Origin of the sequence: Brevundimonas sp. Bb-A, assembly GCF_009394735.1 — a bacterium.
In the GTDB taxonomy this organism is placed as follows: Bacteria; Pseudomonadota; Alphaproteobacteria; order Caulobacterales; family Caulobacteraceae; genus Brevundimonas; species Brevundimonas aurantiaca.
In genome coordinates this window covers 442,610-665,938 of record NZ_CP045456.1, presented here as the reverse complement: position 1 = coordinate 665,938, position 223,329 = coordinate 442,610, and the positions used below count along the sequence as shown (strand labels likewise).

The following is a 223,329-nucleotide window of genomic DNA, read 5'->3' as shown; positions in this document are numbered from 1 at the left end:
GGCCTGGATCATGTTCATCGGAACGACGCCGGCGCCGGTCGCTTCCGAAGCGGGAGCGGCGTTCTGATCGACCATGTCCGGTTCGACTCCGTCAGTACGATCCGCTTCGATAAAGGTGGTTTGCTCGCTCATGATCAGACCCCCACCTCGCGACGCTGTTCGACCAGGCGCCAGTCCTCGGTCGCATAGACCTCCTCGAACATGGTCTTCACGCTGGGACGCGACTGGCCCAGGGTGCCGATGGCCTCGGACTCCTTGCCGGCGGCGCGAACCTGTTCGACCGCCTCCTTGAGCGCCGCCATGTGGCGCTCGTCATCCCATTCGCCGATCAGCGTCAGATGCTGGCGCAGCCGCTCGATCGGATCGCCCAGCGGCCATTTCTCGTGCTCGTCGCCGGGGCGATAGCGGCTGGGGTCGTCCGAGGTCGAATGCGGGGCGCCGCGATAGGTGAACAGTTCGATCACCGTCGCGCCCTGGTTCGAGCGGGCGCGCTCCTCGGCCCACTGGGTCGCGGCCCACACCGCAAGAAAGTCGTTGCCGTCCACCCGCAGGGCCGGCAGGCCGTAGCCGATGGCCTTGGAGGCGAAGGTGGTCTCCAGCCCGCCGGCGATGCCCTGGAAGGAGCTGATGGCCCACTGGTTGTTGACGATGTTCAGGATGACCGGGGCGCGATAGACGCTGGCGAAGGTCAGGGCGTTGTGGAAGTCGCCCTCGGCCGTGGCGCCGTCGCCGATCCAGCTGATGGCGATCTTGTCGTCGCCCTTGTAGGCGCTGGCCATGGCCCAGCCGACCGCCTGGGGGACCTGGGTGCCCAGATTGCCGCTGATGGTGAAGAAGCCGTAGTCCTTGGCCGAATACATGATCGGCAGCTGGCGGCCTTTGATCGGGTCCGCCGCATTGGAATAGATCTGGTTCATCATCGCCGTCAGCGGATAGCCGCGCGCGATCAGCAGCCCCTGCTGGCGATAGGTGGGAAAGCCCATGTCCTCGCGGCTCAGGATCATGCCTTGGGCGACTGCGATGGCCTCCTCGCCGGTGCACTTCATATAGAAGCTGGTCTTGCCCTGACGGTGGGCGCGGTGCATCCGGTCGTCGAAGGCGCGGGTCAGGATCATGGCCTTCAAGCCGCGACGAAGTGTCTCGGGGTCCAGGCGCGGATGCCACGGCCCGACGGCGTTTCCATCCTCGTCCAGCACCCGGATCAGTCGAAAGGCGTGATCGCGCATCTCATAGGGCGCCGTCGAAACCTCCGGCCGATCCACGGCTCCGGCGGGGTCCATCGTCAGATGGCTGAAATCCGGCGTGTCTCCCGGCCGACCCGAGGGTTCAGGCACGCGCAAAGAAAGGGGGCGACTGTTCTTTTGGCTCATTTTGTCGTTCATGCGGGCGTCCGGTTCCGTTCGGAGGATGCGTCCGTGTTTCCTCTGGACGTGTGATAACACGGCCCCTAAGCAGGCGCTCGCTCAAATTGACCTTGCAAAATCCCTATTTAGGGTATTTTATTGCGCCATAACCACAATCGGAGAAACGCATTGGCGGACGAACTCGACCCCATCGACGCCCGGATCCTGGATATCCTGCAACAAGACGCCGGACTGTCGGTCGCCGAAGTGGCGGATCGGGTCGGCTTGTCGGCCTCGCCCTGCTGGCGGCGCATCAAACGGCTGGAAGATTCCGGCCTGATCACCAAGCGCGTCACCCTGCTGAACGCCAAGCTGCTGGGCCTGGATTTCGAGGTCTACGCCATCGTCAAACTGATGCTGCCCTCGGCCGAGAACCTCGACATCTTCGAGGCGGCGGTCGCCAAATGGCCGGAAGTGGTCCAGTGCGCCACCATCACGGGCCGCGAGGACTATGTGCTGCGAATCATCACCTCCGACATGCACGCCTTCGACAAGTTCCTGCGCGAAAAGCTGCTGGCCCTGGGCATCGTCTCAGACTGCGAGAGCCATATCGTCACCCGCGGCGTGAAGAATGTGACCGCCCTGCCTCTTGGCATAGTGACCCCTCACGTCGGATAAGACCGTTCGGCGGCGTCTTCCGCCGAGGGGATGCCGAACATGATCGAACTGGTGATCGACGCGCGCCGTAAGGACCTGGGCGGGTTCGAGGTCGGCCGCGTCCTGCCCTTCCATTCGCGCCGGATGGTCGGGCCCTTCATCTTTCTGGATCAGATGGGTCCGGCCGAGTTCGCGCCGGGGTCGGACGCCATCGACGTGCGGCCGCATCCGCACATCGGCCTGTCGACCCTCACCTATCTGTTCGAGGGCGAGATCCTGCACCACGACAATCTCGGCTATAACCAGCCCATCCGCCCCGGCGAGGTGAACTGGATGACGGCCGGCAAGGGCATCGTCCATTCCGAGCGCACCGATCCACTGAAGAAGAGCCGCGGCGGGCCGATGCACGGCATGCAGGCCTGGGTCGCCCTGCCCGACGAGGCCGAGGAAATCGACCCCTCCTTTCATCATCTGGGCGAGGACGCCCAGCCTTCCTATGAGAACGGCGGCCTGTTCGCGCGTCTGGTGGCCGGAGAAGCCTATGGCGCCAAGGCGAGCGCGCCGGTGTCCTCGCCCCTCTTCTATGTGCACTGGGAGCTTCAGCCCGGCGTCCGCACCGCTCCGCCTCCGGGAAAGGGCGCCGGCGGCATGAGCGAGCGCGCCATATTCGTGGCCAAGGGCTCGATCGAGGTCGGCGACCGCACCTTCCACGAAGGCCAGATGATCGTGCTGGAGCCGACGGCCGAGCCGACGGTCAAGGCCCTGACCCAGGCCAGCGTCATGGTCCTGGGGGGTGAGCCGGTGGGCGAACGCCTGATCTGGTGGAATTTCGTCGCCTCCAGCCAGGCCCGCATCGACCAGGCCAAGGCTGACTGGAAGGCCGGTCGGATGAAACTCCCGAGCGAGGACGATCTGGAGTTCATCCCCCTCCCGGAGGAGCCGGTCCAAGCCCAGGCCGCCCCGGCCCCGGTCGAACCCAAGCCGACGGATCCGGTCTGAGGGCGTACCAGCATTCTCCCTCCCCGTTCCGGGGAGGGAGAAACGGATGACTTGTCCTCCCCCATTTGCCCCCGCCCCCGCAACCCGCTAACGCGTCGCGCATGAACTTCGCATTCGACGCCCAGGTCACCGCCGCCCTGTTCGACAACACCGGCGCCGTCTTCGCTCTCGGCGACGGCTCGGTACGGTTCGAGGACGGCGCGACGGCCCAGGCCCATGACGGCGCCGTCCTGTGCGCCGTGGTCCATCCGTCCGGCGAGGGCGTCGTCACTGGCGGCGACGACGGCAAGGTCGTCTGGAGCCGTCGCGGCGCCGAGCCCGCCGTTCTCGCGGAGGCCAAGAACCAGTGGATCGACGCCGTCGACGCCGCGCCCGCCTCCGGCCTGATCGCCTTCTCCTGGGGGCGCACCCTTTCGGTCATCGACACCGCCGACACCGGCTTCCGGCGGGATTTCCAGCACGAGCGCACCGTCTCGGGTGTGGCTTTCGAGCCCAAGGGGCGGCGCATCGCCGCCTCGACCTACGGCGGCGCGGCCCTCTGGTACGCCCGGATCGAGAAGCAGCAGCCGACCAGGCTGAGCTGGGCCGGGTCGCACACCGGCGTCGCCTTTTCGCCGGACGGCGCCTTCGTCGTCACCACCATGCAGGACAATCAGATGCACGGCTGGCGGCTGAAAGACGCCAAGAACCTGCGGATGGGCGGCTATCCGTCCAAGGTCCGCTCCCTGGCCTTCCTCGCCAACGGCCAACTCCTGGCGACGTCCGGGGCGCAGGGCGCCGTGCTTTGGCCCTTCATCGGCTCCAACGGCCCGATGGGCCGCGAGGCGACCGAGATCGGCTATGACGAGGCCAGCCTGATCAATCTGGTCTCGGCCCGCGTGAACCACGGCCTGTTGGCCGCCGGCCTGACCGACGGCCGGGTCTGGGTCGCCCATCCGGCCGCCCAGGGCCTGAACGTCGTCAAGGCCGACAAGGGCCCGGTCATCGTCGCCCTCTGCCTCAGCCCGGCGGCTGATACGGTCGCCTGGGCCGACGAGGACGGGGCCGCCGGGGTGGCGATCCTCTGATGGCGAGGTGGCCTCGTCCATCCTGGCTCCGGGCGGTCGTCATCGCCGCCGCCATCCTGACCGCCGTGCCGGTCGGCGGCGTCCTCTGGGTCGCCCTCTTCCCGCCCCTGCCCACCATCCTGATGCTGCGCCAGGCCGTGCGCGGCGAGGGGCTGGACTACCAGTGGCGCGGGCTGAAGCAGATTTCGCCCCATCTGGTCGACGCCGCCATCGCCGCCGAGGACGCCCGCTTCTGCAGCCACCACGGCTTCGACATGGAGGCCATCCAGAAGGCGCTGGATCATAACGCCGAGGGCGGGCGCATCCGGGGCGGCTCCACCATCAGCCAGCAGACGGCCAAGAACGTCTTCCTGTGGCCCGGCCGCGACTGGATCCGCAAAGGCTTTGAGGCGGGCTACACCGTCCTGATCGAGACCGTCTGGTCCAAGCGGCGGATCATGGAGGTTTATCTGAACGTCGTCGAATGGGCGCCGGGCGTCTATGGCGCCCAGGCGGCGGCGCAACACTGGTTCGGCAAGGACGCCGCCGACCTGACCCGGCGCGAGGCGGCGCGCCTGGCCGCCATCCTGCCCGCGCCGCGCCGCTACAAGGCGGCCGCACCCGGCCCCTATGTCCGTCGCCGCGCCGCCCGAATCCAGGCCGCCATGGGAACGGTGCGCAATGACGGACTGGACAGCTGCGTCCGGCTCTAGCAGGCCGCAGGCCGACAGCCTGCAACACAGTCGGCTGAACCGCCCCGCTTGACGCGGCGCCGCCCCTGGCCTCTCCTGCGCCCGCTGTTCAGGAGATCCATCATGAAGCGTCAGATGACGACCGCCGCTGCGGTCTGCGCCCTCGCCTTCGCCGCCGGCTGCGCCGCCGCCCCGACCCCGGACAAGGCTCTGCCGCTTCAGGCCGAAGCCGGCGCCCAGACCTTCACTCCCGCCCCGGTCACCGCCACCGGCCTGAGGGCCGACTACCCCACGACCGCCGAAGGCGCGACCCAGTTCGTCGCCGACGCCGAGGCCAAGATGCTGACCTTCGGCGAATACGCCGCCCGGGTGCAGTGGGCCCGGGCCACCAACATCACCTTCGACACCATGTGGCTGGAATCCAAGGTCAACGCCGAGGCGACCGAACTCCAGGTCCAGTTCGCCAACCAGGCGGCCAAGTTCAACGACGTCGCAGTCGATCCGGTGGTCCGCCGCAAGCTGAACCTGCTGCGGCTCGGCATCGTCCTGCCCGCCCCGAACCGCCCCGGCGCCGCCGAGGAGCTGTCGCAGATCGCCACCCGTCTGGATTCGACCTATTCGACCGGCAAGTTCGACTTCAAGGGACGGCAGATTACCCTGGACGAGGCCTCGCTGATCCTGGCCGACAGCCGCGACCCGAACGAAACCAAGGCCCTTTACGAAGGCTGGCGCACCATCTCGCCGGTGATGAAGAACGACTACGCCCGCATGGTCGAGATCGCCAACGAGGGGGCGCGCGAACTGGGCTTTTCCGACACCGGCGCCCTGTGGCGCTCGGGCTACGACATGCCCGCCGACGACTTCGCCGAGGAGACCGATCGGCTCTGGGCCCAGGTCAAGCCCTTCTACGAGAACCTTCACTGCTATGTCCGCGCCCGGCTGAACGCCAAATACGGCGACGCCGTTCAACCCGACCACGGCCCGATCCGCGCTGATCTGCTGGGCAATATGTGGTCGCAGCAATGGGGCAATATCTATGATGTCGTGGCCCCGACCAGCGGCGGCGCCTCCAGCTACGACCTGACCGAATTGCTCAAATCCGCCGACTACGACCCGGTGAAAATGGTCAGGACGGGCGAAGGCTTCTACGTTTCGCTGGGCCTCGATCCTCTGCCCCAGACCTTCTGGGAACGCAGCCAGATCGTGCGCCCCCGCGACCGTGAGGTCGTCTGCCACGCCTCGGCCTGGGATCTCGACAACGCCGACGACATCCGCATCAAGATGTGCACCAACGTCAACGGCGACGACTTCTACACCGTCCACCACGAGCTGGGTCACAACTACTACCAGCGCGCCTACAAGAACCAGCCGATGCTGTTCCGCAACGGCGCGAATGACGGCTTCCACGAGGCCATCGGCGACTTCGTCGGCCTGTCGGCCCTGACCCCCACCTATCTGAACCAGATCGGCCTTTTGAAGACGACGCCGGGGGCGGAAGAGGACATTCCCTTCCTGCTGAAGATGGCGCTGGACAAGATCGCCTTCCTACCCTTCGGCCTGATGGTGGACCGCTGGCGCTGGGGCGTCTTCTCCGGCGAGACCACGCCGGACCAGTACAACGCCGCCTGGACCGCCGACATGCTGAAATACCAGGGCCTGGTTCCGCCGGGCCCGCGACCGGCCAATGCCTTCGACCCGGGCGCCAAATACCATGTGCCGGGCAACACCCCTTACACCCGCTACTTCCTGGCCCACATCTACCAGTTCCAGTTCCAGCGCGCGGCCTGCAAACAGGCCGGCTGGACCGGCCCCCTGCACCGCTGCTCGGTTTACGGGAACAAGGACGTCGGCGCCCGTTTCAACGCCATGCTGGAAATGGGCCAGTCCAAGCCCTGGCCCGAGGCGCTCGAGGCTTTCACCGGCGAGACGCGGAACGACGCCTCGGCGGTCGCCGACTATTTCGCCCCTTTGAATCAATGGCTGACGGTCCAAAACCGCGGCCATGACTGCGGCTGGTCGCAGGCCTGAAGACGGTCCTTAGGCCGGGTCTGTTAACCGCGATCCGTCAGCCTTCCTTTAACCGCATGAGGCCATTGTGGCCTCATGCGGGCGGCGCGCGCCTGTAAGGAAGCGACGACATTGGCGCCACAACCGATCCATAAGGTCCTCAGCGGCCTTCGGGCCCTGGCCTTCCGGCTGGGCGGCGACCGGCGCGGCAATGTGGCGATCATCTTCGCTCTCAGCCTGCCCGTCATCGTCATGCTGGCCCTGGGCGGCGTCGACATTCACCGCATAACCACGGCCAAGGCCCAGTTTCAGGACGCCCTGGACGCCGCCGCCCTGGCCGCCGCGCGGTCTCCCTATACGACGCCGGAAGAGCTGAAGAGCATCACCCTGGTCAATCTTCGCGCCAATCTGAAGGGGATTGAGCTCGAGCCGGTTCAGGACGGCGACGTTCAGGTCGCCATGAACGACAAGAGCGTCGTCATCGCCACCGCTCAGGGGCGGGTAAAGACCCTGGTCGCCAACATCGTGCTTCCGCCCTACGGCCAACTGCTGGACGACACCCTGCCCGTCTCGGTGCGATCCGAGGTCAACCGCTCCTCGCGCGATGTGGAGGTGGCCCTGGTCCTGGACATCACCGGCTCGATGAACGACTGCGCCGCCAGTTGCTCAAGCGGCCGCAAGATCGACAATCTGAAGTCGGCGGCCAAGGAGCTGATCGACATCGTCGTCCAAGACAACCAGTCGCCCTTCTATTCCAAGGTGGCCCTGGCTCCATATTCCATGGGCGTCAATGTAGGCGACACCTATGCTGATAGGGCGCGCGGAGCGCTCGCCTCCAGCACCCAATCCATCACCGCGGCGACCTGGCTGACGGGCTCGGTCAAGACGATCACCAGCATCACCCGCGCCTACACCCCGGTGGTCACCGCTTCGAAGCACGGGTTCAAAAACGGCGACATCGTGACGATCTGGAGCGCGGAGACGATGGGGGGCCTGAACGGCATAGCTCTTACAGTTGGCAACGCCACGACAAACACCTTCAGCCTCGTCGATAGGGACACCCGCTACTATTCCGCCTTCTCAGGCCGGGCCTATGTCGCCAAATGCGCCCGGGCGGACTGCAACATCGTCATTACAATGGCCCGCCACGGCCTCTCGCCCGATGGGGACGCCGCTGTCCTGAGCGGCATGGGCGGCCTCAGCCAGTTGAATGACATCGGTTTCCGCGTCGCCGGCGTCAGCGCGACCACGGCGACCTTGGCGCTCGACGCCTCTCAAGCCCAATTGGCGAACGCCCCCATGGGCGGAGCCGCCTATACGTCGGGCGGCCAGCTGGTCTGCGGCGTGGACGGCTGTTCGAACCGAGATTTCGTCAATGCGGCAGGAACCTGGACGCGCTTTCCCGGAACGACCTGCGTGTCGGAAAGAGCCGGGGCGCAGGCCTATACGGATGCGGCCCCGTCCACCTCGTCCTGGGTTGGACGAAGCTACGCCGGAACCGGCAACGCCTGCCCGGCCTCCCGAATCGTCCCCCTGACCAACGTCAAGAAGACCCTGACCGACGCCATCAACGGAATGTCGGCGGTCGGATCGACGGCGGGCCATATCGGTTTGGCTTGGGGCTGGTATCTGGTTTCGCCGACCTTCGGCCTGTGGTCAGGCGCAGGCGCGCCCGCCGCCTATGACTCGACCAAGACCTTGAAGGCCGTCGTGCTGATGACCGACGGGGAGTTCAACACCCCCTATTTCCGGGGCGTGATCGCCGGAGACGCAGGGGTCGGCAGCGGCGGGGCGGACACCCATATCAACCAGCCCGCCACCAACGGCTCTTCCTTCGACCAAGCCTATCGGCTCTGTCAAAACATGAAGGCCGCCGGCGTCATCGTCTATACGGTCGGCTTCGATATCGGCGCAGCCCAGAATATGACCGGTCCGATCGATTCCGCCGGCGAGCTGATGGCGCGGTGCGCCACCAACCCCGACCGGGCTTTCCAGGCGTCCAGCTCCACCGACCTTTCCGACGCCTTCCGAGACATCGGACGGGACATCACCCGGCTGCGCATCTCCCGCTAGGGACGACTCGCCTCAGAGCAGGCGGATTTCGCGCAGACGTTCGGTCAGATAGTCCTCTGCCAGAATGGTCTTGCCGGCATAGCGATCGGGATTGTCCGGCGTGATCGTGCTCGGCAGCGTCTCAATCGGGAAGTCCGGGTTGAAATGCAGGAAGAAGGGCGTCGAATAGCGGGCGAAGCCCCGACGTTCGGGCGCGGGATTGACCACCCGGTGCGTCGTCGACGGCAGGACGTGGTTGGTTAACCGTTGCAGCATGTCGCCGATATTGACCACCAGGGCGCCCGCCGGCGGCGCGATGTCCAGCCAGCTGCCGTCCTTCTCCTTCAGCTGCAGCCCAGCCTCTTCGGCGCCCAGCAGCAGGGTGATGACGTTGATGTCCTCGTGCGCGCCGGCCCGCACGCCCGGCGCATCGGCGGGCACCGGCGGATAGTGCAACATGCGAAGGACGCTGTTGCCCATCTCGACCTTGTCGTCAAAATAGTCGTCGCTCAGCTTGAGGTACCGCGCGATGGCCCGGAGAATGCGCCGCCCCAGCGCGTCGAGATCCTCATACATGCCGTAAAGATGGTCGCGGAAACCGGGCACCTCCTCGGGCCAAAGGTTGTCGCGCATGAAGCGGCGATAAGAATGGTCCTGCGGCAGTTCGCGACCAACGTGCCAGAATTCCTTCAGATCCACGGCGGTCGCCCCCTTGGCCGCCTCGACCCCGAAAGGGGTCAGGCCCCGCGCCCCGCCGGTTCCCGGCTGGTGGTACTGGCGTTTGGTGGCTTCCGGCAGGGCGAAGAAGGTCTTGGCGGCGTCGATCGCGGCGGCGATACGCGCCTCGTCCAGACCATGGTCGGCCACAACCCCAAAGCCGAACCGGGTGAAGGAGGCGCCCAGCTCATCGCTGAACGCCTGAAAATCCTCGTCATACAAGGTCATGGAGACAGGGGTGATGGTTGAGGCGGCGGTTGGGGCCGAGATCGCGCTCACGGGCGTCGTCCTTGTTCAGACAATGTGCGGCGGTTCCTTACCCCCATTCCGCGCCCCTGTCAGGTTCAAGCCGTCGGTCCCGCAAGAACCGCTCGCCCGTTCACCTAAGGTACAGCTTGGAACCTAGACAGTAGGGGGGCGTTTCTCGCGCCAGACTGCCAATCGGAAGGACCAATCCATGCGCGCCAAGATTTTCGTCGCCGGTGTCTCCATCGCCGCCCTACTGGGCGCGGCGGCCTGCACCACCACCGACCCCTATCGCTCGACCCCCGTCCGCAACAACACCGGAACCGGCGCCATCGCGGGCGCCCTGGGCGGAGCCCTGCTCGGCTATCTGACCAATACATCCAACGGGGAACAGGGTCGTAAGAACGCCCTGATCGGCGCGGGCGTCGGCGCGCTGGGCGGTGCTGCGGTCGGTCAGTATATGGACCGCCAGCAACGCGCCATGGAGGCTCAGCTCTCCGGCACCGGCGTCGGCGTGGCGCGCCAGGGCGACAATCTGGTGCTCCGCATGCCGTCCGACGTCACCTTCGCCACCAACCAGTATTCGATCGACCCGCGCTTCCTGCCCGTGCTCGATGACGTCGCCCGGGTGCTGCAGGAATATGATCGCTCCACCATCGACGTGATCGGTCATACGGATTCCTCGGGTGGCGATGCGATCAACCAGCCCCTGTCGGAGCGCCGCGCCAGCAGCGTGGCGGCGGAACTCGTGCGTCGCGGCGTCCTGGCCGAGCGCCTCTATGTCGCCGGCGCCAGTTCCCGGAACCCCGTGGCGTCCAATGCAACTCCCGAAGGCAAGGCCCAGAACCGCCGCGTCGAGATTCTGATCCGGCCTTTCACCGGCTGAGACTTTCAGAAAAATCCGCAATCCGGAAGGCGGCGTCTCGCGACGCCGCCTTTGTCCGCCTGACACCGTTCCGTGACTTGCATCCCCGCGCGCGTCGTGATCCTCCCAGAAGGACGTCGGGGGAGGAACCATGACGCCGGATGACCGGGACCTGGCCAAGAGTCTGACACTCGCAGCAGTCGCTGTGATCTGCGCCGTCCTGAGCGCCACCCTCGTGATCACGGCCGGCGAGGCCCTTCTCGCCCCCTCTCTGCCTACATCCGCCGCGCAAACTCCGGCTCTGACCAATACAGCCGGCTGAGACGCCGCGCCGCCCCTCCGTCCTCTTCGCCGCCACATGCTGGAAAACACGGCACGGGGGGCGACCTGTCGCAGACACCCCCTCCGCAAACAGAAACGCCGCCCCCTTTCGGAGACGGCGTTCAGCTCTTCAGCTTCGAGATCGGCGGGATCGACCCGGTGAAACCGGGTCGATCCTTCGCCTGTCTTAGAAGTTGATGTCGATGGTGGCGCGACGGTTGAGCGGTTCGCGCACGCCGTCGGCGGTGGGCTTGGCCAGGGCGGTTTCACCCTTGCCGTCGAGGGCGATGACGCCGCCGTTGACGCCTTGGGCGACCAAGGCGTCCGCGACGGTGCGCGAACGACGGTTCGAGAGGCCGACGTTGTAGGCGGCCGAGCCCGAGGTGTCGGTGTAGCCGACGATCAGGACGCGGGTCGGACGGCCCGTCTTGGCGTAGTTGGCGGCCTGGGTCACGACCGAGCGAGCCTCAGCCGTCAGGTCCGAGCGATCCCAGTCGAAATAGACCACGAACTGACGCGCGGCCGGGGTCTGCGGAACCGGCGGCGGGGGCGGCGGGGGCGGAGGCGGCGGAGGCGGCGGGGGCGGCGGAGGCGGCGGAGGCGGCGGGGCCGCTTCTTCGGCGCCGAAGCTGTAGCGCAGGCCCAGGGTCACGGTGTGCGACTGGTCGTAGTCGCCGTCCCATTCGCCGAACTGGGTCGCGCCCGTCACACCGGCCGAAACCGATTCCCAAGAGGCGTCGCCCGTCAGATAGCGGTAGGTCAGGTCGATGTTGGCGCGGTCGCTGACGGCCCAGGCCAGACCGGCGATCGCCTGGGCGGCGAACTTGGTCGAGTTGTCGTCGACATCAATGGTCGCGGCGCGATTGGCGCGCTGGTTGCCAAGCATGTTTGTGGCAACGTGGTTCACACCGGCGCCCAGGCCGACGAAGGGACGCACGCCCCAGGCTTCATAGCCGAAGTCATAGATGACGTTGGCCATCAGGGTGGCGGACTCGATGTCGCCTTCCGGCGAATAGCAGCCGCCCGTCGCCGGGGTCAGATTGCACAGACCCTGAGTGCCCGAAACGGCGCGCACCGTGCCGATGTCGCCCGAGCGGTAGCCGCCTTCGAGCTCGACGCGCCAGTTGGGGTTGAAGCGATAACCCAGGCGAGCAAAGGCCGCCCAGCCGTTGTTCACCTCATAGTTCCAGTTCGCGCCGGTCGTCGACGACTCGGCGTTGATGTCGTCGATCATGTGGTAGCCGGCGTCGATCGCGCCATACCAACCGTTGGGATCTGCCGAGGCCGCGCCAGCCGACAGGGCCAGGGCGGCCGCTGCGCTGGAGGCCAGCACGATAGTCTTCATACGCATAGGGTATAGCCCTCCGCCTGTTAGAACCTAGGGCGGATCTTACCGCCTAGGCGGCTCTTACCAGCGTTGCCGTGGAAGGTCGAGGCTGAAACTTGACGACGCAAGCCCCGAAATGAGGCGCCGTGCCATTGATGCTACAGATGTAATTGGCCTTCACACGCAGATTCGTCCGAGTTCCGTCGTTTTTCCCGTCTTCCGCCGAGGGCGGCTCAACCTTCAGCTCTCTGCGGAAACGATCTGCATCCCGAGCCATTCGCCCACCAGAGCCGGCTTGTCGGCGCCCTCGATCTCGATCGTCAATTCATGTTTAAGAAGCCAGCGCCCCTCGCCTTTGTCGGTTGCATCCAACAGGCGGAACCGGCCCCGCACGCGAGATCCCGCCGGGACGGGCGCCAGAAACCTCAGCCGGTCGAAACCGTAGTTGACGCCCATGGTCAGCCCATCCAGCGGCGCCACGGCGTCATAGCTCATGGCGGACGCCAGACTCAGGGTCAGAAAACCGTGAGCGATGGTTCCGCCGAAGGACGTCGCCCTGGCCGCCTCGGGATCGACGTGGATGAACTGATGGTCCTCGGTACAGTCCGCAAAGGCGTCGATCCGATCCTGACCAATCTCGAACCATCGGGACACCCCGACTTCCTGACCGATCAAGGCGTGAACATCCTGTGTCCGGGTCATGGCCGTCTTCTCCTCCGTCTCTCTATTTTCCAAGACCTTGACCCAGCTCCGGAGCAGTGAAAAGGGTCAACCCTCGAACCGCCCCTCGATGATCGCGGCGTAAAGCCCGGGATCGACATTGCCGCCGGACAGGATCAGGCCTGTCGTCCGGCCCGCGCCCTCGACCTTTCCGGCCAGCAGGGCCGCCAGGGACACCGCCCCGCCGGGCTCCACCACCAGTTTCAGATGGCGGAAGGCGAACCGCACCGCCTCGGCGACCTCGGCGTCGGACACGGTCGCCGCACCGGCCAGCCGCCTGTTGATCGGCCAGGTCATAACCCCCGGCATGGGGCTCATCAGGGCGTCGCAGATCGAGGGCGGCCCGGCCGGATGCCCGACCCGTTCCCCGGCCGCCAGCGACCGAGCCGTGTCGTCATAGGCTTCGGGCTCGACCACCAGGACGCGGGTCTCGGGACTGCGTTCGGCCATGACCAAATTGATCCCGGCCATCAGTCCCCCGCCGGAGGCGCCGCACAACAGCTGGTCCATCGGCGCGTCGGCCTGGTCCAGCATCTCCAGCGCCGTCGTCCCCTGGCCCTCGATGATGAAGGGATCGTCGAACGGCGGCACCAGGACGCAGCCCCGCTCGGCGGCGATGGCGGCGCCGATCTCTTCCCGGCTCTCGGTCCAGCGATCGTAGAGCCGCACCTCGCCGCCGAAACCGATCACCCCCTCGACCTTCACCTGGGGCGAGTCCGACGGCATGACGATGATCGCCGGAGATCCCACCAGAGCCGCGGCGGCGGCCACGCCCTGGGCATGATTGCCGGACGAGAAGGCCACGACCCCGCGCGCCTTTTCCTGGGCATTCAGCCGGCTGATGCGGTTATAGGCGCCGCGAAACTTGAAGGCCCCGGCCCTTTGCAGGTTCTCCGCCTTCATCAGAACCCGGCCGCCGACCACGGCGTTCAGGGCGGGGCTCTCGATCAGGGGCGTGCGGACGGCGACACCGTCGATCTGGCGGGCGGCGTCGAGAACGCCTTCATAGCTGGGCAGGTGCGTCGTCATATGCTCCCCTTAGCCCGACCGCAGGCGTCGCCCAAGACGGCGCAGGGAGAGAAAGACAATGAGCCTGATCCTCGCCATCGACCAGGGCACCACCTCGACCCGGGCCATCGCCTTCGAGGTCCGGGGCCACGACTTGCGCCCGGTCGCCGTCAGCCAGATCGAACTCGCCCAGCATTTCCCCCACTCCGGCTGGGTCGAGCATGACGCGGGCGAAATCTGGTCCGCGACCTTGCAGACCTGCCGCGAAGTGGTGCGCCAGGCGGGCGGCGTCGACCGGTTCGCCGCCATAGGCATAACCAACCAGCGCGAAACCTCGGTGATCTGGGACGCAGCGACCGGCGAACCCCTTTGCCGCGCCATTGTCTGGCAGGACCGCCGCACCGCCGAGGTGACCGCCCGCCTGACCGCCGAGGGGCGTGAGCCGGGTGTCCAGTCCGCCACCGGCCTGATCCTCGATCCCTATTTCTCGGCGACCAAGTTCGCCTGGCTGCTGGACGCCGTGCCGGGGGCGCGCGATCGGGCGGCGCGGGGCGAGGTCAAGCTGGGTACGATCGACGCCTGGCTGATCTGGAAACTGACCGGCGGCCGGGTTCACGCCACCGATGCGACCAATGCGGCCCGGACGGCCCTGATGGATCTGAAGACGGTCGAGTGGCGCGACGACCTGTGCGTCCTGTTCGACGTGCCGCGCCAGGCCCTCCCCGCCGTCGTCCCCTGCGCCGGCCTGATCGGCGAGACCGATCCGGCGCTGTTCGGCCGCCCCCTGCCCATCGCCGGATCGGCCGGCGACCAGCAGGCCGCCCTGGTCGGCCACGGCGCGCTGAAATCCGGTGACGCCAAGATCACCTATGGCACCGGCGCCTTTCTGGTGGCCAATGTCGGCGAGACGCCGGTCGCCTCGACCCGTCGTCTGCTCGGCACGCTCGGCTACCGGGCCGAGGGCCGCACCGCCTATGCGCTGGAGGGGTCGATCTTCTCGGCCGGTTCGGCGATCCAGTGGCTGAGGGACGGGGTCAAGCTGATCTCCGAATCCCGCCAGTCCGAAGCCCTGGCCCAGAGCCTGGCCGACAACGGCGGGGTCTATCTGGTCCCCGGCTTCACCGGCCTGGGCGCCCCCTGGTGGGAGCCGGAGGCGCGCGGGACCGTGGTCGGGCTGACGCGGGATTCAGGCCCGGCCCATTTCGTCCGCGCCGCCTTGGAAGCCCTGGCCTATCAGACCCGCGACCTGCTCGACGCCCTGGCCCAGGACGGCGCCCCGCCGCTGAAGACCCTGAAGGTGGACGGCGGCGTCACCGCCAACAGTTTCGCCATGCAGTTCGTCGCCGACATCTGCGAGGTCGAGGTCGAACGTCCGGCCTTCCAGGAGATGACGGCCCTGGGCGCCGCGCGTCTGGCGGCCCTGGGCGTGGGTCTGATTTCCGATCTCGAAGCCCGTCCGGTTGAGGCCCCGGCCTGCTGGAAGCCCCGGATGAAGCCCGACGAACGCGACCGTCTGCTTTCGGGCTGGCGTCGCGCGGTCAAGGCCGCCATCATCGCCGCGCCGGAGCGCGCCTAAGACGCGGGCGGCTCTAGGGAAACGCTGAAAGAACCGACTGGGCTGTACATGACCGACGCCTCCGCCGCCGACGCGCCTCTTCAGGATGCTCAAGCCGCCTTTTCCGGCACGCGCGAGGTCGATCCCCGCTATCGGCTGGACGAGGCGGGGCTGGACGCCTGGATGACCGAAAACGTCGCGGGCTACGCCGGCCCTCTGACGGTGCGCCAGTTCAAGGGCGGTCAGTCCAATCCCACCTATGAGCTGACCACCCCGACCGCCGCCTATGTGCTGCGCCGCAAGCCGCCGGGCCTGCTGTTGCCCAGCGCCCACGCCGTCGATCGCGAATTCCAGGTCATCTCCGCCCTGGCCGCTCAGGGCTTTCCCGTGGCCAGGCCCCACGCCCTCTGCCTGGACGAGGGCGTCATCGGCTCGATCTTCTATGTGATGGACAAGGTGGAGGGCCGTATCTTCTGGGATCTGAAACTGCCCGGCCTCAGCCCCGCCGAGCGCCGGGCCATCTATCACGCCCAGACCGACGCCCTGGCCCGGCTTCATGCCTTCGATCCCGCCGCCATCGGCCTGGCCGACTATGGCAAGGCCGGCAACTATTTCGCCCGTCAGGTCGGCCGCTGGACCAAACAGTATCGCGCCTCGGAGACCGAGGCCGTTCCCGCCATGGACCGACTGATCGATTTCCTGCCGACCAGCCTGCCGCCGGAGGGTCCCTGCCGCATCGTCCACGGCGACTTCCGCCTGGACAATATGATCCTGGCTGAAGATCGGGCGGACGTCCGCGCCGTTCTGGACTGGGAGCTGTCGACCCTGGGCGACCCCATGGCCGACTTCTCCTATCTGCTGATCGCCTGGGCCATCCCCGCCAGCCTGCGAAACGGCCTCGCCGGCGCCGATCTGGAGGCCCTGGGCATTCCCTCGGTCGAGGAAACGGTGGACCGCTACGCCGCCGCCACTGGGATGCGACCTGCCGATCTCGAGTGGCTCTACGCCTATAATCTGTTCCGTCTCGCCGCCATCTGCCAGGGCATCGCCGGCCGTGTCCGCGACGGCACGGCGGCCAGCGCCCACGCTCGCAGCATGGCCGCCCAGGTCGGGCCGCTCAGCGAGGCGGCCTGGACGTTTGCCAAGAAGGCGGGGGCCTGATCCGCCTCGGCTTCAGCCGTCTCGATCCGCCCCGCCGGACCCGGAGGTCGGCCTGCGGACGGCGGCGCCCAGAATGCGCCGATCCGCCTTGTCCTGAATCATCACGACCACAGCGTCCTCGTCCCGCGTCTGAGGCAGGGGGTACAACATCGGCCGGCCCCGCCAGTCGCCCAGGCGCGTGACGTCGCGGACCACATTCAGCTGGCGCACCTCGCGGCCGCGGTTTTCGCCGCGACCGACCTCGACCACCTGGACGCCGGGCGTATAGGTGACGGCCAGAACCTCGGCCCCGCCCGCCGGGACGCGGCCCGAGCCGACGCCGACCTGATCGCCGCCTTGGCGGAACTCGATCTCGGGCGGCCAAGCGCGGCGGCCCGCCGCCTCGAGGATGGCGGTCTCAAGCTCAGGTCCGCGCACGCCCGAGACCTGTCGGCGGCCGTCGATGACCACCTGGGGCGTGGAGACGCCGCGCTGACGCAGGGCGGCGCGATAGGCCCGCTGGCGCTGAGAAAACTCAGGCCGGGCGAAGGTGTCGGTCCAGCCCAGATAGTCCCAATAGTCGACCCCGTAGGTCAGGGCGATGACGCGCGGCTCGGCCGCAGCCCGTTCGACCGTGGCATTGGCCTCCAGACAGGCGCCGCACCCCTGGGCGGTGAACAGTTCGACCACCACCGGCGGTCCGGCGGCGACGGCGTGCCGCCCCGGCCGCGAGGCGGCGGGCTGGGCGACCGATCCAGCGCATAGGGCGGCGCCCGCCGTGATTGCCGCTGCAATGATCCCGATCCTGTGTCTCATGGCGACGTTCTTAACCGCCGGGCGCGCAGGCGGGGGTCATAAGTGCGTGACCCTCGCCTGCGGCGGCGTTCAGTCCATCAGCTGCTGGGAGAGATAGACATAGTGGCGGGCCCAGCGCCGCGCGTTGGCCACGGGGTCGGCGTCGTTCGAATGGCCGCCGGCCGTGTCCTCATAATAGAGATGGTCGTGGCCCTGGTCGCCCAGCCGGGCGGCGAACTTGCGCGCATGGCCCGGATGCACCCGGTCGTCGCGGGTGTTGGTGGTGATGTAGACGCGCGGATAGTCCACGTCCGGCCGCAGCTGCTGATAGGCCGAATATCGGGCGATCCATTCCGCCTCCTCAGGAATGCGCGGATCGCCGTATTCGCCGATCCAGGAGGCGCCGGCCGGCAGCTCGTGATAGCGCAGCATGTCGATCAGCGGGCTCTCGATCACTGCGGCGTTGAACAGCTCCGGGTGCTGGGTGATCGACACCGAGGTCAGCACCCCGCCGTTCGACCGGCCATAGATGCCCAGACGACGCGGGCTGGTGATCCCGCGCCGCTCCAGGTCGCGCGCCACGGCGGCGAAGTCGTCGAAGGCCTTCTGGCGGTTTCCGTCCAGGGCCGCCTGGTGCCAGTCGGGCCCGAACTCGCCGCCGCCGCGGATATTGGCCTGAACGAAGACCCCGCCCCGCTCCAGCCACAGCTTGCCCATCTCGGGCTTGTAGGCCGGGTTCAGACTGACCTGGAACCCGCCGTAGCCGAACAGGATCGTCGGGTTCGACCCGTCCAGCCTCATGTCGCGCGGGCGGGTGATGAAATAGGGGATGCTGGTCCCGTCGGTCGAGGTCGCCTCGTACTGCTCCACCACATGGGTCGAGGCGTCGAACTTGGCCGGAGCGGATTTCAGCTCGGTCAGGGTGGTGGAGCCGACCGAGGCGAGGCTCAGGGTCGGCGGGGTCAGGAAGCCCTGGGTCGAGACGAAGACCTGGCCCTTGGACTTGGAGGAGTCGCCCAGGCCCACTGCGATGTTTTCTGGCGTCGCCACATCCTGGCGGCGCCAGCCGAATTCGCCCCGGTTCTCGAAGATCGCCAGCCGCCCGGCCACATTGTCGGACAGGGAGGCGACGACCTGGCGATCCAGCACCCGCACGTCGCCCAACGACTGACGGGCGGCCGGCTCATAGATCAGAAGGGCCTGGTTGCTGACGCTCAGATCGTCGCGGTCGGACCGCAGATGGTTCAAGGGTATGGAAAGCAGGGAACCGGGCTTGTAGGCGAGGCCGTTGAAGGTCCAGGCCTCGTCATTCGAGACGATCAGCAGGCCCCCCTGCGCTCCGAAGACGCTGACCCGGTCCGGCAGGGCCAGTTTCACCGTCGATCCGTCATGGGCCATCATCCAGGTTTCGGAGCGGAAGGTGTCCAACGGGCGGGTGATGATCACCGCCGTGACCCGGCCGGTCTTGTCGCGATAGACCGCCGGGCTGACGCCGTAGCCGCCGTCCGAGGCGTCGCCGCGATAGTCTTCGACCGCCTGGGCCAGGGTCTGGCCCCGCTTCAGGGTCTTGACGATGAAGGGATAGCCGGACTCCGTCAGACTGCCGGGTCCGAAGTCGGTGGCGACCAGGAGCGTGTCGCGGTCCAGCCATTCGATCCGGTGCTTGCCCTCGGGCAGGTTGAAGCCCCCGTCCACGAAACGCTTGGTGGTCAGGTCGAACTCGCGCACCACCACCGCATCCTTGCCGCCGTCCGACAGATTGATCAGGCAGCGGGTCTCGTCCGGCGCCAGGCAATCGGCGCCCTTGAACACCCAGTCCTTGCCCTCGGCTTTCGACAGGGCGTCGATGTCCAGCAGGGTCTCCCACTGCGGGGTCGCGGTGCGGTAGCTCTCTAGCGTCGTGCGACGCCAGACGCCCTTGGGATTGGTCGCGTCCTGCCAGAAGTTGCCGACGCCGTCGCCGAGGAAGGACGGGCCGGGGATGCGGTCGGTGGCGGTCAGGATGGCCTGGGCCTCGGCCCGGAAGGTCTCATAGCGCGGGTCGCCGGTCAGGGTGGCCAGGGACTTGCGGTTCTCCTCGGCGACGAAGGCCATGGCCTCGGCCCCGTCCACCTGCTCCAGCGCCAGATGGTCGTCGGCCGCCGCGACGCCGGCCGGGGTCAGGTCGCGGGGGAAGTGCGGCGGGGGAGCGTCGTTGGTCGATACGACGACTTCATCTGAACCGATCGCAACGGGCGTGCTCGCACAGGCTCCCATCAGAAGCGCCGGAATGGCGGCGGACAGGATCAGGTGACGCATTTAAAAACTCCGCTCATCCCCGCGAAAGCGGGGACCCAGACCTTTGGGCGTTCGGCGCCGCCCATGTGTACTGAACTGGATCCCAGCCGCCGAACCTCGCGAAAGCACTGGGTCCCCGCTTTCGCGGGGATGAGCGAAGAGAGACCTTACTCCTTCGCCGGCGTGTCCATCAGCCGCCGCGACAGATAGGTGTATTCCAGCGCCAACCGCCGCGCCGTCTCTTGCAGGTTGGCCCCCGCCGCATGGCCGCCGTCGGTGTTCTCGTAGAACAGGACCGGATAGCCCAGCTCTTCCAGACGCGCCGCCGCCTTGCGGGCGTGTCCCGGGTGGACCCGGTCGTCCTTGGTCGAGGTGTGGATGAAGACCTCGGGATAGGGCTGGCCCGCCCGCAGGTTCTGATAGGGCGAATAGGCCTGGATCCAGGCGCGTTCTTCGGGAACGTCGGGGTTGCCGTATTCCCCGATCCACGAGGCGCCGGCCAAGAGCTTGTGGAAGCGCAGCATGTCGAACAGGGGCACCTGGATGACGGCGGCGTTGATCAGGTCCGGCCTCTGGGTCAGCATCGCCCCCATGAACAGCCCGCCCTGCGAGCCCCCCATGATCCCCAGCTTCGGCTGGCTGGTGATGTCGCGCGCGATCAGGTCCAGAGCCACGGCCTGGAAGTCCTCGTGCGCGCGCTGGCGGTTCTGCTGCAGGGCCGCCTCGTGCCAGCGCGGGCCGAACTCGCCGCCGCCGCGCGTATTGGCGATGACATAGACCCCGCCCCGCTCCAGCCACAGCTTGCCGACCGTGGCCGAATAGCCGGGCAACAACGAGCTTTCGAAGCCGCCATAGCCGTACAGCAGGGTGGGGTTGGACCCGTCCAGCGGCATGTCCGCCTTATGAACCACGAAATAGGGGATCATGGTCCCGTCGGCCGAGCGGGCCTCGTGCTGGTCCACCGTCATGCCGGTGGCGTCGAACTTGGCCGGCATCGACTTGACCTGATCGACCGCTCCGGTCGCCGCATCGGCCAGCCACAGACTGGACGGGTTCAGATAGCCGGTGACGCTGACGAAGACCTTGTCGTCCACCTCAGACGCCGAGCCGACGCCGACCGAGACGTTCTGCGGCAGGTCCAGGGTCGAATAGGTCCATTCGGTCTCGCCGGGACGATAGACCCGAACCGAACCGCGCACATTGTCGTACAGGGCCACGACCAGGGTGTTGCGGGTCGCGTTCACACCCTCGACCGCCTGGCGCTCGGTCGGGCGCAGCACCAGGACGGCAGGCGTCGCCGGATCTTCCAGCCAGGCGTCCAGCGGCCAGGCGATCAGGTCGCCGCTCTTGAAGTCCTGCCCGGACGGCGCGGTCCAGTCCTGTTTCAGCGAAACCACCAGCTTGCCGGCGACCAGGCCGGTGATGTCCGACTTGGCCGGCAGGGTCAGTTTGACCACGGCCCCGTCGTCGGTGACGCGATAGGTCTCGGACGAATAGAAGTCGATCGACCGGTTGATCAGGGTCGCCTTCAGCTCCCCGTCTGCGTCGCGCAGCGTATAGCCGGACACCGACACATCCGTCGGCTCGCCCATGAACAGGACGTCGGCCTGATCCAGATTCTCGCCGCGCCGCATCCGCTTGATCACCATCGGATAGCCCGAGTTGGTCAAGGTGCCAGGGCCGAAGTCGCGCGCGACCAGAAGGGTGTCCTTGTTGATCCAGCTCGCCCCGCCCTTGGATTCCGGCAGATAGATCCCCCCTTCGACGAAGCTGCGGGTCACGCTGTCGAACTCGCGCAGGGTCACCGCGTCCTTGCCGCCGTTGGACAGGCTGATCAGGCAGTAGCGCTCTTCGGGGGCCAGGCAGGTCGAGCCCTTATAGACCCAGTTGGCGCTCTCGGCCTCGGCCAGGGCGTCGATGTCCAGAACCGTCTCCCACTGGGGCTCGGCGGTCTTGTACGAGTCCAGCGTCGTGCGCCGCCAGACGCCGCGCACATGCTGGGCGTCCTGCCAGAAGTTGTCGATATGGCCGTCGTGGGTGAAGCCCGGCGCGGGGATGCGGTCGCGCGACTGGACGATCTCCAGCGCCTGCTGGTGCAGGGTTTCATAGCGGGGATCGCCCTGCAGCACGCCCAGGGAGTGGGCGTTGTGCGCCTTGACCCATTCCATGGCCCGCTCGCCCTCGACCTCCTCCAGCCAGACATAGGGGTCGCTCGCCTCGCTGGTCGCAAAGGCCGGGGCGGAGGGGGCGGTCTGGGCCATGGATACCGAGGTCAGGCTGGTGGAGGCGAGAAGGGCCGCGAGCACGGCGGCGGATGAGCGGATCATGGACAGTCCCCGAAATGACGACCGGCACCTTAACGACGGCCCGCCCGGCGGCAAGGCGAGGCGGCCGACCCTTACGGTTTTGTCATCTTCGCTCAGCCCTCGTCGGGAATGCAAAGCAGATTGCCGCAGGCCTTGCAGTGGACGGCGTCCGGTTCATGCGTCTGAAGGCCGCAGCGGTCGCAGGGGTGGCGGACCTTGTGCGGCTTGATGATGGCCTGGGCCAGCCGCAGGAACAGGGTGATCCCCACCAGCATGATGGCGATGGACAGAAGCCGGCCTGCGGACCCCGGCAGGGTGACGTCGCCGAAGCCGGTGGTCGTCAGGGTCGCCACGGTGAAATAGAGGGCGTCCACATAGCCGCTGATCCCGTCATGCCCCAGGAAGGTGGCGTAGACGAAACCGGTCACGACGAAGACGAAGGTCACGAGACCGGACAGGGCCCGCACCACCGCCTCCACCCGCGTATCGTCATAGCGGGAGCCGACGGTCCGCCAGAAGAAGTCCGAATTCAGCAGGGTCCACAGCCGCAGCAGCCGCAGGAAGCCCAGGTTGAACAGCCAGATCGGGAACAGCAGGGTCGCCAGGACGAACAGGTCCAGCCAGACGATCGGCTTCTTCAGCCAGTCGCGAATGTCCGAATAGGCATAAGCCCGCGCCGCCAGATCGGCCGCGAGCAGGGCGGCGATCAGATAGTCCAGCACATAGAAGGCCCACCCCATGTTCTTCAGTATGGGCGAGGCCAAAAAGAAGGCGATGATGGTGAAATCGACGGCGATGACGGTCAGTCGGAACCGCACCGCCGGCGGCTGGCTGCCGTGATACAGATAGCGCAGCCGGGCGCGCAGACGCAGGCTGTCGGGCTTGCCTTCAACGACCGTCGGTTCGAGTTCGATCTCAGACGCCTTTCATCCGGCGGCGCGTGTCAGGGGGCGGGCCGCAGCGGGCCAATCAATCGCGAACCGCCGTCCATGTCCAACGGTTCCGAGAGCCGAGCCGTTTCCTCACGGCCGGAGCCGGCCTATATTCCGGCCATGACCCGATCCTTCGTCAAGATGAACGGCGCCGGCAACGACTTCGTCGTTATCGACGCCCTGGGCGCGCCCTTCCGGCCGACGCAGGATCAGATCACGACCCTGGCCGACCGCGCCTCGGGGGAAGGGTTCGACCAGCTGATCGCCATCGAACCGTCCGACACGGCAGACGCCTTCATGCGGGTCTGGAACGCCGACGGCTCCATGGTCGAGACCTGCGGCAACGCCCTGCGCTGCGTGGGCTGGCTGCTGATGGAGGCCAAGGGCTCCGACCGGGTCGTCATCGACACCGCCGCAGGCCCGACCACGGCGTCCCGCGCCGGCGACCACAGGGTGACGGTCGATATGGGCCGGCCCCGGCTGGACTGGACCGAAGTCCCCCTGGCCGAAGAGATGGACACCCGCGGCATCGAGCTTCAGCTCGGCCCCATCGACGCGCCGATCCTGCACACGCCGGGCGCCGTCTCCATGGGCAATCCGCACGTCGTCTTCTTCACCGACCGGCAGGATGACGCCTTTGTGACCGGCTCCGGCTCCCTGGTCGAACACCACCCCCTGTTCCCAGAAGGGGTCAATGTCGGCTTCGCCCATGTGCTGGACCGCGGCCACATCCGGCTTCGGGTCTGGGAGCGGGGCGCCGGCCTGACCAAGGCCTGCGGCACCGGCGCCTGCGCAGCCCAGGTGGCGGCGGTCCGGCGCGGCCTGACCGACCGCAAGGCCACCGTAGTCGTCGACGGCGGCGAGCTGACGATCGACTGGGATCCGGCGACGGACCATGTGCTGATGACCGGCCCGGTCGAGGTCGAACGCACGGGCGCGCTGACCTTCTGAAAGCCCGGTGGTTGACGCTGACGCGAAGGGAAACTTGCGCGCGCGTCTGTGAACCTTCCGGGGCGTCAAGACTTGGCGCGGCCCTTCCCAAGCTCTAGGACACGAACGGTTACAGCCGCGCCGAACCCTGGACGTCCCGATGCCCGATCTGACAGAAAAACAGACCTTCTCCGACCAGGAGGCGCTGGATTTCCACCGCATCCCCACGCCGGGGAAGATCTCGATGGCCCCGACCAAGCCGATGGCGACCCAGCGCGACCTGTCGCTGGCCTATTCGCCGGGCGTGGCCGTGCCGGTCCTGGCCATCGCCCAGGATGCGGACAAGGCTTACGAATACACCTCCAAGGGCAATCTGGTCGCCGTCATCTCGAACGGCACCGCCATTCTGGGCCTGGGCAATCTGGGCCACATGGCCTCCAAGCCGGTGATGGAGGGCAAGTCGGTCCTGTTCAAACGCTTCGCCGATGTGGACAGCTTCGACGTCCAGGTGAAGACCACCGATCCGGACGAGTTCATCACCGTGGTGAAGAACATCGGCGACACCTGGGGCGGCATCAATCTGGAGGACATCAAGTCCCCCGAATGTTTCGTCATCGAGAGCGAACTTCAGGACCTGCTGGACATCCCCGTCTTCCATGACGACCAGCACGGCACCGCCATCATCTCCACCGCCGGCCTGATCAACGCCTGTCATGTCGCCGGCAAGCGGCTGGACGAGGTCAAGGTGGTTCTGGCCGGCGCCGGCGCCGCCGGCCTGTCGTCCATCGCCCTGATGAAGGCGGCCGGGGTCAAGGCCGAGAACACGGTCATCTGCGACAAGGAGGGCGTCGTCTACAAGGGCCGCGAACACGGCATGGACCAGTGGAAGGCCGCCCATGCGACCGACACGCCCCACCGCACCCTGGCCGAGGCCATGGTCGGCGCCGACGTGGTGCTGGGCCTGTCCGCCAAGGGCGCGATCACCAAGGAGATGGTGGCCTCCATGGCCCCCAATCCGATCATCTTCGCCATGGCCAACCCCGATCCCGAGATCACGCCGGAAGACGTCAAGTCGGTCCGGTCGGACGCCATCATCGCCACCGGCCGCTCGGACTATGTGAACCAGGTCAACAACGTCCTGGCCTTCCCCTATCTGTTCCGGGGCGCCCTGGACGTGCGGGCGCGCCGGGTGAACCATGAGATGAAGGTGGCCTGCGCCCAGGCCCTGGCCGCCCTGGCGCGCGAGGACGTGCCGGACGAGGTCGCCGCCGCCTATCGCGGCCGCAAGCTGAAGTTCGGCCCGGACTACATTATCCCGACCCCCTTTGATCCCCGGCTGATCTGGTACATCCCGCCCTTCGTCGCCCAGGCGGCGATGGATTCGGGCGTGGCCCGCGTCCAGATCGACGACATGGACGCCTATCGCAACGCCCTGCGCTCGCGCGTCGATCCGTCCGCCGCCCTGATGCAGAAGATCAACTCGGCCGTGCGCGGCGGACCCAACAAGCGCATCGTTTTCGCCGAGGGCGAGGAGCCGGCCGTCATCCGCGCCGCCTGGGGCTTCAAACAGGCCGATCTGGGCACCCCCATCCTGGTCGGACGCGAGGATCTGATCCGCCAGAACGCCGCCGAGGCCGGGCTGAATTTCGACGATCTGGGCATAGAGATCACCAACGCCCGCGTCTCCGGCCACAATGTCGAGGACACCGACTGGCTGTACGAGAAGCTGCAGCGTCGCGGCTATCTGCGCCGCGACGTTCAGCGGATGATCAACCAGGACCGCAACTATTTCGCCGCCACCCTGGTCGCCAAGGGCCGGGCCGACGCCATGGTCGCCGGCGTCACCCGCAACTTCAACATGGCCCTGAAAGAGGTCCAGCGCGTCCTGGACGTGGACGACACCCTGATCGGCCTGTCGATCCTGCTGGCCAAGGGCCGGACCCTGTTCGTCGCCGACACCACCATCCACGAACTGCCGGACGCCGCTGAGCTGGCGGACATCGCGATCAAGGCCGCCGAGACGGTGCGCAAGCTCGGTCGCAATCCGCGCGCGGCCTTCCTCAGCTATTCCACCTTCGGCAATCCGCCCGGCGACCGGGCCGAAAAGGTTCGCGAGGCGATCCGCATCCTGGACAAGAAGGGCGTCGACTTCGAATACGAGGGCGAAATGCCCCCCGAGGTCGCCCTGGATCCGAAGGGCCATCCCGCCTACGCCTTCAACCGCCTGACCAAGCCGGCCAACGTCCTGGTCATGCCGGCCATCCACTCGGCCGCCATCTCGACCAAGCTGGTCCAGGCCTTGGGCGGCGCGACCGTCATCGGACCGCTGCTGGTCGGGCTGGAGAAGCCGGTCCAGATCGTCTCCCTGGGCGCTTCGGTCAGCGAGATCATCACCGCCGCCACCTTCGCCGCCTATGACGCCGGCCCCGCCTTCCAGGGCTCGGGCCTGACCTCGGCGCCGCGTCCGCCCGCCGCCGTGGTCGAAAAGCCGAGCACGGCGGTGCCCCCCACCGTCTGATCATGAGCGAACCCGGCCTCTTCCCCCCCGCCGCCCCCCCGCCCCGGCGGGTGGAGCCGGGTCTCTATCTGGTGGCGACGCCGATCGGGAACCTGCGCGACATGACGCTCAGGGCGCTGGACGTGTTGGCCGCCGCCGACCTGGTCCTGGCCGAGGACACCCGCGTCACCGCCAAACTCCTGTCCGCCTATGGACTGAAGGCGAAGCTGGAACGCTGCGACGACCACGCTTCCGGTCGTGCGGCCGAACAGGCGATCGAGCGCCTCCGGAGCGGCGAGGTGGTGGCCTTGGTCTCCGACGCCGGCACGCCCCTGGTGTCCGATCCCGGCTTCGTCGTCGCCCGCGCCGTCATCGCCGAGGGCCTGCCGGTCCACCCCATTCCCGGCCCGTCCAGCCTGCTGGCCGCCCTGTGCATCGCCGGCCTGCCCGCTGACCGCGTCCTGTTCGCCGGCTTCCTGCCGCCCAAGACCGCCGGGCGGACCGCCGCCCTGGAAGGGCTGAAAGGCCAGCGCCAGACCCTGGTCTTCTTCGAAAGCGGGCCGCGCCTGCGCGACAGCCTGACCGACATGGCGGCGGTTCTCGGCCCTCGCCCGGCCGCCGTGGCGCGTGAATTGACCAAGCTGTACGAAGAATGCGTGCGGGGCTCGCTGAACGAACTGGCGGTCGATCCCCGACTGGATGCGCCCAAGGGCGAGATCGTCGTGGTCATCGGCCCCGGCGAAGCGGAAGAAGCGACCCAGGCGGACGCCGACGCGGCCCTGACCGACGCCCTGACCCGGCTTTCGACCGGAGAAGCCGCCTCGGAAGTCGCCCGCGCCCTGGGCCTGAACCGCAAGTCCCTGTACCGCCGCGCCCTGGAGCTTCAGGGCAAGTGAGCCCCCGCCTGCCCCGCCCGACGCCGGAGCGACGTCCGAAGGCGGCCTGGCGTCAGGCCAAGGGGGGCGCCGCCTTCAAGGCCGGTCATGCGGCGGAATGGATCGCCGCCCTCTGGCTGATGCTGAAGGGCTATCAGATTCTGGGGTTTCGGCTGAAGACCCGCTCCGGCGAGATCGACCTGCTGGCCCGTCGCGGGCGAACCCTTGCCGTGGTGGAGGTCAAGCGCCGCGCCCGGCTCGACCTCGCCGTCCTGGCGCTGAAGCCCACCCAGCATGATCGGCTGGTTGCAGCGGGCGAGGCGGTCCGGCGCAATCGCCCGGCCCTGCAACCACTTGAATTGAGAATTGATATGGTGGCGCTGGCTCCCGGTCGATTTCCGCGTCATCTTCGCGGCGTTCAGAGGCGCGGGAACTGAAGGGATCGCATGACCCGGGAAGAGGCCGAGGCCATCCTGACGTCGGCCGGTGACGGCGGCGACGAGGGCTTCCCCCTGCTGGAGGCGGCGATCGCCTGCGCCATCCACGATCATCCCTTCCGTGACCCCCAACCCGTCCGCACCCTGGCCCGCAGCGCCTGCGAAAGGCTGAAGGAGCGGCTCGGGGGCGAAAGCCCGGAAGAGGCCCTGTCGGAAACCATGGCCGCCGACCTGCGTCTGAACGGCGACCTGCTCCATTACGACCATCCCGCCAACACGGATCTGATCGAGGTGGCCGAGCGCCGCCGCGGCCTATCCGCCGCCCTGGCGGTCTTCTATCTCCACGCCGCCCGTGCGGCGGGGCTGAAGGCGGCGGGGGTGGACTTCCCCGGCCATTTCCTGGTCCGGGTCGAGACGGCCGAGGGTCCGGTGGCGCTCGATCCCTTCAGCCAGGGTCGGCTGGTCCTGCCCAGCGAACTGACCCGGCGGGCGCTTCGGGCCGGTCTGACGCCGCACGTCGCCGACCGGCTGGACCTGTTGATGGCCCCGGTCAGCGATCGTCAGGCCTTGATCCGGCTGCAGAACCTGCTGTTCAGCCGCGCCATCCGCAGCCACGACTATGAGGCGGCCGAACGCTCGGCCCTGCGCCGGGCCCTGCTGGACCCGGAAGACCACCGGCCCTGGCTGGACGTCGCCGCCGCCCGCGAGAAACAGGGCGCGCTGACCGGTTCACTGGAGGCCCTGTCGCGGGCTCGCGGCCTGGACGGCGTCGAAGAAGCGCGTCGATCGACGACCTTCGAGCGCGTTCGAATGCGGTTGAACTAGACCGGTTCGCCGCGCAGCAGCCGCGGCAGGTCGCCGGTCGCCCCGCCCGCCTCCTGCATGAAGGCCCGGCGCAGCGGCCCGATCCGGTTCACCGCCGCCATGCCCAGATCCCGCATCAGCCGGACCGGGCCGATGTCGTTGGAGAACAGCCGCACGAAGGCGTCGAAACCTGCCGCCAGGGCGGCGTTGTCGAACCGGCGCCAGCGGGCGTAACACTCCAGAACCGTCTCGGCCCCCAGATCCTCGCCCAGTCGCGCGGCCTCGGCAAGAACCTCGGCTAAGGCGGCGGCGTCCTTCAGCCCCATGTTCAGACCCTGGCCCGCCACCGGATGCACTCCGTGGGCGGCGTCGCCGATCAGGGCGAGACGCGGCGCGACCAGTTTTTCGGCCAGGCTGAGCGACAGCGGATAGACGAAGCGCGGCCCCTCGACCGAAATCCCGTCCAGAAAGGCCCCGAACCGCCGCATCAGATGCGACTGGAAGGCCGCGTCCGAGGCGTCGCGCAGGGCCTCGGCCCGCCGGGTCGTCTCGGTCCAGACCAGGCTGGCCCGCTGGTCCGTCAGGGGCAGGATGGCGAAGGGGCCGCTGGGCAGGAAATATTCGTGGGCGACATTGCCGTGGTCGCGGCCCAGCCGGACCGTGGCCACCACCCCGCTCTGGCCATAGGCCCAGCCGACCGTCTCGATCCCGGCGGCGCGGCGCACGGTCGAGCCGCGCCCTTCCGCCCCCACCACCAGGGCGGCGGTCAGGATCGAGCCGTCGGCCAGGGTCACGGTCGCCTTGCCCGCATCCCGCTCGACCGAGACGACCGAGGCCGGCGCCCGCACCTCGATCCCCGCCGCCGTCACCGCCTCGGCCAGGGCCGCCCGGATCCGCCGGTTCTCGACCATATAGCCCAGGGGCTCGCCCCCGGTCCGCCCGCCGATCTCCTCGGCGTCGAAGCGCAGGAAGGCCGGCGAGGGCGACTTGCTGGCCGCGCCCGGCCGACGGCCGTCCGTGACGAGAATGTGATCCATCCGGCAGGCGTGCGGCCGCAGGGTCTCGCCCAGGCCCAGGGCGTCCAACATTCGGAAGGTCGAAAAGGCGATCGCGGTCGAACGCCCGTCGAAGCTGGGCGCCAGCTGGGCGCTGAACGGCTGGGGATCGACCAGCACCACCTTCAGCCCGCCCTGCGCCGCCGCCAGGGCGAAACTCGCCCCGGCCAGGCCCGCGCCGGCGATGATGATGTCGTAGCGTTCGGTCTCTGCCATGGCAGGCTTGTCGCGCCGCACGCTCAAAAGGTCCAGAGGACGGTTTGTCTCCGGCGCCTGGTAAATGAGCCCTTAACCCTGGGGATGCGACAAGGCGGGTCGAACGTCAGCCGCCCGGAAGGTCTCGCCTTTCATGTCCACCGCCCTCGCCGTCGGCCGCCAGGCCTGGATCAGCGCCCGCATCCTTTGGGAGGCGCCCTTTGTCGTGCGTTTCCGGGGTGTGCTTCAGGCCCTGCTGGCGACCCTGCTGCTGATCGCCCTGATCTCCTGGAATCCGGCGGACGCCAGTCTGAACGCCGCCTCCAGCCTGCCGACCACCAACTGGCTGGGGGCGAACGGCGCCCTGTTTGCGGACCTGTTCATGCAGTCCCTGGGCCTGGCCGCCTGGCCCGCCGCCCTGCTGGCGATCGCCTTCGGCCTGGCCCGCGCCATCGGCGACGCCATCCAGCAACGTCTGAAACCCAGCCCGATCAAGGCCCTGTCGGCCACGGCCGGAACCCTGCTGTTGTCCGGGGCCCTCGCGGCCCTGGCCGCCCCCGCCGCCTGGCCCTTAGCCGCCGGCCTGGGCGGTCTGTGGGGCGACGCCTTCACCGGCCTGACCGCCCAGGGCCTGGCCGCCCTGAGGATTCCCGGCGGGCGGATCATCGCCGGATTGCTGTTCCTGGGCGGCGGCCTGTGGCTGACGGGCTTCGCCATCGGCTTGCGCGCCATGGACTTCATCGACGCCCTGCACTGGGGCCGCTCGCTGCGCGCCCCCGCCGCGCCCCCGCCTGCCGTCGCTGCCAAAAAGCCGCGCGCCCCCGCACGCGAAAAGGCGGCGCCCAAGCCCGAGGTTCGCACGCCCGCCCCCGCCCCGGACGCCGCCGTCGCGCCGGATCAGGACGCCGACGGTCCCCAGACGGCCTATGACGACCTGCCGCCCTGGGAGGAGGAGCCCGCCCCCGCCGCCCGCGCCGCGCCGCGAGCGGTCGAACCCCGCGTCGCCGCGGTCAAGGCGCCCAAGCCGCGCAAGGAAGACGTCGACCAGCAGGCCTTCGTCTTCGACCGTCCCGAAGGCGCCTTCGACCTGCCGCCGCTGGGCATCCTCACCAAGCCCGCCCAGCGCGTCGGTTCGGTGGATGAGGACTCCCTGAAGCAGAACGCCAAGATGCTGGAAGGCGTGCTGCAGGAATTCGGCGTGCGCGGCGTGATCGACCAGATCCGCCCCGGCCCCGTGGTCACCCTGTACGAGCTGGTCCCCGCCCCCGGCGTGAAACACGGCCGCGTGGTCGCCCTGGCCGACGACATCGCCCGCTCCATGTCCGCCCGCGCCTGCCGGATTTCGGTGGTTCAGGGCAGGAACGCCATCGGCATCGAACTGCCCAACGCCAAGCGCGAGACCGTCTATCTGCGCGACCTTCTGTCCAGCGCCGAATACGACAAGAAGGGCCACCTGCTGCCTCTGGCGCTGGGCGAGACCATCGGCGGCGAGCCCTATGTCGCCGACCTGGCCCGCATGCCCCACCTCTTGATCGCCGGCACCACCGGCTCGGGCAAGTCGGTCGGGGTCAACGCCATGATCCTGTCGATCCTGTATCGTCACAGCCCGGCCGAGTGCCGCTTCATCATGATCGACCCCAAGATGCTGGAACTGTCGGTCTATGACGGCATCCCGCACCTGCTGGCCCCCGTCGTCACCGATCCGAAGAAGGCGGTCGTCGCCCTGAAATGGACGGTGCGCGAGATGGAGGACCGCTATCGCCGCATGTCCAAACTGGGCGTGCGAAACGTCGCCAGCTACAACGAGCGCGCCCGCGAAGCTCAAGCCAAGGGCGAACATTTCGAGCGCACGGTCCAGACCGGCTTCGACGACCAGGGCCGCCCCGTCTACGAATCCGAGAAGATCCGCCCCGAACCCATGCCCTATCTGGTGGTGGTCATGGACGAGATGGCCGACCTGATGCTGGTCGCCGGCAAGGATGTGGAAGGCGCCGTCCAGCGCCTGGCCCAGATGGCCCGCGCCGCCGGCATCCACCTGATCATGGCGACCCAACGCCCGTCGGTCGACGTCATCACCGGCACCATCAAGGCCAACTTCCCGACCCGGATCTCCTTCCAGGTCACCTCCAAGATCGACAGCCGGACCATCCTGGGCGAACAGGGCGGCGAACAGCTGCTGGGCCAGGGCGACATGCTCTATATGGCCGGCGGCGGCCGCATCACCCGCCTGCACGGCCCCTTCGTCGACGACAAGGAGGTCGAGGACGTCTGCAAACACCTGAAGGCCCAGGCCGAGCCCGACTATCTGGACCTGATCACCGACGAACCGGACGGCGACGGGGACGGCGGCTTCGACGAGGGCGGAAACGGCGGCCCAAATGGGAGCGGGGGCGACGATCTGTACGACCGGGCCGTCGCCGTCGTGACCCGCGACCGCAAGGCCTCGACCTCCTACGTCCAGCGTCGTCTGCAGATCGGCTACAACCGCGCCGCCTCCCTGATCGAACGAATGGAGCAGGAAGGCGTGGTCAGCCCCGCCAACCACGCCGGCAAGCGCGATGTCCTGGCCGGCCCGCCGCCGATGGTGTGAGCCAAGCCGAGGAACGGCTGCGCCTTCCAGCCGTTGTCTGACCCGCCGTCGCGTCCAAGCTTCAGCATTTCGATGAACAGGGCTTCATCGGAGCGCCGGAATATGGTCAGGCTCGCGTCATTCCGACGCCAAGCCGATCGGGCAAGACGGCGGCATCGCTGACCATCCCGAACGGGAGACTGACTTCATGACCACCACCGCCGTCGCCGAGAGCCTCGCCGCCCAGATCGGCGCCGCCGTCGATTCCCAACGCCGCGCCCTGCTGCTGGGCGCCGGACTTGTGACGGGCTTGGCCGCCCTGGGGATGTTCGACGCGGCCCAGGCCCAATCCAATCTATCGGCCGAGGATCGGGCGGTGGTTCAAAGGGCCCAGACCTATCTCCAAGGCTTGACCTCGGCCCAGGGCACGTTCGTCGAGACGGGTCCGGGCGGACAGCGCCGCGAGGGCCGCTTCTATCTGCAGCGCCCCGGCAAGATGCGGTTCGAATACACCAATCCGGCCGGTCTGCTGGTCGTGTCGGACGGCTACAACGTCAAACGCTATGATCCGCGGCTGAACAATTTCCAGCAGGTGCCGCTGGGACGGACGCCCCTTTCGACCTTCCTTGCGCGCAATGTGCGGCTGGACCAGGGCGTCCGGATCGACCGCGTCACGCGGATGCAGTCCGGCGCCTTCGCCATCACCGCCCGCGACGCCAATCGGCCCAACGACGGCCAGGTGGTTCTGGCCTTCGCCGGTGATCCGATCCGCCTGCACGAATGGACCATTTCCGACGCCCAGGGATCGCGGACCCGCACTCAGCTGACCTCGCTTCAGCCTGCCTCCGGCTTGGCGGCCAGCCTGTTCCAACTGCGAGACCCTACCCGCCGACCCGGTCGGAACTAGCGCCTGTAAGAGCGGAAGTCGCGAATCACCGGTATCCGTCCGTTGCCGGAGAATCACGGCCAAGCGAGAAATGTGACAATTTGACCTTTTCCTTCGGTCGTGACATCTAGAACACAGAGCGGCGGCGGCCGCTCTACCGCCCGGATGCATCCCCCTCCCCGGCGGCGAGAGAGACGAAACTGGATCGGCCCGGCCCGCAGAGGCCGGGCCTTTTTTCTGGGTGGTTCTTCCGGAGCGCGGCCTGTTAAAGCGAAGCATGACCCTTCGCCTCGCCACCTGGAACATCAACTCCGTCCGCCTGCGCATCGATCAGGTCGCCCGGTTCGTCGCCGAACGGGCTCCCGACGTTCTGATGCTGCAAGAGATCAAATGCACGACGGATCAGTTCCCGCGCGCCGCCTTCGAAGAGATGGGCCTGCCTCATATGCGTGTCGCCGGCCAGAAGGGTTGGCACGGGGTGGCGATCGCCAGCCGCCTGCCGCTTGAGGACAGCGAGACCTTCCAGGTCTGCAAACTGGGCCACGCCCGTTGCGTCTCGGCCCGGGTCGCCGGGATCGACGTTCAGAACTTCTACATTCCCGCCGGCGGCGACGTGCCCGACCGGACGCTGAACCCCAAGTTCGATCACAAGCTCGACTTCTACGAACAGCTGACCGAGATCGTCGCCCGACAGGATCGGTCTCGCCCCCTGGTCATGGCCGGCGATTTCAACATCGCACCGGGCGAGGGCGACGTGTGGAACCACCGCTACATGTCCAAGATCGTCAGCCACACGCCGATCGAGGTGGAGGTGCTGAACCGACTTCAGGCCACAGGCGGCTTCGCCGACGTGCTGCGCGACCGTTTCCCCGAACCGCAGAAGCTGGCCAGCTGGTGGAGTTATCGAGCCGCCGACTTCCGCAAGTCGAACCGCGGCCTGCGCCTGGATCATATCTGGACCTCGCCCGGCCTGACCCCGGCCGTCATCAAGGACACGGCCCGGATTCATGATGACGTCCGCGAGTGGGACCGGCCGTCCGACCATGCGCCGGTGACGGTCGATTTGTCCGTCTGACCCCGACAACTGTCCCACAAGCGTCGCACAAGCTTAGCCTTTCAGGCGCATAGCTTTAGGCAGCCTGTCATTGACCCGCACTAAGGAGCCCGCGCCGCCCATGGGGGCGCGGCCTCATTAATCGGATTTCCAATGACCATTTCAGGTTCGTCCACTCGGCGCGCCCTTCTCGGCGTTTCCTGCAGCCTCGCCGCGCTCTGCGCCGGCGGTTCGGCCTGGGCCCAGTCCGAGACCGCTACCGGCCCAGCCACCTTGCAAGAGATCGTCGTGACCGGCGCCCGGCGCGCCCAGACGGTTCTGGTCGAGGAACGCCAGGCGACCGGCGTCGTGGACGCCGTCGCCGTCGGCGACGTCAGCCTGAACCCCAAACCACCATCGCCGACCTGGCCAAGCGCCTGCCCGGCGTGTCGGTCAGTCAGGACCAGGGCCGCAACCAGTCGGCCACCGGCGAAGCCCAATACGTCGCCATCCGCGGCTTCGACACCAGCTTCAACGCCTATACGCTGGACGGCCTGCGCCTGCCCCAGACGGCCGGCGGCCGCTCGATCTCGCTGAACCTGTTCAGCCCCTTCGCCATCCAGACCATCGGCATCGAAAAGACGCCGGATGCGACGCTCGACGCCGACGCCATCGCCGGTATCGTCAATCTGGTCACGCCGACCGCCTTCGACTTCGGTGACCAGATGCTGCGCCTGCGCGCCGTCGGCCAGATGGCCGAACTGGCCCAGGATCGCGGTCAGGACAGCCTGGGCGGCGCAGTCGGCGTGGACATGGCGCGTCGCTTCGCCGACGGTCGCCTGGGCGTCTATGCTTCCGCCTATTACGAGCAGAAGGACAGCGCCGCCGAAAGCGTCGCTGTTCAGAACGACTACAAGACTTCCAGGGCCAATGTCGGCTCGGCCCGCGAGAATGAGAACGCCCTGTCGGCGGACGGTCTTCAGTGGAACTTCTTCAACTCCACGGTGGAACGCTACGGCGCCACGGCCTCTCTGGACTATCGCACCCAGCCCTTGGACCTGTTCGCCCGGGTCAACTATGCGACCTACACCAACACCAATACGATGAACCAGACGGGGCTTCGCAGCGAGCGGACCTCGGGCCAGACCAATCCCAATCCGGGCGGCGCCAACTACAACGCCGCCGGCGACTACACGCCCTACGGCATCAATCCGGCCAACTATTTCCGCGTCGAGGACGTCGAACAGGAGCTGCTGTCGGTCCAGACGGGGGGCAAGCTGCGCTTCGGCGACTTCACCGCCTCGCTGGAAGCCGCCTATGCCGACGGCCGTCTGGACTCGCCCAATACGATCGAGGCCGCCTGGCGAGGCGTCGCCTATAACGGCGCGACGGGCAATACCGGCGCCTCGACCGAAGGGCTGAAGCTGGACCTGTCGGACCCTCGCTGGCCCATGCCGGTGCTGTCGGCCGGCGCGACCGCCTATGTCGCCAGCCAGGACCGTCCCAGCCAGATCTATGTCCAGCAGGGCTACGGCTATCTGTCGGAGGTGAAGAAGACGGTGAAGGGCGACCTGACCTGGGCCGGTTCCGGCGTGCTCGCCAGCGCCTCGGTCGGCGGCTTGTACGAGACGGCCGATCAGGACGGCCGCAGCCTGGCCCCGGACGACACCCGCTACCGTTTCCGCACGTCCTTGCAGGCTGGAACCGTGGACGGCCCGTCGATCGGCGCGACGCCCGGCCGCCTGATCACCGACTTCATGGACCACGGCACGGTGCGCCCGGTGAAGCTGGTCGATCGCCGCTTCGTCGAAAACGAACGCGATCTGTACGGCTCGACCGTGGTGGTTTCGCAAGAGAAGCTGAACCAGGGCCTGTCGGACAGCCGGGAAGACCGGACGGCCGCCTTCGCCGCCGCCACCCTGAAACTGGCCGGCGGCGCCCTGGAGATCACGCCGGGGGTCCGCTACGAGGACAACCACTTCGAAGCCCGCTTCTTCGTGAAGGACGCCGACGGCGCCCGTTTCGCGACCGCAGATCGGGATTACGACCATGTCGATCCCAGCGTCATCGCCGCCTGGCGTCCCAGCGACGCCCTGGTGGTGCGGGCGGCCGCGCGTTCCAGCTACAGCCGGCCCGCGGGCAGCCAGCTGGCGGGTCCGACCACCGTCAGCCGCGACCCCGTCACCAACGCCGTCATCAGCATCAGCCAGCCCAACCCCGATCTGAAACCGGTTGAGGGCTGGAGCTATGACCTGGGTCTGGAATGGTACGCCGTCGGCTCCAACCTGCAACTGGCCGTCTACCACAAGGATCTGGACAATATCGTCGTGCCGACCGCCCTGCGGACGGGCACGAGCAAGACCAGCGATGGCGTCATCCTGATCAAGCCGTTCAACGGCCTGGGCGGCTCCGCCACCGGGATCGAAATGGGCGGTCGTTATGTCCTGCCGGTCGACGGCTGGATGGACGGCTTGTCGCTGGGCGGGAACCTGACCTATCAGCAGACGGAGGCCGAATACCGCCTCTCCTCGACCGACATCCGCAAGAGCGACCTGCCCCAGGCGCCCGAGCTGATGTACAATCTGGAGGCCGGCTATGAGCATGGGTCGCTGCGGGCCAGCCTCTGGTACAACTACACCGGTCGTCGCCTGGACACGGTTCAGGACAGCCAGCCCGACATCTACATCCAGCCGTCCAAGGAGCTGAACCTGGGCGTGGCCTTGACCCTGGCGCCGGGACTGGAAGTGGGGGCTGCGGTCCGCAACCTGACCGACGAACCGACCCGCTGGTCGACCGTCGGGGCGGGCGAACGCTATGTCTCGCCCGACCGCAAGGGCGGCTATCTGGAAACCGGTCGGATCTTCCAGGTCAGCGTCAACGCCACCTTCTGATCCTACGACCCAGTCGATTGACGCTCAGGAGGGCGGCGGAGCAAATCCGCCGCCCTCTATCGTTTCCGGATAGGCGAACCGCGCCTTCAATAGACGGCGACGCGACGGGGCGGGGGCGCGGAAACCGGCCGTGTCTTGCGCTCCAGCGCCTCGGCCGCCTGAGCCAATCGCTCGACCGCCACGTCCAAAACAGGCTCCGGCAGAGTGTAGGGCAGCCGCAGCCGATGTTCGAAGGCGCCGTCCACGCCGAAGCGCGGACCGGACGCCAATCTCAAGCCGCGCTCGGCCGCCTGGACCACCAGGGCCGAGCTGATCGGCGCCGGCAGTTGCGCCCAGACGGAAAGGCCGCCCGCCGGCCGGGGACAGGCCCACAGCGGCAGCCGTTCCGCCAGCCGCATCCGCAGATGGTCGCGTCGCGCTCGCAGCAGAGGCCGTCGCGCCGCCAGGCCGGCGCCGCCGTCGCCCAGCAGTTCGACCGCCGCCAGCTGCTCCAGGATCGGCGCGCCCAGATCGAAACTGGCGCGGCTTTGGGCGAGCCGCTGGATCACCGCCCGGTCCGCGCGAATCCACCCGATGCGCAACCCGCCCCAGACGCTCTTGGACAGGGAGCCCAGGCGCACGACACGCGGCGCATCGACCGCCGAGGCCGTCAGGGCGGGCGGGCCGCTGAGGGTCAGCTCCACCAGGGTCTCATCCAGCACCAGCAGGGTCTCGCACCCTTTCAGCCCCGCCAGAAGCCGCAGCCGATCCGCCGCCCGCATCATCCGCCCGGTGGGATTGTGATGGTCGAGGACCAGATAGGCCAGGGGCGCGCCACTGGTCCGACAGGCGGCGATCAGACCCTCCACATCCCACCCCTCAGTCCCCGCTCCCGCCCCGGCGTCGTCCGGCAGGGCGACCGGCGTGGGACGCGCGCCGGCCGCGAGAATGGCGTCCAGCGCCTGCGGATAGGTGGGATGGTCGAAGACGACCGGCTGACCCGGCCTGACCATCAGCCGCAGCAGATGAACCAGTCCATTGTGAGCCCCGTGGGTGATCAGGATCTGGGCGGGCGAGGTCGGCAAGCCGCGCCGCCGATAGGCGGCCGCCACCGCCTCGCGCAGGGCCTCAACCCCCGAGGCCTCATAGCCGTGGCCCGGCAAACGGGTCGGCAGCCGCTCCAAAGCCCGGACATAGGCGGCGTGAACGCTGGGATCGGCCGGCAGGACGGCGGCGGTCAGGTCGAGGACCTCGTCCGCGCGGGAAGAGGTTCTGGCTTCAGTAAGGCCGCGCGAGCCGCCCGTCGGCGCCTCACCCGGCAGGCTGGTCCGCGCCGAGGCGCCGCGTCCCCCTGTAAGAAACCCGTCATCCCGCAGTCGTCCATAGGCGGCCGATACGGTCGTACGGCTCAAACCCAGCGCCTGCGCCGCTTCGCGCTCGCCCGGCAGTCGCGCCGCCAGAGGAAGCCGTCCGTCCAGGATCAAAAGTCTGACCGCTCCGGCCAACTGACGGTAGGCCGGGCCAGCGCCTGGCGCGCGCCAAGCGCCCAGGTGGCGGATCAGAGAGGCTGTACCGATAGTACGCGAGGACATGGGGCCAGAATGGCAGAACTGGACCTTTTTTCCAAAGCCAGTTCGGGTGAAGTACCTGTTATGACCCGCCGCCTGATCCAACTCTTCCTGGGCCTGAGCCTTTACGGCCTGTCCATCGCCCTGATCGTCAGGGCGGATCTGGGTCTCGACCCTTGGGACGTCCTGAGCCAGGGCGTTTTCGAACGATTCGCCGAAGCGGCCGGTCTCGGCTTCGGCATGGTGGTCAATCTGATCGGTATGGCCGTGCTGCTGCTGTGGATTCCGCTGCGCCAGAAGCCGGGAATAGGCACGATCGCCAATGTTCTGGTCATCGGCTCGGTCGCCGGCCTGGCGCTGAGATACATTCCGGCGGACCCGGTCCTACCGGTTCGGAGCCTGTTCCTGGCGACGGGGATCGTGCTGAATGGCGTGGCGAGCGGCGCCTATATCGGGGCGGGCCTGGGTCCAGGACCGCGCGACGGCCTGATGACAGGTCTGGTCGCCCGCACCGGCTGGCCGATCAAGGTCGTGCGGACCGCCATCGAACTGACTGTCGTCGTCGCCGGCTGGGCCCTGGGCGGCTCGGTCGGGGTCGGGACGATCCTCTACGCCCTCGCCATCGGCCCGCTGGTCCAGATCTTCCTTCCGGTATTCACGGTGGGAAAGGAGGAAGGGCGAAAAACGCTTCCTGACAGAGAACCGGCGCGCCCAGTGTAGCGACGCCTTTTTCGGAACCCCTCAGGGCTGCAGCCGATAACCGCCCGCGTCGGTCAGCAGAAGCCTGGCCTGGCCCGGCTCTGGCTCGATCTTCTGGCGCAGGCGATAGATGTGGGTTTCCAGGGTGTGGGTGGTGACGCCGGCGTTATAGCCCCAGACCTCGGTCAGCAGCTCCTCGCGCGACACGGGCTTGGCGCCGGCGCGGTAGAGATACTTCAGGATGTTCGTTTCTTTTTCCGTCAGCCGCACCTTCTTGCCCTTGGCGTCCATCAGAACCTTGGCGGCGGGCCGGAACTCATAGGGGCCGATGGAGAAGACGGCGTCTTCCGACTGTTCGTGGCTGCGCAGATGGGCGCGGATGCGAGCCAGCAGGACCGCGAACCGGAAGGGCTTGGTGACATAGTCGTTGGCGCCTGCGTCGAGGCCCAGGATGGCGTCGGCGTCGGCGGACTGGGCGGTCAGCATGATGACCGGGGTGGAGACCCCGTCCTTGCGCAGCAGGCGGCAGGCCTCGCGGCCGTCCATATCGGGCAGGTCGACGTCCAGCAGGATCAGGTCTGCACGGATCTCGCGCCCCATACGGACGCCGTCCGCTGCGGTCGAGGCCTGCTGGGTCTTGAACTCTTCGTGCAGATTCAACTGCTCGGCCAAGGCCTCGCGCAGGTCGTCGTCGTCATCGATGATCAGGATGGTCTTGGGCGTGGGCATGGACAGACAATGGCGAGGCTTGGCCCCCGCGCCAAGGCTTGGGGGTGCGAATTCACGTCGAGTTACGGCCTAGAGACTGTTTCGGATGGTTTTCGTTCCCCGAACAACGCCGTTCCCACCCGGACATGGGTGGCGCCGCAGCGGATCGCCGTCTCGTAATCGCCGCTCATCCCCATGGACAGGACCGACAGGCCATTGTCCTCGGCCAGCCGCGCCAGAAGCCGGAAATGGGGTTCAGGCGGCTCATCGGCGGGCGGAATACACATCAACCCCTCGACCGTAAGCCCATAGGTCTTCTGCGCCGTCGCGATCAGAGCCTCGGCGGCGTCGGGCAGGACGCCGGCCTTCTGCGGCTCCGCCCCCGTATTGACCTGGATCAGCAGACGCGGCGATCGGCCCCGTTTCGCCGCAGCCTCGGCAAGGGTGCGCGCCAGCTTCTCCCGGTCCAGGGTCTCGATGACGTCGAACAGGGCCACGGCGTCTTCGGTCTTGTTGGTCTGGAGCGGCCCGATCAGACGCAGCTCCAGTTCCACTCCGCCGGGGCGGCCGTACAGGCCCTCGGCCCAACGTCCCTGGGCCTCCTGCACTCGGTTTTCGCCGAACACCCTCTGGCCCGCCGCCCTCATGGCCGCGATGGCCTCCGGCGGCTGGGTCTTGGAGACGGCGGTCAGAACGACGGTTTCGGGATCGCGCCCGACGGCACGGCAGGCCTCTGCGATACGGGCGCGGACGACGGCCAGCCTGTCGGAGATTGCGGCGGCATCGGTGGACGGAGACGCCGAAGCGGGAGAAGAAGAGGTCATGATCCTGCCGGCCGGTTACAGCGACGATGCGCGCATGCTCTGGGATGCGGCCACCGCTCTAAACCGCGCCGCCGCCTCTGTCAGCCCGGCGGCGGCGCGTCTGCCGCCGCTGCTGTTCTTCACCGACCCGGCGCGCACCCCCCGCCCCTGGGAGACGGCGGCCCGCCTGCCGCCGGGATCGGCCGTGGTCTATCGCGCCTTCGGCGCCGATCAGGCGGTCGAGATCGGCCGTCGCCTGCGCGCCGTGACGCATGAGGCCGGGGTTGAACTTCTGGTCGGAAAGGACGCCGATCTTGCCGACGCCGTATCGGCCGACGGCCTGCATCTGCCGGAGAGAGACGCTGATCGCGCCGCCGATGTGCGAAGACGGCGCCCGGACTGGCGGCTGACGGCGGCCTGGCACGGGGCCGAACCGCCGGCTTCAAGCGTGGAGGCTCTGATCCTGTCGCCGGTCTTTCCGGCTGGAGGCGCGTCGGCGACCAAGCCGGCCCTGGGGGCGCCGGCGTTCAAAACCCTGGTCCAACGCGCCGGGGTTCCGGTTTACGCCCTGGGTGGATTGCGTCCGGACCGGGTTGCGCTGCTGACGGGATCGGGCGCCTGCGGCCTGGCGGCGGTGGAGACGATCCAGTCCGCCTTCGGCGGCGTCAGAACTTAAAGATTGTTTCCAGACGGACGCGGGGCTGGGTGCGGGCGCTGGTTTCCGGCGCTCGGGCAGGATCAGCCTCCGGCGAGGCCACAGCCGCAGCGGCGCCGACGCGCAGACGGTCGTTGAGCCGGTAATAGGCGCCGGCTTCGACGTCTCCCCAGTCCGTCTCGCGGCCCACAGGCTGGTTCAGATTGAAATCCAGTGCCCAGCGTCCGCTGTCGTTCAGACGCAGGCCGCGACGCTGCTGCGCGGGGGCGTGGCGCTGAGCCGACTGGGCTTCCGACAGGGACAGGCTCGAACTGCGTGACGCTGCGCTCTGGGCAAGCACAGGCGTGGCGGCAAGCACAGCCGTCGCCGCAACCAGTCCAGCCGAGAAACCGCCGAAACGCATTCCAAACCCTTCAAACGCCGCCGACGGCGACGCCTTCAACCCTGCCCCGGCGTCCTCGGCCGTGAACGCCGCGATTAGACACCGGGCGCGCTTCCGGTCAACGCAACGTTGGCGCCGGGGCGGGGTTCCTCCGCATTGTTGCACCGCGATGTGGCTCAAGCGTCACGAGATTCTGGCCAAAACCGTTGTCTCCTCGGCCGCGAGACCGCTCCCGCGACGTCTCACGGCCGAGTTCGCCTTGTCATCGCCCCTTTTGCCCGTGTTATAGAACAGCGCAACGGCGCAGACCGTCAGAGCGACGCCGCGCGCGCGTGGGGGCGAGGGCCCTCACGTCCCTGAGTTTACGGAGACTTCCTTGATGAGCCTCAACAAGGCCCTGGTTCGCGGCGTCGCTGTCGCCTTGGTCTCAGGCTTGGCCCTGAGCGCCTGCTCCAGCCTTCCTTTCGTCGGCGGCGGCAAAAAGAAGGCCAAGACCGACGTGCAGCAGGGCATCGGCGTCAACGGCTATCTTTGGCGCGCCTCGCTGGACACCCTCAGCTTCATGCCCCTGCTGACCGCCGATCCGTGGGGCGGGGTCATCAACTATGACTGGTACATCAACCCCCAGACGCCGAACGAGCGTTTCAAGGCCACCGTCTTCATCCTGGACACTCGCCTGCGCGCCGATGCGCTGAACGTGACCGTGACCAAGGAAATCAAGGGCGCCGACGGTCAGTGGACCGCCGCTCCGGTCGCCGCCCAGACCGAGGCGGACCTGGAAAACGCCATCCTGACCAAGGCGCGCCAGCTGAACCTGTCTAATGCGGGCTAAAGCAGGCTAACGCCTGCTTTAGCTTTCCATTTAGGTGCTACCGCCCTTCGGGCTGTTTGAGCGCTTTTTTGGTGCTGTCGCTCTTCGGGCTGTTTGAGCACCCTTTTGCGCATGGCGCCGCCCAGAGGGCGGTTTGAGCGCAAATCTGCTTGGGCGCTGTCGTCCTTCGGGCTAGTGAGCCGGGAGGGCGGCAGCGCCCTTTTGACTTCAGGACGACCGTGGCCCGTTACGAACCCAAGACCGCCGAACCCCGCCAGCAGGCCCGCTGGGCCGAAGCCGCCGCCTTTGTGACCAAGGACACCGGCCGGCCGAAATACTATGTGCTTGAGATGTTCCCCTATCCGTCGGGCAACATCCACATGGGCCACGCCCGCAACTATGTGATGGGCGACGTGGTGGCGCGGTCCAAGCGCGCGCAAGGCTATGACGTCCTGCACCCGATGGGCTGGGACGCCTTCGGTATGCCGGCCGAGAATGCGGCCATGGAACGCGGCATCCACCCCAAGGGCTGGACCTACGACAATATCGCCCAGATGCGGGACCAGCTGAAGCTGCTGGGCCTGTCGCTGGACTGGTCGCGCGAGTTCGCCACCTGCGATCCAGAATACTACGGCAAGCAGCAGGCCTGGTTCCTGGAGCTGTATCGGCGCGGTCTGGTCTATCGCAAGGACGGGGTGGTCAACTGGGACCCGATCGACAACACAGTCCTGGCCAATGAGCAGGTGATCGACGGGCGCGGCTGGCGTTCCGGCGCCGTGGTGGAGAAGCGCAAGCTGAACCAGTGGTTCCTGCGCATCACCGACTATGCCGACGACCTGATCGACGGGCTGAAGACCCTGGATCGCTGGCCCGAGAAGGTCCGGCTGATGCAGGAGAACTGGATCGGCCGCTCCAAGGGTTTGCAGATGACCTGGGCCTTCTCCGGCCAAGCCCCCGCCGGTCACGAGACCGGCGTCGAAATCTACACCACCCGGCCCGACACCCTGTTCGGCGCCAGCTTCCTGGGCCTGGCCCCGGATCACCCCATTTCGAAGCAACTGGCCGAGGCCGATCCGCGCGTCGCCGACTTCATCGCCGAATGCCGCAAGGGCGGCGCCTCCCAGGCCGAGATCGAACAGGCCGAAAAGATCGGCTGGGACACGAGTCTGAAGGTTCTGCATCCCTTCACCGGCGCCGAAATCCCCGTCTGGATCGCCAACTTCATCCTGTCGGAATACGGCACGGGCGCCATCTTCGCCTGCCCGGCCCATGACCAGCGCGACCTGGACTTCGCCCGCAAATACGACCTGCCGGTGATCCCGGTGGTCCGCCCCGAGGGCGCCGGCGACGACTTCGCCGTGGGCGACGAGGCCTATACGGGCCCCGGCTCCATCTTCCATTCCGACTTCCTGGACGGACTGGACATCGAAACCGCCAAGGCCGAGGCGATCCGCCGCGTCGAGGCGGCCGGGACCGGCCAGGGCGCGACCATCTATCGGCTGCGCGACTGGGGCGTGTCACGCCAGCGCTACTGGGGCTGCCCCATCCCGATCATCCACTGCCCGTCCTGCGGCCCGGTGGAGGTTCCGGCGGATCAGCTGCCGGTCGAACTGCCCGAGGATGTGACCTTCGACGTGCCCGGTAATCCGCTGGACCGCCATCCGATCTGGAAACACGTCAAATGCCCGTCGTGCGGCCAGGATGCGACGCGCGAGACCGACACGCTCGACACCTTCGTCGACTCCAGCTGGTATTTCGCCCGCTTCACCGACCCGAAGGCGGCCGAGCCGATCAACACCGAGGCGGCGAACCGCTGGCTGGCGGTGGACCAGTATATCGGCGGGGTCGAGCACGCGGTCCTGCACCTGCTGTACGCCCGGTTCATCACCCGCGCCCTTTCGGACGCCGGCATGCTGTCGGTGAAGGAGCCATTCTCGGGCCTGTTCACCCAGGGGATGGTGGTCCACGAGACCTATTTTGAAGGCCAGGACGAGGTCGGAAAGCCGCGCTGGGTCGAACCCACCGACGTCCGCGTCGAGACGGTCGACGGCCAGCGCGTCGCCACCCGCCTGTCGAACGGCGCCCGCCTGTCGATCGGCGACATCGAGAAGATGTCCAAGTCCAAGAAGAACGTCGTCGCGCCTCAGGAAATCCTAGAAAGCCACGGGGTGGACGCCGGCCGTCTGTTCGTCCTCTCCGACAGCCCGCCCGAGCGGGACGTGCAATGGACGCCGGGCGGGGTCGAGGGCGCCAGCCGGTTCGTGCAGCGGACCTGGAGCCTGTTCGACGCCTATGACCCCGGCTTCGCGGGCGAGGACAAGGCCAACGCCGAACTGCTGCGAGAGACCCACAAGGCCATCAAGGCCGTGTCCGAGGGGGTCGAAGGCTTCCGCTTCAACTCGGCCATCGCCAAGCTCTACGCCTTCGTCGCCGCGGTGCGTGACAGCGCCCAGGCGGGCGGCGAGGCCAAGCGTCAGGCCCTCTCGGCCCTGGCGCGCCTGATCGCCCCCTTCACCCCCCACCTGGCTGAAGAATGCTGGACCCGGCTGGGAGAGGACGGGATGGTTCTGGACGCGCCCTGGCCGGTGTGGGACGCTGCGCTCGCGGCCGACGACGAGGTGGTTCTGCCCATCCAGATCAACGGCAAGCGTCGGGCGGAAATCCGCGTTGCGCGCGGCATGGAGCCGGCCGAGGTCGAGGCCCTGGTTCTGGCCGATGAGACGGTTAAGGCGCGTCTGGAGGGTCTGAGCGTGAAGAAGATCGTCGTGGTCAAGGATCGGATCGTCAATCTGGTGGCCGGCTGATGCGCGTCCCAACCAGCCTTGCCCTACTAAGCGTCCTGGCGCTCTCCGCCTGCGGCTTTACGCCCATGTACGCCGAGCCGGGCGTGGGCTCGCCCCTGCGCCGGATCGCGGTGACGGCCCAGGACGACCGACTGGGCTATCGCCTGCGTGAACAGCTGGAGGACGCCCTGGCCTCGGACCGGTCCGCCGCGCCGCTTTACCGGCTGACGACCCGTGTCGAACAGGACCGGCGGCCCCTGGGGCGCCGGATCGACGACACCGCCACCCGCTATGAGCTGACGGTCAAGGCGACCTGGACCTTGACGCCCATCGCGGGAGGCGCGCCCACGACCGGGGTGGAGACCGTCACCACCACCTACGCCGCCGACGACCAGCCCTATGCCGCCATCGCCGCCCAGCAGGACGGTGAAGAACGCGCGGCCGCCGAACTGGCGCGTCTGATCCGGCTGGACCTGATGCAGGCCCTGTCGAACCGGTGATTCTGGCCAAACGCCCCGAGATCGACCGCTTTCTGAAGGCGCCCGATCCGGCGATCCGAGCAGCGGTGATCCACGGCAAGGATCGGTCGGGCGTCGCCGAACGGGCCGAGATCCTGTGCAGGGCGATCACCCCGGACCTGAACGACCCTTTCAACGTCACCGTCCTGACCGACAGCGACATCGACAGCGAAGAAAGCAAGCTTGAAGAGGCCTTGACGGCCATGTCCCTGATGGGCGGGCGCCGTCTGGTGCGGATCCGGCTGTCGGCGCTGAAACCCGGAGTGGACAAGGCGGTGGCCGCCGCCGTCAAGATCCATGCCGAGGGCGGCTATAATCCCGACGCCATGCTGGTGGTCGAGGCCGACCAGCTGGGCCGTGACTCCGCCCTGCGCAAGACCGCCGAGAAGGAGGCCGGCGCCGTCGGCATCGTCTGCTATGAAGACGAGACCGGCGACGTCGCCCGCATGACTCGCGAGGCCCTGGCGGCCGACAAGGTGGGTCTGACCGCCGACGCCCTCGATCGTTTCGTGGCTCGCCTGCCGCGTGAGCGGGGTCTGATGCGCCAGGAGATCGAACGCCTGGCCCTGTTCATCGGTCCCGGTTCCGGGCGGACGATCGACAGCGAGCTTCTGGACCAGCATCTTGGGGTCGAGCCGGACGCCTCCCTGTCCGACGCCGCGCTCCAGGCCTTCGGCGGGCGGCCCGGCCCAGCTCAAGCGGGTCTGCGTCGCGCCTTCGCAGAGGGGGAATCCTCGGTCCTGGCCGTCCGATCCGCTGCCCTGCATCTGGGGCGGCTGCGGCGGATCAATATTCTTCAGGCCAACGGGGCCGGCGCCAAGGAGGCGGCCAAGGCGGCGGGCGTCTTCTGGAAACAGGAGGCGGAGATGCTGCGTCAGGCCCGCGCCTGGCGTCTGGAGGCGCTGGACGAGGTGCTCGACAGCGTCAACACCGCCGACGTCGCCACCAAGACGACCGGCATGCCCGACCAGCTGATCGCCGAACGCCTGCTGCTGGAGATCGCCGGACGGGCTAAGCGTCTGGGGCTTTGAGCGGGGCTGCTGCGGCTCAGCCTCGCTTTGACGCCTTGCGGAAGGCGGGCTTGGCCAGGGCCATGTTGCGGGCGGCCACGCTGCGCTCGTCGCCGGCGGACGGAGCGCCGGCTGGACCGGCGAAACCCTGGCCCGCTCCGCCCTGCCGGCGCGCCTTTTTGGCGGCCAGCGCCTGTTTCAGATTTTCGGCGGCGGTTGGCGGCGGAACATTATCGGTCATTCCACCTGTCTAGCACATCGCGGGGCTCAGCCGCGCATCAATCGACGGCACAGGTCGTCGAGCTGTTCCAGGGAGCCGTAGCGAATGGTCAGCTCGCCCTTGCCTGCGCGGTCGTTCAACTGAACGGACAGGCCCAGGGCGTCGGCCAAATCCTGTTGCAGGGCGGCGACGTCGGCCGTTCCTTCCTCGCTGGGCGCAGGCTTGGCCTTAACCGGTTTGGGGCCCTCGGCGGCGCGGCGAGCCAGGGCCTCGACCTGGCGAACGTTCAGCCCCTCATTATAGGCCTGCTCGGCCAGGGCGCCGGCGTTGGGCGCCGTCACCAGGGCGCGGGCATGGCCGGCCGTCAACTTGCCGTTCCGTACGTACCACAGCACTTCTTCAGGCAGTTGCAGCAGACGCAGGGTGTTGGCCACATGGCTGCGGCTCTTGCCGACGATGCCGGCGACCTGATCCTGGGTGCGGCCGAACCGCTCCATCAGCATCCGATAGGCGTCGGCTTCTTCCAGCGGATTCAGATCGGCGCGCTGGACGTTCTCGATGATGGCGACTTCGTAAACCTCGACGTCATCCATTTCATGGACGACGATCGGCACCTCCGTCAGCCGGGCCGCCTGGGAAGCGCGCCAGCGGCGCTCACCGGCGATAATCTGCCAGACCCCCTCCTCCTTGGGATGGGTGCGGACCAGGATCGGCTGAAGCACCCCCTTGTCACGGATGGAGGCCGTCAGTTCATCCAGCTGTTCCTGGGTGAAGATTTTCCGCGGCTGATCGGGATTGGGCTTCAAACTCTCGATCGGCACGCGCTGCACGCCCGAAGGCACGGCGGCGTTGGGCGCCGTCGGCGCTTCAATGGTCTCGCCCATTAGGGCCGACAGGCCGCGGCCCAGACCTCTTTGTCGTTCAGCCAATATACTGTTCCGCTTCTTCTTCTAATCAGGCGTGTAGCGGCCGTTCAGGCGGCCAGCTTCTGGCGCTGGCGTTCGCGCTTCACCACTTCCTTGGCCAGGCGCAGATAGGCTTGGCTGCCGGCGCATTTGAGATCATAGATCAGGGCGGGCTTTCCGAACGACGGCGCCTCGGCGACTCGAACATTTCTCGGGATGACGCTGTCATAGACCTTGTCGCCAAAATGGGCGCGCACGTCATTGGCGACCTGGCCCGACAGGGCGCTACGCCGGTCAAACATCGTCAGCACCAGCCCCTGGATTTCGAGAGACGGGTTCAGGCTCTGTTTGACCATGTCGATGGTCCGCATCAGCTGGCTGAGCCCTTCAAGCGCAAAGAACTCGCACTGGAGCGGCACAAGAACCGCATCCGCCGCCGCCATGGCGTTCAAGGTCAGCAGGTTCAGCGACGGCGGACAGTCGATCAGCACATAGTCATACGCGGTAGGGCCGTCGTCATGTTGCCGAAGAGCGTCCCTCAAGCGATAGGATCGCCGATCCGCCTGGCTCAACTCGATCTCGACCCCCGACATGTCCGCGTCAGCAGGGACGATCCAGAGCCCTGGAACAGTGGTCTGGACGGCGGCGTCTTCGATGGCGCGCTGATCCACCACCACATCATAGATGGTGACCCGGCGTGTTTCACGTGGAACGCCCAAACCGGTCGAGGCATTGCCCTGGGGATCCATATCGACGATCAGGACCCGCTTTCCGATAGCGGCCAGGGCGGTTCCCAGATTGATCGCCGTCGTGGTCTTGCCCACGCCGCCCTTCTGGTTGGAGACGGCGAGAACACGGGCAGGCAGTTTGTTAGTGCTTGGAACGGGCACGACGAACACTCCGGACGGTCACGATGCGGCCGCGCGGGTCGCTTTGCGACGGGGCCAGTTCAGCCTCGAAATGCCAGGATTTACGGGCCTCGATCAACTCGGATTCGACCCTTTCCCCCTTGAGGAACAGACCTTGTGCACCCCTTTCAAAGTAGGGCTGTGCATAACCCAGCAGCCGCTCCATTGGGGCCACGGCGCGAGCGGTCACCACGTCGCATTTTATGGTCTGATCCTCGGCGCGACCGTTGATCACCGTGGCGGGCAAGGCCAGGGCATCGACCGCCTCCTGCAGAAACCGGCAGCGTTTGCCCAGGCTGTCGATCAACCAGACCCGGGCGTCCGATCGTCCTTTCAGCAAGATCGCCAGGACCACGCCGGGAAAACCCGCGCCGGCGCCGAGGTCCGCCCAACTGCGCGCCGTAGGGGCCATTTGCAGCAGTTGCGCGCTGTCACAGGCATGGCGGTTCCAAAAATCCGGAAGGCTGTCCGGCCCAACGAGATTCATCACCGCGTTCGCCTCGCCCAACCGCAGGCGAAAGGCCTCCAGATCGGCCATCTGCGCATCTGAAGCACCGGCCTTGCGCTGGAAGGCGGCCATCTCCCCTTCCAGCATCAGGCGACCGCCTCGACCTTGGGCGACTTTTTGACATGGGCCAGCAGGGCCGTCAGGGCGCCCGGCGTCATGCCCTCGATGCGCCCCGCCTGGCCGAGAGTGCGGGGCCTGATGCGGCTGAGCTTCTCGCGCACCTCATTGGACAGGCTGCCGACGCCGCCATAGTCGAGATCGGCTGGCAGGATCAGATCCTCCTCGGAGCGCAGGGCCTGGGCGTCGATCGCCTGGCGATCGAGATAGTTGGCGTAGCCGGCGTCGATTTCGATCTGCTCGCGGACTTCAGGCGTCCAGTCCGCGATGGCCGGAATGGTCGGCATGAACTGTTGCAGAGTGACGCCCGGAAAGGCGAGCAGTTCACGCATGGAGCGGCGACGGCCGTCGGCGTTCACGGGAATGCCCAGGGCGTTGGCCTCTTTCGGCGTAAAAAGCGTTTCACGTGAAACACGGCTCGCCAAGGCCATGGCGTCGGCCTTGTCCGAGAAGCGCGCGGCCCTGTCGGAGCCGACGATCCCCAGCTTCATCGCCAGCGGCGTCAGCCGCTGATCCGCATTGTCGGCCCGCAGCGTCAGACGATATTCCGCCCGGCTGGTGAACATGCGATAGGGCTCGGTGACGCCGCGCGTCACCAAGTCGTCGACCATGACGCCGATATAGGCTTGGTCACGGCCCAGGATCACAGCGTCCTGCCCCGCCGCCGCTCGGGCGGCGTTCAGGCCGGCCATCAAGCCCTGAGCCGCCGCCTCCTCATATCCGGTCGTCCCATTGATCTGGCCGGCCAGATAGAGACCCGGTCTCTTCTTGACCTCGAGAGCGGCCGTCAGTTCGCGCGGATCGACATAGTCGTATTCGATCGCATAGCCGTAACGGAAGACCTCAACAGTCTCCAAACCGGGGATGGTCCGCAGGAAGGCCTGCTGGGTGGCTTCGGATACGGAGGTCGAAATCCCGTTGGGATAGACGGTCGGATCATCCAGACCTTCCGGTTCAAGGAAGATCTGGTGGCTGGTCTTGTCAGCGAACCGCACGACCTTGTCCTCGATCGAAGGGCAGTAGCGGGGGCCGCGCCCCGACAGACGCCCGCCATAGACTGCGCTCTCGCTCAGGTTCTCAGCGATGAGGCGATGGGTCTGTTCGGTCGTGTGGGTGACGCCGCAGGCGATCTGAGGAACGGTGATCCGATCCGTCAGAAAGGAGAAGGCGCTGGGGGTTTCGTCGGCCTCCTGCATCTCCAGTCGGTCCCAGGCGATGGTCCGCCCATCCAGTCGCGCTGGCGTGCCGGTCTTCAACCGGCCCATGGTCAGGCCGGCGGCGTGCAGATCAACGGCCAGACCCGTCGACGGCGCCTCGCCGTGCCGGCCTGCCGGAATACGCTCCTCGCCCCGATGAATGACGCCGTTCAGGAAGGTGCCGGTCGTCAGGACGACAGCAGCGGCTCGAATCCTCTCCCCTGCCCCGGTAATGACGCCCGTGACGCGGTCGCCGTCCAAGATCAGCCGCTCCGCCGTGCCGGCCATCAGCGTCAGGTTCGCCGTCTGGGCCAGCTCCGCCTGCATGGCTTCCCGATACAGGCGTCGGTCGATCTGGCTGCGTGGTCCCCGAACGGCGGCGCCCTTGGACCGGTTCAGCAATCGGAATTGGATGCCCGAGGCGTCCGCCAGACGGCCCATGATCCCGTCCATGGCGTCGATCTCACGCACGAGATGCCCCTTGCCCAGGCCGCCGATAGCGGGGTTGCAGGACATTTCGCCGATGGTCTCCAACTTCTGGGTCAGAAGCAGGGTTCGGGCCCCCGCGCGCGCGGAGGCGGCGGCGGCTTCACAGCCGGCGTGGCCGCCGCCGATGACGACGACGTCGAACGAATAGTCGCTTGTGGGGATCATGCGCGCCACATAGGCCAAAACAGGAGATTTCGCCAGAGGCGAGAGCGTGCGACGGTGACGACAGGGTTCGCTGAACGTAGTCCTACTTACGGTGTTTCACGTGAAACACCGGTATTACTTGCCGATGCAGAAGGTGGAGAACACCTCGCCCAACACCTCTTCGACACCGATCTCGCCGGTCACGCGTGAAAGGGCTCGCGCGGCGCGGCGCAGATCGTCGCCCGCCATTTCAGGCGAGGCCTCCAGCGCCGCCAGGCCCGCCCTTACGTCGGCCAGAGCCTCGCTCAGCCGCAGCCGATGACGTTCGCGCGTGGTCGCTGGGAAGTCCGCCCCCGACAGATCCCGCTCCAATCGCGCGGCGATCCAGTCATGAAGCTCGCCCAAGCCCGCGCCGGTATGACTGCTTACGGCGATCTGGTCCCAGCCTTGGGAGCCCACATCGGCCGATCCCAGGTCGCTCTTATTGGCCACGACCAGATCACCCGGCCGAACATAGTTCGCCGCCACGCCTTCCACGTCGCCGGGCGCTCGAACCCACAGCCTTAGATCCGCCCCCTCTGCGCGCGCCCGCGCGCGCCGCACGCCTTCCGCCTCCACCGGGTCGTCGCTGTCTCTCAATCCAGCCGTGTCCGACAGGGTGACGGCATAACCGCCGATCACCAGTTCGGCGTCCAGAACATCGCGCGTCGTCCCGGCGATCGGCGTGACGATCGCCGCCTCGCGCTGGATCAGGGCGTTGAACAGCGACGACTTACCGGCGTTGGTCTCGCCGATCAGGACGACGCGATAGCCGTCCCGGACCCGCTCTCCCCGCGCCCCGTCCTCGACGGCGCGGTGCAGATCGCGCGCCAGCTGCTCGAGCACAGGCCCCGCCGTCCGCGCCAGATTGTCCGGCACCTCCTCGTCGGGGAAGTCGATCTCGGCCTCGACCAGGGCCAGGGCCTTCAGCAAGTCGCGACGGAAACCGGCGTAGGTCTCGCTGAGCTTCCCGTCCAGCTGACCCAGAGCCTGTCTCGCCTGGGCCGCCGTCTCCGCATCAATCAGATCGGCCACCGCCTCCGCCTGGGCCAGATCCATCCGGCCGTTCTGAAAGGCGCGGCGGGTGAACTCACCCGGCTCGGCGGGTCGCAGTCCCAAGGCGATCAGGGCGCGACTGGCCGCTTCGACCACCGCCCGGCCGCCGTGCAGATGAAGTTCGGCTGCGTCCTCGCCCGTATAGGAATGGGGTCCGACGAACCGAAGGACCAGGGCCTGATCAATGGCGACGCCATCATGATTCAGCTCCCGGACCGAGGCCAGCCGCGGCTTCAATCCCCCCGCGCCCAGGGCTTTCAGCGTCGGCGCGACGGCCGGCCCCGAAAGACGCAAGACGGCGATGGCGCCTCGGCCGGGCGGGGTGGCGAGGGCGAAGATGGTGTCCTGGGTCATGGTCTCAGGGGCTTCTCCAACTGCGGAGAAACCTGTGGCTCACTTCACCGCCGCTTCCATCAACCGCCGAAACTGATCCTGCGCCTGAAGGCCGAAACTGGTCCAGGTCTTCAGCAGTTCGTCCGGCTGCATGGCGGCGACATTGGCTTCCATCCGCTTAGTCATCTCGGCCACCATGGCCTCGTTCAGCGGGGCGACGTCAGGCAGTCCCAGAAAGGCGCGCGCCTCCGCCGGAGTGCAATCGATCTCGATTTGAACCTTCATGCCGCCGTGCCTCCTGTTTCACGTGAAACCATCAGATGACGGATCAGGTGTTCATCGACTGGAAGAAGTCCGCGTTGTTCTTCGACTGACGCAGCTTGTCGAGCAGGAATTCGATCGCGTCCTGCGGACCCATCGGATTCAGGATGCGGCGCAGCACATAGGTCTTGGCCAGCTGGTCCTTCGGCGTGATCAGGTCTTCCTTGCGGGTGCCGGACTTCAACACGTCGATGGCGGGGAAGATGCGCTTGTCGGCCACCTTGCGGTCCAGCACGATTTCCGAGTTGCCGGTGCCCTTGAACTCTTCGAAGATCACCTCGTCCATCCGGCTGCCGGTGTCGATCAGGGCCGTGGCGATGATGGTCAGAGACCCGCCCTGCTCCACATTCCGCGCCGCGCCGAAGAAGCGCTTGGGCCGTTGCAGGGCGTTGGCGTCCACGCCCCCGGTCAGCACCTTGCCCGACGACGGGACGGTGGCGTTGTAAGCCCGGCCCAGGCGGGTGATGGAGTCCAGCAGGATCACCACGTCCTTCTTGTGCTCGACCAGGCGCTTGGCCTTTTCGATCACCATCTCGGCGACGGCGACGTGGCGCGTGGCCGGCTCGTCGAAGGTCGAGGCCACGACCTCGCCCTTGACGGTCCGCTGCATGTCGGTGACCTCTTCCGGCCGTTCGTCGATCAGCAAGACGATCAGGAAGACTTCCGGGTGGTTCCGCTCGATCGACTTGGCGATATTCTGCAGCATCACCGTCTTGCCGACCCGCGGCGGCGCCACGATCAGGCAGCGCTGGCCCTTGCCCAGGGGGGCGACGATGTCGATGACCCGACCCGAACGGTCCTTCAGGGTCGGATCCTGGATTTCCATGTGCAGCCGCTCCTCCGGATAGAGGGGCGTCAGGTTGTCGAACAGAACCTTGGTCTTCACCATCTCAGGGTCTTCGAGATTGATGGTGTCGACCTTCAGCAGGGCGAAATAGCGCTCGCCCTCGCGCGGCGCCCGCACGGCGCCGTGGACCGTATCGCCCGAGCGCAGGCCGAAGCGGCGGATCTGGGACGGCGACACATAGACGTCGTCCGGGCCGGGCAGATAGTTGGCGTCCGGGCTGCGCAGGAAGCCGAACCCGTCGGGAAGGATTTCCAACACGCCGTCGGCGATGATCTCGACCTCTTCCTCAGCCAGGGCCTTCAGGATGGCGAAGAGCAGATCCTGTTTGCGCAGGTTGGAGGCGTTCTCGACCTCCAGCTGTTCGGCGAAGGCAACCAGGTCGGCCGGGGTCTTCTCATTCAACTCGGCCAGGGTGATCCGGCCGTTCGGCACCACGGGCTCGCCGTCCTCATCCTCGTCCGCCGTAGTGTCCACGCCCGAGTCTGCGCCCGCCGCCTCGCCGGCCTCATGCGCGGCGCCGTGATGGGTCGGGGCTTCGGCCTCGATTTCGGTCTCGGGAGTGTCGGTGACGTCGGTCATGATACAGGCTCGCGGACGCGCGCACGGAACCGCACGGCGTCAGGTCTCTGGAAATGTCTGGCCTTTCGGCCGAAGGGGGGCACGACGGTCTCCCGCTGGTCGAACCGGCGGGCGTCGCGAAAAGAGAGGGACCGCTGGACGGACCGAACGGTTCACCACCAGCGGAACCACAGGCGAGAGGTCAGGTCAAGCGGAGCCGCTCACCCGAACGTCCACTCCGTGGTGACCGACAGCACCATGATGATGGCCAGGACGAACGGGACCTCGTTCGTCATCCGCCAGAACTTGCCGGAATATTTCGACGTCCCCGCCGCGATCTTCTTGCGCTGCGCCGCCAGGAAGCCGTGCCAGCCGCTCAACAGCAGGACGCCGATCAGTTTGGCCACCATCCACGGCTCGGCCAGAAGCGCCGCCCCCCGCGCCGAGACGTCGATATGGATCAGCCACAGGCCGAAGCCCCAAGCCAGGATCATGGCCGGGTTCAGGATGATGCGCAGCAGCCGCGTCTGCCACAGCCTCAGCAGGGCCTGCATCTCGCCGCGCAGGGGCTCGGGCTTGGCGTTCTGCTCGACGTCATAAGCATAGAGCCGCGGCAGGAACAGCAGACCCGCCATCCAGGCGATCACCGCCAGTATGTGCAGGCCCCGGGCCAGATCGTACAGGTTCACGCTGCGCTCCTTTCGTTACGACAGGGACAGGCCTTCCAGTCCGTCTGACAGCCCAGACCGAAGGGAGCGACCCCCGTGCGGCCCAGGGCGTCGATCGTCGCCGCCGCCAGGGCCTCGATGAACACGGGCGCAGTGCCGACCGCCGGCGCGCGCAGATAGGGCCTGACCCCCTTATCATGGGCCAGTTCGCCGTATTCGATGTCCAGCTCGACCAGGGTCTCGATGTGTTCGGAGACAAAGGCGATGGGGGTGATGACCACCCCGACCCCGTCGCGGCCGGCCTGTTCGATCGCCTCAGGCGTGGACGGCCCCAGCCATTTCATCGGTCCGACGCGGCTCTGGTAGCAGAGGGCATGGTCGATGGGGCCCCGGTCGCGCTCGATGGCGGCGACCACGGCGGCGACGGTCGTCTCGACCTGTTCCTGATAGGGGTCGCCCTTGCCGCTGACCAACTTCTCCGGGATGCCGTGGGCCGAGAACAGCACCCGCACCGGTCCGTCGCCCGCCTCATCCAGTTTGGATGCGATCGCCTGGGCCTGGGCCTCGACCCAGCCGTCGGCGCGAGGATAACAGCAGACCGTCCGGCTGACGCCCGACCCGGCATAGGTCTCGTTCCAGATCTTCAGCGAGGACTGGGTCGTCGTCGTCGAGAACTGCGGATAGAGCGGCAGCAGCACCACCTCGTCGGGCGCGAAGGCCGCCACCTCGACCGCCGTCTGATCGGTCAGCGGCCGCCAGTAGCGCATGGCGATAAAGACCCGGACCTCGTCCCCGGCCAACCGGGCGTTCACCACCGCCTCCAGGGCCTCAGCCTGCAGCCGGGTTCCAGGCAGCAGGGGCGACCCGCCTCCCATCAAGGCGTAGTTGGCCTGGGCGCTCGCCTCCCGCCGGCTGGAGATCAGCTTCGCCAGGGGCGTCCGTACGATCCCCGGCAGGCCGATGATGGCCGGATCATTGAACAGGTTGAACAGGAAGGGCTTCACCGAAGCCTGATCGTCGGGTCCGCCCAGATTGAACAGCACCACCGCGATGCGGCGGCCCGGCAGGGTTTGGGTCATTGGGCGCCGATCCTTTTCAGAACCCGTTCGACATGGTCGATGGGCACGTCGGGCAATATGCCATGACCCAGGTTGAACACCCACGGCCCCTGGCCCCAGGCCTCCATCAGCTGATCCACCCGGCGGTCCAACAGTTCGCCCCCGGCGCGCAGCAGCAGGGGGTCCAGCGCGCCCTGGATCGGCTTGATCTGCTGCACCCGTCTGCCGACTTCCAGCGGACAGGCGGTGTCCAGGGCGACCGCATCGACCTCGACCGCCTGGGCATACCGCTCCGCCAGGGCTGCAGAGCCCCGTGGGAAGCCGATCAGGGGCACGGTGACGCCCAACTCCCGCGTGCGCTTCACAAGCGCGTGGTGGGGATTCAGGACCAGCCTTTCGAACAGATCGTCGGGCAGGCCCTCGGCCCAGCTCTCGAAGATCTTCAACACCTGGGCGCCGGCGTCGGCCTGCATCTTCAGATACCGGGCCGTCGCCTCGACCAGGACCTCCAACGTCTCATCCACCCGCCTGGGATCGGCATAGGCGTAGGTCCGCGCCGCCGCACGCTCGCCCTTGCCGATGGTCCGGGCTTCGCCGTCCAGCATATAGGTGGCCACGGTCCAGGGCGCGCCGGCGAAACCGATCAGGGCCCGCTCCGGCTCGAGCGCCGCGCGCACGATCGACAGGGTTTCGCCCACGGCGGACAGATGCTCGCCCGCCCCGGCGGCCAACTCCATCATCCGGCCCGGAATGGGCATGGCGCCCAGACGCGGTCCCTCCCCCGTCTCGAACCACACGTCCTGACCCAGGGCCTGGGGGATCAGCAGGATGTCGGCGAATACGATGGCCGCATCGAAGCCGAACCGACGCATCGGCTGGAGCGTCGCCTCGGCGGCCATCTCCGGGTTCAGGCAAAAACTGATGAAATCCGGCGCCTCGGCCCTCAGCCGGCGATACTCGGGCAGATACCGTCCCGCCTGGCGCATGAACCAGACCGGCGGCCGATCCAGCGTCTCTCCTCGGAGAGCCCGGATCATCATCGGCGCCTCTTGGGGCGTCTGAACGGCGTTCTGGGTCGGATCGGTCATGCCGGACGATTAAGGTCACAGCCCCCCGCTCTCAATCCCTAATCAAGTTAAGAATTAAAAGATTCGTAGTGGCAGGTAGGGCGGTGGAACGGCGGGGATGAATGCGGCGGCTGTGGCGGAACAAAAGCGGATATCCACGCGCCTCCAGACGCCGTCGGGGATGCGGAACAGGATTATACGGCCGGTGGACAATCCCTAATGAAACCTTAACGGCGAAGGCTTTGCGGGGCGTTCGGCCTGTGAACGAGGTAAACCGGCGTTAACCCTTCATTAGGATTTTCCACAAAGAGGCGGAAAACGGTTTTCCGCCTTGGGATGAACCGGGGCCGGAGGGTTTTCGTCGTCCACCCTCATCCCCGCTCGCCGCCGTCGCCGTCTGGGTCTAAGGAGAAAAGCGCCCGGACGGTCCCCAGCCATCCCCAGGGCGAGACCCGTCCTTCAACAGAGAGACGATCCCCGAATGAGTCCTGCGCGACCCGCCGCCGCCCGCCCCGGCCCTGCCCGCCTGGCCACCTATTTTCACGTGCATCTGGTGTCGGACTCGACCGGCGAGACCCTGAACGCGATGGCCAAGGCGGTGACGGCGCGGTTCGACGGCGTCATTCCGATCGAACATATCTACGCCCTGGTCCGCTCGGAAAAGCAGATGGACCGGGTTCTGCAGGAGGTGGAGGCCGCGCCGGGGGTGGTGCTGCATACCCTGGTCGACCGCCAGCTGCGCGAACAGTTGGAGGAGGGATGTCGCCGGCTGGAAATGCCCCAGATCGGCGCCCTTGACCCCCTCGTCGGCGCCATGTCCCGCTATCTCGGCGCGGCGGCCCTCTCGACCCGCGTCGGGGCCCAGCATGCTCTGGATCACGACTATTTCAATCGGATCGCCGCGCTCGATTTCGCCATGGCCTATGACGACGGTCAGGGCACCCTGGAGCAGTTGGAGGGCGCCGACGTCGTGCTGTGCGGCGTCAGCCGAACGTCCAAGACTCCGACCTGCATCTATCTGGCCCATCGCGGCATCCGCGCCGCCAACGTGCCCCTGGTGCCGGGCCAGGAGGACGGCGAGCGCCTGACCCAGCTGAAGAATCCCCTGGTCATCGGCCTTACCGTCTCGCCCGACCGGCTGGTCCAGATCCGCCGCAACCGGATCGAAAACCTGAACGCCAGCCAGTCGTCCAGCTATACGGATCAGGACGCGGTCCGAGAGGAGACGATCAAGGCCAAGCGCGCCTTCGCTCGGCGGGGCTGGCCCACGATCGACGTCACCCGGCGTTCGGTGGAGGAGACGGCGGCCGCCATCACCAATCTGCTGAGCGAGCACCGCACCCATAAGATCGGAACCAGCTGGTGACGGCCGAAACCCTGATCCTGGCGTCCAAGAGCGCCGCCCGCCGGGCCATGCTGGAAAACGCCGGCGTGCCTTTCGACATTCGCATCGCCGATGTGGACGAGGCGGCGATCAAGGCCGCCTCGACCGATCTGGACCCGGCCGCCCTCGCGGTGCGTCTGGCTGAGGCCAAGGCCCTGGCGGTCTCGCGCGACGATCCGACCGCCTGGGTTCTCGGCTCGGACCAGACCCTGGCCTTCGACGGGGGGCTGGTCTCCAAGGCCCAATCGCTCGACGCCGCCCGCGCGCGGCTGGAATCGATGCGTGGTCGCACCCACCATCTCCATTCCGGCGCCGCCCTGGCGATAAAGGGCGAGATCGTCTGGTTGGGCGTGGACACGGTCGAGATGCGGATGCGCGACTTCTCCGACGCCTTTCTGGACGCCTATCTGGCCGCAGAGGGCGAGGCCCTGCTGGCCTGTGTCGGCTCCTATCGGCTGGAGGGACTGGGCGCCCAGCTGTTCGAGGCGGTGGACGGCGATTATTTCACCGTCCTGGGCCTGCCGCTCTGGCCGGTCCTGACTGAGCTGCGTCGCGTCGGGGTCCTGTCCGCATGAGCCGTCATCGCATTACCGGCGCCGCCCTGGTCGCCGGCATCGCCGGCAAGCCGGTGGCCCATTCCCTGAGCCCCGTCATCCACAACGCCTGGCTGGCGGCCGGGGACATCGACGGCGCCTATGTCCCCTTCGCCCCCGCCGATGCGGCGGGGTTCGAGGCCCTGGTCGCCGCCGGCCGGGCCGGTCTGATCCAGGGCCTGAACGTCACCGCCCCGTTCAAGGAACAGGCCTTCGCCCTGGCCGACCAGGCCACGGCGGCGGCCCGGCTGACCGCCTCCGCCAACATCCTGACCTTCGACGCCGGCCGGGTCTCGGCCGACAGTTCGGACGGCGTCGGCCTGATGCTGGGGCTGAAGGAGCAGGCGCCGGATCTGGCGCTGAAGGGCCGTCCGGTCGTCCTCCTGGGCGCGGGCGGCGCGGCGCGGGCCGGCGCCGGCGCCCTGGTCGAGGCGGGCGCCCAGGTTCGGATCGTCAACCGCTCGCGCGACCGGGCCGAGGCCCTGGCGGCCGATCTCGGCGCCTCGGTCCGCGTCATGGCCGTGTCTGAGGCCCTGGACGGCGCCGCCCTGGTCATCAACGCCCTCAGCGTCCAGCCGGATTTCGATTTCGACGCCGTCGCCCCCGGCACGGTGATGATGGACATGACCTACAAGCCCCTGACCACCCCCTTCCTGGCGGCGGCGCGGGTGCGGGGCCTGCCGACGGTCGACGGCCTGGCCATGCTGATCGGCCAGGCGGCGCCCTCGTTCCGGGCCCTGTTCCGCCGACCGCCCCCGCCGCTGGATCTGCGCGCCCTGCTGACCGCCCATATGGATCAGACGGCATGATCCTGCTCGGCCTGACCGGCTCCATCGGCATGGGCAAGTCGACGACGACCGCCATGTTCGCGGACCTCGGCGCCGTGGTCTGGAACGCCGACGACGCCGTGCACCGCCTCTATGCGCAGGGCGGAGCTGCGGTCGAGCCGGTCGGCGCGGCCTTTCCCGGCGTGGTCGTGGACGGCGCCGTGGACCGCGCCCGTCTGGCCGAGGCCCTGGGGCGGGACGAAACCGCCTTTCGGCGGCTGGAAGCCATCGTTCATCCCCTGGTGGCCCAGGGCCGGGCGGGCGACCTGGCGGCGGCCAGGGCCATGGGGGTCAGGCTGGCGGTCCTGGACATTCCTCTGCTGTTCGAAACGGGCGGCGACGCCCATGTCGACGCCGTGGTCGTGGTCACCGCCGATCCGGAGGTCCAGGCCGAACGGGTTCTGGCCCGCCCCGGCATGACCCGCGACCGGTTCGAGGCCGTTCTGGCCCGCCAGCTGCCCGACGCCGAAAAACGCGCCCGCGCCGACTTCGTCATCGACACCGGCCACGGCCTGGAGCCTGCCCGAGCCGAAGTCGCCGCTGTGGTTCAGACTGTGCTGGATCCGGCGTGGATATCTCCCCGTCGCCGCGCGCGGGCTCTTTCACCGTCTGACGAACGGGGCCATTAAGGCGCGATGGCGCGCGAGATCGTTCTGGACACCGAAACCACCGGCTTCGACCCCAAGACGGGCGACCGGCTGATCGAGGTCGGCTGTATCGAACTGCTGGACCTGCTGCCGACGGGCCGCACCTTCCACCGGTTCGTCAATCCCGAGCGGCTGATCCCGCCGGACGCGATCCGCGTCCACGGCATCACCGACGAGAAGGTCAAGGACGCCCCCAAATTCCACGAGATCGTCGACGATCTGATCGAATTCATCGGCGACGCCCCGATGATCGCCCATAATGCGGCCTTCGACCGGAACTTCATCGACTTCGAATATGCGCGCTGCGGCCGGCCGATCACCGGCGAGGCGCGCTGGATCGACACCCTGAAACTGGCCCAGGCCCGGTTTCCGGGCATGCCCAACTCGCTGGACGCCCTGTGCAAGCGCTTCAAGGTGTCCCTGGTCGAACGGACCCTGCACGGCGCCCTCATTGACGCCCGTCTGCTGGCCGAGGTCTATCTGGAGCTGCGCGGCGGCAAGGAGCGGGTGCTGGACCTGTCGTCGACCCCGGCGGCGGGGCGCGGCGCGCCTTCCGTCGTGCAAGCGGCGGCCTATGGCCCGCGTCCCCGTCCTCTGGCGCCGCGCTCGACGCCGGAAGAACAGGCCGCCCATGTCGCCTTCCTGGCCGAGGTTCTGAAGGACAGGTCCCTGTGGAGCGCCTACGGCGTGGGGATCGAAGAGGCTGCGGCGGCCTGATCCCCGTCCGTCCGTCGCGTCTCAGCAAAAAGGGCGGCCCGCCTGCGGACCGCCCTTCCCTTATAGAGGTTCGCTCGGCTCAGGCCTGGCCGGTCTCGACCGGCTGCTGGGCGATCTGCTGCTGGCGCGCGATATAGATGGCGGCGAAGTCGATCGGGTCCAGCATGAAGGGCGGATAGAAGCCGCCGTCGGCCGTGGCGCGGGCGATGATTTCACGCGCGAACGGGAAAAGATAACGGGGGCATTCGATCAGCAGCAAGGGCTCGATGTCCTGCTCCTGGACGTTCGCCAGCTGGAACAGACCGCCATAGACCAGTTCGACGTGGAAGACGGCCTGGTTCTCGTGGGTCGCCTTGACCGACAGCTTCAGGTCCAGTTCGAACAGACCGTCGGGACGGCCCTGGGCCGACATTTCGACGCCCAGGTCGATCGCCGGCTTGCCGTCGATACGCAGGGATTCTGGGGCGCGGGGGTTTTCGAACGAAAAGTCCCGCACATACTGGGCCAGGATGCGGAAGCCGGGGCCTGCGGGTTGACCCTGCTGAGGCTGGGCCGGTGCGGGGGTGTCGGCGGGCGGAGCGGCGTCGGTCATGGGCGTGTTCGATTGCGAAAAAGGGCCGATAGGGCCGGAATAAGGCGCCGCGACTAACACGTCGGGGCGGCCGGCCGCAATGTCGCACCTGCGCCGGGGGGCGCGCCGCGCCTTGCTTCCTCCTATATCAGCCCCTAATCGTCTCCCTCGCGCCTTCTCCTTCGCGCGCCGACATTCAGGAAGTCCCCTTGCCGGTCCAGTTCCAGATCGTGATCTTCGCCGTCATCGCGGCCTTCGTCCTGTTCCAGCTCTACAATGTGCTGGGCAAGAAGGTGGGGCGACAGCCGCAGGAGGACGCCAAGACCTTGGCCCCGCCCAGCCCGACTGCCCCTGAGGCGTCGAAGACGCCGGCCCTGGACGCCGCCCTTCTGGCCTCGATTGCGGGTTTGAAGGCGCGCGATCCCGCCTTCGATCCGCACCGGTTCCTGGAAGGGGCGCGTCAAGCGTATGAGACCATCGTGCGCGGATACGCCGCCGGCGATCGCGCCGCCTTGAAACCCCTTCTGACGCCGACCGTCATGGCCTCGTTCGAGGCCGGCATAGGGGCGCGGGAGACCCGAGGCGAGACCGAAACGGTCGAATTCCTCTTCCCGCCCCGCGCCGATCTGGAAGGCGCCACGGTTCAGGGCGACAAGGCCGTAGCCAAGGTCCGTTTCCTGGCCGAACTGCGCAGCCGTGTGACCAAGGCCTCGGGCGAGACCGCCGATTCCGTCACCGGCGAGCCCCTGGTCGAGGAACGCCGCACCGCCGAACACTGGACCTTCGAACGCAGCCTGGGCGCCGCCGATCCCAACTGGGTCCTGGCCCGCGTCGAGCCGGCCAGCGCCTGATGTCGGCCTCGCGCCGGCTCGGCTGGCGGACGGCGCGTCTGTGGCCCCTGCTGGCGGTGGCCGCCTGCTCCACGGGGCCGGCGATCACCCCGCCACTTCCTCAGACGCCGCCGGCGTCCCGGCCCTCGGAGACTGAGTCGGGTCCCCGCCCCTATCTGCCCATGCCCAGCCCCGCCGACGGCGTCAGCCCGGCGGTGCTGCCCGGCTGGAACGACGAGGATCATCTGGCGGCCTTTCGCGCCTATGTCGGCGGCTGCGCCGCTGCGCGGGATGCGGCCGGCCGCGCCGTCTGCAGCCGCGCTCAGGCCATGGCGGCCGCTCCCGTCACTCCGTCCGACGCGCGGGCCTTTTTCGAAGCCCGTTTCAGCGCGGTCCCGGCGCAGACCTCAGACGGGCGTCCCGGCCTTTTGACCGCCTATTTCGCTCCGGAATATTCGGCGCGCCGCGCCCCGGACGCGGAGTTTTCGGCGCCCGTCCTGGCCAAGCCGGCCGATCCCCGCGCCGCCGGCGACCGGGCGGCCATCGAAGCCGACGCCCGCCCCGATCAGGCCCTGGCCTGGATGCGGGCCGAGGACCTCTTCTTCCTCCAGATCCAGGGCTCCGGCTATCTGACCTTCGAGGACGGAACCCGCGTCCGCGCCGCCTACGCCGGCGACAACGGCCGTCCCTTCGTCGGCATCGCCCGGCCGATGGCGCGCCAAGGCCTGCTGCCGGAAAACGGCACGTCCGGAGAGGCGATCCGCGCCTGGCTGGCCGACCATCGCGGGCCCGAGGCCCAGGCCGTCATGGCCCTGAACCCCCGCTACATCTTCTTCCGGCTGGACCCCGACGACGACGGCCATCCCGCCGGGGCGGCGGGCCTGCCCCTGATCGAGCGCCGGGCGGTGGCGGTCGATCCGTCCCAGTGGCGCTACGGGGACCTGGTTTGGCTGGAGGCGGACGGCGGAAATCTGCGCGGCGCCACGACCTCCTATCGCGGTCTGGCCATGGCCCTGGATACGGGCTCGGCCATTCGCGGCCCGGTGCGGGCCGACCTCTATATGGGTCGTGGAGACGCCGCCGGCGCCGAGGCCGGGACGGTGCGCCATCCCCTGCATATGTGGCGGCTGATCCCCAAGGGCTGAGGACGCCGCGCTTCGGCCTAGGCGGTCCGTCGGCTCGAAAAAAGGTGTCCGATGTGTCCGATCTGTCCGACGGCCTTTGATTTCCATGAAGAAACTGTCGGACACCGACCGGACTGTCCGGCGTCGGACGCGCTCTGCCCTCTTGGCGATGTCAAAGACCGACGCGCCATTATAGGTGCGGCTGAAGGGGCGCCAGGCAGATCCTCGATCGGATCTGCAAGTCTCTGAATTGGTGCGGCCTTGAGGCGGAAATCGCGCCGAGCCGCTCTTCCCGCGTCAGAGGGCCTTAATGCGGCGACCGGGTTCATCACGGCGAGCACGGCGCATTCACAGCGGTCACGACGCCATCGGAACGCGCCGTGTTCGCCGTGACCTCGTCGTGCCCCGTTGTGATGAACCCACCCTCAATCGGCGTTCCGCCGCCAGACGGTTTCCCTTCCGCTGACGCGGGAAGGAAGACCGACACTCAATGGAATAGAGTCTTCAACGTCCGAGGCGCTTCTCCTAGATTGGCGCTAGGCTAGGTCCTCGATCTCCGCCTCGGTCAGTTCGCCGGGGACGATGGTGACGGGCAGTTTGCGGCCCCCTACATGGGCGCCCTGTTTCAATATGGCGGAGACCAGGGGGCCGGGGCCGCGTGAGCCCGATCCCGCCGCCAGGACCAGGATCTTGATGTCCGGATCGTCGCCCACGACCTTCTTGATCGCCGCCTGGGGCTCGCCCTTCTCGATCAGGAAGACCGGCGGCGCGCCCGACCGCTCCATCGCCTCCTCGCCCAGCCGGTTCAGCAGGGCCTCGGCCTCTTCGCGCTGCTGCCGCTCGATCTCCTCGCGCGCGCCGGACCAGTGGGCGTCGCTGTGGGACGCCAGGACACGCAGCATGACCACCCGCCCGCCGGTGGACTTGGCCCGCCGGCAGGCGAAGCGCAGGGCGGCTTCGAACTCAGGACTGTCGTCGACGACGACCAGGAATTTTCTCGGCATGACGGCCTCCCCAGCCGGTTTTCCCTGACGGAGGAGGCCGGGATGCGGCCCCCTCGTCAAGTCTCGGCCGCAGCCGGTTCAGCCCTTGCCGGCCGCGGAGGCCAGGTCGCGAATGGTGGCGTTGGCGATCGTCAGCTTGGCGAAGGTCCAGCCTGCGCCCGACTGTTCGATCTCGTCCACCGAGGCGCGAACCCCCTCGACCACCGCCAGTTTCGAGCCGATCCAGGCGTCGACGGCCCCTTCGGCGGCGTCTTCGCTGATCCCCACCGAAGCGTCCGACGCCCGCGCCACGGCGCGCGTCAGCGTCGCCTGTTCGGTCATCAGATCCTCGATCAGGCGGCGAACGGCCAGGCGATCGAAATGATCGACCGACGGGATCGAGCCGGCGGCCGCGCGCAGCCGGTCGAAATCGAAGGCGGCGCCCACCTGGTGGTAGAGCCGGGCCATGGCGGCGACCGGCCAGCCCGTCTCCTGAGCGATGTCGCCGATGTCGGCGGCGGCGACCAAGGGCCGCATCACCCCGATCCGCCGGGTCAGATCCTCCGGCGCCCCGTGGTCGGCGAAGGTCTTGACCCGTTCGTCCAATCGTCCCTGTTCGAAACGGGACAGGACCGGCGCGCCTTCGGCCTGGAGCGCGTCGGCGACGGGGCGATAGCGGTCGATCAGCGCCTGGACCGAAGCGCCGTTCTTGGCGCGGCGCGCCAGCCAGAAGGTCTGGCGGCGCAGGACCACGGCGATCTCACGATAGAGGGCCGTCTGCGCCTCGGCGGAAATCTTGAGATCCAGGTTCGAGACGGCGTCCCAGGCCTCATCCAGCCGGAAGATGCGCCGCGCCGCCTCGAAGGCGATGATCAGGGCGGTGGTGTCGCATTCCGCCGAGCCGCGCAGGCGGTCCGGGAAGGTCGGGCCGCACATATTGACCACTTCGTTCGACAGGACCGTGGCGATGATCTCGCGCCGCAGACGGTGGCTCTTCATCTGCGGTTCGAACCGGGCCAGGGCGTCGGGGAAGTAGCGCACCAGAATCTGCTCGAAGAAGGGATCCTCGGGCGCCTGGGACGCCACGATCTCTTCGGACAGTTCCAGCTTGGCGTAGGCGGTCAGGACCGCCAGCTCGGGCCGCGCCAGAGGAATCCCCGAGGCCATCATCTCCTTGATGCGGGCGTCGGAGGGCAGGCCCTCGACCTTGCGGTCCAGTTTGCCGCGCGCCGACAGGCTCTGCATGAAGCGCTGCTGGGCGTCCAGGGCGCCGGGACCTTCCGCCTGTTGCAGGGTCAGGGCCAGGGTCTGGTCGTAGTTGTGGGCCAGGACCTTGCGCCCGACCTCTTCGGTCATCGACGCCAGCAGCGGGGTCCGCTCCTCGGCCGGAAGGACGCCGTTGGTGACGGCCGAGCCGACCAGGATCTTGATGTTGACCTCGTGGTCCGAGGTGTCCACGCCCGCCGAATTGTCGATGGCGTCGGTGTTGATGCGCCCGCCGTTCTGACCGAAGACGATCCGCCCGGCCTGGGTGAAGCCCAGATTGGCCCCCTCGCCCACCACCTTGACCCTGAGTTCGTCGGCGTTGATCCGCAGGGCGTCGGTGCCCTTGTCCCCGACCTGGGCGTCGGTCTCGGCGGCGGACTTCACATAGGTGCCGATCCCGCCCAGATACAGCAGCTCGGCCGGCGCCTTCAGTATGGCGCGGATCAGGCTGACCGGGTCCAGCTGGTCCTCGTCGATGTCCAGGGCCGCCTTGATCTGCGGCGTCAGCTGGATCGACTTGGCCGAGCGGGAGAAGACGCCGCCGCCGGCCGAAATCAGGCCCTTGTCATAGTCCTGCCAGGACGAGCGCGGCAGGTCGAACAGGCGTTTGCGCTCCGCCCAGCTGACTTCGGGGTTGGGATCCGGGTCGATGAAGATGTCGCGATGGTCGAAGGCGGCGACCAGCTTGGTCGCCTTCGACAGCAGGGCCCCGTTGCCGAAGACGTCGCCGGACATGTCGCCGACGCCGACCATTGTGAAAGGCTCGGTCTGGATGTCCTTGCCCAGTTCGCGGAAGTGGCGCTTCACCGCCTCCCAGGCGCCGCGGGCGGTGATGCCCATGGCCTTGTGGTCATAGCCGATCGAACCGCCGCTGGCGAAGGCGTCGCCCAGCCAGAAGCCGTAGGACGCCGAGACGCCGTTGGCGATGTCCGAGAAGGTCGCCGTGCCCTTGTCGGCCGCGACGACCAGATAGGGATCGTCCTGCTCCCAGGCGACCACATGGGCCGGACGGGTCACCGCGCCGTCGGCGGCGATGTTGTCGGTGATGTCCAGAAGGCCCGACAGGAAGGTGCGATAGGCGCGGATGGCCTCGCCCTGAACAGCCTCTCGGTCGGTCGTGCGGGGCAGTTGCTTCGGATAGAAGCCGCCCTTGGAGCCGACCGGCACGATGACGGCGTTCTTGACCTGCTGCGCCTTGACCAGGCCCAGGACCTCGGTGCGGAAGTCGTCGCGACGGTCCGACCAGCGCAGGCCGCCCCGCGCGACCGGGCCGAAGCGCAGGTGCACGCCCTCGACGTGCGGCGCCCAGACGAAGATTTCGCGATAGGGCTTGGGCAGGGGCAGGTCTTCCAGCTCGCTGGAGGCGATCTTGATCGAGATGTGCCGCTTGGGCAGGCCGTCAGCGTCCTGCTGGAAGTAGTTGGTGCGCTTGATCGCGCCGATCAGGGCGGCGATGCGACGCAGGGCGCGGTCGTGGTCCAGGCTCTTCACCGCCTGGAGAAGGGCGGTGATCTGGGCCGTCAGGGCGTCGACGGTCTCCTGGCGGGTCTCCACGGCGGCGCCGTTCGGCTCGAACTTGGCCTTGAACAGGGCCAGCAGGGCGCGCGACACCTCGGGATATTCGCGCAGGGCCTCTTCCTGCACGGCCTGGGACGGGTCCAGACCCGTCTGCTGACGATAACGGGCCAGGGTGCGGATCAGGGCGGCCTCGCGCCATTCCATCCCAAGTTCGATCACCAGTCGGTTGAAGCCGTCGCTCTCGGTCAGGCCGCTCCAGACGGCGGCGAAGGCGCGCTCGAACGGCCCCTTGACGTCCGCGAAGACCAGATCCTCGCCGCGCGGATCCTCCATCAGGAATTCATGGACGTGAATCTCTTCCTCGCCCATCGGCCGGATGGAATAGCCGTATTCCTCCAGCGTCTTCAGGCCCATGTCCGTCATGATCGGCAGGACGTCGGACAAGGGGACGGAGGGGCCGCGACGATAAAGCTTGAAACGGAACTGAAGCGGACTGTCGTCGAGATTGCGGAAGGCCCGGACCGCCACGGGCTCGCCGGCGCCGACCTGGCCGGTGGCGTTCAGCCGATCCATCTCACGCAGATCGACCGCCGCCTCATCGGCGTCATAGCGGTCGCGATAGGCGGCCCCGAAGGCGCGAGCCCAGCGTGCGCTGAGCGGGCCGACCTCGACATCAGCCACCTCGGCCCGCCGCAGGGCGGCTTCGAACCGTTCGATCCAGCTGCGACCGGCCTCGGCCACATCCTGTTCCAGCTGGGCCGCGTCGGGAACCGGATGTTCGCCGGGCGTCACGCCGATGATGAAATGGACCCGAACCAGGGGCGCGTCCGAAAGCTGAGGATACCAGGCGGAGACGCGCCCGCCCCAGGCGCGGGCGACGATCTGGCCGATCCGCTCGCGCACGGAGGCGTCGAACTTCTCGCGCGGAATGAAGCACAGCACCGAGACGAAGCGGTCGAACGGATCCTGGCGCGTGAACAGGCGGATGCGGGGGCGGTCGTACAGGTGCAGGATGCCCAGGGCGATCGACAGCAGCTCGTCCTCGCTGATCTGGAACAGCTCGTCGCGCGGATAGTTGTCGAGGATGTTCTTCAGCCGCTTCTCATTGTGGCTGCCCGGCGCCTTGTCGGCGCGCGACAGGACATTGGCCACCTTGCGGCGGATCAGCGGGGTCTCGGTCGCCAGACGGTCATAGGCCTCAGAGGTGAACAGGCCCACGAACCGGGTCTCGCCGGTCGCCTTGCCGTCCGGCCCGTACCGCTTGACCCCGACGTAATCCATATAGGCGCGGCGGTGGACCCGCGAACGGGCGTTGGCCTTGGCCACGGTGACGGGGTCGCTGAAGTCCAGCTGGCGGCGCATCTGGCGCGTCAGGACGGCGGGTTCGGAGGCGCGGCGCAGAACGGTGCGTTCCGGATCGGCCAGAATGCCCAGGCCGGCGCCCGACTGGCTCAGGGGGGCCTCGGCCTCATAGTCGCCGTCGGCCCCGCGCGGATAGTCGTAGTCGCGTGCGCCCAGGAAGACGAAATGGTCGCTCTTCAGCCATTTCAGGAAGGCGATGTTTTCTTCCAGTATGGCCGGATCGGCCGCGGGCGGAGTGGTTTCCAACCTCTGCACGGCCTGGCGCATCAGGGCGGCCATCGCCTCGTGGTCCTCGACCGCGGCGTGGACGTCGCTCAGGCTCTGGGCCAGGCCCTCGCCCAGGGCGTCGCGGCGTTCCTGGGGCACGGGGTCGATGACCAGGATGATGACCGACAGTCGGCGTCCGTCCAGCGCGACGACGGGGTGGAAGAGGGCGCGCACGGAGACCCCGGCCTCGGCCAGGACGCCCATGACGCTGTCCACCAGGAAGGGGGCGTCGTTCTGGACGATGCGGACCAGGTCATAGTCCAGGGCCTGGCCGTCGGCGCCCGACAACGGCCCCACGGTGATCAGGGGCGGGGAGCCGGCCGGATAGTCGCCGGCGGCGCGCCAGGAGGCGGCGAGCAGGGCGGCCAGATCCTCGCCGTCCAGCTCCGGCGTTTCGTCGGCGGCGTAGTCCTCGTGCGCCTGAGCCAGGAAGGAGCGCTCCGCCTCGCCCGGGCTGGTTCCCAGAATCCGCGCGAATGAAGCTTCCAGCAGGGCCGGGGTGATCGGCTGAACCGTTGCAGAGCGCGGATCGAGGGCGGTCATGGACTTCCAGTCTCGGGCGACGCGGCCGGGGCCGCTGGGGGCTGGCGCGACGCAGCGCCACACCGCTGACTAGGCCAGGACTGATCGCTCGGGAAGCCCCTGAGGGGCGAAGATTCTCATGAACAGCGTTCAGGTTGGAACGGTTGTGCGGCGCCGCAAACGAGAAGGCCGCCGAGTGGGGGAACTCGGCGGCCTGCGCGGACCGACGCATGGGGAGGGGAGGGGCGTCGGCCTCGCTCGGCCGCGGTCGGAGGGGGGATGGCCGCGGCGTTGAGGCTGAGATGGGCGGTCCGGGGCGGGTTTCAAGAGGCCGGCGCCGAAGCTTTCGCTGCGGCCGGACGCCGCACGGCGGCCTCAGGCTTCGTCAGCGTCGTCCTTGGAGAATGAGCCCCGCCTGTGATGCGCCGTCTTGTGTTCGTCCGCATAGGGCTCGCCGTCGCCCGACAGCAGGACGGCCATCCAGCGCGAACCCTTGAACTCGGCCAGGATCGCCATGGCCATCACGGCCAGCGGGGTCGACAGGAACATGCCGACCACGCCCCACAGCTTGCCCCAGAAGGCCAGGGCCAGCAGGACCACCACCGGGTCGATGTTCTGGTTGTCGCCCTGCATGCGCGGCTGGACCAGATTGCCCACGATGAACAGAATGGTCTGAAGCCCCACCAGCAGGATCAGCGCCGGCCAGTAGCTGGGGAATTGCACCAGGGCGAACAGGGGCGGGGCCAGACCCGCCACAGCCCCGCCCAGAACCGGGATGAAGCCGACGATGAAGATGACGAAGGTCCAGAACTCCGCGTTCTGAAGCCCGACGGCCCGCATCAATATCCAGGCTGCGGCGCAGATCAGGGCCCCGGTCACGGTCTGGACCCACAGATAGCCCTCGACCCCGCCGCGGACGCGGTTGAACACCGCGATCGCTTCGTCGCGCTGATGCCTGTGGGGGAACATGGCGATGATCTTGCGCCGGAAGCCGATCTGCGAGGCCAGAAGAAAACCGAGATAGACCAGGACGAAGAAGGCGCCCGAGGCGATGCCCTGCACCTGAAAGGCCACGGAGGTCAGATAGCCGCGCAGATCGACGCCGTTGATCAGGTCCTGGGCCGTGGGGGGATTGTTCAGCCGGATCAGGGCGTAGACGTCGCGGATGATCTGGTCGATGCGCGGCCCGATGTTCTGCGACACGCCCGACGCCTCGCCGAAGAAGCCGGCGGCGCCGTTTACTATGATGGCGATGGAGGCGAAGAAGGCCAGGACCACCAGCAGCAGGGCCGCTGTCCCCGCCCAGCGGTCGTTCAAAGGAGTGCGCGCCGCCACGGACCGCTTGACCCCGTCTATCATGATCAACAGGAAAACGGCCATGGCCAGGGGCGTCAGTATGTCGCGCAGCCAGTAGAGGGCCGCACCGGCCGCGACGGTGGCGATCAAGACCAGGGCGTTTCGCGAGACGGCCGAAGACTGCATGGTGATGGGGCTCTTCATGGCCACCCTTGTCGGTGGGGCGAAGAACGCCGTCAACCGGCCTTGAAGGCGGCGGTTCCGACCCGCTCGCGACTGCGCTAGACCTTCGTCCCGCTTCTGGAGACCTTTCGATGTCCGACACCCCCGCCGGTCTTTTCCTTGGCCAGTCCGACGAAGGCCAGGACCAGGCCCTTCTGTTCCATCGGGCGAACCGCCACGGCGTGGTCGCCGGGGCGACGGGAACCGGCAAGACGGTGACGCTGCAGATCCTGGCCCAGGGCTTTTCGGACGCGGGCGTCCCGGTCTTCTGCGCCGATGTGAAGGGCGACCTGTCGGGGATTTCCCAGATCGGGACGCCGAACGAAAAGCTGCTGGCCCGCGCCGCCGACATGGGCCTGGCCCTGACGCCGTCCGCCGCGCCCACGGTGTTCTGGGATTTGTATGGTCAAAAGGGCCATCCGATCCGCACGACGATCTCCGAGATCGGCCCGGTGCTGATGGCGCGGATGCTGGACCTGAACGAGGTCCAGGAGGGGGTGCTGACGGTGGTCTTCCACGTCGCCGATCAGGAGGGGCTGCTCCTGTTGGACATCGACGATCTGCGCAGCCTTCTGGCCTATGTCGGGGAGAACGCCGAGCGGATCGGACGCGAGGTCGGACATGTCGCCCCAGCCTCGATCGCCGCCGTTCAGCGGGCGATTCTTCAGCTGGAACAGCAGGGGGGCGCGGCCTTTTTCGGCGAGCCGGCCTTGAAGCTGGAGGACGTCATCCGCGTCGGCCTGGACGGCCGGGGCCAGGTCAATGTGCTGGATTCCACCCGGCTGATGAACAGTCCGCGCCTGTACGCCGCCTTTCTGCTGTGGCTGCTGTCGGAACTGTTCGAACAGCTGCCGGAGGTCGGGGACCCGGAGAAGCCGCGTCTGGTCTTCTTCTTCGACGAGGCCCACCTGCTGTTCAACGACGCGCCGCGCGCCCTGCTGGAAAAGGTCGAACAGGTGGTGCGGCTGATCCGGTCCAAGGGGGTCGGCGTCTATTTCGTCACCCAGAATCCGGCCGATATTCCCGACAGCGTCCTGGCGCAGCTGGGCAATCGCATCCAGCACGCCCTGCGCGCCTATACGCCGTCCGAACAGAAGGGGCTGAAGGCTGCGGCCCAGAGTTTCCGCCCCAACCCCGCCTTCGACACGGCCGAAGCCATCCAGGCCCTGGGCGTCGGGGAGGCCCTGGTCTCGGTTCTGGACGACAAGGGCGCGCCCACGGTCGTGGCCCGCACCAGGATCCGGCCGCCCGCCTCGCGGCTGGGGCCGGCGACCGAGGCCGAACGCGCCGCCTTAATCGCCGCCAGCCCGGTCCAGGGCCGGTATGAGCCGGTCCTGGACCGCGAATCCGCTGAAGAAGTCCTCGCCGCCCGCCACGCCGCCGTGGAACGACAGGCTCAGGCCCAGGCGGATCCGAAGCCGCAAGGCCGGGCCAAGGGTGGAGCAGGGGCCGCCCAGGACCGCGACCGGGACGACGTCCGACCGGCGCCGGCGCCGCGCAAGCGAACATCCAATCGGCAGACGCCGATGGAGGCCCTGACCAAGTCCGTGCTGCGCACGGCCGGATCGACCCTGACCCGCGAACTGCTGCGCGGCGTCTTGGGAAGCCTGCGTCGGCGTTAGCGTTTAAGACTTGCAAGCCGTCGGCGTCGTGCGCATCTCCGGCCCATGTTCATCCAGACCGAACCCACGCCCAATCCTAATGCGTTGAAGTTCCTGCCCGGCCGGGAGGTCTCGCCGTCGGCCACGCTGGAATACCGGACGATCGACGAGGCGACCGCCTCGCCGCTCGCCGAAGCCCTGTTCGAGCTGGAGGGGGTTGAGGCCGTCCTGTTCGGCGCCGACCATGTTTCCGTCGTCCGCAGCGTTTCCGGGCCGGACTGGTCGGAGATGAAGGCGCCGATCCTGGGCGTCATCATGGACCATTTCGTCTCGGGCGCGCCCCTCACGCGCGGCCAGGCCGCCGATGTCGATCAGCACGCCGAGGCCGACAGCGAGATCGTCGCCGAGATCAAGGCCCTGCTGGACAGCCGCATCCGCCCGGCGGTGGCCCAGGACGGCGGCGACATCCTGTTCGATTCCTTCGACGAGGCGACCGGCGTCCTGTCCTTGCGGATGCGCGGCGCCTGTTCCGGCTGTCCGTCGTCCTCCGCCACCCTGAAGGCGGGGGTCGAGCAGATGATGCGCCACTATGTGCCCGAGGTGACGCGGGTCGAGCAGACCCTCTAGGGCGAGCCCGGTTTAAATTATCGCCAGACGTGCAAGGAGGCGCCATCTTTAACTTCTGATGGCGCGCTTCGTCCCTGATCCTCTTGTTCTTCGTCTCGGTGAGGCGCTCGCCGCCCTGCGTCGCCAACGCGGCCTGTCCCAGGCCGAGGCGGGCGCTCGACTGGAGATGACCAGCCAGGGTTGGGGCCTTTACGAGGCCGGTCGTCGGCCGGGCCTGTTTCGGCCGGATGTCCAGAGGCGTTTGACCGGCGCCCTCGATTCCACGCCCGAGGCCCTGGCTCTGCTGGCGGCCGGAGGTCCGGACGCGGCGCCGGCCGGTCCGGCGGACGGTCTGGAAGCGCGGGGTCGCGCCTTCTCCGGCGCGTCCATTCCCCAGACCCATCGGCTCGAGGTGGCCGACGACGCCCTGTCGCCCTGGGCCGATCGCGGCGTCGTTCTGGAGTATCGTCCGGGTCAGCCGCGACCGGGGCAGGGCTGCGTAATCCTGACGACCGACGGCCGGCGGCTGGCGCGCATTTTCGATCGCTCGGCCGCCGACGGCCTGCACGTGCGGGGCGTCGGCGGTCTGGAAGGGAAGGAGGTCATAGATCATGGCAGGGTGGCGCAGCTCTGCCTCGTCACGGCGCGCCACGAGCCATGAAACGAAAAGGTTGCATACCCGGACAGGTTGCGCCATCTTCGAGCCATGAACAGCCGCCCCGCCGCTTCCCGCCGGAACGCCCGCTCAGTCGAGGCTGTCGACGTCCATGTCGGCGCGCGCATCGCCGCTCGGCGTCAGGCCCTGGGTCTGTCCCAGACGGCGCTGGGCGAGATGGTCGGGGTCAGCTGCCAGCAGGTGCAGAAGTACGAAGGCGGGCAGAACCGGATATCGGCCGCCCGGCTGCACAATCTGGCGATCGCCCTGTCCATGCCGATCAGCGCCTTTTTTCCGGCGCGGGCGGAGGCCGGCGAGCCGACCGACCTCTCGATCATGCGAACCCTGGCCGCCACGCCGGAAGGCCTGGCCATGGCCGCCGGCTTCGCCGCCATTGAGGACCGTTCCGTAAGACAGGCTCTGACGCAGCTGGTCGAGGTTCTGTCGCGCGCGGCCTAGGAGACGCGGCCTGACGCGCGGCCTGACGCGCGGTCTGAGCGGCGGCTGAGGGCGGGTTGAGGCCGCAAAGCGATTTCCCATCCGCCTGTCAGCCTCTAGAAGGCCGGCATGAGACTCTTGGTCATTGATACGGCGCTGGGCGCCTGTACGGCGGCGGTTTTCCAGGACGACCAGCCCCTGTCGGTGCGGTTTGAGCCGATGGCCAAGGGCCACCAGGAACGGCTGGGGGGTCTGGTGCGCGACGTCATGACCGAGGCGGGGGGCGGTTTCGATCGTCTTGATCGGATCGGCGTCACGGTCGGGCCGGGCTCCTTCACCGGTTTGAGAGTGGGCCTGGCCTTCGCCCAGGGTCTGGGCGCCGCCCTGGGGCGGCCGGTCGTGGGGGTGTCCACGCTGGACGCCCTGGCTGATCCCCTGGCTGATTCCCTGGCGACGGCGGGCGGCCCGGTCGCGGCCCTGATCGACGCCCGGCGGGGTCAGGTCTACGCCAAATTCTTCGCCGGCGGCCGGGCCCTCGGCCCGGAAGAGGCTTTGCCCCTGGAGGCGGCCGCAGACCGCATCGCCGCTCTGGGGACGAAGGTTCAGGCGGTCGGCAGCGGGGTCGGTCTTCTGAGCGAAGCCTATCCTGAGCTGAGGCTGGCCTCGGCCGATCCCGTCGTCGCCCCAGCGCCGGCGGCCTTGGCTCGGCTGACCCGGTTCGCCGATCCCGCCGCCCATCCGCCCCGGCCCCTGTATCTGCGCGCGCCCGATGCGGCGCCGCCTACCCGTCTGCCGGGACAGCCCCGCCAGACCGCGCCATGACGCGTCCCGATCCCGCCGCCCTGGCCGAGGTGCATGCCCAAGCCTTTCCGGCGCCCTGGAGCCAGGACGAGTTCGCCGCCCTCCTGGCCCAGCCGGGCGTCTTTGCTTTGGCCGAGCCGGACGGCTTCATCCTGATCCGGGTCGTGCTGGATGAGGCCGAGATCCTGACCCTGGCGGTGCGGCCCGAGGCGCGGCGGGCCGGTCTGGGCGGGCGCCTGGTCGGTCAGGCGGCCGTCGCCGCCGCCCAGGCCGGGGCCGTGCGCCTGTTTCTGGAGGTGGCCGAGGACAATACGGCCGCCCGCGCCCTTTACGACCGCGCCGGCTTCCGCCCGATCGGGCGACGCAAGGCCTATTATGCACGGCCCGACGGGGGTCGAACGGACGCCCTGGTGCTGGGACGCGATCTTGCTATGAATCCGGACACGGCGCCGCTTCCCTGAAGCGGCCTGAGCCCCTATTCTAGCCCTATGGACCGGATTGAAAAACTCTGCGCCGACCGCGGCATGCGTATGACCGAACAGCGCCGGGTGATCGCCCGGGTGCTCTCCTCGGCGGAAGACCACCCCGATGTGGAGGAGCTGTACCGCCGCGCCTCCTCGATCGATCCGCATATTTCGATCGCCACCGTCTATCGCACCGTGCGCCTGTTCGAAGAGGCGGGCGTGGTCGAGAAGCACGACTTCGGCGACGGGCGCAGCCGCTATGAAGAGGCCGGCGACGACCATCACGATCACTTGATCGACACCAAGACCGGCGAGGTGATCGAATTCTTCGACGCCGAGATCGAAAAGCTGAAAAGCGAAATCGCCGAACGGCTGGGCTTCGAACTGATCGGCCACAAGCTGGAACTTTACGGCGTGCCGATCGACGGCGCCGAACCGTCCAAGCGTGAAGGGCTCATCTTCAAACGCCATGCCGCGCGCGTGGCGCCCGAAGACGCGGATGCGGGCTGAAACCCGGTCTTGTCCTCGCCGGTTCGGGCGATCATAAGCCCGACATGACCGAGACCCTGGTTCCCAAAGCCGAGGCCGCGCAGAACACGCCGTCCAAGCGGCTGTTCATCAAGACCTACGGCTGTCAGATGAATGTCTATGACAGCGAGCGCATGGCCGATGTGCTGCGGCCGCTGGGCTATGCCGTGACGGAGGAGGTCGAGGCGGCCGACTTCGTCATTCTGAACACCTGCCATATCCGCGAGAAGGCGGCCGAGAAGATCTATTCCGAGCTCGGCAAGATCCGCGAACTGCGCGACCTCAAGCGCCAGGCGGGCGGCGACATGACCATCGCCGTCGCCGGCTGCGTCGCCCAGGCCGAGGGCGAGGAGATCATGAAACGCCAGCCGGCGGTCGACATCGTCGTCGGCCCGCAGGCCTATCACCAGCTGCCCGAGCTTCTGACCCGCACGGCCCGGGCCCGAGGTGAACGGATCGGCGCCGACTTCGCGCCGGACGACAAGTTCGACGCCCTGCCGGCCGCCCGGTTCACCGAGGGCCCGACCGCCTTCCTGACGGTGCAGGAAGGCTGTGACAAGTTCTGCACCTTCTGCGTGGTGCCCTATACGCGCGGCGCCGAATGGTCGCGGCCCCTGGCCGCGGTGCTGGACGAGGCGCGGGCCCTGGCCGGGCGCGGCGTGCGCGAGGTCACCCTGCTGGGCCAGAACGTCAACGCCTATGACGGCGAACGGCCCGACGGGCGCAAGTCCAGCCTGGCCGAACTGGCCTACGCTTTGGCCGAAATCCCCGGCCTGGACCGGATCCGCTATACGACCAGCCACCCCAACGACATGTCGGACGCGCTGATCGCCGCCCACGGCGACTTGGACGCCCTGATGCCCTATCTCCACCTGCCGGTTCAGGCGGGCTCGGACCGCATCCTGCGGCTGATGAACCGCAAGCACGGCCGCCAGACCTACCTCGATCTGATCGCCCGCATCCGGGAAGCCCGGCCCGACATGGCCCTGTCGGGCGACTTCATCGTCGGCTTCCCCGGAGAGACGGATCGCGAGTTCGAGGAGACGCTCGATCTGGTGCGCCAGGTCCGATACGCCTCGGCCTTCGCCTTCATGTATTCGCCCCGGCCCGGCACGCCCGCCGCCGGCATGGGCCGACAGATCGAGCCCGAGGTGGCCAAGGAACGGCTGCACCGGCTGATCGAACTGCTGACCGAACAGCAGACGGCCTTCAACCAGGCCCAGGCGGGCCGGACCCTGAATGTCCTGTTCGACCGCAAGGGTCGCCATCCCGATCGCCGCCAGGCCATCGGTCGCTCGCCCTATCTCCAGTCGGTCCATGTCGATGATGCGGATCATCTGATCGGCCAGATCGTTCCGGTCGAAATCATTTCCGGCCAGCAGAACAGTCTGACGGGCCGGCTTGTCGCCCCAGGGGCGGCGGAAAAGGAAAAGGCGGCCTAGTGGCGAGAGAGTCCGAGTTCGTTCCCCTGAATGACGCCGAACTGAGGGCGGTGATCGGACCCAACAGCCGTCACGTCGCCCTGATCGAGGACGCCTTCAAGGTTCTGGTCGAGGCACCCGGCGGCGGGGTCTCCGTCAATGGAGGTACGCGCGACCGGGCCGACGCCCGCCGTGTCATTGAGGATCTGGCCAAGCGCGCCGCCTTGGGGGCCGAGGTCACAGAGGCTGATGTGCGCGCCGCCCTGGGTCAGGCGCGGGGCGGCAAGGGCGCGCCGGGTCTGGCGGCGGCGGGCGTCTCCCTGCCCGGCGGCAAGCGCGGCGCCATCGTGCCCAAGACCAAGGCCCAGGCCGCCTATGTCGACATGCTGGGCCGGTGCGAGCTCAGCTTCGGGGTCGGCCCGGCCGGCACGGGCAAGACCTTCCTGGCGGCCGCCTACGGCGCCTCCCTGCTGCGGCGCGGCCAGGTGGACCGGCTGGTCATCACCCGCCCGGCGGTCGAGGCGGGCGAGAAGCTGGGCTTTCTGCCCGGCGACCTGAACGAAAAGGTCGATCCCTATCTGGCCCCAATCTGGGAGGCGCTGAACGACATTCTCGGCGCCGAGGACGTGCAGCGCCGTCGCGACAAGGGCGAGATCGAGGCCGCCCCCATCGCCTTCATGCGCGGCCGAACCCTCAGCCACGCCTTCGTCATCGTCGACGAGGCCCAGAACACCTCGCGTCTGCAGATGAAGATGGTCCTGACCCGTCTCGGCGAGGGGGCGCGGATGGTGGTGACGGGCGACCCGTCCCAGATCGATCTGCTGAACCCGCGCGATTCCGGCCTGGCCCATGCCCTGCGGATCCTGGACGGGGTCCAGGGCGTCGGCATCCTGAGGTTCGCGGCCGAGGACGTGGTGCGCCACGCCATGGTCGAGCGGATCGTGCGCGCCTATGACGCCGACGCCGCCCGGTCCCGTCCGACCCCGGACCTTGAAGACGCCGAATGATCGACATCGAAATCGAGGCCGAGGCCTGGACCGCCGCCCTGCCGGATGTCGCAGCCGCAGCGGAACGGGCCGCAGCGGCGGCCCTGGGCGCCGTGGCGGGCGACGTCGTCGTCCTGCTGACCGACGACGAGGCGGTGCGGGCGCTGAACGCCCGATTCCGAGACAAGGACAAGCCGACCAATGTCCTGTCCTTTCCCGCGCCCGAGAACGCCGCGCCGCATCTGGGCGACATCGTCCTGGCCTATGGCGTCTGCGCGACCGAGGCGAACGTTCAGGGCAAGAGCCTGTCGGACCATCTGAGCCATCTGGTCGTTCATGGGGTGCTGCACCTGTTGGGCCGCGACCACGAGGATGAGGCCGAGGCCGAGGCGATGGAGGCCGAGGAGCGCGAGATCCTGGCCGAACTGGGCGTCGCCGACCCCTATGCCGCTGATGTCTCTGTAGAGGGGCAGGACTGACACTATGTTTCCCGACGCCGCGCTCGACCGTTTCGCCGCCCGCGTTCGCGCCCTTCCCGAGAAGCGTCGCGCCTGGACCTGGCGTCTGATCCGCATCGGTCTGGCCTTGTCGGCCGGGGCGGGGACGGCCCTGGCCCATCCGCCGTTCGGGGTGCTGGTCGGCCTTCTGGGCTATCCGCTGCTGATGATCCTGTCGGAACGGTCGGACACCCCGCGCGGCGCCTTCTGGATGGGGTGGCTGGCGGGCTTCGCCTATTTCTTCATCGGCTGCTGGTGGGTGGCCGAGGCCTTCTTCGTCAATCCGGAACAGGCCTGGATGGCGCCCTTCGCCGCCAGCCTGCTGCCGGCCGGCCTAGGCCTGTTCTGGGGCGCCGCCTGCGCCCTCTATCGTCGGTTCGCCCCGATCGGCGTGGTCCGGGTCCTGTTGTTCGCCGCCCTGTTCTGCGCCGCCGAATGGCTGCGCGGCCATGTGCTGACCGGCTTTCCCTGGAACCCGGCTGGCGCGACCTGGCGGGCGGGCGGGGGCATGTCCCAGTTCGCCTCGGTGGTCGGGGTCTATGGATTGAGTCTGATCACAGTGGCCTCGACCGCCGCCCTGGCGCCCTTGATCGGACCCGGCGCGGCGCGCGGCCGCCTGATCTCGGCAGGGTCGGGCCTTCTGGTTCTGGCCGCCATCGGCCTCTTCGGCGCCGTGCGCCTGGCCCAGGCCGAGTTGCGGTTCACCGACACCGTGGTTCGCCTGGTCCAGGCCGACGTTAAACAGGAAACCAAGTGGTCGCCCGAGGCCTATCGCTCCATCGTCGATCGCTACGTCGCCCTGACGAGACAGCCGGCCGCCCGAACGCCCGACGTGGTGGTCTGGCCCGAGGGCGCCCTGCCGGCCTCGGCCAATGACGTCTTCGCCTCGGCGGATGCGGCCGCCATCGCCGGCGCCGTGCGGCCGGGGCAAACCTTGATGATGGGGCTGGCGCGGGGCGAACCTGATCCAACGGCCCCAGAGGGCGCCCGCTATTACAACAGCCTGTTCGCCCTGGTGGACGAAGCCGGGCCGGGCCTGCGGATCGCCGCCGTCTATGACAAGCATCGGCTGGTGCCGTTCGGCGAATATCTGCCGCTGGGTTCGATCATGACGGCCGTCGGGCTTCGCAGCCTGGTTCACATGCCGAGCGATTTCTCCGCCGGGCCCATTCCTGCGCCCATCCGCGTTCCGGGCGTTCCGCCGGTCCAGCCGCTGATCTGTTATGAAAGCCTTTATCCCGGCTTCACGCCCGGCGCGGACGGGCGTCCCGACTGGATCGTCAACGCCTCGAACGACGCCTGGTTCGGCGCGACCTCCGGGCCGCGCCAGCATTTGAACCTGGCCAGCTATCGCGCCATCGAGACCGGCCTGCCCATCGCGCGAGCCACGCCGACGGGAATCTCGGCCATGATCGATCCTTGGGGCCGGATCGTTCAGAATCAAAGGCTTGATCCCGGCGTCGCCGGGGTGATCGATGCGCCCTTGCCGCGCCCGACGGCGGTGACCCCCTACGGCCGATGGGGCGACGCGTTCTTTTTCGCGGGTCTTCTGGCCGCCCTGGCGATTTCCCTTTTCGCCGGCCGCCGTCCCGGCTTGTGGCCGTTGACCTCTCCCACTAGGCTTCGCCTTAGGGGCTGACAGCGGGACGAGGGGAATCGGGATGGCGCGCGAAAAACTCGAGGAGCCCCATCCCGTCGATATCCACGTCGGCCGCCGCGTTCAGGAGAAGCGTCTGGGCCTGGGTTTGACCCAAAGCGCCCTGGCGCGCGCCTTGGGCGTCAGTTTCCAGCAGGTTCAGAAGTACGAGAAGGGCACGAACCGCGTCTCGGCCTCGAAACTGTTCGAAATGGCCGACTTCATGAAGGTGGAGATTCCCTACTTCTTTTCGGGCTTTCGCGTGGCCCAGGCCGGCGTGGGCGAGGAGGAGGCGCCCGCCTTCGACCACGAGCCCCGGATGACCAAACACAGTGTCGAAATCGCCCGTCTGGCGCCGCATCTGCCCCTGCGAAATCAGAAGCTGATCCTGGACATGATCCGCGAGATGCTGGGAGACGCCGCCGAAAAGCCGAGCTGAAGGCGGTCAGCCGACGGCCGTGATCTCCACCGTCCGGCCCGCCACCACCACCTCGTCGCCGATGCGCCGGCCTAGAACGGCGCGGGCCAGCGGCGACACATGGCTGACCGAGCCCTTCGCGGGATCGGCCTCGTCCTCGCCGACGATGCGCCAGGTCTGAGATCGCCCGTCGTCGCGCTCGATGCAGACCGAGCCTCCGAAACGAACGCGCCCGTCGGTCTCGCCCGGCTCCACCAGCTGGGCCGACGCCCTGCGGGCCGACCAGTAGCGCAGATCGCGGGTGGCGCGGGCCATGGCGGTCCGATCGCTTTCGATCGACCCCTTGATCTGGGCGGCGGCGTAGGCGGCGCGCGCGGAGGCCAGTTCGGCCTCGATTTGGGCCAGGCCTTCGGCCGTGACCAGGTTGGGGTGGGGCGAGATCGGCCGGTCCGCCAGGTCGGCGGCGGTGGCTTCCAGATCTTCTTCTCGGGTGAAGGCGACGCTCATCGGCCGAACATAACCATCCCGCCCCCTATAGCCAGCGTCGCGGTGAGCGGGCAAAGCGGGGCGATGACCCACTCCGACCGCCAAGCCGAGCCCGCCATCCATGTGATCGGCGCCGGACCGGCCGGCCTGACGGCCGCCGAGCACCTGGCCCAGGCCGGATTGAAGGTGGTGGTGCATGAACAGACGCCGTCTCCGGCGCGAAAACTGCTGATGGCCGGGCGCGGCGGTCTGAACCTGACCCATTCGGAGCCGATGGAGCGCTTTCTGAGCCGGTACGGTCCGGCGGCTGAAACAGCGAGGGCCTGGATCGCCGACTTCGGGCCGGATGATCTGATCGCCTGGGTCGAGGGCCTGGGCCAGCCGACCTTCGTCGGTTCCAGCGGGCGCGTCTTCCCGCGCGCCATGAAGGCCTCGCCCCTGCTCCGTGCCTGGCTGGCGCGGCTGGAAGGGCTGGGCGTCGAAATCCGCACGCGGTCGCGCTGGATCGGCTGGTCGGGGCCGGATCTGGTGTTCGAAACGCCTGACGGCGAGCGGCGAGTGCGGCCTGACGCCGTCGTCCTGGCCCTGGGCGGCGCCAGCTGGCCGCGTCTGGGGTCGGACGGCGACTGGAAGCCGTGGCTGGAGGCCCAAGGGGTGGCCGTCGCCCCCTTCCGCCCCGCCAACGTCGGCTTTGACGTGGATTGGTCCGCCGCCTTTCGCGCGCGGTTCGCCGGGCGGCCCCTGAAGCCCGTCTCGGTCCGCCTGAGGGATCGAACGGTGCCGGGCGAGGTCATGGTCACGCGCTATGGACTGGAAGGCGGGGCGATCTACGCCCTGTCCGCGGCCCTGCGTGAGGCGATCGAGGCCGACGGTCAGGTCGAAATCCACCTTGATCTGAAGCCCGGCCTGACGGTCGAACAGCTGGCGGAGCGCCTGGCGCGGCCGCGGGCCAAGGCCAGTGTGGCCACCCATCTGCGCAAGACGGCGAAACTGGACCCTCTAGCCGTCGCCCTCCTGCGCGAGACCGGCCCCCTGCCGGCCGATCCTTTCAGCCTGGCGCAGCGCATCAAGGCCGCGCCCGTGCGGTTGACGGGGTTCCAAGGGCTGGAGCGGGCCATCTCCACGGCGGGCGGGGTGGCGCTGGAGGCGGTGGACGCCCGCTCGATGTTGATCGCCAGGCCGGGCGTCTTCGTCGCGGGCGAGATGCTGGACTGGGAGGCGCCGACCGGCGGCTATCTGCTTCAGGCCAGTTTCGCCTCAGGCGTCGCGGCGGCGCGCGGCCTGCTCGACTGGTTGGGGTCGAAGGGCTGAGAGACGGCTCCGGCTCAGTCGGCCGCCTCTACGGCTTGCGGCCGATCCAACTGGAGTTCCGGCGGGGCGGCGGTGGTGGCCGCGCCCAGCGGCAGATGAAGGATGAAGGCGGCGCCCTTTCCGGGTTCGCTTTCCACCTCGGCCCAGCCGCCGTGCAGTTCGACCAGGGCCTTGACCAGGGCCAGGCCGACGCCCGGTCCGCCCCGCTCGCGCCGGACGAAGCGATCGAACACATGGGCCTGCAGATGATAGGGGATGCCGCGCCCCGTATCGGAGACGGTCAGCCGTACCTCCGACGCGCCGGCCTCGGCCGTCAGGGTAACGGCCCCGCCTTCGGAAACGGCGCGGGCGGCGTTTTCCAGCAGATGATCCAGGGCCTGGCCGATCCGGTGCTCGTCGGCCCGAATGGGGCTGAGATCGGCGGCGCAGGCGACGGTCAGGACGGCGCCGCGCCCCTCGACCTTGGGCCGGACCTTTTCGGCCGCCTCGTTCAGCAGGTCGCAGACCCGGACGTCGCCCAGCGACAGCTCCATCTCGCCGGCGTCGATCTGGGCCATGTCCAGAACGTCGTCGATCGAGCGGGCCAGCTGGACGGCGGCGACGCGGATGGCGCCCGCATGCTGGCGGCTGCGCTCGGGCAGATCGCCCATCGTCTCCAGAAGTTCGGAATAGCCGACGATCGTCGTCAAAGGCGTGCGGAGTTCATAGGAGACATTGCCCACGAACTCGCGCTTCAAGGCCTGGCTTTCCGCCAGGGCCTGTTCGCGCTGAACCAGGGCCTGTTCCAGGCCCCGACGGGCCGTCACGTCGGAAAAGGCGACCAGGGTGGCGCCGTCCGGCAGGGGGCGGGTCTGCCAGGCGGCGATGCGGCCGTCGATCGTGCGTCCCTCGCCCGAGATGGCGATGCGGCTTTCGGGGTCCGGATCGGCGACCCGGGCCTTCAATCCCAGCCACAGGGCCGGGTCCGGCAGGACGGCCTTGCACAGTTCGGCCAGGGCGTCGAAGTCGATCGAGGCGGCGATCCGATCGCTGGGCAGGCGCCAGAAGGTCTCGAAGGCTTCATTGTGCAGCCGCAGCCGCCCGTCCGAGCCGAAGACGGCGACGGCGTCGTTCAGCTTGTCGAGCGTCGCCCTTTGCACCTGGATCTGGGCGTTGAACCGGCTGCGCAGATTCAGTTCGTCGGTGATGTCCGAGAAGATCAGCAATATGCCGCCCAGCGGATGGGGCTGGCGCACGACCCGGAGCGTCCGCCCGTCGGGCAGGGACCAGCTGTCGTCCGGCGCAGCCTGAGACGCGCCGTAGAATTCCAGTTCGCGGGCCTTCCATCCGGCGTAGTCCACCACCTCCGGCAGGCGGCGGCGCTGGCGCAGCCGGTCCAGCAGCTCGGCATGGGTCGGCCGTTCGTCCAGCCAGGCGGGGTCCAGGTCGAACAGGGTCTGGAAGGCGGTGTTGTGAAAGGCCAGGCGTTTGGAGGGGCCGAAGATGGCGACCGCATCGGCGAGGTGGTTCAGCGTCTCGTCGTGGGCGTCGACGTGGCGGCGCAGGGTGTCGCGGGTCTCTTCGGCCTCCGTCACCTCGATGGCGAAGGCGGTCACGGCGCCGCCGGCCGCCGGTTCGGCGATGATCCGCCAGGCCCGGCGATGGCCGCCGCCGGTCGTCCAGCGGAACCCTTCCTGACGCAGCCCCAGCCGGCCCGCCTCGGCGATCAGGGCGTCGGCCCCGCGGTCGAACGACAGGCCCTTGTCCAGCACCTCATCCACCGACTGGGCGCCGAGCTCGCTCAACCAGGCGCGGTTGGCCCAGGCCAGTCGTCCGGCGCCGTCCACGATCCAGGTCGGAATCGGCGAGGCGTCGCCCAGCAGAGACAGGCCGCTCTCGGTCGCATCGGCTCCGGTCAGGACCACGCGGGACGCCGGCGACAGGCGCAGCCAGGCGACCCCGCCGGCGACCCGGCCTTCGACGCGCCAAGGCTCGATGTCGCCGAGGTCGATCAGGCTCTCGAACGCCTTTCCGGCCTCGACCAGGGCCTCGATCGAAACCGCATGGCTCAACCTCAGCCGCGTCAGTATGGCCTGGCCCGCCTCGCCCTGATCCATGCCCGACCCCACGGCGGCGTCCGAGGCGGTCAGTCGGGCGATCAATTCGGCGGGGCCGATGGGCGCGCCGCTCGCCTCGCCTTCGGCCGTCAAGGCCAGGCTCACGTCGTCGAAGGCGCGCAACATGCTGTCGTGGCGGCTTAGATCGGCCTGGGCGGCGTCACGGTCCCGCTCGGCGGCGGCGACGGCGGCGCTCAGACGCGCGCGCAGCCGCAAGGCCCAGGCGCTGACGCCCAAGGCCAGTCCGGCTGCGCCTGCAGTGGCGACATAGGCGATGTCGGCCTCGGCCATTCTTGTCCTTGAGTCCCGCGCCCTGATTCGCCTTTACCATACCTCAATGCAGCACGAAAAAGTCAGACCCTCCGATCGCGTCATCGCGCCCCGTTGCGCGCCCCGCCGACCGCGGCGATAGCGGACGGATGACAGAGCCCGCTCCCGACCTTTTCGCCCCCTCCCTGGACGATTTCGCGCGTCTGGCCCGTCAGGCCTTCGACGCCCTGCCGGCCGAGTTCAGGGCGGCGGCGGGGGAGGTGGTGTTCCGCATCGACGACTTCGCCGACGAACAGACCCTGGCCGAGATGGAGATCGAAGACCCCTTCGAACTGACCGGCCTCTACTACGGGGTGGACATCGGGCGGCGCGACAGCCTGGGGCCGGCGCCCGAGCCCTCGCGGATCTTCCTGTATCGCCGCCCCATACTGGACGAATGGTGCGAGCGCGGCGACGTGGGCCTGGCCGAGCTGATCGCCCATGTCCTGATCCACGAGATCGGCCACCATTTCGGCCTGTCCGACGACGACATCCACGCCATCGAGGACGCCGCCGACTGAAGCTTCAGGAGGCGGCGGGATAGGGGGTGGTCACGGCGCCGGAGATCATGCCGGGGATGGCTTCGCCCAGGCCCAGCAGGATGAACTGGATGGCCAGGGCGCACAGGATCAGGCCCAGCACCTTGACGATGATGGCCATGCCGACCTCGCCCAGCACCCGGCTCAGATAGCCGGTGAGGGCGAAACAGATGCAGGAGACGACGCAGGCGGCGGCGATGGCGGCGACCGAGCCCGCCATGCCGGCGTAACCCAGTTGAGCGGCCTCGCCCGCATTGATGATGACGGCGGAGATGGCGCCCGGACCGATCATCAGCGGGATGGCGAAGGGCACGACCAGACGCTGGAACCGCCGGCGGGCGTAGCCGCGCACATCCTTGCTGTCGCTCAAGGCGTCCTTGTCGGCGAACATCGCCAGAAAGTCCCCGCGCGCCATGTCCAGCCCCAAGAACAGCAGCAAAATGCCCCCGGCGATGCGGAAGGCCGCCAGGGAAATGCCGAAGAACTGCAGCAGGCCCAGGCCCGTGAACAGGAAGAAGCTGAGGAACAGCATGGCGAACAGGCAGATCAGGGCCGAGACCGAGATCCGCTGACGCAGGGTGGCCCCGGCGGTCGCGGCGGCGAAGATCGGCAGATTGCCGATCGGGTCCAACAGGGCGAACAGGGTCACGAACAGGTTGACACCCAGATCGACCGCGTTCATCGCCTCGCCTCGCTCTTGAAATTCAACACGCCGGCCGCGCCGACGCACCTTCAGCGTCCCGGCATAGCCGCTCAGCGCGAGTCCGTCGATGACCCAGGTCCAAACCGTCGCCCCCAATCGCGGTCCCGACGAACGGATCATCTGCGCCCTGGACGTGCCGACGGTCGCAGAGGCCGCCGCCCTGGTCGGGCGGGTTCAGGATGCGGCGGGCTTCTACAAGATCGGACTGCAGCTATTCGCCGTCGGCGGCATGGAGCTGGCGCGCGACCTGAAGGCCGAGGGCCGCAAGGTGTTTCTGGACTGGAAGCTGCACGACATCGGCGCGACGGTCGAAAAGGCGGCGGCGAATCTGGCGGCCTCGGGTTGCGACCTCCTGACCGTCCACGCCCGGCCCCAGGTCATGGCGGCGGCGGCGCGGGGCGTGGCCGGATCAGGGCTCAAGGTTTTGGGCGTGACCGTTCTGACCAGCCTGACGGCCGAGGATCTGGCGGCGGACGACCACAGTCTGTCGCCGGCCGAACTGGTGGAGCTGCGTGTGCGGCAGGCGCTTGAGGCGGGGATCGACGGGGTGGTCTCCAGCCCGCAGGAGGCGGCCCGGGTGCGCGAGATCGCACAGGCCGCCGGCCGGCCCGACTTTCTGATCGTGACGCCCGGCGTTCGGCCTGCGGGGTCGGCCCTGGACGATCAGGCCCGCGCCGCCACGCCCGAGGCTGCGCTTCAGGCCGGCGCCACCCATCTGGTGATCGGCCGGCCGATCACGGCGGCGGCCGACCCCCGCGCCGCCGCCCTGGCCGTCGCCGAAAGCATCGCCCTGATCTGATCAGCCGCGCTCGCCCGGTTCCTGGGCGTAGTACTGGCGGGGCGGGGCTTGCGGCGGAACATTGCCGGGCGGCGGCAGGTCGCCGTAATAGTCCGTCGGCGGCGGAGGGGGAGGCGGCGGCAGGGGTTCAGGCTCCCCGTAGATCGGCGGGTATTCGACATAGGGCGTCGGCGCCGGAACGGACCCTTCCTCCCTATAATAGCCGCCCGCCTCATAGGCCCGCTCTTCATAGGCGCGCTCTTCGTAGACGTGCGCCTCATAGGCGTCTCGGCGGCTCAGGTCGCGCCGATCCTCGTAGCGCATCTCGCGGTCGTGACCGGGATACGGCGGGCGGCAGCCGCAGTCGATCGGCGGCTGAGGCCGATAGGGGCGCCAGCCGATATAGTCGCGACCGAAGCCATAGACCGGATAGCCGACAGGGGCGCTGACGGGCGCAGGCCCCACGAAGACCACCGCCGGGGCGGACGCATAGCCCCCGCCGACGGCGCCGCCCTCGGCATAGCCGCCGCCGACATAGACCACCCCGCCCCCGCCCCCGCCCCCGCCTCCGCCGTGACGGCTGAAGCTGGACGACTGGGAATAGGCGCGGGCGTTGATCGCCGAATAGGCTGAAGCCCCGGCGTAGGCCGAGGCGTTGGCCCCCGCATTCGCATTCACGTTCACATTGACGTTGCTGTTGTGGCCGCCGCCGTAATGACCGCCGCCGGGGTGTCCGCCCTGATGCCCGCCGCCGCAGCCTCCACAGCCGCCGCCGTGAGGGCCGGAAGGGCCGCCCGCCAGAGCGGGCGCGGCGGAAAGCAGGAGGACCGCAGACGCGGCGGCGATGATGGGCTGTGTCATTGCGGGACAGACTCCTTGACCTAAGTCTTGTCTCGGCAATTGTCGCGCCGTCGGCGCCCGTCAGAAATCGACGGCCAGACCCTTTTTCTCCCAATCGCCGTAGCGGGTCGGTTCAGGCCCCGTCGGACCGCCGTATTCGGTTGCGGCCGCCGCGCCCTCCTGGGCCATGCGACGTTCAGCCGCCTCGAGCAGGGCGCGTCGGGCGACGTCGCTCAGCGGTCTTTCGGGCGTGGCGTGGGGGATTTCGGCGTTGAAAGTCGGGGCGTCCTTCTCGTCCGTCGTCGCTTCGGCCGGATCGGGGGTGGGATGTTCGGTCACAGGTCGGCTCCCTTGAGGACGGCGGCTCATGGCCTCAAATAGTCGATCAAAGCCGCGACGCCACAAAAAGCCGTCGACGGCGACGGAACGACGATGAACCATCTGAAGACCTTCATTCTTCTGGCCGCCTTAACGGCGCTCTTCGGGGGGCTGGGCTATCTGATCGGCGGCGCGACCGGCATGGCGATCGCCCTGGTCTTCGCCGGCGGCATGAACCTGTTCAGCTACTGGAACGCCGACAAGATCGTCATGAAGATGTACCGGGCCCAGCCGGTCGATGAGCAGCATCCCAATGCGGTGGTCCGCAACTATGTCGCCGACGTGCGCCAGATGGCGCGCGACGCCGGCCTGCCCCAGCCCCAGGTCGCCATCATCCCCAGCGACCAGCCCAACGCCTTCGCCACCGGCCGGAACCCTGAACGCGCCGCCGTCTGCGCCACCACCGGTCTTCTGGACATGCTGACCCGCGACGAGGTGCGCGGCGTGATGGCGCACGAGTTGGCCCATGTGAAGAACCGCGACACCCTGATCATGACGGTGACGGCCACCATCGCCGGGGCCATCGCCGCCCTGGCCAATTTCGCCCTGTTCTTCCAGGGCGGCGACGACCGCGAGCGGCCCGGCGGCCTTATCGGAACCCTGGCCCTGATGATCCTGGCGCCCATGGCGGCCGGCCTGGTGCAGATGGCGATCTCGCGCAGCCGCGAATATGAGGCCGATCGCGTCGGGGCGGAGATCGCCAATGACCCTCACGCCCTGGCCTCCGCCCTGCAGAAGATCGAGGCCTACGCCAAGCGGATCCACAATCCGACGGCCGAGCGCAATCCCGCCTCCGGACAGCTGTTCATCATCAACCCCCTGGCCGGGCGCGGGGCGGACAGTCTGTTCTCGACCCACCCGGCGACCGGAAATCGCGTTCGGGCTCTGGTGGAGCTGGGCGCGAAGATGGGGATGCGGCCGCGCCAGGCGGCGCCCGCGTCCGCCCCGGCGGTTCCGATCTCGGCGGTCCCCGCGACGCATCGGCGCCTGACGACTGGCGTGCCCGCCACGCCGGCCGAACCGCGCGGTCCCTGGGGTTGAGCGTCGCGCCGGGCCTTTTGGATTTGCACTTCAGTCGAGGATTCCGTCAGATAGCAGATTGAAGCGAGAGCATGATTCACGCTTCTGTCGGAACCGCGAAGCGGTTCCGTCCGAAACGATCATGCTCTAAGCCAATCAGGGGGTCCTATGTCGCGTCTGCTCGCCTTCGTTTCCGCCGCCGCTCTTCTGGCCACGCCGGTCGCGGCCCAGTCCGTCAACCGGACCACCGTCAACGGCATCATCGACCAGGGGCTGAACCACAGCCAGGTGATGCAGACGGCCGCCTATCTGACGGATCGGATCGGCGGGCGAATGACCAATTCGCCGCAGATGCGGGAGGCGGAACGCTGGACCCAACAGCAGTTCCGCGACTGGGGCCTGTCGAACGTCCGGGCCGAAGGGTTCGAGTTCGGGCGGGGCTGGTCCATCGTCCGCTCCAGCGCCCGCATGACGGCCCCGCGGCCGCTGGACCTGAGGGCCATTCCGGTGGCCTGGACGCCTTCGACCAACGGGGTGATCAGCGGCGGCGTCATCGTGGCGCCGATCTCCAAGGTCGAGGATTTCGACAAATGGCGGGGCAAGCTGTCGGGCAAGATCGTCATGCTGTCCCAGCCCGGCACGGGGTCCGAACCGACCGAGCCGGCCTTCAAACGCTGGACCAGCGCCGAGCTGGCCGAGCGCAACACCTATGTCCAACCCCAGTATTCGCCCGCTGCGATCGAGCGTCAGCTGAAGACGGCCGATTTCGCGGCGCGGCTCGACGCCTTCCTGGTCGAACAGGGCGCCCTGGCCTGGGTGAGGATTTCCCAGCGGGACGGCGGCCTGCTGCACGGCACGGGCTATACCTATCAGGTCGGCGCGACGCCCAAGCTGGCGGGCATGGAGCTGGCGGCTGAGGACTATCGTCGTCTGGCCCGACTGGCCCTGACCGATACGCCGCCCACGCTGGAACTGATGAGCGAGGTCCAGTTCCATGACGAGGACGTCAACGCCTACAACATCCTGGCCGACATCCCCGGCAGCGGGGGAACCAGCGAATACGTCATGGCGGGCGCCCATCTGGACAGCTGGGTCGCTTCGGACGGAGCGGTGGACAACGCCGCCGGCAGCGCAGTGGTCATGGAGGCCGCACGCATCCTTAAGACCCTGAACGTGAGGCCCAAACGCACCATCCGTTTCGCCCTATGGAGCGGCGAGGAACAGGGCATCCTGGGCTCTTTGGCCTATGTCGACAGGCATCTGGCCACTCGCGCGCCCTCGAACGATCCAGCGTTGGCGAACCTGCCGAACAACCGAACCTGGCGCAGCCGCTGGCCGATCGAGCCGCGCGAAGGCTATCGGGATCTGGTCGCCTATTTCAACCTGGACAACGGCTCGGGCAAGATTCGGGGCATCAACGCCGAGGGCAATGTGGCCGCAGTCCCGATCTTCCAGGAATGGCTTGCGCCCTTCGCCAGCATGGGGGCGACCACCGTGTCCCTGCGCCCTTCGGGCGGCACCGACCACGTCTATATGCAGACGGTCGGCGTGCCGGGGTATCAGTTCATTCAGGATCCGCTCGACTATTCCAGCCGCCTGCACCACACCAGTATCGACAGCTATGACCACCTGAAGCCGGAGGACATGCGTCAGGCGGCGATTATCCTGGCCAGCTTCCTGCTGAACGCGGCCAACCGCGACGAGCCCCTGCCGCGCATGCCCCTGCCGACCGAGCCGACGCCGACCGATCCCTTCGAATATCCGGCGGACTGAAGTTGGACTCCCTCTCCCGGCGGGAGAGGGCTTGAGCACACGGCGGCGGAGCCGTCGTCTTTGTGCGATCCGAAGGGCGGCGCGAAGCAGCCGAAGGGTGAGGGTTCGGTGGGTGCGACTTGGCGCACCGCCTGTCCCTCATCCGTCCGCTTCGCGGCCACCTTCTCCCAAAGGGAGAAGGAAGTTTCAGGTCACCCCCGCTCCACGCACATCGCCACGCCCATTCCCCCGCCGATGCACAGGGTGGCGAGGCCCTTCTTCGCGCCGGACCGCTTCATCTCGAACAGAAGCGTGGTCAGGATGCGCGCGCCCGAGGCGCCGATGGGGTGGCCGATGGCGATGGCGCCGCCGTTGACGTTGACCTTGGCCGGGTCGAGGCCCAGCTCCTTGACCACGCACAGGCTCTGGGCGGCGAAGGCCTCGTTGGATTCGATCAGGTCCAAATCCGCGACCGTCCAACCCGCCTTTTCCAGCGCCTTCTTCGAGGCGGGGATCGGCCCCGTGCCCATGATCGACGGATCGACCCCGGCGGTGGCGGAGGCGGCGATGCGGGCCAGGGGCTCAAGCCCCCGCGCCTTCGCCTCTTCGGCGCTCATCAGCACCAGGGCGGCGGCGCCGTCGTTCAAGCCCGAGGCGTTGGCGGCGGTGACGCTGCCGTCCTTGGCGAAGGCGGGCCGCAGCTTCTGCATCAGCTCCAGGGTGGCGCCGTGGCGGATGTATTCGTCCTGGTCCACGACCACGTCGCCCTTCTTGCCGGGGATGACCACCGGGGCGATCTCCTCGGCGAATCTGCCGGCCTTCTGCGCCGCCTCGGCCTTGTGCTGGCTGGCCAGGGCGAACTCGTCCTGGGCCTCGCGGGTGATGCCCCATTTGTCGGCGATGTTCTCGGCGGTCTGGCCCATGTGATAGCCGTTGAAGGCGTCCCACAGCCCGTCCTTGATCATGGTGTCGATCAGGGCGACGTCGCCCATCTTGTGGCCCGTGCGCAGCTGCTGGGCGTGGGGCGCCTGGCTCATGCTCTCCTGTCCGCCGGCGACCACGATCCCGGCGTCGCCCAGGGCGATCTGCTGGGCGGCGACGGCGACGGCCCGCAGGCCCGAACCGCAGATCTGGTTCAGGCTCCAGGCCGGGGCGGACTGGCGCACGCCGGCGCCGACCGCCGCCTGACGCGCCGGGCCCTGGCCGGCCGCAGCCTGAAGCACATGGCCCAGGATCACCTCGTCCACCTCATCACCCGCGACCCCGGCCCGCTCCAGCGCCGCCTTGATGGCGATCTCGCCCAACTTGGAGGCGGGCAAGGACGACAGGGCGCCGAGGAACGACCCGACGGGGGTGCGGGCGGCGGAGACGATGACGACCTCGGTCATGGGATTTCACTCTCTGCGGAATTATCGAGTGGCTCTTTTGCCGCATATGGGCGGCTTCGTCACCTAGCGGACGAAACACCGCGCCGGATTCAGTCCTTCGTCATCCTGACGGCGCATTCTGTCGGAACGATAGGGACGATCTTGGATTTGATTGGCCATGCTGGGAACGCTGAAACGCCTTGTCACCCATGTCTGCACGCCGGACGAGCTGGACATGATCGAGCACTATCAGACCCGGGCCGAAAGGCTGGCGGACCTCTGGGTCCATGCGGTGGGTCTGATGCTGGCGGCCGTCGGCGGCGTCGTTCTGGCGGGCTTGGCAGGGGTCTATACGGGGGTCGGAGGCGTTCTGGCCACGGCCATCTACGCCCTGTGCCTGATCGGCATGCTGACCGCCTCGACCCTGTATAACTGGACCAACCCGTGCGCGGCCCGTCCGGTGCTTCGCCGCCTGGATGAGGCGGCCATCTTCCTGATGATCGCCGGCAGCTACACCCCCTTCACCACCCAGAGGTTCGAAGGCCTCTGGTCGATCGGCTTCACCGCCCTGATCTGGACCCTGGCCTTCGTGGGCGCCGGGGTGAAGCTGTTCGCGCCGCGCATATCCGACCGGTTCTGGAGCGCGGTCTATGTCGTTTTCGGCTGGCTGGCCGTCGCAGCTCTGAAGCCAATGGTGGAGACGGTCCACCCCGTCGCCCTGGCCCTGCTGGTTCTGGGCGGGCTGATCTATACGGCCGGGGTGCTGGTCTTCATCAGCCCGAAGGTGCCGTTCCGCCGCGCCATCTGGCACGGTTTCGTCGTCACCGGGGCGACGGTGCATTGGACGGCCGTCCTGGTCGGGGTCGTACTGGCCCCGGCGATGAGCCACTGAGGCCTTGCGGCGCGCTTGGGATCAGCCTCTAGCGCTTCGCGCCGCAACGGACGATAGTGGCGCGTTGCAAAATCGCGAGAACAAGCGTGGCTGACGAAAACATCAAGGGCGGAAAGACCGGCGAAGGCGATCAGGTCGTCATCAAGAAGTATGCGAACCGGCGTCTCTACAATACGCGCAGCAGCACCTATGTGACCTTGGACGACCTTGCCGCCATGGTGCGCGAGGGGACCGAGTTCGTCGTCTATGACGCCAAGACCAACGACGACCTGACGCGCCAGATCCTGACGCAGATCATCTTCGAAGAGGAAAGCCGGGGCGAGGCCCTGCTGCCGGTCCAGTTCCTGCGTCAGCTGATCGGCTTCTACGGCGGCTCGATGCAGGGCGTTCTGCCCTCCTATCTGGAAATGTCCCTGACCAACTTCAGCCGTCAGCAGGAGCAGTTCGCCAGTCAGATGAGCCGGGCCTTCGGCGCCGGCGCCGGCGCGACCCTGATCGAGGAGGCGGCCAAGACCAATATGGCCGTGTTCGAACGGGCGATGCAGATGTTCCCCGGCTTCGGCTATGGCCGAAGCGAGACGGCCGCCCCGCCGGCGGCGGAAACCAAGGCGGCCGCAGACAGCGACGCCCTGGAGGAGATGCGCCGCCAGATGGACGAAATGCGCGCCCAGATCGACCGTCTCGCCGAGTCCAAGCCGAAATGACCGATCGGATCCAGGCGGTCAGCGGACCTGAGCGCGTGGATCGCCGCGAAGGTGAAAGGCGCGAGCGCGAACGGCGCGCTCAGCAGGCGGCGGCCAAGGCCCTGGTCCCGGCGCCGCTGACCGAGGCTGAGGCCGAGGCTGCAACGGGGTCCTCGGCAAGACCTGCCGTCCATACGGCCGGCGAACCCGGCGCGGCGGCCTTTGTGGCCCAGCAGATGGGCCAGAAGGGGCAAAGGCGCGGCCTGAAGGGCGGTCCTCCGGTTCTGAACGCCGCGCGCGCCGCCTATTTGGGGGCTGAGTATTCGGGCGAGGCCGAGCGACGGCCGCCGGTCGGGCGCGCGTCCAAGACCGACGTCTGATCGGGCGTTAGGCGTCGGGCGGCACGGAACTTGCTGAAGGCGTATCGAAACGCCTCCGCCAGGACACGCCATGCCCGCCGCCCTCAGCCTCGCCGCCAAGGTCTTCGACGTCGCCGTCGTGGCGCTGATCTTCACCGCCTTTTCCTAAATCGTCTTTTCGCCGCCCCGCGCACCGGCCGTCAGTTGGCTAGGTCGAAATCCTTGCGCGACGCGATGATGGTCACGATGAAGCCGGCCAGCACGTCCAGCAGGATCATCACCACGATCAGAAAGAAGGTCGAGGTGGCGAAGCCGCGGATCAGCAGGAATTCGACCAGGACGATGATGAACAGGACCATCGACAGGGCGTGATTGACGATGGCCACCCTCTGGCTCGACGTCGATTTCACCAGTTCGAAGAACAGCAGGATCAGGCCGACGAACAGGATCAGGTCGCCCGAGCCCACATTCCACTGGGCCCCTGACGCCATGGGAATGGAGAACAGCGGATCACGCAGCAGGGCGTCGGCCTGGCTCATGCCGCCGTTTCCGTCTGCGCCGAACAGCACGACGATATTGTAGAGGACCACCGGGATCAGCAGCAGGGGTATGGCGATCAGCATGGCGGCTCCTCTCCCCGGCGCAACGGCTGCGCTTCTTAAGTCTGATTAACCCTATTGCGTCCGTTCGTCACCTGCGGGGAAAGCCGCCTGCCCGGCTAAGGGCGGACGGGGCGGGGCGGCCGAGCACCGCACCGATCCAGCGCGCCGTTTCGATCAGGGCGTCCAGATCATAGCCGGTCTGAAAACCCGCGCGCTCCAGCATATAGACCAGATCTTCGGTGGCGATGTTTCCGGTGGCGCCGGGCGCGAAGGGACAGCCGCCTATGCCGCCGACCGAGGCGTCCAGCACGTCCACCCCCGCCTCCACCCCGGCATAGGCGTTCGCCAGCCCCGTATTGCGCGTGTCGTGGAAGTGCAGGCGCAGGCGCGCCTCCGGCGCCGCCCGGCGGGCGGCCTCGACCTTGCGCGTCACCGCCCAGGGATCTCCGGCGCCGATGGTGTCGGCCAGGGCGATTTCACCGACGCCCAAGGCGCCGATCGCCCCCACAAGGTCGCCGACCTGCTGAACCGAGACTTCTCCGTCAAACGGACAGCCCCAGACGCATGACAGGGTCGCCGACAGAGAGGGGACAACGTCGGACGTCTGGCTGTTGTGACGGCGGGCGACGATCTCGCCCAGCATAGCCAGCTGGTCCTTGACGGCCAGGCCCTGGTTCTTCAGGCCGAAGCCGTCGGTGGCGGAAAGCGAGACATTGACCTCGTCCACGGCCGTGGTCAGGGCGCGATCATAGCCTCGGCCGTTCAGCACCAGACCGATGCGGCTGCGTCCGGCTTCGTGAGGCAGGGCCGCCATCACCGTTTCCGCCCCGGCCATCTGCGGCACATATTTGGGATGGACGAAGGAGACGGCCTCGATCCGCCGGGCTCCGGCCGCCTCCAGCCGCCGCACCAGTTCGGCGCGGACGGCGGGGTCCAGCACGGTCTTTTCGTTTTGAAGGCCGTCGCGGGGGCCGACCTCGACGATCTGAATGAGGCGGCGGCTCATCGCGCGGTCGCCGCCGTCGCGAGGGCGGGGGCGGCTTGCGTCGCAGGCTCCGCCGTGCGGGGCGGGGGCGCATAGACGGTCAGGCTGACCTCGTCTCCGGCGGAATAGTTGTAGCCCCGCACGACCCCGACCGCCCGGCCCGCCACACCCAGCCGCCCGGCGGCGGCGCGGAAGGCGTCGGCGTCTCGCCCTTCAACGATGGCCGGCCGCCCTTCGGCCAGGGCGCGGGCGGCGCCTTGGGCGTCCGTCAGATCCGTGTCGCGACCGGTCAGGAAGACGAAGCTGGGCTCATGAAAGCCGGTGATGGCGACCGGTCCGGGCGTGCGGCCCTGGCGGGGATGCAGGTCGGCCGCCTCCAGGGTCTTTTCCAGCCGAGGCGCGATGGCCAGGGGGCGCAGCTGCCGGATCGTGCCCGACAGGGCGGCGTGGGCCACGATCCCAAAGGCCAGGGAGGCGACGAGCGCCGCCGCCGGCGCCCGGTTCAGCAGCAGAAAACCGCCGACGGCTGCGGCCGCCAGGGTCGATCCGACCGTCAGGGCCGCCCAGGTCTGGGCCGTCGAGGTGCCGTAGACGGTCAAGCCATAGACGGTGATGCCGCAGATCAGGACGGCGGCGAATACCGCCAGGGCCGCGCCGGTGATCCGCGAGACCTTGCCGATCGGCCGGGCCAGGGCGGCGGCGGCCAACAGGGCCAGGGCGCCGAAGGTCGGCAGGGTGTAGTGCCACAGCTTGGTCGGGGCCAGTTCGAACATCAGCCAGCCGGGAACCAGCCAGCAGACCAGGAAGCGGATGGCCGGCTCGGCCCGACGGGACCAGCCGGTCGCGACCGCAGCAGGCAGCAGCAGGGTCGAGGGGAAGAACAGCAGGGGCGCGAGAAGCACATACATTCCCGGGAAGCCGGAATGGCTTTCATGGGCCCCGGCGATCTTGGGCGCCAGGTCGCCGCCGATGGCTTCGCGCCAGAAGCCCCCGTCGGTGGCTATGGTGATGGCGATCGCCCAGGGGCCGACCATCAGGGCCACCAGCGGCAGGCCCCAGCCCCAGCCCAGCCGGCCCAGCCAGCGGACGTCCCGGTCCCAGATCGACAGGGCCAGGATCGCCAGGGCCACGACCAGAAGGCCGATCGGCCCCTTGATCAGGATCGACAGCCCCAGGCCCAGCCAGAACAGAAGCTTGTGGGGCCGGATCGGTCGTTCCCCGGCTCGGGTCGCCATATAGATTCGCGCCAGGGCGGCCATGGCCAGGGTGGTGGCGCCGCACAGCATGGCGTCCGTCTTGGCGATCCCGGCCTCGGTGGACAGAAGGAAGGTCGCCCCCATGATCGCGCCGCCGAAGAAGCCGACGCGCGCGCCCAGCAGGGCCGAACCCGCCCAGGCGACAGCCCAGGCGGCCAGCATGGCCCCCAGGAGAGAGGGGATCCGATAGGGGGCGATCTCGCGATCCTCGGGGTCCGAGGTCAGGGCGACGGCGGCGGCCTGCAGCCAATAGATGCCGACCGGCTTCTTCCAGCGCGGCTCGTCCTGGAAGCGGATGTCCACATAGTCGCCGCTCTCCAGCATCTGGACGGTGGCCTGGGCGAAGCGGCTTTCGTCCCGATCCAGCGGCGGCAGGAGCAGCAGGCCCGGCAGGCCGGCGACCAGCGTCAACAGGGCCGCCAGCAGGGGGCCTCTCCAGCCGGCGATGCGGCGATCCAGATCGAAGCTCTTCATGAGAGACTCCTTACACGGGGACCGGGCCGGCGTCAGCCGTCTCCCCTAAGCCGTCGATCTCGTCTATGGAGCGGCATGACCGCCCAAATCGCTCCTGACGCGCCCCAGATCTCCGTCGTGGTTCCCGTTCACGACGAGGCCGGCGCCGCCGTGCCCCTGGCGCGTGAAATCGCGGCCGCCTTCGCCGGCCGGTCCTATGAAATGATCTTCGTCGACGACGCCTCCAGGGACGCGACCTTGGCCGAGCTGAAGGCGGCCATGGCCGAACTGCCGACCTTGCGGGTTCTGGCCCACGGAACCAATGCGGGCCAGAGCCGGGCGGTGCGCACCGGGGTGCTGGCGGCGCGGGGATCGGTGGTGGTGACGATGGACGGCGACGGTCAGAACCCGCCGGCCGATGCGCCCCGGCTGGTGGACGCCCTGCTTGCGGCCCCCGCAGACGTCGGTCTGATCGGCGGGCGACGGGCCAAGCGCCAGGACAGCGCCGCCAAACGCCAAGCCTCGGTCTGGGCGAACCGCATCCGTCGTCGACTGCTGGGCGACGACGCCGACGACACCGGCTGCGGGCTGAAGGCCTTTCGCCGCGACGTCTTCCTGCGGCTTCCCTATTTCGATCACATCCACCGCTATCTGCCGGCCCTGATGATCCGCGAGGGTTACCGAAACCAGTATCTGGACGTCGATCACCGCCACCGCGAAACCGGCCGGTCGAAATACACCAACTGGGGCCGGCTGAAGGTCGCCTTCGCCGATCTATTGGGCGTCATGTGGCTGAAGAGCCGGTCGCGCCGGCCGGGGGCGATCTCCGAATTTTGAGCGCGATAATCCAGACGCTCACAGAACGGGCGCGACAATAGAAAAGGGCGGGACCTCGCGGTCCCGCCCTTCTGCATTTCAGCGTCGGAAGGCTTGGACTTAGAAGTCCATGCCACCCATGCCGCCCATGCCGCCCATGTCAGGAGCGGCGGCGCCGCCCGACTTCTTGGGGGCGTCGGCGACGGCGGCTTCCGTGGTGATCAGGATGCCGGCCACCGAAGCGGCGTCTTGCAGGGCCGTGCGGACGACCTTGGCGGGGTCGATGACGCCCATCTTGACCAGGTCGCCGTACTCTTCCGTCTGGGCGTTGAAGCCGAAGGAGGCGTCGTTGTTCTCCAGCACCTTGCCGACCACGATCGAGCCTTCGACGCCGGCGTTTTCGGCGATCTGACGGATCGGGGCCTGCAGGGCGCGACGGATGATGGCGATGCCGGCGTTCTGGTCGGCGTTGTCGCCCTTGACGTCGGCCAGGATCTTGGAGGCCTTCAACAGGGCGATGCCGCCGCCGGGAACGATGCCTTCGTCAGCCGCAGCGCGGGTGGCGTTCAGGGCGTCGTCGACGCGGTCCTTCTTTTCCTTCACTTCGACTTCGGTCGAGCCGCCGACGCGGAGAACCGCGACGCCGCCGGCCAGCTTGGCCAGACGTTCCTGCAGCTTTTCCTTGTCGTAGTCGGAGGTGGTGTCTTCGATCTGGCGCTTGATCTGGGCCACGCGGGCTTCGATGTCGGCCTTCTCACCCACGCCTTCGACGATGGTGGTGTCGTCCTTGGTGATCGAGACCTTCTTGGCCTTGCCGAGCATGTCGAGCGTGACGCTCTCCAGCTTGATGCCCAGGTCTTCCGAGATGACTTGGCCGCCCGTCAGGATGGCGATGTCTTCCAGCATGGCCTTGCGGCGGTCGCCGAAGCCCGGCGCCTTGACGGCGGCGACGCGCAGGCCGCCGCGCAGCTTGTTGACCACCAGGGTGGCCAGGGCTTCGCCTTCGATGTCCTCGGCGATGATCAGCAGCGGACGGCCCGACTGCACCACGGCTTCCAGGATCGGCAGCATGGCCTGCAGCGAGGTCAGCTTCTTCTCGAACAGCAGGATCAGCGGCTCTTCGAGAACGGCCTCCATCTTGTCGGCGTTGGTGATGAAGTAGGGGCTCAGATAGCCGCGGTCGAACTGCATGCCTTCGACGACGTCGACGGTGGTGTCGGCGGTCTTGGCTTCCTCGACGGTGATCACGCCCTCATTGCCGACCTTGGCCATGGCCTGGGCGATCAGCTCGCCGATTTCGGAGTCGCCGTTGGCCGAAATGGTGCCGACCTGGGCGATTTCCGAGTTGTTGGAAACGGGCTTGGAGTTGGTCTTGACCTCTTCCAGGACCAGGCCGACGGCCTTGTCGATGCCGCGCTTCAGATCCATCGGGTTCATGCCGGCGGCGACGGCCTTGAGGCCCTCTTGCACGATGGCTTGAGCCAGAACGGTCGCGGTGGTGGTGCCGTCGCCCGCCTTGTCGTTCGTCTTCGAAGCGACTTCGCGGATCATCTGGGCGCCCATGTTCTCGAAGGCGTCTTCCAGCTCGATTTCCTTGGCGACCGAGACGCCGTCCTTGGTCGAGCGCGGGGCGCCGAAGGACTTCTGGATCACGACGTTGCGACCCTTCGGACCCAGGGTCACCTTGACGGCGTTGGCGAGGACGTTGACGCCGCGCAGCATCTTGTCGCGCGCGTCGGTGTTGAACTGTACGATTTTAGCGGCCATGCGGGCAGCTCCTTTTGTGTGAGTGGCGAGTGGTTAGTGGCGAGTGGCGAGGATCTGAGATTGGGGCGACGGCGGCGGTTTCGTCCGGAAACCTGCTCGCCACTCGCCACTGATCACTCGCCACTGAGGGCTGAGCCTTAGCTCAGCACTCCAAGCACGTCCGACTCTTTCATGATGATCAGGTCTTCGCCGTCGATCTTCACTTCCGTGCCCGACCACTTGCCGAACAGGATGCGGTCGCCGGTCTTCAGCTCCAGGGCGTTGACCTTGCCCGAGTCGTCGCGGGCGCCGGGGCCGACGGCGACGACTTCGCCTTCCTGGGGCTTTTCCTTGGCGGTGTCGGGGATGATGATCCCGCCCTTGGTCTTGGATTCTTCTTCAACGCGCTTGACCAGCACGCGGTCGCCGAGCGGACGAAACGCCATCGGTTGTCTCCCTTGATCCCCCGAATGGGGCGATTTGAACAATGGGTCAGCCTCTCCGCGACCGCCGTTTTAGCAGCCGACCACGGAGAGTGCTAACGCGAGCGGGAGTTAGTCAGAGGGCGGCGGGGCGTCAAGCGCCGCCGCGTGTGAAACTTCCGCGACGGATGAACGCGCGATGAACCACGGCCTCCGAACCCGTTCAAACGGCGCGCGCTAAAACCACCTCAACGCTCGCGATCCCCGGAAGACGCGAGGCGATTCAGAGGAGACGGACCATGTCCAAGCTGTTGAAAATCACCGCCGCCGTTGTCGCCCCCGCCGCCGCCCTGGCCTTGACCGCCGCCCCGGCTTCGGCCCAGTCGCGTGACCGCGACGACACCGCCCGCAACGCCCTGATCGGCGCCGCCGTCGGCGGACTGGCGGGCGCCGTCTACGGCAATGGCGACGGAACCTATATTGCGGGCGGCGCCTTGGCCGGCGCGGCCTTGGGCGCGGTAGCCTCGTCCAATCGCGGATCGGACTGCGGCTATTATCGCGGCGGCCAATGCTACCGGAACCAGGGCCACTGGGAACGCGAGCACGGCATCAACAGCCGCGACCCGCGCTGGGAGCAGCGCCGTGATTATCGCGACTGGCGCCGCGACCAGCGCTATGACCGGCGCGACGAGCGCCGCGACTATCGCTACGATCGCCGCTGGTAGACTGCGGACGTGAAATTCAGAAGGGGCGCCTTATCAAGACGCCCCTTTTGTCATGCCGCGTCCCGACGCGGGTCCCAATGCGGGAAGGGATCCTCCAGCCTGGCCCAGCCCTTGGGTCCGCGTTCCATCTCGAACCGGCTCAAAAGGGCGGCGTCGAACAGGGAGGTCAGCAGATCGCGGTTCATGTCCTTGCCGATCAGGACGATCTCCTGACGACGGTCGCCATAGGGTTGTCGCCAGACGGCCTCGATCGCCTTCAGCCATTCGGCGTTGTCGTCGGGCCAGCGCTCGCGCGGCGCCGAAGCCCACCACAGTCCGCCCCATTCATGTTCGGTCACGGCCCCGGCCTGGCTCCAGGAACCGACATAGTCCATCCGGCTGGCCAGCCAGAAGAAGCCCTTGGAGCGCCAGACGCCGGGCCATTCGCGCTGCAGCAGGTCGTAGAAGCGTCGGGGATGAAAGGGTCTGCGCGCCCTGTAGACGAAGGTTGAGACGCCGTATTCCTCGGTCTCGGGCGTCACCTCGCCGCGCAGGGCCTGGGACCAGCCGGCCGCCTGTTCCGCCCTTTCCATGTCGAACAGGCCCGTGCCGACGACCTGATCCAGGGGCACGGCGCCGCGCACTGCCTGGATGATCCGGGCGCGCGGATTGAACTGGGTCATCATCGCCTTCAGCGTCCCGAGTTGGGTCGCATCGAGCAGATCGCACTTGTTCAGCACGATGACGTCGGCGAACTCGATCTGGTCGATCAGCAGATTGGCGATCGTGCGTTCGTCGTCCTCGCCCAGATGTTCGCCGCGAGTCTTCAGCCGGTCGGTCGAGGGATAGTCGCGGTGGAAGTTGAAGGCGTCCACCACCGTCACCATGGTGTCGATCCGGGCCAGGTCCGACAGGCTGAAACCGTCCTCGTCGCGGAAGTCGAAGGTGGCGGCGACCGGCATGGGTTCGGAAATCCCGGTGGATTCGATCAGCAGGCAGTCGAACCGACCCTCGCGCGCCAGCTTGCCGACCTCGATCAGCAGGTCCTCGCGCAGGGTGCAGCAGATACAGCCGTTGGACATCTCAACCAGCCGTTCCTCGGTCCGCGACAGGTCCGCCCCGCCGCCGTCGCGCACCAGGGCGGCGTCGATGTTCACCTCGCTCATGTCGTTGACGATGACCGCGACCCGCAGCCCGTCGCGGTTCGCCAGGACGTGGTTCAGCAGGGTCGTCTTGCCGGCCCCGAGAAAGCCGGACAGGACGGTGACGGGCAGGGTCTTGAACTCGGACATGACGGCGCTCCACGGCTGCTGCGCCGAGCTTGACCACAGCCCGGCGACTGTGAGAGTTACGTTATATTATAACATGCATAGTCAGCAAGGTTTTCCATGGCGGTCGGCGCAGTCGTCCAGGGGCAGGCGCCCACGGTCTTCACCACCCTGTTCGAGCCGCAGGTGCGGATGGCGATCTGGTCGCGGCCCAGTCCCATGCCGCCGGACGCCTTACCCCCGCCGGACTTCACCGCCGACTGCGACGGGCGCTGGATCGCCACGTCCGGTCCGGCGCCCGAGTGGTTGCTGCAGGATATCGAGGGATTGGCGGAGATTGTGGCGGCGATAAGCGGATGCGACGCCTGGCGGGCGCGCTGCGAGACCGTGACCCGCCGCGCCTGCCCGCGGTTTCATCAGGACGCCGTGCCGGTACGCCTGATCGTCGCCTATGAGGGGCCGGGGCCGGAATGGGCCTTCGCCGGCGAGATCGGCGAGGATCTGGACGGGCGCCTGATCGGCACGCGTCGTCGGGTCCGCACCCTTCGCCCTGGCGACGTCGCCGTCATCAAGGGCACGGCGCCGGGCTGGGAGGCCTGGCCGGACTTGCCGGTGGTCCTGCACCGCTCGCCGCCGGCCGGGAGACGCACCCCCCGGCGCGTCCTGACGATCGACGCCGCGCCGGACCGCGAGGACCGGGTTTGATCAGGGTCGCGAACGCGCGCGTCCGATCAGGCCGAGATGAGTCACGCCAAAGGCTTCAGGCGATTTCAGCCCATACCCCAGGGCGCGATCCAGGCCGATATGGGCCAGCCAGATTAGGGCCACGGACGTGGCTGAGGGGATGGATGCGGCGAGCCCCACGGCTCCCAGCACGAGGGGGCCGATCAGGCTGTGCGCCAGATTATAGCCCAGGGCGCCGAGACTCGGCCCCGCCAGATAGGCTGCGAAACTGACGTCGGGCGCCAAAAACAGGACGGCGAACAGGATCCAGCTGGCGTCCATATGGGCGTAGGCCGCCAGGGCCGCGCCGAAAAGCGCCAGGGCCTCGACCCTTTGCCAAGTTGCAGCGACGACCTTCATTGCGACAGGCGTCGCATCAGGGCGGCGGTAGAGGGGTCCAGTGCCTCGGACGGTCGTCCCGCCTCCACATCCTTCAGGATCGCCTTCGCTAGGACCTTGCCCAGCTCTACGCCCCATTGGTCGAAGCTGTTGATGTCCCAGATCACGCCCTCGACGAAGGTCTTGTGCTCATAGAGGGCCAGAAGGGCGCCCAGGGTCTGGGGCGTCAGACGGTCCATCAGTATGGCGGTCGAGGGGCGGTTTCCGGTGAAGGTCCGGTGGGTCGCCAGACGGGTCGCCTCTTCTTGCGACAGGCCCTGGGCCAGGCCTTCCGCCTTGGCGGCTTCGGTGGTCTTGCCCAGCATCAGGGCCTGACCCTGGGCCAGGGCGTTGGACCAGAGCGGCGATTCCGGCGCGTCTCCATGGGTCTTGGCCACGATGACGAACTCGGCCGGGACGATCTGGGGACCCTGGTGGATCTGCTGGAAGAAGGCGTGCTGGCCGTTGGTGCCGGGCTCGCCGAAGACGACGGGGCAGGTCTGGCGCGTCACGGGGGTTCCGTCGCGATGCACCCGCTTGCCGTTCGACTCCATCTCCAGCTGCTGCAGGAAGGACGGCAGGCGGCGCAGGGCGTGGGCATAGGGGGCCACCGTGCGGGCCGGCCGGTTCAGGCCGTCAACGTTGAAGACCTGGGCCAGGGCCAGAAGGATCGGGGCGTTCCGCTCCAGCGGGGCCGAGACGAAGTGATCGTCCATGGCCGCCGCCCCGGCCAGCATGGCCTCGAACACGTCCCAGCCCAGGGCGATGGCGCACGACAGGCTGACCGCCGACCACAGCGAATAGCGTCCGCCGACCCAGTCCCTGAACGCGAAGGTGCGGCCGCAGCCGAAGGCCGCCGCCTTGTCCGGCGCCGCCGTCACCCCGATGAAGTGTTTCGTCATGCCTTCGACCGGCAGGGCGGCCGCCAGCCAGGCCTTGGCCGCCTCGGCGTTGGCCAGGGTTTCCTGGGTGGTGAAGGTCTTGGACACCACCACGACCAGGGTGGTCTCGGGATCGAGCCCCGTCAGGGCCTCGGCCATGTCGCGGGGGTCGATGTTGGCGACGAAACGCAGGTCGATGGACGGCTCCAGCGGCCGCAGGGCGTCCCACACCACGCGCGGACCCAGGTCCGAGCCGCCGATGCCGACATGGACGATGGCTTTGAACCGTTTGCCCGTCGCCCCCGCCTCGGCGCCCGCGCGCACGGCTTCGGCATAGGTCTTCATGTCGGCGCGCACCGCGTCCACCTCGGCCGAGACCGGCTCGCCCAGGGCCTTGAAGTCGGCGCCGGCCGGGGCCCGCAGGGCCGGATGCAGCACGGCCCGGCCCTCGGTCAGGTTGACGGCCTCGCCGGCGAACAGGGCGGCGCGACGGCCCTCGACGTCGCAGGCGTGGGCCAGGTCCAGACAGGCCTCGAAGGCGTCCCGGGTCCAGCTCTGTTTCGACAGATCCAGATAGAGACCCGCCGCCTCGACCGACATCCGCGCCAGCCGGTCCGGATCGGCGGCGAACTGGTCCACGATACGGGCTTTGCCCGCCGTTGCGGCGGCGGCGTCGAAGGCGGTCCAGGCGTCGTTGCGGGTCATCAGTCGTCCTCGGGAGGAGAAATCTTGGGAAGACAAGGAAGGTAAACACTCGTTTACGGGTCGAGCGTATGCCGGTTCAACGTCCTAGCCGACGCTGAAACAGGAAGTCACCCATGTCCTGCGGCCTTGCTCTCACGATCGCCCTGACCCTGTCCAATCCCGCCGTGGCCCTGGCGGCTGATCAGCCCGCTGCGGCCGCCGGCGCCCCCGTGTCCGTGGCGGCCGAGCCCCTGTTCGCCGACATCGTGGCCCGGTCCGGGAGGCTGAAGGCGATGGTCGACGGCTGGGCGGCGTCAAAGGCTGCGGACGACGCCGGTTTCTTCACCAGCCAGGCCTTCACCGGCTTCAAGGCCCAGGCGGACGAACTGGCGGCCCTGGACCTGCAGGGCCATCTGATTCTGAAGGAACGGGGCACCGACGGCGATCTGAAATGCATCCTGCGCGGCATCTCCGAGGACATGCCGAAAAAGGTCCAGGCGGTTCAGGCCGCCGCTACCCCCGCAGAGCGCGCTACGGCCCTGTCGGAACTGTCCTATTTGCTGAACGACAATGTCGAAGTGATCACCGCCCCGCCTCAGCCTGAGGTCTAGTCGTTTTGACGGGGCGGAGCGCCTCGAGGACCAGGCCTTCAGTCAACAGTTGCGGCAGAACGCGGGGCTCGCCGCCTTCCGCCGGATACAGCAGATACAGGGGCACGCCCGAGCGGCCGTGACGCTCCAGTTCACGGCTGATGGCGTCGTCGCGGCGGGTCCAGTCGCCGACCAGATAGAGGGTGTTCGACGCCTTCAGGGCCTCGGCGACGCGGGGCGAGGACAGGGCGGCGCGCTCATTGATCTTGCAGGTGACGCACCAGTCGGCGGTGAAGTTGACCAGGACGGGACGGCCTGCGGCCTGGGCGGCGCGGACGGCCTCGGCCGACCAGTGGGCGGCTGTGAGGGAACCGGTCTCGGCCGCCTCCGCGGACGGCGGCCGGGTGGCGGCCAGACCGGCGAAACCGACGGCGAAGAGCAGGGCCAGGGTGGCGGCGACGGCGCTGACCACGGCGGTCCCGCCCTGGGCCCGGCGCGCCTGGTTCATGCCGGACAGCCACAGACCGAAGGCCAGCATCAGGCCCGCAGCGAGGACCAGGGCCAAGGCGTCGGGTCCCGTCTGGCGCGAAAAGACCCAGACCAGCCACAGGGCCGCGCCGTACATGGGGAAGGCCAGCAAGGCCTTCAGCCGCTCCATCCACGGCCCCGGCCGGGGGAAGCGTCGCAACAGGCCGGGCGACAGGCTGATCGCCACATAGGGCAGGGCCAGGCCCAGGCCCAGCATCAGGAAGATCGCCAGGGCCGCCGGCCAGGGCGCCAGCAGGGCTGCGCCGAGGGCGGCGGCCATGAAGGGGGCGGTGCAGGGGGCGGCGACGACCACGGCCAGCACCCCGGTGAAGAAGGCCCCCACGCCGCCGGGCAGCCGCGACAGGGGACCGGCGCCGGCCCCCTGCAGTCCTGCCCCGACATGGAAGACGCCCGACAGGTTCAGGCCGACGCCCAGCATCAGCAGGGCCAGGCCCGCGATCACCGCCGGCGACTGAAGCTGGAAGCCCCAGCCTATGGCCTCGCCGCCCGCGCGCAGGATCAGCAGGGCGCCCGCCAGGACCAGGAAGCTGGACAGGACCCCGGCCAGGAACAGCAGGCCGTCGCGCCGGGCCTCGCCGGCCTGATGGGCCGAGGCGGCCAGGGCGGCGGCCTTCATCGCCAGTATGGGAAAGACGCAGGGCATCAGATTCAGGATCAGTCCGCCGACGAAGGCGAACAGGATCGACTGCAGGATCAGGTCCGCGCCGGCCCCTTCGGCGGGGGGGGCGGCCTCGCCGCTGAGGGCCGCGCCGCCGGCCGTTCCGGGCAGGGGGGGACCGGGCCGGGCCGTGATCTCCCAGGCGCCGGCGTCGGTGGCCAGGACGCCGGACACCGGTCGGGTCAGGCCCTGGGCCTTCAGATCGGCGCCGGGGGTCAGGGTCAGGCTCAGCCCCCGGGGGCCGGCCTGGCCCGACTGGGCCGCCGCATGGTCGATCACGCCGCCGTCATAGGGATAGAAATAGGCCTGGGTCACGCCCGGCGCGCCGCCCATGATCTCCGCCAGCGGCCCGCCCGCCGCCGACAGGGTCAGGACGCCGTTCTCGAGCGCGGCGCGCGCCTCGATCCCGGCAGGGCGGGGCGCGGCCTCGAGCACGGCCTGGAGCGCCCGGCCGTGATCCGGGTCCAGCGGCGGCGCCCCCTCCCGGATCGGCAGGTCCAGCCTCAGGCTCATCTGCACCGGCACGCACATCTGGTCGCTGCACACCAGGAACAGGGCGTCGGCGACCAGGGGCAGGGTGGTGCCGGGTCGGGCCGAGGCCGGGATCTCGATCGGCACGGGCAGATAGACCTCGCCCGAATAGCCGTAGTTGACCAAGCTCATCAGCCGCTGGCGGGTCGGCAGGGGCCAGACGATGTCGCCGGCCTCGACCCCCGGCGGAAGGCGCCAGTTCAGGGTGGTGGGGCCCCCGGAATCGCCGGGGTTGCGCCAATAGGTGTGCCACCCCTCGGCGATCTGCTGTCGCACCGCCACCACGGCGGTGGAGCCCGGCGCCGCCCAGCGCGTCAGAGGAATGAGTTCCGCCCGGATGTTCTCCTCGCCCTGAGCGCCCGTCTCGACGGGGGCTTGGCTTCGGACCTGGGCCAGGGCCGGAGAGGCCAGGCCCAGCAGCAGGCCCAGGTTCAAGACCAGCAGCAGGCGCACCCCGACTCTGGAGCCGTCGCGGAGCCGGCCGGCCTTGAACAGGATGGAGAAAAGAAGGCGCATGATCGGCCTTTTAGGCCGGGAGACCGCCCCTGTCAGGGCGCCTTTACGGGATCAGCGAGGATGGGCGTCGATCGCCACCTCGGTGCGGCGGCGCAACGGCTCGGCAGCGCCCTCGGTCGTGACTGCGCCGACGTCCCCGGCGGCGGCCACGTCGAAGACGGGGGCGGGCAGGCCGGCGGTGTTCAAGGCCTGGGCCACGGACCGCGCCCTCTGTTGAGAGAGGCTGAGGTTGGCCGCAGACCCGCCCGTGGCGTCCGCGAGGCCCAGCACTTGGACCCGCCGAACGTCGCAGGTCTTCAGCACATTCGCCGCCGCCGTGATCGCCTGATCGGCCGCAGGCGTAAGCCGAGCCTCGCCTTCACGGAAATAGATGTCGAACCGCACCGGCGCGCACGGAGATTCCCCCGTCACGATTGCGTCTCGCGAAGGCGCGGTGGCGCAGGCCGACACGGCCGCAGCCAAACCGAATGCCGAAATCGTCAGATATCTCATACCGTCCCCCTCGGTTGTGCGTCTGCAGACGCAAAAAGGGCGGCCCGTCGCCGACGAGCCGCCCGGTTGAACGGACGCGAACCGTCTCACGTCCGTTCAGAAACCCTGAGGCTCAATAGCGCCGTTGGCCATTGTCCCAGTAGCATTCGTCCTGGCGGTTGTCGTAGCAGTAGTAGTAGCGACCTTGGCTGTCGCGATAACGCTGCTGGTTGTTGCGGTCCGCCTGAGAGCCGCGCACCGCGCCGGCCGCACCGCCCAGGGCGCCGCCGATCAGGGCGCCGGTGGCCGCATTGCCGCCGCCGACATTGTTGCCGATGACCGCGCCCGCCACGGCGCCGAGGCCCGCGCCGATGGCGCCCTGGCGCACCGTCTGGTTGGTGCCGCCGTAAGGATCGCTGGCGCAGGCCGAAGCCAGAAGACCGGCGCCGGCTATGGCGATGATGGCCTTGTTCATGGTGAATTCCTTTATCCTGGGTTCGCCCCGAATACGAGAACGCTGGACTCCCGCACCGGTTCCCTTGTCTATCACTGTTCCGCTTAAGCGGCTAAAATCGCCGCACGGCAGTCAAGCTTATGGGGGCAGGACGATGCGATTTTCCACACTCACGCGGGCTTCGACCGGCGCCGAGGGACCGATCTGGTCGCGGCCTCGCAAACGCAAACGCAGAGTCTCGGCGGCGTCCCTGGTCAACACCCTTCTGGTTCTGCTGGCCCTGATCGGCGCCCTGACGCTGGTTCTGTCGATCAGGGCGGGTTCAGTCGAGACCGCCGGCCGGACCATGGACGGATGGATCGCGACCGCCTGGGCCCACGGGCAGGCCTTGATCGACCGAACGCCCAGCCCCAGCCGCTGAAGCGTCAAAGCGACGTCCGCACCACACTGAGGGGAACGGCTCGGCTTGGCAGGCGTTCGGCCCGACATGACCGACATCCTGAGCTCTGAGCCCGACACAGGGGCGGGCGGGCAGCGCCCGGACGCGGGCCGCGTCCTGACGCCTCATGCGTCGCTGAAGCGGTTGGTCATTCTGGTGAATCCGCTGTCAGGCGGCGTCGGACCGCGCGCCGTCGCAGAGGTCGAGGCGATCCTGGCCGACTATGAGGTGGAGAGCCAGGTCGTGCTGTTGCAAGGCGGCGGCTTCGACCAGGCCATCGCCGACGCCTTCGCCGCAACGCCCGACGTCATCTTCGTTCTTGCCGGGGACGGCACGGCCCGTTCGGTGGCGGCCAAGGCCAGGCCGGACGGTCCGATGATCGCCCCCCTGCCCGGGGGCACCATGAATATGTTGCCCAAGGCGCTTTACGGCACCGGCGATTGGAAGGCGGCCTTGCGCCACGCCCTGGAGGAGGGCGAGCCCCAGACGGTGTCCGGCGGCGAGGTCGGCGGGGAATATTTCTACTGCGCGGCCATCCTGGGATCGCCGGCCCTTTGGGCCCCGGCGCGGGAGGCGATGCGGACCGGAAAGCTGAGACTGGCCTGGGCCTATGCTCGACGGGCGCTGAAGCGAGCCTTTTCCGGCCGATTGAGGTTCAGCCTGGACGGAGGCGGCCGTCGCCGCGCCGAAGCCCTGGTGTTGATCAGCCCGATGATCTCCAAGGCGATGGAGGAGCCGACGGGGCTGGAGGCGGCGGCGCTGGATCCGTCGGACGCCACCCAGGCCTTCCGACTGGCGGCGACGGCCCTGTTCAGCGACTGGCGCCATGATCCCGCGGTCTCGACCCGCCCCGCCAAGCGGATCGACGTGCGCGCTCGGTCCAAGATTCCCGCCGTGATCGACGGCGAACCCCTTCTTCTGAGCCCCGAGGCGACGGTGCGGTTCATTCCCAAGGCGTTTCGCGCCCTGGCGCCCAACCCCCCCGCCGCCGAGGACAGTCTGTAATGGGGCGTATTCTCCAGTTTTCCGATGTTCATTTCGGATGTGAGCACAAGGGGGCGGTCGCCGCCGCCCTGGAATACGCCCACGCCACGCCCAACGACCTGGTCCTGATCACAGGCGATATCACCCAGAAGGGCTATCCCAAGGAGTTCGCGGCGGCGGGTCGCTGGATGCGCGCCATGCCCGAGCCGCGCTTCGTCATCGTCGGCAACCACGACGTCCCCTACTGGGACGCGGTCGCAAGGCTGTTCCATCCCTGGAAAGCGTTCGAGACGGCGACCGGGTTTCCCGCCCACGACGGCCAGTTCTGCAATGAGACCGTCATGGTGCGCGGCGTCGTCACGGCGCGCGGCTGGCAGGCCCGGCCCAACTGGTCAAAGGGGGTCATCGATCTGGACCAGACCCGGCGCGCGGCCGAGGCCCTGCGGCAGGCGCCGATCGGGGCGCTGCGCATCCTCGCCTGTCACCATCCGCTGATCGAGATGATCGGGGCGCCGATGACCGGTGAGGTCAAGCGCGGGGACGAGGCGGCGCTGATCTTCGCCGAGGCGGGCGTGGATCTGATCATGACGGGCCATGTCCATGTGCCCTTCGCCCTGGCGATCGACCTGGCGGATCGCTGTTCCTATGCGGTGGGTTGCGGAACCTTGTCGCATCGGGAGCGGGGATCGCCGCCCGGCTTCAATCAGGTGGAGTGGGACGCCAAGACCATCACGGTCACCGCCCTGGCCTGGGACGGCGCGGCCTACAGGCCGCATCAGGTGTGGAGGCTTCCGCGTCGCCAAGACACCCGCCACGCGGCGACGGCGCCCGATCCGAACGCGCCGGGCATGCTGGAAAAGGCGGCGGTCTGACGCCGCCTTTCCATCTCGGCCACGGCCCATAAGGACCTCGGCATGAAGAAAGGGCCGGAACTCGCGTTCCGGCCCTTTCCGTTTTGAAGCTCGACGCCCTTTACAATCGAGGCGCGCCGCGTCCGCGAAGTCCGCCGGCCACAAGGGCGATGACGAACAGGATGATGGCGATCACGGCGATGAATTTGGCGATCTCGAACGAGAAGTTCGCGATGCCGCCGAAGCCGAGAACGGCTGCGATCAAAGCCACGACCAGGAAGATAATTGCCCAGCGAATCATGGGTTTAGCTCTCCTGCGTTGATGTTTCCGACGGCGGCCTCGCAGCCGTTCGTCCGTCGGTGGATCAACGTTCCCGGTCGCGGGGCGTTCCGCCCGCGACAGAGAAAGGAAAGACTATCGCCGCCGGCGACGGCCGTAGCCGCGATGCTCCATCTTGCGGTCCGCCACCATGCCGGCCACGATCGCGGCCAGGGCGGGATTGCGCAGCAGCAGGAAGGCGGCCCCCAGTCCGCCGACCACCCCGATGACAGGGCGCTCGCGCACCATATGCAGGATCTTGCCGGCCAGACCCTCCGGATCCTCCTCCTCGTCCTCATCGTCCCCTTCGGCGCGCTTCAGGAAGACGAGGGCGACGATCAGGGCCGTCAAGGCGAACAGGCCGAAGGTGATGGCGGCCGCGCCCAAGGGCGTGGTCATCAATTGGAGGGCGTAGAACACAGCGACGCCCAGGAAGATGACGGCCAAAAAGACGCTGGCGGCGACCACGGCGGTCGCCACGGCGCGCTTGAGGATGCCCTTGAACATCAGCGGCGGCGACCGGCCAGCAGCATGCCCAGCACCAGACCGACGCCCAGGGCGATGGCCGTGGACTGGAGCGGACGTTCCTGCACCCGTTCGACGACATAGCGCTGGGCTTCGTCCAGGCGCTCGGCGGCGTCGTCGTAATATTCGCGGCCCCGAACGCGGGCGGCGTCGTAATAGGTGCGGGCCTGTTCGCGCACTTCCTCGCTCTTGGCGCGCAGGCGGGCCTCGGCCTCCTCGGCCTTTTCGCGCAGGCGCTGGGTTTCTTCACGAGCGCCGGCCTTCAGATCCTCCTTCAGGGTCTTCAGATCGGCCTTGATGTCTTCTCGAGCCTTGGTGGTGGCCATGATGCGCGCTCCAGTTTCAAGCTTGGCATTAGAATAGGGAACCCCGTCTGCCAACGCCACACCCCTGTCGAGGTTCCGTCGTCGCCAATGTCGGTGAAGGCCTCGTCACCTCCGTCCCGGCGCCTTAGATTGGCGCCATGACCGCCTTTCTGTTCGAGCCCCGACCCCAGCCCAGCCTGCCGATCATCGGCGATGCGCGACGGTTTCCCGTGCGGCGGATTCTGTGCGTGGGCCAGAACTACGCCGCCCATGCGCGAGAAATGGGGTCGGATCCGGAGAAGCAGACGCCCTTCTTCTTTTCGAAGCCGGCCGACGCCGTGGTGACCGACAGCGCCGATCCGGCCTACCCGTCCGCGACGGCCCAGCTGCACTATGAGGCCGAGCTGGTGGCGGCCATCGGCGAAGGCGGGCGGATCGTCGGCTGGGCCGCCGGGTGCGATCTGACCCGACGCGATCTGCAGGCCCAGGCCAAGGCGGCCGGTCGCCCTTGGGACGCCGCCAAGGGGTTTGATCAGTCGGCGCCCTGCGGCGCCATAACCCTTGGCGCCCTGCCGAACCCGGACGGGTCCATCGTCCTGACCGTCAATGGCGAAACCCGCCAATCCAGCGTCCTCAGCGACATGATCCTGAACCCGGACCAGATCGTCGCGGCGGCGGGCGGGCTCTGGACGCTTCAGCCGGGCGACCTGATCTTCACCGGAACCCCGTCCGGCGTCGGGCCGATCGTGCGCGGCGACAAGGTGGCGGTCGCCATCGAGGGTCTGGCGCCCCTGAGCTTCGAGATCGTCTGATGATCCTGCACGGCTATTGGCGGTCCGGCGCCAGCTATCGGGTCCGCATCGGCCTGGGGCTGAAGGGACTGGCTTATCAGACTGCGGCCCTTGATCTGCGCAAGGGCGAACAGAAGGCCCCCGCCTTTCTGGCGATCAATCCCCAGGGCATGACCCCCGCCTTGCAGCAGGGGGAGACGGTCCTGACCCAAAGCCCGGCGATCCTGGAATGGCTGGAGGAGACCCATCCCGAGCCGCCCCTGTTGCCGAAGGACGCCCAGGACCGCGCCCAGGTCCGGGCCATGGCGGCCCTGATCGGCTGCGACATCCATCCGCTGAACAATCTTCGCGTCCTGACCGCCCTGCGTCAGGAGTTCGGCGCCGATCAGGCGACGGTCGACGCCTGGGCGGGGCGCTGGATTACGCCGGGCTTCGACGCTCTGGAGGTCCTGGTCGCGCGCCACGGTGCGGGTTGGAGTTTCGGCGATCGTCCCGGACTGGCGGACTGCTATCTGATTCCACAGCTCTATTCGGCGCGGCGGTTCAATCTGGCCCTGACGCCCTGGCCGCGCCTTCTGGCGGTCGAGGCCGCCGCCCAGGCCCATCCGGCCTTTCAGGCGGCCCACCCGGACCGGCAGCCCGACGCCGACGGCTGAGCGCGCCCGACCCATATCGGCGGTCGATGAGTAAGACTCGCGTAAGGTCTTGATCAACCTCCCTTAAGCTTTGGGGGGCATGATCGGGGGGTGACGCAGTCCCCACCCTCTCCCTCGGCGCCATCGCCGGTCGATCGCCTGGCCCTGGCCGTGGTGACCGAGCCCGAGCGCGCCGCCAAGCCCCTCATGGCCGCCCCGTCGGGCGCCCGCGAGGACGCGATGCGTTTCCTGTTGCAGACGGGAGCGGACGCGGGGGTCAAGGTGATCGCGACCAAGCCGACCGGCGACGGCGAACGGCTGTTGGGCCAGGCCTGGCCCTTCCCCTCCCCCTTCCGCGTCACGGTTCGCACCGTCGGCCTGGGCGAAGGACTGGATCGGGTTGAGGCGCGGGCGCGCCGCTCCTTGGAACGTCTGGGCCTGCCGCGGGGCGAGGCCCTGCTGGTCAACAATCCCGCCGACCTGGCCGGCGCCGAGGGGCGGGCCCTTTGGGACCGGCTGCAGGCCTTGAAGGCCCGCGGCCTGTTTCGCAGCATCGGCTTTTGCGCCACGGTCGAAGATGGGCCGGTCCTGCTGGCGCGACGCCTGGAGGCCGATGTGGTTCAGGTCGCCTGCAATCTTCTGGATCAGCGCGCGGCGGCCGAGGGAATTCTGGATGAGATCAAGGCCCTGGGGGCCCAGGTCCACCTGTCTTCGGTCTTCGCCGGCGGCCTGTTGTTCGCCCCCGGCGACGATCTTCCGGCCCATTTGACCGGCTATGATCAGGCCCTGTCGCGCATCCGACGGCGCCTGGCGGAACGGCGCTGCGATCCGATGCAGGCCGCCCTGGCCTACGCCTTTTCTCTGGAGGCGGTGGACCGGGTGGTGGCCAGCGTGGCCTCCGCCGCCGAGCTGCGCGCCATATTGGCGGCCGCCCATGCGCCCGGTCCCGACCTGGACTGGTCGGAACTGGCGCTGGAGGCGCCGGCGGCCTTCGCCGCCGACGCCCGCAGCCTGATCAGTAGCGCAGCCTGACCCCGACATAGGCCGACCGGCCGGGCTCTCCATAGCCGAACACCTGCTGATAGTGTTCGTCGCCCAGGTTCTCGATCCGCGCCGTCAGGGCGACCTTGTCCGTCAAGGCGTAGGCCGCGTTCAGATTGGCCGTGACGAAACCCTTGCGGACCACGGTCGAGAAGCCGCCGGAATCGTCCTGCTCGCCTTCCGCCCGCACGGTCAGGGCGCCCGACAGTCGATCCCCCGTCCAGCCCAGGGTCGCCGAACCGGCGTGTTCGGGCACGCGGAGCAGCCGGGCGCCCGTGGTGCGGTCCGCAGCGTCGGTCCAGGCGTAGGCCAAGGTCAGGTCGAAACCGGCGCCGAGGCGCGCGCGGCCTTCCAGCTCGAGCCCGTCCGACCGCGTCTTGGCGACGTTGACGTAGCGGCCGGCGGAATAGGTGATCTGGTCCTCGACGTTCAGCCGATACAGGGTCGCGCGTCCCTCGAATCGACCGTCGGCGGAGGCCCAGCCCAGGGCGATCTCGACGCTGTCGGCCGTCTCCGGCTTCAGCGCGGGCCACGGCTGGGGCGCGAAACAATAGTCGCACACCGCCTGGCTGACGGTCGGCGCCTTGAAGCCCGTGCCATAGGCGCCCGACAGAATGAAGCCGCCGGCCAGATCATAGGCCGCCGAAATCCGCCCCGTGGTCTTGGAGCCGAAGTCGTCCGTGTCGTCATAGCGCAAACCGCCGGTCAGGTTCAGGGCGCCCAGGTCCGCTTGCGCCATGCCGAACGCCGAGGTGATCGCCAGGTCGCGCGACAGGCCCGAGTACAGGTTGGCTGACGCCTCGTTGCGCTCGATCCCGAAAGCGTAGTCGACGCCTCGGGTTTCGCCGTCCGCCTGCCAGCGATAGGCTTGGCGGTCGCCGTTGAAGGTCAAGGGCGTGCCGTCGCTGTAGGAGGTGCGCTCCAGCTCCGAGGCCGAAATGCTGAACTGATGCGTCAGACCCAGAGCCTGGGCCGTCACCCGACCGAAGCCCGACCACTGTTCGCTGTCCTGGGCGTCGCCGGTGTCGGCCAGCACATAGTCGGGCGCCGGGAAGCCGTCGATGTCGGCGTGGCTGTCGTTCCAGCGCACGGCGCCGTCGATCTTGACGGCGTCGGACAGGACATAGCGGCCCTTGGCGCCCAGGGTCGTGCTGCGAAAGCCGTCGGTCTCGGGATTGCCGTCCGCCTTGTCCGCCGCGGAAATCCCGTCGGTCTGGAAGCGCGAGACATAGGCGCTGAAGGCGTAGGTCTCATTGGCGACGCCGGCCGACAGACGACCGCGCGCCGTGTCGAAGCTGCCGGCCTCGGCCTCGGCGCGAACGCCATCGATTTCGCGCGTGGTGAAGGAAATCACCCCGCCGATGGCGTCCGATCCCCACAGGGACGACTGCGGACCACTGAGCACCTCGATCCGGTCGATGTCGGCCAGTTCGAAGCTGGAGAAGTCATAGGCGCCGTTCGGTTCGGCCGCATCATTGATCGGCGCCCCGTCCACCAGCACCAGGGTCTTGCCCGGCGTCGCGCCGCGCATGCGGACCTGGGCGATCCCGCCGAAGGCCCCCGTTCGCGTCACCGACAGGCCAGGCACGTCGGACAGGATGTCGGCGGCGAAGACGGCGCCGCGTTGCTCGATGATCCTAGAATCGATGACCCGGGCGCCGGGCGTCTCGGCGACGATGGCGGGCAGGCGGGTGGCGGTGACCACGACCTCGTCCAGCTGGGTCGCCTCATCGGCGAAAGCGGGTGCGGCGATGACGGCGGCCATGGCCGCCGTCGATGAAAGAATGGAGCGCTTCATTGTGAGCGATGTCCCCGTATCGGCCCGGCGAATGCGCGCGCAGGGTCGTGACCAGCGAGCCGATCCGCCCGGCCGCGAGGCCGGGACGACGCAAGATCGGGTCGCTTCCACGGAGAAACCGCGCCTCTGTCTGGTCCCGGACAGGAGCGAGCGACGTCGGCGGCCAGGTCTCCTGGCTTGCGGGTCATAAACCGCCGTCCTCGCCTTCCCAGTCACCCAGTGGCGCCGAGGTCTAGACCCCGGACGGACGACGCTCTCGCCGCCTACAGTTGCGGGCACAGCCACGGTGTCTCACCGTGTTCCCTTAACCGCCTGATCCGGCCTATCGCAGGGGCGACAAGCCTGTGCAAGAGCCGGTCAACGGGCTTGAGCGCCAGGACGCGATCCGTCACCCTGTCGCAACATGAACGCCCCTGTCTCTCACCCGCCTGACATCGCCGCCTCTCTGGAGGGCGCCACGCCCTTCATGGCCCAGTATCTGACGGCCAAGGCCGGACAGCCGGACGCCATCCTGTTCTTCCGCATGGGCGACTTCTACGAGCTGTTCTTCAAGGACGCCGAGGTGGCGGCGGCGGCGCTCGGCATCACCCTGACCAGGCGGGGCAAGCACCAGGGCGAGGACATCCCCATGGCCGGGGTGCCGGTCCACGCCATGGAGGGCTATCTGGCCCGGCTGATCCGCCTGGGTCACAAGGTGGCCATCTGCGAACAGCTGGAAGACCCGGCCGAGGCCAAGAAGCGCGGCGGCAAGGCCGTGGTCCAGCGCGGCGTGGTGCGGGTGGTGACGCCCGGCACCCTGACCGAGGACAGTCTGCTGGATGCGCGCGGCGCCAACCGGCTGGCCGCCGCAGCGGTGCGCAAGGGTCGGGCGGCCGTGGCGGTGGTCGAACTGTCTTCCGGCGCGGTGGACAGCGTCGCCTGTGCGCTGGAGGATCTCGGGGCGACGCTGGCCGCCTTCCGCCCGTCCGAGGTTCTGGTCACTGACCGGATCTATTCCGACCCGACGACGCGGGACGCCCTGGACGGGTCCGGCGGCGTGGTTCAGGCCCTGGCCTCGGCCATCGCCGAGCCCCAGGCGGCGCGGACGCGGGTCGAGCGGCTGTACGGGGTTGCGGCCCTGGACGGATTCGGCGCCTTCGAGGAGGCCGAGGTCTCGGCGCTCGGCCTGATCGCCGCCTATCTGGAGACGACCCAGGCCGGCAAGGTTCCGGCCCTGGCCCCGCCCCGCCGTCTGGGCGAGAGCGGGTTTCTGGCCATCGACCCGGCGACCCGCGCCAGTCTGGAGATCGACCGAACGCAGAGGGGCGAACGTGAAGGCTCGCTCTTGGCCTGTATCGACCGCACCGTCACCTCGGGCGGGGCCCGGGCCCTGGCGGAACGGATCGCCCGACCGCTGCGCGACCCCCTGGCGATCAATGAACAGCTGGACGCCGTCGAATGGCTGCTGGAGCGGCGCGATCTGCGGCGCGACCTCCGCGACGGTCTGAAGGCGTCGGCCGATGTGGCGCGGGCGGTCGGACGGCTGGCCTTGGGGCGCGGCGGTCCGCGCGACCTGGCGGCGGTGCGCGTGGGCCTGTCCGTCGCCGAGGGGATCGCGGGCCTGTTCATCGGTCAGGTGGACCCGCTTACCGGCCGGCCGCGCCGCATCGCCCTGGCCCTGGACCGACTGAACCTGTCGCCCGAGGTGTCGCGGCTGAAGGCCGATCTGATCGACGGCCTGGTGGACGAGCCGTCGCATCTGGCCCGCGACGGCGGCTTCGTGCGCCCCGACTATCGCCCCGAACTGGACGCCGCCCGCACCCTGCGCGACGACAGCCGCCGGGTGGTGGCCGATCTGGAGGCGCGGGCGGTCGCCGAGTCCGGCGTGCCCTTCAAGGTCAAGCACAACGCCGTCCTGGGCTATTTCCTGGAGACCTCGGCCAAGGCGGCGGAGGGTCTGTTGCGGGCCGGGCCGGACAGTCCCTTCATCCACCGTCAGACCCTGGCCAGCCAGGTACGGTTCACCACGGTCGAACTGTCGGAGCTGGACGCCCGGATCAGCCAGGCCGGTCACCGCGCCCTGGCCATCGAGGCCGAGACCTTCGAGGGCTGGCGGCGCGAAGTCGCCCGCCTGGCCCAGCCGCTGCAGGCGGTCGCGGAGGCTCTGGCCGAGCTGGACGCCCATGCGGCCCTGGCGGAATGGGCCCAGGAGGCCGGGGCGACTCGGCCGGTGGTGGACGACAGTCTGGTCTTCTCGGTCGAGGCCGGGCGGCATCCGGTGGTCGAGGCGGCGGTCAAGGCGGCCGGCGATCCCTATACGCCCAACAACGCCCGCCTGGACGGGTCTGGATCGGACTGCGCCCGCCTGGCTATCGTCACCGGGCCGAACATGGCCGGTAAGTCGACCTTCCTGCGCCAGAACGCCCTTCTGGTGATCCTGGCCCAGGCCGGGGCCTTCGTACCGGCGCGCGCCATGCGTCTGGGCGTGGTCGACCGGCTGTTCAGCCGCGTCGGCGCCGGCGACGACCTGGCGCGGGGCCGGTCCACCTTCATGATGGAGATGGTCGAGACCGCCGCCATCCTGACCCAGGCCACGCCGCGCAGCTTCGTGGTTCTGGACGAGATCGGCCGCGGCACGGCCACCTATGACGGCCTGGCCATCGCCTGGGCCACGGCCGAGGCCCTGCACGACGTCAATCGCGCCCGCACCCTGTTCGCCACCCACTATCATGAGCTGGCCCAGTTGGAGACGCGGCTGGACCACGTCTGCAACCTGTCCATGACGGCCAAGGAATGGAACGGCGACCTGGTCTTTCTGCACGAGGCGGCGCCGGGCGCGGCGGACCGGTCCTACGGCGTTCAGGTGGCCAAGCTGGCCGGGGCGCCGGCCGCGGTGGTGGCGCGGGCCAAGGCGGTGCTGGAGCGGCTGGAAGGGGAGAAGGCCGCTGCGGCCCGCCTGGACGACCTGCCGCTGTTCGCCGTGGCCGAGCCGGAGCCGGCGCGCGCGCCCTCCAGGCTGGAGGCGGCCTTGCAGGCGGTGGACCCCGACGCCCTGACGCCGCGCGAGGCTCTGGAGACCCTCTACAGGTTGAAGAGCCTGGCTGACTGACAAGGTCGGCCCTTGCCAGGGATAGAAATCTAGACCCTGTTCGGTAACAGTCGTGGTCCGCCAGACCGAATCGCTGAGGATCGGCCATGAAGCCCAGCGCGCTTTCCCTTTCCGGCAAGACGGCCTTGATGGTCATTACGGCCCTGGGCGTCCTGACCCTGGTGCTGACGGCCGTCGCTGCGGTCCTGCTGACCCGCGACGCTGAGGCCCAGGCCGCCGAGCGTCAGGAGGCCAATATGCGGGTCGCCTGGGACGTGCTGGCCGATTACGGCGACGGCTTCACCGCGCGCGACGGCAGGCTGTATGTCGGATCGACGCCGATGAACGACTTCGTCGAGCCGGTGGACCGGATCAAGACCCTGGTCGGGGGTACGGCCACCGTCTTTCTGAACGATCTGCGCGTGACCACCAATGTGGTCAAGGACGACGGCTCGCGCGCCGTCGGCACTCGGTTGAAGCCCGGCCCCGTCTATGATGCGGTGCTGAAGGCGGGCGAGCCCTATCGAGGCCAGGCCGACATTCTGGGCAAGCCTTATTTCGTCGCCTACGACCCGATCAAGACCAGGGCCGGCCAGACCATCGGCGTGCTGTATGTCGGCATCCCCAAGGCGGACTTCATGGCCTCGGTGAACCAGGTGATGATCGCCCTGTTCGTGTGCGGCTTGGCCGCCGCCCTGCTGGGGGTCGGGCTGTGTCTGATCGTTTCCCGCCGGATGTTTTCGCCTCTCAAGGCTCTGTGCGAGCGGATGGAAGCCCTGCGCCAGGGCCGAACCGACTTCGACACGCCCTGGGCCATGCGTGAAGACGACATCGGCCAGATGGCCCGCGCCGTCGCCGCCTTCCGCGACGCTGCGGTGCGCCAGAAGGCCGCGGAAGCCGAGACCGAGGCCATGCGTGAGGCCGCCCGCGCGACGCAAGAGGCGGGAGAAGCGGAACGGGACCGTCTAGCTGAGGAAGACGCCCTGGTGGCGGAGGCGCTCGGGCAAGGTCTGGCGGCCCTGGCGCGCGGAGATCTGAGCCATCGGATCACCGCAGACTTCGCCGAGCGCAGCCGCAAGCTGAAGGACGACTATAACGCCGCCGTGGACACGCTGGCGGCGACCATGGCCGACATCGTAGACCTGGTTGAGGCGATGCGGGCGGGAACATCGGAGGTGACGACCGCGACCGACGACCTGTCGCGCCGCACCGAAAGACAGGCCGCCGCCCTGGAACAGACCGCCGCCGCTCTGGACCAGATCACGGTCACGGTGCGCAAGACTGCGCAAGGCGCCCGGTCCGCCGCCGACATCACCGCCGAGGCCCGGAGCGGCGCCGCGACGCGAGAGCAGATCATCGCCGAGACCACAACCGCCATGGGCGAGATCGAGGCGACCTCGGGTCGGATCGGGGAAATCATCGGGGTGATCGACGAAATCGCCTTCCAGACCAATCTCCTGGCCCTGAACGCCGGGGTCGAGGCGGCGCGGGCGGGCGAGGCCGGTCGCGGTTTCGCGGTGGTGGCCTCAGAGGTTCGCGCCCTGGCCCAGAGGTCGGCGGGGGCCGCGCGCGAGATCAAGGGTCTGATCGCCGCCTCCAGCGCCAGCGTCGGCGAGGGCGCTCGACTGGTGTCCCAGACCGGTGCGGCCCTGACCGCCTTGATCGGCCAGGTGGCCGAAATCAACCAGCTGGCCGGCGAGATCGCCGCCTCGGCCAAGGCGCAGGCCGAGGGGCTGGCCGAGGTCAATACGGCCGTCAACCAGATGGACCAGACCACCCAGCAGAACGCCGCCATGGTCCAACAGACCACCGCCGCCAACCAGGCGCTCAGCCAGGAGGCGGAACGGCTGGCCGAACTGGTGTCGCGCTTCCGTCTGGGCGACGGGGCGCCATACGGCGACGCTCAGGACGAACGGACGGTCTGGGCCGCCTGAGCGGGATCGAACAGGCGCAAATGAAAGGCCCGCCCGAATCCTCCGGGCGGGCCTTGTCACATCGACTGACAGGTCGACGGGGGCCGGATCAGGCCTGCATCATCCAGCCTTCGACGTCCATGGCCGCCTGACGGACGGCTTCCGAACGGGTGGGGTGGGCGTGGCAGGTGCGGGCGATGTCTTCCGAGGCGCCGCCGAAGCTCATGGTGACGGCGGCTTCGTGGATCATTTCGCCGGCCTGGGGGCCCATGATGTGGACGCCCAGAACCTTGTCGGTGGCGGCGTCGGCCAGAACCTTAACGAAGCCGTCGGTCTCGTGGTTGATCTTGGCGCGGCTGTTGGCGGTGAAGGGGAATTTGCCCTTCTTGTAGGCGACGCCTGCGGCCTTCAGCTGATCCTCGGTCTGACCGACCCAGGCGACTTCGGGGAAGGTGTAGACCACGCTGGGCACCAGGGCGTAGTCGACGTGGCCGTATTTGCCGGCGATGGTGTCGATCACGGCGACGGCGTCTTCCTCCGCCTTGTGCGCCAGCATCGGGCCATGGGTCACGTCGCCGATCACCCAGACGCCGTCGGCGACCTTGAAGTGATCATGGTCGATGAAGCCGCGCTTGTCCGGCGTGACGCCGATGGTCTCCAGACCCAGGCCGTCCGTATAGGGCCGGCGGCCGATGGCGACCAGGACGACGTCGCCCTTCAGGGTTTCGGCGGCGCCGCCGGCCGAGGGCTCGACCGTCAGCTCGACCCCGTCCTTGCCCGACTTGGCGGCCGTGACCTTGGCGCCCAGTTTGAACGCCATGCCCTGTTTGGTCAGGGTGCGCTGGAAGGCGGTGGCGACCTCGGTGTCCATGCCGGGGGTGATGCGGTCCAGGAACTCGACCACCGTCACCTCGGCGCCCAGGCGGCGCCAGACCGAACCCAGCTCCAGGCCGATGATGCCGGCGCCGACCACAATCAGCTTCTTGGGCACGGCCGGCAGGGACAGGGCGCCGGTGGAATCGATCACCTTGCCCGCTTCAAAGGCGACGCCCGGCAGCGGAGTGGGCTCCGAGCCGGTGGCGATCACGATGTTCTTGGCCTCCACCGTCTGGACCGAGCCGTCGGCGGCGGTCACCTCGACCTTGCCCTTTCCGACGATCTTGCCCTTGCCCTTGATCCAGTCGGCCTTGTTCTTCTTGAACAGGAACTCGATCCCCTTGGTCAGGGCGGTGACGCTGTCGTCCTTGGACTTGTGCATCTGGCCCAGGTTCAGCTTGGGCTGGACCTCGATGCCGATCTTGGCGAACTCGCTGTTGGCGGCGTCGAACATTTCCGAGGCGTGGAGCAGGGCCTTGGACGGCATGCAGCCGACGTTCAGGCAGGTGCCCCCCAGGGTGGCGCGCATCTCGACGCAGGCGACCTTCAGGCCCAGCTGGCCGGCGCGGATGGCGGCGTTATAGCCGCCGGGCCCCCCGCCGATGATGACGACGTCGTAGGGAGCGGGGGCTTCGGCCATGATATCCTCTGGTCTTCTGGCGCGCGGGAAAAGCGCGCGGACACTAGCGCCGACCCCGCACGGGTCAACCGCCGCGCATCATATGGGGCGCGGAATCGACCTTTGCAGGGGCTCAGACGACCGGCTCTGCCTTGGTCTGCTCCTGCGGCGACGGCTCGGGCGGGGCGTCGGCGGCGCCTTCAGGCGTCAAATCCAGCGGCAGGGTGATGGCCACCTCAGCCCCCTCGCCCGGGGCGCTCTCCACGGTCAGGGCGCCGGACGCCTGTCGGGCGAAGGCGAAGGCCTGAGACAGACCCAGCCCCGCCGCGTCGCTTCGGGTGGTGAAAAAGGGTTCGGGCGCGCGACGCAGAGTGTCCGAATCCATGCCGGGGCCGGAGTCGCGCACGCTGAGCCGCAGGTCGCCGGCCGAGGCGATCGCCAGACGAACGGCGACCGATCCGGCGCCGTTCGAGGCCTCGACCGCATTGCGGGTCAGGGCGATGACCGCCGCCTCGAATGCGACGGGATCGACCCGCGCCGGCGCGGGCTGGTTCGGGGTCTCGATCATCAGATCGACGCCCGGTCCGGCGATCTGGCGCAGCCGGCCCTCCAGCCCCGCCAACAGGACGCCCAGGTCCAGGCGGCGCAGCAGGGTGCGGTCCTCGTCCTGGGAGAAGGCGCTCAGCCGGCGGGTCATCTGTTCGCCGCGTCGCCCCGCCGTCAGGGCCGCCTGGCCCAGCCGGCGGACGCGGTCAGGATCGTCGGAGTGGCGCAACAGCATGTCCAGGGCGGAGGTCATGACGTTCAGCAGGGCGGCGAAATCCTGCGTCACCCCGCCCGCCAAACGGCCGACATTGGCCATGCGGCGTTCGGCCTCCAAGGCCTCACGCAGATCGCGCTCCGCCTTTTCCGCCTGGGCCAGCGCCTTTTCATGGGCGAGCGCCTGGGCCTCCTGACGGCGGGAGAATTCGGCCTGGGCGGCGGTAAGGGCGGCGGCGACCGCGTCGGAGGCGGCCGCATCGTCGTTTGCCTCGGCGAGGGCGGGCGCAGCCGGGGCCGTATCCTGGGCCTCGGACACGGGCGAGCCGGCCAGAAGGATGGCATCCGCAGCGTCCGCCTCGTCGGTCAGAGGCAGGAGGGTCCAGCGGATCGCCGCGCCCTCGGCGTCGATCGTCTCTATCGGAGGGATATCCTCGCTCGGAGCGGTCAGAACGGCTCTGAGGGTCTGGCGAGCCTCGACCCGGCGGTCGGGCGGCAGGAACAGGTCGGCGAAATCGGCCCCGGCCACGCCCTCGCTGCGGCCCAGCATGACCAGGGCGGCGCGGTTGGCCTGGCGGATCGCGCCGTCGGGCCCGACCACCACCAGGGCGCTGGAGGCGGCGTCGAAGACGCGGTCGGACAGGCTCGGTCCCGCCGGGCGCGCGGAGGGCGCGGCCGGGGGCGCCGGCGGAGGCGTCATCGGTTCGATCGCCGGGGTGGTCAGGACGTCCGTCTCGACAATGGCGGCGATCGAGCCCGTGATCTGGCCGTGCTCGTTCTCGATCGGCATGGCCGTCACCGAAACCAGCATCTTCTTGCGGGTCGCCGCATTGACCATCAGGTGCTGAAAGCCGCGCACCGTCTGGCCCCGCAGGGCCCGTGCGCTGGGAAGGAGGTCGGGCGGCACGGTCTTGCCGTCCGGAAAGGTGATGCCCCAGGTGGCGGAATGGAATCGCAGCCCCAGGAGTTCGGCGTCGCGACGGCCCAGCAACTGATGTGCAGCGCGGTTGGCGAAGACGAACTTGCCCGTCTGGTCCGTCTCGACCATGGCGACGGGCACGGCGTTCAGGGTTTCGAACAGGCGACGATCCGAGGATTCCGCCACCTTCTGAACGATGTCCAGCTGATCCGTCGCGCTGGCGTGGCGCACCCGGTTGGCGATGGCGAACCAGATGGCGATGACCGCCGCGACATTGCCGAAGCCCGCCAGGAGTCCAAGCACCAGGGTCCAGTTGACCTCGCCTTCGAGGAACATCAGTCGATCCGTTTCAATTTGGGGCTCACATCCCCCGCATCGGCGTCCCCGTGCAAAAGGCGAACCGGTGAAGCGGAGACTTAGCGGGTTAACCACACGACATCGCGACGGGCGTCGTCAAGCCGTTCCAACCCTCTCAGCCCCAACGAAAAAGGGGCCGGACGTCGCCGCCCGGCCCCTTCTATTCGCGGCTCGGCTGAGCCTTACAGTTTGAAGCGAACGCCGAAGAAGACGTTGTAGCCGAACTTCTCGTACTCGTAGGTCCTTTCCTTGACCCCGTAGTAGCGGACGCCCGCCGAGTCGGTGAGGTTCTTGGCCTCGCCGAACACTTCGACGCCGTTGCCGAAGTCGTAGCTGGTGGTGAAGTCCAGCTGACCGCGACCTTCGACATACAGATCCTTGCCCGGATTGGTCGCGTCGATCGCCTCCAGGAAGTCCCCGCGGTGGGTGTAGGAGATCCGCGCGCTGAACCCGTACCGCTCATAGAAGAGAGCGGCGTTGTAGGTTTCGTCCGACTGACCCGGCAGGGCGAAGGTGTCACGGCCGGCGAAGGCGCGGCTGGTTTTGATTTCCGCATCCGTCAGGGTGTAGTTGGCGAAGACGCCGAAGCCGGACGCCCAGCTCGGCAGGAAGTCGAACGTCTGCTGCCAGTTGAACTCGACGCCGGCGATGTGGCCGTCGCGAGCGTTGCGGGCCTCGGTCACCTGGGCGACCGTGCTGGTCGGGGTGACGTAGGGCACATTGTCCGTCACCAGGGTGAAGCGGTAGTTGGACAGGTCCTTGTAGAAGGCGTTGGCCGAGATCACGCCCAGAGGACGCAGATAGTATTCCAGACCCAGATCGACGTTGTTCGACAGGGTCGGCTTCAGATCGGGATTGCCCCGCGTCACGGTCGTGCGGCCGCTGTCGGTCGTTTCCAGAACGCGCGGGACGATGTCCGTATAGTCCGGACGCGAGATGGCGCGGGTCAGGGCGAACCGTCCGATCAGCTGATCGCTGAAGCTGTGGCGCAGCGTCAGATTGGGGAAGAAGTCCGTCTGATCGCGATCGACCGTGACCGGGGTCTGGGCGCCCGACAGGGCGACGCTGGTCGCCGACCCTTCGAAGTCCGTCTTCTCGACGCGCAGACCCACGAGGACATCGGTCGCGCCGAGGTCGAACCTGGCCTGAGCGTAGCCCGCCAGGATGTCTTCCTTGGCGGTGTAGTCGGCGGTGATCGACTGGGGAATGCGGCGCACGCCAGCGGCCGAATCCGGGTTGGTCGAGCCAGCCCGAACCCGGTCGAAATAGTCCGTCACCAAACCGGCGTCGAATTTGAAGCCGAGGTTATAGTCGTAGTTCTGCGACGGACGATCGCTGAGCAGCGAAGCCAGGGTACCCGGATTTGCGGCGGCGGAGCGGTCGCGGAAACGCTCCTCATCGGCCGTCACTTCGCGTGCGCTGTACTTGGCGCCGAACTTGAGCTCGACTTCTCGTCCGCCGATGATCGTGGGCAGTTCGAAGTTGGTCTTGAAGGCGACGTCGTCCTGTTCGGTCGAGTTGGACCGGAAGGTGTTTTCGCGGAATTTATAGTTGTTGGAGTTCAGGTAGAAGCCGGTCGGGTCGGTGAAGACCGAATAGGTCGGCTGATAGTGGTCGGCCGTGTTGTAAAACATCGTCGGCACCGGGTCCGAGCGATAGACCAGTTCGTCACGGTGCGGATAGGTCTGCTCGCTGTCGGCGAACGACAGGACGGCGTCCCAGACCGCCCCGTTGCCGAACGTCCGCTGGCCGCCCAACTGCACGGTGGAGATGTCGTTCTCTTGCGTGCGGTGACGCAGTTGCTTGTAGATGCGGGCGTTGTTGAAGGTGGCGCTGGTGTCGGTCGATCCCGGTTGCAGCGTGCCGTCGCTGTAGGTGAAGTTCAGCGTGTTGCGGAACTCGTCGTCGCGGAACTGGGCGTAGGAGCCCTTCAGCCAGACGCGGGTCGCCTCGCTGGGACGCCATTCCAGGGCGCCCGTCACCGCCTTGCGGGTGCGCTCGGTCTCGTAGTCCTTGAACAGGGTGTTCTCGAGACCCCAGATCTGGCCGCCGCCCTGCGCGGGGTTGCGGTTGATCAGCACCCATCCGTTCTCGACGTTGTCGGGACGGCGGTTGGTTTCGGAATAGCTCAACGACACCAGGGCGCCGAAGGTTTGGTTCGGGCCGAAGACGTTGGAAGCCGTCAGGCCGCCGCGATAGTCCTCGCCGCCGTAATCATTGTAGCTGCCGCCCGCGTAACCGCTGAGCGCCAGGCGGCGCTTGTCGAAGGGCGAGCGCGTCTTGATGTCCACGGCGCCGGCGATGGAATCCGCGTCCTGGCTGGGGCGCAGGGTCTTGGAGACCTCGACGGTCGAGACGATGTCCGACGGCAGGGTGTCGAGATCGACCGCGCGGGTCGACGGCGACACGGCGGGGACGGCCACCCCGTCCACCGAGATGGCGGTGAAGCTGGACGGCGCGCCGCGGACATTGATGTAGCGGCCTTCGCCCTGGTCGCGCTGGATGGCGATGCCTTGGACGCGCTGCAGGGACTCGGCGACGTTGGGGTCGGGGTAGCGGCCGATGGCGTCGGCCGACAGGACGTTGATGGTGCCGTCGGCGTTCTTCTGCTGGTTCAGCGAACGGGCCACGCCGTCGGTGATGACGCCGGTGACGATCACGTCGCTGACCGTGGCGGCCTCGGCCGCGCCAAGGGCGATGGCGACTTCGGTTCCACCTTGAACCACATTGACGGTCTGGCTGGCCGAGGGCTGGCCGATGTAGCGCACGTCCAGAACCGCCGTACCGGTCGGCAGAACCAGGTCGAACTCGCCCTGGGTGTTGGTCACGGCGCGTTGGCCGGTAGCGCGAACGACCACCTCCGCACCCGGGAGGGCGTCGCCGGCGGCGTTGGTGACCCGTCCGTGAACCACTTCGCCGGCGACGGCGACCGAGGCGGCCAGGGCGGAGCTCTCATAGGCGTGAGCCGGCAGGGCGGCGGTCACAGCGGCGAGCGACGCGAGCGAGGCGCCCGCGAGGAGATGGAATTTCATGACGATGTCCCCAATGCCGGGTTCAATCCCGACGAATACAGCCGCGCTTAGCGCCGAGCGGCGAAAGGATCGCGACGGTTCAGCGACGCTTGCGGATCGGTTCGGCGTCGCTGGTGTGACAAATCGTCAGTAAGCTGGCGAATCATCGTTCTGTCGTCTCGAAAACGTCACTCATTCGCCGTTGACGCCGTGCGGCGTCTTGCGGATCAGGCGCTTCTCATTCCTTAGGGGGATATCATGAAGGTCAATCAAGGCGCCGTTTGGTCCGGGATCTCGATCTCCGCACTCCTGCTCGCGGCTTGCGCGACCCATGAGGTGGATTTCCAGGGCGAAGGCGAAGGCTTCGTGGGGCCGGGGGCGGAGGTTCAGGCGGTGCTGGAGACCCCCTCGGTCGGCACGGCGGGCCAGGACGCCGCCGACGACCCGGCCGTCTGGGCGTCGTCAACCCCGGTGACGGTCGGGGGCCAGACCACGCTCGGTTTCGTCGCCGGCACGGACAAGAAGTCGGGTCTTTACATCTACGGCCTCGACGGGCGGATCCTGCAATTCCTGCCGGAGGGCCTGCTGAACAACGTCGATCTGGTCGATGGTCTGACCGTCGAGGGCCGTCCGCAGATCGTCCTGGGCGCCAGCGACCGCACGCCGGGCAAGACGGGGGTGTCTCTGTATCTGTTCGACCCGGCGGGAACCGGCGACAACCGCGTGCGGCCCTGGGGCGCCATCGCTACGGACGTGGTCGAACCCTATGGTTTCTGCTTCGCGCGTCGGGGCGATGAGGTCCATGCGATCCTGGTCGGGCATGAGGGCGAGCTGCGCCAGTTCATCCTGAGCGTGGACGCCGCCGGCCGTCCGGCGTCGCGCGAGGTGCGCCGGGCCGAGATCGGTTCGATCTCCGAAGGCTGCGCCGCCGACGAGGCGACCGACGCCCTCTATATTAACGAAGAGAACGTCGGCCTGTGGCGCTATGGCCTCAATCCGGCGACGGGCGCCGCACGCACGCTGGTCCAGCCGATCGCCAAGGACCGCCTTGTCGCCGACGCCGAAGGGCTGACGACCCTGGCCGATGGCGACAAACGCTATCTGATCGCCTCCAGCCAGGGCGATTCGACCTTCCCCGTCTGGCGCATCGACGGCGCGGCGCCCGAATACAAGGGCCGGTTCAAGGTCGTGGACGGGGCGGTGGACGGGATCACCGGCACCGACGGCCTGGCCGCCGCCGGCGGCGCAGTCGGCCCCTTCCCCGAAGGCGTGGTGGTGATCCAGGACGATGTGAACGACGTCGGGACCCAGAATTTCAAATATGTGGACTGGCGCGACATCCGCCGCGCCCTGGGGCTCTAGGACCCGCTGGTTCTACTGATCCTCGTCGAACTTGCGGGCGACGAGGTCCGTCAGGGCCTCGATCGCCTCCTGGGCGTCGGAGCCTTCGGCTGAGACCTCGATCTGGCAGCCGATCCCGGCGCCCAGCATCAGCAGGCCCATGATCGACCGGGCGTCCACGGTGACGCCGTCGCGCGAGACATGGATCTCGCTGTCGAAGCTGGACGCCAGCTTGACGAACTTGGCCGAGGCGCGGGCGTGCAGCCCCCGCGCATTGCAGATGTCCAGTGTGGCGGTGACGCTCATTTCTCGCCTGCAAGCACCCAGGACGCGACGGAGATGTATTTGCGACCGGCGTCCTGGGCATGGGCCACACAGGCCTCCAGCGTCTCGCGCCCGCGCACGCTGGCCAGTTTGATCAGCATGGGCAGGTTCAGCCCGGCGATGACCTCGGCATGGGTCTGTTCCATCACCGAAATCGCCAGATTGGACGGCGTGCCCCCGAACATGTCGGTCAGCAGGATGACGCCGTCGCCGTCGTCCACGGCGGCAGCGGCGTCGACGATGTCGCGCCGACGGCGCTCCATGTCGTCTTCGGGCCCGATGCAGATGGCCGCCACCCCGCGCTGCGGGCCGACCACATGCTCCATCGCCGAAAGAAACTCCGAGGCCAGTCCCCCGTGGGTGACGATAACAAGGCCAATCATGAGAACGTCACTCGCATCCCCCGAACCATCCCCGGACCTCTCCCTGTCCGACAGGGAGGCCGGACGCGCCCACCTCGGGACCGCAAGGGCCGTGTCATAGACTCGTTGCGCGCCGGTTCAAAGCGTTCCGAGCGCGACTGCGACCATCTCGACGGCGGACGGGGGGCGGGGGTCCAGCGCCAGGAGCGGCAGATCCACCCCCGCGAACCGGCGGGTTTGCGTCTCGGGCAGGCGTTCGACCGCCTCGGGCGCGCAGGCGACGGCCATGACGACACGGGCGATCCAACGTGTTCTGGCGGACACGATTCCGACCCCGCGCGCCTCGATCCGGCCGGCGATCGACTGGGGCGCCGTTGCGTAAAGCGCTCCGTCCGAGGCCCAGACCCGAGTATAGTCGTCGCTGACCAGTCGCCAACCGCGTCCGATCAGCCGCAGCGCCAGATCGCTTTTTCCGGCGCCTGAGGGTCCCAGGATCATCACCGCCCGCCACACGCCCTCGCCCGGTCCGCGCCGGGCCACCGTGGTCGCGTGGATGGGGGCGGCCCCGGTCACGGCCGGCGGCCGTTCGCCGGCAGGGCCACCACGAAGCGGGCGCCCAGGATGCGGTCGCCCTCGGTCATATTCTCCGCCCAGGCGCGCCCCCCGTGCGCCTCGACGATCTGGCGGACGATGGACAGGCCCAGACCTGAGTTCGATCCGAAGGCCGCGCCCTTGGGTCGCGAGGTGTAGAAGCGTTCGAATACCGTCTCGAGATTTTCGGGCGGCACCCCCGGCCCCTGATCCTCAATGCGGATCCGGATCGGCAGCTCGCCCTCCGTCTCTTCCAGGGTCACGCGCACCGATCCGTCGGCCGGACTGAAGGAGCGGGCGTTGTCGATCAGATTGCGGAAGACCTGGCCCAGAGGCCCGTCGCGCCCCACCACCCGCAGCGCCTGAGCCGGCGGATCATACAGGACCGGAATGTCGCCGGGCTTGGCCGTCGTCTCATAGACGTTGACGATGTCGCTCAGCAGGGTGTTCAGGGCGATGGGGCGGGGCCGATCGCGCGACAGTTCCGCATCCAGCCGCGAGGCGTTGGATATGTCGGTGATCAGCCGATCCAGGCGCCGCACGTCCTGCTGCAGCAGGGCGGTCAGTTTTTCGCGCTGAGCGTCCGTCTTCACCAGGGGCAGGGTCTCCAGGGCCGAGCGGATCGAGGTCAGGGGGTTCTTGATCTCGTGCGACACGTCAGCGGCGAACCGTTCGATCGCGTCCATCCGCGTGGACAGGGTGTCGGTCATCGATTCCAGCGACCGGGCCAGGTCGCCGATCTCATCCTTGCGGTCTTCCAGATCGGGAAGAGAGATGGATCGGGCCCGTTGCAGCTTGACCCCGTCCGCTGCCGCCGAAAGCCGCATGATCGGTCGCGCCACGAACAGATGCAGCAGCAGGGAGGCCAGGAGATTCACCCCCAGGGCCACCAGGGCGAAGGGCACCAGGGCGCGCCTCTGGGCGCCGAGGATCTCATCGACATTGCCGGCCTCAAGCGTCAGCACCCCCAAGACCTGACGCACATGTCGGATTGGAATGGAGACGGAGACGACGCGATCGCCCGACTCATTGCGCCGGAGCGTGGTCTGGGGCGCGCCGGCCAGTGCCAGCTCCACCTCGGCCGTCACCTCGCGCTCCGCCGCGTCCTTCTGTTCGGCCCGACGCGCGTTGACGCGCGCCAGATCGCCGGGCGCTTTGGAGCCCGCCGGGCGGGCGGGCGGCAAGGCCTGGCCGGGGATGTTTTCGGTGACCTGATAGCTGTCGATGACCTGCAGGCCGTTGATGTCGTACAGGCGCACCCGCTGCCCCTCGGGCACGAAGTTGTCGCGCAGCCAGCGGGCCGCCTCGCCGACGTCCAGCTCCGGGGTGGGCTCGCCTCGCGTGATGCTGAGCTGCCCCAGCACATTGCCGAGCAGTTCGGCCTGGACCTTCAGCGATTCCTGGCGCGCCTGAATCAACCCCTTGCTCCATTCATTGAGCAGGAGGGCGCCGCCGAACAGGATCAGCAGGCTCAGCAGGTTGAGGGCGAGGATGAAGCCGCCGAGCCGCGAGCCGCCGAAGCGGAACAGCGGCCGTCGATGAGGCTCTTCCTCGGTCTCGCGGCCGGGAAGATCAGCTTTCGCGGTATCGGTAGCCGACGCCATACAGGGTCTCGATCGCGTCGAACTCGGGGTCCACGGCGCGGAACTTCTTGCGCATCCGCTTCACGTGGCTGTCGATGGTGCGGTCATCGACATAGACTTGGTCGTCATAGGCCGCGTCCATCAGATTGTCGCGGCTCTTCACGAAGCCGGGGCGCTGGGCCAGGGCCTGAAGCAGTAGAAATTCCGTGACGGTCAGCTTCACCGGCTTGCCGTCCCAGGTCGATTCGTGGCGGGCCGGGTCCATGCTCAGCTTGCCGCGCTTTATCGCCTTGCCGGAGACCTCGGCCGAGGGCTCGGGCTCGACGCCGTCGGCGCCGGTGCGGCGCAGCAGGGCCTTGACCCGCTCGATCAGCAGCCTCTGGCTGAACGGCTTGTGGATATAGTCGTCGGCGCCGAGGTTGAAGCCGAGAATCTCGTCGATCTCTTCGTCCTTGGAGGTCAGCATGATGACCGGGAGCTGGGAGGTCTGGCGCAGCCGGCGCAAAACCTCCATCCCGTCCATGCGCGGCATCTTCACGTCGAGAATGGCCAGATCGGGCGGCGTGCTCTCCAAGGCCGCCAGACCCGATGCGCCGTCGTGATAGGCGGTGATCTTATGGCCATGGCTTTCCAGCGCCAGCGAGACGGACGTCACGATGTTCTCGTCGTCGTCGACCAGGGTGATATTGGCCAAGGGGTCTTCTCCTGAACTTCCCGTTCCCGAAACCGAGAACGCACGGCAAGCGTAACCGTTCGATCGCGGTTACATTAGGGCCAAGACAGATGGGCCGCCAAGCCGCAGGTTTCAACGACGGCGATAGGCGGATGGGTCAAAAACTGACAATTTACCGGGCAACCCCGCCTTAAAGCCTTGGCGCCTAGGGTGGTCGCATGGCCGGCCCAATCCATTATGAAGTCTATGTCCGAAGGACCGCTCCGGCGGCTTGGGCCCTGCTGATCGCGACCGAAGACCGAAAAACCGCGCTGGAAACCGCCGAAGAGCAGTTTCAGGCCAAACAGGCGGTCGCGGTGCGGGTCACCAAGGAGACGCTGGACCCCGAGACGATGGAGTTCAACAGCCTGACGATTCTGAATCTCGGGCTGCCGGAAGAAAAGTCGAAGAAGAAGCCGGAAGCGGCGGCCCGTCCCGCCTGCGGCTCGCCCAAGGAACTCTATGCGCCCCATGCTCGGGCCCTGATCGGCCGCGTCCTCGAGGACTGGCTGAAGCGGCACGGGGTGACCGCCTTCGAGCTTCTGCACCGGCCGGATCTGGCGGAACGGCTGGACGCCTCGGGCGTCGAACTTCAACATGCCGTTCAGAAGGTGGCCGTGCCCGAAAGCCAGGCCAGCGGCCAGGATCTGCATGGGATGGTGCGCCACTACCAGCGGCTGGCCGACGCCACGATCTCCCAGCTGATGAAGGCGGGCCGAAGCGGCCAGTTTCCGTCACTGGACGATCTTTCGATCGCCGATGTGGCCCATCGCCTGTCGGGATCGGCCGACCGAGCCTTCATCATGGGCGGCGTGGCGGCCCAGGCCCTGGCCGATCGTCAGGGCGCACGGGCGCGGCTGGACCGGCTGATGGATCTGATGGATGGCGCGCCGACGGAAGGGCCGCCGCGCGCCCTGGTCGCGAGCGTCGTCGAGCAGATTGCGACGGAGATGCTGGCGACGCGGTCGAATCTGGCGGACATCCTGGGTCCGTCCTTGGATCACGGAGCCACTCTGGCGGCCCTGGTGCGTATGGTGGCGCCCAAGGAGGTGGAGCGGCTGATCGCCCTGGATCCCCGGACGGGGCTTCTGACCCCGCCCGTGGACGGCCCCGCAGCCCGGCTCGGCAGCCGGATCGCCGCCGGCGACTTTCCGCGTGTGTCGGCCGCCTTGGCCCGATTCATAACGCGTGAACTGTCCAGTTCCCGCCGCCTGCGCCCCGCTGATCCGGCGGGCGAGATCGATATTCTTCGAACCCTGGCCATGGCCCTGACGGCCGCTTCGGGTCGGCTTTTGAGCCTGGAGGAGGTTCAGAACGCCTTCGTCGATCGGTCCAGGAGCCTGGTCACGCCCGACTTCGTCGCCTCCTATGTTCAGTCGTGCGCGACCGTATTGGCCGAGGCCGAACATCTGACGCGGCTTTGCGAGAATGTGACCGGCGCCGCCAACAAGCGGGCTGCGGCGCGATGGCTGAGCGGCTGCGTCAAGTCGGTGAGGCTTGAGGCCGAGCTCCGGCAATCGACTCCGGGCGGTCCAAACGCCTCGCAGAAACTGCTCACTCTGGCGCGGCTGCAGCGCTCGGTGCGCGCGGTGCAGTTGGGAGAGATCGACGAGCGTGAGATCGCCGCCTCGATCGGGACCTTGGGCGGAACCCTGGAGGCGGACGCCGGCCTGATCAGCCAGATCGCCCGCGCCTCGGCCGCCGTGACGCAGAAGCTGGGCGTCCTGCTGAGAATGGCGGCCGGCGAAACGGCGCCTCTGGGACCGGCCGCCGATCGCGCCCGGACGGAAGCGCTGCGCATGCTGCGCGCTTCCGAGGTCAAGGACGCCCTGAGCGTCGAGCCGGAGGCGTCGGCTGCGCTGAACGCCCTGATGCCGGCCGCCGGGATTCGGCTTTAGGCGTCAGTCGAAAATGTCGAAGATGCTGTCGCGCTTCTTCTTCTTGTAGTGATAGCCGTCGTCGCGGCGGCGATCGTCCCTGTAGCCCTTGACCTCTCCATAGTCGGACGGCGCGTTCCAGGGGCGGGTCTGCGGCGAGGGGGCGGAGGCGGCGGCGCGTCCTTCATCGACGGCCGAGGCCATCAGGGTTTCCAACTCGCCGCGATCCAGCCAGACGCCGCGACAGGTCGGGCACATGTCGAACTGGACGCCGTTCCGATCCAGGCTCTGCATCGGGCTGTTGTCGTTGGGGCACATCAGAAGGGGCATGGCGGGGCTCCGGGTCGGTTGACGATCGGGTGCGACGCGACGGGAAGGCAAGGGGTCGGAGACCCGTCGCGTCGATGCACCCGTGCGGTCCGACATCGCATCGCACGCCCAGGGGAGGGGAACCCGGCCGCGACGACGCCAGAGGGGCCCGTTCCGCAAACCCAAGCTAGGGGGTCGGCGTCTGCGCCGCCATGCGTCGTGGCGCCACAGGGCGCGGCTTGATCATGCTCTCGCTTTAATCTGGAGCCTGATTCACCGTTTCAGCGGAACCGCGAAGCGGTTCCTCCTCAACGGATCAGGCTCTAGCAGACCTGGCCGGCGGCCCAGCCCGACGACCAGGCCCACTGGAAATTATAGCCGCCCAGCCAGCCGGTGACGTCCACCGCCTCGCCGATGAAATAGAGGCCCGGCGCGGTCTTCACGGCGAGAGTCTGCTGGTCCAGGGCGGCGGTGTCGATCCCGCCCAGGGTGACCTCGGCCGTGCGGTAGCCTTCGGATCCCACCGGCTTGACGGTCCAGCCGTTGACCGCCTGGTCCAGCCGCCGCAGCGCCTTGTCCGACAGATCGGCCAGATTGCCCGCCACGCCTTCGCGCGCGCACAGGCTCTCGGCAAGGCGGCGCGGCACGATCTGGGCCAGGGCGGTGTGGACCGCCTGGCGTCCGTTCGCCGCCCTGGCGGCCTTCAGCGCCTCGAACACGTCGTGATCCGGGGCCATGGCGGCGACTATGGGCTCGCCCTCGCGCCAGTAGGAGCTGATCTGAAGTATGGCCGGACCGCTCAGGCCGCGGTGGGTGAACAGCATGGCTTCGTCGAACCGGGCCTTGCGCGTCTTCTCGGCCGGGGCCGAAGCCACGCGAGCCTCCACCGCCACCCCGGCGAGCGGCGCCAGGGTCTCCAGCAGGCCCGCCTCGAACGTCAGCGGCACGAGAGCGGGACGGGTCTCGGTCACGCGGATGTCGAACTGCCGCGCGACCTCATAGGCCCAGCCGGTCGCCCCCATCTTGGGAATGGACTTTCCGCCTGTGGCGACCACCAGGGACGCCGCCGCGATCTCGGATCCGTCAGACAGGCCGATCGACCAGCCCTCGCCCTTTCGGGCGATCCGGTCCACCCCGGTCCTCATCCTCAGCTCGACCCCGGCCTCGGCCATGGCCTCGGTCAACAGGCGTATGATCTGTTTGGCGCTGCCGTCGCAGAACAGCTGGCCGAGCGTCTTCTCATGCCAGCCTATGCCCGCCTGATCGACCCGCTTGATAAAGTCCTGGGGCGTGAACCGGCGCAGGGCCGAGGTGGCGAACCGGGGGTTTTCACCCAGGAAGTTCGCCGGCCCGCAGCCCAGATTGGTGAAGTTGCACCGTCCGCCGCCGGAGATGCGGATCTTTTCGCCGGGATGGGCCGCGTGATCGACGACCAGGACCCGACGGCCGCGCCGTCCGGCCTCGGCGGCGCACATCATGCCGGCGGCGCCGGCCCCGACCACCAGGACGTCGAACGACGCCCGGCTCACGAGACCGGCTCCGGGATCAGAGTCTTAGTAGCGATAGTGTTCGGGCTTGAACGGCCCTTCGACCGGCACGGAGATGTAATCGGCCTGTTCCTTGTTCAGCACGGTCAGCTTGGCGCCCAGCTTGCCCAGGTGCAGGGCGGCGACCTTTTCGTCCAGGTGCTTGGGCAGGGTGTAGACCTTGGTCTCATAGGCCGACTTGTTGGTCCAGAGTTCGATCTGGGCCAGGGTCTGGTTGGTGAAGGAGGCCGACATCACGAAGGAGGGGTGGCCCGTGGCGTTGCCCAGGTTCACCAGACGGCCTTCCGACAGCAGGATGATCTTCTTGCCGTCCGGGAATTCCACGTGGTGGACCTGGGGCTTGATCTCGTCCCACTTGAAGTTCTTCAGGCCCGCGACCTGAATTTCAGAATCGAAGTGGCCGATGTTGCAGACGATGGCGTTGTTGCGCATCCGGCGCATGTGATCGACGGTGATCACATCCTTGTTGCCGGTGGCGGTGACGAAGATGTCGGCCTTGTCGGCGACGTCGTCCAGGGTCTGGACCTCATAGCCTTCCATGGCCGCCTGCAGGGCGCAGATCGGGTCGATCTCGGTCACGATCACGCGGGCGCCGCCCTGACGCAGCGAGGCCGCCGAGCCCTTGCCCACGTCGCCGTAGCCGCAGACCACGGCCACCTTGCCCGACAGCATGACGTCGGTGCCGCGACGGATGGCGTCGACCAGGGATTCACGGCAGCCGTACAGATTGTCGAACTTGGACTTGGTCACGCTGTCGTTGACGTTGATGGCCGGGAAGGGCAGTTCGCCGCGCTCCGACATCTGGTACAGGCGGTGGACGCCGGTGGTGGTCTCTTCCGACACGCCGCCGATGGCGTCGCGGATGGCCGAATAGAAGCCGGGCTTCTCCTTCAGATACCGCTTCATGACCTTGTAGAGGGCTTCTTCTTCCTCATTGGTCGGGTTGTCGAGGACCGAGGGGTCCTTCTCGGCCTTCGGACCGAGCACGCACAGCAGGGTGGCGTCGCCGCCGTCGTCCAGGATCAGGTTCGGATAGCCGCCGTCCGCCCATTCGAAAATCTTGTGGGCGTAGTCCCAGTATTCCTCCAGGGTCTCGCCCTTGACGGCGAAGACCGGGGTGCCGGCCGCGGCGATCGCGGCGGCGGCGTGATCCTGGGTCGAGAAGATGTTGCACGAGGCCCAGCGCACCTCGGCGCCCAGGGCTTCCAGCGTCTGGATCAGAACCGCCGTCTGGATGGTCATGTGCAGGCTGCCGGCGATCCGGGCGCCCTTCAGCGGCTGGTCCTTGCCGAACTCGGCGCGCAGCGCCATCAGGCCCGGCATTTCCGTCTCGGCGATGGCGATTTCCTTCTGGCCCCAGTCGGCCAGAGAGATGTCGCGGATGATGTAGTCGGTCATGGCAGGGGCTCCTGGCCGTAAGGGGGTATTGCGCGCCTCATAGCCCGGCAGGCCTGAAGGAGCAATAAACATATAAGGATGTCCTTATATGCGAGGGCGTAGCCGTTTATTAAGCGCCGCGCGTTAGGGTCACGCCATGGAACGCCGCGCCCTCCTCGGTCTCGCCCTTGTCGCAACGGCCGCCGCCTCGGCCTCGCCGGAGCCCGCCGCAGCCTCTTCGAGCAAGGAGAGCGGCGGCGCCTCCGCCGAAACCTATTTCCGACTGCCGGTCGTCACCGCCTCCATCGCCGGGCTGGCCGGGCGCCGAGGGGTTCTGTCGATCGAAACCGGTCTGGACGTGCCCGACGCCGCCCTGCGCCTTCGCGCCCAGCAGTCTGCGCCGCGTCTGCGCGCCGCCTATAACACCGCCGCTCAGCAGTTCGCCGCCGGCCTGCGGCCCGGCGCGGCGCCCGACATCGACCGCCTGGCCGGCGCCTTGCAGGCGGCGACCAACGCCACCCTGGGCCGCCCCGGCGCCCGGTTGCTGCTGGGCACGGTTATGGCGATCTGACCGCTCGTCTCGGACGGGCGGGCGCCTATCAGAGGAAGGAATAGGGATCGACGTCCACGGCCAGCCGGACCGAGGCGGGAACCTTCACCCGCTGCAGCCAGGCGCGCAGAAAGGCTTGCAGATCGACGTCGCGATCCGCGCGCACCAAGAGCCGCTTGCGCCGACGGCCGCGCACCAGGGCCAGGGGCGCGTCGGCGGGGCCATAGACCTCCAGCCGTTCGGCGTTGGGAATGGTGTGGGACAGGTCGGCGGCGGTCTTCTCCACCGCCTGCGCATTCTCGCTGGACAGGATGATCGCCGCCAGCCGGCCGAAGGGGGGCAGGGACGCCGCCTCCCGCTCGGCCATCTCCGCCTCGACGAAGGCGTCCCGGTCGCCGGCCGCCAGGGCCTGAAGCACCGGATGTTCGGGGGTCCAGGTCTGCAACAGGGCCCGTCCCGGCCGATCCGCCCGTCCCGCCCGTCCCGTCGCCTGGGCCAAGAGCTGATAGGTGCGCTCGGCCGCCCGCAAATCGCCGCCCCTCAGGCCCAGATCCGCATCCACCACCCCGACCAGGGTCAGGCGGGGGAAGTTGTGGCCCTTGGCGGCCGCCTGGGTGGCGACCAGTATGTCGATCTCCCCGTCGGTCATCCGCTGGATCAGGGCCCGGGCCGATCTGGCGTCGGGTGCGGTGTCCGAGCTGAACACCGCCGTCCGCGCCTCGGGAAACAGCTGGCGCACCTCCTCCTCGACCCGTTCGACGCCGGGTCCGACCGAGACCAGACTGTCTTCGGCCCCGCACGACGGGCAGAGTTTCGGCCGGGCCATGGAGAAGCCGGTCAGGTGACAGACCAGTCGGCCGGTGTAGCGATGCTCGACCAGCCAGCTGTCGGTGTCCGGCGCCGTCAGCCTATGGCCGCAGGCGCGGCACAGGACCACGGGGGCATAGCCGCGCCGGTTCAGGAACAGCAGGGTCTGTTCGCCGCGCACCAGGGTTTCGCCGATCGCCTCCCTCAGGCTCTGCGACAGCCAGGTCTGCGGATCGGGCGGGGCGGTGCGCAGGTCGATCAGGTCGATGTCCGGCAGGACGGCGGTCCCATGTCGCGCGCCCAGCTTCAACCAGTCGTAGCGACCGTTCTGCGCATTCCACAGCGTCTCCAGCGACGGGGTCGCCGAGGCCAGGACCACGGCCGCCCCCTCGATCCGCGCCCGCGCCACGGCCAGGTCCCGGCCGTGATAGACCAGCCCCTCTTCCTGCTTGAACGAGCCGTCGTGCTCCTCGTCGACGATGATCAGCCGCAGATTGACGAAGGGCAGGAACAGGGCGGACCGGGCGCCGACCACGATGTTGCAACGGCCCGCGATGGTCGCCTCCCACACCTGGCGGCGGCGGGGCGGGGCGACGCCGGAATGCCACTCTGCCGGGGCCGCGCCGAAGCGGGCTGCAATCCGTTCGATCAGGGCCTGGGTCAGGGCGATTTCAGGCAAGAGGATCAGGATCTGCGCCGCCGGATCGGCGCGCAGCACCCGCGCGATCGCCTCCAGATAGGCTTCGGTCTTGCCGGACCCCGTGACCCCGTCCAGCAGAAAGGGTCGAAACCCGCCCTGGGTCGCTCCGGCCGCCAGGGCTGAAGCCGCCGCCGCCTGGTCGCCGTTCAGGGTCGCCGGCGCATGGTCGGGATCGGGCGGGGCGAAGGCGGCTTCGGCGGCGATCTCGACGATCTCCAGAACCCCCTCGTCGATCAATCCCTTCACCACGCCCGCCGAAACCCCGGCGTCCCGCGCCAGATCGGCGGCCGTCATTGATCGCGCGCCCAGGGCCTCCAGCACGCCCGTTCGCGCGGGGGTGGCGCGGGCCGGCTGACGGTCGCCGACCCGCCGCACCCTCCGTTCCGGCCGGGGACGCGGCGCGCGCAGCCCCTTCAGCGCGGTGGCCGCCATCTCGCCGGGGGGGGACAGGGTCCAGCGCCCGGCCCATTCGACGAAGTCCATCACCCCTGCCGGCAGGGCGGGGTCGTCCAGTTTCGAGTCCACCGCCTTCAGCCGCCGGTTCGAGCCGGTGGTCTCGAACACCTCGGCCACCACGCCCCGGATCAGGCGCGGACCCAAGGGGACGGCGACCTGATCGCCGCGCGCCAGGCTCAGCGCCTCGGGAACTTCGTAATCGAAGGCTTCCGGCACGGGCAGGGGAATGAGGACCGAGGCGACTTTCAACGAACTGCGCCCTCGGCTATGAAGCCGTCCATGAAACTCTTTCTCGATACCGCCGACGTCGCCGTCATCAAGGACATGGTTCCCACCGGCATGGTGGACGGGGTCACCACCAATCCGTCGCTGATCGCCAAGTCGGGTCGGAACATCGCCGAGGTCATCGCCGAAATCTGCGCCCTGGTCGAGGGTCCGATTTCCGCCGAGGCCGTCTCGCTCGATTTCGAGACCATGGTCAAGGAAGGCGACAAGCTGGCGGCCATCGCTCCGAACGTCGTCGTGAAACTGCCCCTGACCTGGGACGGTCTGCGCGCCTGCCGCGTCTTCACCGACAAGGGGATCAAGACCAACGTCACCCTGTGCTTCTCCGCCGCCCAGGCCCTGCTGGCGGCCAAGGCCGGCGCTACCTTCGTCTCGCCCTTCGTCGGTCGGCTGGAGGACAACGGCGCCGACGGGATCGCCCTGTTGGAAGAAATTCGGGTGATGTACGACGTCCACGGTTTCGAGACCCAGATCCTGGCCGCCTCGCTGCGCAACGTCGCCCATGTGGCCGCCGCCGCCGTGGCCGGATCGGACGCCGCCACCTTCGGCGCCGACACTTTCAAGGCTCTGGTAAAGCACCCGTTAACCGACAAGGGTCTTGATGCCTTTGTGGCGGACTGGGCCAAGACCGGTCAGTCCATCCTGTAACTCGCGCGTCACGGAGAAGGTCTGTTGAGCGGCTCATTGGACCTTTTCGAAACCTCTGAAGCGGACGCCGCCCCGGGCGACGGTCTCCACTGGCCGGATGTTCGCGGCTGGCTGCAGGCCCATCCCCAGATGCTGCTGGACGACCGGTCGCTGCTGGAGGAGATCGGCCTGCGCCCGCACGGTCGCAATGTGATCGAGTTCGGCGCCGCCGCCCTGACGCGGCTTGAGGCGGTGGTCGAGCGCGAGGCCGGCGCCCGGCGCGAGGTCGAGATGATCGCCCGCGCCAATTTCGCCGCCCAGACCCAGACCCACGTCGCCGCCCTGGATCTGATGGAGGCGCGCAATCATTCCGATCTGGCGCGTCGCCTCGACGCCGCGGCCCAGGGCCGGTTCGGCCTGGCCGGCGCCGCCATCGCCCTCGAAAGACCCGGCGGGGTGCCGTTCGGCTGGCGCGGACTGGACGCCGGCGAGGTGGACCGCCTGCTGGGCGACCACGGCCTGAGCTGGCTGGGGCCGATGTTCGACGGGCTCGACCTGTTCGGCGCGGCCGGCGATCAGGTGAAGTCGGTGGCCCTGGTCCGCATGGCGCCGCATCTGACCCCCGGCGAACCGCCCCGACCCTGCCTGTGCGCCTTCGGCTCGCCTGAGCCCGAGGGTTTCACCCCCAATATGGGCTGCGAACTGGCGGCCTTTCTGGCGCGGGTGGTGGAGCGGATGGCCGAGCGATGGCCGGTGTTGAACTGACTTTCCGTACTTCGCTCACCGTCACCCTCGGGCTTGACCCGAGGGTCGGACGCTCCGTCGCAAATGCGTACGGGTTGGCGCACGATCCCCGCCATTCGCCTCGTTCAACGCCCGATCCTCGGGTCAAGCCCGAGGATGACGGACAGGAAACGGGCGAATGACCGCCGCCGAGGCCCTCCACGCCTGGCTGGAGCATCTGGCGCACGAGCGACGGCTGTCGCCCCGCACCCTTGAGGCCTACGGCCATATCGGCCGGCTCTATGTCGCCTTTCTCGAACGCCATCGCGGCGAGACCCTGACGCTGAAAGGCCTGGGAACCATCACCGCCGCCGAGGTGCGCGCCCATTTAGCCGACCGCCGCAGCGGCGATCACCCCTTGGCGGCCCGATCCCTGAGCCAGACCCTGTCGGCCGTTCGGGGCTTTCACGCCTTTCTGGACCGGCGGCTGGACACGCCCGCCCCCCAGCTGGCTCTGGTGCGCGGTCCCCGGATCAAGCCGTCCCTGCCCCGCCCCGTCAGCGAGGACCAGGCGCGCGGCCTGCTGGCCGAACCCGACGCCGATCCGGACGCCGAACCCTGGGAAGCCGCGCGCGACCGGGCCGTCCTGACCCTGCTGTACGGCTGCGGCCTGCGGATTTCCGAAGGCCTGTCTCTCGTCCGCGCCGATGCGCCCCTGGGCGAGACCCTGCGCATCGTCGGCAAGGGCGCCAAGACCCGGTTCGCGCCCGTTCTGCCGGCCGTCCGCGCGGCGGTGGACGCCTATCTGGCGCTGCTGCCCTTCCCGCTCCAGCCGTCGGACGCCCTGTTCCGGGCTCGGCGCGGCGGCCCGCTCAGCCCGCGCCACGTCCAGGCCTCGGTCCAGCGACTGCGCGGGCGGCTGGGCCTGCCCGAACGCACCACCCCCCACGCCCTGCGCCACAGTTTCGCGACCCATCTGCTGGGGGCCGGCGCCGATCTGCGCTCGATCCAGGAACTGCTGGGCCACGCCAGCCTGTCCACCACTCAGAAATACACCGGCGTCGATGCGGAGCGCCTGTTGAGCGCCTATTCCGCCGCCCATCCGCGCGCGAGCGGCGCCTGACGGATCAGGGCGCCGTCGTCGCGACGGGCGTGCGCATCGCCAGGATTTCCCGTGTCCGCCGGGTGATGCCGTAGAGGACGCCGGGCTCGCTCTCGTCCCAGTCGATCGCCTGACCCTCGGCCTCTATGCCGAGGGTTTCCAGATGATCCAGAATTCCCCCGCCTTCGGGCAGGGCGACGACATAGAGTTCGGGCCGGTCGTGGCCGGTCAGATAGAGACGTCCGTCCGGTCCCCAGCCGCCGCCGGAAATGCTCATCGGCGCAATCCGCTCCAGAATGGAGGCCGGCAGCCCCCAGGCCTCCAGCCGTCGCCATTGGTCGTCGAACCGCACCAGGGTGGTGTGGCGGTGGTCGCGCGGCGCCTCGCCCCCGCGACCGTCATAGTTGGCGAACATGGCCCACCAGGCGCCGTCATGTCGATCGACCCAGGTGATCGAACCCGTCCCCATGCCCAGGGCGACGCTGCGCTTGTGATGCAGGTCGACGGCGTCGAAGACCTCCACCGTGCTGATCTGAGGAACGGCGGGAAAGTTGGAGCTGGCGCAGACCAGTTCGCCGTCGATCAGGGCGCAAGAGTTGATGTGCGGAAATCGGGCTCGGTCACCGGTCCATTCGGCCTGTTTGGCGCCCGTCTTCTTGTCATAGCGCACGATCGACCAGTTGGAGACGGCGTAGACGTCATCGGGTCCCACGGCCACGCCTTGGCGCGCCTCAGCGGGGTAGCGCCGCAGAGTCCGAGCTTCGCCCGACAGGACGAGCGGCGCAACCGCGTCGCCTTCGGCCGTCGGTGTGGCCTGGGCGGCCGAGACAAGCAGCGACAACAGGACGGAGGCGAGCATGACAGGCGTTCCTCAAAAGGACAGGGGCCGCGTCCCGGAGAAGGCGGCCCCTTTGATCGTCGGGATTAGAAGCTGGCGGACAGACCGACCCAGTAGGTGCGGCCGTAGTTGGCCGATTCCTGAAGATAGGTTCGACCCGGGCCGGTCACTTCCCGGCGTCCCGAGTTCGACAGGTTCTGGCCTTCGACGAAGACGGTGAGGCCGTTGTCGAAGCGCCAGCTGACCGAGGCGTCATAGACGTGGCGGCCCTTCCAGTATTGGTCGGCGTTCGGAATGGTGTCGTTGATCGTTTCCAGGAAGCCGCCGATATAGTTGTGCGAGACGCGGGCCTCGATGGGGCCGCGCTGATACCAGATCGATTCATTGGTGGTGGTCGCCGGCTGCTGGAACAGACCCGTGTGACGCTTGCCCGCCGTGGTCAGGAAGGTGAACTCCGTGTCCAGGAAGGTGGCGTTGGCGCTGACGCCCAGGCCGTCGAACGGCGCCGGCAGCATGGTCAGGGCCTGCTGGAAGGCGACTTCGACGCCGCGAATCTTGGCCGTTTCGGCGTTCGTCGGAGTCGAGACGATCACCGCCTCCACGCCCCGGCCCACGTCCAGGTTCTGGACCGAGCTGAGAGTGAAGATCTCGTTGTCGATGTCCTTGGTGAACAGGGCGACCGACATCAGCCCGTCGGTCGGATAGTATTCAAACGACAGGTCCAGACCTTCGCTCTCGCGCGCCTTCAGGCCGGGGTTGCCGCGGGACAGGGTCGGCTGCGAGCCGTCGAAGCTGATGCTCTCGCTGGCGGCCAGCGAACCGAAGTCCGGCCGGCCGATGGTGTTGGTCCAGGCGGCGCGGACGACCATGTTCTGACGCAGATTCCAGCGCAGGTGCAGGCTGGGCAGCCAGTTGTCATAGTCGCCGCTGTTCGACACCGGCGTCAGGACGCCGCCGGATAGGCGGGCGGCGTCCGAACTGACCTCGGTCTTCTCATAGCGCAGTCCGCCCAGCAGGGTCAGGTCGCCGACCCTGTAGCTGGCCTGGGCGTAGCCGGCGAAGACGTCCTCGGTGACGTCATAGTCGCCGGTCGGGGCGGCGGTCTTGGCGTCGAAGCTGGCCGCGTTGGCCGCATAGAAGGCCTCCGCCGTGGCGACGTCGATGCGCGGCGTCAGACGATACTGGCCTTCGATCAGCTTGTCCGGACCGGGCCGATCGACCTGATCCAGCGTATAGATGAAGCCCGGCTTGGTCGTGTAGTCGGTGCGGCTGGACCGATAGCTGCGATCGCTGGAGCGCCACACGGCGCCGACCTTCGCCTTCAGGTTCCGCGTCTCGCCGCCGTCGTCGAAGGCCAGGTTGAACCGCGCCTGGGTGGTGTCTTCATCGGTCCGCAGCAAGGACACGCGCCGTTGCTGGAGATTGAACAGGGTCGGATCGCGGAAGGCCGTCGGATTGGTCGGCGTGAACACCGGGAAAAAGTTCGAGGTGTCGTAGCGGAAGCCGAAGTTGGCGTTCGACGCCGTGCGGAACTCCATAGAGGTGTTGGGGGTTTCTGAGCCCGCCTGTGAATAGACCAGATCGCCGTCCAGCCGCCATTGCGGGGCGGCGTCCCACCGGAAGGCGGTACGGCCCAGGCCGATCTCGCGACGGGTGATGGGCTGGTTCAGACCGATGATGTTGCGGCCCGTGGCGAAGGTTCCCGAGGTGCGGGTCTGGTTGGTCACATTGCCGACCGGCTCGGTGCGGAACTCGGTCCGCTCCTCATCGTCCTCCATCCGGGCGTACAGGGCCGAGGCCTCCCAGCGGAAATCGACGCTCGGCCGCCATTCCAACTTTCCGTTCGCGCCCGAACGCTGTTTGGTGTTGTTGTACCAGAACAGGCGCAGTTGGGTCGGCACCTGGATTCCGTTGCCGGTCGGAGCGCCCGAGTTCACCGGCTTGCCGGCCGCGTCGTATTCGCGGATCGAAGGCGCGGCCGACTCCGCCTGTGGAATGTCGTAGTCGAGCTGCTCGTGGGAGGCGCCAATCACCACGCCCCATTCGTCGGCCGCGCCGAAGCGGCGACCGGCGGCGAAGGCCAGGCGATAGGACGGATCGTCGTTGCGGACGTCGCCGTGCTGTTCATAGACGCCGTAGGAGGCCATGCCGTTGAAGAAGGGTTTGGCTGCGTCGAACGCGCTTCGGGTGGCGACATTGATCACGCCGCCGATGGCGTTGCCGTCGTTCTCGGGCGTGACCGTCTTGATCACCTCGACCCGGCCGGCCATCACGGAGGGCACGATGTCCATCGGCACGGTGCGGGCGCTTTCATCTACCGAACCCACGAAGGCGCCGTCGATGGTCGTGCGGTTGTAGGTGGAGGCCAGGCCCCGAAGGATCGGCCAGCGCGGCTCGCCCTGATCCTCCATCACCGAGACGCCGGGAATGCGGCGCAGGGCGGCGGCGGTGTTGTGGTCCGGCAGCTTGCCGATGTCGTCGGCGGAGACGGCGTCCATCACCTCGAACTCAGCGCGTTTCACGGCGATGGCGGCGCGCTGCGCCTCGCGCTGGCCGGTCACGACGATCTCATCGACCTCGGCGGTCGGGTTGTCCTGAACCTGGGCCTGGGCGCTGGCCGCAAGTCCGGCGCTGATCAGGGCGGTGGTGGCGAGCAGAAACCGTTGCCGGCTCTGTGACGAAAAACACATGTTCTATCCCCCAACGTCGAATTTCGACGGGGCTCGCATAGGGGGCGGAGGCGACGTGCAGGCGTCTGTTCTGTGTCGCGCCCGACAACAGTGGGTGGAGATTCGATGGCGATTTCGCCGCTACGCGCCCTTTGCGACTCGAGGCTGTGCGGAGATTGCGACAGTCGGTCGACTGTCAAAACCTGAGCCGCCTCGGCGCAAACGGGACGTTAACCGAAGCGGCGCACCCTCTTGTCAATGTGGCCGCCGGAAACGTCTGGTCGGCCGTGGAGGGCCGGCCCATGTCGACCAAGATGACTTCGAGCGTGCGTCGCCACAGCGACCATTTCGAACCGCAGGACACCGATCCGCACGAGCAGCGCCGCCTGCGCGGCCAGTTGGAGCAGATCGACTACGCCGCCTATGTCGCCAACAAGGAGCTGATCGGCCACACCCTGACCGGTCTGGACGCCGCCTCTCTTCAGAAATTGGCGGTCCTGACCGCCGGCGCTCGCGCCAAATGGGCGGCCGAGGCCCTGCGTCTGGCCCATTCAGGCTCGCCCGTCACCCCCGACCAGGTCGCCCGCCTGACCGCCGCCCGCACCGCCTTCGACGAACTGGCCGAGGTGTACGAGGCCCTGCGCCGCATGGTCGAGCGGGGCTATGTGGTGCTGAAATAGGCTCTAAGGACGCCTGGTGGAGCCGAGGGGAGTCGAACCCCTGACCTCGTCATTGCGAACGACGCGCTCTACCAACTGAGCTACGGCCCCGTCCCAGTCAGGAGCAGGCCTCCAGGCGAGCGCGGGACATAGAAGGCGGGCGGGCGTGGTGTCAACGGGCTTGTGCGCGCAATCCGCGCAGGCGACCGCAGAAGATTGTCGGATGGGCGGGGGACGGCTAGAAGCCGAGGTTCGCGCCTTGCAGGAGAATACATATGGGCACCGCCCTGGTCTGGCTTGTGAACACCGTCATCGGCCTGATGGTCTGGTTCATCATCATCCAGGCGATCTTGAGCTGGTTGTTCGCCTTCGACGTGATCAACCATCGCAACCGGTTCGTCAGCCAGGTCGCCGACTTCCTGGACCGGATCACCGCCCCCATTCTGGAACCCTTCCGTCGGATCATTCCGCCGCTGGGCGGGATCGACATTTCGCCCATCGTCGTCCTGCTGCTGCTTCAGTTCGTCCGCATCCTGTTCAACGCCTCGGCGGCCCCGGTCCTGATCGGCATGTTGGGCTGAGGCGCCACGGCGGCGGGAGATTCCGACGCGAGACGGCGATTCCGCCCTTGCGCCCCGCCGCCAGCTTCCTAAAGGTGCCGGCCCCGACCATTATTGACCACGGTTCATGAGCACGATCACCACAGTCGCCGTCCTGGGCGCCGGACAGATGGGCGCAGGCATCGCCCATGCGGTGGCCCTGGGCGGCTATTCGGTCCGACTCTACGACGTGGCGCCCGCGCGACTGCCGCTGGCCCAGGGCGAGATCGCCGCCAGCCTGTCGCGCCACGTCGGCCGCCATCTGGTGACCCAGGCCGAGGCCGACGCCGCCCTGGCCCGGATCGCCGTCACGACGGACATGGCCGAGGCGGTGTCTGACGCGGACCTGGTCATCGAGGCGGCGCTGGAGGACGAGGCGGTCAAGAAGGCCCTCTACGCCGAGGTCGCCCCCCATCTGGGCCCGCAGACCCTTTTGGCCTCCAACACCTCCTCCATTTCGATCACCCGACTGGCCTCGGCCTCGGACCGGCCCGACCGGTTCATCGGCCTGCACTTCATGAAGCCGGCGCCGATCATGCGACTGGTCGAGATCGTGCGCGGCATCGCCACCTCGGCCGAGACCCACGCGGCGGCCGTCGATTTCGCCGAGAGCCTGGGCAAGACCACGACCGACGCCGAGGATTTCCCGGCCTTCATCGTCAACCGGATCCTGGTGCCGATGATGAATGAGGCGATCTTCGCCCTGTATGAAGGGGTCGGCAACGTCGCCTCCATCGACAAGGCGCTGCGCCTGGGCGCCAACCATCCGATGGGGCCGCTGGAGCTGGCGGACTTCATGGGACTGGACGTGGTCCTGGCCATCATGAACGTCCTGTACGACGGGCTCGCCGACAGCAAATACCGCCCCTGTCCGCTGCTGGTGAAATATGTCGAGGCCGGCTGGCTGGGCCGCAAGAGCGGGCGCGGCTTCTATGACTATTCCGGCGAGACGCCGGCGCCGACGCGATGAGCCGGTTCGAGACCTATGCCGACCTGCCGGGCCAGGCGACCATCCAGTCGCGGCCGGCGCCGCTCTATCCGATCCTGGCCTCTCTGGCCGGCGCCGCCTGGCCCCCGCTGATTCTGACCCTGCCCTTCTGGCCGCCCAACGCGATCGGGATGGGGCGTGACATCGACTGGCGGATTCTGGTGCTGCTGATCGGTCTGGCGGCCGTTCCTGCGGGCCTGTGGCGGATCAATCAGGAGCGCCGTCGCGAGGGTCGGCCAGGGTCGCGCCTAGGCGTGGTCTGGCGTTTCATGCTGTTCGGCGGCCTGACCGCCGCCCTTGTCCAGGTGGTCGTCAGCCTGGCCATGGTGGTCATGGGCTGGCTGGAGGCGGGGGATCTCATGCAGGGCCTCGGTGCGACCGAGACGACCCTCCTGATCTTCGGCGTGGGCGGCCTGCCCATCGCCATGATCGTCGGCGTCAGCTACGCCCTGTGGGCGGGTCTTTGCGTGGCCTTCATCGCCTTTGAGGCGCGGCCGACGATCGAGGTCGGGCGGCGTCGCTAAGCTTATCCGAGCGCCGCTCAGGCGCTGAATCGCTTCGGGGGAGGCTGTGAATGTCGACGGTGAACCAGACGACGGAACCGACCGGACTGGCGCCGGTCGAGGCGCCCGCCCGTATCGCTTCTCTGGATGTGATGCGGGGGCTGGCGGTCCTGGGCATATTGGCGGTGAACGTCGTCTCCTTCGGCCTGCCCTTCATGGTCTATGGCGATGCGGACCTCAGCCCCTTTCCGGTTACGGGCGCCAACGCCGTGGCCCGTTGGGCGATGGACGTCTTCTTCCACCAGAAGTTCATCACCCTCTTCGCCATGTTGTTCGGCGCTTCGATCTTTCTGGTGGGCGGTGAACGAAGCGATGCGGCGCGGGGGCGGCTGCTGCGCCGGCGCCTGTTCTGGCTGGCTGTGATCGCCCTGATCCACGGCCTGGCCTTCTGGTACGGCGACGTCCTTCTGCTCTACGCCTGGTCCGGCCTGTTCGTCATGCTGATGCGGTCCTTCTCCGCCCCCGTTCTGATCGGGGTCGGGCTGGGGGTCACCCTGGCGCTGGGGGCGATGCAGGCGGGGTTGAGCTGGCTGATGGTCGCCGGCCCCGCAGAAGTGGTCGAGGCGATGAAACAGGGCCAGCCGCAGAACAGCCAGGAGGCCGTCGCCGCCGCCATCGCCGCCTATCGCAGCGGCTGGGCCGGGGCCATGGGCCAGAACCTGACCGCCTGGTTCTTCCTCCAGGGCGCCAGCCTGGCCATGTTCGTCTTTTCGACCGTCGCCCTGATGATGACCGGCATGGGTCTGTTCAAGGCGGGTTTCCTCAGCGGCCGGGCGCCGACCTGGCTCTATCTCTTCGTCCTGGCGGTCGGGAGCGCGGTCCTGGCCCTTGTGGCGACGACCCATTGGACCGAAATCATGGCCGCGCCCGACGCCCATCCGACGCAAGGGCTGGCGGAGGCGGTCGCGGCCTTCCCGATCCTGGTGACCCTGGCCTATGTCAGCCTGATCGTGCTCGTGACCACGCGCGGACCGGCCTGGCTGGTCGCCCCGCTTCGGCCGGTGGGGCAGATGGCCCTCACCAACTATCTGAGCCAGACGCTGATCATGACCACCCTCTTTTACATGCCTTGGGGGCCGCGTCTGTTCGGTCAGGTGGACTATGTCGGCATGTGGGGCTTGGTGGCGGCCGTTTGGGCGGTCCAGCTGATCTGGTCTCCGCTGTGGCTGGCGCGGTTCAGAATGGGGCCGCTGGAATGGGTGTGGCGCTGCCTGACCTATGGGCGGCGCGTGCCGATCCGAAAAGCCGCCTGATCGCGCTTTTATCAGCGGCGTGAAAAGATTAACTGAGGAGCATGGCCGCCCCGGACACTCCCGCCGAAACCTTCAAACGCGCGCTCAGCCACGCCGCCCGCGCCCTGGCCGAGCAGCCTGAGCTGGAGGTGGTGTTCGGGTCGGACGGACCCAAGCTGGCTGGCGGGATTCTGACTCTGCCGCATCCCCCACGCGACCCCTCCGGTAACGAGAGCGCGTCCCTGCGAGGCCAGGCCGACCGCCTGGCCCTGCGTTTGGCCAATCATGACGCGGGGATCGACGCCCGTATGCGCCCCGCCGACACCCAGGCGGCCGAGGTTTTCGACGCGGTTGAACAGGCGCGGGTCGAGGCCGTGGGCTCCGAATTCCTGGCGGGGGTCAGGGACAATCTGGACGCCGCCCTGGTGACGCGGCTGGAGAAGACCGGGGCGCTTCGCATCCTCGAGCCCGAACGGGCGCCGGTTTCGGAGGCCGTGGCTCTCCTGGTGCGTGAACGGCTGACGGGCCGGCCTTCGCCCGACGGAACCAAATCCCTGCTGGATCTGGTTCGAGCCGGCATAGAGGCCAAGGCGGGCGATCAGCTGGACGCCCTGACCGCGACCGCCGGCGACCAGGCTCTGTTCGCCGAAAAGATGCGCGAAGTGCTGCGCGCCCTGAACCTGGATCCCGGCGACGGCCAGGGCGAGGACGCCTCGGACGACCCGGGCGATCAGGAGCCGGATCCCCAGGAGCCCGACGCCGACGATCAGCCGGACGAGGACGAGGAAGAGGAGGGCGGCGAGGGCTCCCAGTCCATGGAGGGCGACGCCGACGATCAATCGTCGGAGCAGGAGCGCGAGAGCCGCCCTGAGGGCGCGCCCGCCGATCCGGAGGGCGACGGCGCCGAGGACGGGCCGGAGTTGAACGAGGGCCAGCAGCCCAATCGCCAGCAGACCGCCGACGACGGCCGGGCGGTCGACTTCTACCGCGTCTTCACCACCGCCTATGACGAGGTGGTGGACGCCGCCGACCTGTGCGACCCGATGGAGCTGGAGCGGCTGCGCAATCTGCTGGATCAACAGCTCACCCTGCTGGCCAGCGTCGTCTCGCGCCTGGCCAATAAGCTGCAACGGCGGCTGCTGGCCCAGCAGAACCGCGCCTGGACCTTCGATCTGGAAGAGGGGATGCTGGACACGGCCCGGTTGACCCGGATCGTCACCGACCCGACCGCGCCCCTGTCCTTCAAGGCCGAGAGCGAGAGTCCGTTCCGCGACACGGTCGTGACCCTGCTGCTCGACAATTCGGGTTCGATGCGCGGGCGGCCGATCATGGTGGCGGCGGTCTGCGCCGATATTCTGGCCCGCACGCTGGAGCGTTGCGGCGTCAAGGTCGAGATTCTGGGCTTCACCACCCGGGCCTGGAAGGGCGGACAGAGCCGCGAGGCCTGGATCAGCGCCGGCAAACCCGCCAATCCGGGCCGGCTGAACGACCTGCGTCACATCATCTACAAGGCCGCCGACGCACCCTGGCGCCGGGCCAAGAAGAACCTCGGCCTGATGATGCGCGAGGGCCTGCTGAAGGAGAACATCGACGGCGAGGCCCTGCAATGGGCGCACAACCGCCTGCTGGCCCGCACCGAGCAGCGGCGCATCCTGATGGTCATTTCCGACGGCTCGCCTGTCGATGATTCGACCCAGTCGGCCAACGCCGCCCTTTACCTGGACAAGCACCTGCGCCAGGTCATCGCCGAGATCGAGGATCGCTCGCCGGTCGAACTGTTGGCCATCGGTATCGGCCATGACGTGACCCGCTGGTACCGCAAGGCCCTGACCATCGTCGACGTGGAGCAGCTGGCCGGCGCCATGACCGAAAAACTGGCCGAACTGTTCGAGGCGGACGCCGCGGCGACGCTCGCTCGCCGGCCGCGTCAGAAGATCGCCGCATGAGACGTCGTCTACCGCGTCTCGCGGCGGCCTGGGCGGCCCTGGCGCTGACGGCCTGCGCCGCGACCCTGGGCCCGCCCCAACCGTCCCTTTCAGACGAAGACGGCTGGTCCTTCGCCGCCGCCGAGTTGAAGCCGGTCGGTCTGGGCCTGCCCGGGGCCGTCCTGGCGCCCGGCGTGCGTTTCGCGGGCGGGATCGAGATCGTCGCTGGCCTGGGATCGCCGCTGCATGGGCTTTCCGATCTTAAACTGAGCGGAGGCGGCGGCTTTGTCGCCGTATCCGACGCGGGGGACCTGGTTCGCGGCCGTCTGCGGCTCAACGCCCAGGGGCGGCTCGTCGGCGTCGATGGTCTGGCGTCTCACCGGCTGGCCCTGGAGGACGGGACGCCGATCAGCGACAAGCGCGACGGAGACGCCGAGGGTCTGGCCCTGACGCAATCAGGCGACCTGCTCGTCAGCTTCGAACGTCGCCATCGAATTTGGAATTACGGCCCGCTGTCGGCCGTGCGCGCCCCCCGACCGGTTCCGTCGCCCGCCGTCGCCTTTGCGGACAATGAAGGCATGGAGGGCCTAGCCGCTTCGCACGCTCAGACAGACGGCTGGCGCGCGGTCGGCGAAGGCGGCGGCGTCTGGGACTGCACGATGAACGGCTGTCGCACCGTCGTCTCGCCGCCGGCCGAGGCGCCCCGCGATTCCGACTATCGCTTCACCGGTCTGGATCGCGATCCGTCCGGCGAAGGCTGGTTCGTGGTGGAGCGCCGCTATACGCCGCCGATCGACATGCGGGGCCGGGTGCGGCGCATGGCGGCAGATGGGTCTTTGGGACCTGCCTTGATCGAACTGAAGCTGCCCGGCACAACGGACAATTTCGAAGGCGTCGCGGCCGAGCGGCGCGGCCCGACGACCCGGCTCTATCTGCTGTCGGACGACAATGCCAATCCGGCCCAGCGCACCCTGCTGCTGGCCTTCGACATTCGCTAGACCGGGCCCTGGATCAGGCCGCGCCCGCCCATTGGGATTTTTCCGGCTCGGTCTCGACCGCCAGCAGGGCCTTGACGAAGGCGTCGCGCCAGATGCCCACGTCGGTGTCGCGCACCACCTGCATCAGGGCCTCCCACCGCCGCACCCGCTCGGCCAGGGGCATTGTCAGGGCCTTCTGGATGGCGTCCGACAGCTCCTCGCGGCTGTAGGGATTGACCAGAAGCGCCTCACGCATCTGTTCCGCCGCCCCCGCGAACCGGGACAGGATCAGGACGCCGGGATCGTCGGGGTTCTGGGCGGCGACATATTCCTTGGCGACCAGGTTCATCCCGTCGCGCAGCGGCGTCACCAGCCCAACCCTGGCGGCGCGATAGATCCCCGCCAGCTGGTCGCGGCGGTAGGTGCGGTTCAGATAGCGGATCGGCTGCCAATCCATGTCGGCGAAGGCCCCGTTGACCCGCCCGGCCAGGGCGTCCAGCCGCGCCCGCATGTCCTGATAGGAATCCACATCGTCCCGCGAGATCGGCGTGACCTGGAGCAGGAAGACCTCGCCACGCATCGACGGATTGTCCTGCAAAAACTGCTCATAGCCCAGCAGCCGCTCCTCCAGCCCCTTGGAATAGTCGAGCCGGTCCACGCCGACGATCATGGCGCGGAAGGCCGCCGAGGCCGCCATCCGATCATAGGTCCGGGCCCCGAGGGTCGAGTTCTTCGCCGCCAGGAAGCCGTCCACATCGATGCCGATGGGGAAGACGCCGGTCTGAACCCGGCGGCCGAAACATTCCAGCCCGCCATGACCGAACAGCTCGCCCTGGGCCTCGCTGACCACATAGTCGGTGAAGAGGTCGCACCATTCGCGCGTATGGAAGCCGATCAGATCGAAGTCGAACATGGACTCCACCAGCCGCCGGTGATGCGGCAGGGTCACCAGCAGCTGGCGCGTCGGCCAGGGGGTGTGCAGGAAGAAGCCGATCCGGTTGCGGACGCCCAGACGACGCAGATCCCGCGCCATGGGGATCATATGGTAGTCGTGGATCCAGATGACGTCGTCCGGTTTGATCACCGGCGCCAGAACCTCGGCGAAGCGGCGGTTCACCCGCTCATAACCCTCGCCGTAGGAGCGTTCGTACTGGGCCAGGTCGATCCGGTGGTGGAACAGCGGCCACAGGGTCTTGTTGGCGTAGCCGTTGTAATATTCCTCGACGTCCTGGGGCTCCAGATCGACCAGTCCGACGGTCACGCCGGCGCGGTCCTCGACCTTCATCTCGCCGGTGAAGCTGTCGATCGTCTCTCCAGACCAGCCGAACCAGAGGCCGTCGTATTTTCGCAGGGCCGCAGACAGGGCCATGGCCAGGCCGCCGGCGGAGCCCGCAGCGGGATCGGTCGGGGCCGAAACCCGGTTGGATACGACGATGAGACGGCTCATGACTTCACTTCGGCAGCGATCCCAGCCCCGGGACCAGAAAGATCAACGCACGTCGGTCCAGGATCGGCTCAACATCACGGCGCAATTGATGATCCCGACCAGGGAGTAGGACTGGGGATAGTTGCCCCACAGCTCCCCGTCCTCGACGGAAATGTCTTCGCTCAAGAGGCCGGCCTGGGTGCGACGGGCCAGCATCTCTTCGAATATGGCGCGCGCCTCCTCCACCCGGCCGTTCTGATGCAGGGCTTCGATGAACCAGAAGGTGCAGAAGTTGAAGGCCGTTTCGGGCTCGCCGAAATCGTCCGGTTCGACATAGCGAAACAGGAAGGGTCCTTTTTTCAGATCCCGCTCGATCGCATCGAAGGTGGCCACCTGGCGCGGATCATGCGCGTCCAGAAAGCCCAGGTCCGTCAGCTGCAGCAGGGAGGCGTCCAGTTCGCGTCCGCCGAAACTGGCGGCGAAACGCCCCTCGTCCGTCAGGAAGGTTTCCGCCTCGATCCGCTCTCGGATGGCCGCCGCCCGCTGACGCCAGACGTCGGCGCGGGCCTGCAGGCCCAGATGATCCGCCGCCTTGGCCAGACGGTCGCAGGCCGCCCAGCACATGACGGAGGAATAGGTGTGAACCCGCGCGATGGTGCGGAACTCCCAAAGCCCTGCGTCGGTCTGGTCGTGCATGGCGAAGGCCCGCTCGCCGACCTTCTCCAGGGCGTGGAAATCCTCGATCGTTCCGGGACGCAGCAGGCGTTGGTCATAGAAGGCCTGGACCAGGGGCAGGACGATCTGGCCATAGACGTCGTGCTGCAGGTGCTCATGGGCCTGATTGCCGATCCGCACCGGCTTCATGCCGCGATAGCCCTCGACCGTATCGACGATGCTCTCGCCGATGCCCGGCTCCAGCCCCACCCCATAGACCGGCTGGACATGGCCGCCGGCCGAGGCGTCAACCAGATTGCGCAGATAGCCCAAGTAGTTCTCGAGAATGTCGACCGCCCCCAGCCGGTTCAGCGCCCGCACCGTATAATAGGCGTCGCGGATCCAGCAGTAGCGATAGTCCCAGTTGCGCCCGCTCTCTTTGAATTCGGGAACGGAGGTGGTCATGGCCGCGACGATGGCGCCGGTCTCTTCATAGGCGCAGAGCTTCAGGGTGATGGCCGCACGGATGACGGCCTCCTGATAGTCCAGCGGCAGATAGAGTTTGCGGACCCAGTCCTGCCAATAGGCGACCGTGCGGTCCAGCGCGGCCTGAACCCCCGGTCCCACATCCTGATCATAGCCCTCGTCCGGGCCGAAGAAGAAGGCGTGCGGCCGTTCCAGCCGAAAGATCCGCTCCTCCAGGACGTGAGAGACGGGACAGTCGGTCGTCAGACGGAAGGTGACGTCCGGGCATAGGAACCGGATGTGGTTGGAGCCCGAGGTGTGGGGCGCCCGCCGCGCGCCCCAGTCGGACGAGGGGCGCAGCCGGACGCGGATACGCGGCGTGCCATGCAGCGGTCGAATGATCCGCCCGAAGGCGAGGGGGCGGTAGGTTCGCGAATGTTTCGGATGGCGCGGGGCGAAGTCGATGATCTCCACCGCGGCCCCGTCTTCGGCCGTCAGAACGGTCTTGAGCACCGGCGTATTGCGGACATAGGCCTGGCTGACGTGTTTCAGCCCCTCCAGCTCGACGGACCAATAGCCATGCTCGGGCGCTTCTCCGTTCATCAGGGCCGAAAAGACGGGGTCGCCGTCGACGCGCGGGGCGCAGGCCCAGACGAACCGGCCCTGACGGTCGATCAGGGCGCTGATCGCGCAATTGCCGATGGGGAAGAGATCGAGATTGGGCGTCATCGATTCAGGCCCCCGCCACCGCTTCCAGCCAGGTCAGGACGTCGTCCACGTCGTCCAGGCGATAGCGGGCCGCGGTTTCGCGCTCAGGCCCGACCAATACCCCGTAGCCGCCTAGGGCGGCGGCGGCCTCGAAACCATGTTCATCGGTCAGATCGTCGCCGAGCATGACGGGGGTCGCCCCCTTGAACGGCTCCTCCTGCATGAAGGCGGCGACGGCTGTGCCCTTGTCGGCGCCCGGCGTCTTCAACTCCAGCACCATATGGCCAGGCTGCAGCGCCAGGCCTGTCTCGGCCTGCAGCTGCCGGGCCAGTCGCTGCGCCGCCGCGCCCTGGTCGGGCGCCAGTCGATAATGCAGGCCCGCAGAGACTCCCTTGTCCTCGACGATCACTCCCTGCCGGTCAGCGGCGAAGGCGTGAAAGGCGTCCAAAGCCCTGGCGACGGCGGCGTCGGCCGTCGTCCTCTGGACCGGGCCGCCTTTCAGGCGCCGCTCCAGTCCATGAACGCCCGAGGCGGATTCAAGGGCCCGGTCGGTGATCCGGTCGATCTCTCTGATGGTGCGGCCGCTGACCACGGCCACCCGGCCGTCGAGGCGATCCTGCACCGCCTTCAGCACGGCCGTGCGGCGGGCCACGGGACCGACCTCGTCCGGCGTCGGCGCCATGGGCGCAAGGACGCCGTCCAGGTCGAGGAACAGGGCGATTCCCTGGGCGGCGACCGGCGGTCGGGGCAACAACAGATCGGCGGCTCCGGCGTGAGACGGCATAGGTATCTGACTCTTTACGGCTTCCCCAGGCCCCCATAACGCGCCAAAGCGGCAAAGGTTGACCCGAAAGCGACAAAGTCGTCTGAAAGAGGCGGTGCGCGCCGCCGAGGGGACTGTCTGCGGCCGTGCGTTGAAACAAGGAGAGCCCGGCCGCGGGCCTGACCAAACATGACCGAGATCGCCCATTCTTCGTCCGAAGACATAGCCGCCATGACCGGCCGCGCTCGCGAGGTGATGCGGCTGAACATCGAGGCGCTGGAAGCGCTGGAGCGGACGATCGACGTCTCGATCGCCCGGGCGGTGGATGTGATCATGAGCCGTCCCGGCTATGTGGTCGTCACCGGCATCGGCAAGTCCGGCCATATCGGCGGCAAGATCGCCGCCACCCTGGCGTCCACCGGCACCAACGCCTTCTTCGTCCACCCCGCCGAAATGAGCCACGGGGACCTGGGCATGCTGCGCCCGGATGTGACGGTTCTGGCCATTTCCAACTCGGGCGAGAGCCGCGAACTGCGCGATCCGCTGATCTTCTGCCAGCGCAACGGCATTCCGGTCATCGCCATCACCCAGCGCCCGACCAGCTTCCTGGGCCGCAACGCTGCGGTCTGCCTGACCATGCCCAAGGTGGCTGAGGCCTGTCCGAACGGCCTGGCGCCGACCACCTCGACCCTGATGACCCTGGCCCTGGGCGACGCCCTGGCCATGGTGCTGATGGACCGGCGCGGGTTCAGCGCCCTGGATTTCGGTCTGCACCACCCCGGCGGCGCCTTGGGCATGAGCCTGCAAAGCGTGCGGGAATGGATGGGCGACAACGCCGCGGCCCCGGCCAGCGTGCCGCTGAACGCCAGCTTCAGCGAAGTGGTCTCAGCCATTACGGAAGGCCGAAAGGGGGCGGTCGCCGTATTGAAGGCGGACGGCGCCTTGGCGGGGATCGTCACCGACGGCGACCTGCGTCGCGCCTTCCAGCGCGACATCACCGGCCTGACCGCCGCCGACATCATGGGGGCCAATCCGATCACGGTCGATCCGGACGCGCGGATGAGCGACGTCGTCGACCTGCTGACCGCGAACAAGATTTCCAATCTGTTCGTGGTGGAGGAGGGGCGGCCGACCGCCATCGTCCATATCGCGGAACTGATGCAGGCCGGCTACGTCGCCTGAGCCGCTGATGATGCGTATCCTCTATGACGCCAGCCGGCTGATGAGCCGGGCCGAACGTTCCGCCCCCACCGGCGTCGATCGTGTCTGTCTGGCCTATGCCGAATGGCTGCTGTCACGGCCCGACGTCGTCACCCTGCCGGTTCGCGGGCGCAAGAACCGCCTGGTCGCCGTCCAGCCCGAGTGGTTCCGGGACTTCGTGGTCGATCTGCGCGCGCGTTGGAGCGGGGCGGGCGTCGCCCCCGCCGACGTGGCGCATGAAGCCTTGTTGCTCGAGGCTCTGGCCGCCCCCGCCCGACCCGCAGAGTCTGTCATCAGTCCCCCGCCCCCGCCGGAGCGTGAGAAGCCGGCGGACAAGGGACGGGTGTTGAAACAGTTCTTCAAATCCCGTCACGTCGCGCCCCTGCCGGCCGCCGACCTCTATCTGAACGTGGGCCATACGACTCTGCATCAGGCCGACGCTCTGAGGGATCTGGAAGCGGCGGGTGTGGAACGGGTCGTTCTGATCCATGATCTGATCCCCATCACCCATCCGGAGTTCTGTCGGCCGGGCGACGGCGCCAAACACCACGCCCGCGTGACCCACGCCCTGCGTCACGCCGGTCGGGTGATCGTCAATTCGGCCTATACCCGCGACGAGTTGCGGGCCTTTGCGGCTAGAGAAGGTTTGCCGCAGCCGCCGGTCCATGTGGCGCACCTGGGCCTGGAACCGGCCTTCGTCGCCGGCGATGCGGTGGCGACCAGCCGTCCCTATTTCGTCCATGTGGGCACCATAGAGGCGCGAAAGAACCTGGCCCTGTTGCTGACCTTGTGGCGGCGGCTGGAGGAACGGCTGGGCGAACGCACCCCCTCTCTGGTCCTGGTCGGGCGCTACGGCTGGGAGAATGAGGCGGTGCTGGATCATCTGCAGCGCTCGCCCAATCTGCGGGGGATCGTTCACCAGGCGGCCAACCTGTCCGACGAGGTGCTGGCGCGCCTGATGCGGGGCGCGCGGGCGGTGCTGGCGCCCTCGTCGGTCGAGGGGTTCGACCTGCCTGCGGTCGAGGCGGTGGCCATGGGCCGCCCCCTGATCGCCTCCGACATTCCGCCGCACAGGGAACTGACGCCCCAAGCCGAGTTGATCGATCCCCTGGACGGGCTGGGCTGGCTGGCGGCGATCGAGCGGGCGACCATGACGTCTCCGCCCGCCGCCCCGGAGGCTCAGGCTGCGCCGTCGTGGGAGGCCCATTTCGACATCGTCGCTCAGGCTGTCGGCCTGGCGGCGGCCTCGCCTCTGGCGGGCGGTGCGAAAGGCGGGTAATCAACGCGCGAACAAGGGCCGATCCGTTTCCATGACTCGCACCATCCTGCCGCTTGCCATCGTCGCCATCCTGAGCGGGTGCTCCACCCTGCCGCGCGACGGACCCTCGGGCGCCTCCATCGACGCTGGGGCTTCGACGCCCCAGGCCCTGGGCAGCTACGCCCTCGTGCCCCTGACCTATGAGGTGACGGAGCGGATGAAGGCGGTGCCGCCTCAGTTCTTCGGCACCCTGGCGGCCGCTTCCAGCGAACAGCCGGTCGATGTGATCGGCGAGGGCGATACGCTGGCGATCTCGATCTATGATCCTTCAGGCGCCCTGTTTGGTGGCAGCCTGGGCGGTGGATCCACAACGGCTCGCAGCCTGCCCACCTTGTCTGGCGGTTCCCAGGCCTTGCCGGGGGTGACGGTCGATCGCAGCGGTTCTGTTTCCGTGCCCTTCGCCGGTCCGGTTCGCGTCGTCGGCCTGACCTCGACCCAGGCGGCGGCCGCGATCCGCCGGGCCCTGGCCGGCAAGGTCGCCAACCCCCAGGTCCTGGTCGGCATCGCCGGCAACGCCTCAAACACCGTCAACGTCCTGGGCGACGTGCGCCAGCCGGGCCGCGCGCCTCTGGGCGTCAACAGCGACCGAATTCTGGACGTCATCGCCGCCGCCGGCGGATCGGCCCGCCCGACCGACGATCTGACGATCAGCATCCAGCGCGGCGGTCAGACCTACACCGCCCCCCTGTCGGCCGTGACGACCGAGTTCAGCGAGAACGTGCGCCTGCAAAGGGGCGACGTGATCAACGTCCAGTACAAGCCGCGTCGGTTCTCCACCTTCGGCGCTCTGAACGCCGTCGCCCAGGTCGATATGCCCGCCGGACCCATGACCCTGACGGGCGCCATGTCCAAGGTCGGAGGGCTGAACACCGCCACCGCCAACGCCCGGCGCGTTCTGGTCTTCCGCTTCGAGCGACCTGAGGTGGCCCAGGCCCTGGGTATCAACCAGCCGGCTACGCCCAAGGGGGTGCCGGTGGTCTATCAGCTGGACTTCAACAACGCCGCCAACGTCTTCGCCGCCACCAATCTGGAGATCATGCCCGAGGACGTGATCTATGTGCCCCTGGCCGGCGCCGCAGAGGCGCGCAAATTCTTCGAGTTCGTTCAGAGCGTGACCCGCGTCGTCTATGACGTGTCGGTGACCAGTGCGATCAACGTCGACTGACGCCTGTGCAGGCTTGGCGCGCCCTTCTGTCCCAGTTGACGGGGCGCGCCGCCGCCGTCGGGAGTGATGCGGTCGATCCGACCGCCGCCGACCCCTTCGCCCGCCCCGCCGAAATCCCCTCGGGCGATCCTTCGCCTCTGGACGGCGCCTTGGATGAGATCGAGGCGGGCGCTCTGGAGGTCTACGCCGGCGCGGGTCTTCCCACCCGTCCCGGACACTATCGCCGTGCGCCGAACCAGACCGTCTGGGACTTCGTCGCTGCGGATCTGACGCCTCAGGCGCGCTTCGCCCTGGCCTTGGAGCATCCGCCGGAGACGGGCTGGCGCTTCGCCCGGCTTCAGGACCTGGGCGCGCGATCCGGTCGTCCCGACCTGCGCGCGGCCTCACGGCTGCTGAACGAGATCGCCGACCTGCGCCTGGCGCGGAGGGGCGTTCTGACCGAAGATCATCTGCTGGTCGCCATGGAACTCGGCGGGGCCTGGCGGGCGTTGAGGGACGCCAAGGCCGCGCCTGCGTCGGCGGCCCCACCCGCACCCAAGCCCCGCAAGACGCCCCGCAAGCCTTTGGCCAAACCCTCGACCGAACCGGCAGCCATGCCCCCTAGGAAGCGCCGGTCCAAGGCCGCCTCCGCTGCAACGGCGGATAAGCCCGCCAAGCCGGGCTGAGGCGGGCGGCCCGTTTCTGCAGGCGGCGTAACTCGCAACAATATTGCCGGCTCTGTTTTGTATCGCGCAAACTTGATCTAAGAGCGAGCTGTCCTCGAACGCCAGAGCCTCCCATGTCCGACGCGCCCCAGTTCCCCCCCGAAACCCAGCCGGTCGGCCGGATCATCGCCATGCCGGCCGACACCAACCCCGAAGGCGACATCTTCGGCGGCTGGTTGCTGGCCCAGATGGACGTGGCCGGCGCGACTCCTGCCTTTGAACTGGCCCAGGGACGCTGCGCCACCGTGGCCCTGGACGGCATGGTGTTTCACCAGCCCGTCTCCGTCGGCGACGAGGTCAGCATCTACGCCAAGGTCGTCGGCACGGGCCGCACCTCGATCCGCATCCATGTCGAGGCCTGGAAGCGGTCGCGCGGTCAGCCGCTGGCCACGTCCGTGCGCGTGACCCAAGGCGTCTTCACCTATGTGGCCATCGACCAGTACCGCAAGCCGCGCCCCCTGCCGGGCAAGGAATAGGCGGAAATCTTGACCTCGCGCCGGGGCGCGCCTACGTCCCGACCATGGCCATCCGACGTATCCTCACCATCGACAACGCCGCCGACCTGGCGATCCTGAAACAGGTCTCCAAGCCCGTCGCGGGCGTCGACGACGCCGTGCGCGCCCTGATGGACGACATGCTGGAGACCATGTACGCGGCGCCGGGCATCGGCCTGGCCGCCGTTCAGGTCGGCGCCCTGGACCGGGTCATCGTCATGGACCTGGGCGATCGCGACGGAACCGTCTGCGAAACGGAAGAGGAAGACACGCCGGAGGCCGCCGAGGCGCGCCGCAACCCGCGCTTCTTCGCCAATCCGGAAATCCTGTGGGCCTCGGACGAGCTCTACACCTACGAAGAGGGCTGCCTGTCCATTCCCGAGTATTTCGACAAGGTGGAACGGCCGGCCCGCGTTCGCATTCGCTATCTGAACCGTGAGGGTCAGTCGGTGGAGGAAGAGGCTTCGGGCCTCTACGCCGTCTGCATCCAGCACGAGATGGACCATCTTAACGGCGTGCTCTTCATCGACCACCTGTCGCGGCTGAAGCGGGAACGCGCCGTGACCAAGGTCAAGAAGGCCGCCAAGGACAGGATCGCCGCCTGATGACGAAGCGCAACCCTCGCCCCATCCGGCGCGGCCAGTCCCTGGTGATCGACACCCAAGGGCGCCGTCGCCTGACCCGCAGCCAGAAGATCGGCGTCGCCGGGGTCGCGACCCTCGCCGGCGTGGCCTTGCTGGGCGTGGTGGCGGGCCTGCTGCTGGACCGGCTGCTCGATTTCGACGACGCCCTGGACGCCGGCGGCGAATGGGATGAGGGCGGCGGCGTCTTCACCCGCTGGCAGTAAACCTCTAAAGGCGAGCCCATGCGCCTTGCCTTCATGGGAACTCCAGATTTCGCCGTGCCGTCCCTGGCCGAGCTTCTCGCCTCGGGCCACGAGATCGTCGCCGTCTATTCGCAGCCGCCGCGCCCGAAGGGCCGGGGCCAGAAGCTGACGCCGTCGCCGGTTCACGCCTTCGCCGAAACCATGGGCCTGCCGGTCTTCACGCCCGAGAGCATGAAGTCGCCCGAGGCCGTCGCCGACTTCCAGAGCCTGGATCTCGACGCCGCCTGCGTCGTCGCCTACGGCCAGATTCTGAACGCCGAGGTGCTGGCCGCGCCCCGGCTGGGCTGCCTGAACCTGCACGGCTCGCTGCTGCCCCGCTGGCGCGGGGCCGCGCCGATCCAGAGGGCCATTATGGCCGGCGACGCCGAGACAGGGGTCCAGATCATGCAGATGAGCCTGGGCCTGGACGAAGGGCCGATCCTGCTCAGCGAAATCATGGACATCTGGCCCGACGACACGGCCGCCAGCCTGTCCGAGCGCATGGCCCATGTCGGCGCCGCCCTGTGGCCCCGAGCCCTGGCCGCCATCGATCGGGGAGGGGTGACGCCGACCGAACAGGTCGGCGAACCCACCTACGCCCGGAAGATCACCCCCGCCGAGGCCCGCATCGACTGGACCCGCCCGGCGGCCGAGGTGGACGCCCATATCCGCGGCCTGTCGCCCTTCCCCGGCGCCTGGTTCGAGGCCCCCTCGGAAGCCGGCCCGGTTCGGATCAAGGCCCTGCTGTCGGCCCTGGCGGAGGGATCGGGCGCGCCTCGAACCGTGCTGGACGACGCCCTGACCGTGGCCTGCGGGACCGGCGCGGTGCGCCTGATCCGGGTTCAGCGCGAGGGCAAGGCGGCGCAAGGCGTCGATGAGATGCTGCGCGGCTTTGCTCTGCCGGCCGGGACCGTGCTCGGCTGATGCCGCGCTACAAGCTGACCCTCGAATACGACGGCACGGCCTATAACGGCTTCCAGGCCCAGGACGACCAGCCGACGGTTCAGGGCGCGGTCGAGGCCGCCATACAGGCCTTCTCCGGCGAGCGGGTGCGGATCGCCGCCGCCGGCCGCACCGACACCGGCGTTCACGCCACGGCCCAGGTCATCCATGCCGATCTGGAGCGGGACTGGCCGGTCGATAAGGTGCTGAACGCCGTCAACGCCCATCTGATCAAACAGGACGTCTGCGTCCTGTCGGCCGAATACGCGCCCGATCCCGACTGGCACGCGCGGTTCTCCGCGACCGGCCGGGGCTATCTGTACCGGATCCTGAACCGCCGGCCTCAACCCGTTTTGGAGCGGGACCGGGTCTGGCACGTCAAGAAGCCCCTGGACGCCGAGGCCATGCACCATGCGGCCCAGGTCCTGGTCGGCCTGCACGACTTCACCACCTTTCGCGACGCGGGCTGCCAGTCCAAGTCGCCGGTCAAGACCCTGGACGTGGCCCGAGTCAGCCGGTTCGGCGAGGAGGTGCATCTGGTCTTCCAGGCCCGCAGCTTCCTGCACCGCCAGGTCCGGTCGATGGCCGGGACCCTGGTCGAGGTGGGCCTGGGCCGCTGGACCGCCCATGACGTCAAGGCGGCGCTGGAGGCGAAGGACCGCGCCCGGTGCGGCCCCGTCGCCCCCTCGGCGGGGCTCTATCTCAGCGGCGTGCGCTACGACTGAACCCCGCCTAGACCGGTCAGCCGCGCTGCTGAACCAGCACCTCGGCGATCTGAACCGCGTTCAGGGCCGCGCCCTTCCTCAGATTGTCGTTCGAGACGAACAAAGCGAGGCCGTGCTCGACCGTCGGGTCGGGACGCACCCGACCGACGAAGACTGGGTCCTGGCCTGCGGCCTCCAGCGGGTTCGGCACGGCCGTGACCACCACGCCCGGCGCTTGAGCCAGCAAGTCCAGCGCCGTCTCGACCGACATCGCGCGCTCGAACTCGGCGTTGATCGACAGGGAGTGGCCGGTGAAGACCGGCACCCGGACGCAGGTGCCCGAGACCGGCAGGCCGGGAATGTCCAGGATCTTGCGGCTCTCGTCGCGCAGCTTCAGCTCCTCGTCGGTATAGCCGTCCTCGCCCAGCTTGTAGTTCAGAGCCACCACGTTCGCGGCGATCGGCACGACCCACTTTTCCGGCCCGCCGAAGTCCACGGCCCCGCCGTCGCGGGCCAGGGCCGCGCCCTGTCCCACGGCCGCCCGCGACTGGTCCTCCAGCACGCGGATGCCCTCGATCCCGCCGCCCGAGACAGCCTGATAGGTCGAGACCGTCAGACGCTTCAGCCCCGCCGCGTCGTGCAGAGGCTTCAGCACCGGCATGGCGGCCATGGTGGTGCAGTTGGGGTTGGCGATGATCCCCTTGGGCAGGTTCGCCAAGGCGTGGGGGTTCACCTCGGCGACCACCAGCGGCACTTGCGGATCAGAGCGCCAGGCGGAGGAGTTGTCGATCACCACCGCCCCGGCGGCGGCCACCTTGGGCGCGAGAGCCTTGGACGTATCCCCGCCGGCCGAGAAGAAGACGATGTCCAGACCGGCGTAGTCGGCGCTCGCCGCATCCTCGACCACGATCTCGGTCTCGCCGAAGCGGATCGTCCTACCGGCCGACCGGGCCGAGGCGAACAGGCGCAGCGAGGCCAGAGGGAAGTTCCGCTCGGCCAGCAGGCCGCGCATCATCTCGCCGACGAGGCCGGTGGCGCCGACGATACCGACGTGGGGCGGGTTGGACGGGGAAAAGGACATTCAGGCGTCTCCTGGGAGGATGGAGGCGCGGGGTTCAGCCGGATCGACCGCCCCGCGCATCGGCGGGGCTGGGTTCGAGTGGGCGCTTCAGACCTCGCGCATACCCGAAACCGCCCCGCCGAAGCCGGTGGTTTTCAGGGTAATCGCTTTGGTCATGGAGAGGGTCACAGCTAAGCTGTCTAGGGCCGAAACCGCAGTGTGTAAACCTCAGACGGGCGGGGCGGTCGTCTGCAACAGGGCCTGGCGGCGGCGGACACGTTCACGCCAAGCCGTATAGAGGCCGCTGGCGGCGATCAGGGCGGCGCCGGCCAGGGTGTCGGCGGTCGGGGTGGTCTTCATCAGCCAGGCGCCGAAGGCGACGGCGCCGAGGATCTGCAGATAGTCGAACGGGGCCACGACGGCGATGGGCGCCTTTTGCAGGGAGGCGGTCATCAACAGCTGGGCGACGCCGCCCGCCAGGCCCGACCCGGCCAGGAGGGCGAAGGTCGTCAGGGCGTGCATCCGGCCGACGAAGGGCAGAAGCAGGGCGCCGACGATGGACGAGCAGACGAAGAACCAAAAGACGATCGCCGCCACATGTTCGGTGTCGCGCAGCTGCCGCAGGGTGATCGTGACCGCCGCCGTCAGAAGGGCGGCGGCCAGGCCGAAGCCGACGCCGGCCAAAGGCAAGGGGGCTGAGTCCGCCCCGGAAACCAGCGACAGGGGGCGGGTGACGATCAGCACTCCAATGAATCCGACCGCTACCGCCGCCCAGCGCCGGGGGCCGACCGCCTCCTTCAGAATGAGGAAGGACAGGATGGTGGCGAAGATCGGGGCGGTGAAGCTGATGGTCGTGGCCTCGGCCAGCGGCAGAAGCGTCAGGGTCTGGAAGACGCACAGGATGGAGGCGACGCCCAGGGCGCTGCGGCCCAGATGCGCCAGGGGGCGGCGCGTGGCCAGGCCCGCCAGTCCGCCCGGCTGGGTCAGCACCCAGATCAACACCACCGGCAGGCCGAAGAAGGCGCGGTAGAACAGCATCTCCGGCGCGGTGACCCCGTCCAGGGAGGCCAGTTTCAGAACCGCCGCCATGATGGAAAAGGCGCCCGCCGCGGCGATCCGAAGGGCGATGCCCCTCGCAATGTCTTCGCTTCCGGTCGTCTTGCTCATGCCGCTCCTGTCGGACGAACCCATAGGCCTTCCCGTCGCCGCCGCCCACCCCGGCGGAGCGATTTCCATCCGGCCGCGTTAAGCCTCCGGATCGGCAAGCTTCGCTGCAACATCGACAGGGTTGGAGGCGCTCTATGGAAAATCTGCTGGATCAGATCGGTCAGTTCCTCAACGGCCTGTTCAACCTGGCCAGCGCCGGTTTCGACGGCGTCAATCAGGTCATGGGTCTGATCATCGCCGTGATCGCCGCTTTGATGATGGTCGATTGGCGATCCTTGGGATCGACGGCCTTGGGGGCGACCCTGGTTCATCTGATCGTCGTGGCCGTCCTTCCCGTCCTGAACGGCGGCGACTTCGCCCTGCCGGCTATCCTGACGGCGGGCTTTTGGTTGACGGGTCTGGCCCTGTTCCTGGGCTACGCCATCGTCATCGCCGTCTTCTTCTTCATCAAGACCTTGCTGACGGGCACGGCCTTCGGGCGGCGCAGGGTGCTGCACTGAGTTCAGCGGGCTCGGGGGGCCAGGCGCGGCTTCAAGCCTGACGGAAGCCCAGCACGTCCTGCATGTCGTAAAGGCCGGGTCGGCGGGTGCGAACCCAGGCGGCGGCGGCGACCGCGCCCTTGGCGAACAGCGACCGGTCGATCGCGGAATGGCTGAGGGTCAGGACCTCGTCCTCAGAGGCGAACAGCACCGTATGTTCGCCGATGATTCCGCCGCCCCGGATCGAGGAGAAACCGATCTTGCCGGTCTCGCGCTCGCCCTGGACGCCGTCATAGGGTTTGGAGCGGATCTCGGCCAGGTCCGTGAAGCGGCCCTCGGCGGCGGCCTCGCCCAGCATCAGGGCGGTGCCCGAGGGAGAATCCACCTTGCGGCGGTGGTGGGCCTCGGTGATCTCGATATCCCAGTCCTGGGCGTCCAGACGCTGGGCCGCGTGCTGGACCAGGCCGATCAGGATGTTCACGCCCAGGGAGAAGTTGCCGCTCTTGACGATGGCGATCTTCTCGGCGGCCCTCATCAGCTCGGCCTCCTGGGCCGGGGTGAAGCCGGTGGAGCCGATGACCAGGGCCGGGCCGCCGCGCTCGGCCGCAGACTGGGCCAGGGCGACCGAGGCGTCGGGCGTCGAAAAGTCGATGATGACGTCGCACAGGGAGATGTCGGCCGTCTCGCCCCAGTCGAACCGGGCGGCGACGACCACGTCCTCGCGCGCATCCAGAACCTGTGACACCGCGCGGCCCATCCGGCCGCGATAGCCGGAAATGCCGGCGTGGAAGATTGCGCTCAAGCCGCGTTCTCTTTCGACCCGTCCGCATCCTGGCTGCCCAGGATGTCGGCCCAGAAGCGCTTCGCCTTGCCGGCGAAGCTGGAATTCCGGGGGTTCTGCGCCTCGCCGAAGGACAGGGCAAGCTCTTGCAGCAATTCCTTCTGACGAGGGGTCAGGTCGGTGGGGGTCTCGACGAACAGTTCGACGACCAGATCGCCGCGCGTGCGGCCGTTCAGATGGGGCATGCCCTTGCCCTTGATCCGGACGGTCTTGCCGGTCTGGGCGCCGGCGGGCACCTGGACGGCGGCCTTGCACTTGCCGTCACAGGCGTCGGAGACCAGGCAGGGGGCGTCGATCTCGCCGCCCAGGGCCGCCACCGTCATCGGCACAGGCACGGTGACCAGCAGGTCCAGGTTGTCGCGCTCGAACAGGTCGTGCGGCGTCACAGAAAGGAAGACGTACAGATCGCCGCGCGGGCCGCCGCGCTGGCCGGCGTCGCCCTCGCCGGTCAGGCGGATGCGCGAACCGTCGTCGACGCCGGCGGGAATTTTCAGGTTCAGGGTGCGTGTCTTTCGCACCTGGCCGTGGCCGTGGCAGGCGGGGCAGGGGTCGGCGATCATCTGGCCCGCGCCGTGGCAGCGGGGGCAGGTCCGCTCGACCTGGAAGAAGCCGTTGGCCTGGCGCACGCGGCCCGCGCCGTTGCAGGTGGTGCAGGTGACCGGCTTGGTGCCCGGCTTGGCCCCCGAGCCCTCGCAGGTCTCGCAGGTCAGGGTGGCGGGGACGTCGATCTGGACCTCGGCCCCGCGATAGGCCTGCTCCAGCGAGATCTCCAGGTCGTAGCGCAGGTCGGAGCCCCGGCGCGGTCCGCCCTGCTGGCCCCGGCCTTGGCGGCCGCCGAAGGCGTCCCCGAAGGCGTCGCCGAAGACCTGGGAGAAGATGTCGTTCAGATCGGAGAAGCCTTGGCCCTGGCCGAAGGGATTGCCGCCGCCCCCGCCGTTGACCCCGGCATGGCCGAACCGGTCATAGGCCGCCCGCTTCTGGTCGTCGGACAGGACCGTATAGGCCTCGGAAATCTCCTTGAACTTGGCCATCGACTCTTCCGAGCCGCCGTTGCGGTCCGGGTGATGGATCATGGCCAGTTTGCGATAGGCCGATTTCAGGCCGGCGGCGTCGATCGTCCGCTCGACGCCCAGAATTTCGTAATAGTCACGCGCCATCGGGCGTCAGTCCTCATTACTTCCCCTGCCGCCCGGCCCGAACCTCTGCGGGCTCTGGAAGAGGCGGTGTCCCGGCTGACATGGGGGCCGGAACGCTTGATGCAAGTTTCATGAAAAGACCCCGCCTATCGCAAGACAAGCGGGGCCGTATCATTTCAGCGACCTGTTGCGGATCAGGCGCTCTTCTTCTCGTCGGTGTCCGAGACGTCCTCGAACTCCGCATCCACCACGCCGTCGTCAGCCGGCTGGCCTTCGGCGGGCGCGCCCTGCTGGGCGGCGTACATGGCTTCGCCCAGCTTCATCGAGGCCTGCACCAGGGTGTTGGTCTTGGCGCGGATGTCCTCGGCGTCCGTACCCTCGCGGGCGGTCTTCAGATCGGCCAGAGCGGTCTCGATCGCGGTCTTGACGTCGGCCTCGACCTTGTCGCCGTGGTCGGCCAGGGCCTTTTCGGTCGAGTGGATCAGGCTGTCGGCGGCGTTCTGGGCCTCCACCAGGTCCTTGCGGGCCTTGTCGGCGGCGGCGTTGGCCTCGGCTTCCTTGACCATCTTCTCGATGTCGGCGTCCGACAGGCCGCCGTTGGCCTGGATGCGGATCGACTGTTCCTTGTTGGTCGCCTTGTCCTTGGCCGAGACGTTGACGATGCCGTTGGCGTCGATGTCGAAGGCGACCTCGATCTGCGGCATGCCGCGCGGCGCCGGGGGGATGCCCATCAGGTCGAACTGACCCAGGAGCTTGTTGTCCGCCGCCATCGGCCGCTCGCCCTGGAAGACCCGGATCGTCACGGCCGACTGGTTGTCGTCGGCGGTCGAGAAGGTCTGGCTCTTCTTGGTCGGGATGGTGGTGTTGCGCTCGATCAGGGGCGTGAAGACGCCGCCCAGGGTCTCGATGCCCAGGGTCAGGGGCGTCACGTCCAGCAGCAGCACGTCCTTGACGTCGCCTTGCAGCACCCCGGCCTGAACCGCGGCGCCCAGGGCCACGACTTCATCGGGGTTCACCCCCTTGTGCGGCTCCTTGCCGAAGAAGGCCTTCACGGCCTCCTGAACCTTGGGCATGCGGGTCATGCCGCCGACCAGGACGACCTCGTCGATGTCCGACGCCTTCAGGCCGGCGTCGGCCAGGGCCTTCTTGCACGGCTCGATGGTGCGGGCGACCAGGTCGTCGACCAGGGCCTCCAACTTGGCGCGCGACAGCTTGATGTTCAGGTGCAGCGGGCCCGAGGCGTTCATGGTGATGAACGGCAGATTGACCTCGTACTGGGTGGTCGAGGACAGTTCCTTCTTGGCCTTCTCGGCCTCTTCCTTCAGGCGCTGCAGGGCCAGCTTGTCCTGGCGCAGGTCGACGCCCTGCTCCTTCTTGAACTCGTCGGCCAGATAGTCGACCAGGCGCAGGTCGAAGTCCTCGCCGCCCAGGAAGGTGTCGCCGTTGGTCGACTTCACCTCAAAGACGCCGTCGCCGATCTCCAGGATGGAGACGTCGAAGGTGCCGCCGCCCAGGTCATAGACCGCGATCTTCTGACCGTCGTTCTTCTCCAGGCCATAGGCCAGGGCGGCCGCAGTCGGCTCGTTGATGATGCGCAGGACTTCCAGCCCGGCGATCTTGCCGGCGTCCTTGGTGGCCTGGCGCTGGCTGTCGTTGAAATAGGCCGGGACGGTGATGACGGCCTGGGTCACCTTCTCGCCCAGATAGGCCTCGGCGGCCTCCTTCATCTTGGTCAGGGTGAAGGCCGAAATCTGCTGGGGCGAATAGTCCTTGCCGTGCGCACGCACCCAGGCGTCGCCGTTCGGACCCTTGACGATCTCATAGGGCACCATGCCCTTGTCCTTCGCCACGACGGGATCGTCGAAGTTGCGGCCGATCAGGCGCTTGATGGCGAAGAAGGTGTTGGCCGGGTTGGTGACGGCCTGACGCTTGGCCGGCTGACCCACCAGGGTCTCGCCGCCGTCCTGAAGGGCGACCACCGAGGGGGTGGTGCGGGCGCCTTCGGCGTTCTCGATGACCTTGGGGTTCTTGCCGTCCATGACGGCCACGCAGGAGTTGGTGGTGCCGAGGTCGATGCCGATAATCTTGGCCATGGGCGTACTGTTCTCTCCGTATCGGCGGGCGATGCGGCGGCCTTCGATGAAGCGCCGCGCGTGACCGCCCCCTGTGGGTTGGCGTGATGGTGCCGGATAGCCCCAAACTTCTCGGGGTTTCTCCGAAGCTGGCCCCGATATGGGAAAGTCCCCTAGGCCTGCAAGGGCGTTCTGCGATTCAGCGGTGCGCCGGCCCCGGTTTTCCCGCAGGATGAGGCCATGTCCCCGGTTTCAGCATGATTTCAGAGGTCCAAACCGCCGTTCAAGGCTTCCGCCTGTGGCCCGGCGCCCTGGACGGTCCGGCCCAGGCCGATCTGGTCGATGCGGTGTTCGCGCGTCTGGAGGCTGCGCCCCTTTATCGGCCGATCACCCCTGGCGGGCGGCCGTTTTCGGTGCAGATGAGCAATTTCGGGCCGCTGGGCTGGGTCTCGGACCGCAGCGGCTATCGCTATCAGCCGACGCACCCGCAGACCGGGCGGGCCTGGCCGGATATTCCGCCGGTGCTGCTCGACTTGTGGCGGGCGACCGTCGGCGGGCCTCAGCAGCCGGACGCCTGTCTGGTCAATCTGTACCGCGAGGGGGCGAAGATGGGCCTGCACCAGGACAGGGACGAGGCGGACCTGACGGCTCCGGTTCTTTCGGTGTCGCTGGGCGAGGCGGCCCTGTTCCGTATCGGGGCGGTCGAGGGCGGTCGCACTGCGACGCTGCGGCTGGACAGCGGCGACGTCTGCGCCCTGACCGGGCCGGCGCGACTGGCCCGGCACGGGGTCGACCGCGTCCTGGCGGGCTCGTCGCGCCTGATCCCGGGCGGGGGACGGCTGAATCTGACCCTGCGCGTGGCGGGGATCAATCCTCGATGACCTCGTGGGCGCCGGCGCCGCCGAGGCGCCAATAGCCTGCCGCCTTCACGGACTTGGCCGAAAAGCCGAGCGCCAGCACGCGTGTGCGCAGGGCCTTGGCCACGGCGGATTCGGCGGCGATCCAGACATAGGCGTCCTTGCGATCCACCTCGGTCAGGGCCCGATCCGCCGCCGTCAGCAAGGCGTCGGAACGGCCTCGGGGCGCGCCGTCGCGGATCGCCCAGGTAAAGGCGACATCTGCGGCGCTTTCGAAGGTCCAGGTCGACTCCATATCCGCAACCTCGACCACCACATGGGCGCGTGCGTCGGCGGGCAGTTCCTCCAGACGGCGGGCGATGGCCGGAAGGGCGGTCTCGTCGCCGATCAGCACATGATCGGCATAGGCGGTGGGGACGATGAAGGAGCCGCGCGGCCCCCCCACCCCCAGGACCGAGCCGGTCTTCGCCGCCATGGCCCATTCGGTCGCCGGACCGCCGTGGCCGGTGACGAAGTCCAGGGTCAGGCGACGGGCGGCGGCGTCATAGGCGCGGGGGGTGTAGTCGCGCATCACCGGGCGCGGCTCGGCGAAGACTGGACCGTCCGGCCCGAGCGTCGGCAGGACCGGCGCCTGACCCTCGGCGACCGGGAAGATCTTCACATGGTCGTCGAAGCCCAGGGAGACGAAGCCGTCCAGATCCGCGCCTTCCAGCACGATGCGGCGATAGGTCGGCGTCAGATCCTCGATCGAGGCGACGGCCAGGGTGCGGAACTTCAGTTCGTGCCGCACGCGACGCGGGATGCGCAAGAGCCCGGTCATGCCTGTTCCACCTTGTCGGCGGCCTCGTTCAGTATGGCGGCGATGGCCTGAATCTGGGCCTCGGTCAGGGCGGTCTCGCCCGTCAGACGGCCGTGAATCGTGTGGCGCAGGCGGCCGATGGCGTCCTGGATGGCGGTCGGCCTGAGGGCGCGGGCGGCGAACTTGTCCATCGTCGCCTCGGCGGCGCGCAGGATCGCCTCGTTCTCGGCCAGCAGGGCGCGCCCGGCCTCGGTGATCGAATAGAGTTTCTTGCCGCCCTGGGCCTCGGATTCCAGCGCGCCCATTTCCTCCAGCAGGGTCAGGCTGGGATAGATGACGCCGGGGCTGGGCGAATAGGCGCCGCCCAGTTTCGTCTCGACCGCCTTGATCAGCTCATAGCCGTGGCTGGGCTTTTGCGCGATCAGCGACAGCAGAACCCAGCGCAGGGTTCCATGGTCGAACAGGCGGCCGCCGCCGTGGCGTCCGGGCCCATGGCCGCGCCCTCGCCCTTCGCCGCCCCAGCCCGGACCGAAGCCCGCGCCGCGTCCGCCGCGCATGCCTCGCCCGAAGGCGTGGCCGAAGCCGCCGTGACGGCCATGTTTTTCGCCGCATCCGTTGCGGCCGTGGAACATCCCCGTGGTCCTCATCATCGCTTCCTTTTCGATATATCTATTCATAAGTTTTCAGATATATCGAAATATCGAAATCCGCAAGGGGGGCTGGTTTTCGGCGCGCCGCTGCGGCGTATGTCCAGGATGGACGATCTGAAACGCCGCTGGGCCCGCCTCGAACCCCATCTGACCATCGTCGGCCCGGACGACGATCGGCCCCGCCCGGCGGTCCTGCTGTTCCACGGCTGCGGCGGTCTGCGCAGCCATCTGCCCCGCTATGCGGAGGCGGCGAAGGCGGCCGGCTGGCGGGCCTTCATCGTCGATTCCTATGGGCCGCGCGGATGGGGCCGGGCCTTCACCCTGACGGCGGTCTGCACCGGCCTGGCCTTCCGGGGCTATGAGCGGGCCGGCGACGTCCTGGCGGCGATCCAGGGGATTTCGGCCCGCCCGGACGTGCACGCGACCCGGCTGGCCCTGGCCGGCTGGAGCCACGGCGGCTGGTCGATCATGGAGATGATGAGCGCCGACCCTGCGCCCAACACCCTGGGCGTGGCCGATCCCGGTGCGGCCGACCTGTCGGGTGTTCGCGCCGTCTGGCTGGCCTATCCCTATATAGGGCCCTTCGCCTTCAACCGGAGCCCTGGCGGCATTGCCCCCGGGTGCTGGCCGTCACCTGCAAACGCGACCATCTGACCACGGTGCGCAACGCCGAACTGGTCAACGCCATGATCCGCAACTGCGGCGCCGAGGTCGAGAGCTGGGTCGCCGCCGGCACCCACGCCTTCGACGAACCGACCAACAACGGCCCGATGCGCCACGACCCGGACCTGACCGAGGAATCCCTGCGCCGCTTCCGCGCCTTTCTGACCGACGTCGCGCCGCACGTTTGAAAAAAGAGTGCCGTCTCCGTCTTGACGATCGGCTTATCACGTAACAATTGAAGTTACATGAAAAGGGACTCCCGCCTCTCCAACATCCTCCACGCCCTGCTCCACATGGCCGAGTACGAGGCGCGGAGCGGCGCATCCATGACGTCGGATCAGCTGGCCGTCTGCCTGTCGACCCATCCGGTCGTGGTGCGCCGGACCATGGCGGGCCTGCGCGAACAGGGGCTGGTGGTCTCGGAAAAGGGGCGTGGCGGCGGCTGGCGGCTGGCCCGGCCGCTGGATCAGGTCACTCTGGGCCAGGTCAACACCGCTCTGGGCGAGCCCGGTCTGTTCCCTGAAACCCCGCCGGTCGAGGCCGACGGCTGCCTGGTCGAGGCGGCGGTCAACGACGCTCTGGCCGAGACCTACGCCGAGGCCCGCGCCCTGCTGGTCGCACGGCTGAACGAGATCACCCTGGCCGATCTGGCGGCGGACTTCGCGCGCCGAATGGCCGACCACCCAAAAAGGATCTGCTGAATGCCCGTCTCAACCTCCATCGTCCCGAGTGAGCCCATGCCGCACGACGCCCTGATCCTGGGCGGCTCCTACGCCGGCCTGTCCGCCGCCCAGCAACTGGTCCGCGCCCGTCGCCGGGTGCTGGTCATTGACGACGGAAAGCCGCGCAACAGGTTCGCCGCGCGCGCCCATGGGTTTTTGAGCCAGGACGGCAGGCCGGGGGCCGAGATCGCCGCCGCCGCCCGCGCCCAGGTCGCCGCCTATCCCACCGCCGCCTTCCGCATGGCCGAGGCGGTCGAGGTCGAGCGGATCGAGGGCGGCTTCTCGGTCGCCTTCGCCGACGGGACGCGGACCACCGGCCGCCGTCTGCTGCTGTCGCACGGGGTCGAGGACGTGCTGCCGGACATTCCGGGCGTCAAGGAACGCTGGGGCCGGACGGCGCTCCACTGTCCCTGGTGCCACGGCTATGAGATCGGCGGCGGCTCGATCGGGGTGCTGGGGCGCGGCGACCATGCGGTCCAGTACGCAGCCACTGTAGCGGAGTGGGGCCAGGTCACCCTGTTCATGGGGCTGGAGGTCGGACTGTCGCCCGAGGACGCCCATCTGCTGTACCGGCGCGGCGTGACCATCGAGACCACGCCCATAGAGCGGCTGGAGGGCGACGCCCCCACCCTGACGGGCGCGCGCCTGGCCGACGGGCGGTTTGTGGCGTTGAAGGCCCTCTTCGTCGGAGCCCAGATCCAGGTCGGCAATCCTTTCGCCGAGCGCCTGGGGTGCGAAATGACCGACACGCCCATGGGCCGGGTGATCAAGGTGGACGGGATGCAGCAGACGACCCAGCCGGGCGTCTTCGCCGCCGGCGACCTGGCCCGCGCCGCGTCCAACATCACCCTGGCGACCTCGGACGGCATGATCGCCGGCCACGCCCTGTTCCGCTCGCTGGTGGAGGAGGAGACGCAGCGCGCGGCCTGATTGGCGCGGCGACAACATGTCGCCTTCCGCGCGAGTCTGATCAGGCTAGGTTGTGCGCATGCAAGTTTCCGCCAAGACATCCATCGCGCTCAAAGGGCTGCTCGTTCTGGGCGGCCTTGTTGCGCTCGTCGCGGCGGTCGGCATTCTCGGCGCGCCGGTCTTCATGGCGATGGCGCTGAACGGCTAGGTCAGCCGATCGTCGCGATCGTCGTGATCGTCGCGCGTACGGAATGGGCCATTTCGCAATGGTCGTGGGCCTGGTGGTGCAAGGCGTCCAACTCGTCCTGCGTCGGCACGCGACCCGTGAAACTGGTGCATGGGTTCAAGGTCACTTCGGCGATATAGCCGCGCCCTTGGTCGTTCTTGCCCATCTTGCCGAAAGCCTCGTCGACATAGGTGTCGACCACCAGGCCGGCGTTGGCGGCGAAGGCCAGGAACCACAGCATGTGGCAGCTGGACAGGGAGGCGATCATCGCCTCTTCGGGATCGACGGCGGAAGGATCGGACATCGGCAGGGGCACGCTGGCCGGCGCCGACGACCCCGGCACGACCGTCCCGCCGTCGAAGGTCCAGGAATGGGCGCGGCTGTAACGCTTGTCGAGGAAGGGCTGATCACCGCGGCTCCAGGCGACCTTCGCCTCGTACTTGCCCATCACGTCCTCCAGAAGCCGACCATCTTCTTGACCTCTTCCACCACCGGATCGGCGATTTCGGCGGCGCGCTCGGCCCCGGCCTTCAGCACCCGGTCGATCTCTACGGGATCGTCCATCAGCCGGCGCATCTCGGCCGTGACCGGCGCCAGGGCCGAGACGGCGAGGTCCGCAAGAGCCGGCTTGAAGGCGCCGAAGCCCTGGCCGCCGAACTGTTCGATCACCTGTTCGCGCGTCAGCCCGGCCAGGGCGGCGTAGATGGCCACCAGATTCTTGGCCTCCGGTCGGTCGTTCAGCCCGTCCAGGGTTGCCGGCAGGGGCTCGGGATCGGTCTTGGCCTTGCGGATCTTGGACGCGATCGTGTCGGCGTCGTCGGTCAGATTGATCCGGCTGTTGTCGGACGGGTCCGACTTGGACATCTTGGCCGCCCCGTCGCGCAGGGACATGACGCGCGTCGCCGGCCCCTGGATCACCGGTTCGGGCAGGGGGAAGAAGCCGGGCGCGCCGAAGTCGTTGTTGAACTTGGCGGCGATGTCGCGGGTCAGCTCCAGATGCTGCTTCTGGTCCTCGCCGACCGGCACTTCCGTGGCCTTGTACAGCAGGATGTCGGCGGCCTGGAGCACGGGGTAGGTATAGAGGCCGACCGAGGCCCGCTCCTTGTGCTTGCCCGACTTCTCCTTGAACTGGGTCATCCGGTCCAGCCAGCCGAGGCGGGCGACGCAGTTGAAGATCCAGGCCAGTTCGGCATGGGCGCGCACGGCCGATTGCGGGAAGATGATCGACCGGGCCGGGTCCAGACCCGAGGCCAGATAGGCGGCGGCGATCTCGCGCGTCTGGGCCGCCAGCTTCTCGGGCTCCTGCCAGACGGTGATCGCATGCAGGTCGGCGACGAAGACGAAGACCGGCGCGCCCTGGTCCTGCAGTTCGACGAACCGCTTCAGGGCGCCCAGATAGTTGCCCAGGTGCAGGGCGCCGGAGGCCTGGATGCCGGACAGGATACGGCGCGGGCCGGTGTAGAGGGCCGGAGGGGTTTGATCGGTCATGGGGTCGGGTCTCGGAAAGTCGGAATCAGGCGTGACGAAGGGGGCGGCGGTTCAGCCGCGCCATCGCCAGGTGGAGATCAGGCCCGAAAGGATCATGGCTCGCGCTTATCGCCTCGAAGAGGTTCAGTCCAGACCGGAGGCGGCCGAACCGCCGGGCTCGCGGCGCAGGGTCGCCTTCAGCTCCGCCACGGTGACGGCGCGGAAGGCCAGAAGACAGACGCCATAGACGCCCGCGCCCAGGCCGCAGACCACCAGCACGGCGATCTCCTTGGCCAGAAACAAACGGCTGAGCAGTCCGTAGTTGATCCCCGCCAGCAGCAGCAGGCCGGCCATGACCGCGCTGGCGGCCAGGACGCGCGAGAGCCGGGAAACGAAGGCCGGCGACGGCCGCCAGCTGTTCTCGCGAACCAGAACCCCGGCCAACAGGCCGACATTGATCCAGGCCGAGACGCTGGTGGCGATCGCCAGGCCCAGCACCCCGTCCCAGCCCTGGGCGCTGAACCAGAAGAACAGGCCCGAGCCCAGGATGACGGTGATGACCACGCTGACCACCGCGAAGATCATCGGCCGGCGCGTGTCCTGGCGCGCGAAGAAGGGCGGGGTCAGAACCTTAGCCAGGACGAAGGCCGGCACGCCCCAGGCGAACTGGCGCAGCACATCGGCGGTGCGGGCGGCGTCGGCGCTGGTGAAGGCGCCGCGCGTCACCGTGGCGTCGATGATGAAGAAGGGGATGACGAACAGGGCCACGGCGGCCGGCAGGGTGAAGGCCATGGCCAGGTTGATCCCGTCATCCAGCGTCTTCTGCCCGCCCGCGTGATCGCCGGAGACGAAGGCCTTGGTGAGGCGTGGCACCAGGGCCAGGCCGATGGCGACCCCGACCAGACCCAGGGGAAGCTGGTACAGCCGGTCGGCGTTATAGAGCACCGACCGCGCGCCTTCGTCCGACCCGGTCAGGAACTGCGACACCAGGGAGTTGATCTGCAGGGCGCCCCCCGCCAGGGCGCCGGGTACGGCCAGAGCCAGGGTGTGGCGGACATTGGGCGTGATCCGGGGCAGGCCGATCCTGAGCCGCACGCCCAGCCGCCGCACGCCCCACCACAAGAGGCCCGCCTGAATGACGCCTGACACCGTCACCGCAGCCGTCACCATCAGCAGCACGGTCTCCTGCGGGATCGGCAGGAACACCGGCGGCAGCAGGGCGGCCAGGGTGCACAGGTTCAGAAACACCGGTACGGCGGCCGACAGCGCAAACCGTCCGCCGGTGTTCAACACCCCTGACAGCAGCGAGGCCGCAGTCATGCAGGCCAGATAGGGCATGGCCAGCTGGGTTGCGATCACGGCGGCGCGCAGCACCTCGGGTCGACCCTGATAGGCCGACAGCAGCCAGGGCATGATCCAGGGCATCACGACCTGAAGCAGGATGCAGAAGCCGGCGACCACCGCCAGCATGAAGCTGAGCGCCTCGGATGCGGTGACGGCGGCGGCCTCTTCGCCTTCGCGCGCCCGGACCCCGCCGTAGACGGGGACAAAAGCCTGGGCGAAAGCGCCCTCGGCGAACAGGCGGCGGAACATGTTGGGCAGCATCAAGGCCGTGGTGAAGGCGTCCATCATCGGCCCCTGGCCGAAGCGCGCCGCCAGCGCCATGTCGCGGACAAATCCCAGAATTCGGCTGCCCAGGGTCAGGCTGGACTGAACCAGGGTGTTGCGGGCGAGGCTCATGCGGACCGGGGGAGGAAGGCTGGAGAAAGGCGAGGCTTAGCGCGCTTCCGTCGGCGGCGATACGGGTTTGGCGCGGGTCCGCCGCCCCAGTTCGGAGACGTCGCGCGCGCTGGCGCGAGCCGAGGCGACCTTGCGGCCCTCCGGCGCCGGGGCGCGGCTGTCCAGTACCGCTTCCAGGGCCGCGCGCAGTTCGGCGACCCGCTGTTCCGAGGTGATCTTCCGACCCTTGCGATCGACCACATAGAAGCTGTCCACCGCCCGCTCGCCATAGGAGGCGACATGGGCCGAGCGGATGTTCAGCCCTTCGTCGCTGAAGACCCGTGACAGGGCCGCAAGCAGGCCGGGCCGGTCGGCGCCCGAGACCTCGACCACGGTGGCGGTCTCGCTGGCGTGGTGATCGACCATGACCACGGGCCGGACCTCGAAGGCGGCCTTTCTGGCGTTGCCGGCGGGGGCGGGCGCCTTGCCGATGCGGCCCTCGCCGCGCGCGGCCTTCTCCAGCGCCTCGATCAGGGCGTTCAGCCGGCGCGGCTCGGCCTGGCCGTAGGGCAGGCCCGCCCCGTCCTGAACCCGAAAGACGTCCAGCACCACTCCCTCGTCCGTGGTCGCCACCCGGGCGTCCGTGACGTCGGCGCCCAGGGCGGCCATGGTCTGGGCCAGGTCGGCGAACAGGCCGGGCCGGTCCAAGGCGGCGATGGAGATTTCCGTAGCCTGGACCGGCAGACCCTCGACCGGCGTCAGGGGGGCGGCCTGGGCGGCGGCGCCGGTCTGGCGCGCCCGCTCCACCAGGGCCGGATGGGCCGCCAGCGGATCCGCGCGCGCCACGTCTTCGCCCCGGAACAGGGCGGCGACCTGGTCATAGAGGGTCCGCATCAGCTGGCCCTTCCAGCCGTTCCAGACCCCCGGCCCAACGGCGCGGATGTCGGCCACGGTCAGGACCAGCAGCATCCGCAGCCGCTCCGGATCGCCCACCAGTTCGGCGAAGGCCCGGATGGTGCCCGGATCGGACAGGTCGCGCTTCTGGGCGTAGTCGGACAGGGCCAGGTGGCTGCGCACCAGCCAGACGACCAGTTCGATGCGGCGCGGATCGACGCCCAGTCGTTCGCAGGCCCGGCGCGCGGCGATGGCCCCGTCCTCCAACTGGCCGCGCTCGCCCCCCTTGCCGACGTCGTGCAGCAGCATGCCCAGCATCAGGGCTTCCATGTCCGAGATCAGGTGCACGATCTCGCTGGCCATCGGGTGGTCGGCCTTCAACTTGCCCCGGGCGATGTCGTTGATGACGCCGATGGCCTGGAGGGTGTGCTCGTCCACCGTATAGGCGTGGTACATGTTGAACTGGGTCTGGCCGACGATCCGCCCCCATTCCGGCAGGAACCGCCCCAGCAGCCCCGTCTCGTTCATGATGGTCAGGGTGCGATAGGGCCTCTGACCATGCGCCAGGACGTCGAGGAAGGCCCGCGACGCCACCGGATCGCGTCGCAGACGGGGCGTCACCAGCGACAGGGAGCGGGTCACGGCGGAGAAGGCGTCGGGGTGCAGGTCCAGATCGTGCCGGTCGGCGCAGACGAACAGGGTCAACAGCTTGACCGGATCGCGTTCGAACACCGAGGCGTCCTCGACCGACAGCCGCCCTTGGTCGATCCAGAAGCCCTCGATGTCCAGTTTTCGGCGACTGGGTCGAAAGGCGATCAGGCGCGACAGACCCTGGGCCGTCTTCTGGTGCCGCGCCTCCAGCTTGGCCGACATGGCCCGCGTCAGGGCGCCGACGTCACGGGCGTAGAGGAAATAGCGCCGCATGAACCGCTCGACCGCCGGCTCGTCGCCCCGGCCCTGCCAGCCCATGCGCCGGGCGACCTCGGGCTGCATGTCGAAGGTCAGCTTCTCCTCCGCCCGCCCGGCGACCAGATGCAGATGGATCCGCACCCGCCACAGGAAGTCGAAGGCGTCGTCGGACGTCCGGCGTTCGCGCGGGGTGAACAGTTCGTCCATCACCGCCGCGCCCAGTCGGCTGTCCGGCGCCAGGGATCGGGCGATCCAGTACAGGGTGTTGAGGTCGCGCAAGCCTCCCTTGCCGTCCTTGACGTTCGGCTCGACCTTATAACGGGTCACGCCGGCCTTCTGGTGCCGGGCGGCGCGTTCCTCCAGCTTGGCGGCGATGAAGGGACGGGGGTCGGCCTTGGCCACCATGTCGCGGAACCGGCCGATCATCAGCTCGGACAGGCGCGCGTCCCCCGCCAGATGGCGCGCCTCCAAGAGGGTGGTCCGCACCGTCATGTCCGTGCGCGACAGGCTGAGGCATTCCTCCACCGACCGCACGGATGGCCCGACCTTGATGCCCAGATCCCACAGAACATAAAGGACGAATTCGATCACTGTGCCCCCGCGCGGCGTCGCCTTGGCGGGCCGCAGGAACAACAGGTCCAGGTCGGAATAGGGGGCCAGCACGCCCCGGCCGTAACCGCCCACGGCCACCAGGGACAGGCGTTCGCTCTCGACCGGGGAAACCGGGAACAGGACCTCGGTCGCCACGCGCCACAGGGCCGACAGCATGTCGTCGGCGGCCCTGGCGTAGAGGCGGGCGACTTCCCGCCCCTTCATTCCGCCGTCCAGCTTGCGCTCGGCGCGAGCGCGGGCGACGTCATAGGCTTCGCGCAGAACGACAGAGACCGCCGCGCGCGGGTCTTTCGCGCGGGCGGCCTCGTCAAGGCGGTCATCCAGACTGGGCGGAACGAGGGTCATGTCCGGCCCATATAGGCGCCGAACCCCTATGCGTCAGTGAAGGATTATTCGGGGCGAACGCGCTTCTTGCGGAACGACGGGTTCAGCACCTGTTTGCGCAGACGGATGGACTTCGGCGTCACCTCGACCAGCTCGTCGTCGTCGATATAGGCGATGGCCTGTTCCAGCGACATCTGGCGCGCAGGGGTCAGGCGCACGGCCTCGTCCTTGCCGGCGGCGCGGACGTTGGTCAGCTGCTTGCCCTTGATCGGGTTGACGTCCAGGTCGTCCCAGCGCGCGTTTTCGCCGATGATCATGCCCTGGTAGGTCTTTTCGCCGGCGCCGACGAACATGACGCCGCGATCTTCCAGGTTCCACAGGGCGAAGGCGGCGGTTTCGCCGTCGGAGTTCGAGATCAGCACGCCCTTCAGACGGCCGGCGATGGCGCCCTTGTGCGGCTCATAGTGGCTGAACACCCGGTTCAGCACGCCCGAACCGCGCGTATCGGTCAGGAATTCGCCCTGATAGCCGATCAGGGAGCGCGACGGGCACTTCAGCTGGATACGGGTCTTGCCGGCGCCCGACGGGCCCATGTCGGTCATTTCGGCCTTACGGGCCGACAGCTTCTCGATGACGATGCCCGAGAACTCGTCGTCGACGTCGATCATGACGTCCTCGATCGGCTCCATCTTCTCGCCGTTCGGACCTTCCTGGAAGACCACGCGCGGACGCGAGATCGACAGTTCGAAACCCTCGCGGCGCATGTTCTCGATCAGAACGCCCAGCTGCAGTTCGCCGCGGCCGGCCACCTCATAGGCGTCGCCGCCTTCGGTGGTGGTGACGCGGATGGCGACATTGGCCTCGGCCTCCTTCAGCAGGCGGTCGCGGATGACGCGCGACTGGACCTTGTCGCCCTCGCGACCGGCCAGGGGGCTGTCGTTGACCGAGACGGTCATGGAGATGGTCGGCGGGTCGATCGGCTGGGCGGGAAGGGCTTCGGTGACTTCCAGGGCGCACAGGGTGTCGGCCACGGTCGCCTTGGACATGCCCGCGATGGCGACGATGTCGCCGGCCTCGGAGCCCTCGTCCAGCGGCTGGCGCTTCAGGCCGCGGAAGGCCAGGACCTTGGTGATGCGACCGCGCTCGATCTCCTTGCCGTCGCGGTCCAGGGCCTTGATGGCCATGCCGGGCACGGCCTTGCCGCTCTCGATCCGGCCCGTCAGCAGACGGCCCAGGAAGGGGTCGGATTCGATCAGGACGTTCAGAATCTGGAACGGCTTGTCGACGTTCTGCTGCTGCTTGGGCGGCGGGACGTGACGGACGATCAGGTCGAACAGGGGCGCCAGATTGTCGTTCGGCTGGTTCAGGTCCAGCGTCGCCCAGCCGTTGCGGCCCGAGGCGTAGATGTGGGGGAAGTCCAGCTGTTCGTCGGTCGCGCCGATGGCGGCGAACAGGTCGAAGGTCTCGTTGTGGACCCGGTCCGGATCGGCGTGGGCGCGGTCGACCTTGTTGATGCACAGGATGGGGCGCAGGCCCATCTTCAGCGCCTTGGTCAGGACGAACTTGGTCTGGGGCATGACGCCTTCCTCGGCGTCGACCAGCAGGACGCAGCCGTCCACCATGCCCAGGATCCGCTCCACCTCGCCGCCGAAGTCGGCGTGGCCGGGGGTGTCGATGATGTTGATCCGGGTTTCACCGGCCTCGCCGTTCCAGAGCACCGAGGTGCATTTGGCCAGGATGGTGATGCCCCGTTCCTTCTCCTGGTCGTTGGAGTCCATGGCGCGCTCGGTCGTCGCCTCATTGGCTCGGAAGACGCCGGACTGGGCCAGAAGTTGGTCCACCAGGGTCGTCTTGCCGTGGTCGACGTGGGCGATGATGGCGACGTTGCGCAGGTTCATTTGATAATCGCGAAAAGGCGCGGCCGAGATGCGGGCGGCCGCTGGTCATGAAAAGGCGTGCAGGGAGCGCGCGCCTCTTACAGCCATGTGGACGGAAAGACCAGAGCGGGCGTTTCGCCGCCTGCCGCCGCCTTACCGATATTTCATTCCGGACGCCGCATCCGCGCGGTCGAGCCCACTCCTCTACCCCTCGACGGCGTGACCGTTTGGACAAGGGAGACGATGATGACGGGCTTAATGGGATTGATGCTGGCGGCGGCCGTTCTGGCGCCCGGCGGCGCGCCGGACATGCGCGTGGACGCCAAGGGGCTGAGCATGGGCCGGACGGGGGACGCAGCGGTTCTGGCCGATCGAATTCAGACGGCCAGCCGAGACTGGTGCGCCCAGCATCGGGCGGTTCTGACGCCTAGCGACCTGGGGCTGCCGCAGGTGTGCGAGCGGGAAATGCGGCGCCGCGCCTATTATCAGCTGCCTGCTTCCGAACGCCGCCTGTTCGTCAAGGCCGGCGGGCGTCGCCTGCTGAACCAGTTTTAGAGACGACGCACCATATAGCGGGCGTCGGCGCCGTAGCTGGCCAATTTGGCGGCCATGCCCGGCGCCGTCTGCTCAACGAAGCCGTGGCGGGACCAGAAGGCGACGGCGTCATTGACGGCCACCAGGGCGACGGCGGGCCAGCCGTCCTCCGTCGCCTGTTCCGCCAGCCGTTCGACCACGGCGTGGGTCAGCCCGCCGCCCCGCGTCTCGGGGTGCAGGGCCAAGTCGTGTAGATAGAGGACGGCCGGGTCCGTCGGCAGGCCTTCGATCACCGTGTTCAAGGGCGGCGCCCCGTCGGCCCGCCAGGGATAGGCGATCAGATAGCCCTGCGCGGGGGCGTCCCCGTCCGTCAGTACGAAACAGCCGCGCGGATAAAGGGCCAGCCGGTTCTCGAAACAGGCCCGCGCCTCGAAATGATCGGGGAAGGACAGACGGGCGATCTCGACCACGGCGTCGATGTCGCTCGGCCGCATCGGACGCCAGACTAGCTGGGGCAGCGCGCGTTCAGCTCCGCCTTGTGGAAACGCCATCGAATAATCCTCTCCTGGCCGTCCAGCACGCCTTCGATCCGGGCGTTCAGGATGTCGCCGTCGCGTTCATAGACGACCCGTTTTGGAAAGTCGTCGTCGGCCGCCTGTTCGAACACCACCCGGCTCGGTCCGGAGGCGACCACCGGAAAGACGGCGGCAGGCTGGCCCTCCGGCTGGGCGAAATAGGCCAGGGGCGCGGCCGGGGTCGGATCGACCGGGGCGATGCGCGACAGCTCCCACCCCGCCCGTCCGCCGCGAACGGTCAGCGAGGTTCCCAGCATCAGCTCCAGGCGCGGATCGGTCCAGGTTTCGGACACTTCGCGGCCCGGTTCGCAGGACAGCCAGTAGCCGGCCATCCAGCCCAGATCGGGACGCAGGTCCGGCCCGGTCTGAAGGGCGGCGGCGAGAAGCAGCGGGGTCAGCATGGTCGGTTTTCCTCTCCGGTCGACGTCGACAGGCTAGGCGGCGTGCGGGCTGGACGGCTTGTAGGTTTGCGACGCTATGGCTCGGGCCAGGGCGTGCTGCTCCCGGGCCCATTCCGTGGCGGTGCAGCCCAGGAAGCGCCGGAAATCGCGGGCCATCTGCGGTTGGTCGAAATAGCCGGCCTCTAGCCCCGCTTCGAGCCAGCTCTGAGCCTCGCCGTCCGGCTGTGCGGCGTGGTCGAACACCCGGCGAAAGCGGAAAATCGAACGCAGCAGGCGGGGCGAGACACCGACCCGGTCGGCGAAGCGCCGCTGAAGCGCCCGTTGCGCCCCCGACGACCGAGGCGGCGCGGGCCGCTCGGCGGCCGCCTCATCGATCTCTGGGCGAACGATCGGGTCGATCGTCCAGTCCCCGTGCTGCTTCTGGCGGGTCAGCCAGGCGACGAAGGCCTCCGCCTGGCCCGTCGGATCGCCCGGCGGCGGATCGAACCCGATGAGGCGTTCGACCATGTCCAGCCGTCTGTCGGTCGCCTCGACCAGCGGTCGACCCAGAAAGTCACGCGCCCCGTCCGGTTCGAACCGGACGGACACCAGTTCGGTGGGGCCGGTCGGCTTCATGGCCAGGGGGCGGGTCATCTGTCCGGCGAACAGGGCCGGGGGCTGCAGGTGGAAAGCACCGTCCTCGCCCTGTTCGGCGTAGGGGGCGCCGAGGTCGAACACCAGTTCGGGGCAGCCGTCAGGCGCGATACGCTGGATGGTTGGACTGGGATCGGGGGCGGCGTAGGTCCAGATGACGCGGACGAAGGGCGCCAGCGCTGGCGGCGGCGCGAACTCCTGATACCGTTCCTCCCCCGAGGCCACTTCAGTTGACCTTGGAGGGGTCTGGCGGCGGGGCGGGCAGGGGGGCGACCGGCACGCCGTCCTCCTTCAGCTTCTTCACCTCGGCGGGCGTGGCCTCGCCGTAGATCTCGCGCTTTTCGGACCGGCCTTCATGGATGTCGCGGGCCTCGCGGGCGAAGGCGTCGCCGACATAGTCGAAGTTCGCCTCGACATGGGCGCGCACCTCGCGCGCGGCCTCCATCATCATGGTCTGCATCCGGGCCGCGATCTCGGGGGCCGCCTCCGGCTTTCGCGTTCCGCTGACGGCCGGGGCCATGATCGCCTTCCGCACCGCGCGCGAACCGCAGAACGGGCATTCCACCAGACCGCGCGCGGCCTGGTCGTCATAGTCGGCGGACGAGCCGAACCAGGCTTCGAAACCGTGGGCCTGATCGCAGTTGAGGGCGTATCGGATCATGAGGGTTGGAGCTGAATCAGCGGGCAGGCAGAAAGTCGCGGTCGTGGGTCAGGGCCGGCACGGCCGTCCGGGCCTTGGCCGTCGCCTCCATGTCCAGCTTGGCCGTAAGAATGCAAGGCTCGTCATGATCCGCCTTGGCCAGAATCTCGCCCCAGGGGCCCACGACCGTCGAACGCCCCCAGGTGCGGCGGCCGTCCTCATGCAGGCCGCCCTGGGCCGGGGCCAGGACGAAGGCGCCGGCTTCTATGGCCCGGGCGCGCAGCAGCACCTCCCAATGGGCTTCTCCGGTCGGAACCGTAAAGGCGGCGGGCACGGCGATCATCGACGCCCCGGCCTTGGCCAGCTGGCGGTGCAGGTGGGGGAAGCGGATGTCGTAGCAGATGGTCAGGCCCAGCCGCCCCCAGGGCGTGTCGGCGACCGCCGCCCCGTCGCCGGGCCGCACCGTGGCGCTTTCGCGATATTTTTCGCCATTGGGCAGTTCGACGTCGAAGACGTGCAACTTGTCGTACCGGGCCGTGATCGCGCCCGCCGGATCGACCAGCAACGATCGGTTGGCCGCTCGCCCGTCGCCCGTTTGGCCGGATCGGACGATGGCCGAGCCGATCAGAAGCCAGATCCCCAGCTCCGCCGCCAGACCGCGCAGGCCCAGGACGGCGACGTCAGCCTCTTCATCCGTGATCGCGGCGTCGCGTCGGTCGCGGCGCTGTTCCAGGACATTGGTCCCTTCCGGCGTCAGGACGAATTTCGCTCCGCCCGCCGCCGCCTCGCGGATCAGGGGCTCGACATGGGCCAGGGCCGCCTCGGCCGTCGCCGGCGTGCGGGTCTGGATCAGGGCGATGTCGAGCCCGCCGCTCATCGCATCAGGCCGTCAGAAGCGGATCGAGCTTGCCGTCGCGGTCCAGGGCGTGGATGTCGTCCGAGCCGCCGACGTGCTGACCGTCGATGAAGATCTGGGGGAAGGTCATGCGACCGCCCGACTTCTCGACCATCTCGGCCTTCTTGTCGGGGTCGTTGGAGGCGACGATCTCATGATAATCGACTCCCTTCTTCTTCAGAAGCGCCATGGCGCTGTAGCAATAGGGGCAGCCGGGCTTGGTGTAGATGACGACGTCGGCCAAATCAGAACTCCAGATTAAGCATGTCCCTCAAGCAGCGAGCCGCGCGGGGAGCGATAGGGACTACATAGTCAGTTCACGGGCGTTTCGCACCCGCGCGATCACGGCCAGATCCACGGCCCGCGCCCCGGCGTCGAGCAGGGCGCGCGTGCAGGCCTCGCCGGTCGCGCCCGTGGTCAACACATCGTCGATCAGAAGGATGCGGCGCCCCTTCAGGCGGCGTCGCCCGGCCTCGGTCACGGCGAAGGCCTTTTTCACATTCAGCCGTCGGCCGCGGCGGCTCTTGCCGCCCTGGCTCGCCGTATGGCTGGCCCGGATCAGGGCGTCGGGCAGATAGTCCAGCCCCGCCCTTCGGGCCAGGGGGCGGGCGATCTCGGCGGCCTGGTTGAACCGGCGCGACAGCAGTCGCAACGGGTGCAGGGGCACGGGGACCACGGCGTCGGCCTCAGCGACCAGTTCAGCGCCCGCTCGGCTGATCCAGCGCGCGAACAGGGCGGCGAACTGCTGCTGGTCCCCGTGTTTGAAGCGCAGGATCAGGCTTCGGGACGCCTCGTCATAGACGCAGGCGGCGCGGGCGCGGGCGAAGACATAGGGTTGGGCGATGCAGGCTGCGCAGCGGGTTTCGGCGAAAGGGCCGCCGTCGAATTCGAAGGCCGCGCCGCAGCCGTCGCACACCGGCGCCTCCAAGAACCGTATGCGGCTCCAGGCGTCGGGCGTCAGGCCGGCAGCGGCCGTGGCCTCGGGGCTGTCATGCGCCAGGGGCGGCAGGACCAGATCGGCCAGTCCCCGCGCGAAGTCCAGGCCGGCCCGCCGCAAATGACGCGCCGCCCCTTCCCAGGCGCGCCCCAAACCCCCATCCTGAAGGTCCATGAGCCTTTCCCCCTCCTCCGGCCCCGACGCCGTGCCGCCGACGACCGCCCCCCCGCGCATCTTTGACGCCGGGCGTCGAGAGGCGCGACTGGCGCGGTCCGAAAGGCGGCTGACGCAGGCCGATTTTCTTCACGTCCGCGCGGCCGAAAACGCGGTCGGCAGTCTCGAGGCCATATTGCGCGACTTTCCCGTCGCGGTCGATCTGTCCGCCCATCCGGGCCCCTTCGCCCGAGCCCTCGCGTCCAGCGAAGCGGCGGATCGGGTGGGGCGGATCGTCGCTCCGACCTCGCGGGCCGAGCGGGCCGCGCCCGGTCGCGACGCCCTGCCGCTGGAAGACGGGACGACGGATCTGATCGTCTCCCTGCTCAATCTCCACTGGGCCAACGACCTGCCCGGCGCATTGGCCCAGATCCGGCGCGCCTTGAAACCGGACGGGCTGTTTCTGGGCGCCTTGTTCGGGGCGGGCGCCCTGAAGGAGCTTCGGGCCGTCCTGACCGAGGCCGAGCTGGCCGAACGCGGCGGGGCCCAGGCGCGTGTTTCGCCCTTCGCCGACGGTTATGACGGGGCCGCCCTTCTCCAACGCGCCGGCTTCGCCCTGCCGGTCTCGGACGTGGACCGTTTCGTGGTGCGCTATCCGGACATGTTCGCCCTGGTCCGCGATCTCCGCGCCATGGGCGAGACCAATGTGCTGCACGGGCCGATCCGCCCCCTGAATCGCGCAATCATCAGCCGTGCGGCGCATCTTTACGCCGAACGCTACGGCGACGCGGACGGGCGGATCTCCGCCACCTTCGAAATCATTCACCTGGCCGGTTGGAAGCCGCACGAGAGCCAGCAGAAGCCGCTGCCGCGCGGCTCGGCCAAGGTCCGGCTGGCCGACGCCTTGGGGGTCAAGGAGTTGACGGGGGAGGAGGGCGATCCGGCTTGATCGCGCTGCGGGAACGCGTCAGCGTCCCAGGGCGTCCGCGATCTTCTGCATGACGTCTTTGTAGAGGGCGCCGTTGGCCCCCCCCAGGGCGTTCAAACCGCCCAGGATGGCGACGAAGATCAAGCCGCAGATCAGACCGTATTCAATGGCGGTCGCGCCGCGCTCGTCGCTCAGGAACCGGGCGATGAATCCGTTCATGTCCCGCTCCATGGACGGCGGTGGTCACAACAGGTCGCGCAGCCAGGCGACCAGGGGTTCGTCCGCCGGAGGCATGGGATAGTCCGAAAGCTTCTCCGGTCTGACCCAGGCCAGGCCGGCGTGCTCACGCGCCGTGACCACGCCGTCCCACCGTCGGCACAGATACAGTGGCATCAACAGGTGAAAGGAATCGTAAGCGTGGCTGGCGAAGACGAAGGGCGCCAGGCAACTCTCGCTGACCTCTATGCCCAGTTCCTCGCGCAGTTCGCGGATCAGGGCCGCCTCGGGCCGCTCGCCGGGCTCGACCTTGCCTCCGGGAAACTCCCACAGGCCGGCCAGCTTCTTGCCTTCGGGTCGTTTGGCGATCAGCACGCGCCCATCGACGTCGATCAGGGCGACGGCGACGACGAGGACGATGGGGAGCGGCGTCTCGGTCACGACCGATAGTCGCCGTTGATCTCGATATAGCCCTTGGTCAGGTCGCAAGTCCAAACCGTGGCCGAGGCCCGGCCGGCGCCGACGTCGACGGTGATGTCGATTTCGGGATTCTTCATATAGGCGGTCATCTTGGCCTCGTCGTAGGTTGGAGACGGGGCGCCATCGACGGCGGCCTGGTGCGGGCCGAACCTGATCGCCAGACGGTCGCGGTCCACCGGCTCCTCGGTCTTGCCCACGGCCATGACCACCCGGCCCCAGTTGGCGTCCTGGCCGGCGATGGCGGTCTTGACCAGGGGGCTGTCGGCGATCGACTTGGCCAGCTTGCGGGCCGAGGCGGGGCTGGCGGCGCCGTCCACCGTCACCTTGACGAACTTGGTCGCCCCCTCGCCGTCGCGCACCAGCTGGTGCGCCAGATCCAGCATGACCTTGTCCAGGGCGGCCGAGAAGCTCTTCAGCCGCCGGTCGCCGACCCGGCCGATCCGCGGCGCGCCCGAGGTTCCGGTGGCGAACAGCAGGGCCGTGTCGTTGGTCGAGGTGTCGCCGTCCACCGTCACCGAGTTGAAGGTGGTGCGGACGTGCAGGCCCAGCAGGGCCTTCAGCACGTTCGGATGGATGTCGGCGTCGGTGACGATGAAGGCCAGCATGGTCGCCATGTCCGGCGCGATCATGCCCGACCCCTTGGCGATCCCGGCGATCCGGACCTTATACCCCTCGATCTCGGCCTCGGCGTAGGAGCCCTTGGGGAAGGTGTCGGTGGTCATGATGCCGCGCCCGGCGCGGGCCCACTGTTCGGACGGATGGAGGTCGGCGTCCAGACCGGCCTCGATGTCCGGCAGTTTGGCGATGATCTTCTTTTCGTCCAGCACCACGCCGATCACGCCCGTCGAGGCCATCATGACGTCCCGCTGGCGGCATCCGAACCGTTTGGCCACCTCAGAGGCCGCCCGCCGCGCGGCGTCGGCGCCGGGCTTGCCGGTGAAGGCGTTGGCGCAGCCGGCGTTGACCACCAGGGCGCGCACGTCCTTGCCGCCCTCGGCCCCGCCCAGATGCTTCTTGCACCAGTCGACCGGCGCCGAGCCGATCTTGTGGCGGGTGAAGACCCCGGCGCAGCTGGTGCCGCGCGCGAAGCGGAAAACGACCAGGTCGTCGCGCTCATGCTTGTAGAAGCCGGCGCGGGCCGTGGCGATCTCGACCCCGCCGATGGGGGGAATGGTCGGGAAGGGCACAGCCAGGGGCGAGACGGCCAGGCCGGGCTTTCCGGCGGCTGGGGCGACGGGCGCGGCGGCGGCCTCGGCCGGACGGGTGGCGCGCTTCAGGGCTGCAGCAAAGGGGTCCAGCGCCTTTTCGAACGCCTGTTCGATCTTTTGGCCGGTCGTGGGGGTCTTGGTCATGTCAGGCGGCCGGTGAGAGGGGAGTGTCAGACGCGGAAGGCGGGGCGGAAGCGGGGGCGGGAGCGGGGCGGGGCAGGCCCGCCGACGGCGCCGACGCCGGCTCCTCGTCACCGGCGCCGGGATCGCCGGGCAGCAGAATATCGACCTTGGCCTTGCCGCGCAGCTGTTCCAACAGACGTCTCACCCCTTCATAGGTCAGGTAGCGGACGATTTGCGGCCGGGCCTGTTCCAGGGTCGGCGGGTTTTCCTTGCGTCGGTCCTCGACCCGCAGCACGGCCCAACCGCCCTCGGTCTGGAAGGGGCCGACGGTCGAACCCGCCGGCTTGTCGCGCAGGGCGCCGGCATAGGCTTGGGGCATGACGTCCAGGGTCGAATAGCCCAGGTCGCCGCCCGAGAAGCGGGTGGCCTCGTCGATCGACCGCTCCATAGCCACGGCTTCGAAGCTGGCGCCCTGGCCCAGAATGCCGATGACGGCGTCCGCCTCGGGCTTGGTGCGCGACAGGATCAGGCGGACCCGAATCTCCTCGGACGTCTTCGCCAGGCGCAGCTGCTCATTGTAAAGCGTCTGGATCGCCTGATCGGAGATGGCGCCGTTGACGACGCTCTCGACCAGCATGTCGCCTAGAATCCGCTCCCGGGTCGCTTCCAGCCGCCGCTGCGCCAGGGGTGAGGCGTCCAGGCGACGGCGCTCCGCTTCGCGCGCCAGCAGCTTCTGATCGACCACCTCGTCCAGAACCCGGCGGAAAAGCTCGGAGGTCACATCCAGGGGCTCGCCTTCCCCGACCAGACCCTGCGCCACCGCCTCGCGCTTGACGTCCGAGGCCCAGATGATCTGGTCCTGAACCTTGGCCACCTGCTGGTCGCCCGGCTGCGGCGCCCGATCGTCGTCGCCGCCGCGCGAACAGGCGGCCAGCGTCATCGCCAAGGCCGTCGCGGCGACCAAGGCGATGCCGCCGACCGATCCAAGGCCCCCTCGGGAAGGGGCGTGTCGGAAATGGAGGCGCCGGAATGGGATCAAGGGGACGCTCCGTCGAAGGCGGCCGAAAGCCCCCGCGTTGACAGGGGTTAGGGCGGTGCTTAAGTCCCGCCTGCGCCCAAGTCGAGGGGTTTTGATCGTCTGCGCGGCCCTTCGCGCGCGCCTGTGTCGGCGCGGCGGGGCCGTCATCGGTCCGAACGCCGCTTGGGGCGCGATCCTCGCCGCCCCTCACGGGATTTCAGAGCCGCTCCTTAATGACGCTCGACCTTTACCGGATCTGACATGCTCGGCTTCGCCAAGAAACTCTTCGGCTCTTCCAACGACCGCAAGGTCAAGGCTTTCCAGGACCACGCCCAGCGCATCAATGCGCTCGAGCCCAAGTTCGCCGCCCTGTCGGACGACGAACTGCTGATGATGACTGACGCTTTCCGCGACCGTCTGAGCAATGGCGAAAGCCTGGACAAGATCCTGCCCGAAGCCTTCGCCGTCGTGCGCGAGGCGTCCAAGCGGGTGCTGGGCCAGCGTCAATATGACGTCCAGCTGGCGGGCGGCATGATCCTGCATGAGGGCGGCATCGCCGAAATGCGGACCGGCGAAGGCAAGACCCTGGTCGCCGTGGCGCCGGTCTATCTGAACGCCCTGGAAGGCAAGGGCGTCCACGTCATCACCGTCAACGACTATCTGGCCCGCCGCGACGCCGAGACCATGGGCCGGGTCTATCGCTTCCTGGGTCTTGAGGTCGGGGTCATCGTCAACGGCCTGTCCCAGGGCCAGCGCCAGGCCGCCTACGCCGCCGACGTGACCTACGGCACCAACAACGAGTTCGGCTTCGACTATCTGCGCGACAACCTGGTCTATGACCGACGCGAGATGGTGCAGCGCCCCCACAACTTCGCCATCGTCGACGAGGTCGACTCCATCCTGATCGACGAGGCGCGCACGCCCCTGATCATCTCGGGCCCCACCGAGGATCGGTCGGACCTGTACAAGGTGCTGGACGCCCTGATCAAAGATCTGATCAAGGACAAGGACACCTATGAACTGGACGAGAAGCAGAAACAGGTTCTGCTGACCGAGCTGGGTTCCGAGCGTCTGGAAGAGGCCCTGGAGAAGGGCGGCCATTTCGCCCCCGACACTACCGGTCTTTATGACGCCGCCAACATCAGCCTGGTCCACCACTCCAACCAGGCCCTGCGCGCCAACACCCTGTATCAGCGCGACAAGGACTATATCATCAAGGGCGGCGAGATCATTCTGATCGACGAGTTCACCGGTCGGATGATGACCGGCCGGCGCCTGTCCGAAGGCCTGCACCAGGCCATCGAGGCCAAGGAGGACGTCAAGATCCAGCCCGAGAACCAGACCCTGGCCTCGGTGACGATCCAGAACTACTTCCGCCTGTATCAGAAGCTGTCCGGCATGACCGGCACGGCCGCCACCGAGGCCCAGGAGTTCGGCGACATCTATAAGATGGAGGTGCTGGAGGTGCCGACCAACCGGCCGATCCAGCGCAAGGACTATGACGACGAAGTCTATCGGACCCATGCGGAAAAGAGCCAGGCCATCGCCCGACAGATCGCCGAATGTCACCTGGCGGGTCAGCCCATCCTGGTCGGCACGGTCTCGATCGAGCGCTCCGAACAACTGTCCGAGCTGCTGCGCACCTATGAGTACAAGGTCGAGGTCTCGCGCAAGCTGAAGCCCCAGTACGAGGGTAAGGCCAAGGAGGCCGAGAAGATCGGCGACGCCGCCTATGACATTACCTACGAGACCAAGCTGCGCGGCATTCCGCACTCGGTCCTGAACGCGCGCCAGCATGAGCAGGAGGCCTATATCGTCGCCGACGCCGGTCTGCCGGGCGCGGTGACCATCGCCACCAACATGGCCGGCCGCGGCACCGACATCCAGCTCGGGGGCAACCTCGAGATGAAGATGCAGAAATGGCTGCTGGAACAGCGGAACATGGCCGTCGAGGTCACGCCCGAGATGCAGGCGGCCAAGGAGGCCGAGTTCAAGGCCGAGATCGCCGTCAACCGCGAGAAGGCCCTGGCCGCCGGCGGTCTGTTCGTCCTGGGCACCGAACGCCATGAGAGCCGCCGGATCGACAACCAGCTGCGCGGCCGCACCGGCCGCCAGGGCGACCCCGGCGTGTCGAAATTCTATCTGTCCTGCGAGGACGACCTGCTGCGCATCTTCGCCGGCGATCGTCTGGACTCGATCATGAAGACCTTCGGGGTCGCGGAAGGCGAGGCCATCACCCACCCCTGGCTGAACCGCGCCATCGAGACTGCCCAGAAGCGGGTCGAGACCCGCAACTATGACATCCGCAAGAACCTGCTGAAGTACGACGACGTCGTGAACGACCAGCGCAAGGCCGTGTTCGAACAGCGCCAGGAGTTCATGGATTCCGAGGATCTGTCGGAACTGGTCGGCGACTTCCGCCGCGACGTGGTGTCCGACCTGGTCGAACGCTACATGCCGCCCAAGGCCTATGCCGAACAGTGGGACATCGACGGCCTGGATGAAAAGGTCCGCTCGACCCTGGGGCTGGAGCTGCCGCTCCACGACTGGGCAGCCGAGGAAGGCGTCTCCAACGAGGAGATCGAGGAGCGGCTGCTCGCCGCCGCCGACGCCCGCGCGGCCGAACGTCTGGAGCTGATCGGCGCCGAACAGACGCGCGGCCTGGAAAAGCAATTCATGCTGCAGATGATCGACATGCAGTGGCGCGAACACCTGGTCCATCTGGACCATCTGCGCGGCGTGATCGGCCTGCGCGGCTACGGCCAGCGCGACCCGTTGCAGGAGTATAAGACCGAGGCCTTCAACCTGTTCGAAGGTCTGCTCTACGACCTGCGCCACAACGTCACCCGCTGGCTGATGACGGTGGAGTTCCGCTTCCAGGCGCCGCCTGAACTGCCTGAGTTCCAGGAAATCCACCTGAACCCCGGCACCGGCGAAAATGAGATGGCCGATCCGGCCGCTCAGAACCCCGAAGGCCAGCTGATCGGCGACGACCGGTCGAAACTGCCGGTCGAGGCGCTTCCGCCGGGCTGGGAGATGACCGGCCGCAATGCGCCCTGCCCCTGCGGCTCGGGCCGCAAGTTCAAACACTGCCACGGCGCCCTGATCTGAGCCTTTCGGCGCGGTAAGGACGAAAAAGAAGGCCCGGAGCAAATGCTCCGGGCCTTTGTCGTTTGCGACTGACGAGGCTCTTACTGGGCGGCGCCGCTCGCCGAGCGAACCTCGACCGGCAGGCCCAGGGCGTCGAGCTGGGGCTTGACCACCGAGGCGTCGCCGACGACCACCCAGACGAAGCGGGACGGGTCGAGCGCGGCCTGGGCGGCGGCGTCCAGTTCGGCCGTCGTCAGGGCGTTGGTGCGAGCGGCCACCGTTTCCGGATAGTCGTCCGGACGGCCCAGCATGTCGTTGACCCGCATGGCGTTCAGAACCGCCAAGGAGGTTTCATAGCTGCCGGCCAGACGGCGGGTATTGCCGTTGACGGTCCGCTCCAGCTCAGCCGGCGTCACGCCCTTGCCGCCCTTCAGGAAGTCGTTGAACTGGGCGTTCAGGGCGGTGATGGCCGGCCCGGTCTGGTCGGCCTGGACCGGGGCGGTGATCAGATAGGGCACGCGGCCGACGAAGCCGGCGGTCGAGGCGTTGACGCCGTAAGACCACCCCTTGGTCTCGCGCAGGTCCGAGTTGATGCGCGACAGGAAGTCGTTGCCCAGCACATTGTTGGCGGCGTTGAAGACCAGCAGGTCGTCCGAGCCCTTGGCCGACAAGACCGTCCCGCCCATGATGTAGGACTGAGGCGACTGCGGCCGGTCGATCAGCACGATCTTCGACGGGGTCGCGGGGATCGGCGCGGAATAATCCTTCACGCCCTTGGGGGTGGCCGAGGGGACCCAATGGCCGAACTGGGCGTCGAGCAGAGGCTTGATCTCCGCCAGAGGCTTGTCCGAGACCACGAAGATCTTGGCGTTGTCGGGACGGATCCACTCGGCGTAGTCCGCGCGGATGTCGGCCTCGGTGATCGCCTTGACGCTGGCCTCGTCGCCGTTGCCGCTGAACGGGCGGCCATAGGGGTTGGCCGAGCCGTAGATCAGTTCGGGCAGGGCGCGGTTGGCCAGGGCGGCCGGCTGGGTGCGCTCAGCGGCGATGCGGGCCAGGCGGGTGGCGCGCAGACGCTCCAGCTCCGAGGCGGCGAAGGCGGGGGTCTTGACCACCTCGGCCAGCAGGGCGACCGAGGGCTCCAGGTTTGGGGTCACGGCCGACAACTGGACCACCGATCGGTCCATCGAGGCGCCGGTCGAGATGGCGGCGCCGAGGGTTTCTTGCGCCTCGGCCAGCTGGGTGGCGTTCATGCTGCGGGTGCCCTCGTCCATCAGGTCCAGCATCAGGGTCTGCAGCCCCAGCTTGGACGCCTCGTCGGCGGCGATGCCCGCGTCGAACTCGATGGCGATCTTGGTCGCAGGCACGGCGTCGCGCTGGGCGTAGACCACCTCGACCCCGTTCGACAGGCGCGTGCGCTCCACAGTGGGGAAGTCGACGTTGGCGACGGCGGCGATCTCGGGCTTGGGCATGCGGGCCACGCGCTCGATCGGGGGCGCCGGGGTGCGGTTGGCGCCCGAGGGAGCCTCCGCCGCCTCCTGATAGGCCTCACGCTCGCCCGGCAGGGTGGTCAGGGTATAGGCCGGACGGGTCAGCCATTTCTGCATGGCCGCCTGGACCTGGGCGGGGGTGGCCGCCGCATAGGCCTGGAGCTCCTTCTTGTAGTGCTCCGGATCGCCGGCGTAGAGCTGGCCCTCAGCCAGGGCCACGGCCTTGCCGCCGAAGCCGCCGACCTGTTCCAGACCTTGAACCGTGCGCGAGACGTACTGGGTCTTGACCCGTTCCACCTCGGCCGCCGTCGGGCCGTTGGCGATCAGATCGTTCAGGATCTGGCGGGCGCGGGCCTCGACGGCCGCCGGGTCCTGGCCCGGCTTCACGTCGACGGTGATTTCGAACATGCCGACGCGGTGGAAGGCGCCGTTGTTCGCGCTGACCGAGACGGCGGTCTGCTCCCCGCGCACCAGTTCATTATCCAGCCGCGAGCTGGCCAGGCCGCCCAGGACCGAGGCGCCGATGCTGAGCGGCACGGTGTCCGCGTCCAACAGGCCGGGCACGGCCCAGCTGATCTGAATTCGGGCGTTGGAGACGCGGTCGTGGGTGGTTTCGCTGACCGGCGCCGGCAGGGTCGGTACGGAGGCCTGGGCCGGGGTGTTGACCGGGCCGCGCGGAATCGGGCCGAAATACTTCTCGGTCAGCTCCCGCGCCTTGGCCGGGGTGATGTCGCCGGCCAGGACCAGGACGGCGTTGTTCGGACCATAGTTGGAGCGGAACCAGTCCCGCACCGTCTCCATCGAGGCCGCGTCCAGGTCGGCCATCGAGCCGATCGTCGAGTGGCGATAAGGGTGGCCCTCCGGGAACAGGGCCTCCAGCTGCTTGTACTCATTCAGGCCGTAGGGCTGGTTGTCGCCCTGGCGTTTTTCGTTCTGGACGACGCCGCGCTGGAGATCGAGCGTCTCCTGGCTGATGGCGCCCAGCATATAGCCCATCCGGTCGCTTTCCATGAACAGGGCCTGTTCCAGCGCCGGGGTCGGAACCGTCTCGAAATAGTTGGTGCGGTCGAACCAGGTGGTGCCGTTCATGTCCGTCGCGCCCATGTTGCGCATCGGCGTGAAATAGCTGCCCGGCGCATTCTCCGAGCCGCCGAACATCAGGTGCTCGAACAGGTGGGCGAAGCCCGTCTTGCCCTCAGGCTCGTCCTTGGAGCCGACGTTGTACCAGACCGATACGGCCACAACCGGGGCCTTGTGGTCTTCATGGACCAGAACGGTCAGGCCGTTGTCCAGGGTGAAGCGGGTGTAGGGTATGTCCACCTCGGCGACCAGTTCGGACACCGGTGCGGCCCGCAGGGCGGGCGCGGCGGCCTGGGCCGAGGCTACGGGGGCCGACGCGGCGGCGTTTGAGGCCCAGACCGGGGTGGAGACCGCCAGAAGGGCGGCGGCGGCGACGAAGCAAGAGGCGCGACGCATGGGTTCGACATCCTTGGTGACAGATGAACGACGACCATAACGACGGTCGATCCACTGGCAACGCGACCGACTGAACATGAACAAAGCTTCATCTTTCCGTGGGGCCGCCCCGGAAAAGGTTGCATCGCCGGACCCCCGGTCTTATGCGCGCGTCAATTCTCCCCATCGCGCCGTCGAATTTACCGAAAGAGCCGCCATGTCCGCCCCCGCTGACAAGCCCGTGAAGAAAGTCGTCCTCGCCTATTCGGGCGGGCTGGACACCTCGATCATCCTGAAATGGCTGCAGACCGAATATAACGCCGAGGTCGTGACCTTCACCGCCGACCTGGGTCAGGGCGAGGAGCTTGGCCCGGCGCGCGAAAAGGCGCTGAAGCTGGGCATCAAGCCCGAGAACATCTTCATCGACGACCTGCGCGAGGAATTCGTGCGCGACTTCGTCTTTCCGATGTTCCGCGCCAATGCGCAATACGAGGGCGACTATCTGCTGGGCACCTCCATCGCCCGTCCGCTGATCTCCAAGCGCCAGATCGAGATCGCCCGTCAGGTCGGCGCCGACGCCGTCTGTCACGGCGCCACCGGCAAGGGCAACGACCAGGTCCGCTTCGAACTGGGCTATTACGCCCTGGAGCCCGACATCCGGGTGATCGCCCCCTGGCGCGAATGGGCGTTCCGCAGCCGCGAGGCCCTGCTGGACTTCGCCGAGAAGAACCAGATCCCGATCGCCAAGGACAAGCGCGGCGAGGCGCCCTTCTCGGTCGACGCCAACCTTCTGCACTCGTCCTCCGAGGGCAAGGTGCTGGAAGACCCGGCGGTCGAGGCCCCCGAGTTCGTCCACCAGCGGACCATTTCGCCCGAGGACGCGCCGGACAAGGCGACCGTCATCGAGATCGGTTTCGAAAAGGGCGACGCCGTCTCGATCAACGGCGAGGCCATGAGCCCGGCCACCCTCCTGACCGCCCTGAACCAGTACGGCCACGACAACGGCATCGGCCGTCTCGACCTGGTCGAGAACCGTTTCGTCGGCATGAAGTCGCGCGGCGTCTATGAGACCCCCGGCGGGACCATCCTGATCGCGGCCCACCGCGGCATCGAAAGCATCACCCTGGACGGCGGCTCCATGCACCTGAAGGACCAGCTGATGCCGAAATACGCCGAGCTGATCTACAACGGCTTCTGGTTCTCGCCCGAGCGCGAGATGCTTCAGGCCGCCATCGACAAGAGCCAGGAAAACGTCTCCGGCACGGTCAAGGTCAAGCTGTACAAGGGCAATGTCTCGGTCATCGGCCGCGAGAGCCCCAATAGCCTGTACGACCAGGATCTGGTGACCTTCGAGGAAGGCGTCCAGGCCTATGACCACAAGGACGCCGCCGGCTTCATCAAGCTGAATGCGCTCCGCCTGCGTGTTCTAGCCAAGCGCGGCGCGCGCCAGGGCTAGGCTGCGTCGCGGGAGAAGCCGAATGACCGTAAAGGACCGCATCAGGATCCATCAGACCCGGCTTCTCTCGGACAACTGGTATGTGCTGAAGACGACCCGTTTCGACTGGAAACGGCGCGACGGCGTCTGGCAGACCCAGGAGCGGGAGCATTACGACCGGGGCAATGGGGCGGTGCTTCTGCCCTATAATCCGGCGGCGCGCACCGTGCTGCTGGTGCGCCAGTTCCGCCTGCCGGCCTATCTGAACGGCTATGACGACCTGCTGATCGAGGCGGCGGCCGGTCTGCTGGACGACGCCCAGCCCGAGGTGCGAATCCGCGCCGAGGTCGAGGAGGAGCTGGGCTACCGCCTCGGCGCGGTCCGCAAGGTGTTCGAGGCATTCATGAGCCCCGGCTCCGTCACCGAAATCCTGCACTTCTTCGTCGCCGAATATGATGCGTCCATGCGGATCGGCGACGGCGGCGGCCATCCGGACGAGGGCGAGGACATCGAGGTGCTGGAGCCGACCGTGGACGAGGCCCTGGCCATGATCGCCGACGGCCGCATCCGCGACGCCAAAACCATCATGCTGTTGCAGCACCTGGCCCTGACGGTCTTCCGCTAGGGGATCAGGGCGTCAGCAGAATCCACAGGCCTGTCGCCGCGAAACCGGCGGCGGCGGCCAGCCGGATCCACTTCAGCGGCAGCTTCTTCGCCGCCGTCTCGCCCAGCAGGACGGCGGGCCCGTTGACCAGCATCATCCCCAGGGTCGAACCGGCGACCACCACCGGCAGATTCTCGAATCGGGCGGCCAGCATGGCGGTGGCCACCTGGGTCTTGTCGCCCATTTCGATCAGGAAGAAGGCCGAGGCGGTGGTCCAGAAGATGGCCCAGAAGCCGCGCTGAACCTCGCCCTTCTGCTCGTCCAGCGTATCGGGAATCAGGGCCCAGGCCGCGAAGCCCAGAAAGGCGACGCCGACGATCCAGCGCATCCAGTCGCCCGTGATGAAATGGGCCAGGACGGTGCCGGCCAGGGCGGCGAAGGCGTGGTTCAGCAGGGTGGCCGCCAGAATGCCCAGTATGATGGGCGTGGGGCGTCGCCAGGTCGCCGCCATCACGATGGACAGCAACATGGTCTTGTCCCCGATCTCCGCGATGGAGACCAGGCCGGTCGAAATGAGGAAGGCTTCCAACGGGAACCTGTATGCGCGGGAGCCTCGGCGGACGGACCTGTGGCGTTCGCAGCCGGGCCCCGCATGGACGTCCCTGCGAAAGCCGCCGGTCTTGCCGTGATCCGGATCTGAAAGACCCTGGACCGTTCCCGCGCCATCCTCTCCGGGAGAGGAAGTATGTTGACGCGGGCCCCGCTGATGGTTGCGGGCGGCTACTCCCCGATGACGCGGCGGGGTTTAGGCCAGGACGCCGGAAATGAAAAGCCGATAACGACTCGCAAGAAGGGGTTCAGATCAGACCCTGCCGCCTGGCCTCGGCCGTGAGGCCGTCGCGGAACTCGGGCGCGGCGAGGGCGATCAGGGCGCGGGCCCGCTCGCCGGTCGATCGGCCCTTCAGGTTGGCCCACCCGTGCTCGGTGACGACGATATGCACGTCGTTGCGGGGCGTGGTGACCGGGCCGTCCAGCCGGGCGACGATGCGCGAGCAGCTCCCCCTGGCCGCCGTCGCATGACAGGCGATGATCGACTTGCCGCCGTCGGAGCCATAGGCGCCGCGCACGAAGTCGAGCTGTCCGCCCGAGGCGGTGAACTGGCGGCCGTTCAGATACTCCGAACAGCAGGCGCCGCTCAGGTCGATCTGGAGCGTGGCGTTGACCGAGACCATCTTGGCGTTGCGGGCGATGACCGCCGGATCGTTGACATAGGAGACGGGCCGGGCCTCAAGCCCCCGGTTCTCGTGCAGGAAGTCATAGGTGTTCTGGTCGCCCATCGAGAAGGCGAAGACCCCGACTCCAGGATGCAGGGTCTTGCGGGTATGGTTCGCCACCCCGGCCTGCATCAGTTCGACCAGGCCCGGCGTCAGCATCTCGGTATGGACCCCCAGGTCGCGGTGGTTCTTCAGGGCGTCGCAGACGGCGTTGGGCAGGGCGCCGATCCCCATCTGCAGCGTCGCCCCGTGCTCGACCAGGTCGGCGATGATCCGGCCGATGGCCAGGTCGGCCGGCTGGGGTTCGGCCTTGGGCACGGCCAGAAGCGGGGCGGCGTGTTCGACGATTCCGGACACCCTGGAGACATGGACGGTGCAGTCGCCGTACACGCGCGGCATATGCGGATTGACCTCGACAATGATCGTCCGGGCCGTCTCCGACACCGGCTTGGCGTAGTCGGTATTGGTGCCGAAGGAGAAGAAGCCGTCCGCGTCCATCGGCGAGACGGTGCAGACCAAGGTGTCGACGCCGACCTCGTCGCACAGCAGGCGGGGCGACTGCTGGAAGCCGGTCGGGATGAACTGGACCGGGCTGGGCCGCCCCTCCTCGAAGGCGCGCTGCTCCAGCCGGCGTTCGACGGCGCTGTGGAACAGGCTCCAGGGCCGGATGCGGTCCATCAGCTCGTAGCGCAGCACGGTGTCGCCGGCGATGGCGGTGGAGAGGAGATAATAGAGGTTCAGGTCTTCGACCTCGCCCCGCTCGGCCCGTTGGGCTAGGGCCTTCAGCAGGGCCGGGGGCTGGGACACCCCCAGGCCCATGGCGATCCTGGCGCCGGATCGGATCAGGGCGGCGGCTTCGTCCGGCGTCTTCAGCCGCTCGGCGTAGAGGGCGGCGTGATCCATGGCGTCTCTCCCGTCTGCGCGCCCCTGTTCGGACGAGGCGTCGTCGGCGCCGACTATGGGGCCTCCCGCGGTTGAGTAGGTTCTAGACTTTGGTCGGATCGCCGGGCGTCTCGTCCGCCGTCGGAGACGGTTCGTCCTGCAAGGGCGCCCGGCGACGCTTCTGCCAACGCGCGACCCCATAGGCGACCAGCCACAGAAGCATGGCCCAGGCCGAGCCCACGGCCCAGCCGGCGAAGACGTCCGTCGCCCAGTGGGCGCCCAGATAGATGCGGGTCAGGCCGACCAGCAAGGCCATCACCATGCCCACGCCCAGGACGAAGATCTTAAACCGCCTGCGTGGAAAGGCGCGGGTCAGCATGACGGCCACGCTCAGATAGAAGACCGTCGCGAGCAGGGCGTGACCGGAGGGGAAGCTGGCGTTGATCGTCTCAACCGCCTGAAGCGCCTGGGGCGGACGCTCGCGTTCGAACACCGCCTTCAGCCCCTCGCTCAGCATGACGCCGCCCGTCAGCCCCAGGACCAGCAGCAGGGACGACAGCCATTTTCTCTGGCTCAGCAGAAAGAGGACGACGATCAGGGCGAACAGGCCCAGCACCGATATGCCGCCCAGCGAAGTGAGGTCCGCCGCCGCCTCCTTCAGCCACCACGGCCCCCAGGGGCGGCCGGGATCGTCGGCATAGGGCCGCATCAGGCTCAACACCTGGCGGTCAAAACTCTGACCGTCGGCTTCGGTCATGTCGTCAGCGATTTCGACGAACACCGTCACGCCCAAGGCGGCGACGAACAGGGCCGTCAGAGCGGCCGTCTCGGCGCGCGCGACCGTCAGCAGGCGTATCAAAAAGGGACGGAAGTCGGAAACGGCCATGGGGCGTCGAAACGGCCAAGCTGGACCGAAGTTCCGATCACGCCTTCGTGATGTCGCGGCCGCGAAGGCCCGAGAGGGGTTTGCTGGCTTGCGCGCTGAACTTTCCCCAGGCGAGGCCGACTTGTCCGACCGATTCGCCGACAAAGCGAGCGTCAAGACGTTGACGGCTTATTAGGCATGTGCGCCCTATATGTGGGCTCGGGGAGCGCTGGAGCCACTAGATGATGTGGTTGCGGCGCAGGTGGCTCTAGGCAGTTTATTGTTCAGGACGCAGATGACTATGGCTGGCGGCGAGGCTTTGAAGACAGCGGAATTCCAAGGTGTTGCGACGAACGCGGCGCCTGAGAAGCCGCATCTGACCGTCGTGAAATCGGTCCAGGTGGATCGTTCGCGCGACGCCCTGCTGACCGATTTCGGCAAGAAGACGCTGGAGGACCGCTACCTGCTGCCGGGCGAGAGCTATCAGGACATGTTCGCCCGCGTCTCGACCGCCTTCTCGGACGACGCCGACCACGCCCAGCGCCTGTATGACTATATGAGCCGCCTGTGGTTCATGCCCGCGACCCCGGTCCTGTCGAACGGCGGCGCTGATCGCGGCCTGCCGATCTCCTGCTTCCTGAACGCGGTCGGCGACAGCCTGGACGGCATCCAGAGCGTCTGGAACGAGAACGTCGCCCTGGCCTCGAACGGCGGCGGCATCGGCACCTACTGGGGCGGCGTCCGCTCCATCGGCGAGAAGGTCAAGGGCGCGGGCAAGACCTCGGGCATCATCCCCTTCATCCGCGTGATGGACTCGCTGACGTTGGCGATCAGCCAGGGGTCGCTGCGTCGCGGCTCGGCCGCCGTCTATCTGGACATCCACCACCCGGAGATCGAGGAGTTCCTCGAGATCCGCAAACCCTCGGGCGACTTCAACCGTCGCTCGTTGAACCTGCACCACGGCGTCAACGTCACTGACGAGTTCATGGAGGCGGTGAAGACCGGCTCCACCTTCGGCCTGCGCTCGCCCAAGACCGGCGAGGTGCTGAAGACCGTCGACGCCCGCTCGCTGTGGACCAAGCTGCTCGACATCCGGATGCAGACCGGCGAGCCCTATATGATCTTCTCCGACACGGTGAACCGCCAGATGGCGCCGCACCAGCGGGAACTGGGGCTGAAGGTCAAACAGTCCAACCTGTGCGCCGAGATCATGCTGCACACCGGCCGCGACCACCTGGGCGTGGACCGGACCGCCGTCTGCTGCCTGTCGTCGGTCAACGCCGAGACCTTCCTAGAATGGCGCGAGGAGCCCCGCTTCGTCGAGGATCTGATGCGCTTCCTGGACAATGTTCTGGAAGACTTCATCCGCCGCGCCCCGCCGGCCATGGCCGCCGCCGTCTATTCGGCCAAGCGCGAGCGTTCGGTGGGCCTGGGCCTGATGGGCTTCCACTCCTTCCTGCAGTCGCAGGGCGTGGCCTTCGAGAGCGCCATGGCCAAGTCGTGGAACATGCGCCTGTTCAAGCACCTGCGTCGCGAGGCCGACAAGGCCAGCCGCATCCTGGCCGAGGAGAAGGGCCCCTGCCTGGACGCCGAGGAGCGCGGCGTGATGGAGCGGTTCAGCCACAAGCTGGCCATCGCCCCGACCGCCTCGATCTCGATCATCTGCGGCGGGACGTCGGCCGGCATCGAGCCGATCCCGGCCAATATCTACACCCACAAGACCCTGTCGGGCTCCTTCGCCGTCAAGAACCCCTATCTGGAGCGTCTGCTGGACGAGAAGGGGATCAACACCGAGGCGGTCTGGAGCTCCATCCTCCAGCACGAGGGCTCGGTCCAGCATCTGGACGCCCTCAGCGAGGACGAGAAGGGGATCTTCAAGACCGCCTTCGAACTGGACCAGCGCTGGGTGGTGGAACTGGCCGCCGACCGCGCCCCGGAAATCTGCCAGGCCCAGTCGCTGAACCTCTTCATCCCCGGCGACGTCAACAAGTGGGACCTGCACATGCTGCACTGGTCGGCCTGGGAACGCGGCGTGAAGTCCCTGTACTATCTGCGATCCAAGTCGGTTCAGCGCGCCGCCTTCGCCGGCGCCGAGGACAAGGCCGAGGCCGAGATCGACCCGAACCAGCCAGACCTCTTCTCCATGCCCAAGACCGACTACGACGAGTGTCTGGCCTGCCAATAGGCCTCCTGCGCCGCAGCAACTGGCGTGAAAGGGCTCCGTGGTCACGGAGCCCTTTTTTCGTGTTCGGAACCCGCCACAAGGCGCGGCGTTGAAAAACGACCAAAGAATGTCGTGAAAATGTCTGTTGGACTCCCGCCGTGCATGGTGCAAGCTGGAGAACAGCGGACGGTGGGGAGACCGAATGCGTGTAGCGGCCTGGTTGTTTGGAGTGGCAAGCGTGCTGGCGTCCGCCGGCGCGGTCGATGCTCGCGCCCAGGCCTGGGTCCCCGACGCCTTTGACGCCGCACCCGAAACCGGATCGAACGTCACGGCTCGGTTGAACGAACAGCAGAGTTTTCGGGTCTCTCCCGACGCGCCCTTCGGCCCTGAGATCGAGATGAAGACGCCCCTGGCGATCTCGGGCGAGGCTCAAGGGATCGCCGCCAGCACCCGCCGCGACATCTGGATCGACCGCCAAGGCTTCACCGATCGGCTCAGCCTAGAGACCGCGGGCCGCCTGACACGCGCCGACGGCTCCCCTCTGCCGGTCACCTTACAGGACCGGGCCGTTCTGGAGCCCGAAGCCTATGATCTGCGCTATGTGCGCGGCTTCCGCAGCGCGGTCGGCCGCACGGCCTCTGGCCTGGAGGTCAGTCTGACGCCCCATGCCGGCGTCGGCCTGGGCAGCGAGGGCGGATCGGCCGAAGCCGGCGCCACTTTGAAGATCGGCGAGGGGCTGGACCGCCTGGCGCCCGACGGCGACGCCCGGTTCGGCCAGCGTCCGCGCTGGTACCTCTATGCCGCCGGCTCGGGCCGCGCCGTCGGCTATAATTTCGCCCGCACCCGCGACGGCGACTACGCTCGATCCGGCTACACTCAGGACCGCGGATCCTTCCTGGGCGACGCCTCCGTGGGGGTGGCCTATCGCCGTGGCGCGGTCCAGACCTCGGTCGGTCTGGTCTATCGCGAAATCGACGCCGGCAAGGGGCTGCGCGGCATGAACGGGCTGGACACCGATGTGGATGAGGGGCTGATCGCCTTCCAGCTCTCGATCAAGCCTCGCCGCTGATCGCGTCCGGATCGGGGCCTCAAGGCGCTTCCGACACCGCGACCCCCTCCCGTCGAGGATCGGCCCCGCCGTCCCAGCGGCCGTCGCGCCACATCGCGCCATGCAGGCCCGAGGTCTCCGTGGCGTTGGGCCTCAGCCCCATGCCGGCCGCTCCCAGGGCTTGGGCGATGTCCGGCGGGATCTGCGCCGTATCAGCGCCGACCGAACCGCCCCGCACCACCAGATTCGGCAGGGCGATCGCCTCCTGGACCGGCAGGTTCCAGTCGATCATCCCGACCAGGGCCTTGGCCACATAGGCCAGGATGCTGGACCCGCCGGGCGACCCGATCGCCCCGACCAGACGCCCCTGCTGATCCAGGATCAGAACGGGGGTCATGGACGAGCGCGGCCGCTTGCCCGCCGCTACGGCGTTGGCCGCCGGATGGCCGTCTTCGGTCGGGGTGAAGGAAAAGTCGGTCAGCTGATTGTTCAGGAAGAAGCCCTCGACCACCCGCCCGTCGCCGAAGATGCTTTCGACCGTGGTGGTCATGCTGACCGCATTCCCGTCCGCATCGACGATGACCATGTGCGAGGTTCCGCCCGGCTCGGCCGTGGCGTCCGCGCTGCGCGGCGCAGAGCCGGGCGGCGCGCCCGCCGGAACCGGCCCGTCGACCTCCGGGACCAGGGCCGCGCGCTGGGCCACATAGGCGGGGTCCAGCAGGCCCGCGATCGGCACGCCCACGAAATCCGCATCGCCGACATAGCGGTCACGATCAGCATACATCAGCCTTTGCAGCCGGCCGAAGGCCACCCAGGCCTCGGGACTGTCGGCCCCCTTCTGGATGTCGGGCGTGTGTTCCGCCATGGCCAGGAACTGCAACAGGGCCACCCCGCTGGACGGCGGGGGCGGAACGCAGATCACATAGATCCGATAGGGCCGGCACAGGGCGTCCCGGCGCAGCGGACGATAGGCGGCGATGTCCGCCTCGGTCAGGCCGCCCGGGCGCGGACCCTCGGCGACAGTGCGGGCGATCTCGCGGCCGATGCGTCCACCATAAAAGACTCCCGGCCCCTCGGCCGCCAGGGCCTGAACCGTCCGGGCGTAGGCCGGATTGCGCATGACGTCCCCGGCCCGGTAGCGGCGGCCGTCTGGGCCGGTGAACAGGGCGCTCGCCCATCGGGTCTTGGCCTGGGGCCACGGCCCGTTGATCATGCCCGCCAGGCGCGGACTGACCACAAAGCCGTCGCGCGCCAGCCGTTCGGCGTCTTCGAACAGATCGCGCCACGCCAGCCGTCCGTGATCCCCCTGCGCCATCGCCAGCATGGCCACCGCTCCGGGGGCGCCCGCCGATCGACCCGACAGTATGGCGTCGATGAAGGGCAGGGGCTTGCCGTCCTCATAGAACAGCTCGGGCGTGGCTGAGGCGGGCGCCGTCTCGCGCCCGTCATAGGCGGTGATCCGGCCGGTCTTGGCCTCATAGCTCATCAAAAATGCGCCGCCCCCCAGGCCGGACGACTGGGGTTCCACCAGCCCCAGCACCGCCTGGACGGCGACCGCCGCATCCACGGCCGAGCCGCCCCGGCGCAGCACCTTCATCCCAGCCTCGACCGCCAGGGGATTGGCGGCGGCGACGAACGGCCCGCGCGCGATCGACGGGGCCCCGGCCGGGTCCGACCGCGCCTCCAGCGAAGGCGCCGCGGCCGGGGTCTGGCATCCGGCCAGAAGCGTCGGGACGGAAACCGCCGCGACCAACAGGGACACGAGACGACGACGCAAAAACAACATTCAGGCGGTCCGACAGGGGGAGAGGTCCGGGCGACGTGGCCCGCCAGGGGACCACGCCGATCAACCCCGCTACAGAAACTGCATTCCCCGGCTTGCGTCCACCCCGTTCAGCGGCTAAAGACCCGCCCTCGCCGCAAGGCAGACGCACCCGTAGCTCAGCTGGATAGAGCACCAGACTACGAATCTGGGGGTCAGGAGTTCGAATCTCTTCGGGTGCGCCATTTTCCTTTGTTTGGCGCTCTGCGGTTGATCGCCCTCTTGGAGCCTGCCGGCGCCAGACGCGCAACGGTCGAGACGGAATTCATCTAACAGCCAAGCCTCGTGGTAGACGATGCAGGCCGTATGCCCCGCCTCGGCATGGCGATGCAGTAGGATTCTGAGAGGCTCGGGGCAGCGCCAAGCGCCCAGCGACGTCTAGATCTCAGCTGAGACTCAGCCTTGGGCGGCGCGCAGACCGTTGGCGGAGGCTTGCTGGAGGGCGGGGCGTTTTTGGCCGCCGGAGGCGATGATGCGGTCGATCCGAGCTTTTTCGGCGCGGAAGGCGGCCAGGTCGGCGCCGGACAGTTCGGTGCCCTCCTGGGTTTTGACGCCGGCCGGATTGATCCGTTGTCCGTTGCGCCAAATTTCGTAGTGAAGGTGCGGACCGGTGGAGGCGCCGGTCGAGCCGACATAGGCGACGATCTGGCCCTGGCTGACCCGCTGGCCGGCGCGGATGCCGGCCCCGTAGCGGGACAGGTGGCCGTAGCCGCTTTCCAGACCGTTGTTGTGGCGAATGCGCAGCCAGTTGCCGTAGCCGCCCCAGCGGCGCGCCTCGACCACCACGCCGTCGGCGGGGGCGACGACCGGCGTCCCGGTGCCGGCGGCGAAGTCGATGCCCTGGTGCATCTTGCGATAGCCGGAAATCGGATGGGTCCGGAAGCCGAAGCCCGAGGACACGCGTCGGAAGTTCTGCAGCGGGGTGCGCATCATGGCCGAGCGCAGGTTCTTGCCCGAGGCGTCGAAGAACTGCGCCTCTTTGGCGCCGGCCGGCTTGAAGCGATAGAAGGTCACGCCGCGCAGTTCGGCATAGACCAGATCGCCCACGGCGACGGTGCGGCCGGCCTCGGTCACGTCCCGGTCGAAGACCATGGTGAACTCGTCCGAGGCGCGGATGTCGCGTTGCATGTCGAACTTGGTGGCGAACAGTCGGCTGGCGGCGCGGACGATGGAGGCGGTGGCGCCCAGTTCGCGGGCGCTGGCGGACAGGGAGCGTTCGACGTCCCCCTTCAGCACCACGGTCTCGTGGGTGACCTTTTCCTCAAGCGAGCGCAGGCGCAGGGCGCCGTCGAAGCTGCGCGACACCGTCAGCTGGCTGGCCGGGCCGGTTCGCATGGTCAGGCCGATCAGGCGGGCGTCGCCTCGGCCGTCGCGCGGCTTGGCGATGGCGGTCTCGAAACGAAGGCCGGCGCGCAGGTCGGACAGGTCGAAGGCGTTGGCGACGGTGGCGGCGACGGCGCTGGCCTCTTCCGGGGCGACGCCGGTGCGGCGCACGGCCTCTTCAAAGGTTTCGCCGCGACGGATCTGGACGGGAACGGCCTCCGGGGCGGTCATGCCGGCCGGAGCATTGGCGGCGGCGAAGGCCTGAACCTCCATGGCGGCCATCTGGGCCGAGGAGGGGACGGGAACTTCTTCAGCCCTGGCGGGTTGATAGACTCTGCCGGCCAGAAGCGCCACCGAGACCGCGGCGGCGGCGGTCAGAGCGTGCGGGGCGAGGCGCATCGGCTGTCGGCGAGGGTCGAACTGAGCCATCGGTCTCGTCGTGCTGCAACGCCAGAGGCGTCAAACCATAGTCACCAAACTGCGCCGCATTCCTGAAAATGCGAAGGCTAGGCCTATACCTCGCCTGTTCCACTTTGGGAAGGCGGTTGCTTACAAGGCGTTAAGAGACGGCTCAAGCCCGTAAGGGTGCGTAGTCGTCCTGCCCCCGTTCCATAGGTTGCCCTCTTGTCGCCCCGCTTGGCTGCAACGGAAGATGAGAACGGACGTTGCGGACGCGCGTCTTCAAGGCGACGCTTGGGGCGTAAATCTTCATCGGGGGCAGCGATGGCGGTCTGGAAAATGGTTCTTTCGCTTTCCGGTCTGGACGTTTGACCGATACGACGACGCCATCCGACCGGTCGCGTCCGCCGTCCCGGCGGAACGATCCGCTGCGTCGGCTCGGCCGCGTCGCCGGCGTTGGGGTGCTGGTCGTCGCCCTCCTGCTGGCGGCGCTTTATCTGAATCGTCGAGCGGCGGCGCGCGAGGTCCTGGTGGGTTGGCTGGACCGGCGCGGGGTCCAGGCGGAGGTCGAGGTCGAGCGGATCGAGCTGGACGGCTTCGTCGGGCGTATCCGCATCGGCGATCCCAAAAATCCGGACGTGACGGTCGAGCGGGTCGAGGTGGACTACGCCGTGGCCTGGCCCTGGTCGAAGACGGGGCTGGGAGTGACGCCCAGCCGCGTTCGACTGGTCAGGCCGGTGATGCGCGCCAGTTGGAAGGACGGGAAGCTGGCGTTCGGATCGCTGGACCCGGTGATCAAATCCTTCACGGGCGGCCCGCCGCGTCCGGATGCGCGCGCGCCCCAGGTCATCGTCGAAGACGGCCGGGCGCTGTTGGAGACGGACTACGGCGCCGTGCGGATTCTGGGCGATGCGCGGGTGGACGACGGCAAGCTGATGCGGCTGAAGGCGGCGGTTCCGGCGACCGCGCTTCAAAGCGGCGAGGTTCAGGCCCAGGGGTTCGCCGCTGCGATCGATCTGACGACGACCGGCGACCGGGTGAAATTAAGGTTGCGGGGTGAGGCCGAGCGTTTCGTCGGCGCCGGCCTGAGCGGGCGTCGCGCCCTGCTGAGCCTGGACGGGGACCTGCCCTATCGGGATTTGAAGACGCGACGCGGCGATGGCCGCGCGCGCCTCCATGCGCGTTTGACGGGCGAGGTTCTCGGCCTGGGGGCGACCCAGGCGCGTGATGCAGAGATCCAGGCCCGGTTCGACGGTCGAACCGCCGGATGGATCGAAGACTTCCAGCTGGACGGCGAGACCGGCCTGGCCTTGACGGCGGCGGCCGTGGACGGCCCCGGCCTGAAGGCGACGCAGGCGCGGGTCCGAGCCGAAGGCGGACGCCTTGAGGTCAAGCGCGCAGACGCCCTGGGCTGGGGGCTGGAGACGCCGCTGGTCCTGACCGCGGAGGCCGGCGCGGCGGGCGGGGTCGAGACGCGCGGTCTTTCGATCCGTTCCGGAGCCTTGACGTTGGGCGGGCGCGACGCGGCTTTCGAGGCGACCGGGCCGGTCAAGGCCGGTTTCGACCGTATCGGCTGGGGCGACCTGACGTTAAGGCGTGGGACCGCCGATCTGAGCCTGGACGTCGTCAAGGACGAGGCGGTCCGCATCGTCGCCCAGGGCGCGATCCGGTCGGCGGACGGCGCCTGGCCCCTGTTCGGGCCGGTCGGGCCCGACGACATCGCCGAACTGGCCGAGATGAAGCGGGCGTTGGGCGGTTTCGCCCTGAACGCCCCGGCGGTTCGCCTGGTCACAGGGTCGGCCGGGACGGAGGCCAGCGTCCTGCGACCGGTCACGGCCAAGCCCGCCAACGGCGGCGTGTTGACCCTGTCGCAGCCCGCGGGCCAGACCGCCTACGCCGCCGAGCCGGGACGGCTGGGCGGCGGCGCGCTGAGGTTGACGGCGACGCGGGGACGGGGACTGCCGGAAATGGAGGTGGACGTGCCGCAGTGGCGGCTGACCGACGCCGGCTTCGAGGCTCAAATGGACGGCCGTGCGCGACTGGATTTCGACGTGGCGCGCGGGATCGACGCCCGGACGCGGGGGCTTCTGGCCCTTGCGGACGGACGGATCACCTACACCACCCCCGAATGTGCGGATCTGACGGTCGAACGGCTGGAGCTGGACGAGAACGACGTCCATGAAGTCGCCGGCGCCCTCTGTCCCACGGACGCGCCCTTGCTCAGCGCCAAGGAGGGGGTCTGGCGCGTCGTCGGCGGCTTTGATCGCCTTTCGGCCCAGGCGCCCTTCCTGGGCATGCGGTTCGAAGGGGCCGCCGGTCGGGTGACGGTGGACGGCGCATCCTCCGGCGTGGGGCTGACGGCGACGGTGACCCAGGCGCGGGCGGCGGACGCCCTGACCCCGAAGCGGTTCGAACCGCTCGCCGCCGTCGGACAGGTGCGGCTGGCCGAGGAGGTGTGGCGCGGCGGTTTCGACCTGGAAGGGACCGGCAAGGCGGCAGGGGCCGCCTTGGGGCGGTTGACCTTGATCCACGACGGCCGCAGCGGCGCCGGCGGCCTCCAGATTTCGGTTCCCCCGGTGACCTTCGTCGAGGGCGGCCTGCAACCGGCCATGCTGACGCCCCTGGTCGCGGACCTGGTGCAGTCGCCGGCGACCGGTTCGGTCGCCTTCGAGGGCCGGTTCGACTGGACCAAGACCGCCGAACCGACGTCGAGCGGGCGTCTGAGCGTGCCGGGGCTGGACTTCGTCAGCCCGGCCGGGGCGGTCAAGGGCGTCAAGGGCGACATCGTCTTCACCAGCCTGACGCCGCTGATCACCGCGCCGGATCAGAAGCTGACGGTCGACAGTCTGGCCGTGGGGACGGAGGCGACGGATCTGGACCTGACCTTCGCCGTCGACGCGGCCGGGATCAAGATCTCCGCAGGCTCGGTTCAGGCCGGCGGCGGAGTCGTCTCGGTGGAGCCGTTCGTCGTGCCGCTGGACGCCGCCCAGCCCTATGACGGGGTGGTGGTGCTGGACCGGGTCCAACTGGGCGATGTGGTGGCCGACACCGGTTTCGACGACAAGGTGGTGCTGGATGCGGTGGTCTCGGGCCGTCTGCCCTTCACCATGGATCCCAAGACCGGCTTGACGATCCGCAACGGGACCCTGGCGGCGGTCCAGCCGGGACGGCTGTCGATCAAGCGCGAGGTTCTGACCGACGTGGACGCCGGCGGAGGCGGATCGGAGGTGCCGCCGAACATGGTCGAGGATCTGGCCTATCAGGCGATGGAGAACCTGGCCTTCGACGTGCTCAGCGCCGATGTGAACAGTCTGGACGGCGGGCGGCTGTCGGTCCTGTTCCGTATTCGCGGCCGGCACGCGCCGCCCCAGCGTCAGGAACTGCGTCTGACTCTGGCGGAGTTGATCAGTCGCGAATTCCTCAAGCGGGAACTGCCCCTGCCGTCCGGCACCCAGATCGACCTGACGCTGGATACGACCCTGAACGCCAATCAGCTGTTCTCGGATCTGCTGGCGGTGAATCGCGCCCGCCAAGGGCAGCAGGAAGAGGCGGCGCCGTGAGCCCGGCCATTCAGAGACCGTTCACGCGCAGCCGTGCTATTGCATCTTCAAACCTGATCGAGCCGGAGTCTAAGCCATGATCACCAAGCGCCAGTTGGCCGGACTGGGCCTCGGAGCCGCCGCCGCCGCCGTCGCCGCCTGCGCCCCGACGGTCCGTCTGGAGGTTGCGCCCATCCAGATCTACGCCAAATTGGACGCAGACGTGCGCGTCCGGCTGGATCAAGAGTTGCAGCAGCTGCTGCAACAGAACCCCAACCTCTTCTGATCGCCTCGCTTTTTCCTGAAAGGACAGGCTGACATGAGCTTTCGCAGATTTATCGCCGTCGGCGCCGTCGCCGCCGCCGTCTCCATGGCCGGCGCCGCCCTGGCTCAGACCAGCGCCCAGAAGGCCATGATCGATCAGGCCAAGGCCGCCGGGGTCGTGGGTGAACAGGCGGACGGCTATCTGGGCTTCCGCACCTCAAGCGCCGACGCCGATCTGCGCGCGGCCGTCGAAGCGACCAACGCCGGCCGCCGCGCCGCCTACGCCCGCAGCGCCGCCGAGGCGGGCGCCACCCCCGACGTGGCCGGGGCCCGGATGTTCCAGAGCCAGCTTCTGCCCCGGATACCGGCCGGCCAATGGTATCGAAACGCCCAGGGCCAGTGGGTCCAGCGCTGAGGTCTTGGGCGACCTGACGCCTCAGGCCGCCGCCCGCCGCGCCGAAAGCGCGGGCTTCAGCAGTCCCTCCGCCAGGGCGCGCACCACCGGCACGGCGACGGCGTCGCCCATCAGCTTCAGGGCCGCGCTCTGGCTGGGCGGCAACAGATAGTCGTCCGACACGCCCATCAGGCGCGCCGCTTCGCGGCCGGTCAGCCGCCGCACCCGGGCGCGTCCCCCGTCGCAGACGACGACATATTGGCGCGACGAACCGCCGGCCGGCGTTCTGAGGCAGCCCGCCAGGCCGTCGAACCGGATTTCGAGCCGCTGGACCTTGCGGCCGTTTTCTCGGCGAACCCGGCGATAGGCCGCGCCGACCGTGCGCCGGCCCGAGGCGATCGCCGCCTCCAGCCGGGCGCGGTGCAGCGGAGCGGCCAGGGCCAGGATCGCCTCGCCGTCGTCGAGCCAGACGGCGGTCTCGTCCGGTTCGAGCAGGGCGTCGAGATCAAGATTGCGGCGCGAGGGGACCGGCAGGCTCCACCAGGTCCAGGCGTCACGCGCCGCCTGCGGCAGACGGGCCTCAGCCGCGATCAGCCGGGACGAGTGGAAAGGCCCGTTCGGCGCGCGCGTCTGCGGCGCCGCCGCAGCAATCTCTTCGGCCATGGCGACGACGAACAGACGCGGGCGCGACTGGGGCAGCCAGTGGGCGGCGTCCATCTCCAAGGCCCCGATCCGCCAGCCGCCGGCCGCCATGGCCGTGCAGACGGCGGCGAAGTCCTCGCCCTGCGCTGCGCCCGAGGTCAACAGACCGATTACATTCTCCAGAACGATGATCCCGGGCGCGCGTCCCTCGCGCGACAAGCCCTCGATCAGACGCCAGAAACCCCAGAAGGCGCCGGACCGCCCCGCCGTCAGCCCGCCGCGCCCACCCGCCAGGCTGACGTCCTGGCAGGGGGACGAAGCCCAGGCCAGGTCCGGCGCGCCGGGCAGGTCCGCCGTCGTCAGGTCCCAGACGTCGCCGAGATGGAAGGGGACCCGTGGATGATTGGCCGTGAAGGCGGCCGCCTTGGCCCGGTCCATGTCATTGGCGAAGACGGTCTCTATTCCCGAGACGCCGCCGGGATTGGCCCCGTTCAGGCCCAGGCCGGCCAAACCGCCGCCGGCGAAGAACTCGTATGCGGTCAGGCGAATCGACATTCCCGCACCATAACTCAGCCGCCGCCCTTGACCGAAGAGGATGTCGCCCACACTTGCGGGGCGAATCAAAAAGAGGCTGTGCATGCGTCCGATCGCCCCCGCCCTGACGGCGGCCGTCCTGACCCTGGTGGGCGGCTGTTATGACCGCAAGGATCAGACGCCGGAGGCGGCGCCGCCGCCCGAGCCGGCCCCCGTCCTGGCGGGCGTCGATCTGGGCAAGCCGGTGCGCGCTCTCGGAACCGAACCCTTCTGGAGCGTCGAAATCACGCCGGACGGCCTGACCTATACCCGTGTGGATCAACCGGCGCAGCATGCGCCGAACCGGGGCGCCACGGTGCAGGGTACGGTCGCCACCTACGCCACCTCGACCGATCTGAACGAAGCGCTCAACGTCGTCCTGATCGCTACCGAATGTTCGGACGGCATGAGCGATCGCACCTATCCGCTGACGGCCAAGGTCGAGATCGGCGACGACACCCTGACCGGCTGCGCCGCTTCGGTGGCGGCTCTGGAGGCGGAGCCGGCCCCCTGAAGCCGGCTTCCGCCATAGGCGCCAGACGCCCGCCTCACCACCAGTCGGCTTCGCGCAGGGTGCGGGCGTAGCGGCGGCTGACCGGGACGTTCAGCCCGCCCTCCAAGGTCAGGGTGGCGCGGCCGTCGCCGCGTTCGACGCCGCGCACGGCCGAACGGGCCACCCACCAGCTGCGGTGGGTGCGGGCGCCTTCCAGTCCCTCCAACTCTTCGACCGCGTCGGACAGGCGCATCAGGATCAGGTCCGAGCCGCGATCGGTGTGAAGGCGCAGATAGTGGTCCTCGGCCTGAACGGCGTAGAGGGTCGCGCCCTTCAGCCTGGGCGGCAGGCGATCCAGAAAGCGCGCCGGACGGGTCGGCTGGCTGGAGGGCGCGGCGTGGGTCTGAACCGGCTGGGCGCGGCCCAGGAAGACATTGACCGTCGTCACCGCCAGGGTGACGATCAGGACCGGGCCGAACAGCTGGGGCAGGGCGGACAGCGGGTAAAGCCGCTGGGCGAAGAAGAGGCCCGTCGCGGCCCAGACGATCAGGCTCAGCGGGCCGGTGATGACTGCCGTCATCAGGCCGACCGTCAGCCACGGCCGGTCGTCCACGTCGATGAAGCGCGTGACCAAACCGCTGCACAGGTGGCCCCAAAGGCCGCCCAGGATCATCACCAGAACCCAATAGGCCAGACGTTCCAGATAGGGCGCGCCGGCGCTGCCGAAGGCGCCGGTCGAGGCCAGGAAGACGCCGACCAGGACAGCCACGACAAGCCCGCGCAGAAAGGTTCGACGGCGGTCGGCGGCGGGTGACGTCATGAGGGCCTTCTGTCTTCCAAGGCCGATCTGAAACCATGATTTCCTTCAGGGCGGAAGGGGGCGGACGTTCGCGAAGTCGATGTGGTCGTTCGCGCAGAGGCGGGTGCGCGGCGATCGCAGCCCCGTCAGGAAGGGGGCGAGTTTTCCCGGAGCCTTCGTCCCATGTCCCGCCTCGCCCGTCATCTGCCGTCCGCCGCCGGTCTTCTCCTGCTCGGCGTTCCGATCCTCTTCTATCTGACACGAGACGATGGTCAGATCGCACGGCTGGGCTTTCGTCCGCACGCGCCGAAGCTGGACCTCTTGGCTGCGGCGCCGACGGCGATCCAGGTCCATGTGGCGGCCGCCCTGACGGCCCTGGGGATCGGGACCGTGCTGCTCGCGGGGATAAAGGGCACGCGGCTGCACCGGACGCTGGGCTGGGCCTGGGTGCTGGCCATGGGAACGACGGCGATCAGCTCCTTCTTCATTCACGCCATCAATCCCGGCGGGCCTGCGGGCCTGTCCTTGATCCATCTGCTCAGCGGTTGGACGGTGGTCGGCCTGCCCATGGCGGTCTACGCCGCCCGCCGCCATAGGGTGCAGGCCCATCGGCGGGCCATGACCTCCATGTTCGTCGGAGGACTGATCGTGGCGGGCCTTCTGACCTTCCTGCCGGGCCGGCTGATGTGGGCGGTCTTCTTCAGCTAGAAGGCGACAGCCCCGCCACGGCGCGAAAGCCGGCCGCCGCGAACCGGACCATATAGTCGCCGGCCGTCTGAAGATCCCCGGATCGGGCGCGACCGCCCGACAGTCGGTCCAGACGTCCGGTCTCGCCCAGGGTCAGGGTCAGGGCGCCCGACAGATTGTGATAGCCCCAGTAGAGATCGACCTCGCTGGCCTCGGGCAGGACCTGGGCGATCAGTTCGATCAGCCGCCGGATGGCCGGGTCGAAATACCGGGCCATGGTTTCGCCGCCGAAGGTCGGGTTGGCGTTGGTCTGGGCCACCAGGGCGGAATAGTGTTTCCAACCCGGCCCGCCCTTGAGCGACCATTCGAACGGCGGTCGCAGAAAGGCTTCCAGCAGCCCCTCCAGCGTCATGGGCTGACCGGTCTCCTCAGCCTGGGCGGCGTAACGGTTGATGGCGGCGACCCGTTCATTGTTCCAGACCTCGGCGCGACGCAGAAAGACCGCGTCGAACAGGTCTCGCTTGGCTCCGAAATAATAGTGGACCAGGGCGGTGTCGACGCCGGCCTCGCGCGCCACCTCGCGGATGGTGACGCCGTAGAAGCCGTGTTTGGAAAACAGATCCTCGGCCGCATCCAAGATCAGGTCGCGGGTTTCACCCGCCGCCTTGGCCTGGGCCTTGGGCGGACGGCCGCGCCGCGCAGGCGTCGCATCCGGCGCGGCCGTCTTGCGCCGGGCGGCGGCGACGGGACGGGGCGCGGCGGGGATCTGGCTCATGCGGCGACGCTAGAGCATGATCGTTTCGGACGGAACCGCTTTGCGGTTCCGACAGAAGCGGGAATCATGCTCTCGCTTTAATCTGGAGCCTGATTCACCGTTTCAGCGGAACCGCGAAGCGGTTCCTCCTCAACGGATCAGGCTCTAGGCCAGGGCCGGCGCCGGTGCAACGGCGCCACGCTGCACGGTCCGTGTGGGCGGATGACGACGTTGCGGCAGCCCCGGGGTTTGACAGACGGTCGAAACCGGGTCAGGTTCAAGAAAATCATTGAACGCTGAATAAAAGCGTCAACCAGGCTGGAAACGACAAAGGGGTTAAGGATCATGAATCGTCATGTGAAGTGCGCGCTGCTGGCCGGCGCGGCGTGGGGCGTGCTGGCGGGGGCCACGGTCGCCCAGGACGCGGAGGCGACCGCTCAGGCCGCGAATGCTCAGGACGCCGCCACCGTCGACGACATCGTCGTCACCGCGCGCCGCCGCGCGGAAAGCCTGCAGGATGTGCCTGTCGCCGTGACCGCCGTCACCGGCGAACAGCTTGAGGCGCGCGGCGCCCTGGACATCACCGAACTGGCGCGCTCGACGCCCAGCCTGACGCTGAACGCCGCGCGGGGCTCGAACTCGACCCTTATCTCCTTCATTCGCGGCGTGGGCCAGCAGGATCCGCTGTGGGGCTTCGATCCCGGCGTCGGCCTGTATATCGACGACGTCTATGTGGCCCGTCCGCAGGCCGCCGTTCTGGACATCTTCGACGTGGAGCGGGTCGAGGTGCTGCGCGGACCGCAAGGCACGCTTTATGGCCGCAACACCATCGGCGGCGCCATCAAATACGTGACCAGCCGCATCAATGCCGACGAGCCCGAGGGACGCCTGCGCGCCTCCTACGGCAGCTATAACCAGCGCGACGTGATCGCCAGCGCCCAACTGCCCTTCAGCGACGAGTTCAAGGTCTCGGCCGCCTTGGCCCGCTATCTACGCGACGGCTACGGCAAGAACCTGAACACCGGCAACGAACACTACAACAAGGACGTGACCGCCTTCCGCGCCAGCGCGGAGTGGAGCCCGACCGACAGCCTGTTCTTCCGTCTGGCCGGCGATCTGGTGAACGACGACTCCAACGCGCGCCACGGCCACCGCGAGTTCGCCCCGTCGCCCGCCGATGTCTATGACACCAACGCCGGCGCCGGCGACAAGAACCGCGTCCAGACGCGCGGCGTGTCGCTGACCGGCGAGTGGGAGATGAGCGACATGTTCACCTTCAAGTCGATCACCGCCTATCGTGAAGGCCTGACGCGCGGCAATATCGACTTCGACAACCTGCCCCAGCCCATCCTCGACATCCCCGCCGCCTATGACGACGACCAGTTCAGCCAGGAATTCCAGGTTCTGGTCAGCGCGGGCCGTCTGAACGGCGTCGCCGGCGTCTACTATATGGACGCCAACGCCTCTGGCGCGTTCGACACCGTCGTGGGTCTGGCCAATCTGACGACCCTGACCTCGGGTTCGGTGGCGACCAAGAGCTACGCCGTCTTCGCCGACTTCTCCTATGACGTCACCGACGCCCTGTCGGTCTCGGTCGGCGGTCGCTTCACCAAGGACGAGAAAGAAGGTACGGTCTTCCGTCAGCGTTACTTGGGTATCCGCAGCCCCTATTTCGGCAATACGACTGCCGTGCCGTTCTTGGGCGAGGCTCCCCGCACCAACTACACCCGCACGCGCGAGTTCGAGAAGTTCACGCCCCGCATCGCGGTCAACTACAAGTTCGGCCCCGACCTGACGGCCTATGCCTCGTGGGGCGAGGGCTTCAAATCGGGCGGCTTCGACATGCGCGGCGATGCGGTCCTGTATCCCGCCACCGTCAACGGCTATGCGCCGGAAACGGTCGAGACCTACGAGATCGGGCTGAAGGGTTCGCTGCTGGATCGTCGCCTGACCTTCGCCACCGCGATCTTCGATTCCAGCTACGAGAACCAGCAGATCACGACCCAGTATCCGGCCGGCGCGACGATCGCCTCGGTGGTGGACAATGTCGGCTCGTCCTCGATCCGCGGTTGGGAGTTCGAAGGCCGCTTGCGCGCCACCGACGCCCTGACGTTCAACGCCTCGCTGAGCTACATCGACGCCAAGTTCGACGAGTTCCTGGCCTACATCCCGACAGGCCCGCTGAACACGACCTGCCCCACAGTTGTCGGCTGTTTCGTCGATGTGTCGTCGCAGCGCGACTTCCAGAACACGCCGGAATGGACCGGATCGATCTCGGCCAACTACAACTGGGTCATGGAGAACGGCTCGTCGATCGCCTTCATCCCGTCGATCGCCTATCGCGGTGCCTACCAACAGTTCGAGACGCCCGCGCCGCTGCTCGATCAGGATGCCTACTGGATGTATGACGCCAGCATCGTCTGGACCTCGTCCGATGACCGCCTGACCTTCGGCGTCCACGGCAAGAACCTGGGCGACGAACGCTATCGCGTCGGCGGCTACACCTTCCCCGGCGCCCTGACCGGCGACTCGATCATCGGCTTCTACGGCCCGCCGCGCACCGTCACGGCGACCCTGGGTCTGAAGTTCTGATCCCCATTCATCACGCCTGACGACGAGGGGCGGCGGTCTCCGGGCCGCCGCCCCTTTTCGCTCCGCCAGGCCTATTTTGCACAGGGCGGACTTGCGGCTAGGCTCTCCGCAACGAACAACAAGACGCCGAGGGGAAACGCCGATGACGACGGAGACGCTGACGGTCCAGGATGCGCGGCCCGAGCGGCCTGAGCGGCCCGGCTACCGCTACTATGTGCTGGCGGTGCTGATCTTGATCTACATGCTGAACTTCCTGGACCGGCAGATCATCGGCATCCTGGCCGCGCCGCTGAAGGAAGAGTTCGGCATGTCCGACAGCCAGTTCGGTCTGTTGGGCGGCATCGCCTTCGCCTCGGTCTATTCGACCCTG

At 68.1% G+C, this 223,329-nt stretch carries 207 protein-coding genes, 2 tRNA genes and 2 riboswitches (2 of these 211 only partly in view); of the genes, 108 read left to right on the top strand and 101 right to left on the bottom strand.

Going from position 1 to position 223,329, the window contains the following annotated elements:
* Both BSP_RS03285 and BSP_RS03280 read right to left on the bottom strand, forming a co-directional pair.
* A protein-coding gene (locus BSP_RS03285) for an alpha-ketoacid dehydrogenase subunit beta (RefSeq protein WP_082382758.1) crosses the window boundary here: on the bottom strand, nucleotides 1-75 show its start. 993 nt of this gene lie to the left of the window's left edge; 75 of the gene's 1,068 nt are visible here — the first part of the coding sequence; it begins with the start codon at nucleotides 73-75; its stop codon lies off the left edge, out of view.
* Nucleotides 76-134: 59 nt separating this feature from the next.
* Nucleotides 135-1,370 (bottom strand): 3-methyl-2-oxobutanoate dehydrogenase (2-methylpropanoyl-transferring) subunit alpha, encoded by a 1,236-nt coding sequence (locus BSP_RS03280; RefSeq protein WP_227976027.1) that lies wholly within the window; start codon nucleotides 1,368-1,370, stop codon nucleotides 135-137.
* Nucleotides 1,371-1,532: 162 nt separating this feature from the next.
* Between BSP_RS03280 and BSP_RS03275 the strand changes: the two genes are divergently transcribed.
* From BSP_RS03275 to BSP_RS03250, 6 genes are all read left to right on the top strand, one after another.
* Nucleotides 1,533-2,021, top strand: a complete 489-nt coding sequence (locus BSP_RS03275; protein WP_054764449.1) for an Lrp/AsnC family transcriptional regulator — start codon at nucleotides 1,533-1,535, stop codon at nucleotides 2,019-2,021.
* 39 nt (nucleotides 2,022-2,060) lie between these two features.
* The gene (locus BSP_RS03270) at nucleotides 2,061-2,999 is read left to right on the top strand and encodes a pirin family protein (RefSeq protein WP_152949284.1); all 939 of its coding nucleotides are present in this window, start codon (nucleotides 2,061-2,063) and stop codon (nucleotides 2,997-2,999) included.
* Nucleotides 3,000-3,100: 101 nt separating this feature from the next.
* A complete protein-coding gene (locus tag BSP_RS03265; protein WP_152949283.1) occupies nucleotides 3,101-4,066 on the top strand; it encodes a WD40 repeat domain-containing protein in 966 nt (321 codons plus the stop codon).
* The gene (gene mtgA / locus BSP_RS03260; RefSeq protein ID WP_152949282.1) at nucleotides 4,066-4,758 is read left to right on the top strand and encodes a monofunctional biosynthetic peptidoglycan transglycosylase; all 693 of its coding nucleotides are present in this window, start codon (nucleotides 4,066-4,068) and stop codon (nucleotides 4,756-4,758) included. The genes BSP_RS03265 and mtgA overlap by 1 nt, the downstream gene beginning before the upstream one ends.
* A gap of 102 nt (nucleotides 4,759-4,860) precedes the next feature.
* Entirely contained in the window at nucleotides 4,861-6,765 is a 1,905-nt protein-coding gene (locus BSP_RS03255) for a M2 family metallopeptidase (protein ID WP_152949281.1), read from the top strand.
* A 111-nt stretch (nucleotides 6,766-6,876) separates the two neighbouring features.
* On the top strand, nucleotides 6,877-8,817 hold the full coding sequence (locus tag BSP_RS03250) for a pilus assembly protein TadG-related protein (protein ID WP_054764445.1): 1,941 nt from the start codon (nucleotides 6,877-6,879) through the stop codon (nucleotides 8,815-8,817).
* A gap of 12 nt (nucleotides 8,818-8,829) precedes the next feature.
* On the opposite strand, the gene BSP_RS03245 is transcribed toward BSP_RS03250, so the two are convergent.
* Nucleotides 8,830-9,741: an isopenicillin N synthase family oxygenase gene (locus BSP_RS03245; protein ID WP_054766791.1), complete on the bottom strand. Its 912-nt coding sequence runs from the start codon at nucleotides 9,739-9,741 to the stop codon at nucleotides 8,830-8,832.
* A gap of 229 nt (nucleotides 9,742-9,970) precedes the next feature.
* On the opposite strand from BSP_RS03245, the gene BSP_RS03240 reads away from it, so the two are divergent.
* Nucleotides 9,971-10,645 carry an OmpA family protein gene (locus BSP_RS03240; protein WP_152949280.1) on the top strand — a complete coding sequence of 225 codons (675 nt, stop codon included), beginning with the start codon at nucleotides 9,971-9,973 and terminating at the stop codon, nucleotides 10,643-10,645.
* Nucleotides 10,646-10,775: 130 nt separating this feature from the next.
* Nucleotides 10,776-10,946: a hypothetical protein gene (locus tag BSP_RS03235; RefSeq protein WP_152949279.1), complete on the top strand. Its 171-nt coding sequence runs from the start codon at nucleotides 10,776-10,778 to the stop codon at nucleotides 10,944-10,946.
* Nucleotides 10,947-11,132: 186 nt separating this feature from the next.
* Here BSP_RS03235 and BSP_RS03230 read toward each other — a convergent pair whose 3' ends face one another.
* From BSP_RS03230 to BSP_RS03220, 3 genes are all read right to left on the bottom strand, one after another.
* On the bottom strand, nucleotides 11,133-12,290 hold the full coding sequence (locus BSP_RS03230; RefSeq protein WP_054764443.1) for an OmpA family protein: 1,158 nt from the start codon (nucleotides 12,288-12,290) through the stop codon (nucleotides 11,133-11,135).
* Nucleotides 12,291-12,512: 222 nt separating this feature from the next.
* A complete protein-coding gene (locus BSP_RS03225; RefSeq protein ID WP_152949278.1) occupies nucleotides 12,513-12,974 on the bottom strand; it encodes a MaoC family dehydratase in 462 nt (153 codons plus the stop codon).
* A gap of 66 nt (nucleotides 12,975-13,040) precedes the next feature.
* A complete protein-coding gene (locus BSP_RS03220; RefSeq protein ID WP_054764441.1) occupies nucleotides 13,041-14,021 on the bottom strand; it encodes a threonine/serine dehydratase in 981 nt (326 codons plus the stop codon).
* Nucleotides 14,022-14,079: 58 nt separating this feature from the next.
* Between BSP_RS03220 and glpK the strand changes: the two genes are divergently transcribed.
* Together glpK and BSP_RS03210 are read left to right on the top strand one after the other, a co-directional pair.
* Entirely contained in the window at nucleotides 14,080-15,576 is a 1,497-nt protein-coding gene (gene glpK / locus BSP_RS03215; protein ID WP_054764440.1) for a glycerol kinase GlpK, read from the top strand.
* A gap of 48 nt (nucleotides 15,577-15,624) precedes the next feature.
* Nucleotides 15,625-16,716, top strand: coding sequence for a phosphotransferase family protein (locus tag BSP_RS03210; protein ID WP_054764439.1), 1,092 nt, complete (start codon nucleotides 15,625-15,627; stop codon nucleotides 16,714-16,716).
* Between the two features lie 12 nt (nucleotides 16,717-16,728).
* On the opposite strand, the gene BSP_RS03205 is transcribed toward BSP_RS03210, so the two are convergent.
* The 4 genes from BSP_RS03205 to BSP_RS03190 form a co-directional block, all read right to left on the bottom strand.
* Nucleotides 16,729-17,511, bottom strand: coding sequence for a thioredoxin family protein (locus tag BSP_RS03205; RefSeq protein WP_054764438.1), 783 nt, complete (start codon nucleotides 17,509-17,511; stop codon nucleotides 16,729-16,731).
* Between the two features lie 69 nt (nucleotides 17,512-17,580).
* Nucleotides 17,581-19,788, bottom strand: coding sequence for a prolyl oligopeptidase family protein (locus tag BSP_RS03200; protein WP_152949277.1), 2,208 nt, complete (start codon nucleotides 19,786-19,788; stop codon nucleotides 17,581-17,583).
* Between the two features lie 146 nt (nucleotides 19,789-19,934).
* Nucleotides 19,935-22,094 (bottom strand): prolyl oligopeptidase family protein, encoded by a 2,160-nt coding sequence (locus tag BSP_RS03195; RefSeq protein ID WP_152949276.1) that lies wholly within the window; start codon nucleotides 22,092-22,094, stop codon nucleotides 19,935-19,937.
* 92 nt (nucleotides 22,095-22,186) lie between these two features.
* On the bottom strand, nucleotides 22,187-22,987 hold the full coding sequence (locus BSP_RS03190; protein WP_152949275.1) for a potassium channel family protein: 801 nt from the start codon (nucleotides 22,985-22,987) through the stop codon (nucleotides 22,187-22,189).
* 138 nt (nucleotides 22,988-23,125) lie between these two features.
* Here BSP_RS03190 and dapF point away from each other — a divergent pair, with 138 nt between their 5' ends.
* From dapF to BSP_RS03165, 5 genes are all read left to right on the top strand, one after another.
* Nucleotides 23,126-23,956: a diaminopimelate epimerase gene (dapF, locus tag BSP_RS03185; RefSeq protein WP_152951041.1), complete on the top strand. Its 831-nt coding sequence runs from the start codon at nucleotides 23,126-23,128 to the stop codon at nucleotides 23,954-23,956.
* Nucleotides 23,957-24,095: 139 nt separating this feature from the next.
* Nucleotides 24,096-26,453 carry an NADP-dependent malic enzyme gene (locus BSP_RS03180; protein WP_152949274.1) on the top strand — a complete coding sequence of 786 codons (2,358 nt, stop codon included), beginning with the start codon at nucleotides 24,096-24,098 and terminating at the stop codon, nucleotides 26,451-26,453.
* A 2-nt stretch (nucleotides 26,454-26,455) separates the two neighbouring features.
* Nucleotides 26,456-27,328: a 16S rRNA (cytidine(1402)-2'-O)-methyltransferase gene (gene rsmI / locus BSP_RS03175; protein WP_054764433.1), complete on the top strand. Its 873-nt coding sequence runs from the start codon at nucleotides 26,456-26,458 to the stop codon at nucleotides 27,326-27,328.
* Nucleotides 27,325-27,744 (top strand): YraN family protein, encoded by a 420-nt coding sequence (locus BSP_RS03170; RefSeq protein WP_152949273.1) that lies wholly within the window; start codon nucleotides 27,325-27,327, stop codon nucleotides 27,742-27,744. Before rsmI ends, BSP_RS03170 begins: the two co-directional genes overlap by 4 nt.
* A 9-nt stretch (nucleotides 27,745-27,753) precedes the next feature.
* Nucleotides 27,754-28,569: a SirB1 family protein gene (locus tag BSP_RS03165; RefSeq protein ID WP_054764431.1), complete on the top strand. Its 816-nt coding sequence runs from the start codon at nucleotides 27,754-27,756 to the stop codon at nucleotides 28,567-28,569.
* On the opposite strand, the gene BSP_RS03160 is transcribed toward BSP_RS03165, so the two are convergent.
* Nucleotides 28,566-29,819 carry a UbiH/UbiF/VisC/COQ6 family ubiquinone biosynthesis hydroxylase gene (locus tag BSP_RS03160; RefSeq protein ID WP_152949272.1) on the bottom strand — a complete coding sequence of 418 codons (1,254 nt, stop codon included), beginning with the start codon at nucleotides 29,817-29,819 and terminating at the stop codon, nucleotides 28,566-28,568. The two genes, BSP_RS03165 and BSP_RS03160, sit on opposite strands and share 4 nt — an antisense overlap.
* 133 nt (nucleotides 29,820-29,952) lie before the next feature.
* Here BSP_RS03160 and BSP_RS03155 point away from each other — a divergent pair, with 133 nt between their 5' ends.
* The 4 genes from BSP_RS03155 to BSP_RS03140 all read left to right on the top strand — a co-directional run bounded on the left by BSP_RS03155 (nucleotide 29,953) and on the right by BSP_RS03140 (nucleotide 37,177).
* On the top strand, nucleotides 29,953-32,388 hold the full coding sequence (locus tag BSP_RS03155; RefSeq protein WP_054764429.1) for a DNA translocase FtsK: 2,436 nt from the start codon (nucleotides 29,953-29,955) through the stop codon (nucleotides 32,386-32,388).
* Between the two features lie 187 nt (nucleotides 32,389-32,575).
* Nucleotides 32,576-33,274, top strand: a complete 699-nt coding sequence (locus BSP_RS03150; protein WP_082382575.1) for an outer membrane lipoprotein carrier protein LolA — start codon at nucleotides 32,576-32,578, stop codon at nucleotides 33,272-33,274.
* A 256-nt stretch (nucleotides 33,275-33,530) separates the two neighbouring features.
* Nucleotides 33,531-34,328 carry an exodeoxyribonuclease III gene (locus tag BSP_RS03145; RefSeq protein ID WP_152949271.1) on the top strand — a complete coding sequence of 266 codons (798 nt, stop codon included), beginning with the start codon at nucleotides 33,531-33,533 and terminating at the stop codon, nucleotides 34,326-34,328.
* A 116-nt stretch (nucleotides 34,329-34,444) separates the two neighbouring features.
* Nucleotides 34,445-37,177 (top strand): TonB-dependent receptor, encoded by a 2,733-nt coding sequence (locus BSP_RS03140; RefSeq protein ID WP_152949270.1) that lies wholly within the window; start codon nucleotides 34,445-34,447, stop codon nucleotides 37,175-37,177.
* 86 nt (nucleotides 37,178-37,263) lie between these two features.
* Here BSP_RS03140 and BSP_RS03135 read toward each other — a convergent pair whose 3' ends face one another.
* The gene (locus BSP_RS03135; RefSeq protein WP_152949269.1) at nucleotides 37,264-38,748 is read right to left on the bottom strand and encodes a PLP-dependent aminotransferase family protein; all 1,485 of its coding nucleotides are present in this window, start codon (nucleotides 38,746-38,748) and stop codon (nucleotides 37,264-37,266) included.
* Between the two features lie 60 nt (nucleotides 38,749-38,808).
* Here BSP_RS03135 and BSP_RS03130 point away from each other — a divergent pair, with 60 nt between their 5' ends.
* Complete coding sequence (locus tag BSP_RS03130; protein ID WP_152949268.1) at nucleotides 38,809-39,444, top strand: YitT family protein; 636 nt, start codon at nucleotides 38,809-38,811, stop codon at nucleotides 39,442-39,444.
* Between the two features lie 21 nt (nucleotides 39,445-39,465).
* Here BSP_RS03130 and BSP_RS03125 read toward each other — a convergent pair whose 3' ends face one another.
* Both BSP_RS03125 and BSP_RS03120 read right to left on the bottom strand, forming a co-directional pair.
* The gene (locus BSP_RS03125; RefSeq protein ID WP_054764424.1) at nucleotides 39,466-40,152 is read right to left on the bottom strand and encodes a response regulator transcription factor; all 687 of its coding nucleotides are present in this window, start codon (nucleotides 40,150-40,152) and stop codon (nucleotides 39,466-39,468) included.
* A gap of 62 nt (nucleotides 40,153-40,214) precedes the next feature.
* Nucleotides 40,215-40,955 (bottom strand): YggS family pyridoxal phosphate-dependent enzyme, encoded by a 741-nt coding sequence (locus BSP_RS03120; RefSeq protein ID WP_152949267.1) that lies wholly within the window; start codon nucleotides 40,953-40,955, stop codon nucleotides 40,215-40,217.
* Here BSP_RS03120 and BSP_RS03115 point away from each other — a divergent pair.
* Entirely contained in the window at nucleotides 40,954-41,610 is a 657-nt protein-coding gene (locus BSP_RS03115; protein WP_152949266.1) for a thiamine phosphate synthase, read from the top strand. The genes BSP_RS03120 and BSP_RS03115 overlap by 2 nt on opposite strands.
* On the opposite strand, the gene BSP_RS03110 is transcribed toward BSP_RS03115, so the two are convergent.
* Nucleotides 41,600-41,992 (bottom strand): NtrZ family periplasmic regulatory protein, encoded by a 393-nt coding sequence (locus tag BSP_RS03110; RefSeq protein ID WP_152949265.1) that lies wholly within the window; start codon nucleotides 41,990-41,992, stop codon nucleotides 41,600-41,602. The genes BSP_RS03115 and BSP_RS03110 overlap by 11 nt on opposite strands.
* Nucleotides 41,993-42,350: 358 nt before the next feature.
* On the opposite strand from BSP_RS03110, the gene BSP_RS03105 reads away from it, so the two are divergent.
* The 4 genes from BSP_RS03105 to holA all read left to right on the top strand — a co-directional run bounded on the left by BSP_RS03105 (nucleotide 42,351) and on the right by holA (nucleotide 47,114).
* Nucleotides 42,351-42,803, top strand: coding sequence for a DUF3576 domain-containing protein (locus tag BSP_RS03105; protein WP_152949264.1), 453 nt, complete (start codon nucleotides 42,351-42,353; stop codon nucleotides 42,801-42,803).
* 218 nt (nucleotides 42,804-43,021) lie between these two features.
* Complete coding sequence (leuS, locus tag BSP_RS03100; protein WP_152949263.1) at nucleotides 43,022-45,586, top strand: leucine--tRNA ligase; 2,565 nt, start codon at nucleotides 43,022-43,024, stop codon at nucleotides 45,584-45,586.
* Complete coding sequence (lptE, locus tag BSP_RS03095; protein WP_054764418.1) at nucleotides 45,586-46,065, top strand: LPS assembly lipoprotein LptE; 480 nt, start codon at nucleotides 45,586-45,588, stop codon at nucleotides 46,063-46,065. Before leuS ends, lptE begins: the two co-directional genes overlap by 1 nt.
* Entirely contained in the window at nucleotides 46,062-47,114 is a 1,053-nt protein-coding gene (holA, locus tag BSP_RS03090; RefSeq protein ID WP_054764417.1) for a DNA polymerase III subunit delta, read from the top strand. Before lptE ends, holA begins: the two co-directional genes overlap by 4 nt.
* Nucleotides 47,115-47,130: 16 nt before the next feature.
* On the opposite strand, the gene BSP_RS03085 is transcribed toward holA, so the two are convergent.
* The 11 genes from BSP_RS03085 to hemE all read right to left on the bottom strand — a co-directional run bounded on the left by BSP_RS03085 (nucleotide 47,131) and on the right by hemE (nucleotide 57,548).
* Nucleotides 47,131-47,334: a hypothetical protein gene (locus BSP_RS03085; RefSeq protein WP_152949262.1), complete on the bottom strand. Its 204-nt coding sequence runs from the start codon at nucleotides 47,332-47,334 to the stop codon at nucleotides 47,131-47,133.
* A 26-nt stretch (nucleotides 47,335-47,360) separates the two neighbouring features.
* Nucleotides 47,361-48,242 carry a ParB/RepB/Spo0J family partition protein gene (locus BSP_RS03080; protein WP_227976026.1) on the bottom strand — a complete coding sequence of 294 codons (882 nt, stop codon included), beginning with the start codon at nucleotides 48,240-48,242 and terminating at the stop codon, nucleotides 47,361-47,363.
* 44 nt (nucleotides 48,243-48,286) lie between these two features.
* The gene (locus tag BSP_RS03075; RefSeq protein WP_227976096.1) at nucleotides 48,287-49,084 is read right to left on the bottom strand and encodes a ParA family protein; all 798 of its coding nucleotides are present in this window, start codon (nucleotides 49,082-49,084) and stop codon (nucleotides 48,287-48,289) included.
* Between the two features lie 4 nt (nucleotides 49,085-49,088).
* Nucleotides 49,089-49,706, bottom strand: coding sequence for a 16S rRNA (guanine(527)-N(7))-methyltransferase RsmG (rsmG, locus tag BSP_RS03070; protein ID WP_227976025.1), 618 nt, complete (start codon nucleotides 49,704-49,706; stop codon nucleotides 49,089-49,091).
* Between the two features lie 14 nt (nucleotides 49,707-49,720).
* Nucleotides 49,721-51,601 carry a tRNA uridine-5-carboxymethylaminomethyl(34) synthesis enzyme MnmG gene (gene mnmG, locus BSP_RS03065; RefSeq protein ID WP_152949260.1) on the bottom strand — a complete coding sequence of 627 codons (1,881 nt, stop codon included), beginning with the start codon at nucleotides 51,599-51,601 and terminating at the stop codon, nucleotides 49,721-49,723.
* Between the two features lie 114 nt (nucleotides 51,602-51,715).
* The gene (gene mnmE, locus BSP_RS03060; protein WP_152949259.1) at nucleotides 51,716-53,029 is read right to left on the bottom strand and encodes a tRNA uridine-5-carboxymethylaminomethyl(34) synthesis GTPase MnmE; all 1,314 of its coding nucleotides are present in this window, start codon (nucleotides 53,027-53,029) and stop codon (nucleotides 51,716-51,718) included.
* 39 nt (nucleotides 53,030-53,068) lie between these two features.
* Complete coding sequence (locus BSP_RS03055) at nucleotides 53,069-53,293, bottom strand: DUF6489 family protein (protein WP_152949258.1); 225 nt, start codon at nucleotides 53,291-53,293, stop codon at nucleotides 53,069-53,071.
* A 43-nt stretch (nucleotides 53,294-53,336) separates the two neighbouring features.
* Nucleotides 53,337-54,755 (bottom strand): transcription termination factor Rho, encoded by a 1,419-nt coding sequence (gene rho, locus BSP_RS03050; RefSeq protein WP_054764413.1) that lies wholly within the window; start codon nucleotides 54,753-54,755, stop codon nucleotides 53,337-53,339.
* Nucleotides 54,756-54,955: 200 nt separating this feature from the next.
* Nucleotides 54,956-55,423, bottom strand: a complete 468-nt coding sequence (locus tag BSP_RS03045) for a CopD family protein (RefSeq protein WP_054764412.1) — start codon at nucleotides 55,421-55,423, stop codon at nucleotides 54,956-54,958.
* Nucleotides 55,420-56,481 (bottom strand): ferrochelatase, encoded by a 1,062-nt coding sequence (gene hemH / locus BSP_RS03040; protein ID WP_152949257.1) that lies wholly within the window; start codon nucleotides 56,479-56,481, stop codon nucleotides 55,420-55,422. Before hemH ends, BSP_RS03045 begins: the two co-directional genes overlap by 4 nt.
* Complete coding sequence (gene hemE / locus BSP_RS03035; protein ID WP_152949256.1) at nucleotides 56,478-57,548, bottom strand: uroporphyrinogen decarboxylase; 1,071 nt, start codon at nucleotides 57,546-57,548, stop codon at nucleotides 56,478-56,480. The genes hemH and hemE overlap by 4 nt, the downstream gene beginning before the upstream one ends.
* 460 nt (nucleotides 57,549-58,008) lie before the next feature.
* Here hemE and BSP_RS03030 point away from each other — a divergent pair, with 460 nt between their 5' ends.
* Genes BSP_RS03030 through dnaQ form a run of 5 tightly spaced genes read left to right on the top strand, consistent with a single transcriptional unit; the run spans nucleotide 58,009 to nucleotide 61,695 of the window.
* Nucleotides 58,009-58,893 carry a pyruvate, water dikinase regulatory protein gene (locus tag BSP_RS03030; protein WP_152949255.1) on the top strand — a complete coding sequence of 295 codons (885 nt, stop codon included), beginning with the start codon at nucleotides 58,009-58,011 and terminating at the stop codon, nucleotides 58,891-58,893.
* Complete coding sequence (locus tag BSP_RS03025) at nucleotides 58,890-59,486, top strand: nucleoside triphosphate pyrophosphatase (protein WP_152949254.1); 597 nt, start codon at nucleotides 58,890-58,892, stop codon at nucleotides 59,484-59,486. The genes BSP_RS03030 and BSP_RS03025 overlap by 4 nt, the downstream gene beginning before the upstream one ends.
* Nucleotides 59,483-60,313, top strand: coding sequence for a shikimate dehydrogenase (locus BSP_RS03020; protein WP_152949253.1), 831 nt, complete (start codon nucleotides 59,483-59,485; stop codon nucleotides 60,311-60,313). Before BSP_RS03025 ends, BSP_RS03020 begins: the two co-directional genes overlap by 4 nt.
* Nucleotides 60,310-60,960, top strand: coding sequence for a dephospho-CoA kinase (gene coaE / locus BSP_RS03015; RefSeq protein WP_152949252.1), 651 nt, complete (start codon nucleotides 60,310-60,312; stop codon nucleotides 60,958-60,960). The genes BSP_RS03020 and coaE overlap by 4 nt, the downstream gene beginning before the upstream one ends.
* A gap of 6 nt (nucleotides 60,961-60,966) precedes the next feature.
* Nucleotides 60,967-61,695, top strand: a complete 729-nt coding sequence (gene dnaQ / locus BSP_RS03010) for a DNA polymerase III subunit epsilon (protein WP_152949251.1) — start codon at nucleotides 60,967-60,969, stop codon at nucleotides 61,693-61,695.
* Between the two features lie 79 nt (nucleotides 61,696-61,774).
* On the opposite strand, the gene secB is transcribed toward dnaQ, so the two are convergent.
* Nucleotides 61,775-62,287, bottom strand: a complete 513-nt coding sequence (secB, locus tag BSP_RS03005; protein WP_152949250.1) for a protein-export chaperone SecB — start codon at nucleotides 62,285-62,287, stop codon at nucleotides 61,775-61,777.
* Between the two features lie 188 nt (nucleotides 62,288-62,475).
* On the opposite strand from secB, the gene timA reads away from it, so the two are divergent.
* Complete coding sequence (timA, locus tag BSP_RS03000) at nucleotides 62,476-63,117, top strand: TIM44-related membrane protein TimA (RefSeq protein ID WP_152949249.1); 642 nt, start codon at nucleotides 62,476-62,478, stop codon at nucleotides 63,115-63,117.
* Entirely contained in the window at nucleotides 63,117-64,241 is a 1,125-nt protein-coding gene (locus tag BSP_RS02995; RefSeq protein WP_152949248.1) for an MltA domain-containing protein, read from the top strand. The genes timA and BSP_RS02995 overlap by 1 nt, the downstream gene beginning before the upstream one ends.
* A 515-nt stretch (nucleotides 64,242-64,756) precedes the next feature.
* Here BSP_RS02995 and BSP_RS02990 read toward each other — a convergent pair.
* The 3 genes from BSP_RS02990 to BSP_RS02980 form a co-directional block, all read right to left on the bottom strand.
* Entirely contained in the window at nucleotides 64,757-65,224 is a 468-nt protein-coding gene (locus BSP_RS02990) for a universal stress protein (RefSeq protein ID WP_152949247.1), read from the bottom strand.
* A gap of 78 nt (nucleotides 65,225-65,302) precedes the next feature.
* A complete protein-coding gene (locus BSP_RS02985; RefSeq protein WP_152949246.1) occupies nucleotides 65,303-70,159 on the bottom strand; it encodes an NAD-glutamate dehydrogenase in 4,857 nt (1,618 codons plus the stop codon).
* 354 nt (nucleotides 70,160-70,513) lie between these two features.
* Nucleotides 70,514-71,638, bottom strand: coding sequence for an AI-2E family transporter (locus tag BSP_RS02980; protein WP_054764399.1), 1,125 nt, complete (start codon nucleotides 71,636-71,638; stop codon nucleotides 70,514-70,516).
* Nucleotides 71,639-71,748: 110 nt separating this feature from the next.
* On the opposite strand from BSP_RS02980, the gene BSP_RS02975 reads away from it, so the two are divergent.
* The 12 genes from BSP_RS02975 (at nucleotide 71,749) to BSP_RS02920 (ending at nucleotide 81,728) form a co-directional block, all read left to right on the top strand.
* Nucleotides 71,749-73,278: a helicase HerA-like domain-containing protein gene (locus BSP_RS02975; RefSeq protein WP_152949245.1), complete on the top strand. Its 1,530-nt coding sequence runs from the start codon at nucleotides 71,749-71,751 to the stop codon at nucleotides 73,276-73,278.
* Nucleotides 73,279-73,323: 45 nt separating this feature from the next.
* The gene (locus BSP_RS02970) at nucleotides 73,324-73,884 is read left to right on the top strand and encodes a NifU family protein (RefSeq protein WP_152949244.1); all 561 of its coding nucleotides are present in this window, start codon (nucleotides 73,324-73,326) and stop codon (nucleotides 73,882-73,884) included.
* Nucleotides 73,885-73,942: 58 nt separating this feature from the next.
* Complete coding sequence (locus tag BSP_RS02965; protein WP_152949243.1) at nucleotides 73,943-74,524, top strand: helix-turn-helix transcriptional regulator; 582 nt, start codon at nucleotides 73,943-73,945, stop codon at nucleotides 74,522-74,524.
* A gap of 45 nt (nucleotides 74,525-74,569) precedes the next feature.
* Nucleotides 74,570-74,977 (top strand): helix-turn-helix domain-containing protein, encoded by a 408-nt coding sequence (locus BSP_RS02960; protein WP_152949242.1) that lies wholly within the window; start codon nucleotides 74,570-74,572, stop codon nucleotides 74,975-74,977.
* A gap of 108 nt (nucleotides 74,978-75,085) precedes the next feature.
* Complete coding sequence (tsaB, locus tag BSP_RS02955) at nucleotides 75,086-75,778, top strand: tRNA (adenosine(37)-N6)-threonylcarbamoyltransferase complex dimerization subunit type 1 TsaB (RefSeq protein ID WP_152949241.1); 693 nt, start codon at nucleotides 75,086-75,088, stop codon at nucleotides 75,776-75,778.
* Nucleotides 75,775-76,218: a ribosomal protein S18-alanine N-acetyltransferase gene (gene rimI, locus BSP_RS02950; protein WP_152949240.1), complete on the top strand. Its 444-nt coding sequence runs from the start codon at nucleotides 75,775-75,777 to the stop codon at nucleotides 76,216-76,218. The genes tsaB and rimI overlap by 4 nt, the downstream gene beginning before the upstream one ends.
* Nucleotides 76,219-76,245: 27 nt before the next feature.
* Nucleotides 76,246-76,731, top strand: coding sequence for a Fur family transcriptional regulator (locus BSP_RS02945; RefSeq protein ID WP_152949239.1), 486 nt, complete (start codon nucleotides 76,246-76,248; stop codon nucleotides 76,729-76,731).
* A 44-nt stretch (nucleotides 76,732-76,775) separates the two neighbouring features.
* Nucleotides 76,776-78,191 carry a tRNA (N6-isopentenyl adenosine(37)-C2)-methylthiotransferase MiaB gene (miaB, locus tag BSP_RS02940; RefSeq protein ID WP_152949238.1) on the top strand — a complete coding sequence of 472 codons (1,416 nt, stop codon included), beginning with the start codon at nucleotides 76,776-76,778 and terminating at the stop codon, nucleotides 78,189-78,191.
* The gene (locus BSP_RS02935; RefSeq protein WP_152949237.1) at nucleotides 78,191-79,177 is read left to right on the top strand and encodes a PhoH family protein; all 987 of its coding nucleotides are present in this window, start codon (nucleotides 78,191-78,193) and stop codon (nucleotides 79,175-79,177) included. Before miaB ends, BSP_RS02935 begins: the two co-directional genes overlap by 1 nt.
* The gene (gene ybeY / locus BSP_RS02930) at nucleotides 79,174-79,635 is read left to right on the top strand and encodes an rRNA maturation RNase YbeY (protein ID WP_152949236.1); all 462 of its coding nucleotides are present in this window, start codon (nucleotides 79,174-79,176) and stop codon (nucleotides 79,633-79,635) included. The genes BSP_RS02935 and ybeY overlap by 4 nt, the downstream gene beginning before the upstream one ends.
* Before the next feature lie 4 nt (nucleotides 79,636-79,639).
* On the top strand, nucleotides 79,640-81,292 hold the full coding sequence (gene lnt, locus BSP_RS02925) for an apolipoprotein N-acyltransferase (protein ID WP_152949235.1): 1,653 nt from the start codon (nucleotides 79,640-79,642) through the stop codon (nucleotides 81,290-81,292).
* 22 nt (nucleotides 81,293-81,314) lie between these two features.
* On the top strand, nucleotides 81,315-81,728 hold the full coding sequence (locus BSP_RS02920) for a helix-turn-helix domain-containing protein (RefSeq protein ID WP_007390016.1): 414 nt from the start codon (nucleotides 81,315-81,317) through the stop codon (nucleotides 81,726-81,728).
* A 6-nt stretch (nucleotides 81,729-81,734) separates the two neighbouring features.
* Here BSP_RS02920 and greA read toward each other — a convergent pair whose 3' ends face one another.
* On the bottom strand, nucleotides 81,735-82,214 hold the full coding sequence (gene greA, locus BSP_RS02915) for a transcription elongation factor GreA (protein WP_152949234.1): 480 nt from the start codon (nucleotides 82,212-82,214) through the stop codon (nucleotides 81,735-81,737).
* A gap of 63 nt (nucleotides 82,215-82,277) precedes the next feature.
* Between greA and BSP_RS02910 the strand changes: the two genes are divergently transcribed.
* Nucleotides 82,278-83,504: a TIGR03862 family flavoprotein gene (locus tag BSP_RS02910; RefSeq protein WP_152949233.1), complete on the top strand. Its 1,227-nt coding sequence runs from the start codon at nucleotides 82,278-82,280 to the stop codon at nucleotides 83,502-83,504.
* Nucleotides 83,505-83,518: 14 nt separating this feature from the next.
* Here the strand turns inward: BSP_RS02910 and BSP_RS02905 are convergent, their stop codons facing one another.
* The gene (locus BSP_RS02905; protein ID WP_152949232.1) at nucleotides 83,519-85,891 is read right to left on the bottom strand and encodes a PAS domain-containing sensor histidine kinase; all 2,373 of its coding nucleotides are present in this window, start codon (nucleotides 85,889-85,891) and stop codon (nucleotides 83,519-83,521) included.
* A 128-nt stretch (nucleotides 85,892-86,019) separates the two neighbouring features.
* Here BSP_RS02905 and BSP_RS02900 point away from each other — a divergent pair, with 128 nt between their 5' ends.
* On the top strand, nucleotides 86,020-86,430 hold the full coding sequence (locus BSP_RS02900) for a metallopeptidase family protein (protein WP_152949231.1): 411 nt from the start codon (nucleotides 86,020-86,022) through the stop codon (nucleotides 86,428-86,430).
* Nucleotides 86,431-86,434: 4 nt separating this feature from the next.
* On the opposite strand, the gene BSP_RS02895 is transcribed toward BSP_RS02900, so the two are convergent.
* On the bottom strand, nucleotides 86,435-87,130 hold the full coding sequence (locus tag BSP_RS02895; RefSeq protein ID WP_152949230.1) for a MarC family protein: 696 nt from the start codon (nucleotides 87,128-87,130) through the stop codon (nucleotides 86,435-86,437).
* An 88-nt stretch (nucleotides 87,131-87,218) separates the two neighbouring features.
* Here BSP_RS02895 and pyrF point away from each other — a divergent pair, with 88 nt between their 5' ends.
* Nucleotides 87,219-87,950 (top strand): orotidine-5'-phosphate decarboxylase, encoded by a 732-nt coding sequence (gene pyrF, locus BSP_RS02890; protein WP_054764384.1) that lies wholly within the window; start codon nucleotides 87,219-87,221, stop codon nucleotides 87,948-87,950.
* Here pyrF and BSP_RS02885 read toward each other — a convergent pair whose 3' ends face one another.
* Nucleotides 87,951-88,790 carry a hypothetical protein gene (locus BSP_RS02885; RefSeq protein ID WP_152949229.1) on the bottom strand — a complete coding sequence of 280 codons (840 nt, stop codon included), beginning with the start codon at nucleotides 88,788-88,790 and terminating at the stop codon, nucleotides 87,951-87,953.
* A gap of 60 nt (nucleotides 88,791-88,850) precedes the next feature.
* The gene (locus tag BSP_RS16290) at nucleotides 88,851-89,108 is read right to left on the bottom strand and encodes a DUF1674 domain-containing protein (protein WP_370513372.1); all 258 of its coding nucleotides are present in this window, start codon (nucleotides 89,106-89,108) and stop codon (nucleotides 88,851-88,853) included.
* A gap of 93 nt (nucleotides 89,109-89,201) precedes the next feature.
* Here BSP_RS16290 and htpX point away from each other — a divergent pair, with 93 nt between their 5' ends.
* On the top strand, nucleotides 89,202-90,188 hold the full coding sequence (gene htpX, locus BSP_RS02875) for a zinc metalloprotease HtpX (protein WP_152949228.1): 987 nt from the start codon (nucleotides 89,202-89,204) through the stop codon (nucleotides 90,186-90,188).
* A 147-nt stretch (nucleotides 90,189-90,335) separates the two neighbouring features.
* On the top strand, nucleotides 90,336-91,940 hold the full coding sequence (locus BSP_RS02870) for a M20/M25/M40 family metallo-hydrolase (protein ID WP_054764380.1): 1,605 nt from the start codon (nucleotides 90,336-90,338) through the stop codon (nucleotides 91,938-91,940).
* A gap of 191 nt (nucleotides 91,941-92,131) precedes the next feature.
* On the opposite strand, the gene BSP_RS02865 is transcribed toward BSP_RS02870, so the two are convergent.
* A complete protein-coding gene (locus tag BSP_RS02865) occupies nucleotides 92,132-93,307 on the bottom strand; it encodes an acetyl-CoA C-acetyltransferase (RefSeq protein WP_054764379.1) in 1,176 nt (391 codons plus the stop codon).
* 157 nt (nucleotides 93,308-93,464) lie between these two features.
* Between BSP_RS02865 and BSP_RS02860 the strand changes: the two genes are divergently transcribed.
* The 3 genes from BSP_RS02860 to BSP_RS02850 all read left to right on the top strand — a co-directional run bounded on the left by BSP_RS02860 (nucleotide 93,465) and on the right by BSP_RS02850 (nucleotide 95,241).
* A complete protein-coding gene (locus tag BSP_RS02860; RefSeq protein ID WP_054764378.1) occupies nucleotides 93,465-94,178 on the top strand; it encodes a hemolysin III family protein in 714 nt (237 codons plus the stop codon).
* 86 nt (nucleotides 94,179-94,264) lie between these two features.
* Entirely contained in the window at nucleotides 94,265-94,882 is a 618-nt protein-coding gene (gene phaR / locus BSP_RS02855; RefSeq protein ID WP_054764377.1) for a polyhydroxyalkanoate synthesis repressor PhaR, read from the top strand.
* Nucleotides 94,879-95,241, top strand: a complete 363-nt coding sequence (locus tag BSP_RS02850) for a hypothetical protein (RefSeq protein ID WP_054764376.1) — start codon at nucleotides 94,879-94,881, stop codon at nucleotides 95,239-95,241. The genes phaR and BSP_RS02850 overlap by 4 nt, the downstream gene beginning before the upstream one ends.
* Before the next feature lie 179 nt (nucleotides 95,242-95,420).
* Here the strand turns inward: BSP_RS02850 and BSP_RS02845 are convergent, their stop codons facing one another.
* From BSP_RS02845 to BSP_RS02835, 3 genes are all read right to left on the bottom strand, one after another.
* Nucleotides 95,421-95,843, bottom strand: coding sequence for a hypothetical protein (locus BSP_RS02845; protein WP_054764375.1), 423 nt, complete (start codon nucleotides 95,841-95,843; stop codon nucleotides 95,421-95,423).
* 67 nt (nucleotides 95,844-95,910) lie between these two features.
* Nucleotides 95,911-96,828 carry a hydroxymethylglutaryl-CoA lyase gene (locus BSP_RS02840; protein WP_152949227.1) on the bottom strand — a complete coding sequence of 306 codons (918 nt, stop codon included), beginning with the start codon at nucleotides 96,826-96,828 and terminating at the stop codon, nucleotides 95,911-95,913.
* Complete coding sequence (locus tag BSP_RS02835; RefSeq protein ID WP_152949226.1) at nucleotides 96,825-98,537, bottom strand: glycosyltransferase family 39 protein; 1,713 nt, start codon at nucleotides 98,535-98,537, stop codon at nucleotides 96,825-96,827. The genes BSP_RS02840 and BSP_RS02835 overlap by 4 nt, the downstream gene beginning before the upstream one ends.
* Nucleotides 98,538-98,612: 75 nt before the next feature.
* Here BSP_RS02835 and BSP_RS02830 point away from each other — a divergent pair, with 75 nt between their 5' ends.
* Nucleotides 98,613-99,353 (top strand): glycosyltransferase family 2 protein, encoded by a 741-nt coding sequence (locus BSP_RS02830; RefSeq protein ID WP_054764372.1) that lies wholly within the window; start codon nucleotides 98,613-98,615, stop codon nucleotides 99,351-99,353.
* A 99-nt stretch (nucleotides 99,354-99,452) separates the two neighbouring features.
* On the opposite strand, the gene groL is transcribed toward BSP_RS02830, so the two are convergent.
* Nucleotides 99,453-101,099, bottom strand: coding sequence for a chaperonin GroEL (gene groL, locus BSP_RS02825; RefSeq protein ID WP_054764371.1), 1,647 nt, complete (start codon nucleotides 101,097-101,099; stop codon nucleotides 99,453-99,455).
* A 137-nt stretch (nucleotides 101,100-101,236) separates the two neighbouring features.
* Nucleotides 101,237-101,524, bottom strand: a complete 288-nt coding sequence (gene groES, locus BSP_RS02820) for a co-chaperone GroES (RefSeq protein ID WP_152949225.1) — start codon at nucleotides 101,522-101,524, stop codon at nucleotides 101,237-101,239.
* A 275-nt stretch (nucleotides 101,525-101,799) separates the two neighbouring features.
* Here groES and BSP_RS02815 point away from each other — a divergent pair, with 275 nt between their 5' ends.
* Complete coding sequence (locus BSP_RS02815; protein WP_152949224.1) at nucleotides 101,800-102,225, top strand: hypothetical protein; 426 nt, start codon at nucleotides 101,800-101,802, stop codon at nucleotides 102,223-102,225.
* A gap of 50 nt (nucleotides 102,226-102,275) precedes the next feature.
* On the opposite strand, the gene zigA is transcribed toward BSP_RS02815, so the two are convergent.
* Entirely contained in the window at nucleotides 102,276-103,496 is a 1,221-nt protein-coding gene (gene zigA, locus BSP_RS02810; protein ID WP_152949223.1) for a zinc metallochaperone GTPase ZigA, read from the bottom strand.
* 96 nt (nucleotides 103,497-103,592) lie between these two features.
* Here zigA and BSP_RS02805 point away from each other — a divergent pair, with 96 nt between their 5' ends.
* Nucleotides 103,593-104,177, top strand: a complete 585-nt coding sequence (locus BSP_RS02805; protein WP_152949222.1) for a DUF1826 domain-containing protein — start codon at nucleotides 103,593-103,595, stop codon at nucleotides 104,175-104,177.
* Here BSP_RS02805 and BSP_RS02800 read toward each other — a convergent pair whose 3' ends face one another.
* The gene (locus BSP_RS02800; protein WP_152949221.1) at nucleotides 104,178-104,555 is read right to left on the bottom strand and encodes a DUF4260 domain-containing protein; all 378 of its coding nucleotides are present in this window, start codon (nucleotides 104,553-104,555) and stop codon (nucleotides 104,178-104,180) included.
* The gene (gene pgi / locus BSP_RS02795) at nucleotides 104,552-106,162 is read right to left on the bottom strand and encodes a glucose-6-phosphate isomerase (protein WP_227976094.1); all 1,611 of its coding nucleotides are present in this window, start codon (nucleotides 106,160-106,162) and stop codon (nucleotides 104,552-104,554) included. Before pgi ends, BSP_RS02800 begins: the two co-directional genes overlap by 4 nt.
* Before the next feature lie 110 nt (nucleotides 106,163-106,272).
* Here pgi and BSP_RS02790 point away from each other — a divergent pair, with 110 nt between their 5' ends.
* A complete protein-coding gene (locus BSP_RS02790) occupies nucleotides 106,273-106,749 on the top strand; it encodes a hypothetical protein (protein ID WP_054764365.1) in 477 nt (158 codons plus the stop codon).
* Here BSP_RS02790 and BSP_RS02785 read toward each other — a convergent pair.
* The 3 genes from BSP_RS02785 to BSP_RS02775 all read right to left on the bottom strand — a co-directional run bounded on the left by BSP_RS02785 (nucleotide 106,721) and on the right by BSP_RS02775 (nucleotide 109,928).
* A complete protein-coding gene (locus tag BSP_RS02785) occupies nucleotides 106,721-108,982 on the bottom strand; it encodes a protein-disulfide reductase DsbD (RefSeq protein WP_152949219.1) in 2,262 nt (753 codons plus the stop codon). The two genes, BSP_RS02790 and BSP_RS02785, sit on opposite strands and share 29 nt — an antisense overlap.
* 51 nt (nucleotides 108,983-109,033) lie before the next feature.
* Nucleotides 109,034-109,393, bottom strand: a complete 360-nt coding sequence (locus BSP_RS02780; protein ID WP_227976024.1) for an OmpA family protein — start codon at nucleotides 109,391-109,393, stop codon at nucleotides 109,034-109,036.
* A 193-nt stretch (nucleotides 109,394-109,586) separates the two neighbouring features.
* The gene (locus tag BSP_RS02775) at nucleotides 109,587-109,928 is read right to left on the bottom strand and encodes a glycine zipper domain-containing protein (protein ID WP_054764362.1); all 342 of its coding nucleotides are present in this window, start codon (nucleotides 109,926-109,928) and stop codon (nucleotides 109,587-109,589) included.
* A gap of 133 nt (nucleotides 109,929-110,061) precedes the next feature.
* Between BSP_RS02775 and BSP_RS02770 the strand changes: the two genes are divergently transcribed.
* The 3 genes from BSP_RS02770 to BSP_RS02760 all read left to right on the top strand — a co-directional run bounded on the left by BSP_RS02770 (nucleotide 110,062) and on the right by BSP_RS02760 (nucleotide 112,202).
* On the top strand, nucleotides 110,062-110,328 hold the full coding sequence (locus tag BSP_RS02770) for a hypothetical protein (protein WP_183216454.1): 267 nt from the start codon (nucleotides 110,062-110,064) through the stop codon (nucleotides 110,326-110,328).
* A 66-nt stretch (nucleotides 110,329-110,394) separates the two neighbouring features.
* A complete protein-coding gene (locus BSP_RS02765) occupies nucleotides 110,395-111,351 on the top strand; it encodes a diacylglycerol kinase family protein (RefSeq protein WP_152949217.1) in 957 nt (318 codons plus the stop codon).
* A complete protein-coding gene (locus BSP_RS02760) occupies nucleotides 111,351-112,202 on the top strand; it encodes a metallophosphoesterase (RefSeq protein WP_152949216.1) in 852 nt (283 codons plus the stop codon). The genes BSP_RS02765 and BSP_RS02760 overlap by 1 nt, the downstream gene beginning before the upstream one ends.
* A gap of 100 nt (nucleotides 112,203-112,302) precedes the next feature.
* Here BSP_RS02760 and BSP_RS02755 read toward each other — a convergent pair whose 3' ends face one another.
* From BSP_RS02755 to BSP_RS02745, 3 genes are all read right to left on the bottom strand, one after another.
* Nucleotides 112,303-112,482 carry a DUF1328 domain-containing protein gene (locus BSP_RS02755; RefSeq protein WP_008262305.1) on the bottom strand — a complete coding sequence of 60 codons (180 nt, stop codon included), beginning with the start codon at nucleotides 112,480-112,482 and terminating at the stop codon, nucleotides 112,303-112,305.
* A 114-nt stretch (nucleotides 112,483-112,596) separates the two neighbouring features.
* Nucleotides 112,597-113,007 (bottom strand): hypothetical protein, encoded by a 411-nt coding sequence (locus BSP_RS02750; protein ID WP_152949215.1) that lies wholly within the window; start codon nucleotides 113,005-113,007, stop codon nucleotides 112,597-112,599.
* Nucleotides 113,007-113,351 carry a YqjD family protein gene (locus BSP_RS02745; RefSeq protein WP_054764358.1) on the bottom strand — a complete coding sequence of 115 codons (345 nt, stop codon included), beginning with the start codon at nucleotides 113,349-113,351 and terminating at the stop codon, nucleotides 113,007-113,009. Before BSP_RS02745 ends, BSP_RS02750 begins: the two co-directional genes overlap by 1 nt.
* Nucleotides 113,352-113,488: 137 nt before the next feature.
* Here BSP_RS02745 and BSP_RS02740 point away from each other — a divergent pair, with 137 nt between their 5' ends.
* From BSP_RS02740 to BSP_RS02730, 3 genes are all read left to right on the top strand, one after another.
* A complete protein-coding gene (locus tag BSP_RS02740) occupies nucleotides 113,489-114,142 on the top strand; it encodes a fumarylacetoacetate hydrolase family protein (RefSeq protein WP_152949214.1) in 654 nt (217 codons plus the stop codon).
* Complete coding sequence (maiA, locus tag BSP_RS02735) at nucleotides 114,142-114,777, top strand: maleylacetoacetate isomerase (protein ID WP_054764356.1); 636 nt, start codon at nucleotides 114,142-114,144, stop codon at nucleotides 114,775-114,777. Before BSP_RS02740 ends, maiA begins: the two co-directional genes overlap by 1 nt.
* Nucleotides 114,778-114,867: 90 nt before the next feature.
* Complete coding sequence (locus tag BSP_RS02730; protein WP_152949213.1) at nucleotides 114,868-115,788, top strand: aldo/keto reductase; 921 nt, start codon at nucleotides 114,868-114,870, stop codon at nucleotides 115,786-115,788.
* On the opposite strand, the gene BSP_RS02725 is transcribed toward BSP_RS02730, so the two are convergent.
* Nucleotides 115,772-117,595 (bottom strand): TonB-dependent siderophore receptor, encoded by a 1,824-nt coding sequence (locus BSP_RS02725; protein WP_152949212.1) that lies wholly within the window; start codon nucleotides 117,593-117,595, stop codon nucleotides 115,772-115,774. The two genes, BSP_RS02730 and BSP_RS02725, sit on opposite strands and share 17 nt — an antisense overlap.
* A 144-nt stretch (nucleotides 117,596-117,739) precedes the next feature.
* Nucleotides 117,740-117,948: riboswitch (cobalamin riboswitch) on the bottom strand.
* A gap of 50 nt (nucleotides 117,949-117,998) precedes the next feature.
* On the opposite strand from BSP_RS02725, the gene mutS reads away from it, so the two are divergent.
* Together mutS and BSP_RS02715 are read left to right on the top strand one after the other, a co-directional pair.
* Complete coding sequence (mutS, locus tag BSP_RS02720) at nucleotides 117,999-120,683, top strand: DNA mismatch repair protein MutS (protein WP_152949211.1); 2,685 nt, start codon at nucleotides 117,999-118,001, stop codon at nucleotides 120,681-120,683.
* 86 nt (nucleotides 120,684-120,769) lie between these two features.
* Nucleotides 120,770-122,596 carry a methyl-accepting chemotaxis protein gene (locus BSP_RS02715; protein WP_152949210.1) on the top strand — a complete coding sequence of 609 codons (1,827 nt, stop codon included), beginning with the start codon at nucleotides 120,770-120,772 and terminating at the stop codon, nucleotides 122,594-122,596.
* An 88-nt stretch (nucleotides 122,597-122,684) separates the two neighbouring features.
* On the opposite strand, the gene lpdA is transcribed toward BSP_RS02715, so the two are convergent.
* From lpdA to BSP_RS02700, 3 genes are all read right to left on the bottom strand, one after another.
* Nucleotides 122,685-124,091 (bottom strand): dihydrolipoyl dehydrogenase, encoded by a 1,407-nt coding sequence (lpdA, locus tag BSP_RS02710; RefSeq protein WP_054764351.1) that lies wholly within the window; start codon nucleotides 124,089-124,091, stop codon nucleotides 122,685-122,687.
* A gap of 112 nt (nucleotides 124,092-124,203) precedes the next feature.
* Nucleotides 124,204-126,084, bottom strand: a complete 1,881-nt coding sequence (locus BSP_RS02705) for an ATP-binding protein (protein WP_152949209.1) — start codon at nucleotides 126,082-126,084, stop codon at nucleotides 124,204-124,206.
* Nucleotides 126,085-126,287: 203 nt separating this feature from the next.
* Entirely contained in the window at nucleotides 126,288-129,137 is a 2,850-nt protein-coding gene (locus BSP_RS02700) for a TonB-dependent receptor (RefSeq protein WP_054764350.1), read from the bottom strand.
* A 237-nt stretch (nucleotides 129,138-129,374) separates the two neighbouring features.
* Here BSP_RS02700 and BSP_RS02695 point away from each other — a divergent pair, with 237 nt between their 5' ends.
* Nucleotides 129,375-130,478, top strand: coding sequence for a phytase (locus BSP_RS02695; protein WP_152949208.1), 1,104 nt, complete (start codon nucleotides 129,375-129,377; stop codon nucleotides 130,476-130,478).
* Between the two features lie 12 nt (nucleotides 130,479-130,490).
* On the opposite strand, the gene BSP_RS02690 is transcribed toward BSP_RS02695, so the two are convergent.
* From BSP_RS02690 to BSP_RS02670, 5 genes are all read right to left on the bottom strand, one after another.
* Nucleotides 130,491-130,763 (bottom strand): HPr family phosphocarrier protein, encoded by a 273-nt coding sequence (locus BSP_RS02690; RefSeq protein WP_054764348.1) that lies wholly within the window; start codon nucleotides 130,761-130,763, stop codon nucleotides 130,491-130,493.
* Nucleotides 130,760-131,164, bottom strand: a complete 405-nt coding sequence (locus tag BSP_RS02685) for a PTS sugar transporter subunit IIA (RefSeq protein ID WP_054764347.1) — start codon at nucleotides 131,162-131,164, stop codon at nucleotides 130,760-130,762. The genes BSP_RS02690 and BSP_RS02685 overlap by 4 nt, the downstream gene beginning before the upstream one ends.
* Nucleotides 131,165-131,281: 117 nt before the next feature.
* A complete protein-coding gene (locus BSP_RS02680; RefSeq protein ID WP_054764346.1) occupies nucleotides 131,282-131,716 on the bottom strand; it encodes an HPr kinase/phosphorylase in 435 nt (144 codons plus the stop codon).
* Nucleotides 131,713-133,338 (bottom strand): stimulus-sensing domain-containing protein, encoded by a 1,626-nt coding sequence (locus BSP_RS02675; RefSeq protein WP_054764345.1) that lies wholly within the window; start codon nucleotides 133,336-133,338, stop codon nucleotides 131,713-131,715. Before BSP_RS02675 ends, BSP_RS02680 begins: the two co-directional genes overlap by 4 nt.
* On the bottom strand, nucleotides 133,307-134,011 hold the full coding sequence (locus tag BSP_RS02670) for a response regulator transcription factor (protein ID WP_054764344.1): 705 nt from the start codon (nucleotides 134,009-134,011) through the stop codon (nucleotides 133,307-133,309). Before BSP_RS02670 ends, BSP_RS02675 begins: the two co-directional genes overlap by 32 nt.
* A 197-nt stretch (nucleotides 134,012-134,208) precedes the next feature.
* On the opposite strand from BSP_RS02670, the gene BSP_RS02665 reads away from it, so the two are divergent.
* Nucleotides 134,209-135,927 carry a hypothetical protein gene (locus BSP_RS02665; RefSeq protein ID WP_152949207.1) on the top strand — a complete coding sequence of 573 codons (1,719 nt, stop codon included), beginning with the start codon at nucleotides 134,209-134,211 and terminating at the stop codon, nucleotides 135,925-135,927.
* 3 nt (nucleotides 135,928-135,930) lie between these two features.
* On the opposite strand, the gene BSP_RS02660 is transcribed toward BSP_RS02665, so the two are convergent.
* From BSP_RS02660 to ahcY, 3 genes are all read right to left on the bottom strand, one after another.
* A complete protein-coding gene (locus BSP_RS02660) occupies nucleotides 135,931-136,236 on the bottom strand; it encodes a zf-TFIIB domain-containing protein (RefSeq protein WP_054764343.1) in 306 nt (101 codons plus the stop codon).
* A gap of 302 nt (nucleotides 136,237-136,538) precedes the next feature.
* Entirely contained in the window at nucleotides 136,539-137,744 is a 1,206-nt protein-coding gene (locus BSP_RS02655) for an NAD(P)/FAD-dependent oxidoreductase (protein WP_054764342.1), read from the bottom strand.
* A gap of 24 nt (nucleotides 137,745-137,768) precedes the next feature.
* Entirely contained in the window at nucleotides 137,769-139,160 is a 1,392-nt protein-coding gene (gene ahcY / locus BSP_RS02650; protein ID WP_152949206.1) for an adenosylhomocysteinase, read from the bottom strand.
* Between the two features lie 136 nt (nucleotides 139,161-139,296).
* Here ahcY and BSP_RS02645 point away from each other — a divergent pair, with 136 nt between their 5' ends.
* Nucleotides 139,297-139,710, top strand: a complete 414-nt coding sequence (locus tag BSP_RS02645) for a Tat pathway signal protein (protein ID WP_152949205.1) — start codon at nucleotides 139,297-139,299, stop codon at nucleotides 139,708-139,710.
* Nucleotides 139,711-139,738: 28 nt separating this feature from the next.
* On the opposite strand, the gene BSP_RS02640 is transcribed toward BSP_RS02645, so the two are convergent.
* Entirely contained in the window at nucleotides 139,739-141,901 is a 2,163-nt protein-coding gene (locus tag BSP_RS02640; protein WP_152949204.1) for a primosomal protein N', read from the bottom strand.
* A gap of 30 nt (nucleotides 141,902-141,931) precedes the next feature.
* Here BSP_RS02640 and fsa point away from each other — a divergent pair, with 30 nt between their 5' ends.
* From fsa to BSP_RS02625, 3 genes are all read left to right on the top strand, one after another.
* Complete coding sequence (fsa, locus tag BSP_RS02635; protein ID WP_054766781.1) at nucleotides 141,932-142,585, top strand: fructose-6-phosphate aldolase; 654 nt, start codon at nucleotides 141,932-141,934, stop codon at nucleotides 142,583-142,585.
* Nucleotides 142,586-142,621: 36 nt separating this feature from the next.
* A complete protein-coding gene (locus BSP_RS02630; RefSeq protein ID WP_152951037.1) occupies nucleotides 142,622-143,329 on the top strand; it encodes a DUF484 family protein in 708 nt (235 codons plus the stop codon).
* 157 nt (nucleotides 143,330-143,486) lie between these two features.
* Entirely contained in the window at nucleotides 143,487-144,410 is a 924-nt protein-coding gene (locus tag BSP_RS02625) for a tyrosine recombinase XerC (RefSeq protein ID WP_152949203.1), read from the top strand.
* 4 nt (nucleotides 144,411-144,414) lie between these two features.
* Here BSP_RS02625 and BSP_RS02620 read toward each other — a convergent pair whose 3' ends face one another.
* Nucleotides 144,415-145,248, bottom strand: coding sequence for a hypothetical protein (locus BSP_RS02620; RefSeq protein WP_152949202.1), 834 nt, complete (start codon nucleotides 145,246-145,248; stop codon nucleotides 144,415-144,417).
* A gap of 65 nt (nucleotides 145,249-145,313) precedes the next feature.
* A complete protein-coding gene (locus BSP_RS02615) occupies nucleotides 145,314-147,917 on the bottom strand; it encodes a TonB-dependent receptor (protein WP_152949201.1) in 2,604 nt (867 codons plus the stop codon).
* A gap of 281 nt (nucleotides 147,918-148,198) precedes the next feature.
* On the opposite strand from BSP_RS02615, the gene BSP_RS02610 reads away from it, so the two are divergent.
* The gene (locus BSP_RS02610) at nucleotides 148,199-148,576 is read left to right on the top strand and encodes a hypothetical protein (protein WP_152949200.1); all 378 of its coding nucleotides are present in this window, start codon (nucleotides 148,199-148,201) and stop codon (nucleotides 148,574-148,576) included.
* Between the two features lie 14 nt (nucleotides 148,577-148,590).
* Here the strand turns inward: BSP_RS02610 and BSP_RS02605 are convergent.
* Nucleotides 148,591-148,666, bottom strand: a tRNA-Ala gene (locus tag BSP_RS02605).
* A 164-nt stretch (nucleotides 148,667-148,830) separates the two neighbouring features.
* On the opposite strand from BSP_RS02605, the gene BSP_RS02600 reads away from it, so the two are divergent.
* The 6 genes from BSP_RS02600 (at nucleotide 148,831) to BSP_RS02575 (ending at nucleotide 154,860) form a co-directional block, all read left to right on the top strand.
* The gene (locus tag BSP_RS02600) at nucleotides 148,831-149,136 is read left to right on the top strand and encodes a YggT family protein (RefSeq protein ID WP_054764334.1); all 306 of its coding nucleotides are present in this window, start codon (nucleotides 148,831-148,833) and stop codon (nucleotides 149,134-149,136) included.
* A 106-nt stretch (nucleotides 149,137-149,242) separates the two neighbouring features.
* Entirely contained in the window at nucleotides 149,243-150,124 is an 882-nt protein-coding gene (locus tag BSP_RS02595) for a 3-hydroxybutyryl-CoA dehydrogenase (RefSeq protein WP_152949199.1), read from the top strand.
* Complete coding sequence (locus BSP_RS02590) at nucleotides 150,121-150,666, top strand: phthalate transporter (protein WP_152949198.1); 546 nt, start codon at nucleotides 150,121-150,123, stop codon at nucleotides 150,664-150,666. Before BSP_RS02595 ends, BSP_RS02590 begins: the two co-directional genes overlap by 4 nt.
* Before the next feature lie 50 nt (nucleotides 150,667-150,716).
* Nucleotides 150,717-151,958, top strand: coding sequence for a DUF418 domain-containing protein (locus BSP_RS02585; protein ID WP_054764331.1), 1,242 nt, complete (start codon nucleotides 150,717-150,719; stop codon nucleotides 151,956-151,958).
* 41 nt (nucleotides 151,959-151,999) lie between these two features.
* Nucleotides 152,000-153,883: a cobaltochelatase subunit CobT gene (cobT, locus tag BSP_RS02580; protein ID WP_152949197.1), complete on the top strand. Its 1,884-nt coding sequence runs from the start codon at nucleotides 152,000-152,002 to the stop codon at nucleotides 153,881-153,883.
* Complete coding sequence (locus BSP_RS02575; RefSeq protein ID WP_152949196.1) at nucleotides 153,880-154,860, top strand: esterase-like activity of phytase family protein; 981 nt, start codon at nucleotides 153,880-153,882, stop codon at nucleotides 154,858-154,860. Before cobT ends, BSP_RS02575 begins: the two co-directional genes overlap by 4 nt.
* A gap of 13 nt (nucleotides 154,861-154,873) precedes the next feature.
* On the opposite strand, the gene BSP_RS02570 is transcribed toward BSP_RS02575, so the two are convergent.
* Genes BSP_RS02570 through otsB form a run of 3 tightly spaced genes read right to left on the bottom strand, consistent with a single transcriptional unit; the run spans nucleotide 154,874 to nucleotide 158,876 of the window.
* A complete protein-coding gene (locus BSP_RS02570; RefSeq protein ID WP_054764328.1) occupies nucleotides 154,874-156,286 on the bottom strand; it encodes a trehalose-6-phosphate synthase in 1,413 nt (470 codons plus the stop codon).
* A 42-nt stretch (nucleotides 156,287-156,328) separates the two neighbouring features.
* A complete protein-coding gene (locus BSP_RS02565; protein ID WP_152949195.1) occupies nucleotides 156,329-158,113 on the bottom strand; it encodes a glycoside hydrolase family 15 protein in 1,785 nt (594 codons plus the stop codon).
* 4 nt (nucleotides 158,114-158,117) lie between these two features.
* Nucleotides 158,118-158,876, bottom strand: coding sequence for a trehalose-phosphatase (gene otsB, locus BSP_RS02560; protein ID WP_227976023.1), 759 nt, complete (start codon nucleotides 158,874-158,876; stop codon nucleotides 158,118-158,120).
* 168 nt (nucleotides 158,877-159,044) lie between these two features.
* Between otsB and BSP_RS02555 the strand changes: the two genes are divergently transcribed.
* The 9 genes from BSP_RS02555 to truA all read left to right on the top strand — a co-directional run bounded on the left by BSP_RS02555 (nucleotide 159,045) and on the right by truA (nucleotide 166,268).
* Nucleotides 159,045-160,037 carry an SIS domain-containing protein gene (locus BSP_RS02555; RefSeq protein ID WP_152949194.1) on the top strand — a complete coding sequence of 331 codons (993 nt, stop codon included), beginning with the start codon at nucleotides 159,045-159,047 and terminating at the stop codon, nucleotides 160,035-160,037.
* 7 nt (nucleotides 160,038-160,044) lie between these two features.
* Nucleotides 160,045-161,334, top strand: coding sequence for a glycosyltransferase family 1 protein (locus BSP_RS02550; protein WP_227976022.1), 1,290 nt, complete (start codon nucleotides 160,045-160,047; stop codon nucleotides 161,332-161,334).
* 31 nt (nucleotides 161,335-161,365) lie between these two features.
* Nucleotides 161,366-162,538 carry a polysaccharide biosynthesis/export family protein gene (locus BSP_RS02545; RefSeq protein WP_152949193.1) on the top strand — a complete coding sequence of 391 codons (1,173 nt, stop codon included), beginning with the start codon at nucleotides 161,366-161,368 and terminating at the stop codon, nucleotides 162,536-162,538.
* 5 nt (nucleotides 162,539-162,543) lie between these two features.
* The gene (locus BSP_RS02540; protein WP_194166995.1) at nucleotides 162,544-163,203 is read left to right on the top strand and encodes a hypothetical protein; all 660 of its coding nucleotides are present in this window, start codon (nucleotides 162,544-162,546) and stop codon (nucleotides 163,201-163,203) included.
* A 113-nt stretch (nucleotides 163,204-163,316) separates the two neighbouring features.
* Nucleotides 163,317-163,718: an acyl-CoA thioesterase gene (locus BSP_RS02535; RefSeq protein WP_054764324.1), complete on the top strand. Its 402-nt coding sequence runs from the start codon at nucleotides 163,317-163,319 to the stop codon at nucleotides 163,716-163,718.
* A 44-nt stretch (nucleotides 163,719-163,762) separates the two neighbouring features.
* A complete protein-coding gene (gene def / locus BSP_RS02530) occupies nucleotides 163,763-164,341 on the top strand; it encodes a peptide deformylase (RefSeq protein ID WP_152949192.1) in 579 nt (192 codons plus the stop codon).
* Nucleotides 164,341-164,583 (top strand): hypothetical protein, encoded by a 243-nt coding sequence (locus BSP_RS02525; protein ID WP_054764322.1) that lies wholly within the window; start codon nucleotides 164,341-164,343, stop codon nucleotides 164,581-164,583. The genes def and BSP_RS02525 overlap by 1 nt, the downstream gene beginning before the upstream one ends.
* Nucleotides 164,584-164,601: 18 nt before the next feature.
* Nucleotides 164,602-165,525: a methionyl-tRNA formyltransferase gene (gene fmt / locus BSP_RS02520; RefSeq protein ID WP_152949191.1), complete on the top strand. Its 924-nt coding sequence runs from the start codon at nucleotides 164,602-164,604 to the stop codon at nucleotides 165,523-165,525.
* Nucleotides 165,525-166,268, top strand: coding sequence for a tRNA pseudouridine(38-40) synthase TruA (gene truA / locus BSP_RS02515; RefSeq protein WP_152949190.1), 744 nt, complete (start codon nucleotides 165,525-165,527; stop codon nucleotides 166,266-166,268). Before fmt ends, truA begins: the two co-directional genes overlap by 1 nt.
* Before the next feature lie 16 nt (nucleotides 166,269-166,284).
* Here the strand turns inward: truA and BSP_RS02510 are convergent, their stop codons facing one another.
* Nucleotides 166,285-167,328 carry an aspartate-semialdehyde dehydrogenase gene (locus BSP_RS02510; RefSeq protein WP_152949189.1) on the bottom strand — a complete coding sequence of 348 codons (1,044 nt, stop codon included), beginning with the start codon at nucleotides 167,326-167,328 and terminating at the stop codon, nucleotides 166,285-166,287.
* 207 nt (nucleotides 167,329-167,535) lie between these two features.
* Nucleotides 167,536-168,474, bottom strand: a complete 939-nt coding sequence (locus BSP_RS02505; protein ID WP_152949188.1) for a DMT family transporter — start codon at nucleotides 168,472-168,474, stop codon at nucleotides 167,536-167,538.
* Between the two features lie 134 nt (nucleotides 168,475-168,608).
* Between BSP_RS02505 and BSP_RS02500 the strand changes: the two genes are divergently transcribed.
* Nucleotides 168,609-168,974, top strand: coding sequence for a hypothetical protein (locus tag BSP_RS02500; RefSeq protein ID WP_152949187.1), 366 nt, complete (start codon nucleotides 168,609-168,611; stop codon nucleotides 168,972-168,974).
* 31 nt (nucleotides 168,975-169,005) lie between these two features.
* On the opposite strand, the gene dapB is transcribed toward BSP_RS02500, so the two are convergent.
* The 3 genes from dapB to dnaK form a co-directional block, all read right to left on the bottom strand.
* Complete coding sequence (gene dapB, locus BSP_RS02495) at nucleotides 169,006-169,755, bottom strand: 4-hydroxy-tetrahydrodipicolinate reductase (RefSeq protein WP_152949186.1); 750 nt, start codon at nucleotides 169,753-169,755, stop codon at nucleotides 169,006-169,008.
* Entirely contained in the window at nucleotides 169,752-170,951 is a 1,200-nt protein-coding gene (dnaJ, locus tag BSP_RS02490) for a molecular chaperone DnaJ (protein ID WP_054764314.1), read from the bottom strand. The genes dapB and dnaJ overlap by 4 nt, the downstream gene beginning before the upstream one ends.
* 173 nt (nucleotides 170,952-171,124) lie before the next feature.
* The gene (dnaK, locus tag BSP_RS02485; RefSeq protein ID WP_152949185.1) at nucleotides 171,125-173,023 is read right to left on the bottom strand and encodes a molecular chaperone DnaK; all 1,899 of its coding nucleotides are present in this window, start codon (nucleotides 173,021-173,023) and stop codon (nucleotides 171,125-171,127) included.
* Nucleotides 173,024-173,259: 236 nt separating this feature from the next.
* On the opposite strand from dnaK, the gene BSP_RS02480 reads away from it, so the two are divergent.
* Nucleotides 173,260-173,883 (top strand): alpha-ketoglutarate-dependent dioxygenase AlkB, encoded by a 624-nt coding sequence (locus BSP_RS02480; protein ID WP_054764312.1) that lies wholly within the window; start codon nucleotides 173,260-173,262, stop codon nucleotides 173,881-173,883.
* Here BSP_RS02480 and BSP_RS02475 read toward each other — a convergent pair.
* Both BSP_RS02475 and BSP_RS02470 read right to left on the bottom strand, forming a co-directional pair.
* The gene (locus tag BSP_RS02475; RefSeq protein WP_054764311.1) at nucleotides 173,870-174,679 is read right to left on the bottom strand and encodes a siderophore-interacting protein; all 810 of its coding nucleotides are present in this window, start codon (nucleotides 174,677-174,679) and stop codon (nucleotides 173,870-173,872) included. The two genes, BSP_RS02480 and BSP_RS02475, sit on opposite strands and share 14 nt — an antisense overlap.
* The gene (locus tag BSP_RS02470; RefSeq protein WP_227976021.1) at nucleotides 174,676-175,308 is read right to left on the bottom strand and encodes a PadR family transcriptional regulator; all 633 of its coding nucleotides are present in this window, start codon (nucleotides 175,306-175,308) and stop codon (nucleotides 174,676-174,678) included. Before BSP_RS02470 ends, BSP_RS02475 begins: the two co-directional genes overlap by 4 nt.
* Nucleotides 175,309-175,413: 105 nt before the next feature.
* Between BSP_RS02470 and BSP_RS02465 the strand changes: the two genes are divergently transcribed.
* Genes BSP_RS02465 through BSP_RS16460 form a run of 5 tightly spaced genes read left to right on the top strand, consistent with a single transcriptional unit; the run spans nucleotide 175,414 to nucleotide 177,810 of the window.
* Nucleotides 175,414-175,962: a dienelactone hydrolase family protein gene (locus tag BSP_RS02465; protein WP_227976020.1), complete on the top strand. Its 549-nt coding sequence runs from the start codon at nucleotides 175,414-175,416 to the stop codon at nucleotides 175,960-175,962.
* Nucleotides 175,929-176,159 (top strand): hypothetical protein, encoded by a 231-nt coding sequence (locus BSP_RS16285; protein WP_227976019.1) that lies wholly within the window; start codon nucleotides 175,929-175,931, stop codon nucleotides 176,157-176,159. The genes BSP_RS02465 and BSP_RS16285 overlap by 34 nt, the downstream gene beginning before the upstream one ends.
* A 57-nt stretch (nucleotides 176,160-176,216) precedes the next feature.
* Nucleotides 176,217-176,672: an Rrf2 family transcriptional regulator gene (locus tag BSP_RS02460; RefSeq protein WP_054764309.1), complete on the top strand. Its 456-nt coding sequence runs from the start codon at nucleotides 176,217-176,219 to the stop codon at nucleotides 176,670-176,672.
* The gene (locus BSP_RS02455; RefSeq protein ID WP_227976018.1) at nucleotides 176,673-177,623 is read left to right on the top strand and encodes an NAD(P)/FAD-dependent oxidoreductase; all 951 of its coding nucleotides are present in this window, start codon (nucleotides 176,673-176,675) and stop codon (nucleotides 177,621-177,623) included.
* A gap of 58 nt (nucleotides 177,624-177,681) precedes the next feature.
* The gene (locus BSP_RS16460; protein ID WP_255478926.1) at nucleotides 177,682-177,810 is read left to right on the top strand and encodes a hypothetical protein; all 129 of its coding nucleotides are present in this window, start codon (nucleotides 177,682-177,684) and stop codon (nucleotides 177,808-177,810) included.
* Between the two features lies 1 nt (nucleotide 177,811).
* Here the strand turns inward: BSP_RS16460 and BSP_RS02450 are convergent, their stop codons facing one another.
* The 5 genes from BSP_RS02450 to typA form a co-directional block, all read right to left on the bottom strand.
* Complete coding sequence (locus tag BSP_RS02450; protein ID WP_054764308.1) at nucleotides 177,812-178,276, bottom strand: OsmC family protein; 465 nt, start codon at nucleotides 178,274-178,276, stop codon at nucleotides 177,812-177,814.
* Nucleotides 178,276-179,316, bottom strand: coding sequence for a tryptophan--tRNA ligase (gene trpS / locus BSP_RS02445; protein ID WP_054764307.1), 1,041 nt, complete (start codon nucleotides 179,314-179,316; stop codon nucleotides 178,276-178,278). The genes BSP_RS02450 and trpS overlap by 1 nt, the downstream gene beginning before the upstream one ends.
* 123 nt (nucleotides 179,317-179,439) lie before the next feature.
* Nucleotides 179,440-181,035 (bottom strand): murein biosynthesis integral membrane protein MurJ, encoded by a 1,596-nt coding sequence (murJ, locus tag BSP_RS02440; RefSeq protein WP_152949184.1) that lies wholly within the window; start codon nucleotides 181,033-181,035, stop codon nucleotides 179,440-179,442.
* Between the two features lie 36 nt (nucleotides 181,036-181,071).
* Entirely contained in the window at nucleotides 181,072-183,774 is a 2,703-nt protein-coding gene (glnD, locus tag BSP_RS02435) for a [protein-PII] uridylyltransferase (RefSeq protein ID WP_152949183.1), read from the bottom strand.
* Between the two features lie 44 nt (nucleotides 183,775-183,818).
* Nucleotides 183,819-185,651 (bottom strand): translational GTPase TypA, encoded by a 1,833-nt coding sequence (gene typA / locus BSP_RS02430; protein ID WP_152949182.1) that lies wholly within the window; start codon nucleotides 185,649-185,651, stop codon nucleotides 183,819-183,821.
* Nucleotides 185,652-185,873: 222 nt separating this feature from the next.
* Here typA and BSP_RS02425 point away from each other — a divergent pair, with 222 nt between their 5' ends.
* Entirely contained in the window at nucleotides 185,874-186,185 is a 312-nt protein-coding gene (locus BSP_RS02425; RefSeq protein ID WP_152949181.1) for a UrcA family protein, read from the top strand.
* Here BSP_RS02425 and BSP_RS02420 read toward each other — a convergent pair.
* From BSP_RS02420 to BSP_RS02390, 7 genes are read right to left on the bottom strand one after another with little or no spacing between them, the layout of a single operon-like run.
* Nucleotides 186,182-186,658 carry a GNAT family N-acetyltransferase gene (locus tag BSP_RS02420; RefSeq protein WP_054764302.1) on the bottom strand — a complete coding sequence of 159 codons (477 nt, stop codon included), beginning with the start codon at nucleotides 186,656-186,658 and terminating at the stop codon, nucleotides 186,182-186,184. The two genes, BSP_RS02425 and BSP_RS02420, sit on opposite strands and share 4 nt — an antisense overlap.
* Nucleotides 186,659-186,669: 11 nt before the next feature.
* Complete coding sequence (locus BSP_RS02415) at nucleotides 186,670-187,140, bottom strand: DUF6265 family protein (protein WP_152949180.1); 471 nt, start codon at nucleotides 187,138-187,140, stop codon at nucleotides 186,670-186,672.
* A 33-nt stretch (nucleotides 187,141-187,173) separates the two neighbouring features.
* Nucleotides 187,174-187,998 carry a helix-turn-helix domain-containing protein gene (locus BSP_RS02410; RefSeq protein WP_152949179.1) on the bottom strand — a complete coding sequence of 275 codons (825 nt, stop codon included), beginning with the start codon at nucleotides 187,996-187,998 and terminating at the stop codon, nucleotides 187,174-187,176.
* A gap of 1 nt (nucleotide 187,999) precedes the next feature.
* Nucleotides 188,000-188,434, bottom strand: coding sequence for a DUF1178 family protein (locus BSP_RS02405; RefSeq protein ID WP_152949178.1), 435 nt, complete (start codon nucleotides 188,432-188,434; stop codon nucleotides 188,000-188,002).
* 16 nt (nucleotides 188,435-188,450) lie between these two features.
* Nucleotides 188,451-189,290 carry a carbon-nitrogen hydrolase family protein gene (locus BSP_RS02400; RefSeq protein ID WP_152949177.1) on the bottom strand — a complete coding sequence of 280 codons (840 nt, stop codon included), beginning with the start codon at nucleotides 189,288-189,290 and terminating at the stop codon, nucleotides 188,451-188,453.
* 4 nt (nucleotides 189,291-189,294) lie between these two features.
* Complete coding sequence (gene grxC, locus BSP_RS02395) at nucleotides 189,295-189,552, bottom strand: glutaredoxin 3 (RefSeq protein ID WP_054764297.1); 258 nt, start codon at nucleotides 189,550-189,552, stop codon at nucleotides 189,295-189,297.
* A 60-nt stretch (nucleotides 189,553-189,612) separates the two neighbouring features.
* Nucleotides 189,613-190,419, bottom strand: a complete 807-nt coding sequence (locus tag BSP_RS02390; RefSeq protein ID WP_054764296.1) for a ComF family protein — start codon at nucleotides 190,417-190,419, stop codon at nucleotides 189,613-189,615.
* Between BSP_RS02390 and BSP_RS02385 the strand changes: the two genes are divergently transcribed.
* Nucleotides 190,418-191,347: a methyltransferase domain-containing protein gene (locus tag BSP_RS02385; protein ID WP_054764295.1), complete on the top strand. Its 930-nt coding sequence runs from the start codon at nucleotides 190,418-190,420 to the stop codon at nucleotides 191,345-191,347. The genes BSP_RS02390 and BSP_RS02385 overlap by 2 nt on opposite strands.
* Before the next feature lie 18 nt (nucleotides 191,348-191,365).
* On the opposite strand, the gene BSP_RS02380 is transcribed toward BSP_RS02385, so the two are convergent.
* Genes BSP_RS02380 through BSP_RS02365 form a run of 4 tightly spaced genes read right to left on the bottom strand, consistent with a single transcriptional unit; the run spans nucleotide 191,366 to nucleotide 194,293 of the window.
* Nucleotides 191,366-191,545 carry a Flp family type IVb pilin gene (locus BSP_RS02380; protein ID WP_054764294.1) on the bottom strand — a complete coding sequence of 60 codons (180 nt, stop codon included), beginning with the start codon at nucleotides 191,543-191,545 and terminating at the stop codon, nucleotides 191,366-191,368.
* A gap of 24 nt (nucleotides 191,546-191,569) precedes the next feature.
* Complete coding sequence (locus tag BSP_RS02375; RefSeq protein WP_054764293.1) at nucleotides 191,570-191,983, bottom strand: (deoxy)nucleoside triphosphate pyrophosphohydrolase; 414 nt, start codon at nucleotides 191,981-191,983, stop codon at nucleotides 191,570-191,572.
* Entirely contained in the window at nucleotides 191,980-193,374 is a 1,395-nt protein-coding gene (argJ, locus tag BSP_RS02370) for a bifunctional glutamate N-acetyltransferase/amino-acid acetyltransferase ArgJ (protein WP_054764292.1), read from the bottom strand. The genes BSP_RS02375 and argJ overlap by 4 nt, the downstream gene beginning before the upstream one ends.
* A 1-nt stretch (nucleotide 193,375) precedes the next feature.
* Nucleotides 193,376-194,293: a peptidylprolyl isomerase gene (locus tag BSP_RS02365; protein WP_152951034.1), complete on the bottom strand. Its 918-nt coding sequence runs from the start codon at nucleotides 194,291-194,293 to the stop codon at nucleotides 193,376-193,378.
* A gap of 339 nt (nucleotides 194,294-194,632) precedes the next feature.
* On the opposite strand from BSP_RS02365, the gene secA reads away from it, so the two are divergent.
* Nucleotides 194,633-197,482: a preprotein translocase subunit SecA gene (gene secA, locus BSP_RS02360; RefSeq protein WP_152949176.1), complete on the top strand. Its 2,850-nt coding sequence runs from the start codon at nucleotides 194,633-194,635 to the stop codon at nucleotides 197,480-197,482.
* A gap of 80 nt (nucleotides 197,483-197,562) precedes the next feature.
* On the opposite strand, the gene BSP_RS02355 is transcribed toward secA, so the two are convergent.
* Nucleotides 197,563-200,427, bottom strand: a complete 2,865-nt coding sequence (locus BSP_RS02355) for a pitrilysin family protein (protein WP_152949175.1) — start codon at nucleotides 200,425-200,427, stop codon at nucleotides 197,563-197,565.
* A gap of 196 nt (nucleotides 200,428-200,623) precedes the next feature.
* Here BSP_RS02355 and BSP_RS02350 point away from each other — a divergent pair, with 196 nt between their 5' ends.
* Nucleotides 200,624-201,862 carry an argininosuccinate synthase gene (locus tag BSP_RS02350; protein ID WP_152949174.1) on the top strand — a complete coding sequence of 413 codons (1,239 nt, stop codon included), beginning with the start codon at nucleotides 200,624-200,626 and terminating at the stop codon, nucleotides 201,860-201,862.
* A 22-nt stretch (nucleotides 201,863-201,884) separates the two neighbouring features.
* Nucleotides 201,885-202,466, top strand: coding sequence for an NUDIX domain-containing protein (locus BSP_RS02345; protein ID WP_054764288.1), 582 nt, complete (start codon nucleotides 201,885-201,887; stop codon nucleotides 202,464-202,466).
* A 4-nt stretch (nucleotides 202,467-202,470) separates the two neighbouring features.
* On the opposite strand, the gene BSP_RS02340 is transcribed toward BSP_RS02345, so the two are convergent.
* The 3 genes from BSP_RS02340 to BSP_RS02330 form a co-directional block, all read right to left on the bottom strand.
* Nucleotides 202,471-203,034: a TMEM165/GDT1 family protein gene (locus BSP_RS02340; protein WP_152949173.1), complete on the bottom strand. Its 564-nt coding sequence runs from the start codon at nucleotides 203,032-203,034 to the stop codon at nucleotides 202,471-202,473.
* A gap of 69 nt (nucleotides 203,035-203,103) precedes the next feature.
* Nucleotides 203,104-203,247: riboswitch (yybP-ykoY riboswitch) on the bottom strand.
* A gap of 55 nt (nucleotides 203,248-203,302) precedes the next feature.
* Nucleotides 203,303-204,622, bottom strand: coding sequence for an acetyl-CoA hydrolase/transferase family protein (locus BSP_RS02335; protein WP_152949172.1), 1,320 nt, complete (start codon nucleotides 204,620-204,622; stop codon nucleotides 203,303-203,305).
* An 82-nt stretch (nucleotides 204,623-204,704) separates the two neighbouring features.
* Entirely contained in the window at nucleotides 204,705-205,487 is a 783-nt protein-coding gene (locus BSP_RS02330; protein ID WP_152949171.1) for a phosphatase PAP2 family protein, read from the bottom strand.
* A 274-nt stretch (nucleotides 205,488-205,761) separates the two neighbouring features.
* Here BSP_RS02330 and BSP_RS02325 point away from each other — a divergent pair, with 274 nt between their 5' ends.
* Nucleotides 205,762-207,651, top strand: coding sequence for a ribonucleoside-diphosphate reductase subunit alpha (locus BSP_RS02325; RefSeq protein ID WP_152949170.1), 1,890 nt, complete (start codon nucleotides 205,762-205,764; stop codon nucleotides 207,649-207,651).
* Between the two features lie 217 nt (nucleotides 207,652-207,868).
* A complete protein-coding gene (locus BSP_RS02320) occupies nucleotides 207,869-208,699 on the top strand; it encodes a lipid A-modifier LpxR family protein (protein ID WP_224761120.1) in 831 nt (276 codons plus the stop codon).
* A 19-nt stretch (nucleotides 208,700-208,718) separates the two neighbouring features.
* Here BSP_RS02320 and BSP_RS02315 read toward each other — a convergent pair whose 3' ends face one another.
* Nucleotides 208,719-210,464 (bottom strand): gamma-glutamyltransferase family protein, encoded by a 1,746-nt coding sequence (locus BSP_RS02315; RefSeq protein WP_152949169.1) that lies wholly within the window; start codon nucleotides 210,462-210,464, stop codon nucleotides 208,719-208,721.
* Between the two features lie 144 nt (nucleotides 210,465-210,608).
* Here BSP_RS02315 and BSP_RS02310 point away from each other — a divergent pair.
* A tRNA-Arg gene (locus BSP_RS02310) sits at nucleotides 210,609-210,685 on the top strand.
* Between the two features lie 211 nt (nucleotides 210,686-210,896).
* On the opposite strand, the gene BSP_RS02305 is transcribed toward BSP_RS02310, so the two are convergent.
* On the bottom strand, nucleotides 210,897-212,252 hold the full coding sequence (locus BSP_RS02305; RefSeq protein WP_054764281.1) for a M23 family metallopeptidase: 1,356 nt from the start codon (nucleotides 212,250-212,252) through the stop codon (nucleotides 210,897-210,899).
* Nucleotides 212,253-212,590: 338 nt separating this feature from the next.
* Here BSP_RS02305 and BSP_RS02300 point away from each other — a divergent pair, with 338 nt between their 5' ends.
* From BSP_RS02300 to BSP_RS02290, 3 genes are all read left to right on the top strand, one after another.
* Nucleotides 212,591-215,782: a YdbH domain-containing protein gene (locus BSP_RS02300; protein ID WP_152949168.1), complete on the top strand. Its 3,192-nt coding sequence runs from the start codon at nucleotides 212,591-212,593 to the stop codon at nucleotides 215,780-215,782.
* Between the two features lie 76 nt (nucleotides 215,783-215,858).
* Nucleotides 215,859-216,047: a YnbE family lipoprotein gene (locus BSP_RS02295; RefSeq protein WP_054764280.1), complete on the top strand. Its 189-nt coding sequence runs from the start codon at nucleotides 215,859-215,861 to the stop codon at nucleotides 216,045-216,047.
* 33 nt (nucleotides 216,048-216,080) lie between these two features.
* Nucleotides 216,081-216,440 carry a DUF1318 domain-containing protein gene (locus BSP_RS02290; protein ID WP_054764279.1) on the top strand — a complete coding sequence of 120 codons (360 nt, stop codon included), beginning with the start codon at nucleotides 216,081-216,083 and terminating at the stop codon, nucleotides 216,438-216,440.
* Between the two features lie 21 nt (nucleotides 216,441-216,461).
* Here the strand turns inward: BSP_RS02290 and BSP_RS02285 are convergent, their stop codons facing one another.
* On the bottom strand, nucleotides 216,462-217,616 hold the full coding sequence (locus tag BSP_RS02285) for a DNA cytosine methyltransferase (protein WP_054764278.1): 1,155 nt from the start codon (nucleotides 217,614-217,616) through the stop codon (nucleotides 216,462-216,464).
* A gap of 82 nt (nucleotides 217,617-217,698) precedes the next feature.
* Between BSP_RS02285 and BSP_RS02280 the strand changes: the two genes are divergently transcribed.
* Entirely contained in the window at nucleotides 217,699-218,148 is a 450-nt protein-coding gene (locus tag BSP_RS02280) for a COG3650 family protein (protein ID WP_054764277.1), read from the top strand.
* A gap of 34 nt (nucleotides 218,149-218,182) precedes the next feature.
* Here the strand turns inward: BSP_RS02280 and BSP_RS02275 are convergent, their stop codons facing one another.
* The gene (locus tag BSP_RS02275) at nucleotides 218,183-218,947 is read right to left on the bottom strand and encodes a LytTR family DNA-binding domain-containing protein (RefSeq protein ID WP_054764276.1); all 765 of its coding nucleotides are present in this window, start codon (nucleotides 218,945-218,947) and stop codon (nucleotides 218,183-218,185) included.
* A 162-nt stretch (nucleotides 218,948-219,109) separates the two neighbouring features.
* Between BSP_RS02275 and BSP_RS02270 the strand changes: the two genes are divergently transcribed.
* Nucleotides 219,110-219,634: a DUF2306 domain-containing protein gene (locus tag BSP_RS02270; protein ID WP_054764275.1), complete on the top strand. Its 525-nt coding sequence runs from the start codon at nucleotides 219,110-219,112 to the stop codon at nucleotides 219,632-219,634.
* On the opposite strand, the gene BSP_RS02265 is transcribed toward BSP_RS02270, so the two are convergent.
* The gene (locus BSP_RS02265) at nucleotides 219,627-220,388 is read right to left on the bottom strand and encodes a TetR/AcrR family transcriptional regulator (RefSeq protein ID WP_054764274.1); all 762 of its coding nucleotides are present in this window, start codon (nucleotides 220,386-220,388) and stop codon (nucleotides 219,627-219,629) included. The genes BSP_RS02270 and BSP_RS02265 overlap by 8 nt on opposite strands.
* 324 nt (nucleotides 220,389-220,712) lie before the next feature.
* On the opposite strand from BSP_RS02265, the gene BSP_RS02260 reads away from it, so the two are divergent.
* Together BSP_RS02260 and BSP_RS02255 are read left to right on the top strand one after the other, a co-directional pair.
* On the top strand, nucleotides 220,713-222,959 hold the full coding sequence (locus BSP_RS02260) for a TonB-dependent receptor (RefSeq protein ID WP_054764273.1): 2,247 nt from the start codon (nucleotides 220,713-220,715) through the stop codon (nucleotides 222,957-222,959).
* Nucleotides 222,960-223,101: 142 nt separating this feature from the next.
* Nucleotides 223,102-223,329, top strand: the start of a protein-coding gene (locus tag BSP_RS02255) for an MFS transporter (RefSeq protein ID WP_054764272.1). Its footprint extends 1,299 nt past the window's final position; only the first 228 of its 1,527 coding nucleotides appear in the window; the start codon lies at nucleotides 223,102-223,104; its stop codon lies off the right edge, out of view.

What these genes read in the sequence shown, in the direction of transcription:
- rimI (WP_152949240.1), top strand. Translation starts at nt 75,775, where the DNA reads ATGACGCGTCCCGATCCCGCCGCCCTGGCCGAGGTGCATGCCCAAGCC.
- cobT (WP_152949197.1), top strand. Translation starts at nt 152,000, where the DNA reads ATGGCCGCCCCGGACACTCCCGCCGAAACCTTCAAACGCGCGCTCAGC.
- hemH (WP_152949257.1), bottom strand. Translation starts at nt 56,481, where the DNA reads ATGACCCAAACCCTGCCGGGCCGCCGCATCGCGGTGGTGCTGTTCAAT.
- typA (WP_152949182.1), bottom strand. Translation starts at nt 185,651, where the DNA reads ATGAACCTGCGCAACGTCGCCATCATCGCCCACGTCGACCACGGCAAG.
- BSP_RS02305 (WP_054764281.1), bottom strand. Translation starts at nt 212,252, where the DNA reads ATGGCTCAGTTCGACCCTCGCCGACAGCCGATGCGCCTCGCCCCGCAC.
- BSP_RS02885 (WP_152949229.1), bottom strand. Translation starts at nt 88,790, where the DNA reads ATGACACAGCCCATCATCGCCGCCGCGTCTGCGGTCCTCCTGCTTTCC.
- BSP_RS02260 (WP_054764273.1), top strand. Translation starts at nt 220,713, where the DNA reads ATGAATCGTCATGTGAAGTGCGCGCTGCTGGCCGGCGCGGCGTGGGGC.
- BSP_RS03235 (WP_152949279.1), top strand. Translation starts at nt 10,776, where the DNA reads ATGACGCCGGATGACCGGGACCTGGCCAAGAGTCTGACACTCGCAGCA.
- fsa (WP_054766781.1), top strand. Translation starts at nt 141,932, where the DNA reads ATGAAACTCTTTCTCGATACCGCCGACGTCGCCGTCATCAAGGACATG.
- BSP_RS03220 (WP_054764441.1), bottom strand. Translation starts at nt 14,021, where the DNA reads ATGACGACGCACCTGCCCAGCTATGAAGGCGTTCTCGACGCCGCCCGC.
- mtgA (WP_152949282.1), top strand. Translation starts at nt 4,066, where the DNA reads ATGGCGAGGTGGCCTCGTCCATCCTGGCTCCGGGCGGTCGTCATCGCC.
- BSP_RS02835 (WP_152949226.1), bottom strand. Translation starts at nt 98,537, where the DNA reads ATGAAGAGCTTCGATCTGGATCGCCGCATCGCCGGCTGGAGAGGCCCC.
- secB (WP_152949250.1), bottom strand. Translation starts at nt 62,287, where the DNA reads ATGACCGACGCCGCTCCGCCCGCCGACACCCCCGCACCGGCCCAGCCT.
- ahcY (WP_152949206.1), bottom strand. Translation starts at nt 139,160, where the DNA reads ATGACCGACTACATCATCCGCGACATCTCTCTGGCCGACTGGGGCCAG.
- BSP_RS02945 (WP_152949239.1), top strand. Translation starts at nt 76,246, where the DNA reads ATGGACCGGATTGAAAAACTCTGCGCCGACCGCGGCATGCGTATGACC.
- BSP_RS02535 (WP_054764324.1), top strand. Translation starts at nt 163,317, where the DNA reads ATGTCCGACGCGCCCCAGTTCCCCCCCGAAACCCAGCCGGTCGGCCGG.
- otsB (WP_227976023.1), bottom strand. Translation starts at nt 158,876, where the DNA reads ATGCCGTCTCACGCCGGAGCCGCCGATCTGTTGTTGCCCCGACCGCCG.
- BSP_RS03120 (WP_152949267.1), bottom strand. Translation starts at nt 40,955, where the DNA reads ATGACCTCTTCTTCTCCCGCTTCGGCGTCTCCGTCCACCGATGCCGCC.
- BSP_RS02510 (WP_152949189.1), bottom strand. Translation starts at nt 167,328, where the DNA reads ATGTCCTTTTCCCCGTCCAACCCGCCCCACGTCGGTATCGTCGGCGCC.
- BSP_RS02290 (WP_054764279.1), top strand. Translation starts at nt 216,081, where the DNA reads ATGAGCTTTCGCAGATTTATCGCCGTCGGCGCCGTCGCCGCCGCCGTC.
- BSP_RS02895 (WP_152949230.1), bottom strand. Translation starts at nt 87,130, where the DNA reads ATGAACGCGGTCGATCTGGGTGTCAACCTGTTCGTGACCCTGTTCGCC.
- lnt (WP_152949235.1), top strand. Translation starts at nt 79,640, where the DNA reads ATGTTTCCCGACGCCGCGCTCGACCGTTTCGCCGCCCGCGTTCGCGCC.
- def (WP_152949192.1), top strand. Translation starts at nt 163,763, where the DNA reads ATGGCCATCCGACGTATCCTCACCATCGACAACGCCGCCGACCTGGCG.
- BSP_RS02840 (WP_152949227.1), bottom strand. Translation starts at nt 96,828, where the DNA reads ATGAGCCGCCGCCTCATTCAGATCGTCGAGGTCGGCCCCCGCGACGGC.
- BSP_RS03055 (WP_152949258.1), bottom strand. Translation starts at nt 53,293, where the DNA reads ATGAAGGTTCAAATCGAGATCGATTGCACTCCGGCGGAGGCGCGCGCC.
- BSP_RS02350 (WP_152949174.1), top strand. Translation starts at nt 200,624, where the DNA reads ATGTCCGCCCCCGCTGACAAGCCCGTGAAGAAAGTCGTCCTCGCCTAT.
- htpX (WP_152949228.1), top strand. Translation starts at nt 89,202, where the DNA reads ATGAACCATCTGAAGACCTTCATTCTTCTGGCCGCCTTAACGGCGCTC.
- BSP_RS02330 (WP_152949171.1), bottom strand. Translation starts at nt 205,487, where the DNA reads ATGGCCGTTTCCGACTTCCGTCCCTTTTTGATACGCCTGCTGACGGTC.
- BSP_RS02920 (WP_007390016.1), top strand. Translation starts at nt 81,315, where the DNA reads ATGGCGCGCGAAAAACTCGAGGAGCCCCATCCCGTCGATATCCACGTC.
- ybeY (WP_152949236.1), top strand. Translation starts at nt 79,174, where the DNA reads ATGATCGACATCGAAATCGAGGCCGAGGCCTGGACCGCCGCCCTGCCG.
- BSP_RS03195 (WP_152949276.1), bottom strand. Translation starts at nt 22,094, where the DNA reads ATGATCCGCTCATCCGCCGCCGTGCTCGCGGCCCTTCTCGCCTCCACC.
- BSP_RS02980 (WP_054764399.1), bottom strand. Translation starts at nt 71,638, where the DNA reads ATGAAGAGCCCCATCACCATGCAGTCTTCGGCCGTCTCGCGAAACGCC.
- BSP_RS02745 (WP_054764358.1), bottom strand. Translation starts at nt 113,351, where the DNA reads ATGGCCACCACCAAGGCTCGAGAAGACATCAAGGCCGATCTGAAGACC.
- mnmG (WP_152949260.1), bottom strand. Translation starts at nt 51,601, where the DNA reads ATGATCCCCACAAGCGACTATTCGTTCGACGTCGTCGTCATCGGCGGC.
- BSP_RS02275 (WP_054764276.1), bottom strand. Translation starts at nt 218,947, where the DNA reads ATGACGTCACCCGCCGCCGACCGCCGTCGAACCTTTCTGCGCGGGCTT.
- BSP_RS02600 (WP_054764334.1), top strand. Translation starts at nt 148,831, where the DNA reads ATGGGCACCGCCCTGGTCTGGCTTGTGAACACCGTCATCGGCCTGATG.
- BSP_RS03245 (WP_054766791.1), bottom strand. Translation starts at nt 9,741, where the DNA reads ATGACCTTGTATGACGAGGATTTTCAGGCGTTCAGCGATGAGCTGGGC.
- BSP_RS02990 (WP_152949247.1), bottom strand. Translation starts at nt 65,224, where the DNA reads ATGCCGAGAAAATTCCTGGTCGTCGTCGACGACAGTCCTGAGTTCGAA.
- BSP_RS03165 (WP_054764431.1), top strand. Translation starts at nt 27,754, where the DNA reads ATGACCCGGGAAGAGGCCGAGGCCATCCTGACGTCGGCCGGTGACGGC.
- BSP_RS02750 (WP_152949215.1), bottom strand. Translation starts at nt 113,007, where the DNA reads ATGTTCAAGGGCATCCTCAAGCGCGCCGTGGCGACCGCCGTGGTCGCC.
- BSP_RS03150 (WP_082382575.1), top strand. Translation starts at nt 32,576, where the DNA reads ATGACCACCACCGCCGTCGCCGAGAGCCTCGCCGCCCAGATCGGCGCC.
- dapF (WP_152951041.1), top strand. Translation starts at nt 23,126, where the DNA reads ATGACCCGATCCTTCGTCAAGATGAACGGCGCCGGCAACGACTTCGTC.
- BSP_RS02965 (WP_152949243.1), top strand. Translation starts at nt 73,943, where the DNA reads ATGGCGCGCTTCGTCCCTGATCCTCTTGTTCTTCGTCTCGGTGAGGCG.
- BSP_RS02590 (WP_152949198.1), top strand. Translation starts at nt 150,121, where the DNA reads ATGAGCCGGTTCGAGACCTATGCCGACCTGCCGGGCCAGGCGACCATC.
- BSP_RS02775 (WP_054764362.1), bottom strand. Translation starts at nt 109,928, where the DNA reads ATGAACAAGGCCATCATCGCCATAGCCGGCGCCGGTCTTCTGGCTTCG.
- BSP_RS02265 (WP_054764274.1), bottom strand. Translation starts at nt 220,388, where the DNA reads ATGAGCCAGATCCCCGCCGCGCCCCGTCCCGTCGCCGCCGCCCGGCGC.
- BSP_RS03200 (WP_152949277.1), bottom strand. Translation starts at nt 19,788, where the DNA reads ATGCGTCACCTGATCCTGTCCGCCGCCATTCCGGCGCTTCTGATGGGA.
- hemE (WP_152949256.1), bottom strand. Translation starts at nt 57,548, where the DNA reads ATGACCGATCCGACCCAGAACGCCGTTCAGACGCCCCAAGAGGCGCCG.
- BSP_RS02770 (WP_183216454.1), top strand. Translation starts at nt 110,062, where the DNA reads ATGCGATTTTCCACACTCACGCGGGCTTCGACCGGCGCCGAGGGACCG.
- glnD (WP_152949183.1), bottom strand. Translation starts at nt 183,774, where the DNA reads ATGACCCTCGTTCCGCCCAGTCTGGATGACCGCCTTGACGAGGCCGCC.
- BSP_RS03265 (WP_152949283.1), top strand. Translation starts at nt 3,101, where the DNA reads ATGAACTTCGCATTCGACGCCCAGGTCACCGCCGCCCTGTTCGACAAC.
- dnaK (WP_152949185.1), bottom strand. Translation starts at nt 173,023, where the DNA reads ATGGCCAAGATTATCGGCATCGACCTCGGCACCACCAACTCCTGCGTG.
- BSP_RS03110 (WP_152949265.1), bottom strand. Translation starts at nt 41,992, where the DNA reads ATGCGTTTCGGCGGTTTCTCGGCTGGACTGGTTGCGGCGACGGCTGTG.
- BSP_RS02830 (WP_054764372.1), top strand. Translation starts at nt 98,613, where the DNA reads ATGACCGCCCAAATCGCTCCTGACGCGCCCCAGATCTCCGTCGTGGTT.
- BSP_RS03240 (WP_152949280.1), top strand. Translation starts at nt 9,971, where the DNA reads ATGCGCGCCAAGATTTTCGTCGCCGGTGTCTCCATCGCCGCCCTACTG.
- maiA (WP_054764356.1), top strand. Translation starts at nt 114,142, where the DNA reads ATGATCCTGCACGGCTATTGGCGGTCCGGCGCCAGCTATCGGGTCCGC.
- BSP_RS02850 (WP_054764376.1), top strand. Translation starts at nt 94,879, where the DNA reads ATGACCGATCGGATCCAGGCGGTCAGCGGACCTGAGCGCGTGGATCGC.
- BSP_RS02555 (WP_152949194.1), top strand. Translation starts at nt 159,045, where the DNA reads ATGACCGAGATCGCCCATTCTTCGTCCGAAGACATAGCCGCCATGACC.
- BSP_RS02465 (WP_227976020.1), top strand. Translation starts at nt 175,414, where the DNA reads ATGGACGATCTGAAACGCCGCTGGGCCCGCCTCGAACCCCATCTGACC.
- BSP_RS03210 (WP_054764439.1), top strand. Translation starts at nt 15,625, where the DNA reads ATGACCGACGCCTCCGCCGCCGACGCGCCTCTTCAGGATGCTCAAGCC.
- groES (WP_152949225.1), bottom strand. Translation starts at nt 101,524, where the DNA reads ATGGCGTTTCGTCCGCTCGGCGACCGCGTGCTGGTCAAGCGCGTTGAA.
- BSP_RS02315 (WP_152949169.1), bottom strand. Translation starts at nt 210,464, where the DNA reads ATGTTGTTTTTGCGTCGTCGTCTCGTGTCCCTGTTGGTCGCGGCGGTT.
- BSP_RS02910 (WP_152949233.1), top strand. Translation starts at nt 82,278, where the DNA reads ATGACCCACTCCGACCGCCAAGCCGAGCCCGCCATCCATGTGATCGGC.
- BSP_RS02425 (WP_152949181.1), top strand. Translation starts at nt 185,874, where the DNA reads ATGATGACGGGCTTAATGGGATTGATGCTGGCGGCGGCCGTTCTGGCG.
- tsaB (WP_152949241.1), top strand. Translation starts at nt 75,086, where the DNA reads ATGAGACTCTTGGTCATTGATACGGCGCTGGGCGCCTGTACGGCGGCG.
- BSP_RS02610 (WP_152949200.1), top strand. Translation starts at nt 148,199, where the DNA reads ATGTCGACCAAGATGACTTCGAGCGTGCGTCGCCACAGCGACCATTTC.
- BSP_RS02420 (WP_054764302.1), bottom strand. Translation starts at nt 186,658, where the DNA reads ATGCGGCCGAGCGACATCGACGCCGTGGTCGAGATCGCCCGTCTGTCC.
- BSP_RS02800 (WP_152949221.1), bottom strand. Translation starts at nt 104,555, where the DNA reads ATGAAGGTCGTCGCTGCAACTTGGCAAAGGGTCGAGGCCCTGGCGCTT.
- BSP_RS02815 (WP_152949224.1), top strand. Translation starts at nt 101,800, where the DNA reads ATGTCCAAGCTGTTGAAAATCACCGCCGCCGTTGTCGCCCCCGCCGCC.
- secA (WP_152949176.1), top strand. Translation starts at nt 194,633, where the DNA reads ATGCTCGGCTTCGCCAAGAAACTCTTCGGCTCTTCCAACGACCGCAAG.
- BSP_RS02620 (WP_152949202.1), bottom strand. Translation starts at nt 145,248, where the DNA reads ATGCTCGCCTCCGTCCTGTTGTCGCTGCTTGTCTCGGCCGCCCAGGCC.
- BSP_RS02660 (WP_054764343.1), bottom strand. Translation starts at nt 136,236, where the DNA reads ATGCCCCTTCTGATGTGCCCCAACGACAACAGCCCGATGCAGAGCCTG.
- BSP_RS03225 (WP_152949278.1), bottom strand. Translation starts at nt 12,974, where the DNA reads ATGACCCGGACACAGGATGTTCACGCCTTGATCGGTCAGGAAGTCGGG.
- glpK (WP_054764440.1), top strand. Translation starts at nt 14,080, where the DNA reads ATGAGCCTGATCCTCGCCATCGACCAGGGCACCACCTCGACCCGGGCC.
- BSP_RS02695 (WP_152949208.1), top strand. Translation starts at nt 129,375, where the DNA reads ATGAAGGTCAATCAAGGCGCCGTTTGGTCCGGGATCTCGATCTCCGCA.
- BSP_RS02550 (WP_227976022.1), top strand. Translation starts at nt 160,045, where the DNA reads ATGATGCGTATCCTCTATGACGCCAGCCGGCTGATGAGCCGGGCCGAA.
- BSP_RS02665 (WP_152949207.1), top strand. Translation starts at nt 134,209, where the DNA reads ATGGCCGGCCCAATCCATTATGAAGTCTATGTCCGAAGGACCGCTCCG.
- BSP_RS02405 (WP_152949178.1), bottom strand. Translation starts at nt 188,434, where the DNA reads ATGATCCGATACGCCCTCAACTGCGATCAGGCCCACGGTTTCGAAGCC.
- BSP_RS02270 (WP_054764275.1), top strand. Translation starts at nt 219,110, where the DNA reads ATGTCCCGCCTCGCCCGTCATCTGCCGTCCGCCGCCGGTCTTCTCCTG.
- BSP_RS02700 (WP_054764350.1), bottom strand. Translation starts at nt 129,137, where the DNA reads ATGAAATTCCATCTCCTCGCGGGCGCCTCGCTCGCGTCGCTCGCCGCT.
- BSP_RS02475 (WP_054764311.1), bottom strand. Translation starts at nt 174,679, where the DNA reads ATGACCGGGCTCTTGCGCATCCCGCGTCGCGTGCGGCACGAACTGAAG.
- BSP_RS02675 (WP_054764345.1), bottom strand. Translation starts at nt 133,338, where the DNA reads ATGGCGTCGGCTACCGATACCGCGAAAGCTGATCTTCCCGGCCGCGAG.
- zigA (WP_152949223.1), bottom strand. Translation starts at nt 103,496, where the DNA reads ATGTCCGAGTTCAAGACCCTGCCCGTCACCGTCCTGTCCGGCTTTCTC.
- BSP_RS02705 (WP_152949209.1), bottom strand. Translation starts at nt 126,084, where the DNA reads ATGTTCCTCGAAGGCGAGGTCAACTGGACCCTGGTGCTTGGACTCCTG.
- BSP_RS02585 (WP_054764331.1), top strand. Translation starts at nt 150,717, where the DNA reads ATGTCGACGGTGAACCAGACGACGGAACCGACCGGACTGGCGCCGGTC.
- BSP_RS03135 (WP_152949269.1), bottom strand. Translation starts at nt 38,748, where the DNA reads ATGTCCTCGCGTACTATCGGTACAGCCTCTCTGATCCGCCACCTGGGC.
- BSP_RS02755 (WP_008262305.1), bottom strand. Translation starts at nt 112,482, where the DNA reads ATGATTCGCTGGGCAATTATCTTCCTGGTCGTGGCTTTGATCGCAGCC.
- BSP_RS02985 (WP_152949246.1), bottom strand. Translation starts at nt 70,159, where the DNA reads ATGACCGCCCTCGATCCGCGCTCTGCAACGGTTCAGCCGATCACCCCG.
- mnmE (WP_152949259.1), bottom strand. Translation starts at nt 53,029, where the DNA reads ATGACCCAGGACACCATCTTCGCCCTCGCCACCCCGCCCGGCCGAGGC.
- BSP_RS02500 (WP_152949187.1), top strand. Translation starts at nt 168,609, where the DNA reads ATGGAAAATCTGCTGGATCAGATCGGTCAGTTCCTCAACGGCCTGTTC.
- truA (WP_152949190.1), top strand. Translation starts at nt 165,525, where the DNA reads ATGCCGCGCTACAAGCTGACCCTCGAATACGACGGCACGGCCTATAAC.
- BSP_RS02545 (WP_152949193.1), top strand. Translation starts at nt 161,366, where the DNA reads ATGACTCGCACCATCCTGCCGCTTGCCATCGTCGCCATCCTGAGCGGG.
- BSP_RS02400 (WP_152949177.1), bottom strand. Translation starts at nt 189,290, where the DNA reads ATGAGCGGCGGGCTCGACATCGCCCTGATCCAGACCCGCACGCCGGCG.
- BSP_RS02960 (WP_152949242.1), top strand. Translation starts at nt 74,570, where the DNA reads ATGAACAGCCGCCCCGCCGCTTCCCGCCGGAACGCCCGCTCAGTCGAG.
- BSP_RS02415 (WP_152949180.1), bottom strand. Translation starts at nt 187,140, where the DNA reads ATGCTGACCCCGCTGCTTCTCGCCGCCGCCCTTCAGACCGGGCCGGAC.
- mutS (WP_152949211.1), top strand. Translation starts at nt 117,999, where the DNA reads ATGAACGCCCCTGTCTCTCACCCGCCTGACATCGCCGCCTCTCTGGAG.
- BSP_RS02345 (WP_054764288.1), top strand. Translation starts at nt 201,885, where the DNA reads ATGACCGTAAAGGACCGCATCAGGATCCATCAGACCCGGCTTCTCTCG.
- BSP_RS02625 (WP_152949203.1), top strand. Translation starts at nt 143,487, where the DNA reads ATGACCGCCGCCGAGGCCCTCCACGCCTGGCTGGAGCATCTGGCGCAC.
- BSP_RS02715 (WP_152949210.1), top strand. Translation starts at nt 120,770, where the DNA reads ATGAAGCCCAGCGCGCTTTCCCTTTCCGGCAAGACGGCCTTGATGGTC.
- fmt (WP_152949191.1), top strand. Translation starts at nt 164,602, where the DNA reads ATGCGCCTTGCCTTCATGGGAACTCCAGATTTCGCCGTGCCGTCCCTG.
- BSP_RS02380 (WP_054764294.1), bottom strand. Translation starts at nt 191,545, where the DNA reads ATGAACGGATTCATCGCCCGGTTCCTGAGCGACGAGCGCGGCGCGACC.
- groL (WP_054764371.1), bottom strand. Translation starts at nt 101,099, where the DNA reads ATGGCCGCTAAAATCGTACAGTTCAACACCGACGCGCGCGACAAGATG.
- rho (WP_054764413.1), bottom strand. Translation starts at nt 54,755, where the DNA reads ATGACCGACGTCACCGACACTCCCGAGACCGAAATCGAGGCCGAAGCC.
- dnaJ (WP_054764314.1), bottom strand. Translation starts at nt 170,951, where the DNA reads ATGGCGCGTGACTATTACGAAATTCTGGGCGTCGAGCGGACGATCGAC.
- BSP_RS03020 (WP_152949253.1), top strand. Translation starts at nt 59,483, where the DNA reads ATGAGCCGTCATCGCATTACCGGCGCCGCCCTGGTCGCCGGCATCGCC.
- lptE (WP_054764418.1), top strand. Translation starts at nt 45,586, where the DNA reads ATGCGCGTCCCAACCAGCCTTGCCCTACTAAGCGTCCTGGCGCTCTCC.
- BSP_RS02470 (WP_227976021.1), bottom strand. Translation starts at nt 175,308, where the DNA reads ATGATGAGGACCACGGGGATGTTCCACGGCCGCAACGGATGCGGCGAA.
- BSP_RS03160 (WP_152949272.1), bottom strand. Translation starts at nt 29,819, where the DNA reads ATGGCAGAGACCGAACGCTACGACATCATCATCGCCGGCGCGGGCCTG.
- BSP_RS02480 (WP_054764312.1), top strand. Translation starts at nt 173,260, where the DNA reads ATGATTTCAGAGGTCCAAACCGCCGTTCAAGGCTTCCGCCTGTGGCCC.
- BSP_RS03145 (WP_152949271.1), top strand. Translation starts at nt 33,531, where the DNA reads ATGACCCTTCGCCTCGCCACCTGGAACATCAACTCCGTCCGCCTGCGC.
- BSP_RS02505 (WP_152949188.1), bottom strand. Translation starts at nt 168,474, where the DNA reads ATGAGCAAGACGACCGGAAGCGAAGACATTGCGAGGGGCATCGCCCTT.
- miaB (WP_152949238.1), top strand. Translation starts at nt 76,776, where the DNA reads ATGACCGAGACCCTGGTTCCCAAAGCCGAGGCCGCGCAGAACACGCCG.
- pyrF (WP_054764384.1), top strand. Translation starts at nt 87,219, where the DNA reads ATGACCCAGGTCCAAACCGTCGCCCCCAATCGCGGTCCCGACGAACGG.
- BSP_RS02870 (WP_054764380.1), top strand. Translation starts at nt 90,336, where the DNA reads ATGTCGCGTCTGCTCGCCTTCGTTTCCGCCGCCGCTCTTCTGGCCACG.
- BSP_RS02645 (WP_152949205.1), top strand. Translation starts at nt 139,297, where the DNA reads ATGGAACGCCGCGCCCTCCTCGGTCTCGCCCTTGTCGCAACGGCCGCC.
- BSP_RS02970 (WP_152949244.1), top strand. Translation starts at nt 73,324, where the DNA reads ATGTTCATCCAGACCGAACCCACGCCCAATCCTAATGCGTTGAAGTTC.
- BSP_RS02565 (WP_152949195.1), bottom strand. Translation starts at nt 158,113, where the DNA reads ATGACGCCCAATCTCGATCTCTTCCCCATCGGCAATTGCGCGATCAGC.
- dnaQ (WP_152949251.1), top strand. Translation starts at nt 60,967, where the DNA reads ATGGCGCGCGAGATCGTTCTGGACACCGAAACCACCGGCTTCGACCCC.
- BSP_RS03125 (WP_054764424.1), bottom strand. Translation starts at nt 40,152, where the DNA reads ATGCCCACGCCCAAGACCATCCTGATCATCGATGACGACGACGACCTG.
- BSP_RS03115 (WP_152949266.1), top strand. Translation starts at nt 40,954, where the DNA reads ATGATCCTGCCGGCCGGTTACAGCGACGATGCGCGCATGCTCTGGGAT.
- BSP_RS03155 (WP_054764429.1), top strand. Translation starts at nt 29,953, where the DNA reads ATGTCCACCGCCCTCGCCGTCGGCCGCCAGGCCTGGATCAGCGCCCGC.
- BSP_RS02450 (WP_054764308.1), bottom strand. Translation starts at nt 178,276, where the DNA reads ATGGGCAAGTACGAGGCGAAGGTCGCCTGGAGCCGCGGTGATCAGCCC.
- BSP_RS02790 (WP_054764365.1), top strand. Translation starts at nt 106,273, where the DNA reads ATGTCCTGCGGCCTTGCTCTCACGATCGCCCTGACCCTGTCCAATCCC.
- BSP_RS02740 (WP_152949214.1), top strand. Translation starts at nt 113,489, where the DNA reads ATGACCGCCTTTCTGTTCGAGCCCCGACCCCAGCCCAGCCTGCCGATC.
- BSP_RS02905 (WP_152949232.1), bottom strand. Translation starts at nt 85,891, where the DNA reads ATGGCCGAGGCCGACATCGCCTATGTCGCCACTGCAGGCGCAGCCGGA.
- BSP_RS16460 (WP_255478926.1), top strand. Translation starts at nt 177,682, where the DNA reads ATGCAAGTTTCCGCCAAGACATCCATCGCGCTCAAAGGGCTGCTCGTT.
- trpS (WP_054764307.1), bottom strand. Translation starts at nt 179,316, where the DNA reads ATGACCGATCAAACCCCTCCGGCCCTCTACACCGGCCCGCGCCGTATC.
- BSP_RS02385 (WP_054764295.1), top strand. Translation starts at nt 190,418, where the DNA reads ATGAGCCTTTCCCCCTCCTCCGGCCCCGACGCCGTGCCGCCGACGACC.
- BSP_RS02725 (WP_152949212.1), bottom strand. Translation starts at nt 117,595, where the DNA reads ATGAAGCGCTCCATTCTTTCATCGACGGCGGCCATGGCCGCCGTCATC.
- coaE (WP_152949252.1), top strand. Translation starts at nt 60,310, where the DNA reads ATGATCCTGCTCGGCCTGACCGGCTCCATCGGCATGGGCAAGTCGACG.
- BSP_RS02615 (WP_152949201.1), bottom strand. Translation starts at nt 147,917, where the DNA reads ATGTGTTTTTCGTCACAGAGCCGGCAACGGTTTCTGCTCGCCACCACC.
- BSP_RS02390 (WP_054764296.1), bottom strand. Translation starts at nt 190,419, where the DNA reads ATGGACCTTCAGGATGGGGGTTTGGGGCGCGCCTGGGAAGGGGCGGCG.
- BSP_RS02365 (WP_152951034.1), bottom strand. Translation starts at nt 194,293, where the DNA reads ATGACGCTGGCCGCCTGTTCGCGCGGCGGCGACGACGATCGGGCGCCG.
- rsmI (WP_054764433.1), top strand. Translation starts at nt 26,456, where the DNA reads ATGAGCGAACCCGGCCTCTTCCCCCCCGCCGCCCCCCCGCCCCGGCGG.
- BSP_RS02325 (WP_152949170.1), top strand. Translation starts at nt 205,762, where the DNA reads ATGACTATGGCTGGCGGCGAGGCTTTGAAGACAGCGGAATTCCAAGGT.
- BSP_RS02685 (WP_054764347.1), bottom strand. Translation starts at nt 131,164, where the DNA reads ATGATTGGCCTTGTTATCGTCACCCACGGGGGACTGGCCTCGGAGTTT.
- BSP_RS03280 (WP_227976027.1), bottom strand. Translation starts at nt 1,370, where the DNA reads ATGAGCCAAAAGAACAGTCGCCCCCTTTCTTTGCGCGTGCCTGAACCC.
- BSP_RS02765 (WP_152949217.1), top strand. Translation starts at nt 110,395, where the DNA reads ATGACCGACATCCTGAGCTCTGAGCCCGACACAGGGGCGGGCGGGCAG.
- BSP_RS02525 (WP_054764322.1), top strand. Translation starts at nt 164,341, where the DNA reads ATGACGAAGCGCAACCCTCGCCCCATCCGGCGCGGCCAGTCCCTGGTG.
- BSP_RS02460 (WP_054764309.1), top strand. Translation starts at nt 176,217, where the DNA reads ATGAAAAGGGACTCCCGCCTCTCCAACATCCTCCACGCCCTGCTCCAC.
- argJ (WP_054764292.1), bottom strand. Translation starts at nt 193,374, where the DNA reads ATGACCAAGACCCCCACGACCGGCCAAAAGATCGAACAGGCGTTCGAA.
- BSP_RS02295 (WP_054764280.1), top strand. Translation starts at nt 215,859, where the DNA reads ATGATCACCAAGCGCCAGTTGGCCGGACTGGGCCTCGGAGCCGCCGCC.
- BSP_RS02285 (WP_054764278.1), bottom strand. Translation starts at nt 217,616, where the DNA reads ATGTCGATTCGCCTGACCGCATACGAGTTCTTCGCCGGCGGCGGTTTG.
- BSP_RS02335 (WP_152949172.1), bottom strand. Translation starts at nt 204,622, where the DNA reads ATGGATCACGCCGCCCTCTACGCCGAGCGGCTGAAGACGCCGGACGAA.
- BSP_RS02785 (WP_152949219.1), bottom strand. Translation starts at nt 108,982, where the DNA reads ATGCGCCTTCTTTTCTCCATCCTGTTCAAGGCCGGCCGGCTCCGCGAC.
- BSP_RS02900 (WP_152949231.1), top strand. Translation starts at nt 86,020, where the DNA reads ATGACAGAGCCCGCTCCCGACCTTTTCGCCCCCTCCCTGGACGATTTC.
- BSP_RS02690 (WP_054764348.1), bottom strand. Translation starts at nt 130,763, where the DNA reads ATGAGCGTCACCGCCACACTGGACATCTGCAATGCGCGGGGGCTGCAC.
- BSP_RS03270 (WP_152949284.1), top strand. Translation starts at nt 2,061, where the DNA reads ATGATCGAACTGGTGATCGACGCGCGCCGTAAGGACCTGGGCGGGTTC.
- lpdA (WP_054764351.1), bottom strand. Translation starts at nt 124,091, where the DNA reads ATGGCCGAAGCCCCCGCTCCCTACGACGTCGTCATCATCGGCGGGGGG.
- BSP_RS02865 (WP_054764379.1), bottom strand. Translation starts at nt 93,307, where the DNA reads ATGACCGAGGTCGTCATCGTCTCCGCCGCCCGCACCCCCGTCGGGTCG.
- BSP_RS03205 (WP_054764438.1), bottom strand. Translation starts at nt 17,511, where the DNA reads ATGAGACACAGGATCGGGATCATTGCAGCGGCAATCACGGCGGGCGCC.
- greA (WP_152949234.1), bottom strand. Translation starts at nt 82,214, where the DNA reads ATGAGCGTCGCCTTCACCCGAGAAGAAGATCTGGAAGCCACCGCCGCC.
- murJ (WP_152949184.1), bottom strand. Translation starts at nt 181,035, where the DNA reads ATGAGCCTCGCCCGCAACACCCTGGTTCAGTCCAGCCTGACCCTGGGC.
- BSP_RS03130 (WP_152949268.1), top strand. Translation starts at nt 38,809, where the DNA reads ATGACCCGCCGCCTGATCCAACTCTTCCTGGGCCTGAGCCTTTACGGC.
- BSP_RS02995 (WP_152949248.1), top strand. Translation starts at nt 63,117, where the DNA reads ATGTCGGCCTCGCGCCGGCTCGGCTGGCGGACGGCGCGTCTGTGGCCC.
- rsmG (WP_227976025.1), bottom strand. Translation starts at nt 49,706, where the DNA reads ATGGCCGCCTTCCAGCGCAAGGCCGGTGCTTCAGATGCGCAGATGGCC.
- BSP_RS02575 (WP_152949196.1), top strand. Translation starts at nt 153,880, where the DNA reads ATGAGACGTCGTCTACCGCGTCTCGCGGCGGCCTGGGCGGCCCTGGCG.
- BSP_RS02860 (WP_054764378.1), top strand. Translation starts at nt 93,465, where the DNA reads ATGCTGGGAACGCTGAAACGCCTTGTCACCCATGTCTGCACGCCGGAC.
- BSP_RS03255 (WP_152949281.1), top strand. Translation starts at nt 4,861, where the DNA reads ATGAAGCGTCAGATGACGACCGCCGCTGCGGTCTGCGCCCTCGCCTTC.
- BSP_RS02570 (WP_054764328.1), bottom strand. Translation starts at nt 156,286, where the DNA reads ATGAGCCGTCTCATCGTCGTATCCAACCGGGTTTCGGCCCCGACCGAT.
- BSP_RS03030 (WP_152949255.1), top strand. Translation starts at nt 58,009, where the DNA reads ATGAGTCCTGCGCGACCCGCCGCCGCCCGCCCCGGCCCTGCCCGCCTG.
- BSP_RS03180 (WP_152949274.1), top strand. Translation starts at nt 24,096, where the DNA reads ATGCCCGATCTGACAGAAAAACAGACCTTCTCCGACCAGGAGGCGCTG.
- BSP_RS02355 (WP_152949175.1), bottom strand. Translation starts at nt 200,427, where the DNA reads ATGCGTCGCGCCTCTTGCTTCGTCGCCGCCGCCGCCCTTCTGGCGGTC.
- BSP_RS02595 (WP_152949199.1), top strand. Translation starts at nt 149,243, where the DNA reads ATGAGCACGATCACCACAGTCGCCGTCCTGGGCGCCGGACAGATGGGC.
- BSP_RS02280 (WP_054764277.1), top strand. Translation starts at nt 217,699, where the DNA reads ATGCGTCCGATCGCCCCCGCCCTGACGGCGGCCGTCCTGACCCTGGTG.
- BSP_RS02975 (WP_152949245.1), top strand. Translation starts at nt 71,749, where the DNA reads ATGTCCGACACCCCCGCCGGTCTTTTCCTTGGCCAGTCCGACGAAGGC.
- BSP_RS03105 (WP_152949264.1), top strand. Translation starts at nt 42,351, where the DNA reads ATGAGCCTCAACAAGGCCCTGGTTCGCGGCGTCGCTGTCGCCTTGGTC.
- BSP_RS03230 (WP_054764443.1), bottom strand. Translation starts at nt 12,290, where the DNA reads ATGAAGACTATCGTGCTGGCCTCCAGCGCAGCGGCCGCCCTGGCCCTG.
- BSP_RS02845 (WP_054764375.1), bottom strand. Translation starts at nt 95,843, where the DNA reads ATGCTGATCGCCATACCCCTGCTGCTGATCCCGGTGGTCCTCTACAAT.
- BSP_RS02760 (WP_152949216.1), top strand. Translation starts at nt 111,351, where the DNA reads ATGGGGCGTATTCTCCAGTTTTCCGATGTTCATTTCGGATGTGAGCAC.
- BSP_RS02805 (WP_152949222.1), top strand. Translation starts at nt 103,593, where the DNA reads ATGGCGGTCGGCGCAGTCGTCCAGGGGCAGGCGCCCACGGTCTTCACC.
- BSP_RS02455 (WP_227976018.1), top strand. Translation starts at nt 176,673, where the DNA reads ATGCCCGTCTCAACCTCCATCGTCCCGAGTGAGCCCATGCCGCACGAC.
- BSP_RS03085 (WP_152949262.1), bottom strand. Translation starts at nt 47,334, where the DNA reads ATGACCGATAATGTTCCGCCGCCAACCGCCGCCGAAAATCTGAAACAG.